The sequence below is a fragment of the Mesorhizobium sp. P170090 genome, assembly GCF_057786115.1.
This window is the reverse complement of the sequence record NZ_JBYNWH010000001.1, coordinates 338,211-563,870: the sequence shown is the minus strand read 5'-3', so window position 1 is coordinate 563,870 and position 225,660 is coordinate 338,211. Positions and strand designations below refer to the sequence as shown.

At 63.5% G+C, this 225,660-nt stretch carries 213 protein-coding genes, 2 tRNA genes, 1 other RNA gene and 4 pseudogenes (2 of these 220 running past the window's edge); 142 read left to right on the top strand and 78 right to left on the bottom strand.

Annotation, left to right across the window (positions count from 1 at the left end):
- A protein-coding gene (locus tag AC3EML_RS02785; RefSeq protein ID WP_488505154.1) for a glucan 1,4-alpha-glucosidase crosses the window boundary here: on the bottom strand, positions 1-2,121 show its 5' portion. 300 nt of this gene lie to the left of the window's left edge; the window shows 2,121 of its 2,421 coding nt (coding positions 1-2,121); the start codon lies at positions 2,119-2,121; its stop codon lies beyond the left edge, outside the window.
- Between the two features lie 204 nt (positions 2,122-2,325).
- On the opposite strand from AC3EML_RS02785, the gene AC3EML_RS02780 reads away from it, so the two are divergent.
- The 8 genes from AC3EML_RS02780 (at position 2,326) to AC3EML_RS02745 (ending at position 11,945) form a co-directional block, all read left to right on the top strand.
- Positions 2,326-3,339: an ABC transporter substrate-binding protein gene (locus AC3EML_RS02780; RefSeq protein ID WP_023670464.1), complete on the top strand. Its 1,014-nt coding sequence runs from the start codon at positions 2,326-2,328 to the stop codon at positions 3,337-3,339.
- Positions 3,340-3,387: 48 nt separating this feature from the next.
- Positions 3,388-4,905, top strand: a complete 1,518-nt coding sequence (locus tag AC3EML_RS02775) for a sugar ABC transporter ATP-binding protein (protein ID WP_023732918.1) — start codon at positions 3,388-3,390, stop codon at positions 4,903-4,905.
- Between the two features lies 1 nt (position 4,906).
- Positions 4,907-5,878 (top strand): ABC transporter permease, encoded by a 972-nt coding sequence (locus tag AC3EML_RS02770; RefSeq protein ID WP_023694460.1) that lies wholly within the window; start codon positions 4,907-4,909, stop codon positions 5,876-5,878.
- Between the two features lie 2 nt (positions 5,879-5,880).
- On the top strand, positions 5,881-6,828 hold the full coding sequence (locus AC3EML_RS02765) for an ABC transporter permease (protein ID WP_023694459.1): 948 nt from the start codon (positions 5,881-5,883) through the stop codon (positions 6,826-6,828).
- Positions 6,829-6,956: 128 nt separating this feature from the next.
- Positions 6,957-7,982 carry a BMP family protein gene (locus AC3EML_RS02760; protein ID WP_023694458.1) on the top strand — a complete coding sequence of 342 codons (1,026 nt, stop codon included), beginning with the start codon at positions 6,957-6,959 and terminating at the stop codon, positions 7,980-7,982.
- Between the two features lie 173 nt (positions 7,983-8,155).
- Positions 8,156-9,667 (top strand): ABC transporter ATP-binding protein, encoded by a 1,512-nt coding sequence (locus AC3EML_RS02755; RefSeq protein ID WP_023747356.1) that lies wholly within the window; start codon positions 8,156-8,158, stop codon positions 9,665-9,667.
- A 281-nt stretch (positions 9,668-9,948) separates the two neighbouring features.
- A complete protein-coding gene (locus AC3EML_RS02750; protein ID WP_023683937.1) occupies positions 9,949-11,004 on the top strand; it encodes an ABC transporter permease in 1,056 nt (351 codons plus the stop codon).
- On the top strand, positions 11,001-11,945 hold the full coding sequence (locus tag AC3EML_RS02745) for an ABC transporter permease (protein ID WP_023747355.1): 945 nt from the start codon (positions 11,001-11,003) through the stop codon (positions 11,943-11,945). Before AC3EML_RS02750 ends, AC3EML_RS02745 begins: the two co-directional genes overlap by 4 nt.
- Positions 11,946-12,017: 72 nt before the next feature.
- Here the strand turns inward: AC3EML_RS02745 and AC3EML_RS02740 are convergent, their stop codons facing one another.
- Positions 12,018-12,785: an SDR family NAD(P)-dependent oxidoreductase gene (locus AC3EML_RS02740; protein WP_023686096.1), complete on the bottom strand. Its 768-nt coding sequence runs from the start codon at positions 12,783-12,785 to the stop codon at positions 12,018-12,020.
- A 233-nt stretch (positions 12,786-13,018) separates the two neighbouring features.
- On the opposite strand from AC3EML_RS02740, the gene AC3EML_RS02735 reads away from it, so the two are divergent.
- Together AC3EML_RS02735 and AC3EML_RS02730 are read left to right on the top strand one after the other, a co-directional pair.
- Entirely contained in the window at positions 13,019-13,174 is a 156-nt protein-coding gene (locus AC3EML_RS02735) for a hypothetical protein (protein WP_023670454.1), read from the top strand.
- A gap of 158 nt (positions 13,175-13,332) precedes the next feature.
- Positions 13,333-14,289 carry an LLM class flavin-dependent oxidoreductase gene (locus AC3EML_RS02730; protein ID WP_488505153.1) on the top strand — a complete coding sequence of 319 codons (957 nt, stop codon included), beginning with the start codon at positions 13,333-13,335 and terminating at the stop codon, positions 14,287-14,289.
- 88 nt (positions 14,290-14,377) lie between these two features.
- On the opposite strand, the gene AC3EML_RS02725 is transcribed toward AC3EML_RS02730, so the two are convergent.
- Positions 14,378-15,046: a cysteine hydrolase family protein gene (locus AC3EML_RS02725; protein ID WP_352520783.1), complete on the bottom strand. Its 669-nt coding sequence runs from the start codon at positions 15,044-15,046 to the stop codon at positions 14,378-14,380.
- Between the two features lie 326 nt (positions 15,047-15,372).
- Here AC3EML_RS02725 and exbB point away from each other — a divergent pair, with 326 nt between their 5' ends.
- The 12 genes from exbB to AC3EML_RS02665 all read left to right on the top strand — a co-directional run bounded on the left by exbB (position 15,373) and on the right by AC3EML_RS02665 (position 28,407).
- Positions 15,373-16,362 carry a tonB-system energizer ExbB gene (exbB, locus tag AC3EML_RS02720; protein ID WP_352520784.1) on the top strand — a complete coding sequence of 330 codons (990 nt, stop codon included), beginning with the start codon at positions 15,373-15,375 and terminating at the stop codon, positions 16,360-16,362.
- Positions 16,363-16,368: 6 nt separating this feature from the next.
- The gene (gene exbD / locus AC3EML_RS02715; RefSeq protein WP_023818278.1) at positions 16,369-16,827 is read left to right on the top strand and encodes a TonB system transport protein ExbD; all 459 of its coding nucleotides are present in this window, start codon (positions 16,369-16,371) and stop codon (positions 16,825-16,827) included.
- Entirely contained in the window at positions 16,824-17,795 is a 972-nt protein-coding gene (locus AC3EML_RS02710) for an energy transducer TonB family protein (RefSeq protein WP_488505152.1), read from the top strand. The genes exbD and AC3EML_RS02710 overlap by 4 nt, the downstream gene beginning before the upstream one ends.
- A gap of 171 nt (positions 17,796-17,966) precedes the next feature.
- Positions 17,967-19,061, top strand: coding sequence for a transporter substrate-binding protein (locus AC3EML_RS02705; protein WP_023742167.1), 1,095 nt, complete (start codon positions 17,967-17,969; stop codon positions 19,059-19,061).
- Complete coding sequence (locus AC3EML_RS02700; RefSeq protein ID WP_023681458.1) at positions 19,058-19,672, top strand: ANTAR domain-containing response regulator; 615 nt, start codon at positions 19,058-19,060, stop codon at positions 19,670-19,672. The genes AC3EML_RS02705 and AC3EML_RS02700 overlap by 4 nt, the downstream gene beginning before the upstream one ends.
- Entirely contained in the window at positions 19,650-20,552 is a 903-nt protein-coding gene (locus AC3EML_RS02695; protein ID WP_352520786.1) for an ABC transporter permease, read from the top strand. The genes AC3EML_RS02700 and AC3EML_RS02695 overlap by 23 nt, the downstream gene beginning before the upstream one ends.
- Positions 20,553-20,565: 13 nt before the next feature.
- The gene (locus AC3EML_RS02690; protein WP_352520787.1) at positions 20,566-21,486 is read left to right on the top strand and encodes an ABC transporter permease; all 921 of its coding nucleotides are present in this window, start codon (positions 20,566-20,568) and stop codon (positions 21,484-21,486) included.
- Positions 21,487-21,562: 76 nt separating this feature from the next.
- Positions 21,563-23,158: an ABC transporter substrate-binding protein gene (locus AC3EML_RS02685; protein WP_460221874.1), complete on the top strand. Its 1,596-nt coding sequence runs from the start codon at positions 21,563-21,565 to the stop codon at positions 23,156-23,158.
- A complete protein-coding gene (locus AC3EML_RS02680) occupies positions 23,148-24,092 on the top strand; it encodes an acetamidase/formamidase family protein (protein ID WP_023693232.1) in 945 nt (314 codons plus the stop codon). The genes AC3EML_RS02685 and AC3EML_RS02680 overlap by 11 nt, the downstream gene beginning before the upstream one ends.
- Positions 24,093-24,279: 187 nt before the next feature.
- The gene (locus AC3EML_RS02675; RefSeq protein ID WP_352520788.1) at positions 24,280-26,061 is read left to right on the top strand and encodes an ABC transporter ATP-binding protein; all 1,782 of its coding nucleotides are present in this window, start codon (positions 24,280-24,282) and stop codon (positions 26,059-26,061) included.
- Between the two features lie 128 nt (positions 26,062-26,189).
- Entirely contained in the window at positions 26,190-27,140 is a 951-nt protein-coding gene (locus tag AC3EML_RS02670; RefSeq protein WP_352520789.1) for a hypothetical protein, read from the top strand.
- Positions 27,141-27,192: 52 nt separating this feature from the next.
- Positions 27,193-28,407: a hypothetical protein gene (locus tag AC3EML_RS02665; protein ID WP_023668596.1), complete on the top strand. Its 1,215-nt coding sequence runs from the start codon at positions 27,193-27,195 to the stop codon at positions 28,405-28,407.
- A 47-nt stretch (positions 28,408-28,454) separates the two neighbouring features.
- On the opposite strand, the gene AC3EML_RS02660 is transcribed toward AC3EML_RS02665, so the two are convergent.
- From AC3EML_RS02660 to AC3EML_RS02650, 3 genes are all read right to left on the bottom strand, one after another.
- Positions 28,455-31,880 (bottom strand): acyl-[ACP]--phospholipid O-acyltransferase, encoded by a 3,426-nt coding sequence (locus tag AC3EML_RS02660; protein ID WP_352520790.1) that lies wholly within the window; start codon positions 31,878-31,880, stop codon positions 28,455-28,457.
- A gap of 91 nt (positions 31,881-31,971) precedes the next feature.
- Positions 31,972-32,259: a YiaA/YiaB family inner membrane protein gene (locus AC3EML_RS02655; RefSeq protein ID WP_023668598.1), complete on the bottom strand. Its 288-nt coding sequence runs from the start codon at positions 32,257-32,259 to the stop codon at positions 31,972-31,974.
- Positions 32,260-32,370: 111 nt separating this feature from the next.
- Positions 32,371-33,057, bottom strand: a complete 687-nt coding sequence (locus AC3EML_RS02650; protein WP_352520791.1) for a PspA/IM30 family protein — start codon at positions 33,055-33,057, stop codon at positions 32,371-32,373.
- 107 nt (positions 33,058-33,164) lie between these two features.
- Here AC3EML_RS02650 and AC3EML_RS02645 point away from each other — a divergent pair, with 107 nt between their 5' ends.
- Both AC3EML_RS02645 and AC3EML_RS02640 read left to right on the top strand, forming a co-directional pair.
- A complete protein-coding gene (locus tag AC3EML_RS02645) occupies positions 33,165-33,773 on the top strand; it encodes a TetR/AcrR family transcriptional regulator (RefSeq protein ID WP_352520792.1) in 609 nt (202 codons plus the stop codon).
- 103 nt (positions 33,774-33,876) lie between these two features.
- Entirely contained in the window at positions 33,877-35,838 is a 1,962-nt protein-coding gene (locus AC3EML_RS02640) for an acyltransferase family protein (protein ID WP_023834657.1), read from the top strand.
- 47 nt (positions 35,839-35,885) lie between these two features.
- Here the strand turns inward: AC3EML_RS02640 and AC3EML_RS02635 are convergent.
- Positions 35,886-35,961 (bottom strand) — tRNA-Ala (locus AC3EML_RS02635).
- Between the two features lie 148 nt (positions 35,962-36,109).
- Between AC3EML_RS02635 and AC3EML_RS02630 the strand changes: the two genes are divergently transcribed.
- Positions 36,110-36,400, top strand: a complete 291-nt coding sequence (locus AC3EML_RS02630) for a YggT family protein (protein ID WP_023668602.1) — start codon at positions 36,110-36,112, stop codon at positions 36,398-36,400.
- A gap of 13 nt (positions 36,401-36,413) precedes the next feature.
- On the top strand, positions 36,414-36,728 hold the full coding sequence (locus AC3EML_RS02625; RefSeq protein ID WP_352520793.1) for a DUF167 family protein: 315 nt from the start codon (positions 36,414-36,416) through the stop codon (positions 36,726-36,728).
- 3 nt (positions 36,729-36,731) lie between these two features.
- Here the strand turns inward: AC3EML_RS02625 and AC3EML_RS02620 are convergent, their stop codons facing one another.
- The 3 genes from AC3EML_RS02620 to AC3EML_RS02610 are packed head-to-tail and all read right to left on the bottom strand — an operon-like array spanning position 36,732 to position 39,484.
- Positions 36,732-37,613: a MurR/RpiR family transcriptional regulator gene (locus AC3EML_RS02620; RefSeq protein ID WP_023681445.1), complete on the bottom strand. Its 882-nt coding sequence runs from the start codon at positions 37,611-37,613 to the stop codon at positions 36,732-36,734.
- A 30-nt stretch (positions 37,614-37,643) separates the two neighbouring features.
- Positions 37,644-38,711 (bottom strand): ABC transporter ATP-binding protein, encoded by a 1,068-nt coding sequence (locus tag AC3EML_RS02615; protein WP_352520795.1) that lies wholly within the window; start codon positions 38,709-38,711, stop codon positions 37,644-37,646.
- A gap of 2 nt (positions 38,712-38,713) precedes the next feature.
- The gene (locus AC3EML_RS02610; RefSeq protein ID WP_352520796.1) at positions 38,714-39,484 is read right to left on the bottom strand and encodes an SDR family oxidoreductase; all 771 of its coding nucleotides are present in this window, start codon (positions 39,482-39,484) and stop codon (positions 38,714-38,716) included.
- A gap of 178 nt (positions 39,485-39,662) precedes the next feature.
- Between AC3EML_RS02610 and AC3EML_RS02605 the strand changes: the two genes are divergently transcribed.
- From AC3EML_RS02605 to AC3EML_RS02590, 4 genes are all read left to right on the top strand, one after another.
- Positions 39,663-40,895 (top strand): ABC transporter substrate-binding protein, encoded by a 1,233-nt coding sequence (locus AC3EML_RS02605; protein ID WP_352520797.1) that lies wholly within the window; start codon positions 39,663-39,665, stop codon positions 40,893-40,895.
- 439 nt (positions 40,896-41,334) lie between these two features.
- Positions 41,335-42,204: a carbohydrate ABC transporter permease gene (locus AC3EML_RS02600; protein ID WP_023745368.1), complete on the top strand. Its 870-nt coding sequence runs from the start codon at positions 41,335-41,337 to the stop codon at positions 42,202-42,204.
- Positions 42,201-43,025: a carbohydrate ABC transporter permease gene (locus tag AC3EML_RS02595; protein WP_023668609.1), complete on the top strand. Its 825-nt coding sequence runs from the start codon at positions 42,201-42,203 to the stop codon at positions 43,023-43,025. The genes AC3EML_RS02600 and AC3EML_RS02595 overlap by 4 nt, the downstream gene beginning before the upstream one ends.
- 71 nt (positions 43,026-43,096) lie before the next feature.
- A complete protein-coding gene (locus AC3EML_RS02590; RefSeq protein ID WP_023681440.1) occupies positions 43,097-44,572 on the top strand; it encodes a M81 family metallopeptidase in 1,476 nt (491 codons plus the stop codon).
- A 31-nt stretch (positions 44,573-44,603) separates the two neighbouring features.
- Here the strand turns inward: AC3EML_RS02590 and AC3EML_RS02585 are convergent, their stop codons facing one another.
- From AC3EML_RS02585 to AC3EML_RS02560, 6 genes and pseudogenes are all read right to left on the bottom strand, one after another.
- Positions 44,604-46,658, bottom strand: coding sequence for a M3 family metallopeptidase (locus AC3EML_RS02585; RefSeq protein WP_023688838.1), 2,055 nt, complete (start codon positions 46,656-46,658; stop codon positions 44,604-44,606).
- An 88-nt stretch (positions 46,659-46,746) separates the two neighbouring features.
- Positions 46,747-47,160: a hypothetical protein gene (locus tag AC3EML_RS02580; protein WP_023688839.1), complete on the bottom strand. Its 414-nt coding sequence runs from the start codon at positions 47,158-47,160 to the stop codon at positions 46,747-46,749.
- A gap of 67 nt (positions 47,161-47,227) precedes the next feature.
- A complete protein-coding gene (locus AC3EML_RS02575; protein WP_023681438.1) occupies positions 47,228-47,872 on the bottom strand; it encodes a carbonic anhydrase in 645 nt (214 codons plus the stop codon).
- Between the two features lie 149 nt (positions 47,873-48,021).
- Positions 48,022-48,776: pseudogene (locus AC3EML_RS02570) on the bottom strand (DUF429 domain-containing protein).
- Positions 48,773-49,657 (bottom strand): pyridoxal kinase PdxY, encoded by an 885-nt coding sequence (pdxY, locus tag AC3EML_RS02565; protein WP_023688841.1) that lies wholly within the window; start codon positions 49,655-49,657, stop codon positions 48,773-48,775. The pseudogene AC3EML_RS02570 and the gene pdxY overlap by 4 nt, the downstream one beginning before the upstream one ends.
- Before the next feature lie 133 nt (positions 49,658-49,790).
- On the bottom strand, positions 49,791-50,042 hold the full coding sequence (locus tag AC3EML_RS02560; RefSeq protein WP_023693217.1) for a hypothetical protein: 252 nt from the start codon (positions 50,040-50,042) through the stop codon (positions 49,791-49,793).
- A gap of 163 nt (positions 50,043-50,205) precedes the next feature.
- Here AC3EML_RS02560 and AC3EML_RS02555 point away from each other — a divergent pair, with 163 nt between their 5' ends.
- The 7 genes and pseudogenes from AC3EML_RS02555 (at position 50,206) to ppa (ending at position 55,256) form a co-directional block, all read left to right on the top strand.
- On the top strand, positions 50,206-50,838 hold the full coding sequence (locus AC3EML_RS02555; RefSeq protein WP_023681434.1) for a LemA family protein: 633 nt from the start codon (positions 50,206-50,208) through the stop codon (positions 50,836-50,838).
- A 239-nt stretch (positions 50,839-51,077) separates the two neighbouring features.
- Positions 51,078-51,848, top strand: a complete 771-nt coding sequence (locus AC3EML_RS02550; protein WP_352520879.1) for a TPM domain-containing protein — start codon at positions 51,078-51,080, stop codon at positions 51,846-51,848.
- 49 nt (positions 51,849-51,897) lie between these two features.
- Positions 51,898-52,353 (top strand): annotated as a pseudogene (locus AC3EML_RS02545) (TPM domain-containing protein); the annotation flags it as partial.
- Positions 52,354-52,388: 35 nt separating this feature from the next.
- A complete protein-coding gene (locus AC3EML_RS02540; RefSeq protein WP_352520798.1) occupies positions 52,389-53,279 on the top strand; it encodes a TPM domain-containing protein in 891 nt (296 codons plus the stop codon).
- Positions 53,280-53,285: 6 nt separating this feature from the next.
- Positions 53,286-53,924: a TPM domain-containing protein gene (locus tag AC3EML_RS02535; protein WP_023668621.1), complete on the top strand. Its 639-nt coding sequence runs from the start codon at positions 53,286-53,288 to the stop codon at positions 53,922-53,924.
- A 168-nt stretch (positions 53,925-54,092) separates the two neighbouring features.
- Positions 54,093-54,599: a GNAT family N-acetyltransferase gene (locus AC3EML_RS02530; protein WP_023688843.1), complete on the top strand. Its 507-nt coding sequence runs from the start codon at positions 54,093-54,095 to the stop codon at positions 54,597-54,599.
- Between the two features lie 123 nt (positions 54,600-54,722).
- On the top strand, positions 54,723-55,256 hold the full coding sequence (gene ppa, locus AC3EML_RS02525) for an inorganic diphosphatase (protein ID WP_023668623.1): 534 nt from the start codon (positions 54,723-54,725) through the stop codon (positions 55,254-55,256).
- 227 nt (positions 55,257-55,483) lie between these two features.
- Here ppa and AC3EML_RS02520 read toward each other — a convergent pair whose 3' ends face one another.
- Positions 55,484-56,080, bottom strand: coding sequence for a hypothetical protein (locus tag AC3EML_RS02520; RefSeq protein ID WP_023712049.1), 597 nt, complete (start codon positions 56,078-56,080; stop codon positions 55,484-55,486).
- Positions 56,081-56,335: 255 nt separating this feature from the next.
- Positions 56,336-56,953 (bottom strand): TetR/AcrR family transcriptional regulator, encoded by a 618-nt coding sequence (locus tag AC3EML_RS02515; RefSeq protein ID WP_352520799.1) that lies wholly within the window; start codon positions 56,951-56,953, stop codon positions 56,336-56,338.
- A gap of 73 nt (positions 56,954-57,026) precedes the next feature.
- Between AC3EML_RS02515 and AC3EML_RS02510 the strand changes: the two genes are divergently transcribed.
- Entirely contained in the window at positions 57,027-58,310 is a 1,284-nt protein-coding gene (locus AC3EML_RS02510) for an MFS transporter (protein WP_023835196.1), read from the top strand.
- 260 nt (positions 58,311-58,570) lie between these two features.
- The gene (locus AC3EML_RS02505) at positions 58,571-60,145 is read left to right on the top strand and encodes an alkaline phosphatase D family protein (RefSeq protein ID WP_352520800.1); all 1,575 of its coding nucleotides are present in this window, start codon (positions 58,571-58,573) and stop codon (positions 60,143-60,145) included.
- Positions 60,146-60,192: 47 nt separating this feature from the next.
- Here AC3EML_RS02505 and AC3EML_RS02500 read toward each other — a convergent pair whose 3' ends face one another.
- Positions 60,193-60,471, bottom strand: coding sequence for a hypothetical protein (locus AC3EML_RS02500; RefSeq protein WP_245262865.1), 279 nt, complete (start codon positions 60,469-60,471; stop codon positions 60,193-60,195).
- A gap of 197 nt (positions 60,472-60,668) precedes the next feature.
- Between AC3EML_RS02500 and typA the strand changes: the two genes are divergently transcribed.
- The 3 genes from typA to AC3EML_RS02485 all read left to right on the top strand — a co-directional run bounded on the left by typA (position 60,669) and on the right by AC3EML_RS02485 (position 63,747).
- Entirely contained in the window at positions 60,669-62,498 is a 1,830-nt protein-coding gene (typA, locus tag AC3EML_RS02495; protein ID WP_023681424.1) for a translational GTPase TypA, read from the top strand.
- Positions 62,499-62,741: 243 nt separating this feature from the next.
- The gene (locus AC3EML_RS02490; protein ID WP_023704967.1) at positions 62,742-63,488 is read left to right on the top strand and encodes a M48 family metalloprotease; all 747 of its coding nucleotides are present in this window, start codon (positions 62,742-62,744) and stop codon (positions 63,486-63,488) included.
- A 52-nt stretch (positions 63,489-63,540) separates the two neighbouring features.
- Entirely contained in the window at positions 63,541-63,747 is a 207-nt protein-coding gene (locus AC3EML_RS02485) for a hypothetical protein (protein ID WP_023688850.1), read from the top strand.
- Between the two features lie 17 nt (positions 63,748-63,764).
- Here the strand turns inward: AC3EML_RS02485 and AC3EML_RS02480 are convergent, their stop codons facing one another.
- Together AC3EML_RS02480 and AC3EML_RS02475 are read right to left on the bottom strand one after the other, a co-directional pair.
- Positions 63,765-64,391, bottom strand: coding sequence for a DUF1062 domain-containing protein (locus AC3EML_RS02480; RefSeq protein WP_023830138.1), 627 nt, complete (start codon positions 64,389-64,391; stop codon positions 63,765-63,767).
- A gap of 340 nt (positions 64,392-64,731) precedes the next feature.
- Entirely contained in the window at positions 64,732-65,766 is a 1,035-nt protein-coding gene (locus AC3EML_RS02475; RefSeq protein WP_352520801.1) for an L-idonate 5-dehydrogenase, read from the bottom strand.
- Between the two features lie 141 nt (positions 65,767-65,907).
- Between AC3EML_RS02475 and AC3EML_RS02470 the strand changes: the two genes are divergently transcribed.
- A complete protein-coding gene (locus AC3EML_RS02470) occupies positions 65,908-66,522 on the top strand; it encodes a LysE family translocator (RefSeq protein WP_023818262.1) in 615 nt (204 codons plus the stop codon).
- Positions 66,523-66,547: 25 nt separating this feature from the next.
- Here AC3EML_RS02470 and AC3EML_RS02465 read toward each other — a convergent pair whose 3' ends face one another.
- Entirely contained in the window at positions 66,548-66,988 is a 441-nt protein-coding gene (locus AC3EML_RS02465; protein ID WP_023736823.1) for a hypothetical protein, read from the bottom strand.
- 3 nt (positions 66,989-66,991) lie between these two features.
- Positions 66,992-67,555 carry a peroxidase-related enzyme gene (locus tag AC3EML_RS02460; protein WP_023736824.1) on the bottom strand — a complete coding sequence of 188 codons (564 nt, stop codon included), beginning with the start codon at positions 67,553-67,555 and terminating at the stop codon, positions 66,992-66,994.
- A gap of 131 nt (positions 67,556-67,686) precedes the next feature.
- Between AC3EML_RS02460 and AC3EML_RS02455 the strand changes: the two genes are divergently transcribed.
- Positions 67,687-72,477, top strand: coding sequence for an NAD-glutamate dehydrogenase (locus AC3EML_RS02455; protein ID WP_352520802.1), 4,791 nt, complete (start codon positions 67,687-67,689; stop codon positions 72,475-72,477).
- Between the two features lie 263 nt (positions 72,478-72,740).
- Positions 72,741-74,120, top strand: a complete 1,380-nt coding sequence (locus tag AC3EML_RS02450; RefSeq protein WP_352520803.1) for an MFS transporter — start codon at positions 72,741-72,743, stop codon at positions 74,118-74,120.
- A 44-nt stretch (positions 74,121-74,164) separates the two neighbouring features.
- Here AC3EML_RS02450 and purH read toward each other — a convergent pair whose 3' ends face one another.
- The 3 genes and pseudogenes from purH to AC3EML_RS02435 form a co-directional block, all read right to left on the bottom strand.
- The gene (purH, locus tag AC3EML_RS02445) at positions 74,165-75,781 is read right to left on the bottom strand and encodes a bifunctional phosphoribosylaminoimidazolecarboxamide formyltransferase/IMP cyclohydrolase (protein WP_352520804.1); all 1,617 of its coding nucleotides are present in this window, start codon (positions 75,779-75,781) and stop codon (positions 74,165-74,167) included.
- Positions 75,782-75,887: 106 nt separating this feature from the next.
- Positions 75,888-77,612 (bottom strand): heparinase II/III family protein, encoded by a 1,725-nt coding sequence (locus tag AC3EML_RS02440; RefSeq protein WP_352520805.1) that lies wholly within the window; start codon positions 77,610-77,612, stop codon positions 75,888-75,890.
- 217 nt (positions 77,613-77,829) lie between these two features.
- A pseudogene (locus tag AC3EML_RS02435) lies at positions 77,830-78,668 on the bottom strand (AraC family transcriptional regulator).
- A gap of 174 nt (positions 78,669-78,842) precedes the next feature.
- Between AC3EML_RS02435 and AC3EML_RS02430 the strand changes: the two are divergent.
- Positions 78,843-79,694 carry a phytanoyl-CoA dioxygenase family protein gene (locus tag AC3EML_RS02430; RefSeq protein ID WP_488505389.1) on the top strand — a complete coding sequence of 284 codons (852 nt, stop codon included), beginning with the start codon at positions 78,843-78,845 and terminating at the stop codon, positions 79,692-79,694.
- 19 nt (positions 79,695-79,713) lie between these two features.
- Here the strand turns inward: AC3EML_RS02430 and AC3EML_RS02425 are convergent, their stop codons facing one another.
- Together AC3EML_RS02425 and htpX are read right to left on the bottom strand one after the other, a co-directional pair.
- Complete coding sequence (locus AC3EML_RS02425) at positions 79,714-81,099, bottom strand: RsmB/NOP family class I SAM-dependent RNA methyltransferase (protein WP_023712036.1); 1,386 nt, start codon at positions 81,097-81,099, stop codon at positions 79,714-79,716.
- Complete coding sequence (htpX, locus tag AC3EML_RS02420) at positions 81,090-82,115, bottom strand: zinc metalloprotease HtpX (RefSeq protein ID WP_023824306.1); 1,026 nt, start codon at positions 82,113-82,115, stop codon at positions 81,090-81,092. The genes AC3EML_RS02425 and htpX overlap by 10 nt, the downstream gene beginning before the upstream one ends.
- A gap of 104 nt (positions 82,116-82,219) precedes the next feature.
- Here htpX and AC3EML_RS02415 point away from each other — a divergent pair, with 104 nt between their 5' ends.
- A complete protein-coding gene (locus tag AC3EML_RS02415; protein ID WP_023688862.1) occupies positions 82,220-82,426 on the top strand; it encodes a DUF1674 domain-containing protein in 207 nt (68 codons plus the stop codon).
- Positions 82,427-82,527: 101 nt separating this feature from the next.
- On the opposite strand, the gene AC3EML_RS02410 is transcribed toward AC3EML_RS02415, so the two are convergent.
- Positions 82,528-83,193, bottom strand: coding sequence for an HAD-IA family hydrolase (locus tag AC3EML_RS02410; RefSeq protein ID WP_023684076.1), 666 nt, complete (start codon positions 83,191-83,193; stop codon positions 82,528-82,530).
- A 180-nt stretch (positions 83,194-83,373) separates the two neighbouring features.
- Here AC3EML_RS02410 and AC3EML_RS02405 point away from each other — a divergent pair, with 180 nt between their 5' ends.
- A complete protein-coding gene (locus tag AC3EML_RS02405) occupies positions 83,374-84,243 on the top strand; it encodes a transglutaminase-like domain-containing protein (RefSeq protein ID WP_352462281.1) in 870 nt (289 codons plus the stop codon).
- A gap of 387 nt (positions 84,244-84,630) precedes the next feature.
- Positions 84,631-85,899, top strand: a complete 1,269-nt coding sequence (locus AC3EML_RS02400; RefSeq protein ID WP_352462279.1) for a class I SAM-dependent methyltransferase — start codon at positions 84,631-84,633, stop codon at positions 85,897-85,899.
- Between the two features lie 66 nt (positions 85,900-85,965).
- Here AC3EML_RS02400 and AC3EML_RS02395 read toward each other — a convergent pair whose 3' ends face one another.
- Both AC3EML_RS02395 and acs read right to left on the bottom strand, forming a co-directional pair.
- Positions 85,966-86,703 (bottom strand): MOSC domain-containing protein, encoded by a 738-nt coding sequence (locus tag AC3EML_RS02395; RefSeq protein WP_352462277.1) that lies wholly within the window; start codon positions 86,701-86,703, stop codon positions 85,966-85,968.
- A 9-nt stretch (positions 86,704-86,712) separates the two neighbouring features.
- On the bottom strand, positions 86,713-88,668 hold the full coding sequence (gene acs / locus AC3EML_RS02390) for an acetate--CoA ligase (protein WP_023835211.1): 1,956 nt from the start codon (positions 88,666-88,668) through the stop codon (positions 86,713-86,715).
- 305 nt (positions 88,669-88,973) lie between these two features.
- On the opposite strand from acs, the gene AC3EML_RS02385 reads away from it, so the two are divergent.
- A complete protein-coding gene (locus tag AC3EML_RS02385) occupies positions 88,974-89,246 on the top strand; it encodes an usg protein (RefSeq protein ID WP_023668649.1) in 273 nt (90 codons plus the stop codon).
- 59 nt (positions 89,247-89,305) lie between these two features.
- On the opposite strand, the gene AC3EML_RS02380 is transcribed toward AC3EML_RS02385, so the two are convergent.
- Positions 89,306-90,340 (bottom strand): aldo/keto reductase, encoded by a 1,035-nt coding sequence (locus AC3EML_RS02380; RefSeq protein WP_352462275.1) that lies wholly within the window; start codon positions 90,338-90,340, stop codon positions 89,306-89,308.
- Positions 90,341-90,383: 43 nt separating this feature from the next.
- Positions 90,384-91,565, bottom strand: coding sequence for an MFS transporter (locus AC3EML_RS02375; protein ID WP_352520807.1), 1,182 nt, complete (start codon positions 91,563-91,565; stop codon positions 90,384-90,386).
- A 127-nt stretch (positions 91,566-91,692) separates the two neighbouring features.
- Between AC3EML_RS02375 and AC3EML_RS02370 the strand changes: the two genes are divergently transcribed.
- Complete coding sequence (locus AC3EML_RS02370) at positions 91,693-92,601, top strand: LysR family transcriptional regulator (RefSeq protein WP_460221649.1); 909 nt, start codon at positions 91,693-91,695, stop codon at positions 92,599-92,601.
- A 51-nt stretch (positions 92,602-92,652) separates the two neighbouring features.
- Here the strand turns inward: AC3EML_RS02370 and AC3EML_RS02365 are convergent, their stop codons facing one another.
- The 3 genes from AC3EML_RS02365 to AC3EML_RS02355 all read right to left on the bottom strand — a co-directional run bounded on the left by AC3EML_RS02365 (position 92,653) and on the right by AC3EML_RS02355 (position 94,846).
- Positions 92,653-93,702, bottom strand: a complete 1,050-nt coding sequence (locus AC3EML_RS02365) for an aldo/keto reductase (protein ID WP_352520808.1) — start codon at positions 93,700-93,702, stop codon at positions 92,653-92,655.
- 138 nt (positions 93,703-93,840) lie between these two features.
- The gene (locus AC3EML_RS02360) at positions 93,841-94,095 is read right to left on the bottom strand and encodes a type II toxin-antitoxin system Phd/YefM family antitoxin (protein WP_023668654.1); all 255 of its coding nucleotides are present in this window, start codon (positions 94,093-94,095) and stop codon (positions 93,841-93,843) included.
- Between the two features lie 88 nt (positions 94,096-94,183).
- Complete coding sequence (locus tag AC3EML_RS02355) at positions 94,184-94,846, bottom strand: YggS family pyridoxal phosphate-dependent enzyme (protein ID WP_023815279.1); 663 nt, start codon at positions 94,844-94,846, stop codon at positions 94,184-94,186.
- 148 nt (positions 94,847-94,994) lie between these two features.
- Between AC3EML_RS02355 and leuS the strand changes: the two genes are divergently transcribed.
- Together leuS and AC3EML_RS02345 are read left to right on the top strand one after the other, a co-directional pair.
- Complete coding sequence (gene leuS, locus AC3EML_RS02350; RefSeq protein ID WP_352520809.1) at positions 94,995-97,622, top strand: leucine--tRNA ligase; 2,628 nt, start codon at positions 94,995-94,997, stop codon at positions 97,620-97,622.
- Entirely contained in the window at positions 97,609-98,205 is a 597-nt protein-coding gene (locus AC3EML_RS02345) for an LPS assembly lipoprotein LptE (RefSeq protein WP_488505151.1), read from the top strand. The genes leuS and AC3EML_RS02345 overlap by 14 nt, the downstream gene beginning before the upstream one ends.
- Before the next feature lie 89 nt (positions 98,206-98,294).
- On the opposite strand, the gene fsa is transcribed toward AC3EML_RS02345, so the two are convergent.
- Entirely contained in the window at positions 98,295-98,951 is a 657-nt protein-coding gene (gene fsa, locus AC3EML_RS02340; RefSeq protein ID WP_023693184.1) for a fructose-6-phosphate aldolase, read from the bottom strand.
- A gap of 90 nt (positions 98,952-99,041) precedes the next feature.
- Here fsa and AC3EML_RS02335 point away from each other — a divergent pair, with 90 nt between their 5' ends.
- From AC3EML_RS02335 to AC3EML_RS02320, 4 genes are all read left to right on the top strand, one after another.
- On the top strand, positions 99,042-101,225 hold the full coding sequence (locus AC3EML_RS02335; RefSeq protein ID WP_352520810.1) for a primosomal protein N': 2,184 nt from the start codon (positions 99,042-99,044) through the stop codon (positions 101,223-101,225).
- A gap of 280 nt (positions 101,226-101,505) precedes the next feature.
- A complete protein-coding gene (locus tag AC3EML_RS02330; RefSeq protein WP_352520811.1) occupies positions 101,506-103,710 on the top strand; it encodes a TonB-dependent receptor in 2,205 nt (734 codons plus the stop codon).
- 15 nt (positions 103,711-103,725) lie between these two features.
- Positions 103,726-104,100, top strand: coding sequence for a hypothetical protein (locus tag AC3EML_RS02325; RefSeq protein ID WP_155923829.1), 375 nt, complete (start codon positions 103,726-103,728; stop codon positions 104,098-104,100).
- The gene (locus AC3EML_RS02320; RefSeq protein WP_352520812.1) at positions 104,097-105,383 is read left to right on the top strand and encodes an MFS transporter; all 1,287 of its coding nucleotides are present in this window, start codon (positions 104,097-104,099) and stop codon (positions 105,381-105,383) included. The genes AC3EML_RS02325 and AC3EML_RS02320 overlap by 4 nt, the downstream gene beginning before the upstream one ends.
- Positions 105,384-105,394: 11 nt before the next feature.
- Here the strand turns inward: AC3EML_RS02320 and AC3EML_RS02315 are convergent, their stop codons facing one another.
- Positions 105,395-106,561, bottom strand: a complete 1,167-nt coding sequence (locus AC3EML_RS02315; RefSeq protein ID WP_352514888.1) for an MFS transporter — start codon at positions 106,559-106,561, stop codon at positions 105,395-105,397.
- 172 nt (positions 106,562-106,733) lie between these two features.
- On the opposite strand from AC3EML_RS02315, the gene AC3EML_RS02310 reads away from it, so the two are divergent.
- The 5 genes from AC3EML_RS02310 to AC3EML_RS02290 all read left to right on the top strand — a co-directional run bounded on the left by AC3EML_RS02310 (position 106,734) and on the right by AC3EML_RS02290 (position 113,482).
- Positions 106,734-108,467, top strand: coding sequence for an IucA/IucC family protein (locus AC3EML_RS02310; protein ID WP_352520813.1), 1,734 nt, complete (start codon positions 106,734-106,736; stop codon positions 108,465-108,467).
- Entirely contained in the window at positions 108,464-109,528 is a 1,065-nt protein-coding gene (locus AC3EML_RS02305) for a GNAT family N-acetyltransferase (RefSeq protein WP_352520814.1), read from the top strand. The genes AC3EML_RS02310 and AC3EML_RS02305 overlap by 4 nt, the downstream gene beginning before the upstream one ends.
- On the top strand, positions 109,525-111,345 hold the full coding sequence (locus tag AC3EML_RS02300; protein WP_050588639.1) for an IucA/IucC family protein: 1,821 nt from the start codon (positions 109,525-109,527) through the stop codon (positions 111,343-111,345). The genes AC3EML_RS02305 and AC3EML_RS02300 overlap by 4 nt, the downstream gene beginning before the upstream one ends.
- Entirely contained in the window at positions 111,342-112,676 is a 1,335-nt protein-coding gene (locus AC3EML_RS02295) for a lysine N(6)-hydroxylase/L-ornithine N(5)-oxygenase family protein (protein WP_050485873.1), read from the top strand. The genes AC3EML_RS02300 and AC3EML_RS02295 overlap by 4 nt, the downstream gene beginning before the upstream one ends.
- Positions 112,677-112,786: 110 nt before the next feature.
- Positions 112,787-113,482: an aspartate/glutamate racemase family protein gene (locus AC3EML_RS02290; protein WP_023726135.1), complete on the top strand. Its 696-nt coding sequence runs from the start codon at positions 112,787-112,789 to the stop codon at positions 113,480-113,482.
- A 16-nt stretch (positions 113,483-113,498) separates the two neighbouring features.
- On the opposite strand, the gene AC3EML_RS02285 is transcribed toward AC3EML_RS02290, so the two are convergent.
- A complete protein-coding gene (locus tag AC3EML_RS02285; RefSeq protein WP_023726136.1) occupies positions 113,499-113,687 on the bottom strand; it encodes a hypothetical protein in 189 nt (62 codons plus the stop codon).
- Positions 113,688-113,825: 138 nt separating this feature from the next.
- Between AC3EML_RS02285 and AC3EML_RS02280 the strand changes: the two genes are divergently transcribed.
- The 7 genes from AC3EML_RS02280 to lepB all read left to right on the top strand — a co-directional run bounded on the left by AC3EML_RS02280 (position 113,826) and on the right by lepB (position 120,907).
- Complete coding sequence (locus tag AC3EML_RS02280; protein ID WP_023684099.1) at positions 113,826-114,221, top strand: AGROH133_08824 family phage infection protein; 396 nt, start codon at positions 113,826-113,828, stop codon at positions 114,219-114,221.
- 246 nt (positions 114,222-114,467) lie between these two features.
- On the top strand, positions 114,468-115,028 hold the full coding sequence (locus AC3EML_RS02275; RefSeq protein ID WP_023688887.1) for a F0F1 ATP synthase subunit delta: 561 nt from the start codon (positions 114,468-114,470) through the stop codon (positions 115,026-115,028).
- Complete coding sequence (gene atpA, locus AC3EML_RS02270; RefSeq protein WP_023684101.1) at positions 115,028-116,557, top strand: F0F1 ATP synthase subunit alpha; 1,530 nt, start codon at positions 115,028-115,030, stop codon at positions 116,555-116,557. The genes AC3EML_RS02275 and atpA overlap by 1 nt, the downstream gene beginning before the upstream one ends.
- A gap of 34 nt (positions 116,558-116,591) precedes the next feature.
- Positions 116,592-117,476 carry a F0F1 ATP synthase subunit gamma gene (locus AC3EML_RS02265; RefSeq protein WP_023668672.1) on the top strand — a complete coding sequence of 295 codons (885 nt, stop codon included), beginning with the start codon at positions 116,592-116,594 and terminating at the stop codon, positions 117,474-117,476.
- Between the two features lie 70 nt (positions 117,477-117,546).
- On the top strand, positions 117,547-119,118 hold the full coding sequence (atpD, locus tag AC3EML_RS02260) for a F0F1 ATP synthase subunit beta (RefSeq protein WP_023668673.1): 1,572 nt from the start codon (positions 117,547-117,549) through the stop codon (positions 119,116-119,118).
- 109 nt (positions 119,119-119,227) lie between these two features.
- Positions 119,228-119,635, top strand: a complete 408-nt coding sequence (locus tag AC3EML_RS02255) for a F0F1 ATP synthase subunit epsilon (protein ID WP_023668674.1) — start codon at positions 119,228-119,230, stop codon at positions 119,633-119,635.
- Between the two features lie 525 nt (positions 119,636-120,160).
- On the top strand, positions 120,161-120,907 hold the full coding sequence (gene lepB, locus AC3EML_RS02250; protein ID WP_032892998.1) for a signal peptidase I: 747 nt from the start codon (positions 120,161-120,163) through the stop codon (positions 120,905-120,907).
- 28 nt (positions 120,908-120,935) lie between these two features.
- Here lepB and AC3EML_RS02245 read toward each other — a convergent pair whose 3' ends face one another.
- Positions 120,936-122,444: a mannitol dehydrogenase family protein gene (locus AC3EML_RS02245; RefSeq protein ID WP_023688888.1), complete on the bottom strand. Its 1,509-nt coding sequence runs from the start codon at positions 122,442-122,444 to the stop codon at positions 120,936-120,938.
- A 189-nt stretch (positions 122,445-122,633) separates the two neighbouring features.
- Between AC3EML_RS02245 and uxaC the strand changes: the two genes are divergently transcribed.
- The 10 genes from uxaC to AC3EML_RS02195 all read left to right on the top strand — a co-directional run bounded on the left by uxaC (position 122,634) and on the right by AC3EML_RS02195 (position 132,421).
- Positions 122,634-124,043: a glucuronate isomerase gene (uxaC, locus tag AC3EML_RS02240; RefSeq protein ID WP_023698223.1), complete on the top strand. Its 1,410-nt coding sequence runs from the start codon at positions 122,634-122,636 to the stop codon at positions 124,041-124,043.
- Between the two features lie 38 nt (positions 124,044-124,081).
- Positions 124,082-125,059, top strand: a complete 978-nt coding sequence (locus AC3EML_RS02235; protein WP_023684104.1) for a TRAP transporter substrate-binding protein — start codon at positions 124,082-124,084, stop codon at positions 125,057-125,059.
- A 70-nt stretch (positions 125,060-125,129) separates the two neighbouring features.
- Positions 125,130-125,693 (top strand): TRAP transporter small permease, encoded by a 564-nt coding sequence (locus AC3EML_RS02230; RefSeq protein ID WP_023668678.1) that lies wholly within the window; start codon positions 125,130-125,132, stop codon positions 125,691-125,693.
- Entirely contained in the window at positions 125,694-126,974 is a 1,281-nt protein-coding gene (locus AC3EML_RS02225) for a TRAP transporter large permease (protein WP_023684106.1), read from the top strand. It begins immediately after the preceding gene.
- 23 nt (positions 126,975-126,997) lie between these two features.
- Positions 126,998-127,774 carry a FadR/GntR family transcriptional regulator gene (locus AC3EML_RS02220; RefSeq protein WP_023700229.1) on the top strand — a complete coding sequence of 259 codons (777 nt, stop codon included), beginning with the start codon at positions 126,998-127,000 and terminating at the stop codon, positions 127,772-127,774.
- A gap of 23 nt (positions 127,775-127,797) precedes the next feature.
- Complete coding sequence (kduI, locus tag AC3EML_RS02215) at positions 127,798-128,655, top strand: 5-dehydro-4-deoxy-D-glucuronate isomerase (RefSeq protein ID WP_352520816.1); 858 nt, start codon at positions 127,798-127,800, stop codon at positions 128,653-128,655.
- Positions 128,652-129,419 (top strand): 2-dehydro-3-deoxy-D-gluconate 5-dehydrogenase KduD, encoded by a 768-nt coding sequence (gene kduD, locus AC3EML_RS02210; RefSeq protein WP_352520817.1) that lies wholly within the window; start codon positions 128,652-128,654, stop codon positions 129,417-129,419. The genes kduI and kduD overlap by 4 nt, the downstream gene beginning before the upstream one ends.
- Before the next feature lie 10 nt (positions 129,420-129,429).
- On the top strand, positions 129,430-129,768 hold the full coding sequence (locus AC3EML_RS02205) for a cupin domain-containing protein (protein ID WP_023684110.1): 339 nt from the start codon (positions 129,430-129,432) through the stop codon (positions 129,766-129,768).
- Between the two features lie 264 nt (positions 129,769-130,032).
- Positions 130,033-131,871 carry a DNA helicase RecQ gene (gene recQ, locus AC3EML_RS02200; protein ID WP_352520880.1) on the top strand — a complete coding sequence of 613 codons (1,839 nt, stop codon included), beginning with the start codon at positions 130,033-130,035 and terminating at the stop codon, positions 131,869-131,871.
- Between the two features lie 397 nt (positions 131,872-132,268).
- Positions 132,269-132,421 carry a hypothetical protein gene (locus AC3EML_RS02195; protein ID WP_023684112.1) on the top strand — a complete coding sequence of 51 codons (153 nt, stop codon included), beginning with the start codon at positions 132,269-132,271 and terminating at the stop codon, positions 132,419-132,421.
- A 769-nt stretch (positions 132,422-133,190) separates the two neighbouring features.
- Here the strand turns inward: AC3EML_RS02195 and AC3EML_RS02190 are convergent.
- Positions 133,191-134,129: an AraC family transcriptional regulator gene (locus AC3EML_RS02190; protein WP_023693170.1), complete on the bottom strand. Its 939-nt coding sequence runs from the start codon at positions 134,127-134,129 to the stop codon at positions 133,191-133,193.
- A 126-nt stretch (positions 134,130-134,255) separates the two neighbouring features.
- Between AC3EML_RS02190 and AC3EML_RS02185 the strand changes: the two genes are divergently transcribed.
- Complete coding sequence (locus tag AC3EML_RS02185; protein ID WP_352499939.1) at positions 134,256-135,149, top strand: SDR family oxidoreductase; 894 nt, start codon at positions 134,256-134,258, stop codon at positions 135,147-135,149.
- Between the two features lie 276 nt (positions 135,150-135,425).
- Here the strand turns inward: AC3EML_RS02185 and AC3EML_RS02180 are convergent, their stop codons facing one another.
- Entirely contained in the window at positions 135,426-136,472 is a 1,047-nt protein-coding gene (locus AC3EML_RS02180) for a class I SAM-dependent methyltransferase (protein WP_023684116.1), read from the bottom strand.
- A 267-nt stretch (positions 136,473-136,739) separates the two neighbouring features.
- On the opposite strand from AC3EML_RS02180, the gene AC3EML_RS02175 reads away from it, so the two are divergent.
- Both AC3EML_RS02175 and AC3EML_RS02170 read left to right on the top strand, forming a co-directional pair.
- A complete protein-coding gene (locus AC3EML_RS02175) occupies positions 136,740-138,197 on the top strand; it encodes a GGDEF domain-containing protein (RefSeq protein WP_488505149.1) in 1,458 nt (485 codons plus the stop codon).
- On the top strand, positions 138,079-138,720 hold the full coding sequence (locus tag AC3EML_RS02170) for an EAL domain-containing protein (RefSeq protein WP_488505148.1): 642 nt from the start codon (positions 138,079-138,081) through the stop codon (positions 138,718-138,720). Before AC3EML_RS02175 ends, AC3EML_RS02170 begins: the two co-directional genes overlap by 119 nt.
- Positions 138,721-138,861: 141 nt before the next feature.
- Here AC3EML_RS02170 and AC3EML_RS02165 read toward each other — a convergent pair.
- Positions 138,862-138,951: transfer RNA gene (locus AC3EML_RS02165), tRNA-Ser, on the bottom strand.
- Positions 138,952-139,320: 369 nt separating this feature from the next.
- Between AC3EML_RS02165 and AC3EML_RS02160 the strand changes: the two genes are divergently transcribed.
- The 3 genes from AC3EML_RS02160 (at position 139,321) to AC3EML_RS02150 (ending at position 141,108) form a co-directional block, all read left to right on the top strand.
- Complete coding sequence (locus AC3EML_RS02160; protein WP_023668688.1) at positions 139,321-140,019, top strand: 50S ribosomal protein L21; 699 nt, start codon at positions 139,321-139,323, stop codon at positions 140,017-140,019.
- Between the two features lie 99 nt (positions 140,020-140,118).
- A complete protein-coding gene (gene rpmA, locus AC3EML_RS02155; protein ID WP_015315190.1) occupies positions 140,119-140,388 on the top strand; it encodes a 50S ribosomal protein L27 in 270 nt (89 codons plus the stop codon).
- Between the two features lie 132 nt (positions 140,389-140,520).
- Positions 140,521-141,108 (top strand): GNAT family N-acetyltransferase, encoded by a 588-nt coding sequence (locus AC3EML_RS02150; RefSeq protein WP_023684119.1) that lies wholly within the window; start codon positions 140,521-140,523, stop codon positions 141,106-141,108.
- A 191-nt stretch (positions 141,109-141,299) separates the two neighbouring features.
- Here AC3EML_RS02150 and AC3EML_RS02145 read toward each other — a convergent pair whose 3' ends face one another.
- Complete coding sequence (locus AC3EML_RS02145; RefSeq protein WP_352520818.1) at positions 141,300-142,163, bottom strand: endonuclease/exonuclease/phosphatase family protein; 864 nt, start codon at positions 142,161-142,163, stop codon at positions 141,300-141,302.
- 167 nt (positions 142,164-142,330) lie between these two features.
- On the opposite strand from AC3EML_RS02145, the gene obgE reads away from it, so the two are divergent.
- Together obgE and proB are read left to right on the top strand one after the other, a co-directional pair.
- Positions 142,331-143,362: a GTPase ObgE gene (obgE, locus tag AC3EML_RS02140; protein ID WP_023668691.1), complete on the top strand. Its 1,032-nt coding sequence runs from the start codon at positions 142,331-142,333 to the stop codon at positions 143,360-143,362.
- 2 nt (positions 143,363-143,364) lie between these two features.
- Positions 143,365-144,492 carry a glutamate 5-kinase gene (proB, locus tag AC3EML_RS02135; RefSeq protein ID WP_352520819.1) on the top strand — a complete coding sequence of 376 codons (1,128 nt, stop codon included), beginning with the start codon at positions 143,365-143,367 and terminating at the stop codon, positions 144,490-144,492.
- A 26-nt stretch (positions 144,493-144,518) separates the two neighbouring features.
- Here proB and AC3EML_RS02130 read toward each other — a convergent pair whose 3' ends face one another.
- Positions 144,519-145,004, bottom strand: a complete 486-nt coding sequence (locus AC3EML_RS02130) for a hypothetical protein (RefSeq protein WP_023668693.1) — start codon at positions 145,002-145,004, stop codon at positions 144,519-144,521.
- Positions 145,005-145,082: 78 nt separating this feature from the next.
- Here AC3EML_RS02130 and AC3EML_RS02125 point away from each other — a divergent pair, with 78 nt between their 5' ends.
- The 3 genes from AC3EML_RS02125 to AC3EML_RS02115 all read left to right on the top strand — a co-directional run bounded on the left by AC3EML_RS02125 (position 145,083) and on the right by AC3EML_RS02115 (position 148,554).
- Positions 145,083-146,363, top strand: coding sequence for a glutamate-5-semialdehyde dehydrogenase (locus AC3EML_RS02125; RefSeq protein ID WP_352520820.1), 1,281 nt, complete (start codon positions 145,083-145,085; stop codon positions 146,361-146,363).
- A 203-nt stretch (positions 146,364-146,566) separates the two neighbouring features.
- Entirely contained in the window at positions 146,567-147,199 is a 633-nt protein-coding gene (locus AC3EML_RS02120; RefSeq protein WP_023688904.1) for a nicotinate-nucleotide adenylyltransferase, read from the top strand.
- An 86-nt stretch (positions 147,200-147,285) separates the two neighbouring features.
- Entirely contained in the window at positions 147,286-148,554 is a 1,269-nt protein-coding gene (locus tag AC3EML_RS02115; RefSeq protein ID WP_488505147.1) for an MFS transporter, read from the top strand.
- A gap of 15 nt (positions 148,555-148,569) precedes the next feature.
- On the opposite strand, the gene AC3EML_RS02110 is transcribed toward AC3EML_RS02115, so the two are convergent.
- Positions 148,570-149,424, bottom strand: a complete 855-nt coding sequence (locus AC3EML_RS02110; protein WP_352520823.1) for a mechanosensitive ion channel family protein — start codon at positions 149,422-149,424, stop codon at positions 148,570-148,572.
- A 240-nt stretch (positions 149,425-149,664) separates the two neighbouring features.
- On the opposite strand from AC3EML_RS02110, the gene rsfS reads away from it, so the two are divergent.
- From rsfS to AC3EML_RS02070, 8 genes are all read left to right on the top strand, one after another.
- Entirely contained in the window at positions 149,665-150,042 is a 378-nt protein-coding gene (rsfS, locus tag AC3EML_RS02105; protein WP_460221782.1) for a ribosome silencing factor, read from the top strand.
- Positions 150,043-150,104: 62 nt separating this feature from the next.
- Positions 150,105-150,587 carry a 23S rRNA (pseudouridine(1915)-N(3))-methyltransferase RlmH gene (rlmH, locus tag AC3EML_RS02100; protein ID WP_023684125.1) on the top strand — a complete coding sequence of 161 codons (483 nt, stop codon included), beginning with the start codon at positions 150,105-150,107 and terminating at the stop codon, positions 150,585-150,587.
- A 122-nt stretch (positions 150,588-150,709) separates the two neighbouring features.
- Positions 150,710-152,068: a murein hydrolase activator EnvC family protein gene (locus AC3EML_RS02095; RefSeq protein WP_023668700.1), complete on the top strand. Its 1,359-nt coding sequence runs from the start codon at positions 150,710-150,712 to the stop codon at positions 152,066-152,068.
- A gap of 1 nt (position 152,069) precedes the next feature.
- Positions 152,070-153,395 carry a S41 family peptidase gene (locus AC3EML_RS02090; RefSeq protein WP_023668701.1) on the top strand — a complete coding sequence of 442 codons (1,326 nt, stop codon included), beginning with the start codon at positions 152,070-152,072 and terminating at the stop codon, positions 153,393-153,395.
- A 184-nt stretch (positions 153,396-153,579) separates the two neighbouring features.
- Positions 153,580-154,761, top strand: coding sequence for a divergent polysaccharide deacetylase family protein (locus tag AC3EML_RS02085; RefSeq protein ID WP_352520824.1), 1,182 nt, complete (start codon positions 153,580-153,582; stop codon positions 154,759-154,761).
- 2 nt (positions 154,762-154,763) lie between these two features.
- Positions 154,764-155,279 carry an RNA pyrophosphohydrolase gene (locus AC3EML_RS02080; RefSeq protein WP_352520825.1) on the top strand — a complete coding sequence of 172 codons (516 nt, stop codon included), beginning with the start codon at positions 154,764-154,766 and terminating at the stop codon, positions 155,277-155,279.
- A gap of 74 nt (positions 155,280-155,353) precedes the next feature.
- A complete protein-coding gene (alr, locus tag AC3EML_RS02075; RefSeq protein WP_352520826.1) occupies positions 155,354-156,499 on the top strand; it encodes an alanine racemase in 1,146 nt (381 codons plus the stop codon).
- A 93-nt stretch (positions 156,500-156,592) separates the two neighbouring features.
- Positions 156,593-157,849 carry a D-amino acid dehydrogenase gene (locus AC3EML_RS02070; RefSeq protein ID WP_023688912.1) on the top strand — a complete coding sequence of 419 codons (1,257 nt, stop codon included), beginning with the start codon at positions 156,593-156,595 and terminating at the stop codon, positions 157,847-157,849.
- 102 nt (positions 157,850-157,951) lie between these two features.
- Here AC3EML_RS02070 and AC3EML_RS02065 read toward each other — a convergent pair whose 3' ends face one another.
- The 4 genes from AC3EML_RS02065 to AC3EML_RS02050 all read right to left on the bottom strand — a co-directional run bounded on the left by AC3EML_RS02065 (position 157,952) and on the right by AC3EML_RS02050 (position 161,542).
- Complete coding sequence (locus AC3EML_RS02065) at positions 157,952-159,505, bottom strand: phospholipase D-like domain-containing protein (protein WP_352520827.1); 1,554 nt, start codon at positions 159,503-159,505, stop codon at positions 157,952-157,954.
- A 58-nt stretch (positions 159,506-159,563) separates the two neighbouring features.
- Positions 159,564-160,100: a hypothetical protein gene (locus AC3EML_RS02060; protein ID WP_352520828.1), complete on the bottom strand. Its 537-nt coding sequence runs from the start codon at positions 160,098-160,100 to the stop codon at positions 159,564-159,566.
- Entirely contained in the window at positions 160,097-160,537 is a 441-nt protein-coding gene (locus AC3EML_RS02055) for a phospholipase A2 family protein (protein WP_023693154.1), read from the bottom strand. The genes AC3EML_RS02060 and AC3EML_RS02055 overlap by 4 nt, the downstream gene beginning before the upstream one ends.
- Before the next feature lie 123 nt (positions 160,538-160,660).
- A complete protein-coding gene (locus AC3EML_RS02050; protein WP_023693153.1) occupies positions 160,661-161,542 on the bottom strand; it encodes a LysR family transcriptional regulator in 882 nt (293 codons plus the stop codon).
- A gap of 365 nt (positions 161,543-161,907) precedes the next feature.
- Here AC3EML_RS02050 and AC3EML_RS02045 point away from each other — a divergent pair, with 365 nt between their 5' ends.
- Together AC3EML_RS02045 and AC3EML_RS02040 are read left to right on the top strand one after the other, a co-directional pair.
- Positions 161,908-163,404, top strand: coding sequence for a CoA-acylating methylmalonate-semialdehyde dehydrogenase (locus AC3EML_RS02045; protein WP_023698411.1), 1,497 nt, complete (start codon positions 161,908-161,910; stop codon positions 163,402-163,404).
- 203 nt (positions 163,405-163,607) lie between these two features.
- Entirely contained in the window at positions 163,608-163,907 is a 300-nt protein-coding gene (locus AC3EML_RS02040; protein ID WP_023688917.1) for a hypothetical protein, read from the top strand.
- Between the two features lie 36 nt (positions 163,908-163,943).
- Here the strand turns inward: AC3EML_RS02040 and AC3EML_RS02035 are convergent, their stop codons facing one another.
- Positions 163,944-164,633, bottom strand: coding sequence for a GntR family transcriptional regulator (locus AC3EML_RS02035; protein WP_488505144.1), 690 nt, complete (start codon positions 164,631-164,633; stop codon positions 163,944-163,946).
- A gap of 69 nt (positions 164,634-164,702) precedes the next feature.
- Between AC3EML_RS02035 and AC3EML_RS02030 the strand changes: the two genes are divergently transcribed.
- From AC3EML_RS02030 to AC3EML_RS01970, 13 genes and pseudogenes are all read left to right on the top strand, one after another.
- On the top strand, positions 164,703-165,596 hold the full coding sequence (locus tag AC3EML_RS02030; protein WP_352520829.1) for a dihydrodipicolinate synthase family protein: 894 nt from the start codon (positions 164,703-164,705) through the stop codon (positions 165,594-165,596).
- A gap of 45 nt (positions 165,597-165,641) precedes the next feature.
- Positions 165,642-166,979: an NAD(P)/FAD-dependent oxidoreductase gene (locus AC3EML_RS02025; RefSeq protein WP_352520830.1), complete on the top strand. Its 1,338-nt coding sequence runs from the start codon at positions 165,642-165,644 to the stop codon at positions 166,977-166,979.
- 13 nt (positions 166,980-166,992) lie between these two features.
- The gene (locus AC3EML_RS02020; protein WP_352520831.1) at positions 166,993-167,994 is read left to right on the top strand and encodes a 4-hydroxyproline epimerase; all 1,002 of its coding nucleotides are present in this window, start codon (positions 166,993-166,995) and stop codon (positions 167,992-167,994) included.
- A gap of 461 nt (positions 167,995-168,455) precedes the next feature.
- Positions 168,456-169,358 (top strand): branched-chain amino acid ABC transporter permease, encoded by a 903-nt coding sequence (locus tag AC3EML_RS02015; RefSeq protein WP_023668715.1) that lies wholly within the window; start codon positions 168,456-168,458, stop codon positions 169,356-169,358.
- Between the two features lie 4 nt (positions 169,359-169,362).
- Positions 169,363-170,958 (top strand): high-affinity branched-chain amino acid ABC transporter permease LivM, encoded by a 1,596-nt coding sequence (gene livM / locus AC3EML_RS02010; RefSeq protein WP_352520832.1) that lies wholly within the window; start codon positions 169,363-169,365, stop codon positions 170,956-170,958.
- Positions 170,958-172,064: pseudogene (locus AC3EML_RS02005) on the top strand (ABC transporter ATP-binding protein); the annotation flags it as partial. The gene livM and the pseudogene AC3EML_RS02005, both read left to right, overlap by 1 nt.
- Positions 172,065-172,084: 20 nt before the next feature.
- Positions 172,085-172,813, top strand: coding sequence for an ABC transporter ATP-binding protein (locus AC3EML_RS02000; RefSeq protein WP_023668718.1), 729 nt, complete (start codon positions 172,085-172,087; stop codon positions 172,811-172,813).
- 112 nt (positions 172,814-172,925) lie between these two features.
- A complete protein-coding gene (locus tag AC3EML_RS01995) occupies positions 172,926-173,273 on the top strand; it encodes a DUF6867 family protein (RefSeq protein WP_023668719.1) in 348 nt (115 codons plus the stop codon).
- Between the two features lie 137 nt (positions 173,274-173,410).
- Positions 173,411-174,532 carry a branched-chain amino acid ABC transporter substrate-binding protein gene (locus AC3EML_RS01990; protein WP_023668720.1) on the top strand — a complete coding sequence of 374 codons (1,122 nt, stop codon included), beginning with the start codon at positions 173,411-173,413 and terminating at the stop codon, positions 174,530-174,532.
- Positions 174,533-174,814: 282 nt separating this feature from the next.
- Positions 174,815-178,273, top strand: a complete 3,459-nt coding sequence (pyc, locus tag AC3EML_RS01985; protein WP_023704918.1) for a pyruvate carboxylase — start codon at positions 174,815-174,817, stop codon at positions 178,271-178,273.
- Positions 178,274-178,423: 150 nt separating this feature from the next.
- Positions 178,424-178,684, top strand: a complete 261-nt coding sequence (locus AC3EML_RS01980; RefSeq protein ID WP_023668722.1) for a DUF2312 domain-containing protein — start codon at positions 178,424-178,426, stop codon at positions 178,682-178,684.
- Positions 178,685-178,777: 93 nt separating this feature from the next.
- On the top strand, positions 178,778-179,218 hold the full coding sequence (locus AC3EML_RS01975) for a hypothetical protein (protein ID WP_023694568.1): 441 nt from the start codon (positions 178,778-178,780) through the stop codon (positions 179,216-179,218).
- Positions 179,219-179,225: 7 nt separating this feature from the next.
- A complete protein-coding gene (locus AC3EML_RS01970; RefSeq protein ID WP_031196451.1) occupies positions 179,226-179,537 on the top strand; it encodes a hypothetical protein in 312 nt (103 codons plus the stop codon).
- A 62-nt stretch (positions 179,538-179,599) separates the two neighbouring features.
- On the opposite strand, the gene msrB is transcribed toward AC3EML_RS01970, so the two are convergent.
- The 6 genes from msrB to AC3EML_RS01940 all read right to left on the bottom strand — a co-directional run bounded on the left by msrB (position 179,600) and on the right by AC3EML_RS01940 (position 183,783).
- Positions 179,600-180,004 (bottom strand): peptide-methionine (R)-S-oxide reductase MsrB, encoded by a 405-nt coding sequence (gene msrB, locus AC3EML_RS01965; protein WP_013529102.1) that lies wholly within the window; start codon positions 180,002-180,004, stop codon positions 179,600-179,602.
- Positions 180,005-180,104: 100 nt separating this feature from the next.
- Positions 180,105-180,902 (bottom strand): MBL fold metallo-hydrolase, encoded by a 798-nt coding sequence (locus tag AC3EML_RS01960; RefSeq protein WP_023684142.1) that lies wholly within the window; start codon positions 180,900-180,902, stop codon positions 180,105-180,107.
- 16 nt (positions 180,903-180,918) lie between these two features.
- Complete coding sequence (locus AC3EML_RS01955) at positions 180,919-182,109, bottom strand: vWA domain-containing protein (protein WP_352520833.1); 1,191 nt, start codon at positions 182,107-182,109, stop codon at positions 180,919-180,921.
- 9 nt (positions 182,110-182,118) lie between these two features.
- Positions 182,119-182,379, bottom strand: coding sequence for a type II toxin-antitoxin system HicB family antitoxin (locus tag AC3EML_RS01950; protein ID WP_352520834.1), 261 nt, complete (start codon positions 182,377-182,379; stop codon positions 182,119-182,121).
- A gap of 35 nt (positions 182,380-182,414) precedes the next feature.
- Positions 182,415-182,861, bottom strand: a complete 447-nt coding sequence (locus AC3EML_RS01945; RefSeq protein ID WP_023668728.1) for a GNAT family N-acetyltransferase — start codon at positions 182,859-182,861, stop codon at positions 182,415-182,417.
- 58 nt (positions 182,862-182,919) lie between these two features.
- Positions 182,920-183,783 (bottom strand): LysR family transcriptional regulator, encoded by an 864-nt coding sequence (locus AC3EML_RS01940; protein WP_352520835.1) that lies wholly within the window; start codon positions 183,781-183,783, stop codon positions 182,920-182,922.
- A 141-nt stretch (positions 183,784-183,924) separates the two neighbouring features.
- Here AC3EML_RS01940 and AC3EML_RS01935 point away from each other — a divergent pair, with 141 nt between their 5' ends.
- Complete coding sequence (locus AC3EML_RS01935; RefSeq protein WP_352520836.1) at positions 183,925-185,463, top strand: MFS transporter; 1,539 nt, start codon at positions 183,925-183,927, stop codon at positions 185,461-185,463.
- Positions 185,464-185,504: 41 nt separating this feature from the next.
- Here the strand turns inward: AC3EML_RS01935 and AC3EML_RS01930 are convergent, their stop codons facing one another.
- Positions 185,505-186,344, bottom strand: coding sequence for an AAA family ATPase (locus AC3EML_RS01930; protein WP_352520837.1), 840 nt, complete (start codon positions 186,342-186,344; stop codon positions 185,505-185,507).
- Between the two features lie 149 nt (positions 186,345-186,493).
- Here AC3EML_RS01930 and ssrS point away from each other — a divergent pair.
- From ssrS to AC3EML_RS01905, 5 genes are all read left to right on the top strand, one after another.
- Positions 186,494-186,649, top strand: a non-coding RNA gene (ssrS, locus tag AC3EML_RS01925) — 6S RNA.
- Positions 186,650-186,741: 92 nt separating this feature from the next.
- Positions 186,742-187,326 (top strand): 5-formyltetrahydrofolate cyclo-ligase, encoded by a 585-nt coding sequence (locus AC3EML_RS01920; RefSeq protein WP_023832606.1) that lies wholly within the window; start codon positions 186,742-186,744, stop codon positions 187,324-187,326.
- 82 nt (positions 187,327-187,408) lie between these two features.
- Positions 187,409-187,936, top strand: a complete 528-nt coding sequence (locus tag AC3EML_RS01915) for a DUF3592 domain-containing protein (RefSeq protein ID WP_196813862.1) — start codon at positions 187,409-187,411, stop codon at positions 187,934-187,936.
- A 56-nt stretch (positions 187,937-187,992) separates the two neighbouring features.
- Positions 187,993-188,817 carry a TIGR00282 family metallophosphoesterase gene (locus tag AC3EML_RS01910; RefSeq protein WP_023716055.1) on the top strand — a complete coding sequence of 275 codons (825 nt, stop codon included), beginning with the start codon at positions 187,993-187,995 and terminating at the stop codon, positions 188,815-188,817.
- 73 nt (positions 188,818-188,890) lie between these two features.
- On the top strand, positions 188,891-189,652 hold the full coding sequence (locus AC3EML_RS01905; RefSeq protein ID WP_031205303.1) for a TerC family protein: 762 nt from the start codon (positions 188,891-188,893) through the stop codon (positions 189,650-189,652).
- A 22-nt stretch (positions 189,653-189,674) separates the two neighbouring features.
- Here AC3EML_RS01905 and AC3EML_RS01900 read toward each other — a convergent pair whose 3' ends face one another.
- The 3 genes from AC3EML_RS01900 to AC3EML_RS01890 are packed head-to-tail and all read right to left on the bottom strand — an operon-like array spanning position 189,675 to position 191,051.
- Positions 189,675-190,157, bottom strand: a complete 483-nt coding sequence (locus AC3EML_RS01900) for an SRPBCC family protein (RefSeq protein ID WP_023728643.1) — start codon at positions 190,155-190,157, stop codon at positions 189,675-189,677.
- A gap of 28 nt (positions 190,158-190,185) precedes the next feature.
- Positions 190,186-190,548 carry a VOC family protein gene (locus tag AC3EML_RS01895; protein WP_023716056.1) on the bottom strand — a complete coding sequence of 121 codons (363 nt, stop codon included), beginning with the start codon at positions 190,546-190,548 and terminating at the stop codon, positions 190,186-190,188.
- Positions 190,549-190,568: 20 nt separating this feature from the next.
- On the bottom strand, positions 190,569-191,051 hold the full coding sequence (locus AC3EML_RS01890; RefSeq protein ID WP_023716057.1) for an SRPBCC domain-containing protein: 483 nt from the start codon (positions 191,049-191,051) through the stop codon (positions 190,569-190,571).
- 51 nt (positions 191,052-191,102) lie between these two features.
- Here AC3EML_RS01890 and AC3EML_RS01885 point away from each other — a divergent pair, with 51 nt between their 5' ends.
- From AC3EML_RS01885 to AC3EML_RS01870, 4 genes are all read left to right on the top strand, one after another.
- Positions 191,103-191,426, top strand: coding sequence for an ArsR/SmtB family transcription factor (locus AC3EML_RS01885; RefSeq protein WP_023668739.1), 324 nt, complete (start codon positions 191,103-191,105; stop codon positions 191,424-191,426).
- Positions 191,427-191,606: 180 nt separating this feature from the next.
- Positions 191,607-192,356: a YebC/PmpR family DNA-binding transcriptional regulator gene (locus AC3EML_RS01880; protein WP_023668740.1), complete on the top strand. Its 750-nt coding sequence runs from the start codon at positions 191,607-191,609 to the stop codon at positions 192,354-192,356.
- Between the two features lie 93 nt (positions 192,357-192,449).
- Positions 192,450-193,235, top strand: a complete 786-nt coding sequence (locus AC3EML_RS01875) for an RDD family protein (RefSeq protein WP_352520838.1) — start codon at positions 192,450-192,452, stop codon at positions 193,233-193,235.
- Positions 193,232-193,543, top strand: coding sequence for an Rdx family protein (locus tag AC3EML_RS01870; protein ID WP_023818218.1), 312 nt, complete (start codon positions 193,232-193,234; stop codon positions 193,541-193,543). The genes AC3EML_RS01875 and AC3EML_RS01870 overlap by 4 nt, the downstream gene beginning before the upstream one ends.
- A gap of 33 nt (positions 193,544-193,576) precedes the next feature.
- Here AC3EML_RS01870 and AC3EML_RS01865 read toward each other — a convergent pair whose 3' ends face one another.
- Complete coding sequence (locus tag AC3EML_RS01865; RefSeq protein ID WP_352520839.1) at positions 193,577-194,053, bottom strand: anthrone oxygenase family protein; 477 nt, start codon at positions 194,051-194,053, stop codon at positions 193,577-193,579.
- A gap of 1 nt (position 194,054) precedes the next feature.
- Positions 194,055-194,882 carry an NAD(P)H-binding protein gene (locus AC3EML_RS01860; RefSeq protein WP_352520840.1) on the bottom strand — a complete coding sequence of 276 codons (828 nt, stop codon included), beginning with the start codon at positions 194,880-194,882 and terminating at the stop codon, positions 194,055-194,057.
- 118 nt (positions 194,883-195,000) lie between these two features.
- Between AC3EML_RS01860 and AC3EML_RS01855 the strand changes: the two genes are divergently transcribed.
- Complete coding sequence (locus AC3EML_RS01855; protein ID WP_352520841.1) at positions 195,001-195,639, top strand: TetR/AcrR family transcriptional regulator; 639 nt, start codon at positions 195,001-195,003, stop codon at positions 195,637-195,639.
- A 186-nt stretch (positions 195,640-195,825) separates the two neighbouring features.
- On the opposite strand, the gene rpmE is transcribed toward AC3EML_RS01855, so the two are convergent.
- Positions 195,826-196,047, bottom strand: a complete 222-nt coding sequence (gene rpmE / locus AC3EML_RS01850; RefSeq protein WP_023668748.1) for a 50S ribosomal protein L31 — start codon at positions 196,045-196,047, stop codon at positions 195,826-195,828.
- A 204-nt stretch (positions 196,048-196,251) separates the two neighbouring features.
- On the opposite strand from rpmE, the gene AC3EML_RS01845 reads away from it, so the two are divergent.
- Positions 196,252-198,054: an ABC transporter transmembrane domain-containing protein gene (locus tag AC3EML_RS01845; RefSeq protein WP_352520842.1), complete on the top strand. Its 1,803-nt coding sequence runs from the start codon at positions 196,252-196,254 to the stop codon at positions 198,052-198,054.
- Between the two features lie 10 nt (positions 198,055-198,064).
- Here AC3EML_RS01845 and AC3EML_RS01840 read toward each other — a convergent pair whose 3' ends face one another.
- Positions 198,065-199,552 carry a carboxypeptidase M32 gene (locus AC3EML_RS01840; RefSeq protein WP_352520843.1) on the bottom strand — a complete coding sequence of 496 codons (1,488 nt, stop codon included), beginning with the start codon at positions 199,550-199,552 and terminating at the stop codon, positions 198,065-198,067.
- Positions 199,553-199,698: 146 nt separating this feature from the next.
- Between AC3EML_RS01840 and AC3EML_RS01835 the strand changes: the two genes are divergently transcribed.
- Entirely contained in the window at positions 199,699-200,052 is a 354-nt protein-coding gene (locus AC3EML_RS01835; protein ID WP_352520844.1) for a DUF1304 domain-containing protein, read from the top strand.
- Between the two features lie 78 nt (positions 200,053-200,130).
- On the opposite strand, the gene AC3EML_RS01830 is transcribed toward AC3EML_RS01835, so the two are convergent.
- From AC3EML_RS01830 to AC3EML_RS01800, 7 genes are all read right to left on the bottom strand, one after another.
- Positions 200,131-200,556 (bottom strand): hypothetical protein, encoded by a 426-nt coding sequence (locus AC3EML_RS01830; protein WP_023742237.1) that lies wholly within the window; start codon positions 200,554-200,556, stop codon positions 200,131-200,133.
- Between the two features lie 239 nt (positions 200,557-200,795).
- A complete protein-coding gene (locus AC3EML_RS01825; protein ID WP_023684164.1) occupies positions 200,796-201,827 on the bottom strand; it encodes a peptidoglycan -binding protein in 1,032 nt (343 codons plus the stop codon).
- 1 nt (position 201,828) lies between these two features.
- A complete protein-coding gene (locus AC3EML_RS01820) occupies positions 201,829-202,854 on the bottom strand; it encodes a MotA/TolQ/ExbB proton channel family protein (protein WP_023668754.1) in 1,026 nt (341 codons plus the stop codon).
- Positions 202,855-203,033: 179 nt separating this feature from the next.
- A complete protein-coding gene (gene trhA, locus AC3EML_RS01815; RefSeq protein ID WP_023700276.1) occupies positions 203,034-203,750 on the bottom strand; it encodes a PAQR family membrane homeostasis protein TrhA in 717 nt (238 codons plus the stop codon).
- 110 nt (positions 203,751-203,860) lie between these two features.
- Positions 203,861-204,661 carry an inositol monophosphatase family protein gene (locus tag AC3EML_RS01810; protein ID WP_023742238.1) on the bottom strand — a complete coding sequence of 267 codons (801 nt, stop codon included), beginning with the start codon at positions 204,659-204,661 and terminating at the stop codon, positions 203,861-203,863.
- A gap of 22 nt (positions 204,662-204,683) precedes the next feature.
- Positions 204,684-205,250: an elongation factor P gene (gene efp, locus AC3EML_RS01805; RefSeq protein ID WP_023668757.1), complete on the bottom strand. Its 567-nt coding sequence runs from the start codon at positions 205,248-205,250 to the stop codon at positions 204,684-204,686.
- 141 nt (positions 205,251-205,391) lie between these two features.
- Positions 205,392-206,255, bottom strand: a complete 864-nt coding sequence (locus tag AC3EML_RS01800) for a LysR family transcriptional regulator (protein WP_352520845.1) — start codon at positions 206,253-206,255, stop codon at positions 205,392-205,394.
- A gap of 101 nt (positions 206,256-206,356) precedes the next feature.
- Between AC3EML_RS01800 and AC3EML_RS01795 the strand changes: the two genes are divergently transcribed.
- Complete coding sequence (locus AC3EML_RS01795) at positions 206,357-207,373, top strand: zinc-dependent alcohol dehydrogenase family protein (protein WP_352520846.1); 1,017 nt, start codon at positions 206,357-206,359, stop codon at positions 207,371-207,373.
- Between the two features lie 9 nt (positions 207,374-207,382).
- Here AC3EML_RS01795 and AC3EML_RS01790 read toward each other — a convergent pair whose 3' ends face one another.
- The 3 genes from AC3EML_RS01790 to AC3EML_RS01780 all read right to left on the bottom strand — a co-directional run bounded on the left by AC3EML_RS01790 (position 207,383) and on the right by AC3EML_RS01780 (position 210,201).
- Positions 207,383-208,447, bottom strand: coding sequence for a tetratricopeptide repeat protein (locus tag AC3EML_RS01790; protein WP_023694591.1), 1,065 nt, complete (start codon positions 208,445-208,447; stop codon positions 207,383-207,385).
- A gap of 46 nt (positions 208,448-208,493) precedes the next feature.
- Positions 208,494-209,141 (bottom strand): thiamine phosphate synthase, encoded by a 648-nt coding sequence (locus tag AC3EML_RS01785; RefSeq protein ID WP_023694592.1) that lies wholly within the window; start codon positions 209,139-209,141, stop codon positions 208,494-208,496.
- 142 nt (positions 209,142-209,283) lie between these two features.
- Complete coding sequence (locus AC3EML_RS01780; protein WP_023684172.1) at positions 209,284-210,201, bottom strand: DMT family transporter; 918 nt, start codon at positions 210,199-210,201, stop codon at positions 209,284-209,286.
- Between the two features lie 129 nt (positions 210,202-210,330).
- Between AC3EML_RS01780 and AC3EML_RS01775 the strand changes: the two genes are divergently transcribed.
- Entirely contained in the window at positions 210,331-210,768 is a 438-nt protein-coding gene (locus tag AC3EML_RS01775) for an Lrp/AsnC family transcriptional regulator (RefSeq protein ID WP_023704892.1), read from the top strand.
- On the opposite strand, the gene AC3EML_RS01770 is transcribed toward AC3EML_RS01775, so the two are convergent.
- On the bottom strand, positions 210,725-211,222 hold the full coding sequence (locus AC3EML_RS01770) for a GNAT family N-acetyltransferase (RefSeq protein ID WP_023728625.1): 498 nt from the start codon (positions 211,220-211,222) through the stop codon (positions 210,725-210,727). The two genes, AC3EML_RS01775 and AC3EML_RS01770, sit on opposite strands and share 44 nt — an antisense overlap.
- Positions 211,223-211,453: 231 nt before the next feature.
- Between AC3EML_RS01770 and AC3EML_RS01765 the strand changes: the two genes are divergently transcribed.
- On the top strand, positions 211,454-212,224 hold the full coding sequence (locus tag AC3EML_RS01765; RefSeq protein WP_023668765.1) for a sulfite exporter TauE/SafE family protein: 771 nt from the start codon (positions 211,454-211,456) through the stop codon (positions 212,222-212,224).
- Between the two features lie 7 nt (positions 212,225-212,231).
- Here AC3EML_RS01765 and AC3EML_RS01760 read toward each other — a convergent pair whose 3' ends face one another.
- The gene (locus AC3EML_RS01760; RefSeq protein ID WP_023694595.1) at positions 212,232-212,783 is read right to left on the bottom strand and encodes a DUF2269 family protein; all 552 of its coding nucleotides are present in this window, start codon (positions 212,781-212,783) and stop codon (positions 212,232-212,234) included.
- Between the two features lie 311 nt (positions 212,784-213,094).
- Between AC3EML_RS01760 and AC3EML_RS01755 the strand changes: the two genes are divergently transcribed.
- The 6 genes from AC3EML_RS01755 (at position 213,095) to AC3EML_RS01730 (ending at position 217,718) form a co-directional block, all read left to right on the top strand.
- A complete protein-coding gene (locus AC3EML_RS01755) occupies positions 213,095-213,475 on the top strand; it encodes a hypothetical protein (protein ID WP_023668767.1) in 381 nt (126 codons plus the stop codon).
- 385 nt (positions 213,476-213,860) lie between these two features.
- On the top strand, positions 213,861-214,391 hold the full coding sequence (gene rcdA / locus AC3EML_RS01750) for a protease adaptor protein RcdA (RefSeq protein ID WP_023668768.1): 531 nt from the start codon (positions 213,861-213,863) through the stop codon (positions 214,389-214,391).
- 66 nt (positions 214,392-214,457) lie between these two features.
- Positions 214,458-214,964 (top strand): crossover junction endodeoxyribonuclease RuvC, encoded by a 507-nt coding sequence (ruvC, locus tag AC3EML_RS01745; protein ID WP_023668769.1) that lies wholly within the window; start codon positions 214,458-214,460, stop codon positions 214,962-214,964.
- Positions 214,965-214,974: 10 nt separating this feature from the next.
- The gene (ruvA, locus tag AC3EML_RS01740; protein WP_352520847.1) at positions 214,975-215,595 is read left to right on the top strand and encodes a Holliday junction branch migration protein RuvA; all 621 of its coding nucleotides are present in this window, start codon (positions 214,975-214,977) and stop codon (positions 215,593-215,595) included.
- A 43-nt stretch (positions 215,596-215,638) separates the two neighbouring features.
- Positions 215,639-216,676: a Holliday junction branch migration DNA helicase RuvB gene (ruvB, locus tag AC3EML_RS01735; RefSeq protein WP_023688958.1), complete on the top strand. Its 1,038-nt coding sequence runs from the start codon at positions 215,639-215,641 to the stop codon at positions 216,674-216,676.
- Between the two features lie 136 nt (positions 216,677-216,812).
- Entirely contained in the window at positions 216,813-217,718 is a 906-nt protein-coding gene (locus AC3EML_RS01730) for a metallophosphoesterase (protein WP_352520848.1), read from the top strand.
- A gap of 146 nt (positions 217,719-217,864) precedes the next feature.
- On the opposite strand, the gene AC3EML_RS01725 is transcribed toward AC3EML_RS01730, so the two are convergent.
- Positions 217,865-219,115: a glycoside hydrolase family 5 protein gene (locus AC3EML_RS01725; protein WP_352520849.1), complete on the bottom strand. Its 1,251-nt coding sequence runs from the start codon at positions 219,113-219,115 to the stop codon at positions 217,865-217,867.
- A 65-nt stretch (positions 219,116-219,180) separates the two neighbouring features.
- On the opposite strand from AC3EML_RS01725, the gene ybgC reads away from it, so the two are divergent.
- From ybgC to ybgF, 7 genes are all read left to right on the top strand, one after another.
- A complete protein-coding gene (gene ybgC, locus AC3EML_RS01720; RefSeq protein ID WP_460221903.1) occupies positions 219,181-219,651 on the top strand; it encodes a tol-pal system-associated acyl-CoA thioesterase in 471 nt (156 codons plus the stop codon).
- Between the two features lie 311 nt (positions 219,652-219,962).
- Positions 219,963-220,673: a protein TolQ gene (tolQ, locus tag AC3EML_RS01715; protein ID WP_023673844.1), complete on the top strand. Its 711-nt coding sequence runs from the start codon at positions 219,963-219,965 to the stop codon at positions 220,671-220,673.
- A 9-nt stretch (positions 220,674-220,682) separates the two neighbouring features.
- Positions 220,683-221,135, top strand: coding sequence for a protein TolR (gene tolR, locus AC3EML_RS01710; protein ID WP_023673843.1), 453 nt, complete (start codon positions 220,683-220,685; stop codon positions 221,133-221,135).
- Positions 221,136-221,142: 7 nt separating this feature from the next.
- A complete protein-coding gene (locus AC3EML_RS01705) occupies positions 221,143-222,300 on the top strand; it encodes an energy transducer TonB family protein (RefSeq protein WP_352520850.1) in 1,158 nt (385 codons plus the stop codon).
- 38 nt (positions 222,301-222,338) lie between these two features.
- Complete coding sequence (gene tolB / locus AC3EML_RS01700) at positions 222,339-223,643, top strand: Tol-Pal system beta propeller repeat protein TolB (RefSeq protein WP_023673841.1); 1,305 nt, start codon at positions 222,339-222,341, stop codon at positions 223,641-223,643.
- Between the two features lie 258 nt (positions 223,644-223,901).
- Positions 223,902-224,408, top strand: coding sequence for a peptidoglycan-associated lipoprotein Pal (pal, locus tag AC3EML_RS01695; protein WP_488505141.1), 507 nt, complete (start codon positions 223,902-223,904; stop codon positions 224,406-224,408).
- A 211-nt stretch (positions 224,409-224,619) separates the two neighbouring features.
- Positions 224,620-225,660, top strand: partial view of a tol-pal system protein YbgF gene (gene ybgF, locus AC3EML_RS01690; RefSeq protein WP_488505140.1) — the 5' portion only. 42 nt of this gene lie beyond the right edge of the window; only the first 1,041 of its 1,083 coding nucleotides appear in the window; the start codon lies at positions 224,620-224,622; the stop codon falls past the right edge of the window.

Here is a 225,660-nt window from a genome sequence, read left to right as displayed (position 1 = left end):
GCGCTTGACGCCTTGCGGCGGCATGTCGAAGACGGCGCCGTCGCGGAGCGAGCGCAACAGCTTGATGTGTTCCGAATGCGCCCAGACCAGCGGCATGGCGCTGCCCGACGGCCTGCCCAGCCACAATTCGCGCTCCGGTATGTCGGCGCGGTCCCAGACCTGTTCCGGCAGCAGACCGCCCACGCCAGCCGAAGCCTCGAATGTCCTGAGCAGGCTTGCCGCCTTGTCCTTGTTACCGGCGGCCAGCTCGTAGTGGGCGCGTTCGCCGGCCAGCAACGGCCAGGGCCGGCCCTGGCCGTTGCCGTCGAAGGGCGCGCCGTCGGCGTGTTCGCCATAACCGTCGCTGGTGTAGCGATACCAGAGAGGCCCTTGCGGCAGGTCGCAGCGCAGTTGCGCGTCTATGATCTTGACCGTGCCGACGATGCGCGGATCGTCCGCGGCCCTGAGGCCGAAGCGGACCAGCGCCAGCGCGTCCGGGCTGACAATCGCTTCGGCCGGCTTGTCGGTATCGCCCGGCGGACGGTTCTTGATCGGTACGAAGCCGTCCTTCGGCGATGCGGCGCCTGAACCGTCGGCCGGCGCGATGCGGATGTAGTAGCCGTCGACGCCAGCCTCGTGGCACTGCGGTGTGCCGTTGACATAGGTCCAGCGCTCGATCTGGTCGTTCCAGCAATCCGCGACCTCGCGCAAATAGTTAGCCGGTTCCGGTTTGCCGTCAACGTCGAACAGATCGGCGGCGCCAAGCAGTGCCGATATTTCGACGGCGAGCGTGAATGGGCTGTAGCCGGCATCCTCTTCCCAGCGGTCCTGCCCGGTGACGGGACCATTGCGCACGACATAGGACGCGGCCTTCTCGATCATCGGCATGAAGGCGGCGAGCTTGGCGCGCGGCAGGTGGCCGGCGCGGTGCAGCGCATCGGCAAGCAGCAGCGGGAAGGCGCATTCGTCCATCTGGATGCCCGGCCAATAGAGCGAGCCGTCGAGCCACACATTTTGTGGCCAGTGGCCGTCCGGCTGCTGGATGGAACGGAGATAGGCAAGGATCTCAAGCGCCTGCGCCGGATCGCCGGCGGCGAGGAAGCCGCCCGCGGTTTCCACAAGGTCGCGCGGCCAGACCAGATGATAGCCGCCAAGGTCGTCGTCGCCCTTGCTGAACCCCCAGGGGATCGACAGGCTGGCGACGGCCGCACCGGGCCTCGCCAGCGACAGGTGTGTCGCCAGCACCGCTGTGCTGACGCGGTAGGTGTTGAGGCCGGATGCATCATGGTGGTCGAGCGCCGTCAGGCCTGCCTGCCATTTCCGCCATTTCGCGACATAGGCCTTTGCCGCCGGCTCAAAACCGCGTTTCAGGCTGGCGGCGGCGTTTTCGGCCGCTTCATCCGGCGTTGCCCCAAACCCAAGCGCAAGCAAGGCTTTGCTGTTGCGTAAGGAAAAGCCGATCTCGCCGGTCAGCGCGACATTGCCGTCGTCCGCCCTTTGGCAGGTCGGATCGAGCCGGCCGGCGCGGCTGAGTTGCTGCCAGCCGTCGGAAAAGCCTGCATAGCCGGCCGAGCAGTCGCCCCAGGGCAGCGAGGAGGCAAGCGCCAAGCAGGCGCCGCGCCCGGACGCAAACAGCATCGGCTTGCCCTTGTGCACGCCGATCCAGGCGGTGTTGCCCATGCCGGCATTGACCAGATGCGGCGCCAGCAGGGCGTAGACGCGGTAGTCCGTGGCCACGCCCTCGAGTGCCGTGAAGCTGATTTCCTGCAGCAGGGCCGGGCGCGCCGGATCCGCCAGGATGCGCTTTTCGATCCGGTAACGCGCCGTCGCGTTGACCAGCCGGTAGGCGGGCACGCCGTCCTCGAACGGCTCGATGGCATGCGTGGCGTCACGCTTCTCCTCGGAAAACCAGCCGCCGGGACCGGTGACCAGCAGTCCCATGTCGCGCGTGCAGGCGCTGTCGAGGCCGGGATAGTAGACTTCATTGACGATGCCATGGCTGAGCGTGAACCAGACGCGGCTCGCCGGCGAAAGCGCGGCACCTACGCCGCTCTTGGCGCTTGACGTCCAGCGCGCCGGAATTCCGGGGGCGCCCATTCTTTTGGGTGCACTGGGGGGAAGGGTCGGCGGCATCGCTGCCATGCATGGTCTCCTGGACCCTTCCCTAGACCAGCACGCGAAGGCTTTTCAACCGCCGCACCTGAAGTTGATCGTCCAAGCGTGATCGATCGCAGTTGACAAGCGGGCGTATCTGAATTTGTCTGACAATAGATAAAAAACAGGCAGACAACGCCAAAACCATCTGCAACAGTCGGCGGGGCCGACAATCTATGGGAGGATTATGACATGAAGACACTGCTCGTCCTGAGCGCTCTGGCGGCGATGCTCGCCTCGGGCACGGCGCTTGCCGACACCAGCGGCAAGAAGATCGCCTTCTCCAACAATTACGCCGGCAATTCGTGGCGCCAGGCGATGCTCGACAGCTACGGCATCGTCACCAAGAAGGCGGTGGAGGATAAGATCGTCGGCGCCGCCGACATCTTCACCACCGCCGACAAGGAAGTGCCGACCCAGGCTGCCCAGGTGCAGAACCTGATCCTGCAGGGTTATGACGCCATCGTCATCAATGCCGCATCGCCGGATGCGCTGAACGGCGCCATCAAGCAGGCCTGCGATGCCGGCATCGTCGTCGTCTCCTTCGACGGGACCGTCACCGAACCTTGCGCCTACCGCGTCGTCGTCGACTTCAAGGACATGGGCAAGCAGGAAGTCGAGCAGATGGCCAAGTTCCAGCCCAAGGGCGGCAATTTGCTGGAAATCCGCGGCCTTGCCGGCACCTCGATCGACGATGCCATCCATGCCGGTATCTTGGAAGGCGTCGCCGCCCATCCCGAGTTCAAGATCGTCGGTTCGGTGACCGGCGACTGGGACCAGACGACGGCGCAGAAGGCGGTCGCGACGATCCTGCCTTCGTTGCCCGACATCGTCGGCATCGTCGACCAGGGCGGTGACGGTTATGGCGCGGCACAAGCCTTTGCCGCCGCAGGCAAGCCGCGTCCGACCATCATCATGGGCAACCGCCAGGACGAGCTGAAATGGTGGAAGGAGCAGAAGGACAAGGATGGCTACCAGACCTGGTCGGCCTCGATCGCGCCCGGCGTGTCGTCGCTGGCCTTCTGGGTGGCGCAGCAGGTGCTCGACGGCCGCACCGACATTCCGCATGACCTTTTGGTGCCGTATCTCGCCTTTACCCAGGACAATTTCGAGACCGAGCTGCCGAAAATCAAGGAGGGCGGCGTCGCCACCCACGAATACAGCCAGGAAGACGCAATCGCGGCGATCAAAGCCAATATCAAGTGATGCATTGCATTCATTGCCAGCGGCATGACCGACCGGATATCGTTGAGCATGCCTGAGGCCAATACGGACATCATCAGACTGGGCGGCGCCGAAAAACATTTCGGCGCCGCCCATTTGGACATCATCAGGCTGAACGGCGCCGAAAAACATTTCGGCGCCGTTCGGGCGCTTAACGGCGTCGACTTCCATGTTGTATCAGGCGAATGCGTCGGGCTGGTCGGCCACAACGGAGCCGGCAAATCGACGCTGATGCATATGGTGGCCGGTACGCTGCAGCCCGATGGCGGTGAGATCGCGGTGCGTGGCAATGCCGAAACCGACTACTCGGTGGCGCGCGCGCTGAAACTCGGCATACGCTGCGTGTTCCAGGAACTGTCGCTCTGCCCTAACCTCAGTATCGCGGAGAATACGCGCATCAACCATCCGGCGCTCACCGGCTTCGGCTGGCGACGCAAGGCGGCTGCTCTCATTGCCGCCAAGCTGGACGAAATCTTTCCGGATCACGGCATCTCGGCAGACGACATTGCCGGCGATCTCTCCATCGGCCGGCGGCAGATGGTCGAGGTGGCGCGCGCCTTCACGGTGACGCGCGATCCGCTCGACTTGGTCATTCTCGACGAGCCGACCTCTTCGCTGGACGCGCATACTGCGGGCCAGCTGCTTGCCTTCGTGCGCCGTTTCGTAGCCACCGGGGGCAGCTGCATCCTGATCTCGCATGTGCTGGGCGAGGTGCTGCAGAATGCCGACCGCATCGTGGTCATGCGCGACGGCAAGGTGGTCGCCACGGACGTTGCAAAAGCGTTCGACCGCGACCGGCTGGTGGCCACCATGGGCGGCGCGGAAGCGCGCGAGAAGATCGCGGCGGAGATCGCCGCCAGGCCGGCGGCGGGCCCGCTCAGGGTGCGGGCGCGGCCCGAGCGGCAGCAGGACGGCAAGGAGCTTGTCGCTCGCGCCGGCGAGATCATCGGGCTTGCCGGGCTTGCCGGCCATGGCCAGACCGACCTGTTGCTGGCGATCTTTGCCGCCGCGACGCGTAGAAGGCTTGATATCGAGGTGACCGCCCCGGTGGCGCTGGTGGCCGGAGACCGCCAATCGGACGGCATTTTCCCGCAATGGTCTATTGCCGAAAACATCGGCATCCGCTCGCTGGCGCGGCTGCGCAAAGGGTTGCTGATCTCGCCGCAGCGCGAGGCCGAGCTTGCTGAGTTTTGGAAGCAGAAGATCGGCATCCGCACGCCTGACATGACCAACAACATCTTCTCGCTGTCCGGCGGCAACCAGCAGAAGGCGCTGTTTGCCCGCGCACTGGGTTCCGATGCGCAGATCGTGCTGATGGACGATCCGATGCGCGGCGTGGACATCGGCACCAAGCTTGAGGTCTACGATCTCGTGCGCGAGGAGGCGGCCAAGGGCCGGACCTTCCTCTGGTACACCACCGAGACCGAAGAGCTCGACAATTGCGACCACATCCATGTCTTCAAGAACGGCCGCATCGTCGCCAATCTCACGCGCGACGAGCTGACCGAGGAAAAGATCATCCAGTCCTCATTCGGCGACGCGGCCTGAGATGACGGCAGTCGCTCCCGGCCCTACGTCCTCGCCGCGCAGCAGCGCGGCCCGCGCGCGCCTGCTGCGCAGCCTGTTGCCGGCGCTGTCGCTGGCGCTGGTGGTTATCGCCATCGCCTGGCTCAACCCACGCGCCATCAGCTATTTCGGCTTCAGCCTGATGTTGAACCTCGCTATTCCGATCGCGCTGGCGACGATCGCCCAGATGTTCGTCATCGCCGGCAATGAGCTCGATCTGTCGATCGGCACCTTTGTCGGCTTTGTCGGCTGCGTCACCGCGACCTGGCTGAAGGACGCGCCGCTGCTCGGCGTGATCATCCTGCTCGGCTCCATAGGCGTTTATGCGCTGCTCGGCGCACTGATCCATCTGCGCAATCTGCCGTCGATCGTGGTGACGCTGGGCATGAGCTTCGTCTGGCAGGGGCTTGCCATTCTGGTGCTGCCCAAGCCCGGTGGCAAGGCGCCGGACTGGCTCTTGTCGCTGATGGCCTTCAAGCCGCCCTTCATTCCGTTCCCTATCATCGCCGCGCTGGCGATCGCAGCGGTGGTGCATTTTGGGCTGATGCGCACCTCCTATGGCGTCATCCTGCGGGGATCCGGCGGCAATCCGGCGGCGCTCAGGCGCGCTGGCTGGTCGCTGCTTCGAACCAAGATCGTGCTGTTTGCGCTGACCGGCCTATTCGGCGTTCTGTCCGGCATGGCGCTGATCGGCATCACCACCTCGGCCGACGCCAATATCGGCAATGGCTACACGCTGCTGGCGATCGCCGGCGTCATTCTCGGCGGCGGCGAGTTCGTCGGCGGCCGGGTGTCGCCGATCGGCGCCGTGCTCGGCGCGCTGACACTGGCGCTGGCGGCATCGCCTCTGCTCACCTTCATGCACATTCCGCCGGATTGGCAGGTCGCCGCCAACGGCGCCATCCTGATCATCGTGCTGGCAGCCCGCGTCCTGATCAGCCGCAGGGAGAGGTAGCGATGACGCTGGTTAAATCGCTGGCCGCCAAACCCTGGATATGGTCGTTCATCGGCGCGATGTTCGTCTGGCTGGCGACCATCGCTTTCACCGGCGGCTATGGCGGCGGTGGCATGGTCACGGCGGCACTGTCGCTGGCGGTGTTCACCGTCATCGTCGGAGTCGGCCAAATGTTCGTCATCACGCTCGGGCCAGGCAATGTCGACCTGTCGCTGCCGGCCAATATCGGGCTCGCCAGTGCCGTCGCCATGAAGGTCATGGGCGGCAGCGATTCCATGATCGTGGTCGGGCTGCTCGCCGCGCTCGCCTGCGGCGCCGCCATCGGTGCCGTCAACTATCTCCTGATCTGGGCGCTGAGGATCCCGCCGATCATCGCCACTCTGTCGGCCAGCTTCATCATCCAGTCGATCGACATCAGCTATGGGCGTGGCCTGCAGATCAAGCCGCCGCCCGGCTTTGCCGATTTTGCGAACTGGCAAATCCTGGGCATTCCAGTGCTGGCGATCCTTACCGTATTGTTCAGCATCGGTGCGGCCATCGCCTTGCAGCGCATGATCTATGGCCGCTCGGTGCTGGCGATCGGCCAGAACATCCGCGCCGCGTGGCTTGCCGGCGTCAATGTCGGCCGCACCCGCTTCCTGACTTACACGCTGTCGGGCGCGCTCGGCGGCATGGACGGGGCGCTGCTCGCCGGCTATTTCCGCGGCGCCAATGTCGATATCGGCAACGAGTACCTGCTGGCCTCGATCGCCGTCGTCGTCATCGGCGGCACCTCGGTCGCCGGTGGCAAGGCCAATGTTCCCGGTGTCTGGGGCGCGGCGCTGTTCCTGGTGCTGCTTCTGACCATGCTCAACACGTTCGGCGTCAGCGCCGGCGTTCGGCTGTTGCTGACCGGGCTGATCATCGTCGGCGTCATCACCGTAGCCGGCGGCGAGAAAGCGCTGCGCTAAAAGGCGTGAGCCCGGCAGCAGTCCCGCCAAATTTGACCATGTGGACAAAAGTCCGCACCCGTTCCATAGTTCCGCGTCTGATTTCGGAACAGTCGGCTCGACACGGCTGTCAAACAGAGGGGCACTAGATGGAAAACCGGAAAAACAAATCGCAATCGACCGGCCTGTCGCGGCGCGACGTGCTGGAACTCGGCGCACTTGGCCTGGCCGCAGCCATGCTGCCGGGTGCAGCCCTCGCCAAGGACAAGAAGCTGAAGGTGGCGGCGATCTTCGCCACGCCGATCGAGGAGCCGTGGGACAACCAGATCCACGTCGCCCTGCAGAAGGCCGAGAAGGAACTCGGCATCGAATACAAATGGTCGGAAAAGGTGCAGACCGCCGATTTCAGCCGCGTCATGCGCGAATATGCGCAAGGCGGGTACCAGCTGGTGCTGGGCGACGCCTTCGCCGCCGAGCGTGAATCGCGCCGCACGGCAAAGCAGTTCCCGAAGACGGCATGGCTGTTCGGCTCGGGCGCCGGCCCGGCCGAGCCCAATTTCGGCGTCTTCGACAACTGGATCCACGAGCCGGCCTATCTGTCCGGCATGATCGCCGGCAAGATGTCGAAGTCGGGCACGATCGGCGCGGTGGCGGCCATGGGCATTCCGGAAGTGAACCGGCTGGTCAACGCCTTCTTTGCCGGCGCCAAGGAGGTCAATCCCAACATCAAGAAGAAGGTCGCCTTCATTGGCTCGTTCTTCGATCCGCCCAAGGCCAAGGAAGCGGCGGTCGCCCAGATCGATGCCGGCGTCGATGTCATCTATGCCGAGCGCTTCGGCGTCATCGAGGCGGCGGTGGACAAGAAGATCCTCGCCATCTCCAACATGTCCGACCAGTCGAGCCTCGGCCCCGACACGGTCATAACCGGGCCGGTCTGGGACATGTATCCGACGGTCGAGCAGGCGATCAAGCTGGTCAAGGCCGGTGTCTTCACCGCGCAGGATTATGGCGATTTCTCGCGCATGGCCAAGGGCGGGTCGTTCCTGGCGCCCTACCATAAATTCGACAAGACGCTGCCGGCGGATGTGAAGGATCTGGTCGAGAAGAAGAAGGCCGAGATCCTGGAAGGCAATTTCCGGGTGGATGTGGATGAGAACACGCCGGTTTCGGATTAGCTCGGCGTACCCTCCCCCTTGAGGGGAGGGTGGCCCGCAGGGCCGGGTGGGGTCCTCCGCGAAGTGCTCCATCCTGCTAAGTCATGGGTTGAGGCAGTTGAGGTGACCCCACCCGCCTCGCTTCGCTCGGCACCCTCCCCTCGAGGGGGAGGGGTATCTCCGCAGGAGCACCTTTGTCCGCCCCTCTCATCGAAATGCGCGGCATCACCAAGAGCTTCGGCGCCGTCAAGGCGAATGAGGCTGTCGATCTAAGCGTCGCCCCAGGTGAGATCCTCGGCCTGCTGGGCGAAAACGGCGCCGGCAAGACGACGCTGATGAATGTGCTGTTCGGCGCCTATGCGCCGGATGCCGGCGAAATTCTTATCCAGGGCAAGACCGTGCGGATCACCAGTTCGGCCGATGCGCTGGCCGCCGGCATCGGCATGGTGCACCAGCATTTTCATTTGGCGCCAAGGCTGACGGTCCTGGAAAACCTTCTGATTGGCATTCCCGGCAAATCCGGCCGCATCGACCGCGCCGGCGGACTTGCCCGGTTGTCCGACATCAGCCGTCAGTATGGGCTGACGCTGGACCCCAACCTGCCTGTCTCCGCGCTGTCGGTCGGCGAGCAGCAGCGGCTCGAAATCGTCAAGGCGCTGTTTCGCGGCGCCAGGCTGTTGATCCTCGACGAGCCGACGGCGGTGTTGGCGCCGAGCGAGGTCGACGGGCTGTTTTCGGCGCTGCGCTCGATGGCGGCGCAGGGGCTCGGCATCATCTTCATCTCGCATAAATTGAACGAGGTGCGGGCGCTCACCCATCGCTGCACCGTGTTGCGGCACGGCCGCGTCGCCGGCCGTGTCGACGATCCGGCGAACACGACATCGGCAGAAATGGCGCAGCTGATGTGCGGCCATGAGATCGTGCCGCCGGCAAGAGGACCTTCGACCCCAGGCGCGGCGGTGCTGACGCTCGACGGTATTTCCACCTCACGGCATTCGGGGACGCCGCTGCGCGATGTATCGCTTGCCGTTCGCGCGGGCGAAATCCTCGGCATTGCCGGGGTCTCCGGCAATGGCCAGCGGGCACTGGCCGAGGTGATTTCCGGCACGCGCGCGCCCGACGCCGGCGTGATGACGATAGCCGGCAAACCTGTGACGCGGTTCTCCCCGCGCGAGGTGCAGGCGCTCGGCCTTGGCCGCATCCCGGAAGACCGTATGACGACCGGGCTGGTCACCAATCTGCCGCTCGCCGATTCCATGGTGTTGCCGCGCATTGGTACTGCGGCTTTCAGCAGCCGGGGCCTGCTCAAGCCAGATGCGATCCGCGCCTTCGCCGAAGAACAGATCAAGGCCTATGACATCAGGTGCCCCGGGCCGATGACCCGCGCCGGCGCGCTGTCGGGCGGCAATCTGCAGAAGGCGCTGCTGGCGCGCGAACTGGCTTTCGACCCGAAGGTGCTGATCGTCTCGCAGCCGACGCGCGGCCTCGACATCGGTGCCGCCCGCTTCATCCACGAAAAATTCCTCGACATGCGTGCCAAGGGCTGCGGGATCATCGTCATCGGCGAGGATCTCGAAGAGCTGCTGGTGCTCTGCGACCGCATCGCGGTGATGTATGAGGGCCGCATCGCCGGCACGCTGGACAGCGCCGATGCGACCATCGCGCGGCTTGGGCTGCTGATGACCGGGGCGGAGGGCAGAGCCTAGATGGACTTTCTCACTCGGTTCCTCGCAGAAACCTCAAATAATACTGCCCGCTTTTGGCTGACTTTAAGCGTCAGCGCTGCCCCTCACCTGCCTGCCGGCATCCTCTCCCCGTATAGAGACGGGGAGAGGGGCTCTCACCCATGGTTTCGCCAATCACCACAGCTGCAAGAGGGGAGTTGCATAGGGCCCGGATCCCTTCTCCCCGTGTCTATTCGGGGAGAAGGTGCCGGCAGGCGGATGAAGGGCGGCGCGACCGTCTGGGCGGCGGAGGGGCATAGCTGATGTTCCGCCTCGAAGCCCGCAGTTCCACCCCCGCCTGGTTCAATCTCGCTTTGCCGCTGCTGGCCATCGGCGCAGCGCTGGTCCTGTGCAGCGGCCTCATCGCGCTGGCAGGCGCCGGCGTGCTTGAGGCCTATGGCGTGATGCTGTCGGCCTCGTTCGGCGACAGCTATGCCATCACCGAAACGCTGGTGCGCGCCGCCCCGATGATCTTCACCGGGCTGGCTGTGGCCGTCGCCTTCCGGGCCAAATTCTGGAACATCGGCGCCGAGGGCCAATTGCTGGCCGGCGCCGTGGCCAGCTGCTTCGTCGGCGCCATCCCAATGCCGGGCGCGCTGGCGATCCTGTCGATGGCGCTGGCGGGCGCTGCTGCCGGTGCCGCGGTAGCGCTGGTGCCCGCGACGCTCAGGGTCAAATTCAAGGTGGATGACGTCGTCAGCTCGCTGCTGCTCAACTCGGTCATCTACTATGCGCTGATGGCGCTGATCGAGGGGCCGTGGAAGGACTCGTTCAGCGGCTATCCGATCTCGCCGCCGATCGAGGATTCGGCGAATTTCCCGGTGCTGCTCGAAGGCACAAGGCTGCATCTGGGTGTCATCGCCGCGTTGATCGCGGCCCCGTTGATCTGGTTCCTGATCGTGCGCACCACGCTCGGCTTCCGGATCAGGGTCACCGGCGAAAGCCCGGAAGCCGCCCGCTATGGCGGCATACATGTCGAGCGGGTGCTGATCTCGACGGCGCTGCTGTCGGGCGCGCTGGCCGGGCTTGCCGGCGTCGGCGAGGTCGGCGGCGTGCATTTCCAGGTGATGAGCGACATTTCGCCGGGCTATGGCTATTCCGGCATCGTCGTTGCCATGCTGGCCAGGCTCAATCCGCTCGGCGTCGTACCGGCGGCGATCTTCCTGGCCGCCGTGATGACCGGCGCCGAAGCGATGTCGCGCGCCACCGGCGTGCCGGCGTTCCTCAGCGATGTCATCCAGGGCACGGCGCTGCTCGCCATGCTGGTGGCGCTGCTGTTCACGGCCTATCGCATCCGCCGCGTCGGTGCCGCCTTATGAGCGCGGTGTTCGAACAGATTTTTCAGGTCGGCTTCCTCGCCGCCATTATCCGCATCGCCACGCCGCTGGCATTTGCCACGCTGGGCGAGATGTTCTCCGAGCGGGCCGGCGTGCTCAATCTCGGTATCGAAGGCATCATGCTGCTCTGCGCGATGACCGGCTTTACCGCCGCCAGCCTCAGCGGCAGCCTGTGGCTCGGGGTGCTGGCCGCGGTGTTGACCGGCATGGCGATGAGCGCGCTGCATGCGCTGTTCACGGTGGCGCTCGGCCTCAGCCAGCATGTCTGCGGCATCGGCGTCACCCTGTTCTCGTCGGGCCTTGCCTATTTCCTCTACCGTCTGACCTTCGGCCAGCAATCGGTGCCGCCCAGCATCAAGGGTTTTCAGACGCTGCCGATCCCGCTGCTGTCGGATATTCCGGTTCTGGGGTCAGCGGTTTTCAACCAGTTTGCGCTGGTCTACTTGGCAATCATTGCCATCCCGGTCGCTGCTTTCGTGCTCTACCGCACGCCTTGGGGGCTGTCGGTGCGGATGGTCGGCGAGAACCCGCGCGCCGCTGATTCCGCTGGGGTCAGCGTCATCGCCACGCGCTTCCAGGCGGTCATCCTCGGCGGTGCGCTGATGGGGCTTGCGGGCGCCTTCCTCACCATGGCACAGTTCAACGCCTTCACCTTTGGTGTCGTGTCGGGCCGTGGCTGGGTGGCGATCGCGCTGGTCGTGTTCGGCCGCTGGGACCCGTGGCGCTCTGCGGGCGCGGCGCTGCTGTTCGCCTTCGTCGATGCGCTACAATTGCGCATGCAGGCGAGCGGCCTCGGGCATATTCCCTATGAGGCGTTCTTGATGCTGCCCTTCATTTTCACCATCGTCGCGATGGCCGTGATGTCACGCAACGCGGTTGCGCCGTCGGCGCTGCTGAAGCCGTTTCGACGAGAAGAGCGGTAAGGCGAGTAGGACTTGGCGCCCTTCCTCTCCCCCGATCGACGGGGGAGAGGAAGGGCGCCAAGCCTGGGATACTCACATCGCCGTAAAACCATTATCGACAAACAGATGCGTCCCGTTAACGAAGCTGGACTCATCGCTGGCGAGGTACAGCGCTGCCTTGGCCACTTCCTCCGGCTCACCGATGCGGCCCTGCTGTGCGGCCAATGCGGCGTCCGACACGTCGACGCCGAGCTTGCCGAGATCGGCGACCTCGCGCAGGCCGTGCGGCGTGCGGATGAAGCCGGGACAGACGGCGTTGCAGCGTATGTTGCGGTCGCGGAATTCGACTGCGATGGCGCGCGCGAACATGTGGCAGGCGCCCTTGGTGGTGTCGTAGAGCACCTCCATGGGTGTGGCCGCCACAGCCGAGATCGACGAGGTGCAGACGATCGAACCGCCACCGGCAGCGATCATGCCCGGCAACACGGCGCGCGTCATCAGGAACATCGAGCGGACATTGACCGCATGCAGCCAGTCCCATTCCTGCACTGTCGTCTCCAGGAACGGCTTTATCACGATGGTGCCGGCATGGTTGAACAACACCGTGGCCGGGCCGAGCCTGGCAGTCGCCGCCTTCACTGCGGCCTCGACCTGCGCCTCGTCCGAGACGTCGGCCACCCAGTGTTCGGCGATATGTCCCCGCGCGCGTATCGCCGCCGCAGTGGCTGCCGCCGCCTCGCCATTGCGGTCGATGATCGCCACCTTGGCGCCTTCGGCGGCGAACAATTCCGAGGCCGCTCCGCCCATTCCGGTCGCGCCGCCCGAGATGATTGCAATCTTGCCGGCTAGTCTTGTACCCATGTTCTGTTCCCCGTTCCCGATCGAAATGATCCGCATTTACGCCGGAATGGCGATGCTATCGCCTATGCAGATGTCGGCCAAGCTTGTCGCTCGCTTGTCGCCAACAGGGGTCTCCCAGCAATCCCAAACCAAATAATAAGGAATACTGAGAAAATCGTTCTACATATCGCCAAAAAATAGCACTCGACAAAGTCTACTGATTTTATAGATTAATCCGCAAGACGGAGGTCGATATGTCCTATATCCAGAACGCCGAGACGGACCGCACCAGCCAGAGGCTGGCCAATAGCCAGGCTTTCCGCCCGGCCTATGCCGGCGCTTTCGCCTATCTCGTCTTTGCCCTTGCGTTCGTGTTCACCGGGGCAGTCGTGCTCGGCTTGATTCCCTGACCGATCAGGCCGAAAGGGTGGCGACCTAGCGCTTTCAGTGAGTGACCGGAGTTGATGAACCGAACGCGGACGCGCTTTGGCGCTGATGCTTGTTTTTACGCATGTCGTCGTCTCAAAACCGGGGGCGACATACATCCAACGTGATGGAGGAGATGGCAATGCCGATCGAGTTCACGCATGTTCCCGGTAAAACGCACGCCGCCGATGCCGGTTCGGCCGTACCGTTCTTCTATGATTTCGTCGAGACGGCGACCAAGCTGTCGCTGATCGAGGATTTCGGCTTCCAGAACATCGTCGTCGACGACCCGGCCGGGCTGTTGACCAATATGGACATCGCCGCCCAGGCGCTGGACCGCACCTCGTCGCTGGAAGTGGTGCTGACGCACTGGGCCGGCGTGATCGCGCCAGCCGTTGCGGCGCGGCAACTGGCGGCGCTCGACGCCAGGAGCGGCGGCCGGCTGGCGCTGAGGATGCTGAGCGAGCCGCTGGATGACGACGATGCCGAGACGCGTCCGGTCGGCCACACCGTGGTCTGGCAGCGCATCGACGAATATCTGGTGCTGCTGAAGCGGCTGTGGTCGAACGACCGGCCCTTCGACCATGAAGGTGCGTTCTACAGCATCAAGGGTGGCTATGTGCCGCGCAAGGGGCCGCATGGCGTCGACGTGATCATCCGCATGGGTGGCCAGTCCGGCACCGCGCTCAAGGTCGCCGGCCGCCATGCCGACGTGTTTGAACTCACGGCTGGTTCGCTCGACGAGATCCGCCAGCTGATGGAACGGGCGCGCAGCGCCGCCGCCGAGCATGGCCGCGCCGGCAAGCTGCGTTTTGCGCTTCCGGTCCGGGTCCGCTCGGAGGGTGGCGCCTCTACCGTCGGACACAAGGCGGTCGAACTTTCCGGACCACCGGCGCAGATCGCCCTGTCGCTGCTGCCCTATGCGGCGCTGGGCATCAGCGAGTTCATGATCGTCGGTGTCGACCGGCCGCGCGAGATCGCCAGCGTCGGCCGCGAGACGATCGCGCTCTTGCGCAACTCGCTGGCACGCCGGGAGGCGGAGGTGCCGCAGCCCGGCGCGTTTGCCTCGCGGGGCGGGTCGGATATTCACGCAGGGTGAATTTGCGGGTGGAATGAAAGCTATTTCGTAGCGTTCCGTCACACCCCCCTCTGCCCGGCAGGGCAGAGGGGTGCTGTCCCGCCAGCGTCTAATCACCACTCAGCACTGCCAGCGCCTCCAGCACCGCGCCAGATTCCGTCAGCGCACCAAACACCCCGTCCTCCACCGTCACCATATGCAGCGCCGCGTCATGCGCGTATTTGTCGCCGCTGGCGCAGGCGTCGGCGATGGTCAGGCACTGGAAATTGAGGTCGCAGGCCTCGCGCAGCGTCGTGTGCACGCAGACATCGGTCGTGCAGCCGGAAAAGATCAGATGGGTGATGCCGCGTGCGCGCAGCACAAGCTCCAGATCCGTATAGGTGAAGGCGCTGTTGCAGGTCTTGTCGACGATGATGTCGTGCGGCGCGACGTCGATCTCGGCGACGATCTGAAAGCCGGGGCCGGAGCGCAGCAGCACGTCGGTGCCTTCGTGACCCGCCCGCTTGCGGCGCCATCTCTCGTACGGCGTCATGTCGGCCATGTCGCCGCGATATCCCTGCCTGGTGTAAATGATGGTGAGGCCGGCCGCACGTGCCGCTGATATCAGTCGGTTAACTGTCGGCAGGATGGCGCGCAGCGGCGCGGGGTCATAACCCTTCCTGGCGAAATAGCCGGTCGGCGAGAGGAAATCCTCCTGCAGGTCGATGACCAGCAGCGCGGTGTTTGCCGGCACCAGCCGGCCGTCATAGGGGAAATCGAACGGTATCGCCTTGATCATCGCAGCCTGCCTCAATTGCTGCCCGGTATCGTGGCCCAGCAACCCTGCGGCCGTCCATCCCTCAGTGCGACGACACCAGGTAGACCGACGCCAGGACGATGTGCCGCTGAGACATCGCGCCGATAATCGTTGGCCAAAAAAGCCATCTTGTTTGTTGACTAGTAAAATCATGTTTTATAGTCAAGCAGGGCACTCGGCCGCCTGAATTGTTTCCAGCGGCTGTGCCGCGTTTGAGAGAAGCCAGAACCAGTGGCTGGATTTTCGGGGTCGACATTCCGTCACCGACCAGCCGATCGGTACGTGCAATGACGAAGCGAGGACGAAGCGTGTCCAGAAATGGTTTGTTGGCGGCGCTGGCCGCGGTCATGCTGTCGGCCGGCAGCGCTGCTGCGCAAGAGCAGCCAAACACGCAGCCCAGGGTGACGACGGAACCCGCTGCAGCTGCCCGGTCGGCGGCCCAGCTTGCCCCGGTCGCAGTCGAACGGCCCGCACCGGCTGCGCCTGTCGCGCCGGCTTCGCCAACTGCCGGGCAGGCGGCGCCGACCGCGCCACAGCCGGCAACCCAGCCCGGTGCATCCGCGCAGACCGAGCCTTCGGCAATATCGCTGACGCTGCCGCACGATCTGTCGCCCTGGGGCATGTTCATGGCCGCCGACATCATCGTCAAGGCGGTGATGATCGGGTTGGCCTTCGCCTCGCTGGTCACCTGGACGGTGTGGCTGGCCAAATCGCTGGAGATTCTCTTCGGCAAGCTCGGCGCCCGTCGCGCTGCGCGCGCCATCGGCAATGCCGCCACGCTGCGCCAGGCCGGGCGCGCGCTTGGCAACAGTGGCGGCCCCGGTGCGCTTTTGGTGCGGGCGGCCGAGGAAGAGACTGCCCTTTCGGCCGGTGCGCTCGGCCATGTCACCGGCGACGGGCTGAAGGAACGCGTGACGTCGCGCCTGTCGCGCATCGAAGCGGCGGCGGCGCGGCGCATGTCGCGCGGCACCGGCGTGCTGGCGACGATCGGCTCGACGGCGCCCTTCGTGGGCTTGTTCGGCACCGTCTGGGGCATCATGAACGCCTTCATCGGCATCTCGCAGGCGCAGACCACCAACCTCGCGGTCGTCGCGCCCGGCATCGCCGAGGCGCTGCTCGCCACGGCGATGGGCCTGGTCGCGGCCATTCCCGCGGTGGTCATCTACAACGTCTTTGCGCGGTCGATAGCCGGCTACCGGCAGCTCCTTGCCGATGCCTCGGCCGGGGTCGAACGGCTGGTCAGCCGCGATCTCGATTTCCGCACGGTGCCGCAGGCGCCCGCGCTGGCGGCGGAGTGATGGGCCATGGCGGCTAGAATTCGCGAGACTGTCGACGGCGATCTCGAGGAAAGCCACGAGATCAACGTGACGCCGTTCATCGACGTCATCCTGGTGCTGCTGATCATCTTCATGGTCGCTGCCCCGTTGGCGACAGTCGACGTCAATGTCGATCTGCCGGGTTCGACCGCGACACCGGCGCCGCGGCCGGAAACGCCGCTGTTCCTGACGCTGAAGGACGATCTGACGCTCGCGATCGGCAATGACAGCGTGCCGCGCCAGGCTTTTGCCTCCGTGCTCGACGGCAGAACCAAGGGCGATAAGCAGACCCGCATCTTCCTGCGTGCCGACAAGGCGGTCGGCTATGGCGAGTTGATGGAGGTGATGAACCTGCTGCGCGGCGCCGGTTATCTGAAGATCGCGCTGGTCGGGCTGGAGACGGTGCCAGCGGACGCATCCCCGCCGCAACCAGGCGCCGCCCCATGACGCAACTGGCCGCGGCCGTTCCCACCGCCGACCCGCCGGGCGCCGGCGCGCGCGAGATCGGTTTGTGGGCGGCTGCGGCCATTGTCATTGTCGGCGCGCATGTCGCGATCGCCTATGCAGTCCAGAGCTTCAGCCTGGCCAACATGGCCGATGGCGGCCCGCCGCTGGCTGTGGCTATCGAGCTGTCGCCGATGATGGTGGCGCCGGCGGTGCAGGAGGACTTAGCGGCCGACGTGGTGACGCCTGAGCCGCCGAACCAGATCGAGGAGGCGGTTGCCGAACTGAAGCCCGTCGTGGAGCCCGAGCCCGGTCAGCCGGAGCCGGTCGCCGAGAAGACGGAAGCGGTTCAACCCGCCGCTCCGATCGAGACGGCAGCGGCCGAGCAGCCCGATCAATCGCCGCCGCTGGATGAGGTGGTGCCCGACATCGTCCCGACCATAGCGCCGGATGTGGTCATTCCGCTGCAGACCAGGCCGGTAGAGACCAAGCCGGCGGAGGACAAGCCGGTGGAGGACAAGCCGATCGAGAAGGCGAAGAAGGCTGCCGAAAAACCCAAGCCGAAACCGAAGAAAGAGAAGAAGGAAAAGGCCGCGCCGGCGAAAGCGGTCGTGACAGCCAGTGTCGATCAAAAGGCAGCGGCGAAGGCGTCGGCGCCGAAGGCTTCGCAATCGAGAGGATCATCAGTCAGTGCAAGCAAATGGAACTCCCAGCTGATCGGATGGATCAATCGGCACAAGCGCTACCCGAGCGCGGCAAGGTCGCGGCGCGCCGTGGGTACCGCAAATGTGACCTTCGTCGTCAGCGCTTCGGGCAAGGTGACCTCCGTCCGGCTGACACGATCTTCGGGGGACGCCGATCTCGATCGCGCCGCGCTCAGCATTCTGCAGGGTGCGACGGTGCCCGCGCCACCGCCTGAGAAGGCCGGTACGGCTGTCGTGGCGCCTTTGATGTTCACGCTGCGGAACTAGAAGCAGCCGGACAAGGCCGATCCCATGACCACGTACTTTCCCGCTTGACTGACCCGCCGGACCGAATACGCTAGCGCAAAATACCGGCCTTGGTCGCCGGGCGGCAAATATGCCTCGCATGCCTCGCCCTCCGGCGCTGGCTGCGGGGCATTGTCATTTCTGAGGATCGGTTTGAAACGGCGTATCGAGATCGGCATCCTGTATTCCCGTTCGGGCAGCTACCAGCTGGTCTCCGATGCGTGCCGGATGGGCGCCATGCGCGCCATCGCCGACATCAATGCCGATCGGAGCTATGGCATCGAACTGGTTCCGGTCGAGCGCGATCCGCAAAGTAATGCCGATCGCTACGCGACTTTGTGCGAGGACATTTTCAGGACCAGCAGCGCGCGCCATGTCGTCGGTTGCGTCACCTCGTGGAGCCGCAAGGAAACCATCCCGGTGCTGGAGAAGGCCGGCGGCATGCTCTGGTATGCCTGCCCCTATGAAGGGTTCGAGGCCAACGAGCATGTCGTTTACATGCACGCCTGCCCCAACCAGCATCTGGTTCCGCTGATGGCGCATGTCGTGCCGCGTTTCGGCGCCAACGGCTTCCTGCTCGGCTCGAACTACATTTGGGGCTGGGAGATGAACCGCGTGGCGCGCGACCTGATCGCGGATGCCGGCGGCAAAGTGCTGGGCGAGCGCTATCTGCGCATCGGCGAGACTGACGTGTCGCGGCTCATCGCGGAAATCCGGGCGACGAGGCCGAGCTTCATCCTCAACAATCTGATCGGCACCTCGTCGTATGCCTTCCTGGCGGCTTACCGCGAGTTGGGCGATAAGGATGCGGCATTCAGGCCGGAAAACTGCCCCGTCATCTCCTGCAACCTCACCGAAGGCGAGTTGCCGGCGATCGGCGAGACAGGGAAAGGGCATCTGTCGGTCGGGCCCTATTTCGCGCCCCGGCCGGCTGCCTTCGCTTCGTCCTTCGAGGCCTCCGCCTATGCCTCGGTGCAGGTGATGGCCGACGTGCTATCGCGCGATGCCGATGCCGGCCCGGCGGAATTTTCCAAAGCCTTCGCCGAGCGGCGCTTCTCCACCCGGCTCGGGCCGATCGCCATCGACGCCCACTCCCAGCACGCGACGCTGCCGGTGATCATCGGCCGGATCGCCGATGGCTTCTTCGAGGTCGTCAGCCAGGAGGATGAGGTCGCGCCGGATCCATATCTGTCGCGCTACGACCCCGCCAAGACGTTCGGCCGTCCGCGTCTGAGAGTGGTGTCATGACCCGGACGCGCATCCCCAATCTCGGCGGCGCGCGGGCTTTCATCCTGCATCGCCCGCATCCGACGGTGCAGGCCATCACCAGGCAATTGTCGGCCATCGGCCTGGCTACGATCGACTGCTGGCCGGAATTGCCGCCGGAAGCTCTCGCCGCCGATTTCGTTTTCTTCGATGCCGATCTCGGCTTTGACGAGCAATTCCCGTGGAAAGCAGGTGAGGCGCCGATGCCGCTGGTGGCGCTGATCGGTTCCGAGGCGCCGGGGCGTATCGAATGGGCGCTGTCGCACAAGGCCGATGCGCAGCTGCTGAAGCCGGTCGGCAATGCCGGCGTCTACAGCGCTCTGTTGATCGCGAGACAGAGTTTCGAGGCCCGAAAACATTTAGCCGGCGAGATAGCGTCGCTGCGCCAGCGCGTCGCCGAGCGCCAGACCATCGTGCGCGCGGTGACGGCCTTGTCGAAAGGCAGCGACGACGAGCGCGCCTATGCGCAGCTGCGTTCGCTGGCGATGAGCTGGCAGATCAGCGTCGAGGATGCCGCGCGTCGGATCGTGGCAATGACAAGCGAGGAAGCGACGGGGGAAGAAGGCGGCGATGACCAGTCCCATCGCGCCTGATCTGCCGGTGCGCATGCCGGTCAAGCCGCGCGCCGGTGTCTGGCGCCGGCTGGTGAAACGCCGCCTCGCGCTGCTCGGCCTGGTCATCGTCGCCATTGTCCTTGCCGGCGCTGTGCTGGCGCCCCGGCTGACCGGCTATGACCCCAACGAGCAGATGTTCGACGGCCTGACCATCGAGGGCTCGCCGCTGCCGCCCAGCGCCCAGTACTGGCTCGGCACCGACCTGCTCGGACGTGACCTCTTGACCCGCATCCTCTACGGCGCCCGCACCTCGCTGATCATCGGCATCGTCGCCAATGGCGTGGCGCTTTTGATCGGCACTTTGGTGGGCGTCACCGCAGGCTATTTCCGCGGCTGGATCGGCAGCGCGCTGATGCGCTTCACCGATCTGATGATGGCGTTCCCGGCGCTGCTGCTCGCCATCTGCCTGGCGGCAGTGTTTCAGCCCAGCCTGTGGATCGTCGCCATGGTCATCGCGCTGGTCAACTGGGTGCAGACGGCGCGTGTCATCTACACCGAGACATCGTCGCTGGCCGAACGCGAGTTCATCGATGCCGAGCGCAGCATCGGGGCGAGTGCGCCGCGCATCCTGTTTCGCCACATCCTGCCGCATCTGCTGCCGACCATCATCGTCTGGGGCACGCTCGGCATCTCGACCACGGTTCTGCTCGAGGCGACGCTTTCCTTCCTCGGCATCGGTGTGCAGCCGCCGACGGCGTCGTGGGGCAACATCATTTTCGAGAACCAGACCTATTTCCAGGCCGCCCCCTGGCTGGTGTTCTTCCCCGGCGCCGCAATCCTGGCGTTGGCGCTGGCCTTCAACCTGATCGGCGACGCGCTGCGCGACATCCTCGATCCGACGCAAAGGGGCCAGGAATAATGGGGGGCCGGTCATGATCGCCTATCTCGGCCGCCGGCTGATCCAGTCGCTGCTCATCCTGCTTGGCGTCTCGCTGATCACTTTTGCGCTGCTCTATCTGCTGCCGGCCGATCCGGTGCGCCAGATCGCCGGCCGCAGTGCTACGCCGCAGACAGTGGAAAACATCCGCCAGCAGCTCGGCCTCGACCAGCCTTTCGTCGTCCAGTACTGGCACTATCTGATGAAGCTCGTCAGCGGCGATCTCGGCCGCTCCTACATACAGCGCTCCGAGGTCACCGAGCTCATCGTCTCGCGGCTGCCGGCCAGCCTGCTTTTGATGGTAGGCGCCATCCTGTGCGAACTGCTGATCGGGCTCTCCATGGGCCTGATCGCCGCCGTCAAGCGCGGCACCGCCACCGACCAGACCCTGATGGTGGCCTCCTTCGTCGGCGTCTCGGCGCCGCAATTCGTCGTCGGCCTGTTGCTGCTCTACGTCTTTGCCGTGCGTCTCAGCTGGTTCCCGATCGGCGGCTATGGCACCTGGCGCCATCTGGTGCTGCCGTCGCTGACGATGGGCATACTCGGCGCCGGCTGGTACGCGCGCATGATGCGCTCGTCGATGATTGACGTCCTGCGCCAGGATTATGTCCGCACGGCGCGGGCCAAAGGCCTGGCGCGCAGCGCCATCATATTCCGCCACGCACTGCCGAATGCCATCCTGCCGGTCATCGCCATGATAGGCATCGACATCGGCATCTTCATGGGCGGCATCGTCGTCGTCGAAAGCGTGTTCGGCTGGCCCGGCATCGGTCAGCTGGCGTGGCAGGCGATCCAGCGCGTCGACATTCCGATCATCATGGGCGTCACGCTGGTGTCGGCCTTCGCCATCGTGCTCGGCAATCTGCTCGCCGACATCATCGCGCCGTTCATCGATCCCCGCATCAAGCTCAGATGAAAATGAAACAGAGAAAGGGAACACAACAATGAAAAAGTTTCTCGCATCCACAGTCGCGGCATCGGCCTTGGCCCTCATGCTCGGCATGACAAGCGTCCGCGCCGAAGACACGGTCGATCCCAACGCCAAGCAAGGCGGCGCCATCACCATCACCTACAAGGACGATGTTGCGACCCTCGATCCGGCGATCGGCTATGACTGGCAGAACTGGTCGATGATCAAGAGCCTGTTCGATGGGCTGATGGATTACGAGCCAGGCACCACCAATTTGAAGCCCGATCTGGCAGAAAGCTACGAGATTTCGCCCGACGGCCAGACCTTCACCTTCAAGCTGCGCCATGGCGTGAAATTCCACAATGGCCGCGAGATGACGGCCGACGACGTGAAATATTCGCTCGACCGCGTCACCAATCCGAAGACGCAGAGCCCCGGCGCCGGCTTCTTCGGCTCGATCAAGGGCTATGACGATGTCGCCGCCGGCAAGGCCGAAGGCCTGTCCGGTGTCACCGTCATCGACCCCTACACGGTCAAGTTCGAACTGACCCGGCCCGACGCCACCTTCCTGCATGTCATGGCCATCAATTTCGCCCATGTCGTGCCGAAGGAAGAGGTCGAGAAATATGGCGCCGATTTCGGCAAGCATCCGGTCGGCACCGGCGCCTTCAAGCTCGCCGAGTGGACGCTGGGACAGCGCATCGTCTTCGAGCGCAATGCGGACTATTGGCACAAGGGCCTGCCGCATCTCGACAAGATCACCTTCGAGATCGGCCAGGAGCCGATCGTGGCGCTGCTGCGCTTGCAGAAGGGCGAGATCGATGTTCCCGGCGACGGCATTCCGCCGGCCAAGTTCCAGGAGGTGATGGCCGATCCCGAGCAGAAGGCGCGTGTCGTCGAAGGCGGTCAGCTGCACACCGGCTACGTCACCATGAACACTACCATGGCGCCGTTCGACAATGTGAAGGTGCGTCAGGCCGTCAACATGGCGCTCAACAAGGCGCGCATCATCCAGATCATCAACGGCCGCGCCGTGCCGGCCAATCAGCCGCTGCCGCCGTCGATGCCGGGCTACGACAAGGACTATAAGGGTTATCCCTATGACGTAGCCAAAGCCAAGGCGCTGCTGGCCGAGGCCGGTCATGCCGATGGTTTCGACACGCAGCTGTTCGCCATGAACACCGATCCCAACCCGCGCATTGCCCAAGCGATCCAGCAGGACCTGGCGGCGATCGGCATCAAGGCCAGCATCCAGTCGCTGGCGCAGGCCAATGTCATCGCCGCCGGCGGTGACAAGGCCGGCGCGCCGATGATCTGGTCGGGCGGCATGGCCTGGATCGCCGACTTCCCCGATCCGTCGAATTTCTACGGCCCGATCCTCGGCTGCGCCGGCGCGGTGCCCGGCGGCTGGAACTGGTCGTGGTATTGCAACAAGGATCTCGACGCCAAGGCGGCCGAGGCGGATTCGGTGGTCGACCCGGCAAAGGCCGGCGAACGCGACAAGATGTGGAGCGCCATCTACGACAAGGTGATGGAAGACGCGCCCTGGGCGCCGGTCTTCAACGAACAGCGCTTCACCATGAAATCCGCGCGCATGGGCGGCGCCGACAACCTCTATGTCGACCCGGTCCATATCCCGATCAACTACGACAATGTGTACGTAAAAGATGTGCAATAACTGCGACTACACCATCCATGGGCGCCACCACCATTTCGGCTGGGACAATTCCTTTGTCCCGGCCGAGCGGGTGGCGCCCGGCGCGACCATCGAGTTCCAGTGCCTCGATGCCGCCGGCGGCCAGCTGAACGCCGACAGCACGGTTGCCGAAATCGCCAAGCTCGACTTCGCCGGGGTCAACCCGGTGACCGGGCCGATCTTCGTCGAGGGCGCCGAGCCGGGTGACGCGCTCAAGGTGACGATCGAGATGTTCAAACCGTCCGGCTTCGGCTGGACGGCGAACATTCCGGGTTTCGGCCTGCTCGCCGACGACTTCACGGAACCGGCGCTGAACATCTGGAAATACGATGCAGCCGCGCTCGAACCGGCGCTGTTCGGGAAAAACGCGCGCGTACCACTGAAGCCGTTCGCCGGCACCATCGGCAATGCGCCGGCTGAGATGGGGCTTCACTCGGTGGTGCCGCCACGGCGGGTCGGCGGCAATCTCGACATCCGCGATCTCGCTGCCGGCACGACGCTCTATCTGCCGGTTGAGGTGGCCGGCGCGCTGTTCTCGGTCGGCGATACGCACGCCGCACAAGGCGATGGCGAGGTCTGCGGCACGGCGATCGAGAGCCCGATGGACGTCGTGCTCAAGCTCGACCTTGTCAAGGACGCCAGGCTGAAGACGCCGCGCTTCACCACCGCCGGTCCGGTGACGCGCCATCTCGACGCCAAGGGCTATGAGGTGACGACGGGTATCGGGCCGGACCTGATGACCGGCGCCAAGGAGGCGGTGGCGCAGATGGTCGATCTGCTTGCTGGGCGGTATCAGATCGATCCGGTCGAGGCCTATATGCTGGCCTCGGTGTGCGGGGACCTGCGCATCAGCGAGATCGTCGACATGCCGAACTGGGTGGTGTCGTTCTATTTTCCGCGTTGCGTGTTTGAATGACGGTACGTCGGCGCCGCACCCCCACCCCGCTGCTTCGCAGCGACCCTCCCCACAAGGGGGAGGGTAAAGCGCTGCCACCCTACCTCCCCCTTGTGAGGAGGTCGGACCGGAGGTCCGGGTGGGGGTCAGCGCCAAGGTTTGTGCGAATGGTGCGACGGAACCAATCCGTCGCAGGGCTCCACCCACCATGACCCTCGCCGACAACCCCATCCTCTCCATCGCCAACCTCTCCGTCAGCGTGCGCGGCGAGGACGGCGAGCGCGATGTCGTCTCCAACCTGTCGCTGACGCTGGCGCGCGGCGAGACGCTCTGCATTGCCGGCGAATCCGGCTCCGGCAAGTCGATGACCGCGCTGGCGATCATGCAGCTTTTGCCGCAGCCGGCGGCGCGCATATCGTCAGGCATGATCCGTCTTCGGGATGGGAATCGGGGCGACACCGACCTAGCAACCCTCGACGAACGCCAGATGCGGCGCATTCGCGGCGACCGCATCGCCATGATCTTCCAGGAGCCGATGACCTCGCTCAACCCGGTTCTGTCGATCGGCCGGCAACTCACCGAATCAATCGAGGCGCATACCAGCCTGTCGTCGGCGCAAGCCCGCCGGCGCGCCATCGAGGCGTTGAAGGCGGTGCGCATTTCGGAGGCGGAAAGCCGGTTAAAGCAGTTTCCGCACGAACTCTCCGGCGGCATGCGCCAGCGGGTGATGATCGCCATGGCGCTGGCGCTCGAGCCCGACGTGCTGATCGCCGACGAACCGACGACGGCGCTCGACGTCACCGTGCAAGGCGAAGTGCTGGAGCTGTTGCGCGACCTGCAGCGCCAGCATGGCACCAGCGTCATCCTGATCACCCACGATATGGGCGTGGTTGCCGAAATGGCCGACCGGGTCATCGTCATGCGCGACGGCCGCATGGTCGAAGAAGGCACGACATCGGATATTTTTGTCCAGCCGCAGGCCGACTATACGCGCGAACTGCTGGCTGCCGTGCCGCGCATCGGCAGTGGCGTCGGTCGACAGAAATCCAGGGATGCGATTGACGTCTTGAAACCGGCCAATGTCGCCGAGATCAACGACCTGCATGTCCGCTTCGATCTGCGTGGCGGCATCTTTGGCCAGGTCACCCGCCGCGTCCACGCCGTCGAGGGCGTCAGCTTCTCGATCGCGCCCAACGAAACGCTTGCTCTGGTCGGCGAATCCGGCTGCGGCAAGTCGACGACCGCCAAGGCGCTGGCCGGACTGGCGCCGTATAGCGGCGACATCGTCATTGGCGGGCGCAATCTCTCCGGTCTTGGCCGCGACGAGCGCAAGGCGGTGCGCCGTGACGTCCAGATGATTTTCCAGGATCCCTTCGCTTCGCTCGATCCGCGCATGCGCGTCGGCGAGCTCGTCGCCGAGCCGCTGGTGATTCATGGCATCGCCTCCAAGGACGAGCGCCGCGAACGAGTGGGGGCGCTGTTCGAGCGTGTCGGCCTGTCGGCCGACCAGATGGAGCTTTACCCGCACGAATTCTCCGGTGGCCAGCGCCAGCGCGTCTGCATCGCCCGAGCGCTGGCGCTACGACCAAAACTGATCATCGCTGACGAAAGCGTCTCCGCGCTCGACGTCTCGGTGCAGGCGCGTGTGCTCGATTTGCTGAAGGAATTGCAGCGCGAATTCGGCGTCGCCTATCTCTTCATCTCGCACGACATGGCGGTGGTCGAGAACATTTCCGACCGCGTTGCCGTCATGTATCTCGGCCAGATCGTCGAGATGGGCACGCGCGACCAGGTGTTTTCCAACCCGCGCCATCCCTATACGAGGCGGCTGATCGAAGCGGTGCCGGTGCCCGATCCGGCCCAGCGCAGAAGCCGCTTCGCCCGCCTCGACCAGGAGATACCGAGCGCCACCCGCAGGATCGGCGAGGCGCCGCTGAAGCTGGCTCTGAACGATGTCGGCAACGGCCATCTGGTTGCTGCGGAAAGCTGAGCCCGCACTGGCTGGCAGCTGTTCTTTTACTTTGTTGAGTACAACCAAGAACTGCCGTCTCGGGTTTACCGCGTCTTAGGTGGACGGCGGCCACTATACGGTCGGCGTTCTTGCCACGGGGAAAAATAGTGCTCAAGGCGGTTCTGCAGCTGCTGCCGGGTCGGTTCATGGATGTGCGCATGCGCGTATCCGCCGACTACGAGACGCGCGTCGTGGAGCGGCCCGGGCGCTGGATGAAGGCTGCCGAACTGGAGCAGCTGAGCAGCGATCTGCGGCTGGTAGCGTCCAAGACACTGAAGTTCGGCAGCCTGACCTATGGCGTGTTTTCCGGCGACCGCAGCCGGCTGGAACATTCCATCATCACCATTATCTACCGGCGCAGCGACCGGCAGCCGATCGCCTTCAACTCGCTGGCGCTGATGGAGATATCGCTCGCCGGCAAGCCCTATGAAGTCTTGCACCTCGGTTTGGTCATGATCGATCCCGACGAGCGCAGCCGCGGGCTGAGCTGGATCCTCTACGGCCTGACCTGCTTCCTGATGTTTTTGCGCAATCAACTGCGGCCGATCTGGATTTCCAATGTCACCCAGGTACCCGCTGTCGTCGGCATGGTCGCGGAGGCGTTCAGCAATGTGTTCCCAGGACCGCATGCCGGCGCGCGGCGCTCGCTGACCCATGTGCTTCTGGCGCGGCAGATCATGGCGCGGCACCGCCATGTCTTCGGCGTCGGCCCCGAAGCGGGTTTCGACGAAGAGCGTTTCGTCATCACCAATGCCTATACGGGCGGCTCGGACGATCTGAAGAAAACCTTCGACGAGACGGCCAAGCACCGCGAGGAGACCTTTAACGAGTTCTGCCGCAAGGAACTCGACTACGGGCGCGGCGACGATGTGCTGCAGATCGGCCAGATGAGCTTCCAGTCGGCGCGCACCTTTCTCGCCGACACGGTTCCGCGCCGCTCGCTTGCAGCACTTGCCGTGGCCGGCGCGGCCGCCACGCTGCAGCGGCTGGTGCTGCCGGTGGTTCACTGGGCCGATAGCACCCGCCAATGGAATGTGCTGAGACCATGGACACGCTGATGGCTTCATTCGTGGCGTCTCGGTTTATCCGCAAGCTGATGGCAGCCGGCCGATGATGAACCTCGACGGCACGCTCGTCGCCGACACCATCACCTCGCTAGCGGCGCTGGTTGGCCTGCTTGTCGTGATATCGATCATAGGCGGGCGCGACACGGGCGATCCGCTGTCGCGGCGCTTTCTATTCGGCCTCAAGGTGCTGGCAGTGCTGCTTGCCTGCCGCATCCTCGACTGGACCACGGGTCTTGCCTTTTTCCGGTTCGTCACCATCACGGCGGCGGGTCTGCTGCCGCTGGCCGCACTGCTGCTGACCGAAGGCCTGCTGCGCCGGCACGCGCCGTTCGCTCTCAAATTGTTCGCCGCCGGCGGTGCCCTGCTGTTCTTCCTTCTGGCGCCGATCCCGGCACGTTTCGCTGAACCATGGCGAATGGCGGTACTACTTGCCTTCCAGTTCGGAGGTTTTCTCGCCATCGGCTGGCTGGTGATGACGCGCGATCGCGACAGCCTGTCGGCGGCCGAAAACCGCACGGTCGAGCGCATGGCGCTGTCGCTGCTGTTGATCATTCCGTTCATGGTCACCGACTACCGGCCCGGCCTGTTCGAAGTGCCGGTTCGGCTTGGCGGCATCGCCATCCTGTTCCTGTGCTGGCTGACGATCGGCCTTGGACGCGCCAGCCTCGGCCATCGCGACACGATCGGCGCCTTTACCGTGATTACGCTGAGCTCGGTTTTCGCCGGGCTGGCGCTGGGCGGCATCGACGATCTCGGCTGGCGCGGCAGTGTGCAGGGCGTGGTGATCGTGCTGTCGGCGACGCTGCTGGCAGTCATCTACAATGACAGCGTCAGCCTCACCGCGGAGAAGCGCCGCGACTCGTTGCTGAAGCACATGGCCGAGGGTGATCTCACCGACTCGGCGCGCTTCCTGCGCGGCCTGCAGAGCCATATCCTTGTCGACGGCGCGCTGATCCTGCCGGCAGGGGACCTCGGCGACTTCGACCTGAAGGTGCTGGCCCGTGCACTGGAGCAGGAGCCCGTGCGCTCGCTCGCCGATACGCAGCCGGGGGCGCCAGTCGACCAGGATATACGCGAGCAGCTGGCATGGCTGTTCGAGAAATTTGAGGCGACCCATGTGCTGCTGGCGACGCTCGAGCCGTTGACCGTGGTGGCGCTCAACATGCCGGCGCTGGCATCGTCGCCGGGCGTGGAAATGGAGCTGCGGGCAGTCCAGCGCATGGCGATGCTGATCTCGCAGCGGCATGCGAAGGGTTGATCATCTGAACGGGCCGGCTCTTGCGTCGGCCCGTTGCCGTAGCCGGGTCAGGCGGCCTTGGTCTTCAAGGCCTCTTCGTCGCGCACCATTTTTGTCACGGCGGCGAAGTCGAGCTTGCCGGAGCCAAGGACCGGTACCTTTGAGACCACCCGCACTTCGGCCGGGACCATCAGGTCCATGGCGCCGTTGGCCTTGGCGTAGGCGAGGAATTCCGCTCGTGTGGCGCCGGATGCCTCAGTGATGAGGATCAGCTTTTCGCCCTTGCGCGCGTCGGGCACCGTGGCGACCGCCGACAGCGAGCCCTTCCACAATTCGCCGGCCAGCGCTTCGACAGCGGCGAGCGAGATCATCTCGCCGCCGATCTTGGCGAAGCGCTTGGCGCGGCCGCGAATGGTGATGAAGCCGCCTTCGTCGATAGCGACGACGTCGCCCGTATCATGCCAGCCGTCCTCCAGCGGTTCGAGCACGCCGGGCTTCTCGGCCCGGAGATAACCGGCCATGACATTGGGGCCGCGCACGAACAGCCGGCCGCCTTCGTCGACGCCGGGGACCGGATCGAGGCGGTATTCCATGCCGGGCATGATCTTGCCGACGGTTCCGGAGCGATTGTACATCGGCGTGTTGATGGAGATCACCGGCGCCGTCTCGGTGACGCCGTAGCCCTCGAGGATGCGTAGGCCGAACTTCTCCATATAGGTCATGCGCGTCGCTGTCTTGACCGGTTCCGCGCCGGCAAAGCAATAGCGTATCGAGCGGAAGTCGTAGGGGTGAGCGGTGCGCGCATAGCCGGAGAGGAAGGTGTCGGTGCCGAAGATGATCGTCGCGTTCGAGCCGTAGATCAGTTCCGGCACGAGGCGGTAGTGCAGCGGCGAGGGGTAGAAATAGACCGGCACGCCGGAGATCAACGGCAGCACCGTGCCCGCGGTCATGCCGAAGGAGTGGAAGATCGGCAGCACGTTGAACACCTTGTCGCCCGAATGGAAGTCGATACGCGACGCCGCCTGGGCGGCGTTGGCCAGGATGTTGCGGTGGCTCAGAACGACGCCCTTCGGCGTGCCTTCCGAACCCGAGGTGAACAAGATCACCGCCGCATCGCCGGGCTTGCGTTTCGCGCGCGGCGTCGACTTGCGCAGCAAGCCGAGCAGCTTATCCTTGAGACTGATGGTCTTTCTGAGATCGTCGAGCCACACGATGTCGACCGAGCGACCGAGTTCCTCGACCACGGCGCCGAGCTTTGCCTGTTCGACGAACGCGCGGGACGTCAGCACGGTGCGGACTTCGGCGGCCTTGCAGGCGGACAGAATATTGGCAGCACCTGCGGTGAAGTTCATCATCGCCGGAACCTTGCCGGCGGACATGACGCCGAGCAGCGTCGCGCAAGAGCCGTTGGCGTTGGGCAGCATGATGCCCAGCGTCTGCTGGTCGGCATAAAGGTTCTGGAACTTCTCACCAAGCACGGCGGCAGCCGTGAGCAGCTTGCTGTAGCTGAGAGAACCGGTGACCGGATCCTGAACTGCGAGCTGTTTCATGCCGCGTTCGTTCGCCGTCTCGATGATCTTTTCCAGTACGGTCTTGTCGATGTCCTGGGTGCGGAAAACGAGATCCGACATCACCTGGTAGAGCGCGGAACCCGCCGCGGCGCGGCGCTTGCGGCCCTTCAGCTCTTGCGGCACCTCGAGCTTGACCGGTTCCAGAATGGTCACCTTGACCTTCGGGAACAGTCGGCGGCGCACATGCTGCGAGCTCAACCGCGAGAAGTAGGTCTTCTCCAGCCCGTCGATGCGCACCGGCACAACCATCGAGCCGGTCTTGTCGGCAACCATGGCGGCGCCGTCATAGACCTTCATCAGGCCGCCGGTCACGGTGATGCGTCCCTCCGGGAAGATCACCAGCGGGTCGCCGCCCTGCACGATCTTGATCAGCGTGCGGGTCGACATCGGCTTGGCCGGGTTGAGCGGCAAAGCGCGGGCAAGTTTCATGAACGGCTTCATCCACCAAGCCTGGGCAATGGTGTAGTCGATGGCGAAGACCGGCTCCTCATCGGTCAGCGTCAAGGCGAGCGGACCGTCGAGAAAGCTGACATGGTTAAGCGCCAGGATCGGTGCCTTGCCGGCCGCCTTGAGGTTTTCCATGCCCTCGACTTCGAGGCGCAGGAAAGCGCGGAACAGGATGGAGACGAAGTCACGGAAGGGGTTCGTCGGCAAATATTTCAGCATCAGCCAGGCGGCAATCGCATTGGCCGCGGCGAGGCCGAACAGGATGCCGCCGGTCGAGACCTTTGTCTGGATCAGGGCCATGATGATGCCGCCGCCAGTCATGAAGCCGGCATTGACGATACTGACGGCGGCGACAACCCGGGCGCGCCGCGCTTCGGGCGACCAGGCCTGCACGGCGGCGAAGGTCGGCACCACCAGGAAAGCGGCTGCAATGGCCATGCCGGCGAGGTCGATGGCGACGCGGACCGTGTTTGGGCCGGCGAAGAATGCGCCAAGGGTTTCCGCCTGGGGCGACGGCGTCATGCCGGAGATGGTCCAGGCGAGATGCAGGCCGAACAGGGCGAGCAGCGCCGTGCCGACCGGTGCCGGCAACAGCACGATGCGGCCCTGCGACATCCAGGCGGCGATGGCCGAACCGATGGCGATCGAGACGGCGAACACGGCGAGGTAGACGGTGACGGCCATTTCGTTGCCGCCGAGCGAATCCTTGATCAGCACCGGCAGGAGCGAGAGCACGATGGCGCCGATCAGCCAAAACCACGACGTCATCAGGCCGGCGCGCCAGATGCGCGTGTCGGTGCGCAATTCGGCGACCTGGCGCCAGGTCGAGCGGAAGATGTTCTTGTCGATGACAAGGTCGGGCGCCGCCGAACCGGTCGACGGGATGTAGCGGCTGACGAGCCAGCAACCGACGGCGAGCGCCATCATGATCGGTCCGAACACCGCGACGCCGATGCCATCGGCGGAAACGACGCCGCCGGCTATGGTGCCGCCGAGAATCGCGGCAAACGTAGCTGACTCGATCCAGGCGTTGGCCTTGGGCAGTTCCTTGCGTTCGAGGTGATCGGGCAGGATGCCGTATTTGATCGGTCCGAACAGCGCCGAGATAACGCCGAACATCAACAGCGCCGTCATCAGCACGGGAATGGACGACAGGGCGATGCCGACGACGGAGACACCCGCCGCGGCGATCTCGGCGAATTTCAGACGCTTGGCTATGAGAGCCTTGTCGAAGCGGTCGGCGAACTCGCCGCCGAGCGCCGACAGGAGCAGGAAGGGGGCCATGAAGACGGCGCCCGCCAAGGTGACAAGTGATGCCGCCTGGTCCGCCGCCAGCGTGAACAGAATAAGGAACACCAGCGTGTTCTTGAGGAAATTATCGTTGAAGGCGGACAGGAACTGCGTCCAGAACAAGGGCGCAAAGCGCCTGGATGTCATCAGATGAGCTGTCGGACGATTGATCGGGGCGATTTCCATAGCGGCGACTTCCATTGGGCAAGACCGATTAAAATCCTGGCTGGATTGATCAGCGGTCTTGCGCGTTGAGCCTTGTTTAGCGGGAACCCGGTTACACTTCGTTACTGCGGCTGACTTCCATCAGCAACTTCTCGGTCTTGGCGTCTTCCAGCCGGTTGATGAAGCGGCTTGCCTCTTCCGAGTCGCGCAGCGTCTTGGTGATGGTGATCGAGGTGTGCACGAGCATGATGGCGGCCATCGCATAAAACCCCTTGGCGGCGAAGCTCGCCTCCATGAAGTAGATGCCGCCGGCCATCATCGTGGCGGCAACGGCGAAACTGGCCATGGTGAAGGTCTTCCAGGCGCTTGAGTCCTTGGGGGAATAGGTGTTCGGGGTCATCGATATGGTCCTTTCGTTTCAAGGTTAGGTTGGTTGGGCGTGGGTCTGTTTCAGGCTGGATACAATCAGGCCGGATACAATCAGACTGGATAACAATCAGGCCGGGTACGATCAGGCCGGCTTGGTCATGGTCTTCGTGAGCCGTTCGAGCACGGCGTCGGCGCTGCTTCTCAGCGGCGCGCCGCAGCCGGCGGCCGCAAGCTTCTCTGAGACCGCGGCAGGATCGCCCGACTGTTCCATCTCGGCCATGGCGGCCGCGGTGGCGTCGATCTGCTTTTGCCTGGTGCGCAGGCGCAGCAGCGTCTCCTCGGCGTCCCTGAGCGCCGACAGGCTGGAGCCGGGCGCGCTTTCTCGCAGGCGCTGGGTCGAGTCGACCGCGGCAACGATGCGCTGGCCGCGCTGCAATTCGCGCAGGCGCATTTCGGAGACGCGGATAATCCGCTTGAGACGCTCGATCTCGGCGCCGAAGCTTTTCTGCGCCTCGGCGGAGGCGTCGCGTTCGGCTTCCAGCATGGCGATGGTTTCGGCGGCTTCGCGGGCCAGTTCATTCTGTCCCTGCTCGATCGCGGCGATCGTGCGCTTCTCCAAATCGTCGATGCGGAGGACAAGCTTCTTGTACTGCGCGACTTCCTGTTCATTCTGGGCGATGGCAATTGCAACCGCCCGGCGGGCGGCCGCGATAGCGTCGGCGCAATCGCGGATCTGCTGGCGCAGGATTATCAGCGCGTTGCGGTCGACGACCGCCTCGGCGGCTTCGTAGCTTCGGCCGCGAACGAGAGCAAAAAACTGTTTCAACATTTCCGTTTCTCCTCTATGAACGTTGTTCATGAGGCAAAGTAGCACATTGTGAACGGCGTTCAAGGAGAAAATGAACGGTGTTCATGCTTGCGCATAAGAGAAGGTTAATGACCGCAAAACGGGACGCCAAACGCGAGGACCTCAAAGGCAGGCTGATCGAGGCCGCGCAAGCGCGCATCCAGTCCTCGGGGCTCGCCGGTCTGCGTGCGCGCGACATCACGGCCGATGCCGGCTGCGCGCTGGGCGCGCTCTACACCGCCTTCGCCGACCTGGACGAGCTCATCCTGCATGTCAATTCGATCACGCTGGCAAGACTTGGGGCGGCGTTGGAACAAGAGGCGACCGCCGCCGCCGAGCCAAGGGCCAAGCTGAAGGCACTGGCCAAGGCCTATCTCGGCTTCGCCCGCGGCAATCGCATGGCGTGGAAGGCGCTGTTCGAGCATCGCATGGCGCCAGGCGTGGCGGTGCCCGGATGGCATCTGGCCGAACATGCCGTGCTGATCCAGCATCTGGTCGAGCCGCTGGCCCAGCTGCTCCCGGCGGCGGCAACGCCGGAGCTTTTGGCCCGCGCGCGCACGCTGTTCTCCGCCGTGCATGGGATCGTCACCATCTCGCTCGAAGACCGTTTCATTGGCCTGGCGTCCACCGATCTCGAAAGTGAGCTGCTGGGTTTCGTCGACACGCTGGTAAGCGGGCTGAAGGCGGAAAGAGAATGAGCTGCTGCGATCGGCTCTTGCTTCACGGCACTCTGCCCTTATGAAGATCGTGGCGGGGACTGGCCGGTTGATCCAGGCCGGCTGAGACTGTTGGGGATATCCGGTGACAATCGATCAGAACCGTCGGTTTCGACCCGAAATACAGGGGCTGCGCGGCTTGGCGGTCGCGCTTGTCGTGGTCTATCACATATGGCCGGATGTGCTGCCTGGCGGATATGTCGGCGTCGACGTCTTTTTCGTCATCTCGGGCTATCTGATCACGGGCCTGCTGGCGCAGATGGCGCTGCGCGGCGGCCGGATTTCACTGATCGAATTCTACTCGCGACGGGTGCGACGGTTGTTGCCGGCAGCAACCCTGGTGCTGCTGGTGGCATTGCTGGGCACGCTGCTTTTCATCTCAAAGGCGCGCTGGGAGGAAATAGGCAACCAGATCGTGGCGAGCGCTCTTTATGTCGAGAACTGGCGGCTGGCCTCGATTGCGGTCAGCTATCTCGAGGCCGACACCTTGCCGAGCCCGGTGCAACACTACTGGTCGCTTTCCATCGAAGAGCAGTTCTACATCGCCTGGCCGTTGGTGATGATCGGCGTGATCTGGCTGGCGCGCCGCCGTGACCTTCCGCTGAGGGCCTGCTTGATCGGGGCGTTGTCGCTCATTTTCGCGGCATCACTTGTTGCCTCTGTCGTTTTGACGGCGACGGATCCGGCCCAGGCCTATTTCGTCAGCCATACCCGCCTGTGGGAATTGGCGCTGGGTGGTCTGCTGGTGCTGACCGAACACCAGTTTCGACTGGCGGCACTCACTAGACAGTGGCTGGCGATCGCCGGCATCCTGGGCATCGTTGCGTCCGCCTTGCTGTTTTCCGCTGCAACTCCATTTCCCGGCGTCAGTGCGTTGTTGCCGACCTTGGCCACAGTGCTGGTCATCCTGGCTGGCGAGGTTGAAGTCGGCCGGTTTCGTGGGCTCGATTCGTTGCCACTTCGTTTCATCGGCGATCGCTCCTACTCGGTCTATCTATGGCATTGGCCGCTGATCACCATCTCCCAGGCGCAGGGTCATTCGCTGACCCTTGCCGGCGGTTTCGGCCTGATTGCGGCGACCCTGCTTCTATCGGATCTGTCCTATCGATATGTTGAGCAGCGCTACCGGCAAGCTCGGGGCGGCGCCTGGTGGAAGCCGCTGGGATACGGCACCGCGGCGGTTCTCACATGCGTGGCCGCATCCGGCAGCCTGCTGCTCTTTCTGAAGACCGAACGCATCGACACCGCGCTGATCGGCACGCCTTCCTACCCTGGGCCCGCCGCTCTCGTCTCCGGCGCCGTGGTCCCGGACGGTGTGAACCTTCTGCCGCCGCTGGCCCGGCTGAGGCGGGACGTGCCGGTCGTGTATGCAAGGAAGTGCCACCAGGAGGAAAGCTCGGAGCCCAAACGATGCTCTCTAGGCGATCCCACGGGTGCGAAAACAATGGTTCTGGTGGGAGATTCTCATGCAGCCCAGTGGGTGCCGGCACTGGACAAGATCGCAAAGGACCGCAACTTCAAACTGGTTACCTTTACAAAATCCGCCTGCCCATTCACCCGCGTGGCCATCACGGCGGATGGCAAACCCAACGTCTTATGCGCGCAGTGGCACGAAAAGGTGCTGGCCGAGATCCTAAAGCTGAAACCGGATCTGATCTTCACCAGCCAGTCCAATTACGGAGCGGTTCAGCAAGACGTGATGATCGAGGGGCTGCGAAGTCTCTGGGGCGGGCTGACGGACGCCGGCTCGCAAATCGTTGCCATCCGCAACACGCCCTATATGAAATTCGACCCGGGCGAATGCCTGAGTTCGACCCCAACGAAATGCGTCACCAAACTGAGCGATATTGAGCGGAGCAACGTGTTGGCGCTGGCCGCGGAAGGACAGAAAAATGTGCGCGCCATCGATATGCTCGATGCCATTTGCGGGCCGCAACTATGCCCGGCAGTTGTCGGCAACATCATCGTCTGGCGGGACAGTCATCATCTGACCGCCAGCTACTCGCTTGCCCTGGCGCCCTATCTCGCAGCGAAGGCGGGGCTTTGACGAGACGTCTCGGAACTTAGATGTGTCGACAGGCAGGAAAATTCCGCTGGTGGAGCTGAGGAGGATCGAACTCCTGACCTCGTCATTGCGAACGACGCGCTCTCCCAGCTGAGCTACAGCCCCGTCCAGCGGATGGCGCATTTATCGAAGGCTGCGGTTTCCTGTCAAGGCGGGGTTTTGCCGAAATCCCTTGTGCCCGATGCTTGTAGGCGACCGGCCCTTGCCGGTTTCGCGCTCAATGGCTACATGTCGGCAACAATCGGAGACCGGCATGCTAGCCCTCATTCAAACAATCGTCATGGCGCTGGACCTGTACTGGTGGGTCATCATCGCCTCGGCGATCTTTTCCTGGCTCTATGCGTTCAACGTCGTCAACTCGCGCAATCAGTTCGTCGGCAGCATCGGCAACATGCTCTACCGGCTGACCGAGCCGGCGCTGCGTCCAATCCGTCGGTTCATGCCCGACCTTGGCGGCGTCGACATCTCGCCGATCATCCTGCTTCTGCTCCTGTTCTTCCTCAGGCAGCTCATTCTCACCACGATAGCGCCGCTGGTCCTGTGAACCCGACGATGGCATGAACGCGCCATTCCGCTTGCGCGCTGACGGCATCGACCTGTTTATCCGGCTGACGCCGAAGTCTTCGGTGGACAGGCTCGAAGGCGCCGAGGTATCGGCCGACGGGCGCAGCCATTTGAAGGCGCGCGTGCGCGCCGTGCCGGAGAATGGCGCGGCCAATGCGGCGCTGGAACGGCTGGTGGCCACGGCGCTGGGCGTTCCGGCATCGGTCGTGTCGGTCATTGCAGGCGGCACGGCGCGGCTGAAGACGGTGCGTGTGGTTGGCGAACCATCGACGCTGGTGAAGAGCATCGAGGCACTGGCCGCCGAATAATCCTCAGTCCCCCAGCGGCAGCTTCGGATCGTCGACCTTCAGCGTGTTCACGCTCTGCTTGATGCGGCGCAGGTTTTCGAGAACCCTGGGTCCGCGCGTCTCGGCCACGGAGGTGACGATCATGTCGACGATCGACAGCAGAGCATAGCGCGACGAGGTCGGCTTGTAGATGTTGCCGTCCTCCAGCGACTGGAACTGGATGACGGTATCGGCGGCCTTGGCGAGCGCTGATTCCGGCGGGGTTACGGCGATGGTGGTGGCGCCATATTGCTGGGCGACCTGCACGGCGTCGATGACCGATCGCGCATAGCCGGACACCGAGAACGCGATCAACGTCGTCTCCGATGTGGCGACCGCGGCATACATGCGCTGCAACTGCCCGTCGATCTGCGCCAGCACCGGCACGCCCAGCCTAAACAGCCGGTTCTGCATCTCGGTCGCCATCATCGAGGAAATGCCACCGGAGCCGATGCACAGCACATTGCCCGAACTGACGATGCGCGCGGCCACGCCCACCAGCGTCTTCATGTCGAGGTTTTCGCTGGCGCGCTGGATGGCGGCGATTGCCGCTTCGGTGATGGCCGACGCAATGCGCTGCTCGCGCGCGTCCCGGTTCAGCGGTTCGGGCGATAAATACTGGCCGCCAATAGCGATCGCCTGCGCCAGGTAGAATTTGAAATCGCGCAGACCCTCGCAGCCGAGATTGCGGCAGAAACGGGTGACCGTCGGCTCGCTGACGCCGACGCGCGCGGCAATCTCGGAGATTGCCGCCTTGGAGGCGAAGTCGAGATCGGTCAGCACGAGGCCGGCCAGGCGGCGGTCCGATTTGGTGCCGTCCTGCGACATCAGCTGCAGGCGCGTGATGATGTCGGCCGGCGTTTTCATTTCTGGGTTGTCGTCTTCATAGCGCTGCCTTCATAGCGGCAGGCCTGTTGCCGTGTCGAACAGATGAATGTTGCCCGGCGCGACGGAGACCGGCAGCATTTCGCCGGGCTTGACCTGAACCCGGTCGCGGAATACGGCGCGCACCGTGTCAGCGCCGATGGCGCCATAGACATGGGTTTCCGAGCCGGTCGGCTCGACGACATCGACCTTGATCGCCATCGCGTCGACAGCCTCGCCGATGACGAAGTGTTCGGGCCGTATGCCGGCCTCGACCGTGCTGCCAGCCGGCACCGTCTTGCTGCCGAGCGCCAGTCGCCCTCCGCCGGCCGATTCGAACCAGCTTTTCTCGGGCGTCGTCTTCAGGGCGCCGGAGACAAAACTCATCGACGGCGAGCCGATGAAGGAGGCGACGAATTTGTTGGCGGGACGGTCGTAGAGTTCCAGCGGTGCGCCGACCTGCTGGATCTTGCCGTGGTCCATCACCACGATGCGGTCGGCCATGGTCATGGCCTCGATCTGGTCGTGGGTGACGTAGACGATGGTCGATTTCAGCCGCTGGTGCAGCGCCTTGATCTCGGTGCGCATCTGCACGCGCAATTGCGCGTCGAGATTGCTGAGCGGTTCGTCGAACAGGAACACCGAGGGTTCGCGCACGATGGCGCGGCCCATGGCGACGCGCTGGCGCTGGCCGCCCGACAGTTCCCGGGGATAGCGGTCGAGATAGGAGAACAGGTTGAGGACGCCGGACGCCTTTTTCACCTTGTCGTCGATTGCCGTGCGGCTTTCGCCGCGAATCTTGGGACCAAAGCCGATATTGTCGGCCGCTTTCAGGTGCGGAAACAGAGCATAGGACTGGAAGACCATCGCGATGTTACGCTGTTGCGGCGGCAAATCGTTGGCGCGCACGCCGCCGATCAAGAGGTCGCCTGAGGTGATCGGCTCCAGCCCGGCCAGCATGCGCAGCAAGGTCGACTTGCCGCAGCCGGAAGGGCCGACCAGCACGACGAACTCGCCGCTCTTGATGTCGAGGCTGATGTTTTCGAGGATCTTATGGCGTCCGAAAGATTTCGACAGGTCGCGGAACTCGACATCGGTCATCGTCAGGCTCCCAATATGTCGTCGATGAAGGGCAGGAAGCCGGCGGTCAGTCCGGCGTCGACCGGCACCACCGCGCCGGTTATCCCCGATGCGCGATCCGAAACAAGGAAGGCCACCGCTTCGGCCACTTCCGTGGCGTCGACGATGCGGCCGAGCGGATAGAGCCGCTTGAGCTTGCCGAGAACATCCGGGTTCTTGGCCAGCCGATGGTCCCATGCGGCGGTGCGGATCGAGCCGGGGCAGACGACATTGGCGCGCAGCCCGTTGCGGCCGAGTTCCACAGCGATCGCTTTGGCATAGGCATTGATGCCGGCCTTGGCCGCGGCATAGGCCGGGTTGCCGAAGTGGGCGATGGCGTTGACGGAAGAGATGAAGACGACGCTGCCCGAACCACGCGCGGCCATCGCCTTGATCAGTGGATCGGCGAACAGCATCACCCCGGTCAGATTGAGGTCGAGCTCGTGCTCAATCTTATCGGGTGTCAATGCGGCAAGCGTCTCTGCGCGCGTCCAGCCGGCATTGTTGATCAGGATGTCGGGCACGCCGTCTTTCCCGAGGATCGCCGTGATCGCGGCATCGGTGGAGATCCGGTCGAGAAGGTCGAAGACGTGGCCCGACGCCAGATGCGGACTGCCGAGCTGGTCTTGCGACTGGTCGCAGCCGACGACGCGCGCGCCTCGTTCGGCCAGCAGCGCCACAATAGCCGAGCCGAGCCCGCCGCCGGCGCCGGTCACCAGCACGGTCTTGCCCGCGAATTCGGCCGTTGAAACCACCCTGCGCGCCTCCCTGGGATCCACGATAGTCGGAAAACGCTATTTTAGGAAATGTAATTAAGCAACAGGATAATCCGCTTGCACGGCGTAAAATGAAGGATAATGTAGGAAAGTCACATAAAGTCTTGGCCGCCTGAAAGCCGCAAGAGCGCAGGCGCCATCAAATGGGAGAGATCGAATGAAGCTTGCAAAATGGACTGTCGGCCTGATGGCCGGAATGAGCCTGCTCGCCCTGGCCGCGCAGGCAGATGCCGGCGAGGTGCGCGTAACCGTCGCCGAATACAGCGCCAAGACCGGCCCGTATTTCGAAGCGGTGAAAAAGGAATTCGAGGCAGCCAACCCGGGTATCACCGTCAAGTTCGAAGTTGTGCCGTGGGACGTGCTGCTGCAGAAGCTGACCACCGACATCACGGCCGGCACCAATGCCGACCTGTCGATCATCGGCACCCGCTGGCTGATCGATTTCGTCCAGCAGGATGTCGCCGAGCCGCTCGACGGCTATATCAAGCCGGAGTTCAAGGACCGCTTCATCGACACCTTCCTGTCGCCCTCGATCATGGAGGGCAAGACCTACGGCCTGCCGATCGCGGCCTCGGCGCGCGCCATGTACTACAACAAGGAATTGTTCGAGAAGGCCGGAATCGCCAACCCGCCGGCAACCTGGACCGAGCTGCAGGAGGATGCGCGCAAGATCAAGGCACTGGGCACCGGATCCTTCGGCTTCGGCCTGCAGGGCAAGGAGATCGAGACCGACGTCTATTACTATTATGCGATGTGGTCGCAAGGCACCGAGATCCTCAACAAGGATGGCACGTCGGGCCTCGGCACGCCCGGCGCGCTCGAAGCCGCCAAGCTCTACAAGTCGATGATCGACGAAGGCCTGACGGAACCCGGCGTCACCTCCAACAACCGCGAGGACGTCCAGAACCTGTTCAAGCAGGGCAAGGTCGGCATGATGATCACCGCGCCCTTCCTGTCCAACCAGATCAAGGACGAGGCGCCGAACCTGAAATATGGCGTGGCCGCTATCCCCGCCGGACCGACCGGCGCGCGCGGCACGTACGGCGTCACCGATTCCATCATCATGTTCAAGAATTCCAAGAACAAGGATGAGGCCTGGAAGCTGCTCGACTTCCTGTTCACCACTGAACAGCGCGCCAAGTTCACGCAAGGGGAAGGCTTCCTGCCGGTGAACAAGGAAGAGGCCAAGATGGACTACTACGTCAACAATGCCGATCTGGCAGCGTTCACCGCGCTGCTGCCTGACGCCCGCTTTGCGCCGATCATCCCGGGCTGGGAAGAAGTCGCCCAGATCACGTCGGATGCGATGCAGAAGATCTATCTTGGCGGCGACCCCGAGGCAGGCTTGAAGGAAGCGGCTGCCAAGGCCAACGCCGTGATCAAGAAATAGGGCGTATCTCCCTGCGCCCGGCGCGCCCCTGAGATCGGGCGCGCCACACTTTCCTCTCCCTCCGGAGGGGGAGAGGTGGCTCGGCGAAGCCGAGACGGAGTGGGGGAACCACCTGGCAACCGCCGCGACGGACATAGGAAGGGCAATAGGGGCAAACATCACCTCGCCTTGCGCCCCAAGGGTCGACATCCACTCCGTCGACCCCCACTCCGTCGACCCCCACTCCGTCGAGCTTCGCTCGACACCTCTCCCCCGATCAACGGGGGAGAGGAAGGGCTCCCTTCCGCAACCGCTGCGGAGGATGGGCAGGCAGGTGAGGGGCAGCGCAAACGTCCGCAGGAGATTCAAACCCTGAAGCGCTGCCTTAGACCGATATGCGAGATTGATCCGAGCTGGCGCGCCAGCGCCACTTATGTCCAACACGGTACGAATCCGGCCGATGCAAAATCGTTACCTGCCCTATTTATTGACCTTGCCCAGCCTGTTTCTGGCCGCGGTCGTCATCTTCTGGCCGGTCTGGGACCTGATCCAGATATCGACGCATGATGTCAGCCGTTTTGGGCAGCTGCGCGACTTCAACGATTTCGCCAATTATTCCGCCTTCCTCGCCGATCCCGATTTCCTGGCGGCACTCTGGCGCACCGGCCTGTGGACCGTGCTGGTGGTCGGCGGCGCGCTGCTGTTGTCCGTCCCCGTGGCGATGATCCTCAACACCGATTTCTACGGCCGCGGCATTGCCCGCGTCATCATCATGCTGCCCTGGGCGGTGTCGCTGACGATGACGGCGGTGGTCTGGCGCTGGGCGCTCAACGGCGAAAGCGGGATGCTGAACTCGGCGCTGATCGGGCTTGGCCTGATACATGAAAACATCCAGTGGCTGGCGCGCGCCGAGACCGCCTTTCCGATGCAGGTGCTGATCGGCATATTGGTGACGGTGCCGTTCACCACCACGATCTTCCTCGGCGGCCTGTCGTCGATCCCCGACGACCTCTACGAGGCGGCCGCCCTGGAAGGGGCGACGCCGCTGCAGCAGTTCCGCGAGATCACCTTTCCGCTGCTGAAGCCGTTCATCAACATCGCCATCGTCCTCAACACCATCTACGTCTTCAATTCCTTCCCGATCATCTGGGTGATGACGCAGGGCGGGCCGGCCAACTCGACCGACATATTGGTCACCCATCTCTACAAGCTGGCCTTCCGCATCGGCAAGCTGGGCGAAGCATCGGCGGTGTCGCTGCTGATGTTCGCCATCCTTTTGATCTTCACCATGATCTATGTGCGGCTTGCCATGCGGGAGCAGCGCACATGACGCCCAAGCTGAAGCGTACGATCATCGCATGGCTGCTGCTTTCGCCGCTGCTCGTGGTGACCATCTTCCCCTTCGCGGTAATGTTTTTGACCGCGGTCAAACCGCGGCAGGAGGTGCTGTCGCCGACCTGGTGGCCAAGCGAATTCCACTGGTCGAATTTTGCCGACATGTGGGTGGCGACGGGATTCGGCCAGGCGTTAGCCAATTCGCTCTATGTCTCGGTTATCGCCACCGTCGGCGCCATCCTGATCTCGGTGCCGGCCGCCTATGCCATGTCGCGGTTTCGCTTTGCCGGCTATGGCGCCTTCCGCCAGTTCCTGCTGATCTCGCAGATGATCTCGCCGATCGTGCTGGTGCTCGGCCTGTTCCGGCTGATGGCGGCCTGGGGTCTGATCGAATCCACGACCGCGCTCGGCGTCATCTACATGGCTTTCAACGTCGCCTTCACCGTGTGGATGCTGCAAAGCTATTTCGACACCATCCCGCGCGATCTCGAGGAAGCAGCGTGGATGGAAGGCGCCGGCCGCTGGCTGACCTTGCGAAAAGTGTTTCTGCCGCTTTGCCTGCCGGCAATCGCGGTGACCGCCATCTTCACCTTCATCAACGCATGGAATGAGTTCGTCGTTGCGCTCACAATGCTGCGCAGCCAGGAAAGTTACACGCTGCCGATCCAGGTGTTCTCGCTGGTCGCCGGCCGCTACACGATCGAATGGCACCATGTAATGGCGGCGACGCTGCTGGCGACGCTGCCGGTGGCAATCCTGTTCATCTGGCTGCAGCGCTATCTCGTCCGCGGGCTGGCGCTCGGGGCCGTAAAATAGCAATTCCAGGAAAAGTGTGGAGCGGTTTTCCGTCCGGAATTGCGAAAAACAAATAGCCGTACGGAGTTTTCATGCGCATCTTCACCGCCTCGCTGGCGACCGAAACCAACACCTTCTCGCCGGTGCCGACCGACCGGGCGTCGTTCGAGATGGCGTTCTATGCCGGGCCGGGCAAGCATCCTGATACACCGACCTTGTGCTCCTCGCCGATGGTCGCGCTGCGCCGGCGTGCGGCTGCCGAAGGGCTGACCGTCATCGAAGGCACCGCCACCTGGGCGGAGCCGGGCGGGCTGGTGCAGCGGCAGACCTATGAGGCGTTGCGTGACGAGATTCTCGGCCAGTTGAAGGCAGCCTTGCCGGTCGACGCCGTCATCCTCGGCCTGCACGGCGCCATGGTGGCGCAAGGCTATGACGATTGCGAAGGCGATCTGCTGGAACGGGTTCGCGCAATCGTCGGGCCCGACGTGGTGATCGCGGTCGAGCTCGACCCGCACAGTCATCTGACCCCAAAGCGCGTCGCGGCATGCAATGTCATGGCCTATTTCCTCGAATTCCCGCACACCGACTTCTATGAGCGCGGCGAACATGTCGTCGAGCTTGGATTGGCGGCGGCGCGCGACGAGATCAGGCCGGTGATCTCGACCTTCGACTGCCGCATGATCCAGGTGCTGCCGACCAGCCGCGAGCCGATGCGCTCCTTCGTCGACCGCATCAAGGCGCTGCACGGCAAGGACGGCGTGCTGTCGGTCTCGGTCATCCATGGCTTCATGGCGGCGGACGTGCCCGAAATGGGCACGCGCATCCTGGTCGTCACTGACAATGACAAGGCCAAGGGCGATGCGCTGGCGGAGAGGCTAGGGCACGAGCTTTACGCCATCCGCGAAAGGACGGCGATGACGATGCTGAACACCGAGGACGGCATCGCGCGGGCACTGGCCGTGCGCAAGGAAAATCCCGGCAAGCCGGTTGTGATTGCCGACATCTGGGACAATCCCGGCGGTGGCGTCGCCGGCGACGGTACGGTCGTGCTGCGCGCCATGCTGGAACAGGGCGTGGACAATTTTGGCGTGGCGACGATCTGGGACCCGATCGCTGTCACCTTTTGCCAGGCGGCAGGCGAAGGCGCCGTCATCGACCTGCGCTTCGGCGGCAAGGCCGGGCCGCTGGCCGGCGAACCGATCGATGCGCGCGTCAAGGTGTTGAAAGCCGTCCCCGAGGGCTGGCAGAGCTTCGGGCCGAGCCGGGTGACGCTCGGACCGACGGCGCTGGTGCGGCTCGAAGGCACCGAAATCGACATCATCCTCAACACCAACCGCACGCAGACCTTCGAGCCGGATGTCTTCTCCAACATCGGTGTCGATCCGTTGTCGAAGGACATATTGCTGATCAAGTCAACCAACCATTTCTACGCCGGCTTTGAACCGATCGCGGCGGAGATCATCTATGTCTCGGCGCCGAGCTCGTATCCGAGCAATCCGGCGGTGACGGATTACAGGAAGCTGACGCGGCCGGTGTGGCCACGGGTGGCGGATCCTTGGCGCTGGTGATCTCCCCCTCGAGGGGGGAGATAAGGCGGCGCTATAGCAATCCCCGCTTCACCATCATCGCTTCCGGCGAAGGCATCTTGCCGCGGAACGCCGTGTACAGCTCCTCCGGATCCTTCGACCCGCCAGCGGCATAGATATTCTTCCGAAGCCGTTCCGCCAGCGCCGGGTTGAAGGGATCGCCGGTCTCCTCGAAGGCGGCGAAGGCGTCGGCGTCGAGCACTTCCGACCACATGTAGGAATAGTAGCCGGCTGAATAACCGTCGCCGGAGAAGATATGGCCGAAATGCGGGGTGCGATGACGCATGGCGATGGTGTCGGGCATATCAAGCTTTTCCAGCGTTTCGGCTTCGAAACGCAGCGGTTCCGCCGGCGCATCCGGCCGCGCGTGATACGCCATGTCGATCAGCGCCGACGCTGTGAACTCGACCGTGGCGAAACCGGCGCCGAACGTGCGGGCGGCCAGCATCTTGTCGAGCAGCGACTTCGGCATCGGCTTGCCGGTCTTAACATGCAGCGCATGCTTTTCCAGCACTGCGGGCACCGTCAGCCAGTGCTCGTAGAGCTGCGAAGGCAGTTCGACGAAATCGCGGGAAACCGAGGTGCCCGCCACCGACGGCCAGGTGACGTCGGTCAGCATGCCGTGCAAAGCATGGCCGAACTCGTGGAACAGGGTCTTGGCCTCATCGACCGACAACAGCGCTGCTTCCCCGGCCGGCGGCTTGGCGAAGTTCATGATATTGTAGATCACCGGCTTGGAGCCATCGCCAAGCTTGTAGCCCGACTTCAGCGCGCTCATCCACGCGCCGGAGCGCTTCGAGGACCGGGCGAAATAGTCGGCGAGGAACAGGCCGCGCTCGCTGCCATCGGCGTTCTTCACCACGAAGACGCGCGCGTCGGGATGCCAGGCGGCGATGCCCTTCTTCTCCTCGAAAGTGATGCCGAACAGTTTTGTGGCGACGTCGAAGCAGGCGTCGATGATGCGGTCGAGTTGCAGATAGGGTTTCAGTTCCGCCTCGTCGAAGGCGAATTTTTCGGCGCGCAATTTCTCCTGGTAGAAGCGCCAGTCCCAGGCGGCGAATTTTTCGTTGCTGCCTGCCTTGGTCGCCAGCCGCTCCAGCTCCTTCTGGTCGGCGGCGGCCTTCTCCAGCGCTTTCTCCCAGACCGGGTCGAGGAGGTCGTGCACCGCCTTCGGCGTCTTGGCCATGGTGTCGTCGAGTTTCAGCGCGGCGAACGAGGCATAGCCTAGCAGCCTGGCCTTTTCGGCGCGCAGTTTCAGCATGTCGCGCACCACTGCGGTGTTGTCGCTGGCGCCGCCATTCTGGCCGCGCATGGTGAAAGCGCGGAAGGCGCTCTCGCGCAGGTCGCGGCGTTCGGAGAAGGTCGTGAACGGCTCATAGATAGAGCGCGACAAGGTGACTGCGTAGCGGCCTTTCTGGCCGCGCGTCTCGGCGGCTTCGGCCATCGAACTCTTCACGAAGTCCGGCAGGCCCGCAAGATCAGCCTCGTCGAGGAAAAGCGCCCAGTCGCGCTCGTCGGCCAGCACGTTCTGGCCGAAGGTCGTGCCGAGCGAGGACAGCTCCTCGCTGATGTTGGCCAGCCGCTTCTTGCCGTCGGCGTCGAGTTTTGCGCCCGATCGCACAAAGCCTTTCCAGGTCTTCTCCAGCACCCGCAGCGTCTCGGCGTCGAGTTTGAGCGTCTCACGGCGCTGGTAGAGATCGTCGACGCGGGCAAACAATTTCTCGTTCATCGAGATCGCCGAGAAATGCCTCGACATTTTTGGCGAGATATCGCGCTCCAGCGCCTGGATCGCATCGTTGGTGTGGGCGCCGGCCCGGCACCAGAAGATCGACGAGACATGGTCGAGCGGCTCACCGGCGAGCTCGAGGGCTGCCAGCGTATTCTCGATGGTCGGCGCATCCTTGTTGCCGGCGATCGCATCGATTTCGGCCTCATGTGCCTTCAGCGCCGCGTCGAACACCGAGGAGAAATCGTCGTCGCCGATGCTGGCAAAATCCGGCAGGCCGAGCGGCCCTTGCCATTTGGTCAGCGGATGGGCGGCGAGATCGACGGTTTTCGTGGACGGCATGGGGGATCTTTCGATGATTGGCGGAGCTTGCTGACCGATGTAGGGCGATGACTGGCGCGGCGCAACAGCGCGGCCGTTCAAGCCCGCGTCAGAAGCCGTCGCAATTTTCCGCGATCGCCGCTTGCGAACTGGCGGTGATGCGGTTGCCGGTGACGGCGAACGTCTCCTGCATCAGCATGTCATTGTTGGGGAAATCATAGCAGGCGATGACAGTTGTGACGCCGGCCTCGCTCTTTTCGACGCGATGCCGGATTGCGGCTCCGGCGACCGCGCCCTTCCATTCGTCGATCGACGCGATGAACTCCTGCTTCGACTGTACGACGCCGAGATCGTCGAGCTTGATGCGGACATCGTCGGCGAGCAGGTCCGACAATTCGGTGCGATCGGCGACCAGCAGCGCCGAATACCAGCGGTCGATAATGGCGCCGTCATCGGAGCGGGCAGGGACGAGCGAAATCAGCAGCGCCGCTACGGCGAAAGCGATCGCAGGCCAAACCCGCATTCTTGCCTCCTCTTATTTGACCATGCCCTTATCCGAAAACCGGTTCCCACTTTTCGGGATCATGGGTCTACGTCAAATCCGGCCGCTCGAAGTCGCCGGTGTCCTTGTTCATCACCCAGAGCTCGCCGGTCGAGATGTCGAACCAGGCGCCATGCAGCGACAGCCGCCCCTTGCCTTCGAGGATGGAGACGCAAGGGAAGGTCCTGAGATTGGCGATCGAATAGCGGATGGAAATCCGCTCCAGCGCCGTCTGCCGTTCGGTTGCCGTCATGAACGTGCTGGACGAAACGGTTTCGGCCGCCGGCGCGATCAGGCTCATCCATTTGCCGATGAAGTCGCCGGGCGACAGCGGCGCCGAATTGGTGTCGAGCGCGGCGCGGATGCCGCCGCAGCGGCCATGGCCCATCACCACGATGTTTTTCACCTTCAGGCTCTGCACGGCGAATTCGAGCGCGGCCGAGGTCGAGTGGAACTCGCCGTCCGGTGCATAGGGCGGCACCAGATTGCCGACATTGCGCAGGACGAACAGTTCGCCCGGACCGGCGTCGAAGATCGCCTCGGGGGCAGAGCGGGAATCGCAGCAGGCAACGATCATGGTTTCGGGCGCCTGCCCCTCGCGGGCGAGCTCGCGATAGCGTCCGCTCTCGGTGAGATAGCGGCCATTCATGAAGTTGCGGTAGCCGGTCCAAAGATGTTCGGGGAGATGGGGCATGGGCTAGGGATGAAGCCTTTCGGGGTTAGCGACGGCAGCTCATTTCAAGTTAGAAAGGCTCTAACGGCAAATGCCCGTCGCGGGCAATGCCGAATTGCGGATGGCTTCGTCGCAAATCGCCATGCCGCACGCATGGCTCGCCGCTCGCCTCACGCCCAGATCGCCAGGGGAATGCCCAAACGGTCGGCAAGCGGCGGGTCGGGAAACGGCTTTGCCTCGCCGCCGGCAATGCGTCAGCATCATCGCTGCGGCGTCGAGGAAATCGTCGGCGGCAGCACCGCGTGGCGGCGGCTGGTCAAGGAAAGCTCTGGTATAGCCGTGCCGGCAGAGCAGTGCCTTGCGCTCTTCCATCCCGGCAGGATTGACTGCGCCCTTGATCTTCTTCGGCAGCGTCATCGGGTTCGCCGTTCAGCCGGCAGAAGGCCACTTCGGGGTGCGATTCGCAGACGCGGCGGCGCAGTTCCGGACGCACAATCAGCAGCGCGTCGATCTCGCGGATCTTGGCAAATATGCCGAAGGCCTGGATCGAGACGCCGCGTGGCGGATCGGAGGTCGCCTTGGCCACCTCGCTGGCGCGCCGATGCGCCTCATACCAGGCCTCGACCGTGGTGAAGTCGCTGATGTCGGCGTAGAGGGCCGCGCGGGACGGGATAGAGAAGACGCTGGATTGCCGTGCTCCGAGCATTGGCCGTACCAAGGTCTCCGGCCCGCGCCCGCCTCTTTGCGAGACGTCCGGCAGGCCGATCGGCATGTCGACGACCACTGTCGCATCGGCGGGCAAGGCGTCGAGCAGGGTCGCAAAGCTGGGAAAGACGCGGACTGACGGCGCGGCATCCAGATCGCGGCGGACGGCGATCCAGCCGGCCTTGCAGCCGTCGACGCCGACGACCAGGGTCGAGGTCACGCCCGGCGGTCCCGCCCCGGATGGGTGAGGTGGCGCAGCTGCACCATCGCCATCGGGTGCGACAGGCTCTGGGCATCGGTTTCAAGCTGCAGCTCGTCGCCGCCACGCTTGGCGGTTCGCGCCAGGATTTCGTAGACGGCGGCGGTGGTCGATTGCAGCGCCTTGATCGGCGGCTGCCCCGACAGGATGCGGGCGAGGTAGACGGCCGCAGTCAGGTCGCCGAGGCCATTCGGCGGCTTGTCAATGAGGCGGTGTTCGGCCAGCAGCGCCTGGGTGCCGTCAAGCAGCAGATTGCCGGTGCCGCCGGTCATCATCGACTGTGCCGACGTCACCAGCATTGTTGACGGTCCGGCATGGAGGGCGGCCGAGATCACCGATTTCAGATCGGGCAAAGGCGCACCGGCCATCCACTCCAGCTCATAGCGGTTGGGGGTGGCGATGTCGGCGATCGGCATCAGCCGGTCGCGCATCGCGGCGGCCGTCGGCTCGGGCACATAGAGCCCGCCGGAATCGCCCATCACCGGATCGCATATATAAATCGCGTCCGGCGTCTTGGCCTTGACCGCCGCAACCAGCGAGGCGACGGCCTCGGCCTGGCCGGCCTCGCCAAGATAGCCCGACAGCACCGCGCCGACCTCACCCAGCCAGGGCGCGCGCTCGAGATCGGCCATCAGCGCCTTGAACTGGTCGAGCGGCGGCACGATGCGCGTGGCGCGGCCATGGCCCGGATGCCAGGGCAAGATGACCGTCGGTACCGCCCACACGGGAAAGCCCAGCGTCTCCAGCGCAAACACGGCGGCGCGGTTGCCGACCGAGCCGCGGGCGACATGGCTGGAAATGACGATGACCGCGCGCGGCGCGTCGGCTTTTTCGCGGTTCATGGAAAATCCTAGATACGGATAATTTTTCGTTGAATCGTCATCCTGATCTATCTCTTTGGTTGGAGGATGATCTCCGGACAAAACGGTTCCCGTTTGTCCGAGAAAACCGGTTCCCACTTTTCAGGATCATGCTCTAGCTGCCCCGGGAGACGTAGTACACGAGCCAGATCAAAAGGCCGAGGGCGACGATGAGCCCAAGTGCGCGACCGATGCGGGTGCCCCAGACCTCGATCGGATCGGATCGGTCGGCCTCCGCTGCGGTAACATGATCGCGCGCGCCTTTCGCTGCCCGTGACACCAGCGATGCGCCGCCAAGGCCGCCCTCGTTCGCCACGCGCTCGATAATGCGGCGCGATTCGCTGTCATCGTCGTGGCGTTCCGCCATGATCCTGTCCTGTTTGCCGGGAACCATACCGTGTTCGCGCGATCAATCACAGGGCCTCGCCGGCGCATGAATGCGCGCCAGGAATGCGCGCCAGCGGCAGACATTTTCTTGAGCGCGGATTGTGCTAATGCTTCGCATGCAACTTCTGTCGAGGGACCTCACCATGTTTGCCCAGCGCCTTGCCTTCCCTTTCCGCAGTCTGCCGGCCGTGCTGATGATGGCCGTCGTGCTGCCTCTGCTCGCCGGCTGCGGCTTCAACACCATCCCGACGGCGGAGGAAAACGCCAAGGCGGCATGGAGCGAGGTGCTGAACCAGTATCAGCGTCGGTCCGACCTCATTCCCAATTTGGTCGAGACGGTGAAGGGCTATGCCTCGCATGAAAAGGACACGCTCGATGCGGTGGTCGAAGCGCGCGCCAAGGCGACGCAGATCACGGTGACGCCGGAAACGCTGAAGGACCCCGAAGCGCTCAAGAAGTTCCAGGATGCGCAATCAGGGCTGACCAGCGCGCTGTCGCGGCTGATCGCGGTGTCGGAGGCCTATCCCGACCTCAAGGCCAACCAGAATTTCCTGGCGCTGCAGGCGCAACTCGAAGGCACCGAGAACCGTATCGCCGTGGCGCGGCGCGACTACATCCTGGCGGTCAAGGATTACAATCTGACGCTGAGGACCTTTCCGTCGGTGCTATGGGCAACCTTCTGGTTCCGCAGCAACGAGCCCTTCGCCAACTTCACCGTCGAAGAAGACAAGATGCAGCCGCCGAAGGTCGATTTCGGCACGAAGCAGGGCGGGTGATGACGTCTGGGTGAGCTTGGCCTTTGCCAGCCTTGCGTTCCTTCACACCCCCCTCTGTCCTGCCGGACATCTCCCCCTCAAGGGGGGAGATCAGCTGTCTTCTGTCCTTGCGCCAAATATCAGCGTTGCCGGCTGAGCGTCGGCAGCGAGATTGCCAATCTCCCCCCTCGAGGGGGAGATGTCCGGCAGGACAGAGGGGGACGCGAAGGAACGCCAACCTTGGTGTTCTTCTCGCCTTTCTGGCCGTCTTCCTGCCCCTCACCGCCTTCGCCGCCGACCTCCCCGCGCTGACCGGCCGCGTCGTCGATAACGCCAGCATTATCGACGCGGGAACCAAAGCCGCGCTCACCCAGAAACTCGCCGACTTCGAGACAAAAGGCTCCGACCAGATCGTCGTCGCCACCATCCCCAGCCTCGACGGCGAGGAGATCGAGCCTTACGCCAACCGGCTGTTTCGCTTCTGGAAGCTCGGCCAGGCCAAGGAAAATAACGGCGTGCTGCTGCTGGTGGCGCCGAACGACCGCAAGATGCGCATCGAGGTCGGCTATGGGCTGGAAGGCACGCTGACCGATTTGCACACCAAGCTGATCATCGAAAACGACATGGTGCCGGCGTTCCGCGCCAGCGATTTCTCCGGGGGCATTTCCAAGGCCGTCGACGACATGGTGATGGTGCTGGAAGGCAATCCGGAGGAATTGGAGGCGCGCGGCGAGCGCAACCAGAAGCCGCCCATCAATACCGACAATCTGTTCTTCGGCGTCTTCATCAGCATCTGGGCAATCATCTTCTTCGGCAGCATGGCCGCCTCCATCCTGCCGCCGATCTTCGGCCAAAAACTCGGTCCCGGCCGCTATCGCTGGCTCGGCATGACATTCGAGCCGGGCCGGCGGTCGTCCAGCGGCGGCTGGTCTTCGGGCGGGGGCGGCTGGTCGTCGGGTTCAAGCGGTGGTGGCGGCTTTTCCGGCGGCGGCGGTTCGTCCGGCGGCGGCGGCTCCTCGGGAAGCTGGTGACGAGATGACAACACGCATCGCCAATCCCTGGCATGGCCGCTTCGCCACGATGACCGGCGCTGCCTTGCTGGTCTTGCTCGTCAGCTTCGCGGCGCTGGCGGCGGAACTGCCCGCCCTCACCGGTCGTGTCGTCGACAATGCAGGCATCATCGATGCCGCGACCGAGGCGGCGCTCACCCAAAGACTGGCCGATTTCGAGACCAAAGGCTCCGACCAGATCGTCGTCGCGACGGTTCCCAGCCTCGACGGCGAGGAGATCGAGCCTTACGCCACCCGGCTGTTCAACGCTTGGAAGCTCGGCCAGAAGGCCAAGAACAATGGCGTGCTTCTGCTGGTGGCCGTGAACGACCGCAAGATGCGCATCGAGGTCGGCTACGGGCTGGAAGCCACGCTCACCAACCAGCACGCCACACGGATCATTGAAGGCATGGTGCCGGCCTTCCGCGCCGGGGATTTCTCCGGCGGTATTTCCAAAGCGGTCGACGACATGATCATGGTGATTGAGGACAGTCATGGTGGTTGAGGGGAACTGGTGACGGCATGACAGTACGCGTCTTCAATCCGCCAAGACCTGGCCGCGCAGCCGCGACGATCGGCATCGCGCTGTTGACGATGCTCACCATGCTGTTTGTAGCTTTGGCGGCAGACCTGCCGGCACTCACCGGGCGGGTGGTCGACAATGCCGGTATTATCGACGCCGCGACCAAGGCGGCACTGACGCAGAAGCTCGCGGATTTCGAGACCAAAGGCTCCGACCAGATCGTCGTCGCCACGATCAACAGCCTCGACGGCGAGGAGATCGAACCCTACGCCAACCGGCTGTTCCGCTTTTGGAAACTCGGGCAGGCCGGCGAAAACAACGGCGTGCTTCTGCTGGTGGCCAAGAACGACCACAAGATGCGCATCGAGGTCGGCTACGGGCTGGAAGGCACGCTGACCGACCTGCACACCAAACTGATCATCGAAAACGACATGGTGCCGGCGTTCCGTGCCGGTGATTTCTCCGGCGGCATTTCCAAGGCCGTCGACGACATGGTCATGGTGCTGGAAGGCAACCCGGAAGAGCTGGAGGCGCGCGGCAAGCGCAACCCGGCCGACCGCAGCACGCCCATCGATCCCGTCGTCGCGGTCTTCCTGATCCTGTGGGCGGCGATGTTCTTCGGCGGCCTGGCGATGACCTTCCTGCCGCCGATCTTCGGCACCAAGCTGTCGCCGGGCGTGTATAAATGGCTGGGCATGACCTTTCGCTACGGCCAGGGGCCGAGCGGATCGTCCTCGGGCTCCAGCAGCTGGACAACAAGTTCGTCGTCGGGCAGCGGATGGTCATCGGGAAGTTCGGGCAGCAGCTGGTCTTCGGGCTCAAGCAGCGGCGGCGGGTTTTCAGGCGGCGGCGGTTCGTCTGGCGGTGGCGGGTCTTCAGGGAGCTGGTGAGAGAAGATGGCAACACGACCGATCAGCCCACAGGACCATGAGCGCATCGCCACCGCGATCCGCGCGGCCGAGGCCAAAACCGACGGCGAGATCTACTGCGTCGTTGCGCATGCCAGCGACGGCTATTTCTTTCCCGCCGCCTTCATGGCGACATCAGGCATGCTGATTGCCAGCCTCGCCGTCGCTTATGGGCTGGAAGCCTGGTGGCTGTCGATCCGGCTGCCGCATTTCGTCATTGTCCAACTGCTGGCACTGGCCTCGGTGTTGGTGCTTTTGTGGGCGCTGCCGGGCTTGCGCATCCATCTGGTGCCGCGCCGGCAGCGTTATCAGGCGGCACATCACAATGCGCTCAGGCAGTTCCTCGCCCGCAATGTCCACCGCACCACGGCGCGCACCGGCGTGTTGGTCTTCGTGTCGATCGCCGAGCGTTATGCCGAAGTGGTCGCCGATTCGGGCATCGACAGCAAGGTCGGCCAGCATGTCTGGGACGGCGTGGTGCGCGATCTCCTGCAGCATGCCGGTGACGACCGGCTCGCCGACGGCTTCGTCAAGGCGATCGGGCAGGTCGGCGCGGTGCTGGCCGAGCATTTCCCGGTGACGTCGGGCGACGCCAATGAGCTGGACGATCATCTCGTCGAGATCTGAAGAGCCTGCACGCGCTACCCGGACGGACGCCTGACCGCGCCGGCTGGGCGCGTTTTCCAGGCAGGCTTTGCCCATTGTCAGCAGTGTCGCGATCGGCTGTGAGAAAGCGGTCGGCGGGCTGACCTCGAGTCTTGCAAATGGCCGATGCGGGTTTATGGTTAACAAATCATGAATACGCTGAGCATCGACATCAGGAAAGCCGAACCGCGCGACGCCGGCGCCATTGCCGACGTGCACCAGCTGGCCTGGGAGGGCGCCTATTCCGGCATCATCCCGCATCGCTCGCTGACCTCGATGATCAACCGCCGCGGCGCCGACTGGTGGGCCAACGCCATCCGCCGCGCCGCCACCGTTCTGGTGGTCGAGATCGGCGGCACCATCGCCGGCTATGCCACGATCGGCAAGAACCGCGCCCGCGAGCTGAAGCAACAGGGCGAAATCTACGAACTTTACCTGCGTCCGGAATATCAGGGCATCGGGCTCGGCAGCCGGCTGTTCAAGGCGGCGCGGGCGCGGCTTGCCGACCACGGGCTGAAGGGAATGGTGGTGTGGGCGCTGGAAGACAACCAGAACGCACTTTCCTTCTATGCCGGCGCGGGTGGCCGTGACGTCGCCGAAGGCGTCGAGATTTTCGAGCAGAGGGCGCTCAAGAAGGTCGCCTTCGTCTGGGAATGACCGGCCTCGGTTACAAATCATCATAAACCGTGCGCTTCCGTTAGCGCTTCGCACCAATCGCCGCATTGCACCATGCCGCGCCGCCCGCTATCGATCTTGGACATCGAGAGAGGGATTTAAGCCATGCGAATCGAAGCCATTGCCATCGGAAAGAACCCGCCCGAGGACATCAACGTCATCATCGAGGTGCCGATCGGCGGCGAGCCGATCAAGTACGAGATGGACAAGGAGGCCGGCACGCTGTTCGTCGACCGTTTCCTGCATACGTCGATGCGCTACCCCGGCAATTACGGTTTCGTGCCGCACACGCTGTCGGGCGACGGCGACCCGATCGACGTGCTGGTCTGCAACACGCGCGCGCTGGTGCCGGGCTGCGTCATCAATGTGCGGCCGATCGGCGTGCTGGTGATGGAAGACAATGCCGGCCAGGACGAGAAGGTCATTGCCGTGCCCTCGCCGAAGCTGACGCTGCGCTACGAAAACGTCACCGAATACACGCAGCTGCCCGAGATCACCCGCGACCAGGTCCAGCACTTCTTCGAGCACTACAAGGATCTCGAGCCCGGCAAATGGGTCAAGATCGAAGGCTGGCACGATTCGAAATACGCCAAGAAGATGATCGTCGACGCGATCGCACGGGCGAAGGCGGCGAAGTAGCGCCGAGAGAGGCCTGCGTCTCGTTCAAGTAAGCGGCAAACGCCAGCGCGAGGCACCCCCCTCTGGCCTGCCGGCCATCTCCCCCTCAAGGGGGGAGATCGGATGTCGCAACGGCTTTCGTCAATTTTCAGCGCCGAAAGAAAAGCGCCGCCAGCGAAGCTGCCAATCTCCCCCCTTGAGGGGGAGATGCCCGGCAGGGCAGAGGGGGGTGCCTTGCACCCACGTGGCTAGTTATCCACCCGACCAAACGCCGGCACGTTGCCGATGACGGTGTGCTTGTCCTTGCCACAGGCGAAACTCTTCGCCTTTTCGTCCGCCAGCTTGCGCGCCTGGTCGTTGGCCTGAGGGTTGCCGGTGGCGAGCACGAGGCCGATGGTGCAGCCGTCGCGGGCTTCCATCTGGGCGACCTTGGCGACGAGCAGCACTTCGGTCGGCTTGTTCTCATCCTCGGGATTGCTGATCGAGCGGCGGTGGATCACCGCGAAGGGAACGGCAACGTCGCCCTTGGTCTCGATGCGCCATTCGACCTTGGCGCCGGACGAGTTGAAGCCGGAAAAGCTCTCCCAGACCGAGGTCATCTCGCCGCCGGGCGGAAACCCGTAGAATAGCGATTCACGCGCATCGTCGTAGGCGATCAGCACGGGATAGCCGCGATAGCCGGAGCAGGCGAGTTCGGCCCAGTCGCCATCGCCTTCCTCGGCCTGCGCATAGGTCACGCAATCCTTTTGCGAGTCGAGGTCGGTGTAGACGCTGGATATGCCATCGGCATGGGCTGCCTGGCAGAGGGCGGCGAGGGCGAATGGAACAAGCAGCAGGGTTCGCATGCGGACTTTTCCCTTGAGGTTGGCCCCAGCCTATCGCCAAATTTGCGGCCGGCCTAGCGTGCCAATCTCAACGTTGGCGCCGCCCAAATCGCCCTGCCGGGCAATTCTCCCCCTGAACGGGAGAAAGTGGCCGGCTGCGCCGCTGGCGACAACCTTGCAACGCTGGCAATTGGCGAAATCGTGATGAGAGCGTTCCTCGCCCCATTTCCGGGAAAGGATGCCGGCAGGTGAGGGGCGGCGCCAACGTTCGAAATGTTATTTCTTCAAGCTCGCCTCGATCAGCAGGTCGGCGTTGTGGGCGACCGCCGCCGCCGGGCCTCCGAGGCCGAAGAGCTGGCCACTGATATAGGCGCCTTCGATCAACAGCAGCAGGCCGTCGCCGAGCGTGTCAGGGTCTTTAGCGCCCATCGCTGCGGCCATGGCGCGCAGGCGGTGGCGCAACTCCTGCTTGTTGGCCTCGCTGACGACACGCGCCGGATGGCCATGTTCGGGATATTCCACCGCCGCGTTGGTCATGCCGCAGCCGCGATAGTCCGGCCTTTGCGTGCGCTTGCCGACGCGAGTCAGGAAAGCCCTGAGCTGTGCGCGCGGGTCGCCGGGGTGGGCAGCCACGGCTTCGTCGAAACGCTCCCAATACTCACGGTCATATTGCCTGAGATAGGAAGCGGCGAGCTCGTCCTTGGAGGGAAAGCTGCGGTAGAGGCTGGGCTTGGTGACGCCGGCGCGCTTGACGATCTCGTCGACGCCGATCGCCCGGATGCCGCGGCGGTAGAACAGGTCGTACGCCACGTCGAGGATTTTCTTGGCAGCCTTGGGCGGTGCCACTGCATGACCGTCCTTGATGGTCAGTTCAAAATTTTTGTCCGTTGGCATGGTATGACTCGATTGACGTGTTACCGATCGGTACGTATACAGGTCCTCACCCTGCAACGTACCGGTCAGTAACATGATAGCTCAATCCCGTCCGTTTGGCCAGCGCTACGCTTTCGTCGTGGTTGGCGTCATCTTCCTCTGCCTGTTGATCGCGGCCGGGCTTCGTTCCGCACCCTCGGTGATGATGCTGCCGTTGGATAAAAGCTTCGGCTGGGGGCGCGATACGGTTTCGATTGCCGCCGCGATCGGCATCTTCCTTTACGGCCTGACCGGGCCGTTTGCCGCCGCATTGATGGAGCGTATCGGCTTGCGCCGCACGCTGCTTGCCTCGCTTGTGATCATGTCGGGCTCGACCGCGCTCAGCCTGCTGATGACCGAGCCATGGCACCTGTTCCTCACCTGGGGCGTGTTTTCCGGCATCGGCTCCGGCGCGGTCGCCACCGTGCTCGGCGCCACCATCGTCAACCGCTGGTTCAAGACCAATCGCGGCTTGGTGATGGGGCTGATGTCGGCCTCCAGCGCCACCGGCCTCTTGGTGTTCCTGCCGCTGCTGGCATCGCTCGCCCAGTCGGGCGGCTGGCAGCCCGTCGCTACCGCCGTCTCGATCGCCACCGCCTGTCTTCTGCCGCTGGTCTGGCTGTTGGTTCCGGAGCGTCCCGCTTCGATCGGCATGGTGCGCTATGGCGCCGGGGCCGATGACGTGCCGCCGGTATCGCCGGCATCGCAAGGCAATTTCCTGGCGCATACGCTCAACACGCTGCGCCGCGCTGCCGGCACCCGCGTCTTCTGGTATCTGTTCGCCACCTTCTTCATCTGCGGCTTCACCACCAACGGGCTGGTCGGCACGCATCTGATCTCCTTCTGCGGCGATATGGGCATCCCCGAGGTACAGGCCGCGGGCCTGCTGTCGCTTATGGGCATTTTCGACCTGATCGGGACGACGCTCTCGGGCTGGCTCACCGACCGTTTCGACCCGCGCAAGCTGCTCGGCGTCTACTACGGCATTCGCGGTCTGGCGCTGATCTATCTGCCCTATTCCGGCTTCTCGGCGACCAGCCTGATCATCTTCGCGGTGCTCTACGGTCTCGACTGGATCGCCACCGTGCCGCCGACGCTCAGGCTCGCCAACGAGGCCTTCGGTGACCGCAGCGGCCCGATCGTGTTCGGCTGGATCGTAGCCGGCCACCAAGTCGGCGCCGCCACCGCCGCCGCCTTCGGCGGCACCATGCGCGAATTGCAGGGCAATTACGAACTGGCTTTCCTGATCGCCGGCATGACGGCGATCGTGGCTGCGTGTCTGTCGCTGCTGATCAATACGAGCAGGCCGGCTTTCGATCCGGAGCCGCAAGCGGCGTAAGGCGCGGTACTAATCTCCCCCCTCAGGGGGGAGATGGCCGCGAAGCGGCCAGAGGGGGTCCGTGCGACCGGACTCAGCCTCTTGCGCAGAGGTCGGCGCTCCAAGCGAGGCGACCCCCTTCTGTCGCCTTCGGCGACATCTCCCCCCTCAAGGGCGGAGATCACCTGTCGATTGTTATCAAAGTTTCATCTTCCCGGGATGTGGCTGAAACATTGAAGCTGGAGCTTGCTGGCACCGTTCGAAGCCATCAGGAGACAGCCATGAACAAGATCTCGTTGACCCGCCGCGCTTTCGTCACCTCTGCCAGCGCCGCCGGTCTGCTCGGCGCATCGGGGCTCGCTTTGCCCTATTATTCGCGCGCCAGCCAGCGCCCGGCCTTCACCCATGGCGTCCAGTCCGGCGATGTCGATTCCTCGAGCGGCATGGTGTGGACGCGCACCGACCGGCCTTCGCGCGTCATGTTCGAAGTGTCGTCGACGGAAAACTTCGCCAATGCGACGCGGCTGGCGCCGCTCGATACCTCGCCGGCCAGCGACTTCACGGTCAAGCGCCTGCTTACCGACCTCGCCTCCGACCAGGATATCTTCTACCGGATGACTGCCGCCGACCTGTCGGATATCAACGCCGTTTCCGAACCGATCGTCGGCCGTTTCCGCACAGCACCCGCCTCGAAGCGCGACATAAAATTCGCCTGGTCGGGCGACACGGCCGGCCAGGGCTGGGGAATCGATGAGACCGGCATGAAAACCTACGCCACCATCGCCAGGCACACGCCGGATTTCTTCCTGCATTCCGGCGACACCATCTATGCCGATGGCGCCATGAAGGACGAGGTAGACCTGCCTGGCGGCGGCAAGTGGAAAAACGTCGTCCTGATCGACGGCAAGCGCAAGGTGGCCGAGACGCTGGATGAGTACCGCGACCAGTGGAAATACAACATGATGGACAAAAACGTTCTGGCCTTGAGCGCCATCTGCCCGACCTTCTACCAGTGGGACGATCACGAGGTGCTGAACAACTGGTCGGATTCGAAGAATCTCGGCGCCGACAGCCGCTACACCGAAAAATCCATCCATGTGCTCGCGGCGCGTGCGGCGCGCGCCTTCCATGAGATGACGACGATCCGCTACGAGCCGTCCGAGCCCGGCCGCGTCTACCGCAAGATCGCGCATGGGCCGCTGCTCGACGTGTTCTTCCTCGACATGCGCTCCTATCGCGGCCCGAACGGCCCCGACATGCAGGAGGACATGACGCCGCAGTCACGCATGCTGGGCGAACAGCAGACGAAATGGCTGAAGCGCGAGCTGACGAATTCCAGGGCGACCTGGAAGATCATTGCCGCCGACATGCCGCTCGGCCTCGTCGTCTGGGACGACGGCGCCAAGAAGGTCGGCGCGGAAGCCATCAGCAATGGCGACAATGGCCTGCCCAAAGGCCGCGAGCTCGAGATCGCCGACCTGTTGCGCTACATCAAGACTGCCGGCATCACCAACACGGTCTGGTTGACCGCCGATGTCCACTACACGGCGGCGCACTATTACAACCCCGACAAGGCGCGGTTCCAGGATTTCAATCCTTTCTGGGAATTCGTCTCGGGCCCGATCCACGCCGGTACCTTCGGTCCCAATGATTTCGACATGACCTTCGGCCCGGAGCTGAAATTCATCAAGGCGCCGACCACCGAACAGGGCCAGAACCTGCCACCCTCGGCCGGCCTGCAGTTCTTTGGCCTGGTGGACATTTCAGGGGCGACAGAGCAGCTGACCGTGCGGCTGATGGATCGCGACGACATCGAGCTTTACAAGGTGACGCTCGATCCGGTGCGGTCGGCGTAAGCCTTTGGGCCGGTGCGAAGGATCGCTATGCCTGGAATGGGCAGCCGTCAGTCCGGGTAGCAAACCGTCGGAATCTTCGGCCACACCGCGCTGTCGCAGCCTGCAACCCGCTGCCTCTGCTTGAAAGAGGCGCTGACCGGGCCGGTGACCACGGGGTCGACGCCATCAGGGGCGTCGGCAAACATCTGCTCGGCCGTCCGGTCGGGCGACGACGCCGGATTGGCTTCCTTCACCGTGGCGGCCGATTGAGCGGCATTGGCCGCCAGCACGGCAGCGAATGCGACCGAAGCGATGAGGGGCCAAAATCGGTTGAGTTTGTCGGTCATGAATTTCGAACTACCCGGGCCCAGAAAGGTTCCCGCCTTGGTTAACAAAACCATCTCACACCGAGATGCTTAAGATTTGATGAGTATTTGGTGGTGCGCCTCCTCTTTCGCAATTGCGAAAAACCCTGTATGAGCCGCGCAACCGAAAGAGGCGGCGCCTTCTGGCCTGCTGCCTGCAACGCTCCCGAGACCACAAAATGAAAATTCGTAATATCGCGATCATCGCGCACGTCGACCATGGAAAAACCACCCTCGTCGACCAATTGCTGCGGCAATCCGGTTCCTTCCGCGACAATCAGCGCGTCGCCGAGCGCGCCATGGATTCCAACGACCTCGAAAAGGAACGCGGCATCACCATCCTGGCCAAGGCGACCTCGGTCGACTGGAAGGACACCCGCATCAACATCGTCGACACGCCCGGCCACGCCGATTTCGGCGGTGAGGTCGAGCGCATCCTGTCGATGGTGGATTCGGCGATCGTGCTGGTCGACGCCGCCGAAGGCCCCATGCCGCAGACCAAGTTCGTCGTCGGCAAGGCGCTCAAGGTCGGCCTGAAGCCGATCGTCGTCATCAACAAGATCGACCGTCCGGACGCCCGCCACGTCGAAGTGGTCAACGAGGTGTTCGACCTGTTTGCAGCGCTTGACGCCACCGACGAGCAGCTCGACTTCCCGATCCTCTACGGTTCTGGCCGCGATGGCTGGGTCTCGGAAAATCCGGAAGGCCCGAAGGACCAGGGCCTGGCGCCGCTGTTCGACCTCGTCATCAAGCATGTGCCGGAGCCGACCGTTCATCCCGGCCCGTTCCGCATGATCGGCACCATCCTGGAAGCCAATCCATTCCTCGGCCGCATCATTACCGGCCGTATCGAGAGCGGCACGCTGAAGTCCAACCAGGCGGTCAAGGTGCTGCACCATGACGGCACCCAGATCGAAACCGGCCGCATCTCCAAGATCCTCGCTTTCCGTGGCCTCGAGCGCCAGCCGATCGAAGAGGCGCAGGCGGGTGACATCGTCGCCATTGCCGGCCTGTCCAAAGGCACCGTCGCCGACACGTTCTGCGACCTGGCGGTGACCGAGGCGTTGCATGCGCAACCGATCGATCCGCCGACCGTGACCATGTCTTTCCTGGTCAATGATTCGCCGCTCGCCGGCACTGAAGGCGACAAGGTGACCAGCCGCGTCATCCGCGACCGCCTGCTGCGAGAAGCCGAAGGCAATGTCGCGCTCAAGATCGAGGAATCGCCCGACAAGGATTCGTTCTTCGTTTCCGGCCGCGGCGAATTGCAGCTGGCCGTGCTGATCGAGACGATGCGCCGCGAAGGCTTTGAAATCGCCGTGTCGCGTCCGCGCGTCGTCATGCAGAAGGGCGAGAACGGTGAATTGCTGGAGCCGGTCGAGGAAGTCGTCATCGACGTCGACGAGGAGCACGCCGGCATCGTCGTGCAGAAGATGTCGGAGCGCAAGGCCGAGATGGTCGAGCTGCGGCCTTCGGGCGGCAACCGTCAGCGCATCGTCTTCCACGCGCCGACGCGCGGACTGATCGGCTACCAGTCGGAACTGTTGACCGACACGCGCGGCACCGCCGTGATGAACCGGCTGTTCCACGCCTACCAGCCCTACAAGGGCGAACTGCCGGGCCGCACCAACGGCGTGCTGATCTCCAACGAACAGGGCGAGGCAGTGGCCTATGCCATGTGGAACCTCGAAGACCGCGGCCCGATGGTCATCGACCCGGGCGTCAAGGTCTATCAGGGCATGATCATCGGCATCCATAGCCGTGACAACGACCTCGAAGTGAACGTGCTGAAGGGCAAGAAGCTGACCAACATCCGCGCCGCCGGCAAGGACGAGGCGGTGAAGCTGACGCCGCCGATCCGCATGACGCTGGAGCGCGCGCTGGCCTGGATCCAGGACGACGAGCTGGTCGAGGTGACGCCGAAGACCATCCGCCTGCGCAAGCTCTATCTCGACCCGAACGAGCGCAAGCGCTTCGAGAAGTCGGCCAAAGTGGTCGGCGCGGCGTAACGGTTTTTGTTTTGGCGAGATGGGGACGACCCAACCCATCGTCTCGCCGAATGGGACAGGCTTCCCACTGGGAGCAGCCTGGCGCCCAGCCAGCCCAGCGGTGTCTCTTCAAAGGACCACAGCGGAAGCTCATAGTGTCATGATATTCTCGTTCCTCTCACTCCTCCGCACGGTATGCTAGCTGTGGGTGGAGGCGAGGAAACGGGTGTGCGAAATGCCGTTCGGGATTTCGTGCGGAGTCTTATGCAAGACGACACGCGGCGAAGGCTCGCAGCCCACAAAAAGCTTGTTGGATTTGGCAACGCGGCACTGCCGGCGATCGAGTATGAGCTGGCAAAGATCGATCTGGGTAAGGTTTCCCATCGCGAAGTTTCAACGGTTGTGGCGGGCCTCGCTACTGCCCTGCACGATATTAACGAAGATGCATCTCGACGATATATTTCGGATTCGCTTGCAGGACCGATAACTCCCCTTATGCGCGCTGCGCTCCGCAGCATCGTTCGCTTTGCGATGGACGACTGGCTGCGGTCTTCAGTTGGCGACATCACTGTTCTGGAGCATGGCAAGCTCGACAGTGGTTTGGAGGCGGCGCGGCACATTGGCCACTGGCTTGCAAATGTACCTGCAGCCGATCTGATTGGCATTTCGCGAATCTATATAATCCCGGAAATCCCCGAACCCGAGTTCGCCGGCACTTACCTCCAGACAGTATCGGTCATCGAGATTGTCTGGCGACGCCCATCCAAACATTGGATTGGCAACGCATTTCGCAGATTCATGATCGAGAAAACGCTCTATCACGAAATAGGCCACCATGCGCTGCAGCATGTCGAAATGGGACAAGACCCCGATCAGGAAAAGCAGGCAGACCGCTACGCATGGAAAATGATGCGCAGGGCACATCCCAATCTATGGATGCTTACTTTTCCTCTGCGGTTCCTTGGCGCGTCTGAACGACGGAAAAATGCCAAGGAGTTGGAAGCCGTATAGGATGCGTTTCGAAAGGTCGGCCAAGGTGGTCGGTGCAGCTTAAGGGCGCGCAATGAGCGACAAACTGGTCACGGCTGCGGTATTCGACAATCGGCCCGAGGCCGCGGTCTGCATATCGATGCTTCAAGCCTACGGGATTTATGCATTTTCGGCGCATCTCGATACGAGCGGGCAAAGCCTGACCCATGTGCAGGTCGCCGACAGCGATCTCGAAGCGGCCAAGGGTTTGATCGCTTCGACCTCTGAAGAGAGCGATTAACCCCTGGCCGCAGCGGCTCATCCTCCGGCCGCCGAGATGATGACTTCGCGATCCGCTTCGCCGGCTAGGTCGATGCGGATGGTCGTCCCCTCGCGAGCCGGCTTGCGCAAAGCCTTGGCTCCCTCCGGAAAGACGGTCAACACCAGCTTCTCCTCCAGTGCCTGAAGCCGCGACCGCGAGATGCCGAGTTCGCCGGCGAGCAGACGGTCGAGCCGCAGCGATGTCGGCATTTCCAGCCCAAGCCTGATTTCAAGCGCGGCTGCGGGTCGGCCTTCGCCGCCGAGCCGGTGTTTGTGAACGGCGACATCGGGAAACTCTTCGACGCGGCCGACCCGGTTTCGCAAAGCCACGACATCGAAGGCATGGCGGCGGGCGAGGGCCGGATCGTTGCTTTCGAGCGCTGCCAGCAGCGCGGGTTCGATGTCGCGGCGGTTGCAGCGTTCGAAAATGCCGAAATTCCACGAATTGTCGCAGTCGATGCAGCGATAGATCAGCCAGACATCAATGCGTTTGCCATTGGCGTTGACGCGGAATTTGTCGCTGCAGCGATAGGCTTTCACGGCGCCGCAGCGGTTGCAGTGGATCAGGGGTCGAGGTGCGATTTCGGGCGCGATTGCCCAGTGGATAGCGAGATGTTGGGACAAGCCGGAAGACCTTCCAGTGTGGAAGTTCTTCAGGCCGGCAATGGCGAGATGCCCATGCGGGCACGGCGTGGCGAGAGCTAGCTATGTCGGAAATCAGCTGTCACGGGCGGCAAAGCGCGCGACAACGGTTCAGCAGTGCCAAACCGGTCTCGAACCGCCGCCTGAGGAACACGTGAAATGGAGCAGGCACCGCTTAATGCGGCGCCCTGCCAAGTGTGATCAGGGGAGTTGGCGAGACCGGCGGTTACTGAGGCAAAATGAAGCTCGAAATGAATGTCGGGACGGTTCTTCTAGCGGCAAGATGCCGAGCGGGCAAGGTTCATAGGGTGTCTCGCCCTGCTCAGGCGAAGGCGATCTGTACCTTCATCGATTTGTTGCGGTCGCCGGCGATCTCGAATGCCGCAACCGCCTCGTCCATTGGATAGATGCCGGTCAGCAGCGGCTTAACGTCGACGCGACGGTTGTTGATCAGATCGACGGCCAGCGCGAACTCGTCGTGGAAACGGAAGGAGCCGTGCATTTCGATCTCCTTGGCGACGATGAGATTCTGAGGCAGCGACATGTCGCCGCCTAGGCCGAGCTGCACGAGCACCCCGCGCGGCTTCAGCACATCGAGCCCGGCTCGCACCGCGCGCTCATTGCCGGAGCATTCGAACATGACGTCGAAACTGCCCTTCTCGACATTGTAGCCAGCGAGCTTGTCGGCATCTGTGGCGACATTGATGGTGCGGTCGGCGCCGATCTCGTTGGCCTTGGCCAGAACCGCGTCCATGACATCGGTGACGACGATCTCACGCGCGCCGTGGACACGTGCGGCAAGGATGCTGAGCGCACCGATCGGCCCGCAGCCGGTGACCAAGACCCGCTTGCCGAGCAGCGAGCCGGCGCGGTTGACGGCATGCAGCGTTACCGCGAACGGCTCGGCAAAGGCGGCTTCGTTGATGGAGACATGGTCGGCGATCTTGTGGCACTGCCAGGCCTCGGCGACGAGGCGCTGGCGGAAGGCCCCCTGTATGTGCGGCATCGGCATGGCGCTGCCGTAGAATCGCATGTCGAGGCATTGGTTCTGCACGCCCTGCAGGCAGTATCGGCACGCATTGCAGGGCCGGCTGGGCGAAATAGCGACGCGGTCGCCGACGGCGAGGCTGGAGACGCCGGCGCCAAGCGCCTTCACCGTGCCGGCGACCTCATGTCCGAGGATCATAGGCTCGCGCAGGCGCACCACGCCGAAGCCGCCATGATTGTAGTAGTGCAGGTCCGAGCCGCAGATGCCGCCGGCCTCGACCGATATTTCGACCTGTCCGGCGCCAGGCGCGCCCGAATCGGTCTCTTCGATGCGCAGGTCTTTTGCGGCGTGGATGACGATTGATTTCACGGCCGCGATCCTTTCTCAAACCGCTGGCACGGGCAAGTCCGATCTCCGAAATGTGTCGCGTTCGTTGGCTCATCAGGCAGAGGGGTGCCAAATTGACGCCGATCGGATATTCTTCGCCATCCAACGCTCGAAGGCTCCGTCATGCACCTCACCTCGCTCCTGATCTTCGCCGCCGCCTTGTTCGTCGCCGCCGGTTCGCCCGGACCGTCGATCGCCGCACTGGTTGCCCGCGTCATCTCGAAGGGCTTTCGTGACGTGTTTCCGTTCCTGCTCGCCATGTGGATCGGCGAGGCCATCTGGCTGTCGCTGGCGGTGTTCGGGCTGGCGGTCGTGGCGCAGACCTTCCATTTCGCCTTCGTCGTCGTGAAATGGATCGGCGTCGCTTACCTCACCTACCTCGCCTTCAAGATGTGGACCGCACCTGTCGACGCAAAAGAAGGCGAGATGCCGCGCGAGGATTCGGCGACAAAGCTGTTCTTTGCCGGCATGGCGGTGACGCTCGGCAATCCCAAGATCATGATGTTCTATCTGGCGCTGCTGCCGACGATCATCGACCTCGCTTCGGTGAGTGTCATCGGCTGGGTCGAACTGACGGCGACGATGGCGGTGGTTCTGATCGCCATCGATCTCGCCTGGGTCGTCGCGGCCTCACAGGCGCGCAAACTGTTGAAGAGCAAGCGTGCGATGAAGATCGCCAACCGCATCAGCGCCACGACGATGGCCGGCGCTGCCGGGGCCATCGCGGCGCGATCCTGACCGCCTTTCTATGGGAACCTCAAAGCTAGACTTTGTCCAATAGATCCATGCTATCAGACGTGCCAACTTTCCAGCCGGCGAAGCATCCCAAAACGCCACAGGCCGCGCATCGTACGCCAACATACAGCCAGCGAACGCCGTCACGTTCCGGGTAGATGGAAAACCCGACGCCGATGTTTGCAGCTTCGGAGCCGCACTCGGTGCACGCCCATCGTTCCGGCTGGGCTTCGTCCCAAAATTCCGCACTGTCGCAGATAAGATGCTCGGATCCGCAGACCGTGCACGTTCGTCGCGCCACACCCTCGTCATCGTCGGCATCGAGGAGAAACGAGATGGAACCGCACTTGCAGCGGGCGAGCCTGAAGTCATGAACCTCGGCGTTGTCGGCGCCATAGGCTTCCAAGTATTCTCCGATGTCAGTGGGCTCGCTGCCAACCCACCACTTGCCTGACGTATCTATCGTCATTGGTCACCTCGCCATGGCGTGGTATTCGTCGTTCGGGCGCATGTCGATGGCCGCCGCCACGCGGTTCGACATGTTGAAGAAGGCGGCGGTCGAGGCGATGTCCCAGATGTCGCGGTTGGTGAAGCCGGCGTTGCGCAGTGCTTCCCTGTCCGCCTCGACGATCTTTGCCGGCTCTTCCGTCAGCTTGACGGCGAATTCGAGCATCGCCGTCTGTTTCGGTGAAAGATTGGCAGCGCGGAAGTTCATCACCATCATCTCGCCGAGAGCCGGATCGCCGGAGATCTGGCGCACCGCCGCGCCATGCGCGGTCAGGCAATAATAGCAATGGTTGATCGAGGAGACGACGACCGCGATCATCTCCCGTTCCAGCTTCGACAGGCCGGATTCACCCAGCATCAGATCATTGTAGGTTTCGGTAAAGGCGCGCAGCTTCTTCTCGTCGAAGGCATAGGCAAGAAGCACGTTGGGAACCAGGCCGAGCTTTTCCTCGCATTTGGCGAAATAGGCTTTTGTCGCCTCGCTCAGTTCGGCGATACCCAAGTCAAGTGCGCTGATTTTGCCGGACATGGGGTCTTCCTCCTCGTTCACCGCCGCCTGACCGTCGAATTCCTGTAATTCTTATCGAGCCGTCAAACCTTTGTCGCCAAACAGCGGTCATCTGCTACCATAGTCGTAAAAGCATGTGACGGGAGGACAACATGGCGAGCGTGAAATCCGCAGCTAAGCCGAAGAAAACAGCCACTGCCGGGGTGAAACCCGACGGGAAGCCGGCCAGGCTCGCCGACTATCTGCTGGCCCGCGCGCCGGCCGAAGACATTGCCGCCTATGACGCCGCCGACCTGGAGCGAGCCGCCGACCTGGCAGGACGTGCGGTCGCCGCCCACAAGAAGGGCCAAAGTGTCGTCGCCGTCGATGCCGGGTCGGGCGTCTCCCGCGAGGGCCGCCCGATGACGATCATCACCGTCGTCAACGACAACATGCCGTTCCTGTTCGATTCGATCCTCGGCGAGATCACAGAAACTGCCGGCGAACCGACTTTGGTCACCCATCCGGTCATCGTCGTGCGTCACGGCAAGGCCGGCGTCGACGAGATCCTCGGCGACGGCAGCGCCCTCAAGGACGATGGCAATCACGACCGCCTGAGCGTCGTCCATGTCCATATTCCGCGCCTGACGGCGGAGCAGGCCGACGCGCTGGCCGACCGCCTGCGCAAGATGCTCAACCAGGTGCGCGCCGCCGTCAGCGACTGGAAGCCGATGCTCGCCCGTCTCGACCAGGCGATTTCCGAATTCCGCTATTCCGCCGTGCCGCTCGACAAGAAGAGCGTTGCCGAGGCCATCGCCTTCCTTGAATGGCTGCGCGACGACAATTTCACTTTCCTTGGCATGCGCGAGTTCAAATATTCCGGCGGCGCGGAGAGCGGCAATCTGGAGCGCGCTGACAAACCCGGTCTCGGCATCCTCGCCGACCCGGATGTGCTGGTGCTCCGGCGCGGCACCGAGGCGGTGACGACGACGCCCGAAATCCGCGCCTTCCTGCATGGGCCGGAGCCGCTGATCGTCACCAAGGCCAACGCCAAGTCGCTGGTGCACCGCCGCATTTATCTCGATTATATCGGCGTCAAAACCTACACCGCCAAGGGCACGCTTGCCGGCGAGTTGCGCATGGTCGGCCTGTTCACCTCGACTGCCTACACGCGCTCGGTGATGAAAATCCCGTATCTGAGGTCAAAGGCCGAGACCATCATCGCCAAGTCCGGCTTCGACCGGCACGACCATTCCGGCAAGGCGCTGATCAACGTTCTGGAGAGCTATCCGCGCGACGAACTGTTCCAGGTGCCGGTGCCGATCCTGAAGAAGCACGCCTCGGCCATTCTCGGCCTGGTCGAGCGGCCGCGGGTGCGGGCGCTGGTGCGCGCCGACCAGTTCGACCGCTTCGTCTCGATCCTCGTCTTCGTGCCGCGCGACCGCTATGACAGCGTCGTGCGCGAGAAGATCGGCACCTATCTCAAGACCGTCTTCGAGGGCCGTTTGTCGGCTTACTATCCGGCTTTCCCCGAGGGCGGGCTGGCGCGTGTGCATTTCATCATCGGCCGCTCCGGCGGCAAGACGCCGAAGGTCGAGCAGGCTGTGATCGAAGCGGCGATCCGCGACATCGTGCGAACCTGGGACGACGCGCTGGCCGAAGCCGCGGAAGCCGTCGGCGGCGATCCATCGCTGAAGGCGATCGCCGCGCGTCTGCCTGAGAGCTATCGCGATTCCTTCAGCGCGGCCGTCGCGCTGAAGGATGCGGGGCGCATCGCCGGCATCAGCACCGCCAACCCGATCGCCATCGACTATTACCGCCATGCCGAGCAGAAACCGCATCAGGCAGCGCTGAAGATCTACCACCACGGCAGCCCGGTAGCGCTGTCGCGTCGCGTGCCGGTGCTGGAAAACATCGGCTTCCGCGTCATCAGCGAGCGCACCTTCGAAGTTGGCGAGGACGGCGGCGACACCGTCTTCGTCCACGACATGGAACTGGAGAACAGCTACGGCAAGCCGATCGACCTCAGCGATGGCGGCGCGCTGTTCGAGGACGCGTTCCTGTCGGTCTGGCGCGGCGACATCGACAATGACAGCTATAACGGGCTTGCCCAGACCGCCGGCCTGTGGTCGGGCGAAGTCAGCATTCTGCGCGCCTATGGCCGCTACCTGCAGCAAGCCGGTATCCCGCAGAGCCAGGATTTCATCGCGGCCGCGCTCAATCGCTATCCCGACATTGCGCGCGGCCTGCATGCACTGTTCGTCGCTCGTCTCGGCCCGACCGCCGAGACGGAAGGCGTGATCGCCGCCAAGCACCTCAAGGCCAAGATCAAGGACGCGCTGGAGGAAGTCCCTAACATTGATGACGACACGATCATCCGCCGCTATCTCAACCTGATCGAAGCCTCGTTGCGCACCAACCATTTCGTTGCGGGAACGAAGGCGCGGGGCCAGTCGCTGGCGATCAAGCTCGATTCGCAAGCGGTCGAAGGATTGCCAGCGCCGCGGCCGTGGCGCGAGATCTTCGTCTATGGTTCCGAGGTCGAAGGCGTGCATCTGCGCTTCGGCCCGGTTGCGCGCGGCGGCCTGCGCTGGTCGGACCGCGCCCAGGATTACCGCACCGAGGTGCTCGGCCTGGTCAAGGCGCAGCAGGTCAAGAACGCCGTCATCGTGCCGGTCGGCGCCAAGGGCGGCTTCTATCCGAAGAAGCTGCCGATGAGCGCCGGCCGCGACGCCATCTTCGAGGCCGGCACCTCGGCCTACAAGAATTTCGTTTCCAGCCTGCTGTCGATCACCGACAATATCGGCCTCGATGGCGTCATACCCCCAGCCGGCGTCGTCAGGCGCGATCCTGACGATCCCTACTTTGTCGTCGCCGCCGACAAGGGCACGGCAACCTTCTCCGACACCGCCAATGCCATTTCGGAGAAACACGGTTTCTGGCTCGACGATGCCTTCGCCAGCGGCGGCTCGGCCGGTTACGACCACAAGAAGATGGGCATCACCGCCAAAGGCGCCTGGGAAGCGGTCAAGCGGCATTTCCGCGAGATCAACCGCGACATCCAGGCCACCCCCTTCACCGTCGTCGGCGTCGGCGACATGTCGGGCGACGTGTTCGGCAACGGCATGCTGCTGTCGCCGCAGACCAGGCTGATCGCCGCCTTCGACCATCGCGACATCTTCATTGATCCCGATCCAGACAGGGTAGCGTCGATGGCCGAGCGCGAGCGCATGTTCGCGCTGCCGCGTTCGTCCTGGCAGGACTATGACAAGACCAAACTGTCGGAAGGCGGCGTCATCGTCTCGCGCAGCCAGAAGTCGATCACGCTGCCTGCGGCAGCGGCGGCGGCGATTGGCCTCGCCAAGACCACCGCGACACCGGCCGAGATCATGACCGCCATCCTCAAGGCGAACGTCGACCTTCTGTGGTTCGGCGGCATCGGCACGTACTTACGGGCCTCGGGCGAAACCAATGCCGAAGTCGGCGACCGCGCCAATGACGCCATCCGCATCACCGCGCTCGATGTGCGGGCCAAAGTGATCGGCGAGGGCGCCAATCTCGGCGTCACGCAGCGTGCCCGCATCGAATTCGGCATGAATGGCGGTCGCTGCAACTCCGATGCCATCGACAATTCCGGCGGCGTCAACTGCTCCGACGTCGAGGTCAACATCAAGATCGCGCTGGCGTCCGCCATGCGCAAGGGATCGCTGACCCGGCCGGCGCGCAACAAGCTGCTAGCCGAGATGACCGACGAGGTCGCCGGCCTCGTGCTGTCCAACAATTACGAACAGACGCTGGCGCTTTCCATCGCCCGCAAGCGCGGCCTTGCCGACATCGCGCACCAGAGCCGCTTCATGGCGGCGCTGGAGGCTCGGGGCCTGCTCGACCGCGCTGTCGAGACGCTGCCGTCGCCGGCCGCCCTTGCCGAGCGCGAGGCGCGTGGCGAGCCGCTGACCCGGGCGGAGCTTGGCGTGCTGCTCGCCTATGCCAAGATCGTGCTGTTTTCCGACATCGTCGCCAGCGACGTGCCTGACGACGCGCATTTCGACCGCGACCTGATGGGCTATTTCCCTGACCGGATGACGAAGAAATATGCGGCCGAGATCCATGGCCACCGGCTGCGCCGCGAAATCATCGCCCGCGTCGTCGCCAACGATCTCGTCAATCGCGGCGGACCGTCATTCGTCAACCGGCTGCAGGAAGCCACGGGGCGCAGCGCGGCCGACGTGGTGCGCACCTTCGCCGTGGTGCGCGACGGCTTCGCGTTGCCGGCGTTCTATCGGGAGATCGATGCGCTGGACAGCCACATCGACGGCCAGGCGCAGCTCGATCTCTACCAGTCCGTCAGCCGGCTTATCTTCGTGACCAGCGGCTGGTACCTGAAGAACGATGCCGGCACCGCAGCGCTCGGCCAGCGCATTGCCGAACTGCAAGAGGCGCGCATGGCGCTGGAGCCGAAGCTGCTCTCGCTGCTGCCGGCCTTCTCCCGCGAGCGGGTCGAGGAGAGGCGGGATGGCCTGTTCAAGGCCGGCGCCCCGGAAAAGCTCGCCGGGCAGCTGGCAATGGCCGATGTGGCGGGACTGATCCCCGACATCGCACTGACGGCGCGCACGGCCAATGCCGACGTCGTCGCCTCGGCCAAGGCGTTCTTCGCCGTCAGCGATGCCTTCCGCATTCCGCGCGTCGAAGAGGCGGCGCGTTCAATCACGCCGTCGGACTATTACGACCAGCTGGCGCTGTCGCGCGCCACCGACACGATCGGCGCGGCGCGGCGCGGCATTGCGGTGGCGGCTCTCGCCGGCCATGCCGGGACGGCGGATCCTGTGGCGGCCTGGCTGGAAGCCGGAGGCGAGCGCGTGGCGCGCATCCGCGAGCGGCTGCAGGCGCTGACCGAAGGCGGGGATATCACCGTGTCCAGGCTGTCGGTGGCTTCGGGGCTGATGAGCGATCTGACGGGGATGTGAGGCTCGGGACTTTACCCTCCCCCTTGTGGGGAGGGTCGCTGCGAAGCAGCGGGGTGGGGGTGCGGCACCGACCCCCACCCGGACCTTCGGTCCGACCTCCCCACAAGGGGGAGGTAGGGGCGCGGCGCCTTTCTTCGCGTCTCTATGCAGGTAGACAGCGGCGACATCCAGGTGAGGGGCAGCGCGAATCTTTGGCGGTTTGCATGAGCATTCGAAACATGCAGACATGGCATCCGACAAGCGCGGTGTCCCGGGGAATCATCATGGCGGCGGTAGAAACAGTGCAGCGGGCATCCGGGCGCGGCATCTGGGGATGGATGTTCTTCGACTGGGCGGCGCAGCCGTTTTTCACCGTCGTCACCACCTTCATCTTCGGGCCTTATTTCGTCTCGCGCATGGCGAGCGATCCGGTCTCAGGCCAGGCGGCCTGGGGCTACGGCATCGCTGTTGCGGGCCTGGTCATTGCCGTGCTGTCTCCCATCCTCGGCTCGATTGCCGACCAGACCGGGCCGCGCAAGCCGTGGATTGCGTTCTTCGCCTCGATCAAGATCATCAGCCTTTGCCTGCTATGGTTCGCCGCTCCCGGCTCGAACCTTTTCCTGGTGGTGCTGTTCTTTTCTCTCGCTTCGGTCGCGGCGGAATTCTCGACCGTGTTCAACGATTCGATGATGCCGCGCCTGGTGCCGAAGAGCGAGATCGGCCACGTCTCCAACATTGCCTGGGGACTTGGTTATCTCGGCGGCATGATCGCGCTGATCTTTGTCGTCGCCTGTCTGGCGGGTTCGCCGGAGACCGGCAAGACGATCATCGGCATCGACCCGCTCTTTGGGCTCGACCCGAAACTCGGCGAGGACGCGCGCGCCACCGGGCCGCTGTCGGCCGGCTGGTATTTCCTGTTCATCCTGCCGATGTTCTTCTTCACGCCGGACGCCATCAAAGGCGTTCCGATCGGGCCGGCGGTGCGCGAGGGGCTGTCGGAACTGAAGTCGACGCTGACTGAAGTGCGCCGGCGCAAAGGCATCTTCCGCTTCCTTGTCGCCCGCATGATTTATCAGGACGGCGTCAATGCGCTGCTCGCTTTGGGCGGCACATTTGCGGCAGCGATGTTCCACTGGTCGATCACCGAGATCGGCATGTTCGGCATTATCCTCAACGTCGTCGCCATCGTCGGCTGCCTGGTTGCCGCATGGCTGGACACCGCGCTTGGCTCCAAGACCATCGTGATGATTTCGCTCGTCCTGCTCAGCATCGCCACCATCGGCATCGTTTCGACCGGGCCAGGCTACACGTTGTTCGGCGCCTGGATGATGCCGGGAGCCGATAGTGGCGGCCTGTTCGGCACGGCGGCGGAAAAGGCCTACATTTTCTATGGCCTGTTAATCGGGCTGGCGTTCGGACCGGTGCAGGCGTCGTCACGCTCCTACATGGCGCGCAGCGTGACCGCAGCCGAATCCGGCCGCTATTTCGGCATCTATGCGCTGGCCGGAAGGGCCACGAGTTTCCTGGCGCCGTTCATGGTGGCGTCGATCACGCTCGCCAGCGGCTCGGCGCGGCTCGGCATGGCGGCCATCGTGCTGTTCCTGGGCGTTGGGATCGCGATATTGATCTGGACGCCGTACCCGGCGGATCAGCCGGTGGAATAGCGACGCACTTTTCCTTCTCCCCTTGTGGGAAAAGGCAGAGGCGCTCAATGCCTGAAATGCCTCACGCCGGTAAACACCATGGCGATGCCATGCGCGTCGGCAGCGGCGATAACGTCGTCGTCGCGCATCGAGCCGCCGGGCTGGATCACCGCCGTGGCGCCGGCTTCGATCGCGGATATGAGCCCGTCGGCGAAAGGGAAGAAAGCGTCGGAGGCGACCACCGAGCCCTTGGTCAACGGCTCCGCGAGGCCAGCTGCTTCCGCCGCGTCGAGGGCCTTGCGGGCGGCGATGCGCGAGGAATCGACGCGGCTCATCTGGCCGGCGCCGATGCCGATGGTGGCGCCGTCCTTGGCGTAGACGATGGCGTTCGACTTGACGTGCTTGGCGATGCGGAAAGCGAATTTGAGGTCGGCCATCTCGGCCGCAGTCGGTGCGCGCTTGGTGACCACCTTGAGCTCGAGATCGTCGACCACCGCGTTGTCGCGGCCCTGGACGAGCATGCCGCCAACGACGGATTTCACAGTGATGCCGCCGGCGTGCGGATCGGGCAGACCGCCGGTGACCAGCAGTCGCAAATTCTTTTTGGCGGCGACGATGCGGACAGCGTCCTCCGACGCGTCCGGCGCAATGATCACCTCGGTGAAGGTTTTTACGATCTCCTGAGCCGCTTCGGCATCGAGGATGCGGTTCATGGCAACGATACCGCCAAAGGCCGAAACCGGGTCGCAGGCCAGCGCTCTCGCATAGGCAGCAGCCAGCGAAGCGTCCTCGGCGACGCCGCACGGGTTGGCGTGCTTGATGATGGCAACGGCGGCGCAGCGGTTTGGGTCGAACTCGCCGACCAGCTCGAAGGCGGCATCGGTGTCGTTGATGTTGTTGTAGGACAGCTGCTTGCCCTGCAACTGGCGAGCCGTGGCGACCCCGGGCCGCTTGTCGCCATTGACGTAGAAGCCGGCGCTCTGATGCGGGTTCTCGCCATAGCGCATGACGCTTTCCAGCCTGCCGCCGAAGGCGCGCCAGGTCGGGTGCTCGATCTCAAGCGTTTCGGCGAACCAGCCGGAGATCGCCGCATCGTAGCTGGCGGTGCGGGCAAAGGCCTTGGCCGCCAGCTTCTGGCGGAAATCCAGCGACAGCGAGCCGATGTTCATCTCCAGCGCGTTCAGCACCGAGGCGTAGTCGCCGGGATCGGTGACGATGGCGACATAGGCGTGATTCTTGGCCGAAGCGCGGATCATCGCCGGGCCGCCAATGTCGATGTTCTCGACAACAGCGGCATAGTCGGCGCCGGAACGGCGGACCTCCTCGAACGGGTAGAGATTGGAGACGAGCAGATCGATCGGCTCGATACCGTGATCGTGCATCGCCTTGGCGTGTTCGGGATCGTCGCGCACGCCGAGCAGCGCGCCGTGCACCGACGGGTGCAGCGTCTTGACGCGGCCGTCCATGATCTCGGGAAAGCCGGTCAGTTCCGAGACGTCACGCACCGCCAGCCCCGCCTCGGCGATCGCCTTTGCCGTGCCTCCGGTCGAGACCAGCTCGACGCCGGCCGCGACCAGCCCTTTGGCGAAGTCGATCAGGCCGGTCTTGTCGAAGACGGAAAGCAGGGCGCGGCGGACCGGAAGGAGGTCGGGTGCCGGAATGTTCTTGGCGGCGACGGCCATGGGCTGGCGGCCTTTCAGGGCTGATTGGAGAGCGTTGCCGGGCCGTAGCACATGACATCAGGAAATCAAGCCGGAAGCTCGACCAAGCCGGCGCCGGCAACGACGCTCAGCTGTGCTCGGGATAGCCGGCGATGCCGGTGCGCGTGAGCTGCCAATGCACTTCGGCGATCTCCGAGGCCTTGAAGGCGAGCACGATCTGGCGGCTGCGGCGCGGGCCGCCAAGGCCGGCGAAATAGATCGATTCCTCGACCTCCGGCACCACTTCGGTGCAGGTGAACACCCAGGTGTCGGCCTGGTCGGCGGTCAGCACCAGGCGGTCATGCTCGTCCTGCAAAAGGTTGATGTCAGGGTGGGTGTGGAAGCGCACCACGACGAAGTCGCGGCCATTGTTGCGGATCGCCGCACCGCCCGGGCGGAGGAAGCGATCCCTGCCGGCGAGCACATTGCCCTCGCTCGACAGTTTCAGCTCGCGCTCATGCAGGAAGCCAAAGCGCTGCATATAGCCGTCATGGCGGGCGATGAAGCCTTGCGTGCCCTTCTGGTCGATGCGCTTGCAAGGCACATGCTGCGGGCCGCCGAGCAAGGGCGAGCCGAGCAGGTCGTTGACGCGCAACGAATGGGAAAACCGCGCCGACGAGGTGTCGTTGATGGTGGCGGTCGAATGCGCCGCGGTGGCACGGGCCAGCGGTCGGAACTCGGCGGCGCCATAGGTGTCGATGCCGGCATTGACGATATAATGCTGGCGACCGGACGAGAGTTCGAAGGCCAGGCACCCGGCATGCGCGGCGTTGGACACATCGACGGCCGGCGACGGGCCGGTATCGGCAATCACCGTCACGCCGCCCATCGACAGGCGCTCATAGCCGGAATGCGGCGCGTGCAGCAGCGGCGCGCCGGCGGTGTCGTCGTGGCGCAAGATGGTGGCAATGCGGTCGTGGATGGTCGCGCCCATGCCGTTGAAGCGGGCCAGGCTGCCATCCTGATGGCGGAAGAAACGGAGCGCCGGCAGCATGCGGTCGATGGCGCCCATCAGGGCGGCCGGTGGCGTTTCGGCCTGGTTGGCATAGGTTTGACGCAGCGGCAGGAGATCGGCGAGCAATTCGAGCACCGCCATCGGGTTGCGCGAAATGTGGCCGCCATCGGGAAGGATCTGGCGGTCGAGTTCTTCCGCCAGGTTGCGGGTGGCGCCGCGCAGTGCCGAGGCCGGCGCCGGCAGCGACAGCGCGGCGAAGGCAAGCGCGATACGAGCGCGCAGCCTGTCCTTGCCGTCCGGCATCTCGCGCGCCATCGAGCGGAGATAGCGGATCTGCACGGCGAGCGATTTCAGGAAGGCGCGATAGAACGGAAATTCGGCCCCTTGTAGGACAACCGAGGAGTGTTGCAACCAGGCAATGACTCGCTTGGCGGTGGTGCCGGGCTCCCAGGCTATGCCGGAAATCTGGTTGCCATGCATGGCGATCCAGTCGGAGACAAGCGCGCGTGCATTGGCGGCGGCCAGCTCGGTGCCGGCGGCGCGCATATGGCGCAGCCAGCGAAAGCCGTGCAGCGTCTTCACCCAGCCGCGATTGGCGACATCGATCTGGAATGGAGATTTGCCGCCGGTCTCGACCAGATGTCCCGACAGCGGATAGCGGCCATAATAAATCTCGAGCGCGATCTGCGGATCGGCGAGCCTGAGGTCGGGCGGTGCAATCAGGACGCGTTCGGGCGTGCGCCCGGAATAGCGCCAGCGATAGACTGGCCCTGCGCGAAGGCGCCGGCGCGTCTTGCGCCAAAACTCCTTAGCGACAAGCGTCCACAGACGTGTCGTGCTGCCGGCAGCCAGTGCCAAAACCCCTCCTCGTCGCCTGGAGATAGAGCATGCTGTCGCCCGAAAACCGCGTCACACTTTTCGGCATCATGTTCCGGTACCCCAGCACAAGCTTATATGATTCAAGAACTTATGCGAAGTCGAATTCCGCCGACGTGAAGCGCCTCACGCTGCCGGCCACCGACCCACCCCGAAAAAAGTCAAGCGCTTCGCGGGCTTAAGCCCGGCAATCCGGCACTCACTTGCGGTTGTGGCGAGACCGAAATTCGCTGGGCGAACAGTTTTCGCGGTCGCGAAACAGACGGGAGAAATAGAAGGCGTCGTGGATGCCGACGGCGGCCGCAATGGACTCGATGGGCGAATCGGAGGCGGCCAGCATCTGTTTGGCGCGGTCGAGCCTCGTGCGCAGTTGGAAGGCCTTGGGCGACATGCCGGCTGCCCGCGCAAATCTGCGCCGCAAGGTTGCCGGCGACATCGAGAATTTCGCGGCGAAGGCATCGAGATCCACCGGGTCGCACGCGCAGCGGCGCAATTCGTCGATGATGGGCTGCATGTCGGCATGCTGGAAGCCGGGATTTCGTTGACGGTTGTTCCAATCCATTGCCTGGCGGGCAGCACGCACGACGATGCGATGCATCGTGGCGGCGGCTTCTGCCTGGCTCAGCATCGTATCGAGCGACAGCTCACCGTGCAGCCTGTCGAACAGCCGCTGCATTTGCCGAGGTCGCGCAAGGGGACGACAGGGGCGTCCTCGGCGATCAGCCGCAGCCGGGTGAAATCGCGTATCAAGGCCCCGTCGAAGTGCGCCCAGCGTTCGAGCCAGCCCGATGCGTCCGGCCCGTAGGAATGCATTCTCCCGGGAAGCAGCCAGAACAGGGCCGGCGCTTGGATCGTCTGCATGCCGGCAGTCCTGGTTTCAAGCCAGCCTTGACCGTTCTCAATCAGCACCACGGCGAATTCCGGCAATTTGCGCGCTTGGATCGCCTGAGTGACGCGATGCCGACCAATCCCTGTAACCGACAGGCCGCCGGCCGCGGCCGGTGCGGATCTGTAGAGTGCGTAAGAGAGATCGTTCATGAGCGAAAAGTCCATGGCTTCGTTCTGTCCATGGGCGAGTCTGCGAACAGTATGACATTTCCAGCTAAGGATGAAAAATCGCAGGTGGCTGAAATGTCAAGCTCAACAGGTGGCACGCAACGACAGATTCCTGTTGCGTCAATCGATCTGAACGCCAACGGCAAGACATTATCGATGGCGCCGAACCGGTTGGGTCATCTCGTGCCAACCGACGCCGGGGTCGGCATCGATGCCATTCGCGGCCTCCTTGCCGAGCAAGGCTATGTCTGGCTGAAAAGTATGCTGCCGCGCCGCGACGTCATCGATTTTCGCGGCTGGGTGTTTTCGTATCTGGCCGACACCGGCTTGCTGCAGCCCGGGTCCGATCCCGCGCTTGGCCTGGCGGCCGGCACGTTCGACCGTCAGCTCGCCGATCGCCGGTTGATGGCGCTGGTTCGCTCCACCGCCTATGAAGGGTTTTGCGCACAGCCCCGGATGGCGCGGCTGATGGATGGGTTTGTCGGCGGGCTGTCCTATTTGCACAAGCGCAAGATCATGCGCTTCACCCAACCGGGCACCGCCGTGGCGACGCCGGCGCATTACGATCTCGTCTATCTTCGCGGCGGCACCAGCCGCATCGTCACGGCCTGGATCCCGATCGGCGACGTTCCCGTCGACATGGGCGGCCTGGTCTATCTCGAGGGATCGCACGCCATCGGCCTCGACATGGAAGCCCGGTTCGCCAGGGACAATGCCGGGCTGAGCCCGCAGGAGCGCATCAGCGCCTACAACAGGAACATGAGCGAGGGCGGCTGGGTGTCGAAGGACCTGCCCGACATGGCGGAGCGGTTCGATACACGCTGGCTGATCGCGGATTTCGAGGCCGGCGATGTCGTCCTCCACTCGCCCTATATGATCCACGCCTCGACGACCAACCAGAGTGCGGAGGGGCGTATCCGGCTCTCCACCGATATCCGCTACCAGAATGTGGATGATGAGATCGATGCAAGGTGGGGGAAGCACTGGAGTTTGAACGACATGCTTTAGGCATGTCGTCGCGTCGGAGTCAGGCCAGACGTCGCATGCGGGCTGCGAAGAAGCCGTCCAGGCCGGAAACCCCTGGCGAACCACTGTCAAGATCGGCGGGTGTGGTGCGCAGCGTGCCTTGCGGGGTCAGGAAAGCGTCGATGCCGGCGATTTCGCCGGGCTGCAGTGGATCGTCGGCGACGGTTTTGTTGCCGGCCAGAAAGACGCGATACAGATCCTCGCCTTCGATTGGGTCCAGCGAACAGTTGGAAAAAACAATCCGACCGCCCGGTTTGACCAAAGTGACGGCGCGGGCGAGCAGCTTTGCTTGCAGATCGGCTAGCTTTTCGACGTCGGCTGCCGTCTTGGTCCATGGCACGTCGGGGTGGCGCCGAACCGTGCCGGTGGAAGAGCAGGGCGCGTCGAGCAGGACGGCGTCGAAAAGCTCCGCCGGCTGGTATTTCAGCAGATCGGCCTGCACGATCTCGGCGGACAGCCCGAGCCGTTCGAGGTTCTGCGTCAGCCGCGCCAGCCGGTTCTTCGAGGTGTCCACGGCGGTGACTTTGGCGCCGGCAAGGATCAGCTGAGCGGTCTTGCCGCCGGGGGCGGCGCAGAGGTCGGCGACGCGTAATCCTTTGACATCGCCGAACAGCCGCGCCGGAAAACTGGCGGCGGCGTCCTGGACCCACCATGCGCCTTCGCTGAAGCCCGGCAGTTCGGTGACGGAGGCGTTGAGCTTTTCCACTCGCACCGTGCCGGTCGGCAGCACGATGCCGCCGAGCTTTTCGGCCCACAGTTCGGGATCGGCCTTGACCGTGAAATCGACCGGCGCCTCAACGCGATGCGCCGCCAGGATCTGTCTGGTCATCTCGGCGCCATAGGCGGCCTTCAGCCGGTCGGAGAACCATTTTGGCGCCTCGTCGGTGGCGGCAAGAGCTGCCGGCAGTTCGGTCTCCTTGGCCCGCACCAAAGTGCGCAGCACGCCGTTAACGAGGCCGGAAAAGCGCTGCGTGCGTGGGTCCGACTTGGCGTGGGTCACAGCCAAATCGACGGCGGCGCTGTCGGGGATGTCGAGGAACAGGATCTGCGCCGCCGCAACATGCAGGATGTGCGACAGCGCTGTGGCGTTGGGCGGCAGCGGCTTTTCAAGGCGGCGGGCGAGGAGCCCGGCAATGGTCATGCGGTAGCGCAGCGCGGTTACCAGTATGGCGCGCACCAGGCCGCGGTCGCGCAAGTCGAGCACCTTGTATTGCGGATGGCCGTTCTCGTGGTCCGTCAGCCCGTCGAGCGGCGTTTTGGCGTCGATAACGGCGGCCAGCAGCCGCGCCGCGGCCTTGCGCGCGGCGAGGCCGGCGACGAATTCGTCCGAGCTGTTTTCGCGATCGCCTGAATGTGCGGGCCGGGATCTGGCGCCGCTCACGACCACGGACCTTTGGGTCCGGTCGGATTGCGGCCCCACGGATTGGCTTTCGGCTTGGCCGGTTTGGTCGGCTGCGTGGGGCGTGCTGCCTTACCCCACGGACCTTGCTCGGCATCGGCCGGCAATTCTTCGATCGGCTCTGGCGTCGGCGCCTGGCGCGGCGCCGGCTGGCGGCCTGCCATGTCGCGCGCCATCGCCTGCAGCGCGGCGATGCGGTTGTCGGTGTTCGGGTGGGTCGAAAACAGGCTGTCCATTCGCTCGCCGTGAAGAGGATTAATGATGAAGAGATGCGCGGTCGCGGGATTGCGTTCGGCATCCGGGTTGCGGATGCGTTCGGCGCCGCGGGCGATCTTGTCAAGCGCTGATGCCAGCCAAAGCGGATTTCCAACGATTTCGGCGCCGCGCCGGTCGGCTTCGTATTCGCGGGTGCGGCTGACCGCCATCTGCACGATCATGGCGGCGAAGGGCGCGACCAGCATCGCCACCAGCACGCCGACAAAGCCGAACGGGTTGTTGTTGTCGCGGCTGCCGCCGAAGAAGAAGGCGAAATTGCCGAGCATCGAGATGGCGCCGGCGAGTGTCGCGACAATGGTCATGGTCAGCGTGTCTCGATGCTGGATGTGGGCCAGCTCATGCGCCATGACTGCCGCCACCTCCTCATGCGACAGGCGCTCCAGCAGCCCGGTCGAGGCCGCGACCGCGGCGTTCTCGGGATTGCGGCCGGTGGCGAAGGCGTTCGGCTGCGGATTGTCGATCAGATAAGTCTTGGGCATCGGCAGGCCGGCCTGCTTGGCCAACGCCTCGACGATGGCGTGGAATTCGGGCGCGTTCTTCGCGTTGACCTCGACGGCGTGATTCATCGACAGCACCATCTTGTCGGCATTCCAGTAGCTGAACAGATTGGTGCCCGCGGCGACCAGGAAGGCGATCATCATGCCGCCGGTGCCGCCGATCAGAAAGCCGACGCCCATGAACAGCGCCGTCATCGCGGCCAGAAGCATGGTGGTGCGTAGCGTGCTCATCATCTGCTCCCTGTGCGGCCGTGGCAAAAAAAGGTCGATCGGGTGAACTCATGGCTATATGATGGGAAACGCCGCCCTTCGTTTCAATCCGCCCGGACTATCGCATGACCGACCAACCCAGCAAAGCCGATGCCGACCGGGAGAAGGACCTGACGCCGGCGGCCAGCCGGGCGCTGGCTGAAGCCGAGGCGCGCCGTGAAGCGTATCGCCAGAAGGAAGCTGCGCTGCCGAAGGAAATCGGCGGCCGCGGCGGCAAGGAACCCGGCCGCTACGGCGACTGGGAAGTGAAGGGACTGGCTAGCGATTTCTAGGGGTTCAGGAACGGAAGAACTGGGGAACTGGTGAACTGAAGAGTTGAAGAAAAAGGCGCATAGCAGTCCTCCAGTCCTCCAGTCCTCCAGTCCTCCAGTCCTCAGGCCGCGCTGCGCTGTGCCCCCAGCGTCATCCAGCCGCTGTCATCGATGGCGATGGAGACGGTTTCGTAGCCGCCAATCGAGTTGTGCTGAGTCGTCATTGGATGCTGGTGAGTGGCGCTGATCACCATCACCGACGCGCCCGCTGCTTCCGCCGCCGCGATACCGGCCGGTGCGTCCTCGAAGACCAGACAGTCGCCGATATCGACGCCGAGCCGTTTTGCCGCCAGCAGGAAACAGTCGGGCGCCGGCTTGCCGTGCGACACATCCTCGGCCGCGACCACCAAGGCGGGAACCGGGATGCCGGCGGCCCGCATGCGCAGCAGCGCCAACGGGCGCGGCGCCGAGGTGACGATCGCCCAGCGCTCTGGCGGCAAAGCGTTGAGGAACGGCACGGCGCCGGCGATCGGCAGCACGCCTTCGACATCGTCCGACTCGGCCTGCAACAGCACAAACGCCTCATGAACAGGGTCGACGCCGGGAAGCGCCAGCCTGGTGATGGTCTCGACCGCCCGCACGCCATGGATCGTCGGCAAGAAGGCTTCGACGTCGAGACCGTGCTTAAGCGCCCACGCCGCCCAGACGCGCTCGGCCGAGGCGATCGAATTGAGCACCGTGCCATCCATATCGAACAGGAACGCGGCGAATTTTCTGCCTGCAAACATCAGATTTTCCACGGGGTTAGGGATCGTTTCGGGAGGGTCGAAACATGTCGTGCGACCGTAACGTCGCCACGCCTGCCTGGGAAGCCGCGGGAGAGCCTTTTCGATAGTTCCAGGGAACCATGGTCCCGCCTCTGGCGTTTTGAGCATACTGTTTTCCACGGGATCGAAGGGGCAATCATTGTGCTGATCCGGCTCGGCTACGAAATCGCCATTGAATGCGTCGGCGCCACGCCGGTCATCTCGCTGCTTGATATCCACAGGGATCGTCAGGCCGACATCAAACGGCAGACGCGCGTGCTGACGTCGCCTTCAGTGCCGAGCAAGGTCTATCACGATCTGTTCGGCAATACCTGCCGCCGCTTCACCGTACCCGCCGGCAATTTCCGCATTCTCTATGACGCAGCCGTCGAAGACAGCGGCGAGCCTGACGCGGTCAACACGCTGGCCAGGGAAGTGCCGGTGGCGGAACTGCCGGACGATGTGCTCGGCTACCTCCTCGGCAGCCGCTATTGCGAGACCGATCATCTGAGCAGTCTGGCCTGGCAGCTTTTCGGCCATGTTCCCTCCGGCTGGGCGCGGGTGCAGGCGATCGTCGACTATGTCCACAACCGGCTGTCCTTCGGCTATGGCTATGCGCGGTCGACGCGCACCGCAGCCCAAGCGCATGAGGAGCAGGTTGGTGTATGCCGCGACTTCGCCCATCTGGCGATCACGCTCTGCCGCTGCATGAACATCCCGGCCCGCTATGTGAACGGTTATCTCGGCGACATCGGCGTACCGGCCGACCCGGCGCCGATGGACTTTTCGGCCTGGATGGAAGTGTTCCTCGACGGCAAATGGTACACGTTCGACCCGCGTCATAATCGTCCGAGGATAGGCCGCGTCGTCATCGCGCGCGGTCGTGATGCCACGGATGTGCCGCTGCTGCACAGCTTCGGCCCGCACCAACTTTCGCTGTTCAAGGTCTGGACCTATGAGCAGGAAGGCAATCTGTTCAACCCGCCCTATCACGGCGTCGACAAGACCGTCAGTGCGCGGATGCTGGCGTGACCGGATTTTGATTCGCTTCGACACACAATCCGGAAATGGAAAAGGCCGCCGCTTCTTGACGAAGCCGGCGGCCTTCCGTGTTTCCGTCCGTGGCGCGGCCAATGGCGGCGACCGAGGTCACCCGCCGCGCTTATCGCGCCTTAACGGGAAGACTGCTTCCCGAAAGTGCAATCCGCTGAGGCCACGTTCTGGAAAACGAAATCACTCGACATCGGATCACCTCCTTTCGATTTGTTGAACACGTACAGATGATGGGGTGCGTTGCAGCAAAAAACAAGATGCCGATTTGAAATAGCTGGCGAGCCGCCTTTTGCGCCGGGTTGCGAAGAGCCGCGAGGGCGGGCAAAATCCATGCAAGGTGGATTGTCAGGACTCGGGAGGATTGCCATGGAGGCAGCCGAGAAGGCCGCGCGCATCGTGCGAACGGTGATCGAAACGCTGAAGCCGGGTTTTGCGGTCAAGCTGTGGACCGGCGAGCGGATCGGTCCCGCCACCGGGCCCGTGCTCACCATCAACGACCAGGACATCGTCTGGCAGGTGGTAAAGCGGCCATCACTGTCGACGCTGATCGAGATGTGGATTTCCAAGACGATAGACATCGAAGACGGGACGATTTTCGATTTTTATGCACTGCCGTCGCAAGGCAAGCTCAGGACCAAGCTCAAGTCGCTGCCGAAGCTGGCGATCCTGCGCGACCTGCCGGCGGTGCTCCTGTCACGCAAGCAGATGAGTGCACGCACCGATCTGTCGGGTCGCAACCCCTATGTCAGCGGGTCGAGCCAAGAGGCGATCCAGCATCACTACGACATTTCGAACGCCTTTTACCGGCTCTTCCTCGACGAGCGCATGGTCTACAGCTGCGGCTACTTTAAGGATTTCGCCGATGGCATCGACCAGGCGCAGGCCGACAAGCTCGACCATATCTGCCGCAAGCTGCGGCTGAAGCCGGGCGAAAAGCTGCTCGACATCGGCTGCGGCTGGGGCGCCATGCTGATCCATGCGGCCAAAAATTATGGCGTCGTCGGCCATGGCGTGTCGCTGTCGCAGGCGCAGACCGATCTCGCCCGCGAGCGCATCCGCGCCGAAGGGCTGCAGGACCGCATCACCATCGAGATCAAATCCTATGCGGAACTCAAAGGCTCCTTCGACAAGATATCGTCGATCGGCATGTTCGAGCATCTCGGCCTCGCCAACCACGCCACCTATTTCAAGACCATCCATCGCTTGCTGAAGCCCGGCGGCATCTATCTGCACCACGCCATCACCAGGCGCAGCAAGGGCGACTTGAAGAAAACCTTGCGCAAGGGGCCGGAGTTCAAGGCGCTGCTCAAATACATTTTCCCCGGCGGGGAACTCGACACGATCGGCATGACGCTGGGCAATCTGGAGGCGCATGGCTTCCTGGTCTACGACGTTGAGAATCTGCGCGAGCACTATGCGCGCACCTGCCGGCTGTGGGCCGAGCGGCTGCAGGCTCGCTTCGACGAGGCGGTCGCCGAAGTCGGCGAGGCCAAGGCACGGCTGTGGCTGCTTTATCTCACCGGCTGCTCGATCACCTTCGAGCGCGCCTCGGCGCAGATTTTTCAGACCGTCGTCACCAAACGCGCACGCGGCCCGAGCGGGCTGCCGCCGACACGGGCGGATCTGTATCGGTAGAGATAGGATTCGGGGCCGAACCCCACGCTTTCCAAGGTCTGCGATTTGCTGCCTCGCGGTAGAGGCCTACACGAACCGCATCGGCGCGCCGATCTCGACACGGGCAGGCCTGTCCACAGTGCAATAGACGCCAAGATTGTGCGCGTTGTGGCGGACCAGATTGCGCAGGATGCCGGGATCGTGGTCGAAGCCGTCCTGGCTGATGATGGTGAAGCCGCAGCGGCGGCAGGCCTCCGAGACGGTCACCAGCAGGTCGCCGATTGCGAGCTTGCGGCCAATCCATTCGGTTTCGGGGAACGAGCCTTCGACCGCTTCCATGTCGATAACGATGTTGGGGCGGAAGCGGCGCGGATCGGGAATGCCTTCAGGGTGCAGCGCCTTGAGCCGCGCCAGCGATGCGGTGGTCAAGAGATGGATCGGCGCTTTGCGGTAGCGCGCCGCGGTGAGCGGGCCGGTGTAGCCGGGGGCGTTGTCCTGGCTGAACGGCCGGATCGAGGCGGCGAAGCCGAGATAGGCCGAGATGGCTTGGTCGCATTCCGCACCCGGCACTGCCAGCCAGTCGCCGTCGGGAACGGCGATCTCCAGTTCGCGACCGTTGGTGAGCCGGGTGCGGATGCGCGGCACCTTGTGCCACTTGGCGTCGCGGTCGGGCCGCGCGATCTCATTGTCCGAGACATCGACAAGGCCGAACAGCCGGTCGCCGTCGATGGTTTCAAGGCCGACCGAAATGGCGTCCTGGCGTTCGCCGGCAAACGAACTTGCGGGGTAACGCCAGAGCTCCGTGACTGCGCCCAGTGCAGCCATGAAATCCCCTCAGCCCTTCTTGTTCTGGCGGTTGGCGATCAGATCATCGACCACGGCCGGATCGGCCAGTGTCGAGGTATCGCCGAGTGCGGAAAAATCGTCCTCGGCGATCTTGCGCAGGATACGGCGCATGATCTTGCCGGAGCGGGTTTTCGGCAGTCCGGGCGCGAACTGCAGCTTGTCGGGCGAGGCGATGGCGCCGATCTCCTTGCGGACATGGGCCACGAGCTCCTTGCGCAGTTCCTCGCTCGGCTCCACGCCTTTCATCAAGGTAACGTAGCTGTAGATGCCCTGGCCCTTGATGTCGTGGGGATAGCCGACGACAGCTGCTTCCGACACCTTCTCATGGCTGACGAGCGCCGATTCGACCTCGGCCGTTCCCATGCGGTGGCCGGAAACGTTGATGACGTCGTCAACGCGGCCGGTGATCCAGTAATAGCCATCGGCGTCGCGGCGACAGCCGTCTCCGGTGAAGTATTTGCCCTTGTAGGTGGAGAAATAGGTCTGCACGAAGCGGTCGTGATCGCCATAGACGGTGCGCATCTGGCCGGGCCAGGAATCGGCAATGCAGAGATTGCCGTCGGCCGCCCCTTCCAGCACCTTGCCTTCGCCGTCGACCAGCTGCGGCTTGATGCCGAAGAAGGGCCGCGTCGCCGAACCGGCCTTGAGGTCGGTGGCGCCGGGCAGCGGCGTGATCAGAATGCCGCCGGTCTCGGTCTGCCACCATGTGTCGACGATCGGCACCTTGCCGTTGCCGACGATGTTGAAATACCACTCCCAAGCTTCCGGATTGATCGGTTCGCCGACCGAGCCCAGCACGCGCAGCGACTTGCGCGAGGTCTTCTTCACCGGTTCGTCGCCGGCGCCCATCAGCGCGCGCAGTGCCGTCGGCGCGGTGTAGAAGATGTTGACCTTGTGCTTGTCGATGACTTCCCAGAAGCGCGACTGCGAGGGGTAGTTCGGCACGCCCTCGAACATCAGCGTGGTGGCGCCGTTGGCGAGCGGGCCATAGACGATATAGCTGTGGCCGGTGACCCAACCGACATCGGCGGTGCACCAGTAGATATCGCCGTCATGGTAGTCGAAGACATATTGGTGGGTCATCGAGACATAGACGAGATAGCCGGCGGTGGTGTGCAGCACGCCCTTCGGCTTGCCGGTCGAACCTGAGGTATAGAGGATGAACAGCGGATCCTCGGCCTTCATCTTCTCCGGCTTGCAGTCGCCCTTCACCGTGGCGATCTCGTCATGGTACCAGATGTCGCGTCCCTGGACCCAGCCGGTCTTGCCGCCGGTGCGGCGAACGACGACCACCTTATCGACCTTGGTGCCGGCCTTGGCGGCGATTTCGATCGCTCTGTCGGTGTTTTCCTTCAGCGGGATCGGCTTGCCGCCGCGCAGGCCTTCGTCGGCGGTGATGACGAAGGTCGACTTGCAGTCATCGATGCGGCCGGCCAGCGCGTCCGGTGAAAAGCCGCCGAAGACGATCGAGTGGATGGCGCCGATGCGGGTGCAAGCCAGCATCGCGTAGGCCGCTTCCGGGATCATCGGCATGTAGATGGTGACGCGGTCGCCCTTCCTGACGCCGTGCTTCTTCATCACATTGGCGAGCCGGCAGACATGCTCGTAGAGCTCGTTATAGGTGATCTTCTTGTCGTCGTAGGGATTGTCGCCTTCCCAGATGATGGCTGTCTGGTTGCCGCGCTTCTTCAAATGGCGGTCGATGCAGTTGTAGGAGACGTTGGTTTCGCCGTCCTCGAACCATTTGATCGAGACCTTGCCCTCGAAGGAGGTGTTCTTGACCTTGCTGAACGGCTTGAACCAGTCGATGCGCTTGCCGTGCTTGCCCCAGAACTTGTCCGGATTCTTCACGCTGTCGGCATACCATTTGAGGTAGGTGTCGTTGTCGATCAGCGCATTCTTCTTCCACGCCGGCTGGACGCGGTGGATCTTCACCTCGGACATGTCTTCACTTTCCTCCCAAACCACCCCGCCGGCTTGACCACAGCCAGGATCACGGCGACGCAGCCGCGAATTCGGCGGCATTATTAACAGTTCCGCGCTGACGGCAACATTAGACGTTGGATTCGCGTGGCGGGATGCCGCAGCTCCCGTTTCGGTTGTATCAGCACTCGGCAGCGGTCGCTGCTAACTGCATGTTTTCGTGCATAAAACCCGACTGGGATCAGGAAAATCATAGACAGTTAAGGAACGGCGCGCACAATTCGGTGTTGGGAGGAATGGAGAATCAACTAGGCCAAGGGGCTGTCATGCGCGATCATTCCGAAATGGACCTGATGCTCAAGGGGTATGGCCTGACCACGGCCAAGATTCTGTACCATTTTCCCGACCACCCGCATCTGCTGCAGAGCTTCATCTGGCAGGATTACGATCTGGCGCCGAAGTTTCCGGTGCTGATCAAGTTCATCGAGTTCTGGAAGGCCAGGCTCGACGGGCCGCTGCATTCGATCAGCTACACGCACCAGAAGCTGATCGCGCCGAACGAATGGCGGAAGGTGGATGGGGAGTTCGTGCTGCACTGAGCGGCAGTATAGCTGATCTCCCCCGCAAGGGGGGAGATTGGCAGCTTCAACGTCGGCGATCACACCGCAGGCGGGTTCAGCCGGGCGAAACCTTCCTGGCGGTGATAGGGGAAGTACGGGTAGGGCGCGGCCACTTCGCTTGCCTTGTCGAGCTTTTTGACCTGCTCCGGCGTCAACGCCCAGCCGACGGCGCCGAGGTTCTGGCGCAGCTGTTCCTCGTTGCGGGCGCCGATGATGACCGAGGACACGGTCGGGCGCCGCAACAGCCAGTTGATGGCGATCTGCGGCACGGTCTTGCCGGTCTCTTCAGCCATCGCATCAAGCGCATCCATGACCCGGTAGAGATGTTCGTCCGCGACCGGCGGGCCGAAATCGGCGGTGTCGTGCAGCCGGCTCTTTTCCGGCAGGGGCTGGCCGCGGCGGATCTTGCCGGTCAGGCGGCCCCAGCCGAGCGGGCTCCACACCAGCGCGCCGATGCCCTGGTCGATACCGAGCGGCATCAGCTCCCATTCATAGTCGCGACCGACCAGCGAGTAGTAGACCTGATGCGCGGCGTAGCGCGGATAAGCATGCTTGTCAGCTTCCGCCAGCGATTTCATCACCTGCCAGCCGGAGAAGTTGGAGACGCCGACATAGCGCAGCTTGCCGGCGCGCACGAGGTCGTCCAGCGTCGACAACACCTCCTCGATCGGCGTGCCGGCATCGAAGGCGTGCAGCTGCAACAGGTCGATGTAATCGGTGCCCATGCGCTTCAGGGCGGCGTCGACGGCTTTGATCAGCCGCGAGCGCGACGAGCCGTAGTCGGCCGGTCTGTCGCCCATCGGCAGCGAAGTCTTGGTCGAGATCAGCACCGCGTCGCGGCGGCCTTTGATGGCTTCGCCAAGCACTTCCTCGGAGGCGCCGTTCGAATAGACATCGGCGGTGTCGAACAGATTGACGCCGGCCTCGAGGCAGATGTCGATCAGCCGCCGCGCTTCCTTGGCATCGCTGTTGCCCCAGGCCCCGAACAGCGGCCCGGAGCCGCCGAAAGTGCCGGCGCCGAAAGAGAGTGCGGGCACTTTCAGGCCCGATGCGCCGAGACGTCGATAATCCATTTTATGCTCCTTGATGATGTCGAAGAAGGATTGCGCGTGATGCTCATGACTGGGCGCAGACCGGCACCCCGATTGTGGGGGCGCGATCGAGGCGCAGCGCCAGGGCAGCGACGCCAAGAGCCGCGACCGGCAGCAAAGCGGCGATCCAGGTTAGTGAGCCGAGGCCGAGGTCATGGGCAATCACCGCGCCGCCAAGCCAAGCGCCGGCGGCATTGCCGAGGTTGAAGGCGGCGATGTTGAAGGACGAGGCGAGGCTCTGGCCCGCGCCTTGCGCCTTTTCCAGCACCCACATCTGCAGCGGCGCCACGGTGGCGAAGGCGGCGGCACCAAGCAGGCCGACATAGGTGACGGCCAGGATTTGGCTGTGGACGGCGAAGGTCATTGTGGCCAGCACCAACGCCAGCACCACGAGGCTGCCGAGCACCGCCGGCACCAACCAGCGGTCGGCGACCTTGCCGCCAAGCAGATTGCCGGCGATAAGACCGCCGCCGAAGACGAGCAGGATCGGCGACACGGCGGCTTCCCCAAAACCGGTGATCTCGGTGAGCAGCGGGGCGATGTAGGTGAAGACGGCGAAGACGCCGGCATAGCCGAGCACGGTGGTGGCGAGGCCGAGCAGCACCGGCGTGCGGCGCAGCACGGCGAGGTCGGCGCGCAGATTGGTCTTCTCGGGCGCTTCCTTGCTGCGCGGCACCAGAAGCAGGATGACGGCAAAGGCTGCCAAGCCGACCAGGGTTACCGCCCAGAAGGTGGCGCGCCAGCCGAAGGCCTGGCCTAGCCAGGTGCCGAAGGGCACGCCGAGGATGTTGGCGATAGTCAGTCCGGTGAACATCAGCGCGATCGCCGAGGCTTTCTTGTTGGGCGCGACCAGGCCGGTGGCGACCACCGAGCCGACGCCAAAGAAAGTGCCATGGGCAAAGGCGGTGATGATGCGGGCGCCCATCAGCGTCCAGTAGTCGGGGGCGATCGCACAGGCGAGGTTGCCGAGCGTGAAGATCGCCATAAGGGCCAGAAGGACGGTCTTGCGGGGCCAGTTGCCGGTGGCGATGGTCAAAAGCGGCGCGCCGATGACGACGCCCAACGCGTAGCCCGAAATCAACTGGCCGGCGGCCGAGATCGAGACTCCGAGATCTTTGCTGACATCGATCAGCAGCCCCATGATGACGAATTCGGTGACGCCGATGCCGAAGGCGCCGGCAGCGAGGGCGTAGAGAGCAAGAGGCATGGCGGTTTCCAGTTCGAACTCGAATGAACGCGCTGTCCAGATCCGCGCCCCGACCGCAGAGATCGTGTTGCCATGCCTTGTGAACCAGACTTGCCTTGGGCATATTTCCTGTGAAATAGATTCACAGATGGCCAGACCCGACATCAACCGTTCCGGCGAGATCGAAGTGTTCGTCCGCGTCGTCGAGGCGAGCAGCTTCTCGGCTGCGGCTCGTTCGCTGCGTATGACACCGTCGGCGGTGAGCAAGCTGATCGCGCGACTGGAGGCAAGGCTCGGCGCGCGGCTGGTCACCCGCTCGACGCGCAAGCTGCAGCTGACGCCGGAAGGGACGGCGTTCTATGACAGCGGGGTGCGCATCTTGGCCGATATGGCGGCGGCCGAGCGCGAGGCGGCCGTGGGTGCCGCGCCGCGCGGACGGCTGCGCGTCAACTCCTATGTGCCCTTCGGGGTGCATCGGCTGATCCCGCTGCTGCCTGATTTCCTCGAACGCTATCCCGAGATTTCGGTCGATCTGGTGCTGACCGACAGCGTCATCGATTTGATGGCTGAGCGTGCCGACGTCGCCATCCGCGCCGGGCCGCTCGGCGAATTGCGGCTGGTGGCGCGCAAGCTCGGGCAAACCCGGATGACGGTCGTTGCCGCACCGTCCTATCTCAAGACACATGGCACACCGCTGATTCCAGCCGATCTCAGCCGGCACAATCGCATGGCTTTCGGCTTTGTCCGGCATGTCGATGGCTGGCAGTTTGTCGACGCAGCTGACAATGCCATCACGGTTCCCATCGTGGGAAACACGCTGGTCGGCGATGGCGAGTCGATGCGGTTGATGGCGGTCGGCGGCGCCGGCATCGCCCGGCTGGCACACTGGCATGTGGCCGATGACATCGCGGCGGGGCGGCTGACGGCGCTGCTGGAGGATTTCAATCCGGGCGACGAGGAGCCTACCCACGCCGTCTATGTCGGCCAGGGCCGGCATTTGCCCGCACGGGTGCGGGCGTTTCTCGACTTTCTGGTCGAGAGCGTGCGGATGAGCTGAAAAGACGTTGGGGAGCCAGATGACCCCCCAAGCATCAGGCGACAGCGATGACTATTTCTTCGGGGTGAACGGCGCCGGGCGGCGACCGGCGCCCTGACGCTCCAGCATCCAGCCGGGATATTCGGCCGGCAGCGCACTGACCTCATCCAGTCTGGCGAGATCGTCGGCGTCGAGCTTCACCTCGGCCGCGGCAAGGTTCTGCTTGAGCTGCTCCATGCGGCTGGCGCCGATGATGACGCTCATGACGAAAGGTTTGGCCAGGACATAGCCGAGCGCCACCGTGGCGACGCTGACGCCGTGCTTCTGGGCGATCTCGCGCATCACGGCGACAGCCTCCCAGGCTCGGTCCTCATCGACCGGCGGGAAGTTGAAGGCGGCGCGGCGGCCTTCGCCATTGCCGGGCGCGCCGGGGCCGTATTTGCCCGACAGCAGGCCGCCGGCCATTGGCGACCAGACCATCAGGCCGAGCTTTTCCTCGTGGATGAGCGGCACGATCTCGCGCTCGAGGTCGCGGCCGGCGATCGAGTAATAGGACTGGATGGTCTCGAAGCGGGAAAATCCCTTGCGCTCGGCAACGCCCAGCGCCTTGGCGATGCGCCAGGCCGCCCAGTTGGAGACGCCGACATAGCGGACCTTACCGCTGGCAACGAGATCGTCGAGCGCCCGCAGCGTCTCGTCGATGGGGGTCACCGTATCGGTGCCGTGCAGCTGGTAGAGATCGATATGGTCGAGCTGCAGCCGTTCCAGGCTGCCCTCGACCGAATCCATGATGTGGCCGCGCGAAGAGCCGCGCTCGTTCGGGCCCTGGCCCATGGCGCCATGCACCTTGGTGGCAATGACGACGTCCGAGCGCTTGACGCCAAGATCCTTGAGCGACTGGCCAAGCAGGCGTTCGGACTGGCCGAATGAATAGACGTCGGCCGTGTCGAAGAAATTGACGCCGGCGGCGATGGAACGGGCAACGATGTCGTTGACGCCCTTCTGGTCGAGGCTGGCGATCAGGCCCCATTGGGCATTCTCGCCGGCGGCGCCGAAGGTCATGGTGCCGAGGCACAGTTCGGAGACGAACATCCCCGTATTTCCGAGTTGATTGTAGCGCATGGTGGCTCCAGCAGATTGGTGATGACGCCAAGCAAATAGGAACGGCGCGTTTCGTTTCCAGTCGTGGCGCAATCGACCTAGCGCAGTTGGCTCATAGAGCCCGTCAACCGTCGCGAGATCTTCATGCCGAAAAACCTATCAGAATTCCACGGGTCGGATCATCGTCTTTGAGCGGCGGTTGACCTCCTCGTCGAAATCGTCGTCCCACGCGGGACCGGAGAGAAGATATTCGGCAAGCGAAGGCTTTGCGCCGATCAGTTGGTCATAGTCATCAGGAGATAATACGACGGCAGCCGGCTTTCCGCGCAAGGTGATGGTTTGCGCCCCTTCTTCGTGCGCCTGTCGTACAAGCTTCGAAAGATTGTTTCTCGCGTCCCTGAGGTGCCAGTCCAAGAAGAATAGTCCTCGCTAACTCGCCGGATGTGCTCGAAACATTAGCTCGAATAGCCGAGGAACGACAGGTGTCTCACGAAGCCGAAGGCTACCGGCTTCCAAAAATCGCTGACCCGACCCGAACGCTGGTGGCGCCGAAGGCTATGGCGGTCTCGAAGTCGCCGGACATGCCCATCGACAGTTTTGCCACGCCGGCCTCCATGCCGAGCTTTTCCAGCAGGGCGAAATGCGGGCCGGGGTTTTCGTCGGCCGGCGGGATGCACATCAGGCCTTCGATGGCGAGGCCATGGACATCGCGGCAGCGGGCGACGAAGGCGACGGCGTCGCGCGGCTCGATGCCGGCCTTCTGCGGCTCCGAGCCGGTATTGACCTGGACGTAGAGTTTCGGCGTGCGGCCCTGGCGCACGATTTCCTTGGCGAGTTCGGCGGCGATCTTTTCGCGGTCGACGGTCTCGATGACGTCGGCGAGAGCGACGGCTTCCCTCGCCTTGTTCGACTGCAGCGGGCCGATCAGATGCAGTTCGATATCAGGGAATTCCGCTTTCAAGGCCGGCCATTTGCCTTGCGCTTCCTGCACGCGGTTTTCGCCGAAGACGCGCTGGCCAGCCTCGATGACCGGGCGGATGACGTCGGCCTCAAAAGTCTTCGACACCGCAACCAGCGTCACCGAACCGGCGTCGCGGCCGGCCTCGCGCTCGGCGGCAGCGATCCTCGTCTTGACGGCGAAAAACTGTTCGACGGCGCTGGCCATGTCCATATCCTGCCTGTCTTTAATCGTCTTGGCCGGCTCGCCGCAGTTGACGGGTCCGGCAATCCATGGTGAACACCGCGACGACATTTACCTTGGCCACCGGGCCTTGTCCGGCGGTCTGCGCCTGCTTTTAAGTGAAAATCATCCGATGGCAACCGAACGATACAATCCGCGCGCGTCAGAGCCCAAATGGCAGAAGGCCTGGGCCGAAAAGAAGCTGTTCGAAGCGCATAACAACGATCCAAAGCCGAAATACTACGTGCTGGAGATGTTCCCCTATCCCTCGGGGAAGATCCATATCGGCCACACCCGCAACTACACGATGGGCGATGTGGTGGCGCGCTACAAGCGGGCCAAGGGCTTCAACGTGCTGCACCCGATGGGCTGGGACGCTTTCGGCATGCCGGCCGAAAACGCGGCGATGCAGAACAAGGTCCATCCCAAGGAATGGACCTACGCCAACATCGCCGCCATGCGCGAGCAGCTCAAGATGATGGGCCTGTCGCTGGACTGGGCGCGTGAGTTCGCCACCTGCGACGTCGACTATTACCACCGCCAGCAGATGCTGTTCCTCGATTTCGTCGAAAAGGGGCTGGTGACGCGCAAATCCTCCAAGGTCAACTGGGACCCGGAGGACATGACGGTGCTCGCCAACGAGCAGGTCATCGACGGCCGTGGCTGGCGCTCGGGCGCGCTGGTCGAACAGCGCGAGCTGACGCAGTGGTTCTTCAAGATCACCGACTACGCGCAGGACCTGCTGGACTCGCTGAATGGTCTCGGCGAGTGGCCGGAAAAGGTCAAGCTGATGCAGCAGAACTGGATCGGCCGCTCGGAAGGGCTGCTGATCCGCTGGCCGCTGGCCGCTCCGGTTGGCGATGCGAAGGAACTGGAGGTCTACACGACCAGGCCCGACACCATTTTCGGCGCGTCGTTCATGGCGGTTGCCGCCGACCATCCGCTGGCCAGGAAGGCCGCCGAGACCAATCTCGATCTGGCCAAGTTCATCGACGAAATCAGGCATATGGGCACGTCGGTGGCCGCACTGGAGACGGCCGAGAAGAAAGGTTTCGACACCGGCATCCGCGTCGTGCATCCGTTCGACGACTCGTGGACGTTGCCGGTCTATGTCGCGAATTTCGTTTTGATGGAATACGGCACCGGCGCCATATTCGGCTGCCCGTCGGGCGACCAGCGCGACCTCGATTTCGCCAACAGATACGGCCTGCCGGTGATCCCGGTGGTGATGCCGGAGGATGCCGACGCCAAGACCTTCCAGGTCACGGAAGAGGCCTATGTCGATGACGGCGTGATGATCAATTCGCGTTTCCTCGACGGCATGAAGCCGGAGCAGGCGTTCGACGAGGTGGCAAAGCTCCTGGAGCAGAAGACCATAGGCGGGCGGCCAATGGCGGAGCGCAAGGTGAACTTCCGCTTGCGCGACTGGGGCATTTCGCGTCAGCGCTACTGGGGCTGCCCGATCCCGATGATCCATTGCGAGGATTGCGGCGTCGTGCCGGTGCCGAAGGCCGACCTGCCCGTCAAGCTGCCCGACGACATCGAGTTCGACCGTCCCGGCAATCCGCTCGACCGCCACCCGACCTGGCGGCATGTGAAGTGCCCGAAATGCGGCAAGGATGCGCGCCGCGAGACCGACACGATGGACACGTTCGTCGATTCGTCCTGGTATTTCGCGCGCTTTACAGCGCCCTGGGCCAACGAGCCGACGGAGCCGAAGGCTGCCGATGACTGGCTGGCCGTCGACCAGTATATTGGCGGCATCGAGCACGCGATCCTCCATCTGCTCTATTCGCGCTTCTTCACCCGCGCCATGCGCGCGACCGGGCATCTCGACCTGGCCGAGCCGTTCAAGGGCCTGTTCACGCAAGGCATGGTGGTGCATGAGACCTACCGCGTCGGCGGTGCGTCGAACAATGGCCGCTGGCTGTCGCCGGCTGAGGTCAGGATCGAGGATGTCGGCGGCAAGCGCCGCGCCATCGAGATCGCCACCGGCGAAGAGGCGGCGATCGGCTCACTCGAAAAGATGTCGAAGTCGAAGAAGAATACGGTAAGCCCGGAAGACATCACCGACGGCTACGGCGCCGACACCGCACGCTGGTTCATGCTGTCGGATTCGCCGCCCGAGCGCGACGTCGAGTGGACGGACGATGGCGCCGCCGGCGCGCACCGTTTCATCCAGCGTGTCTGGCGCCTGGTGTCCATTGCCGCCGAGACGCTCGATGGCGTCAAGCCACAGGCGGCGCAGGATGGCGAGGCCGGTGCCGTTTCCAAGGCCGCGCACAAGATCCTGAAAGCGATCGGCGAGGATATCGAGAAGCTCGGCTTCAACCGGGCCATCGCCCGCATCTACGAACTTGCCAATGCCTTGAACACGCCGCTCAACGACGTTGCCGAGGGCAAGGCCGATGCGGCGCTGAAAGGCGCCTGCAGCGAGGCGGTGGAGATCCTTGTGCATGTGGTCGCGCCGGTCATGCCGCATCTGGCCGAAGAGTGCTGGCACACGCTCGGCGGCACCGATCTGGTCGCCGAACGGCCATGGCCGGTCTACGACCCGGCGCTGGTGGTCGACAACGAGATCGTGCTGCCGGTTCAGGTCAACGGCAAGAAGCGCGGCGATTTGACAATTGCCCGCGACGCGGACCAAGGTGCGGTCGAAAAAGCGGTTCTGGCTCTCGACTTCGTGCAGAAAGCGCTGGAAGGTAAGGCGCCCCGCAAGGTGATCATCGTGCCGCAGAGGATCGTCAATGTCGTTGCCTGATTTCAAAAAGACGGGGCTTGACTTCGGAAAGACGACGCATGTGCTGCGCCGCACCGCGCTCTGCGGGCTGGTGGCCTCGATGACGCTGGTTTCGGCCTGCACGGTCAGGCCGCTCTATTCGAGCGCGCCGCTGACGGCAGGCTCGACTGTCAGCGCGTCGGCGGAGCTCGCCTCGATCGCGGTCAAGCCGGTCAAGACCCGCTATGCCCAGCAGGTCCGCAACAATCTGATCTTCGCCTTCGGCCAGGGTGCCGGCGAGACGACGGCACCGGTCTACATGCTCGATCTCGGCGTCACCGAACTGGTCGAATTGGCCGCGGTGGTGCAGATCCAGACCGACGAAGACGAGCCGACGGCAGGCACGGTGACGCTGACCGCAAACTATGTGCTGACCGATGCCAGGACCGGCGTGGTGATCGCAACCGGCAAACGGTCGATCCCATCATCCTTCGACAAGCCGACGCAGGAGTTCGCCTCCTACCGGGCACAGCTCGACGCCGAGAACCGCGCCGCGCGTGAACTGGCTGAAATGGTGAGCCTGTCGGTCGCCCAGGACTTGGTCAGGCACGGCAAGAAGGCCTGAGCATTCCCTGGCGCTGCCAACTAGACTTTTAGCAGTCCGCAACAAAAAGGCCGGTTTCCCGGCCTTTTTTCGTTTGTATCGAACCGATCTCAGCCGATCTTCTGGCCGGTCTTGGCCCAGTCGGCAGCGAACTGATCCAGGCCCTTGTCGGTCAACGGGTGCTTGACCAGCGCCTTCAGCGTCGCGGCCGGCGCGGTAACGACATCGGCGCCGATCAGGGCTGCCTGCTTGACGTGGTTCACGGTGCGAACCGATGCGACGAGGATCTCGGTGTCGAAATCGTAATTGTCGTAGATCTGCCGGATCTCCTGGATCAGCTCCATGCCGTCCGCGCCGGTATCGTCGACGCGGCCGACGAAGGGCGAGATGAACGAGGCGCCGGCCTTGGCCGCCAGCAGCGCCTGGTTGGCCGAGAAGCACAGCGTCACATTGACCATGCGGTTCATTTCGGTGCGGATCGTCCTGCAGGCACGCAAACCGTCCAGCGTCAGCGGCACCTTGATGCAGATATTGTCGGCGATCTTGGCCAGAACCTTGGCCTCGGCCATCATGTCCTTGTATTCGGACGCCACGACCTCGGCCGAGACAGGACCCTTGACGATGTCGCAGATCTGCTTGGTGACCTCGGCGATCTTGCCGCCGGATTTCAGGATCAGCGAGGGATTGGTGGTGACGCCGTCGAGCAGCCCCAAATCGTTCAGTTCCTTGATGTCCTTGATGTCAGCGGTGTCGACAAAAAATTTCATGGGGGTCTCCTGAAAGATTTCCATGTGCATGCCATGCACATTCGGGGTTGCCCTTTGATCTAGACCAAAGTCGGGGCAAGGTCACGCCCGATGATCGAAGATTCGCCCTTTGTCGCGGCCGCGCCGGTGCTGGTGCCGATGCCGGCCGAACGGCCCTACACCTACGCTGTGCCCGCCGGCATGCGCGTGGTGCCGGGCTCGATCGTGCGCGTGCCGCTGGGACCGCGCCAGGTTGCCGGCATCGTCTGGGATGGCGTGACCGAACAGGTCGACGCCAGGAAATTGCGGCCGATCGAGCAGGTTTTCGACTGTCCGCCGATCGACCGCGGCATGCGCCGCTTCGTCGACTGGCTGGCGCAATACACGCTGTCGCCGCCCGGCATGGTGGCGCGCATGCTGTTGCGCGCGCCGGAGGCGTTCGATCCCGAACCATGGATCGAGGGCCTGCAGCGGACCCTCGTCATGCCCGACCGGATGACGGATGCCAGGACGCGCGTGCTGGAGACGGCGGAAGGGGGGCTTGCCTGGACGCGATCCGGCCTCGCGCACGCGGCGGGCGTGTCGTCGACGGTGGTCGAGGGACTCAAGGCGCAAGGCGTGTTCGAGACGGTGATGATCCCGCCTCGACCGGTGGTCGCCGCGCCCGATCCCTCCTACGCCATGCCGGAGCTGATGCCGGACCAGGCAGACGCGGCCGCCATGCTGCGCGCCAATGTCGCGGCCGCTGCTTTCAACGTCACGCTGCTCGACGGCGTCACCGGCTCGGGCAAGACGGAAGTTTATTTCGAGGCGGTGGCGGCAGCCCTCGACCAGGGCAAGCAGGTGTTGATCCTTTTGCCGGAGATCGCGCTGACGCATGCCTTCCTCGAACGCTTCCAGCAGCGCTTCGGCGCCAAGCCGGCGGAATGGCATTCCGACCTGCCGCCCCGAATGCGCGAAAAGGTCTGGCGACAGGTGGCGGAAGGCGGCGTGCGCGTCGTCGCCGGCGCACGCTCGGCGCTGTTCCTGCCGTTCCGCGAGCTCGGGCTGATCGTCGTCGACGAGGAGCACGACCCTGCCTACAAGCAGGAGGACCGCGTCTTCTACAATGCCCGCGACATGGCGGTGGTGCGCGGCCATATCAGCGGCTTCCCGGTGGTGCTGGCGTCGGCGACGCCATCGGTCGAAAGCCGGGTCAATGCGCAGCAGGGCCGCTACAGCAGGGCGGTGCTGTCGGCGCGCTTTGCCGAAGCCGCGCTTCCCGATCTCAAGACGATCGACATGCGGCGCGCGCCGCCGGCCCGCGGCGGCTTTCTGTCGCCGCTGCTGATCGACCAGATGCAACGTACGCTGGAGAAGAAGGAGCAGTCGCTGCTGTTCCTCAACCGGCGCGGCTATGCGCCGCTGACGCTGTGCCGCGTCTGCGGCCACCGCTTCGGCTGCCCGGTTTGTTCGGCCTGGCTGGTCGAGCACCGCTTTCGCGGCCAACTCGTCTGCCATCATTGCGGGCACAATGAGAAGCGGCCGGAGGCTTGTCCGGAATGCGGCACGCTCGACCATCTGGTCGCCTGCGGGCCTGGCGTCGAGCGGATAGCTGAAGAAGTCGTGGCGCATTTCCCCGACGCGCGCACGATCGTCCTGTCGTCCGATTTGATGGGTGGAGTGCGCCGGCTGCGTCTGGAGCTCGAGGCCATTGCCAATGGCGAGGCCGACATCGTCATCGGCACGCAGCTGGTCGCCAAGGGCCATAACTTTCCCAACATGACGTTGGTCGGCGTCGTCGATGCCGATCTCGGCCTCGCCAATGGCGATCCGCGCGCCGCCGAACGGACCTTCCAATTGCTCAGCCAGGTGACTGGACGCGCCGGCCGCACCGGCAAGAAGAGCCTCGGCCTGCTGCAGACTTTCCAGCCGGACCATCCGGTGATGCGGGCGATCGTCTCGGGCGATGCCGAGGCCTTTTACGAACGCGAGATCACTGAGCGCGAACGGGCCGCCCTGCCGCCCTTCGGCAGGCTTGCCGGCGTCATCGTCAGTGCGGTGACGCGGGCCGAGGCCGAAGGCCACGCGCGCGGCCTGCGCCGTGCAGCACCCCAGGCCAGCGACCTGTTCGTGCTCGGCCCGGCCGAGGCGCCGCTGTCGCTGCTTGGTGGGCGCCATCGTTTCCGCTTGCTGATCCAGGGTGAAAAGCGCGCCGACATCCAAGGCTTCATCCGCACCATGCTGGCCGAAGGGCCGAAGCAGCGCGGCTCGGTTCGCGTGCAGGTCGACATCGATCCGCAGAGCTTCTTGTAAGCACAAAGGCTGACGACGCCGCCGGCTGCCCTATGCCGTTTTGTCAAGAAAGCTCAACATCTTAGCGCCGGCTAAAATGCGCGCCGTTCATGTACCCGGCTCCCATCCGTTCGCTGACTAATCCTGATTTGAAAAGCCACAAAATAAATGTTGACTCGTTTTATCATGAATTATAACTGGGCCTTTCCGCTCTGGCGCTGGGGACCAGGGCATAGATGGGGACAGCATGCGCAGATTTTTCAGTACGCTTCTTTGGTCATCGGCTTTGGGTTCGTCGATTATGGCAGGCGCGGCGTTTGCCCAGGAAGCCGCTCCGACGGACCAGCAGGGAGCCACCGTGCTCGATCAGATACTGGTCACCGGCCGCAATGAAAGGTCGATTTCCAGCGTCGCTCAGTCTGTCCAGGTCGTGGAACAGGAACAGGTCGAGGAAGCCGCGCAGGAAAATATCGACGCCGCGACCCTGATCAGCCGCATCGTCCCCGGCTACGCGCCACGCAACCAGACCATTTCCGGCGCTTCGGAAACCTTCCGCGGGCGCAGTCTTCTCATCATGGTCGACGGTGTGCCGCGCAACACACCGCTGCGGGACGTCTCACGCATCCTGTCGATGATCGACCTGAATTCGGTCGAGCGCATCGAAGTCATCAATGGCGCGTCCAGCCTTTATGGCGCCGGCGCCACCGGCGGCACGATCAACTTCATCACCAAGCGCGGCGACAGCGACAAGCCGAAGGTGACGGTGCGCACCGGCGTCACCGCCTTCACCGAAAACCCCGGCAAGTCGGCCGGGCCAAGCACCAGTGTCTCGGTCGAGGGCAAGAAAGGCGATTTCGACTATTTCTTCTCGGCGTCCGGTGATCTGTCGCGCCGCACCTATGACGGCCACGGCAACGAGATGGCTTCGGACGCCATGCTTGGGCAAGGCGGCGGCGACCGCACCGGCACGGGCAATCTCTTCGGCGTGGCCGGCTACCAGTTCGATTCCAGGCGCTTCGAGGCCAGCGTCGACTGGACCTATGCCAACCAGAAGCCGGACTGGTTCACCGATTACACGACCAATCCCGTCTCCCCGGATTTCGGCGATCCCTATGAAGGCAAGCCGCTGAAGGAAGATTCGAAATATCTGACCGCCAAATACACCGACAGCGACTTCGCGCTCGGAAACCTCGAGGTCAAGGCGTTCTACAACGACATCTTCAAGCAGTCGCCCTTTACCAAATTCTCGGCCGTCAACAGCCAGGTGTATTTACCGACGAACCCGACGCGGCCGGTGATCCTGCCGCCGGGTACGGACCCGACCGCCGACTTCAACCAGACGGCGCTGCAATCGCGGCGCAGCGGCGTCAACCTGACCGTCAACACGCCGATGGACTTTATCACTCAGGGCAGCACGCTGACCTGGGGCGCCGACTACGTCTTCGATGCCACCGATCAGCAGCTGACCAACGGTCAGGACGCCATCTCGCCCACGACCCAGAACTCGGTCGCCTTGTTTGCGCAGGGCGAAATTCCGGTGACGGATCGCTTTCGCATCAGCGGCGGCGCGCGCTACGACCAGTTTTATCTCAACGTTGAAGACTTCACCCGGCCTGCCGCTGCCGTTCTGCTAGGCCGGAACATTATCGGCCTGCCGGCGATCCAGGTGACCGGCGGCTCGTTCGACTACGACGCCGTCACCTTCAACGCCGGCGCCGTCTACGATCTGACCGAAAGGATGCAGCTTTTCGGCAATTTCTCGCAAGGCTACAGCCTGACCGACATTGGCGGCTTCACCCGCCGGGCCGGGTTGAACTCCAACGCCGAAACCTGCGACGCCTATGGCACCGCCATCCGGCCGCTGCTGCCGTGCACCAACGCGCCGGATTACGCGATCAGCTATGCCGATATCGCGCCTGAACCCCAGCTGGTGAACACCTGGGAAGCCGGTCTGCGCGGCGATTGGGGCGACTATCGCGGCGGCGTCAGCACCTATCTGTCGACCTCGGACAACGGCGTCAGCTACGACATCGTCAACAACCGGGTATCGCAGCAGAAGGAACGTATCTGGGGCGTCGAAGCCAATCTCGAGGCAGACCTCAGCGGCATGTTCACGCTGGGCGGATCGGTCGGCTATGTCGAAGGCAAATACGACGCGGATCGCGACGGCCACATCGAAGCGAACGAGTATCTGCCGAACAACCGTGTCCCCTCGACCTACAAGGGCCTGGTCTATCTCACCACCCGTTTCGAGAACGAGCTGACCCTGCGCAGCGAGTTGGAGCTGTTTTCCGGACGCGACCGCATCGCCACCCAGGAACTGGACGGTGCAGCACTGGTCAATCTCGCCGTCTCGAAGACGTTCGGCAATGAAAGCGTGCTGAACCTTGCCGTGCGCAATGTGTTCGACACCTACTACATCAACCCTTCCGCATCGGCGACCCGCGGCGCCGACGTTCCGGGTCTGGGACGTTCGGTTGCGTGGTCCTACCAGATCACATTCTGAGGGGCGGCGGTGGCGGTGTCTCTCCAACGAAACGGTGCATTGGTCTCGCTGCTGGCAGAAGCGCCAGCCGATCCGGCGGATGGCGCGCGCTATATCGAGGCGCTCGGCCGCCTTTCGCAGGAACGGGAGCCGTTCGTGCTCCTGGTCGATATCCGCATCGAGATCGCGCTGAGCGACGCCCAGCGCAAGGCGCAAAACCTCTGGTACAAGGCGGAACGCGAGCAGCTCGAAAAAGCCTGCCGCGCCTGTGCGCTGGTGCGCCCCGCCGCCGACGAGAACATGCAGCGCGTCTGGCAAAGCCTGTTCGGCTTTCCAGTGCTCGTCACCCGCAGCCGGGCGGAGGCCGGCGCCTTCCTGAACGGTTACGCACCGAAGGACTATGTCAAATGAGCGCCGACGCAGACCGGCCGGCGCCCGCCGGGCTTTCGCGCCTGCGGCTTTTCGTCGTTCTCGCCTGCCTTTATCTGGCGCAGGCCATCCCGAGCTATCTGTTTGCCGCGGCGATCCCGCCGATCCTGCGCGAGCAAGGCGTGTCGCGCACCGCCATCGGCATGATGGCGCTGCTGATGCTGCCGCTGGTGCTGAAATTCCTATGGGCGCCGCTGGTCGACCGCTTTCGGCCAATGGCCCGCGCCCATCGCGCCGGCTGGGTCATCATCACCCAGATCGGCGTCATCGCCGGCATCGCCGCCATGCTTTGGATCGAGCCGACCGATGTCGCCGGTATCTTTGCCGTCGGCCTTGTCGTGAGCCTGTTGATGTCGACCCAGGACATCGCCACCGACGGCTACGCGGCCAAATATCTCGACCCGAAGGACAGGCCGATCGGCAATGCGATCCAGGGCGGCGCCGTCGCGCTCGGCGTCGTTCTCGGCGGCACGCTCGGCCTGTTGGCTTATCATCATGCCGGCTGGCAAACCATGGTGGCCATGGTGGCCGCGCTGTCCATCATCCCGCTGGTCGCCGCCTTCGCCATGCGCGAGACCGATCCCGTCGCCAGCGCGCTGCAGGCGGCCATCGACCGCCCCTCGATCATGCGTTTCCTGCGCCGGCCCGAGGCACGCCAGATCCTGTGGATCGCGCTCATCTACCGCGCCAGCGAGGGGCTGGTGAAGTCGATGGAAGGCTCCTATCTCGTCGATGCCGGCGTGCCGCTCGACATCATCGGTTATCTCTCGGGGGGTGCTGCGCTCACCGTCGGGCTTGGCGGCTCGGCGTTGGCGGCGTGGCTGCTGCACAAGCGCGGCGCCGCCTCGGTGCTGGGCCTGCTCGGCGCGCTGCGCACCATCTGCTTCCTGATCTTCGCGCTGCATGCTTTCGGCACTATTGCCGGCTTTTGGCCGATCTTCGGCGCCTCGTTCCTGCAGACGCTGGTGCGCTACATGGAGATCGTGGCGCTCTATAGCCTGTTCATGGCCGTGACGTCGTCGGACCAGCCGGGCACCGACTTCACCATCCTGTCCTGCGCCCAGCTTATCGTCTACCTCGTCGGCTCCATGCTTGCCGGGCGCCTCGCCGACATGCTCGGCTACTCCGCGCTGTTCACCCTGGCGACCGTGCTGTCGGGCATCGCCGTGGTGGCGACCTATCGCATGTTGAATGCCCATTTCGCCGATACCGCAAAAGCCCAACCGGGTACTCCGATGCCGCCATTGCCGGAGCTCGCCGAATGAGCGCGGTTTGGCTAGTGCTTGCGAACCATGGCAGCGAGACAGGCAGCGGCCAGCGCCAGCGCCGCGCAGTCGGCCAGCGGCGCAAAGGGCCAGAGCGTGAAGGCAAAGCCGCCGGCCAATGCGCCGATGCTCTGGCCGAGCACATGGGTGCTGGTGAGCCAGCCGGCCGCCGCGCCCTGCTCGCCGGGCTCCAGGCGCTTCATCAGCCAGGCGGTGTAGCCGGGTGTCGCCAGGGCAATGCCGGCCGCCGCCACCACCAGAGACGCTGCCGAGGCAACATGGCTGGCCGTGACGGCCAGCGCCGTCATGCCGACGCAAACCATGAGACAGCCGACGACGACGCTGTTGCGCTCCGCCAGCCGCAGGCGCGCCATGAGCAGTCCCTGGACCAGAACCATGACGATGGCGACCAGCATCAGGGCCAGGCCGGTCACCGTCGTGGCCTGCGTCGCACCAAGGCCAAAACGCTGCTGGGCCATCGGGCCGAGCATCATCTGCACCTGTCCGAAGCCGAGCGTCAGGCACAAGCCCATCGCCAGGCAAGGCAGAGCGCGGCGATCGAAGGGCGATATTCCACGGCCAACGTCGGCCGCCCTGCCGTCGGTCCGTCCGCCGGCTTCCCCTTTGCCCCGCGCGAGCCACAGCAACAGCGGGCTGAACAGGAACAGGATGGGCGGCAGCAGCGGCGACAGGACGGCAGCCGTTGCCGCCAGCGCGCCGGCCAGCCGCCCCATGCTGACGCCGGCGCCAAGCAGTCCCAGCGCGGCCTGTCGCCTGTCATCGGCAACCGAGCGGCTGGCCCAGACCTGCGCCGTCGGCATGACGCCGGACGCGGCAAAACCGTACACGGTTCGCGAAAGCATCAGCAAAGCGATGCCCAGCGCGGCTCCCGTGCCGGCTATCAGCAGAATGGCGAACACCGCCTGGCCGGCCAGCATGGCGAGGCCGAGCAAGCGCAGCAGCCTGGCATGGCCAAGCCGCTCGCCCATGCGACCCCACAGCGGCGAGCCGACCAGAAAGGCCGCCGCGCCGACAGCAGTTGCCGCGCCGATGGCAAACGTGTCGAGCCTCAGCCGCTCCATCACCAGGGGAACGAGCGATACGAAGGCCGACTGGCCGAAGCCGATTGCCGAGACCGCGATCGCCAGGCGGCGCAGAAGCGAAGATCGATTTTTCATACCGGTCGTCATAAGACCAAGCTTATTTCTTGTTTATAATAGTTAATCAACATAAATGTTTAAAGACGACGACTTATAGATGTAATCTGCAGTATTATTAGGATTTATCGAGATGCACATGGAACAAGTAGGACCAGAATCTTCCTCTGCATTAAGCCCGTTACTCAACGCGTTGCTGCGGGAATGGAATGGCTGGGAATTCGTCGACGCCAGGCAAACCGCGCTGTTTCGGCCGCAGGCAGCCGTGCTGCGTCTGAATTTCCCTGCCTCGCGCGCGGCGGTGCTCGTCGAAGCGCGGCATCGCTCGAAGGTCGGTTACCACGATTTAGCGATGCCGCTCTGGCGCCTCGATATTAGTAACGAGGGGGCCGATGGCGAAGCGACCGAGATCGACCTTTTCAGCCTTTTGGCGCTGATCCTGGCGGATCCCGACATTGCCGGCCGGGCGACAGCGAAAAGCCGACTGACCTTCCTGCGCCGCAGCCTGGCCAGCATCGCCGCAATCGCTGACGCGACTGCGGCGCGTGGATCGTCGCGGCCCTTCTCCGAAGGCGATCCTGATTTCATCGATGCCGAAAGCGCCCTGCGCTTCGGCCATGCCGTGCATCCGGCGCCGATGAGTCGCGAAGAGTTCACGCACACGGATTCCGCGCGCTTCGGGCATGAATACTGCAATGCGTTCAAACTGCGCTGGTGGGCCGTCGACCCGACCATCCTCACTGGGGGCAGCGTCGAGCCGCTAGATGTCACCGAGATGGTCCGCGGGCTTGCCGCCAGCGATCCGCAGCTGCTTGCTCGGGCTGGCAAGCAACAGGGCAAGGTTCTCGTTCCGATGCATCCGTGGCAGGCCGTACGGCTCGTGCTGGAAGACCCCGTCGAGCGCCTGTTTCGCGCCGGCCGTATCGTTGATGTTGGGCTCGGCGGACCAGCGTGGCGGGCCACGACCTCGCTGCGCACGGTTCATTCAGCTGAAGCCGAGTGGATGCTGAAATTCTCGCTCAGCCTGCGCCTGACCAATTCCAGGCGCATCGTCGAGGAGCATGAGTGCCGGCGCGGCCTTTCGGTGCACCGGCTGGTCAAGGGCAAGCTCGGCTATGCCTTGCAGCGGCGCTGCCCGACCATGACGGTGCTGGGTGAGCCCGCCTGGTTCGGCCTGCGTGACGAAGACGGCCGGCTGATGACGGATACCATCGTCTCGTTTCGCGAAAATCCGTTTCGCGGCACGGGCAATCCGTCGGCTGCCGTTCTCGGCGCGCTTTGCGAGCGCCATCCCGGCCGTACCGAAAGCCATCTGTCCGACCTGGTCCACCGTATCGCCCGCGACGAGAAGCGACCTGTCGAGGAAACGGCGCGTTTGTGGTTCGAGCGTTTCCTTCATGCTGCCATCGAGCCGTTTATCGTTGCCTTCTCGGAATTCGGCCTGCTGTTCGGCGCCCATCAGCAGAACCTCGTCGTCGGCCTCGCCGGCGGCTGGCCGAATGCGCTCTATTTTCGCGACTGCCAGGGCACCGGTTATGTCGAGGAATTCCTGCCCAGGCTGCGCGAATTCCTGCCCGAGGCCGGTCAGGCGGGCGATCATGTCTTCCCAGCGGAAGCGGCCGCGAAGCTGTTCGGCTACTATCTGGTCGTCAATGGCGCTTTCGCCGCCGTCGCAGCCCTTGCCGCCGCTGGCCTCACCAACGAAGACGATCTGCTGGCGATATTCCGCCGCTCGCTCGAGCGGCTGGCCGCCACGCCGATGGCTGACCGGTCCTGCGTCGACTATTTGCTCAACGCGCCGACGCTGGCTGCCAAGGGCAATTTCCTGATCGCGCTGCGCGACATCAATGAGAACACCGAGGTGACCGATCCGCTGGCCGGTTACGTCGAGCTTCCCAACCCCCTGTATGTGAGAGAATACGCATGAACATCGAGGCTGCGAAAAACTGGTCACCCGCCACCGTCGCCGGCAACGAAGGATGGCAGCATCTGGCCTCGGCCGCGGAGCCGCTCGCCATCCGTGCCGGCGATGGCCATGTCAGCCTGGTCAACGCTGAGGGAACAGCGGTGGGACAGGCCCGCATCTCCATCGCGGATGGCCGCCTGCTCATCGATGACGTCGCGTTCACGGGAGGCCGTCTCGATCAGCCGCAGGTCCTGGCGGGCCTCGTTGACGCGGCACTGCGCCTGCATCCTACCTTCGACCGCGCCTTCCTGCCGGCGGCCAAGACGCTGTGGCCGGTTTCGGCGCTGGCTACCGAGACGGTTCCGGGTGAACCGGAACGCGCCGTCATCCATCGCTCGGTCCTGCGCCAGCTGCCGCTGCTGTGGCGCAGCCAGGCCTCGCATGTCACCTATCCGGCATTGATGACCGCTATCGGCCCGCAAGACCGGCTGCCGCCATTGCGCCAACCGCGCCCCTGCGGCCCGATGTACGAACGCTGGATTGCCGAGCTCGGTCTCACCGTGTCGTTGGGTCCGATCGATCGCCGGACCGATCTCGACCTCTTCCATCGCTGGATGAACGATGGCCGTGTCGCCTTCTTCTGGGAACTTGCCCAGAGCCATGAGGATCTCGACAAATATCTCGCCGAGCAGGAAAGCGATCCGCATATTTTCGGCGTCATCGCCAGCTTCGACGGCGAGCCGACCGGCTATTTCGAGTTCTACTGGGCCAAGGAGGACCGGCTCGGGCCCTATTATGAGCCGCTCGACTGGGACCGCGGCTGGCATGGGCTGATCGGCAATATGCGCCATCTCGGCCGGCCGAAGACGCTGTCACTGTTCCGCTCCGTCACCCACTATCTGTTCCTCGACGAGCCGCGCACGCAGCGCGTCGTCGGCGAGCCACGCGCCGCGCACCAGAAGATGCTGAGCTATTGCGCCGGCGCCGCCTACGACAAGGTCAAGGAGTTCGACTTCCCGCACAAGCGCGCGGCGCTGGTCTGCTGCGAACGCGAGCGCTTCTTCCGCGAGGTGCCGCTGTGACGGTGCAGCAACCGATTGCCAAAGCGGGGGAGGCGACACGCTGGGCCGCGATCAACCGCGACGCCGTCGCCAAGGCCATTTCCGAACTGACCTTCGAGGAGTGCCTGTCGCCGCGCGAGCTTTCGCCCGGCCGATGGGAGCTGACGCCCGGCCCCGGCGTGACCTATCGCTTTGCCGCGACGCGGCGCCTGTGGGGCCAGATCGCCGTCCGTCCGGAGACGCTGACTCGCGACGCCGGCATCGAGCTGCCGGTCGACGATGCGGTCGCCTTCTTCGCCGACGCGCGCGAGACGCTCGGCATGTCGCCGGCAACATTCTGCACCTATGCGAAGGAGCTTTACAACACGCTGATGGCCGACATGCGGATCGCCAAGGCACGCGGCAATCGACCGGCCGCCGATCTAGCCGCGCTGCCGGATACCGAGTTGCAGGCATTGCTCGACGGCCATCCGAAGGCCCCTGCCAACAAGGGACGGCTTGGCTGGGGACGGGACGACTTCGAGCGCTACGCGCCAGAATCGGCCACCGCATTCCAGCTCTTCTGGCTTGCCGCCGCCAGCGATCGCTGCCTGCTGGCGCTTGACTGCGGGCTCGACGAAGAGGCGCTGCTGCAGGCCGCACTCGGCGACTACGAGCGCGCAAGGCTCGAAGCGGCTTTCAGCGCCGCCGGGATCTCGCGATCGACGCATAGGCTGCTGCCGGTCCACCCCTGGCAGTGGCAGGCGATGATCGCCTCGCAATATGGTAGCGAGATCGCCGCCGGCCGGCTGGTGCCGCTTGGCCAGTTCGGCGATCCGTTCCTGCCCTTGCAGTCGCTGCGCACGCTTGCCAATGTGGCACGGCCCGAGGCGCTGCACGTCAAGCTGCCGCTGACCGTCCTCAACACCTCAGCGTGGCGCGGCGTGCCGGGCAAATACATGGCGATCGGCGCCGATCTGTCGCGCTGGCTGGCCACGGTGGCGGCCGCGGACCCGGTGCTCAAGGACGTCAAGGTGCTGAAGGAAGTCGCCGGCGCCTTCTATCCGCATCCGCACTATACCGGCGTTGAAGGCGCGCCCTATCAGTTTTGCGAGATGCTGGGCGCCATATGGCGCGAAAGCCCCGAAAAGGATCTGACAGCGGGCCAGCGGCCGATGATGATGGGCGCCCTGCCGCAGCGCGACGCCCACGGCAGGCCGATCGCCAGCGCCCTGATGGAGCAGTCCGGCCTTGGTCCGGAGGCATGGCTCGATCGCCTGTTCTCCACGGCCTTCGTGCCGCTCTACCACTTCATGTGCCGTTACGGCGTCGGCTTCATCGCCCATGGCCAGAACGTCACCATCATCCTCGACGGAGCGACGCCTCTCGGCGTGGCGGTCAAGGATTTCCAGGGCGACCTCGATCTCGTCGACCAGCCGTTTCCCGAACTGGCCGGCCTCGACCCCAAAATCCTGTCGACGCTGAAGCGCCGGCCCCCGGCACATCTTCTCCAGCATCTGCAAACGGGACACATCGTCAGCGTTCTGCGTTTCCTGTCCGAGGCGCTGGCCGCCTATGACCGCTTCGACGAGAGGACTTTCTACGCCATCCTCGCCGGCGCCATCCGGCGCTACCAGGCGCAGAACACCGAGCTGGCGGAACGGTTCGTGCTGTTCGATCTGTTTGCGCCGAAGATTCCGCGCATCGCCATCAACAAGGTGCGCTTCGCGATCGGGTACGGTGACAGCGGCGAACGCCCTCTGCCGGACCTCGGCACACCGCTCGACAATCCGCTTAACCCCGAGTCAGCCCGGCGATCTCCCATCAGCCCAGCCAGCTCCATAAGGAGTTCGCCATGACCCATACGCTTGACCTCGCAGGCATCGGCATCGGGCCGTTCAATCTCAGCCTCGCCGCCCATCTCGATGCGGTGGACGGCGTCGAAGCGCGCTTCTTCGATCGGGCGACGCGGCTCGAATGGCACCCGGGTATGATGCTGCCGGGCGTCGAACTGCAGACATCCTTCCTCAAGGATCTCGTCACCGCGACGCATCCGACCAGCCCATGGTCGTTCATGTCCTATCTGGTCGCGCAGAAGCGGTTCTATGAATTCCTCAACGCGGATTTCTCAGCCATCCCGCGGCCGGAATTCGCCCGCTATCTCGGATGGGTCGGCGAGAACTTGTCTTCGCTGCGCTTCGCCAGCGCCGTCGACCGGATCGACTTCGACGGAACGAATTTCAGGCTGCGTATCGGCCGCGAGCAGGTGAACGCGCGCAATCTCGCCATTGCCGTCGGGCTGGTGCCCAACATCCCCGCCTGGGCGCGGGCGGCGGCCTCCGATCAATGCTTCCACAACGCCCAGGCCGCCAACCGCCTCGATCGCCTGAGCGGACAGCGTGTCGCCGTGATCGGCGGTGGCCAGAGCGGCGCCGAAGTGCTTCTGCATCTGATCTCCTCCGACCGCTTCGCCGGCCGCGAAATCGAGTGGATCTCGATGCGGCCGAATTTCCTGCCACTGGACGACTCGCCTTTCACCGACGAACTCTTCACGCCGGGCTATGTCGAAAGCTTCCATCGGCTGCCGCAAGGGCGGCGTGAGACGATCCTGGAACAGCAACTGCTTGCCGGTGACGGCGCATCGACGAGCACACTGAAGGCGATCTATCGCCAGCTTTACACGCTGCGGCACCTCTCGGAGGAAACGACGGCGGTCAACATGACGCCGCACCGCGAAGTGCTGAACGTGACGCGGGAAGGCAGCGAATACCGGCTGATCATGCGCAACGGCTTCGACGGCGCCATCGAGACGCGCACCGTCGATGCGGTGGTTCTGGCCACCGGCTATGCCTTTGCCATTCCTGATTGCATGGCGCCGCTCATGAACAGGATCGCGCTGGACGAGCGCGGTCATTACAGGCTCAACGCCAGCTTCGAGGTCGAATGGGACGGGCCCGACGACCGCCGGATCTACGCGCTCAATGCCGGCCGGCTCAGCCATGGCATAGCCGAGCCGCAGCTCAGCCTGATGGCTTGGCGCAGCGCCAAGATCGTCAATTCGCTGCTCGGGCGGGCACAGTTCGATCTCGATCTGCCCGATCCGCCGGTTGCCTGGAGTTCAAGGCACACGACACAAAGCCTGCATCATCTCGGCGCCAATGCGAGGATGACCGAATCGGGCGCGCGGTGATGTTTGTGGAGGCGGGCCGAAGAGCGTGGTACGGCGCGCGTTAAGGTTGACATCGACCCGTAAAGCTTTTCTGTGAGAGAGATCGTTCGGTCCTGCTCGAGGCTCAGCGCATGAAAACCCTTGGCCTCATCGGCGGCATGAGCTGGGAATCGACGGCGATCTATTATCGCCTGCTCAACGAGATCGTGCGCGAGCGGCTGAGCGGGCTGCATTCGGCAAAGCTGTTGCTCTATTCCTTCGACTTCGCCGAAATCGCCGACCGGCAGCATCATGGCGACTGGGACAGTGCGGGCGTGCTGCTGGCGGATGCGGCGCGCAAGCTGGAGGCGGGCGGCGCAGAGGGGCTTTTGATCTGCACCAACACCATGCACAAGCTCGCCGACCGGGTGCAGGCGGCGGTGTCGATCCCGCTTATCCACATTGCCGACGCCACGGCCGTCGCGGTCAAGGGCGCCGGCGTCAAGCGGCCGGCGCTGCTGGCGACCCGCTTCACCATGGAGCAGGATTTCTACAAGGGCCGACTGACGGAGAAATACGGGCTGCAGCCCGTGGTGCCGGACCAGGCCGGGCGCGACATGGTGCACCAGGTAATCTACGACGAGCTCTGCCGGGGCATCGTCAGCGCGGCATCGAAGGCGGCCTATATCGACGAGGTCGCCCGTCTGCGGCGCGATGAGAAGATCGATGGCGTCATCATGGGCTGCACCGAGATCACCATGTTGATTGGCGAGCGCGATTTCGACATTCCGGTGTTCGACACCACGCGCATCCATGCCGAGGCGGCGGTCGCATTCATGCTGCCCTGAAGGGCCAAAACAGAGATCAGGGCTGGGCGGCCACGGCGACATTGCCGCTGCCGACCACTTTCAGCTTCCATCGATCTGCTTCCGTGCCGGCCAGATTGAGGTGCCCGGTCAGGAAATAAAGGCGATCGGTGTCGGGGCCTTTGGCTGTGCAAAACCGGTCCTGCAGATAGGAGTGAGGCGTCGCCTGACAATACAGGTTGGCCACGATGCTGGCCGGACGCGCGCGCGGCCTAAACAGCCTTCCGCTCCTTCACGAATTGCGTGCCAAAACTGCCGCGCGCTTGACTTCTTTTTGCAGCGACATTCAATACATCCGGCATTGCTGTGAGGGGATGAAAGCAAGATGGAATTTGCGTTTCCGTGGCCGACCAGCCAGGGCGAATGGCTGGCTTGGTCCAGCGCCGTCGTCACCTTGGCGCTCGGTCTGCTGTTTTTCCTCGCGCCAGGGCTGGCATTTCGGATTCTGCGGCTGCAGGTCCGGCCCGAAAGGGCAGCGGCAATCGCGGAAGGGCGCGGCCGGATGTCGGGCTTCTATCTCGGCGTCAGCCTGTGCTGCATTCTGTTGGCGCAGCCGTGGCTCTATATGGCACTCGGCTTTTCCTGGCTGTTCACCGCTTTTGGCCGTTTGCTGTCGATGATGTCGGACGGCGCCAACACGCCTTTCAACTGGGCGTCGATCGTCGTCGAACTCGTCCTGGCCGCGTTGCCGCTTGCCTTCGTCTTCGGCTTTCTGCCCTGAATCGGCAGCCAATCCAAAGGCTTCGGTTGAACTCTGCGGCCGGATGCGACAATAGTGCCCGAAAAGCATGCGGGACGACGCATTGCGGTCTTAAAATGCCTGTGCTAGACGGCAATCGACTTTCGGCCGGGGATAGCGGAAGCCGCGCCTCCGTGCTTGGAAAAACTTAGTAAGGTCAAAGATTTAGCCAGAGTTTTTGCTCGCGCCAACAATCTGCGGCCCCTCAGACAAGAGAAAAGACGGTCCGTGGCTCAATCGTCATCGCCAATCTCGGGTGTCGCAGAACGCTACGCGGGTTCGCTGTTCGAACTTGCGCGGCAGTCGAATTCGGTGGCCAAGGTCGAGGCCGACCTCGACAGTTTCGCCAGGATGCTGGATGACAGCGCCGACCTGACGCGCCTCATCAACAGCCCGGTGTTCTCCAGCGAGGACCAGGCCAAGGCAATCGCGTCGATCGCCGACAAGGCCGGCATCACCGGCCTGACCGGCAATTTCCTGCGCGTCGTCGCCCGCAACCGCCGGCTCTTCGCGGTGCCCGGCATGATCAAGGCTTTTCGCAAGATCGCCGCCGAACAGCGCGGTGAGACATCAGCCGAGGTCACTTCGGCGCATGAACTGACGGCTGCCCAGCAGACCGAACTCAAGGCCGCGCTGAAAGGCGTCGCCGGCAAGGACGTGGCCATCACTGTTACCGTCGATCCGTCGCTGCTCGGCGGGCTGGTGGTCAAGATGGGCTCGCGCCAGATCGATACGTCGCTCAAAACCAAACTCAATTCGCTCAAGCTTGCACTGAAAGAGGTCGGCTGATGGACATCCGCGCCGCGGAAATTTCCGCAATTCTCAAAGACCAGATCAAGAATTTCGGCAAGGAGGCCGAGGTCTCCGAAGTCGGCCAGGTGCTGTCCGTCGGTGACGGTATCGCTCGCGTCTACGGCCTCGACAATGTCCAGGCCGGCGAAATGGTCGAATTCCCCGGCGGCATCCGCGGCATGGCGCTCAACCTCGAAGCCGACAATGTCGGCGTCGTCATCTTCGGCGCCGACCGCGACATCAAGGAAGGCGACATCGTCAAACGCACCGGCGCCATCGTCGATACGCCTGTCGGCATGGGCCTGCTCGGCCGCGTCGTCGACGCGCTCGGGAATCCGATCGACGGCAAGGGCCCGATCAAGGCGACCGAACGCAAGCGCGTCGACGTCAAGGCGCCAGGCATCATCCCGCGCAAGTCGGTCAACGAGCCGATGTCGACCGGCCTCAAGGCCATCGATGCGCTGATCCCCGTTGGCCGCGGCCAGCGCGAGCTGGTCATCGGCGATCGCCAGACCGGCAAGACCGCGATCATCCTCGACACGATGCTCAACCAGAAGGCCGTGCACGACAACGGGCCAGAAAAGGAAAAGCTCTACTGCGTCTACGTCGCCATCGGGCAGAAGCGCTCGACGGTCGCGCAGTTCGTGAAGGTTCTCGAAGAGCGCGGCGCCCTTGAATATTCGATCATCGTCGCCGCCACAGCTTCCGATCCGGCGCCGATGCAGTTCCTGGCGCCGTTCACCGGCGCCACCATGGGCGAATATTTCCGCGACAACGGCATGCATGCGCTGATCAGCTATGACGATCTGTCGAAGCAGGCCGTCGCCTATCGCCAGATGTCGCTCTTGCTGCGCCGCCCGCCGGGTCGCGAAGCCTATCCGGGCGACGTGTTCTACCTGCATTCGCGCCTGCTCGAGCGCGCCGCCAAGCTCAACGACGATCTGGGCGGCGGTTCGCTGACCGCGCTGCCGATCATCGAGACGCAGGCCAACGACGTGTCGGCCTACATCCCGACCAACGTGATCTCGATCACCGACGGCCAGATCTTCCTCGAAACCAACCTGTTCTTCCAGGGCATCCGTCCGGCGGTCAACGTCGGCCTGTCGGTGTCGCGCGTCGGTTCGTCGGCGCAAATCAAGGCGATGAAGCAGGTCGCCGGCTCGATCAAGGGCGAGCTCGCGCAGTACCGCGAAATGGCTGCGTTCGCGCAGTTCGGCTCCGATCTCGACGCCGCCACGCAGCGCCTGCTCAACCGCGGCTCGCGCCTGACCGAACTGTTGAAGCAGCCGCAGTTCTCGCCGCTCAAGGTCGAGGAGCAGGTCACGGTGATCTTCGCCGGCGTCAACGGCTATCTCGACAAGCTGGCGCTGAACCAGGTCGGCAAGTTCGAGCACGGCCTGCTCAGCCATATGCGCTCGGCCGGCAAGGACGTGCTGGACGGCATCCGCAAGGAAAAGGCGCTGTCGGACGATCTGCGCGCCAAGCTGAAGGCCGAGATCGACGCCTTCGCCAAGACCTTCGCTTGAGAAGAAGCCGGACGCTCGGGATCAGGTTTGAAGCATGCCTTCATTAAAAGACCTTCGTAACCGTATCGCCTCGGTCAAGGCGACGCAGAAGATCACCAAGGCGATGCAGATGGTCGCCGCGGCGAAGCTGCGTCGCGCGCAGGAAGCAGCGGAGGCGGCGCGTCCCTATTCCGAGCGGATGGGTGCGGTGCTGGCCAATATCACGCAGGCGATCGGCGGCGGCGGCGATGCCCCGGCGCTGATGACCGGCACCGGCAAGGACGATGTGCATCTGCTCGTCGTCTGCACGGCCGAGCGCGGCCTGTGCGGCGGCTTCAACTCGCAGATCGCACGTCTGGCCCGCGACCATATCCGCCGGCTTCTGGCCGACGGCAAGCAGGTCAAGATCATCTGCGTCGGCAAGAAGGGTTTCGACATTCTGCGCCGAGACTATGCCTCGCTGATTATCGACCGCGTCGACCTACGCGATGTCAAGAAGCTCGGCTTCGTCAATGCCGATGCGATCGCCCGTAAGATCATCCATCTGTTCGGCGAAGGCGGCTTCGATATCTGCACGCTGTTTTATTCGCAGTTCAAGTCGGTGATCAGCCAGATTCCGACCGCGCAGCAGATCATTCCTGCCGGCGTGGCTTCGGCTCCCGCCGAAGCGACCGCCGGTGGCAATGCCGTCTACGAATACGAGCCGGAGCCGGGCGAGATCCTCACCGACCTCATTCCGCGCAACATCTCGGTCCAGGTCTTCCGCGCGCTGCTCGAAAACGCAGCCGGCGAGATGGGCGCCAAAATGAGCGCCATGGACAATGCAACGCGCAATGCCGGCGACATGATCAACAAACTGTCGATCACCTATAACCGCCAGCGGCAGGCGCAGATCACCAAGGAACTGATCGAAATCATTTCGGGCGCCGAAGCGCTCTAGGCGCGACCGCCAGGAGGTCATCGACCTTCTGATGGAGCGTGAGAAACAAAGGACGAGAAGGGTAAAGACGATGGCGAAAGCAGCGACCCCCGCGAAGACGGCCCCCAAAGCGGCCGCAAAGGCTCCGGCAGCAGCGGCGAAGGCCGCTCCGGCCAAGAAGGCGGCCGCGCCCGCCAAGGCCGCGGCCCCGGCAGCGAAGACGACGAGCGTTGCCGTCAAGAAGACCGGCGCCATCGGCAAGGTTCGCCAGGTCATCGGCGCCGTCGTCGACGTGCAGTTCGGCGATCATCTGCCGGCCATTTTGAACGCCATCGAAACCTCCAATGTCGGCAACCGCCTGGTGCTCGAAGTTGCCCAGCATCTGGGCGAAAACACCGTGCGCTGCATCGCCATGGATTCCACCGAAGGCCTGGTTCGCGGCCAGGACGTCTATGACACCGGCGCGCCGATCACCGTTCCGGTCGGCCCGGGCATGCTCGGCCGCATCATCAACGTCATCGGCGAACCGGTCGACGAAGAAGGCCCGGTCGACGGCATCGAGATGCGCGCCATCCACCAGCCGGCGCCTACCTATGTCGAACAGTCGACGGAAGCGCAGATCCTGATCACCGGCATCAAGGTGCTCGACCTTCTGGCGCCCTACGCCCGCGGAGGCAAGATCGGCCTGTTCGGCGGCGCCGGCGTCGGCAAGACGGTTCTGATCCAGGAGCTGATCAACAACGTCGCCAAGGCGCATGGCGGCTTCTCGGTCTTCGCCGGCGTCGGCGAGCGCACCCGCGAGGGCAACGATCTTTATCACGAGTTCATCGAGTCCGGCGTCAACAAGAAGGGCGGCGGCGAAGGCTCCAAGGCGGCACTGGTCTATGGCCAGATGAACGAGCCGCCGGGCGCGCGTGCCCGCGTCGGCCTGACCGGCCTGACGGTCGCCGAATATTTCCGCGACCAGGGCCAGGACGTGCTGTTCTTCGTCGACAACATCTTCCGCTTCACGCAGGCCGGTTCTGAAGTGTCGGCGCTGCTCGGCCGTATTCCTTCGGCCGTGGGTTACCAGCCAACGCTGGCCACCGACATGGGTGCGCTGCAGGAACGCATCACCACAACGACCAAGGGTTCGATCACTTCGGTGCAGGCGATCTACGTGCCGGCCGACGATTTGACCGACCCGGCGCCTGCGACCTCGTTCGCCCACCTGGACGCGACGACCGTGCTCAACCGCGCGATCTCGGAAAAGGGCATCTACCCCGCCGTCGATCCGCTCGACTCGACCTCGCGCATGCTCGATCCGCTGGTCGTCGGCGAGGAGCACTATGCCGTCGCCCGCCAGGTGCAGTCGATCCTCCAGCGCTACAAGTCGCTGCAGGACATTATCGCCATCCTTGGCATGGATGAGCTGTCGGAAGAGGACAAGCAGACGGTGGCCCGCGCCCGCAAGATCGAGCGCTTCCTGTCGCAGCCGTTCTTCGTCGCCGAAGTGTTTACGGGTGCGCCGGGCAAGCTGGTCGACCTCGCCGACACAATCAAGGGCTTCAAGGGCCTCTGCAACGGCGACTACGATCACCTGCCGGAAGCCGCCTTCTACATGGTCGGCGGCATCGACGAAGCGGTCGAGAAGGCTCAGCGCCTGGCGGCTGAAGCAGCGTAATCAAGGCAATAGGGAGTAGTCAGTAGTCAGTAGTGAATAGCGGCCGGGTGATCAGGACAGCTGTCCTCTCCCTACTCCCTACTCACTATTCCCTACTCACTAAATTGACATGGCTGAAGCTTTCAAGTTCGAACTGGTCTCGCCGGAGCGCCTCCTGGTTTCCGAGCAGGTCGAGTCCGTCGTCATTCCAGGCGCCGAAGGTGAAATGACAGTCATGGCGCACCATGCGCCAGTCATGACCACGATCAAGCCGGGCGTCGTCACGCTGAAGACCGCCGGCGGCAAGGAAGAGCGCTATGTGGTGTTCGGCGGCTTTGCCGACATCGTCCCTGCCGGCTGCACGCTGCTCGCCGAATCGGCGGTCGCCGTCGGCGATATCGACCGCGCCGATCTCGCCCGCCGCATCCAGGAAGCCAAGGAAGACGCCGCCGACGCCAAGGACGACCAGAGCCGCAGCAAGGCGGAGCAGTTCCTTAGCCAGCTTACCACGCTCGAAGGCGCGCTGCTGCCGGCGTAAGCCGCAGAATGACTTGAAGAAAAGGCCGGGCTCAGCCCGGCTTTTTTGTTGCGGCCGCCATCCTGGATCGTCTCGCATAGGCGCAGGGCCTTGGCGGGATTTCAGGGCGGGCAGCCAGCATGATCAGATCGGGTGGCGGCATGCCGGCTGCCAGTCAGGGCGAGATGAGCTTGTATTAGGCGATGGCGCCGGCGGAACCGCGATTTGGCTGCGGCGGTACAGTCGGATCGGGGCTTGCCCCTGCTTTCTGGTTGTTCGACAGTCCGGCTGTCTATCGATTTGGGGTGGCCGATGACGGAACAGACAACGCAACCGGAAGCGGCCTCGCGATCCCGGTGGACGACGGCGCTGATCGCGGCCTTTGGCGGTCCGTTCGGCGGGTTCCTTTGGATCGGCGCCGGCCGGCCGGCGGTTGCCAGCCTGGTGGTGATCAGCGCCATAAGCATTGCGCTGACATATGTGGGATTCCCGGTTCTGCCGGGGGTCGATCTCGCCTGGCTGGTGGATCTCTCCAGTTTAGGTCTCATGGTCCTGTGGGTAGCGCTCGTCGTGCCTTTCGCGTCACGATACAGACCGAACCGGTGGTATTCACACGGCCTTTCGGTGCTGCTGTTGGCCGTGCTGACCTCCTACGGAGCCGCGTTAGCGATCCGCACATTCCTCTTCCAGCCGTTTTCGACCCCGGCAGGCAGCATGACACCAACGCTGGAACTCGGCGACTATTTCTTCGTCTCGAAGTTTGCCTATGGTTACAGCCGCTACAGTGTTCCTCTTGGGCTGCTGCCCTTCGAAGGCCGGATCTTTGCCGCCGAGCCGAAGCGCGGAGATATTGTGGTGTTCAAATTTCCAGCGGATCCGAGCATCGACTACGTCAAGCGGGTCGTTGGACTGCCGGGCGACAAAATCCAGATGGTCGACGGAATCCTTCGCATCAATGGTGTGGCGGTCAAACTCGAGGATGTTGGTCCGTACAGCTCCGAGGACTCTCCCCAAAGCGCCAGACTGCAACGTGAAACCCTCCCCAACGGCGTTTCCTATTCCGTCATCAGTCTTACGGACAATTCAATAACCGACAACACGCGGGTGTTCGACGTGCCCGAAGGCCACTATTTCGTGCTTGGCGACAACAGGGATAATTCCTCCGATAGCCGGCTCAGTGTCGGCTTCGTTCCTGCCGAAAACCTGGTCGGCAAGGCAGTGCGACTGTTCTGGAATTCGCAAGGCACGGAGTATTCGTCGCGGCAGAGGCTGGACGCTCCGGCGGGACAATAGGCTTGAAATGGGCGGTTCCGGACCAGCTTCAGCCTACGTTTGTCGGCTCCGGTATGCCGAGCGCTGAGAGCGCAAGCACGATCCCGCCTTGCAGGATATGCTCGCGATGAGCGGCGACCAGTTCGATCAGCGTCTGCCGCTCGGGCTTGCCGCTGGCGAAGCCGGCCCAGTCGAACACCGCCGCTACTCGTTCCAGCATCCGTCGTTCGTCGAGCGCCGCCAGCGCCGCGTCGAGCGGATCGGTAAAGTGGGCTTCCGGCAGGTCCTTGCCGCGCGCCTCGCAGGCGGCGATCCAGGCGGCGATCACCAGCGTCAGATGCTCCGGGACCAGGCCGGCCTGGATGCACTCGATGGCGGTAGCGACAATGCGCTGCGGCAATTTCTGGCTGCCGTCATTGGCGATCTGCGCGGTGCGGTGGGCCAGCGCGGTGTTGGAGAAACGTTCGGCAAGTTCGGCCGTATAGGCTGACGTGTCGAGCCCGGCATCCCCAGGCAATGTCGGGATGGCCTCGGCCCAGAGCCGGTCGACGAACGCGCGGATCGCGGGATCCGCGAAGGCGCGGTCGACGGTGACGTGGCCGCTGAGCAGGCCGATATAGGCGATGCCCGAATGGGCGCCGTTGAGCAGCCGAAGCTTCATGTCCTCGAACGGCCGGACATCCTCGACCATGGTGACGCCGAATTTCTCCCAGGCCGGGCGGCCGGCTGGAAACCTGTTTTCGATCACCCATTGCCGGAACGGTTCGGTCATCACCGGCCAGGCGTCCTCGAGGCCGAGTTCGACCGCGATGCGCGCCCGGTCGGCATCGGTGGTTGCCGGCACGATGCGGTCGACCATGCTCGATGGGAATGCAACGTCATCGGCTATATGACCGGCGAGGGCAGCGTCGCCTGAAGCAGCAGCGCCGGCATCGCGCAGTTTTGCAAACCCGACCAGCAGCCGGTGCAGCGTGGCGCCATTGGCCGGCAGGTTGTCGCAGCAAAGCACGGTGAAGGGCGGCGTGCCGGCGGCCCGGCGTCGCACCAGCGCTTCCGCCAGGAATCCATGCGCTGTCCTGGGAGATCCGGGATTGCCCAGATCGTGGACGATATCGGGATGGTTTTCGTCGAGGCTGCCGTCGGCGGCCCTGAGATAGGCCTTTTCGGTGATGGTCAGGGTGACGATGCGGGTGCGCGGGTCGGTCAGCGCGGCCAGCACCGCGCCGGGGTCTTCCGGCGCGACCAGCATCGACTGGATCGAGCCGATAATGTGCAGCGCTTCGCCATCGCTGCCGCGCACCGCCAGCGTGTAGAGCCCGTCCTGTGGCGTCAGCGCATCGCGCGTGTCGGGGCTGCGCAGCGAGACGCCGACAATGCCCCAGCCGGTCTCGCCGGCCGCTAGGCAGTCATCGACATAGGCGGCCTGATGGGCACGGTGGAAGGCTCCAACGCCGAGATGGACGATGCCTGGGGCGACACTGGCGCGATCATAGGGGGGGACCGCGACCGAGGCCGGCAAGGATTGCACTGTTGCGTTGGAAAGGCGTCTGCTGGTCATGGCTTGGCTTGTTGGGCGCGGCTTGTCGCTGGATGGTGTGCGGGGCGGGATCTGCTAGCGGCGTAACATCCGCTCTTCCGCCGCACAATGACCTGACGCCGGTTAAAAGTCATCATACAACAATCCAGTTTTTGTATGTTGACATTATTTCTTTCCAATCCTACCGATATCGCCCCTGGGAGGAACGACGTGGCGGGACTGACCGATCCGGATCTGCTTTTTGCCGCCGAAGGGCGCGCGCTGTCGATCGCGCGCGATCTCCATGCCGGCATCAAGGACCTGCCGATCATCAGCCCGCACGGCCACACCGATCCGCGTTGGTATGCGCTCAACGAGCCATTCCCCGATCCCGCGCAATTGCTGGTGGTGCCCGACCACTACATTTTCCGTATGCTGTTCAGCCAGGGCGTGCGGCTGGAAGATCTCGGCGTCCCGACCCTCGACGGCTCGCCGGTCGAGACCGATCCCAGGGCGATCTGGCGGCGCTTCGCCGAGCACTATTACCTCTTCCGCGGCACGCCGACGCGGTTGTGGCTCGACCATGTGCTCGAGCATCTGTTCGGCATCGAAGAGCCGCTCAACGCCAGCACCGCTAGCCGCCATTACGACACCATCGCGGCGCTTTTGCAGCGCGACGATTATCGCCCACGCGCGCTGTTCGAGCGCTTCAACATCGAGGTCATCGCGACGACCGAGGGCGCACTCGACGATCTCCAATGGCACAAGACGATCCGCGACAGCGGCTGGCAGGGCCGCGTCATCACTGCCTACAGGCCGGATGCCGTCGTCGATCCCGACTTCGAAGGATTTTCGGCCAATCTCGATCGTCTGGGCGAGATCGCCGGCTGCGACACCGGCACATGGGCCGGCTATCTCGACGCGCATCGCCAGCGCCGCGCCTTCTTCAAAAGCTTCGGCGCAACCTCGTCGGACCACGGCCATCCGACGGCCGAGACCGCCAATCTTTCCGATGCGGCGGCGGAAGAGCTGTTCAACCGCATCCGCCGCGGCTCGGACGACGAGCGCGAGCGCAAGCTGTTTCGCGCCCAGATGCTGACCGAAATGGCCAAGATGAGCCGCGACGACGGGCTGGTCATGCAGATCCATCCCGGCTCCTGGCGCAACCACTCGCCTGGTGTTTTCCAAAAATTCGGCCGCGACAAAGGCTTCGATATTCCGACCCGCACCGACTATGCCGCGGCGCTCAAACCCTTGCTCGACTGCGTCGGGCTGGAGCGCGACCTCTCCATCATTCTGTTCACGCTCGACGAGACCAGCTACGCGCGCGAACTGGCGCCGCTGGCCGGCGTCTATCCGGCGTTGAAGCTCGGGCCGGCCTGGTGGTTCCACGACAGTCCGGAAGGCATGCGTCGGTTCCGCGAGATGACCACCGAGACCGCCGGCTTCTACAACACCGTCGGCTTCAACGATGACACCCGTGCCTTTCCGTCGATTCCCGCCCGTCACGATGTGGCGCGCCGGGTTGACTGCGCCTTTCTCGCCCGTCTCGTCGCCGAGCACCGGCTGCGTGAGGACGAGGCGCATGAGCTGGCGCGGGAGCTTGCCTACACGCTTGCCAAGAAGGCGTACCGGCTGTGAGCCGGGCGCGTGGAATTTTAAAAGGGAGGAAGACAGTCATGTTGCATTTTTCAAAACTGATGGCAGCCACATTCGCCTTCGGCTCGCTGATGATCGGCGTTGCCGGCGCCCAGACCGTACTGCGCTCGGCCGACACCCATCCGGACGGGTATCCGACCGTCGAGGCGGTCAAATATCTCGGCGAGCTCATCAAGGAGCGCACCGCCGGCCGCTATTCGGTCGAGGTCTATCATTCGGCGCAGCTCGGCGAGGAAAAAGACACGATCGAGCAGACGCAGACCGGTGTCATCGATCTGAACCGCGTCTCGATGGGTCCGTTCAACGGCATCGTGCCGGAAACCGCGGTGCCGTCGCTGCCCTACATGTTCCGTTCGGTCGAGCACATGCGCCATGTCATGGACGGGCCGATCGGCGACGAGATCCTCAAGGCCTTCGAGACGCATGATCTGGTCGGCCTTGCCTTCTACGATTCCGGCGCCCGTTCCTTCTACAACACCAAGAAGGACATCACCTCGATCGCCGATCTGAAAGGCATGAAGTTCCGCGTCATCCAGTCCGACGTGTTCGTCGACATGGTCAACGCGCTTGGCGCAAACGCCACGCCGATGGCCTATGGCGAGGTCTATTCGGCGCTCGAAACCGGCGTCATCGACGGCGCCGAGAACAACTGGCCCAGCTTCGAATCCGCCAAGCACTACGAAGTCGCCAAGCACTATACCGTCGACCAGCACCAGATCGTGCCGGAAGTGCTGGTGATGTCGAAATCGAGCTGGGACAGACTGACGCCGGAAGACCAGGCGATCGTCAAGCAGGCGGCCAAGGATAGCGTCGTCAAGATGCGCGAATTGTGGGACGCGCAGGAGAAGAAGTCGCGAGAGATCGTCGAGAAGGCCGGCGTCAAGGTCAGCGAGATCGACAAGCAGCCGCTGATCGATGCGATGAAGCCGGTCTACGACAAGTATCTGAAGACGCCGGAGCTCAAGGACCTCGCGACGCGCATCCAGGCGACCAAGTGATTTTCTGGCGGGGCGGCATGGCGCCGCCCCGCCAATCGCTTTTAGGGGACGGAAAGACCGGGAGGATCGGATGACTGCGGGAACGGCCAGGAGCGGAGCGCCACCGCGCTTCAGCGCGGTGCTTTCGAAGATTTGCGACGGTGCGCTCTATCTCGCGGGCATCGGGATGGTCGCCATGACCGCGCTTGTTGCCTACCAGGTGTTTTCCCGCTTCGTGCTCAACGCGTCACCGAGCTGGACCGAAGTCACCGCCATCATGCTGATGAACTGGTTCATCTTCCTGGGCGCTGCCGTCGGCGTGCGCGAGAATTACCATATGGGCTTCGACGTGCTGCTCTATATCCTGCCCAAGGGCAGCAAATGGGCGCTGCGCACCCTGTCCGACCTGATCGCGTTCGGCTTCGGCTTCGGCATGGTCTGGTACGGCTGCAAGCTGGTCGGGCTGACCTGGCACACTGTCATCCCGGCGCTCGAACTTCCCGGCGGTTTCGACTATCTGCCGCTGGTTGCCGGCGGCTTTCTGATCTGCCTGTTCTCGGCCGAACGCATCGCGCTGCGCTGGTCCGGCGCCGACATCGACAAGGATATCAATCTCGAAGAAGTGCCGGAAATGCCGGCCGTGCAGGAGGCCTAGATGGAACTCTGGATCCTGTTTGGCGTCTTCACGCTTTTGATGTTTGCCGGCACGCCGATCGCCTTTTGCCTGGGTGCGGCGTCCTTCGCCACCGTGCTTTATCTCGGCCTGCCGCCCCTGGTGGTGTTCCAGCAATTGAAGTCGGGCATGTCGGCGTTCTCGCTGATGGCGATCCCGTTCTTCATCTTTGCCGGCGACCTGATGGTGCGCGGCGGCATCGCGCAGCGCATCGTTTCCTTTGCCGGCTCGCTGGTCGGTCATGTCCGCGGTGGGCTCGGTCAGGTCAACATCATCGCCGCGACGTTGTTCGGCGGCATTTCCGGCTCGGCTGTGGCGGAAGCCGCTGCCGTCGGCGGGCTGATGATCCCGCAGATGAAAGCGCGCGGCTACGGAGCCGACTATGCCGTCAACGTCACCTCGATGGCGGCGCTGATCGCGCTGCTTCTGCCGCCGTCGCAGAACATGATCATCTATTCGATCGCCGGCGGCGGCAAGATTTCGATCGCCGACCTGTTCACCGCCGGTATCCTGCCTGGTCTGCTGTTCGCCGCTTCGCTGATGGTCACCGCCTATTTCGTCGCCCGCAGCCGCGGCTACCCGGTCGAGGCTTTTCCCGGCTTCTCGCGTGTCGGCCAGCTGGCGGTCATCGCCATCCCCGGACTTCTGCTCATCGGGATCATCTTCGGCGGCGTTCGCTCGGGCATTTTCACGGCGACGGAAAGCTCCTGCATCGCCATCATCTACGCTTTGCTGGTCACCGTCTTCGTCTACCGGTCGATGGCCTGGGGCGATTTCGTCCATGCCACAAAGGGCGCGGTGCGCACGACCTCAATGGTGCTGCTGATCATCGGCACGGCGGCCTCGTTCAGCTGGCTGATGGCCTATCTCAAAGTGCCGGTGTTGCTGATCGCAGGCATGAACGCCATCTCCACCGATCCGCTGGTGGTGCTGCTTCTGCTCAACGTCTTGATGCTGCTGCTCGGCACCTTCATGGACATGGGGCCGATGATCATCATCTGCACGCCGATCTTCCTGCCGCTGGTCACCCATTACGGCGTCGACCCCGTGCATTTCGGCGTCATCACCATCCTCAATCTCGGCATTGGCCTCAACACGCCACCGGTCGGCACGGTGCAGTTCGTCGCCTGTGCCGTCGGCAAGATTACGGTCTGGGAAGCGATGCGCTCGATCTGGCCGTTCTATGGCGCGGGCATCGTGGTTCTGGGGCTGGTGACCTATATTCCGGCGATTTCGCTCTGGTTGCCGAGCGTGTTCAAATAGGCGTCTTCAAACAGGGGTGCGATATGGCATCGGATAGCGCTGTTGATCTCAGGGTCGAGAGAAAACCCAAACTGTCGGAGACCGTCGTTGCGGCGATCCGCAAGCAGTTGCAGGCGGGCGAGATCCTGCCCGGCCACAAATTGCCGACCGAGGGCCAGCTGACCGAGACCTTCGGCGTCAGCCGCACCGTCATCCGCGAAGCGCTGGCCAAGCTCGCCGCCGACGGGCTGGTCGAGGCGCGCCAGGGCGCAGGCGTGTTCGTCACCGAGCACATCTCAACGATGTTCGGCGCGCTCGCCGCCGACATGGGCAGCAAGGATTCCATCGCGCTCAATGTGCTCGAAGTGCGCCTGGCCGTCGAAATCGAATCGGCCGGGCTCGCCGCCATTCGCCGCAACGCCGCGCAGGAAGCAGCGATCCAGGAAGCGTTCTTCGAATTCGAACGGCTGCTTCTCAACAGCGAGCCGACCGGTCCGGCCGATCTCGCCTTCCACCGGGCAATCGCCAGCGCCACCAACAACCCGTTCTATGTCGAGATGCTCGATGTGCTCGGCCGCCGCGCCATTCCCTGCGACGTGACCTCGCCCTGGTCGACGGAACTTGTGCAATCCGACAGCTATCAGCGCGGGCTGCAGCGCGAGCATCTGGTGATCCTGAATGCGATCACCTCAGGCGACGCCGAAGCCGCGCGCGAGGCGATGCGCGCTCATCTCACCGCCAGCCAAGAGCGCTACCGCGAGCGGCTGCACGCCCGCCAGGTCTACTACGCCGACTCGGTCAAGGCGTCGGCAACCAAATAGCCATTCATTCAGCTGGAGCAGCAATGACTCAAAGTCACCCGCATACCGATTTCACCTCGCGTTTCGCCATCGACCCGGTCGCCGCTGCTTCCATGGGCACCGACGAACTGCGTCACAATTTCCATATTGACGACCTGTTCCAGCAGGGACGCATCAGCCTGACCTACACCCATTATGACCGCATGATCGTCGGCGGCGCCGTGCCGGCGGCAGCGCCGCTGCCGCTGGAAGCGATCAAGCCGACGGGCACCAAGAATTTTCTCGACCGCCGCGAACTGATCATCGTCAATATCGGCGGCGCCGGCTCGGTGACGGCAAATGGCGAGACCCACCAGTTGCAGGCGCGCGACATGCTCTATCTCGGCATGGGCAGCACCGACGTTTCGTTCGCATCGGCCGATGAGGGCGCACTGGCCAAATTTTATCTGCTCAGCGCGCCTGCGCATCACACCCATCCCAACCGGCTGATCCGCATTGGCGATGCCAAGCGCCTCGATCTCGGCAGCAAGGAAACCTGCAACGAACGCTCCATCTTCCAGTTCATCCATGCCGATGGCGTCAAGACCTGCCAACTGGTGGTCGGTATGACCCAACTGGCGCCGGGCTCGGTGTGGAACACCATGCCTTGCCATGTGCATGACCGGCGCATGGAGGCCTATCTCTATTTCGACCTGCCGGAGACGGCGCGCGTCTTCCATTTCATGGGCGAGCCGGACGAAACCCGCCACATCGTCATGGCCAATGAGGAGGCAGTGCTGTCGCCGGGCTGGTCGATCCATTCAGGGGCAGGCACCTCGAATTATTCCTTCATCTGGGCGATGGCCGGCGACAATGTCGACTACACCGATGTCGACCCGGTGCCGCTGGGCGAACTGCGTTGAGCGGCCATTCCTCCTTCAGCCTGGCCGGCAAGCGCGTCCTGGTCACCGGCGCAAACACCGGCATCGGCCAGGGCATCGCGGTCTCGATCGCGCGCGCCGGCGGCACCGTCATAGGTGTCGGTCGCTCGGCGATGGACGACACGGAAAGACAAGTCGCGGAAGCCGGCGGCCAGTTCGAGACTGTGCGGTGCGATCTCGCCGATCATGTTGCCGCCAAGGCCATGCTCGACCAGGTGTGGGAGAAGACCGGCCCGATCGACGGGCTGGTCAACAATGCCGGCATCATCCGCCGCGCCGATGCGGTCGATTTCTCCGAGGCCGACTGGGACGACGTCATCGACGTCAATCTGAAGACGCTGTTCTTTCTCAGCCAGGGTTTTGCCAGGCGCGTGCTGACCGACCCGAGGCGGCGCGGCAAGATCGTCAACATCGCCTCGGTGCTGAGTTTCCAGGGCGGCATCCGCGTCGCGTCCTATACCGCGTCGAAACATGGCGCGCTCGGCATAACCCGGCTGCTGGCCTGCGAATGGGCGGCAAAAGGCATCAACGTCAACGCGATTGCGCCCGGCTATATCGAAACCAACAACACCGAGGGGTTGCGCGCCGATCCCGACCGCAGTGCTGCCATCCTGGCGCGCATTCCGGCGGGACGTTGGGGCGGGCCGGAAGACATAGGCGATGCCGCCGTGTTCCTGCTGGCGCCAGCGTCCGACTATATGCATGGCGCGGTGGTTCCCGTGGACGGCGGCTGGCTGGCGCGATGAGGAGATGGTCATGATTGAAGCCAAGATTTTCGCACAGCCCGGCGAGAGCGCCTGGACGCCGACGCCGGACGGCAACAGACGCCGCGTTCTCGTCTCCACCGATGAGCTGATGATGGTCGAGTTCGGCTTCGACAAGGGCGGCGTCGGCGCACTGCATTCGCACCCGCATGTCCAGGCCAGCTATGTCGCCGAAGGTCGCTTCGAGGTGACCATCGACGGCCGCACCGCGACCATCGAGACCGGCGGCAGCTTCATCGTGCCGTCCAATCTGGTGCACGGCGTCAAGGCGCTGGAGGCCGGGCGCCTGGTCGACAGCTTTACCCCGCACCGCGCCGATTTCCTGGCCTGAACCTTTTTCGGCAATTCCAGAAACAGGAAACCCGCGCCTCCTGGGGAGGCGCGGGCTGTTGCCTGTGCGCTCGTGGCGCAGCGGTACTCGAAACATCGCCGCAGGGTTGGACGGTGCCGCAACATGGTGAAGATAGGTTTAACGATGCCAATCAGGTCGATCGCCGGTGGGGTGTTGCTGCTGCTTGTTGTGGTCACGCAGTGGCTGCGCTAGTCGTTCTGTCCACGCCGCTGCTTCGGGCGGCCGATCGCAAAAACATCAGTGATGCAGATATCGACGACAAGCGTGCCAACGCACGATCCCAAACGGCGCGTCCTCAAGGACGTGTTCGGCTTCGACGATTTCCGTCCCGGACAGGCCGCGGTGATGGAGGCGCTGCTTGGCGGCCGCCATGTGCTGGCCGTCATGCCAACGGGTGCCGGCAAATCGCTGTGCTACCAGGTTCCGGCGCTGGTCAAGGGTGGGCTGACCATTGTCGTTTCGCCGCTAGTGGCGCTGATGCAGGATCAGGTCGCGGCACTGCGCCTCGCCGGCGTCGCCGCCGATACGATCAATTCCTCGATCGACCGTGATGCCAATGTCGCGGCATGGCGCCGCGTCGCGTCGGGCCAGACGCGGCTGCTCTACCTCGCGCCGGAACGGCTGATGACCGAGCGGATGCTGGATGCGCTTGCCAGGCTCGATGTCAGCCTGATCGCCATCGACGAGGCGCATTGCATTTCGCAGTGGGGGCCGGCGTTCCGGCGCGAATATGAAGACCTGTCGCAGCTGCGTGGCATCTTTCCCGACGTACCGATCATTGCGGTGACGGCGACGGCGGACGAGACGACGCGGGCAGACATCGAGAGACGGCTGTTTGGCGGGCGTGTCGAAACGCAGGTGCTTGGCTTCGACCGGCCCAACATCAAGCTTGCCATCGAGCCCAAGCAGGACAGCAAGCGGCAGTTGCTCAATTTCATCGAGCGCCATCAGGGGCGCAGCGGCATCGTCTACTGCCTGTCGCGCAAGAAGACCGAAGAGATGGCGGCATTCCTCGAAAAGAACGGCGTGACCGCGCTCGCCTATCACGCCGGGATGAGCAAGGAGGCGCGTGATGCCAACCAGAACGCCTTCATGACGCTGTCGGGCGTCGTCATGGTGGCGACCATCGCCTTCGGCATGGGGATCGACAAGCCTGATGTCGCCTATGTCTTCCACACCGACCTGCCGGGCAGCCTCGAAGCCTATTACCAGGAAATCGGCCGCGCCGGTCGCGACGGCCGGGCGGCGGAGGCGCATATGCTTTACGGCCTTGGCGACATCCGCATGCGCCGCATGTTCATCGACGACGAGGACGCCGCTGTCGAACACAAGCGCCGCTCGCATGGCCGGCTCGATACGCTGATCGGCTATTGCGAGACGGCCGAGTGCCGCCGCCAGGTGCTGCTCGGTTATTTCGGTGAAGAGGCGGTCCCTTGCGGCAATTGCGACAATTGCCTGGAACAGGCGCCGCGCGCCGACGGCACCGCCGAGGCGCGCCTCATCCTGGCGGCGGTGGCGCAGAGCGGCGAGCGCTTCGGCGCCGGCCATGTCATCGACATCCTCATCGGCCACGAGACTGAAAAGATCGCGGCAAGGGGGCATCACAGGCTGGCAGCCTTCGGCAATGGCACCGCGCACAAGAAGGATTTTTGGCAATCTATGATTCGCCAGCTGGTCGCGAACGGTTTCCTGATGCCGGACCCGGCCGGCCATGGCGGGTTGGCCATCGCGGACAAGGGCCACGCACTCGGCCGGGGCGAGGTGCCGTTCCAGTATCGGGTCGAGATGCGCACGCGCGCCGCGCGCCGCGCGGCTCGCGCCGGGCAGAGCCCCCAGAGCGAAAATGTAGATGCGTCGCTGCTCGCGGCGCTCAAGACGCTGCGGCTGCGTCTGGCCAAGGAACGCCAGGTGCCGGCCTATGTGGTGTTTTCGGATCGTACACTGATCGACATGGCCGAGCGTCGTCCGCAAGACCTCGACGATTTCGCCGGGGTGAATGGCGTCGGCGCCGCCAAGCTCAAGGAGTTCGGCGCGATTTTTGTCAGCGCCATTGCCGCGCACCTTTCCGAGACGCCAGGCTGAAAGGGTGTTGCTGGACCAAAGCCCGATCCGGCATCAGTACGCCTTCAACTTGCCCGCCCGCTTATCCTTTCATTTTGGCGCTACCCTGCCGTAGGGGAATGGCCTTCCAAATTGTATGGAACCGTGACGACAAACCACACATTCCTGAATCTAAGCGGTCGATTCTCGGATGTAGCCGTGATTATGGAAACCCGCTGTTGCGCGCGGGTGGCGGTTTTCTCGGCCTTGGAGACGCTACGTCGGCAGCCGCGATCCGCTGAGCCGAATGGTATGATTCAGACCATCTTTGTTGTTGAAAACCCGCTTTCGACGGGAGTATAAAACTCGAGGTTACCATTGCTTTTCGTATAGAGGCTGTGGTGGAAACGTGGGTCCAATCCGCAAAGCATTGCCTTGCGTGGAAGTGGTCGAAGCCGGCGGCGAATGGTCCGTTCCTGTGGCCAAGGAAGACCAGGAAATTACCCGATCATTCGTGATTGAACCGTTTGCGCTGTCCTATGCTGAGGGCCAGCGGATACGCCTGCTTCTCGACAAGTTCGTTCGTCTGTAGAGAGGCTAAGCCCGATGAAAGACCGGTGGGAACCTGACCACCAGTTCACTGAAAGCGCCCGCCGTAGCCAGCTCCGAGCGGAGAGCCAACTGGACTCCCTGCAATCGACCATCGCCGAAACGCGACGCGTCCTAGAGGCTTCACGGAAGCTCTTGGAAAAGATTGCCGAGCGGGAACACCATACCCAGCCATAGGGAATGGCCGGTGCAGGTTGGGCATGCTTGTGGGGCTTCACCGCACCGGCCACTGCGGGAAGATATGAGGCCCCCCGCGCCGCCTAAGATATAGGCATATTAGCAATCGCGCAATTAACCCTATTGCGCTACCCAGCCGTAGAGGCAAGGAAATCGGAGAAGTTGGTGCCGGTTAACCGCCAGCACGCGAGCAAGTCATTCTGAAAGCATGAAAAACGCGATTTTGCTCGTGCCAATTGAGCGTCTGAAATCTAGTTCCTGCTGCCGATTATCCCTAAGTTAACTGAAATACTTATATTCCCGAAGGGTTGCGAATCAGTCGATTGTCAAGCGCATGCCATGGAGCAAGCAAGGGATCGATCTGAGCAGAAGGGCCGCAGCGGTCGAAGCGCGCTGGAAAATCCGAGCGGCTTCGGCAATTGTCCGCTCTGGCTCGCCCGCTACAACTCGACTCGCGCAGTGTGGACGGAATCACCGGCCATGTGGACGAGAACCATCTGGCGATGTCGTTCACCGAGTTTCGTTCGCGCTTCAGCCTTTAAGGGCAAGGTGATCAAGGCGATCGGATCGCCGCCTCAGGCGGCTTCGCGTTCGGCCTGCGCAGTCAGGTCCGGCTCCCGGCGGCTGTACTGCCGCGGCGAACAGCCCATGACGCGCTTGAATGCCGTGCTGAAGGCGCTTTCGGATTCGTAGCCGAGCGCCAGCGCGATGACGGAAACCGGATCGCCGGAATGCATCAGCCTGTCGCCGGCCAGCATCATGCGCCAGCGCGTCAGATAATCCAGGGGTGAGGCCCCGACCGTCTGCTTGAATCTGAGCGCAAAAGTCGATCGCGACATGCCCGCGCGCTCCGCCAGTTGCTGCAATGTCCAGCCATGCGCCGGGTCCTCGTGCATGGCGCCGATCGCCGCGCCGATCTGCCTGTCGGTAAGTGCGAACAGCCAGCCGACATTGCCTTGCGCGGTCATATGCAGGCGCAAGGCCTCGATCAGGATCATGTGGGCGAGGTGCTCGACGATGAGAAAGCCGCCGGGACGCCGCTGGCGCAATTCCTGCATCATCCGCTCCACCGGCCAGCGAAGCGCCGAATGGTCGCTCTCGCCGCGGATGTGGACGATGGGCGGCAGCATCCGCAAGAGGATGCCGGCATGGTCGCCGGACAGCGTGAAGCGACTGCTGACCAGGAGGAAATCGCCGCCGCCATTATGGACGGTGATGCCGCCGGTCCGCGCCGGTGAAAAGATCGTTCGCGCATCGACCGTCGGCAGGCCGAGATCGCTGGCAAGGCGGAAAGGCCGGCCGCGCGGCAACAGGAAGCAGTCGCCCACGTCCAGCCGCACCGCGTCAGGGACGCCCTCGACCGACAGCCAGCATCGGCCGGACACCACGGCGCCGCATTTGATGGCGGCCTGCTGGTCAGGAAACTGGATCGCCCAGTCGCCACCGGTTTCCAGCCCAGCCGACAGGTAATTGCGCGGCTTCAGTAGCGACAGCACGTCTGACAGCGGATCCATGAGCGTTCTCGGACGATTGCGAAGATATCTCGGATTTTACAGTATAGATCGTATGATCTCAAACTTCTATCTCCTTCGCAACGGGCTGCCTTTACGGCGTTCGACAAAAACCAAGGAGAAATGATCATGCGTGTGTTCGTTACGGGCGCCACCGGTTTTGTCGGTTCGGCGGTTGTGCGGGAATTGCTCGGGGCGGGCCATCAGGTGCTTGGCCTCGCACGGTCGGGAGCAGGTGCGAAGTCGATCGTGGCAGCGGGTGCCGAGGTGCATCGCGGCGATATCGAGGATTTCGACAGCCTGCGCAGCGGCGCTGCCCAATCGGATGGCGTCATCCACACGGCCTTCAACCACGACTTTTCGAGATTCGCCGCCAGTTGCGCAGTTGACCAGCGCGCCATCGAAACGCTCGGCGCGGCGCTCGAGGGTTCCGAGCGGCCGCTGCTTGTCACCTCCGGCCTCGCCGGTTTTGCGCAGGGAAGGCCGGCAACCGAAGACGACAAACCCGCGCCGCCGTCGGCCTCCATGCCGCGCGCTTCGGAGGCAACGGCCGTGGCGTTCGCAGCGCGCGGGGTGCGCGCATCGACGGTGCGGCTGGCGCCGACGGTCCATGGCGAGGGCGATCACGGTTTCGTGCCGATGCTGATTGCCATTGCGCGTGAAAAGGGCGTCTCGGCCTATGTTGGCGACGGCGCAAATCGCTGGGCGGCGGTGCACCGGTTCGACGCCGCCACCCTGTACAGGCTGGCGGTGGAGAAGGGGGCGGGCGGCGTCAGCTATCATGCGGTTGCCGAACAGGGCGTGGCGAGCAAAGAGATCGCCGAGATCATCGGCCGCCGGCTCGGCCTGCCGGTCGTTTCCATAGGCCCCGAGGACGCGGCTGCGCATTTCGGCTTTCTCGGGCATTTCATCGGCGGGGACTTGTCGGCGTCAAGTGAGCAGACCCGCACTGCGCTGGGATGGCAGCCGACCGGGCCGGGGCTCATCGCCGATCTCGATCGTGCCCGCTATTTCGAGGCCTGATCAGGCCGGCCAGTCGCGTTGCATTGCACGACCGACAGCCTGGCGATCAGCGGCAGTGCCAGCAACACGGCCAGACGCAGCCCGCCGAGCGGGCAGCACCGTCGTGCTGCTGGAACCGCCGCCACATCTGTATGGCGGCAAGCAGAACGAACACGGCGTAGGCCGCCCGCAGCCCGGACGACCTGCTCGCCCGTCGCCGGAAAGCCGGCGAAGGCATGGCCTCGTCATGGCAGACCTACCTTGTTACGGGGATGCGCGCGCGATTCCCGCGCCTAGTTAGAGATCGCCCTTCCTCACCTTGCCGTAAACGATATTCCGGTTCGAGCCATAGTAGACTTTCGCGTCGAAAGGACTCCCGCCGAGGGCGGCATTGATGATGTCCCACATATCGTCGGCCGAACGTAGGATGAGCGGCCAATCCATGAAAGTCTCCATGTAACCATCCGTCGTTATCTCGTCGCTGAAATTGGCAAACAGGAATTCGCCACCGGGCTTGACGAGTTCCATGGCTCTTTGAAGCAGGCGGACGCCGATGGCACGCGGCAGGTAATCGTAAAGCCCCGATGCGTAGACTAGATCGAATGTGCCAAGGGCGTAGGCGCGGCGCAGGATGCCGCGTACGGAACCCTGGACTGCCTCGACTGCCGTGCCGGCAAAGTCGTGGTTCACCGTGGCTACGCTGACGGGGTCCTGATCCAGGCCGATCCAACGCTGCAGTTTATGCCTGGCCAACGCGTCGGAGCGTTCGGCTTCCCTGAGGTGGCCGCAGGCAATCGCCAGCACCTCAGCCTTTTCCACACTGCTGGCCGTCTCGTCCACGGTCCTGGCCAGAATATCCCGCCGCTCGCGCCCCGCCACCGAACTGGCAGCTTCACTGGTGTACGCATAGATTTGCCGACCAAGTAAGGTCGACGAGGCCACGATCTCGTCGGCGATCGGATGCTTGTAGTAAATATCCAGCAGGCCTGCATCGCCCGAATACCCGCGCGGTTTTTCGACCGACCACCGCGTGAACGGGTCCTGGAGCAAATATTCCGCGACCCGATGCTGCTGAGCCAAAGGAACGAGTTTCTGCCAAACCGCGGTAGCAACCTGCCGGCGGAGCTTGTGGAGTCGCCCCGCCAAACGATGGACGACGGGGGCGGCCGGTTTGTTTCGCGCAAAGGCTTGATGAGCAAGGTCCAGTATCAGGGCGAGCTGGGCCGTGCTGTCCCTCAACTCGTCGGAGTCAGCCGCCTCTTCGGAGGTCGCAACATGTTTCTTCATCAGCCTGGTGGTGACCAGGCTGTATTGGTCGAGCTGCAGTTTTGGCTTGATAGGCATGCCGTTTACTCTCCGGTTTACCGCCCCGGTCCCCGGCCAGCAGCATAGGTGCGCCGCCAACCAATGCTAACAATTTTAATAAAATTTTAGTAAAATTTGAATCAACGGAATGGCCATCAATCCTGCAAACTGGCTAAATCCGAACCGCCCGTTTACCCTCGGTTAGCGACATCTGACTTTTCTTGCGGACAGGGACGTCTTCATTCCCCGACCGCAGGCGACGTCGGCTGTTGCATTCGCTACTGCAGATCCCGGAGGAGCGTTGCGATGCAACTGAGCGAGGACGTTGCCCAGAAGGTGGCGGCAGCGATTGGACGTCCGCGGTGGCATTCCGCCGATCCGGAACTCCTGACACTGTTCCTGCAGAAGGATGCCGATGAGAATCGCAGTCTTGTGCGATGGGGTATTGCGGCTGCTGTATTCAGCTATGTGGCCTATGGCCTTTTCGATTGGTTTCTCTTTCCGGATGTCGCCGGCCGGCTTGTTTTGACGCGCGTTACGCTAGGGGTCACTTCCCTGGCGCTTGTCGAATTTGTCGCCCGACGGGGCTTTGCCCTTGCCACCTTGCACCTTGTAGCAGCGCTGGCGATTGTCTCCGGTGCCCTTGGGTGGCTCGTCTCCGCTGTTGGAACAGAGCATCAGGATGCCCTCTCCCATTTCATGGTTTTTGGCACAGTGTTCATCCTGGGTGCGAATCTGTTCTTCAACTTCCGTTTTTGGCTTTCAGCCCTTGCCTCCGCGACGGTCGCCGCAAGCTTTGTGTACGCCGCGATGTTCTCCCTTCAGGCCGACATCGCCGGCCGCATCGTGCTGTCGGCCTATTTCGTGAACTGCCTCGTCTTGTCGCTTTATCTTTCGTGGCGGCTGAGCCTGGAGCGGTACCAGACCTTCCTGCACGCGCTTCGGGCGCAGTTCCAGGAGCAGGCTGCTATCAAGAAGGGGCAGAAGCTAACCGAAATCGCCGACACCGATCCGCTCACGGGAATGAAGAACCGCAGGGCGATCATTCGAGAATTCTCGGAGCTGCGCGAAGACTGGGCCGCGGACGACGACGAGATAGGGCTCATTCTGATCGACGTCGACTACTTCAAAAGGTTCAATGACGGACTTGGTCATCAGGCCGGCGACGATTGCCTGATCAAACTCGCCCATGTCCTCTCCGAGATGGCGGCTGCCAACAACGCCATCGCGGCCCGCTATGGCGGAGAAGAATTCGTCATTCTCTGCAAGGTCACCGGGCGGGCTCACCTTCATGAGATAACGAAGAAATTCTGTCGCGCTGTAGAGGATTTGGATATCTACCACCCTGATCGGGGCGACAAGCTCAACATCGTAACGATCAGTGCCGGGGCGTCGTTGACGCGCGCCGATCAGAGCATAGAGCTTAGAATCCTGCTGCAGGAAGCTGACCGCGCGCTCTACGCGTCCAAGTTTGCCGGTCGGGCTACGTTCACGATTTACGACCCGCATGCCACCAGCCAGGATCGCTCCGGCGAAAATCTTTCAGAACTGCTGAAGGTGGCAGTTTCCAACCAGCTCGTTTCTGTCGCTTACCAGCCAATTCGCGAGCTGGCGTCGGGACGCGTGCTGGGCCACGAGAGTTCTGATGCGGGTATGCGACTTCGACGGCACCATGATCAGTCCGTCCGTATTCATACCCGTTGCCGAGCAGACCGGAGCGATCGTGGAACTGGGTACGTGGCTGATCGATCGAGCCTGCGGTGACATGGCGGAATACGGATTGGGCTCGGTCGTGACGGTGAACGTCTCCGTTCTTCAGCTCAAGGCTCCCAACTTTTCACTCCGGATCACCGAGATCCTTGGCAGGCACGGCCTTGCGCCCCAGAAACTGGCCATCGAAATCACCGAAGGCAGTGACATCTTTCTGGAGGCGCAAGCGGTAAGAAACGTGGAGCGGTTGCGAAAACTCGGCGTTCAGATCTGGCTGGACGACTTCGGAACGGGATTTGCCGGCCTGACATGGCTCCGCCGCTTCAAATTCGACGTGGTCAAGATCGATCGCAGCTTCCTCCACGATTGCCAGACCTCTCGCGGCTTGAGCCTGTTGCGGGACATGGTCGGGCTGCTTCGCAATCTCGGCCATGTCGTGCTCGCCGAGGGCGTCGAAACGGAGGAGCAGTACATATTGCTGCAGCGCCTGGGGGTAAATTTGATGCAGGGCTTCCTCACCGGGCATCCAGTCCCGATCGAAGAGGTTAACCAAATAAGGCAAGGCCTTGTTGCCTAGCGGCAGCCTCTACGCTGAAGCTTCGGAGGGCATCCTGCTTCGTTCCGGTCCCCCCTACGCTACTTCGTAGCTTCGGGCGACACTCCTACGCCCAGATGCGGTGCCGGGTGGCCTGCCACCCGAAGCCCGCAGGGCGTAGGGTGGCGGAGAGGGAGGGATTCGAACCCCCGATGGGCTTGCACCCATGCCGCATTTCGAGTGCGGTGCATTCGACCACTCTGCCACCTCTCCGCGGTCATGGTCGGCCGTTGCCGGCGCGGCGCACTAGATAACGGCTGGGCGGGCAGGTTACAAGGCCAAATCCGCGGGGGAATTCAGCTTCCTGTGCGGGCTCTGTCTGGAGGGCTGCGTTGCGGCCACGTCGGCAGATGGGGCCAACCGGTCCTCGACTGGAGAGATCGGGGGCGGCAAGGAGGCGGCGTGGCCAAGGATTCCGCCCGTTTGCCTTGACTCGTACCGAACCTTCGGTTAGGGGAAGCGCGCAATCGGCGTGGAGGGTTCTTCCACGCCGCTTGTTTTTCGAACCCGCAGACTGACAAAAAGACGGCCGAACCGCGTGACGCGGCTCATCGAGGCCGACCGAACAGCGAAAGGCAAAAAATGTTCGCAGTCATTAAAACGGGCGGTAAGCAGTATCGCGTTGCCGCCAACGATCTCCTGAAGATCGAGAAGCTCGAAGCCAATGTCGGCGATATCGTCGAAATCGGCAGCGTCCTCGCCCATGGCGAAGGCGAAAATGTCACCTTCGGCGCCCCGTTCGTCGATGGCGCTCTGGTCACGGCGGAAGTCGTCGAGCAGGGCAAGAACCGCACCGTCATCGCTTTCAAGAAGCGCCGCCGGCAGAATTCGCGCCGCAAGATCGGCCACCGCCAGCTTCTGACCACCGTGCGGATCGCCGAGATCCTGCTGGGTGGCGCCAAGCCTTCCAAGAAGGCCTCAGCCAAGGTGGAAGTCAAGGCTGACGTAGCGCCCGAGGCGAAGGCCGAGGCCGCGCCGAAGGAAGCCAAGGCGAAGAAGGAAGCCAAAGCCGAGGCTGCTCCGAAGGATGAAGCCAAGACGGAGACCGCCGTCGCCGCGCCGCTGTTCAAGGCGCCGAAGGGCGAGCCGGACGATTTGGCCGTGATCAAGGGCATCGGCCCGGTTGCCGCCGGCCAGCTGCACGAGCAGGGCATCACCACCTTCGCCCAGCTTGCCAAGCTGTCGGACAAGGACGTGGCCAAGATCGACGCGCACATGCCCTTCAGCACCGACCAGATCAACGACTGGCGCGAGCAGGCCAAGGAACTGGCGAAGAAGTAAAACGAACCGGCGACAAGGTCGCCGGATCGGACTTGAAACGGAACGCGAACGCGTTCATAAGACCATTCAAGCGCCCCAGGGCGCATCGGAGTTAGTTAGATGGCACACAAGAAAGCTGGCGGCTCGTCGCGCAACGGTCGCGACTCGCATTCCAAGCGTCTGGGCGTGAAGAAGTTCGGCGGCGAAGCCGTCATCCCGGGCAACATCATCATCCGTCAACGCGGCACCACCTGGCATCCCGGCGTCAATGTCGGCATGGGCACGGACCACACCCTTTTTGCGCTCGAGACCGGCGCAGTCACCTTCAACAAAAAAGCCAACGGCCGAACCTACGTATCGGTCAACCCGATTACCAAAGCCGCGGAGTAGCCGGTTCCGCACTATAAAACCGGCGCCCATCTCGGGAACCGGTGTCTGGCCAAACCAGTGAATGGAGCCAGGAAAAGGATCAGGGGAGATGGGTTTTCCATCTCCCCTTTTTTCTTGCCTGGAGGACGTCGAATGGTTGCCGAAGCGGAAGACACCGAAGACGAAAGTTACGCGATAGATTGCCCGGTGCTGGCCACGGAGCGGCTGGTGATGCGCGCCCCGTGTGAAGCCGACATCGCGCAACTGGTCGAGCTTGCCGACAACCGTCACGTCGCCGAGATGCTGGCCCGCATGCCGCACCCCTATGGCGAGGCCGAGGCACGCGCCTTCCTGGCTATGACCCGGTCGCGCCGGGCCGGCATCGCCTACGCCCTGACGCTCGCCGGCACCGACATTTTCGTCGGCTGCGCCGGCCTCAACATGACCGATCGCGGGCTGGAACTCGGCTACTGGATCGGCGAGCCCTATTGGAAGCGCGGCTATGCGACGGAGGCCGCGCACGCGTTGGTCGACCTTGCCTTCCAACGGACGTCGATCCACGTGCTGCAGGCTTCGACGCGGGTGATCAATCCGGCCTCGCGCCGGGTCATCCACAAATGCGGCTTCCAGTATGCCGGCCAGGGCATGCTGAACTCGATCGTCGCCGGCCAGGTGCCGGTCGAGCGGTACCGGCTGGACAGAAAGACCTGGATCAGTCTTCGAAACTGGGTGCATTTCTAGGTGTTTTGATATTCAGGTGAGGCCGGCCTGCAAACGCGGGTTTTATGCGCTTCCGGTGCACGTACTTAAGTACACTCCGCTCCGGTTCTCGAAAACCAGTGTTTTCGGCTCGGCCTGACCTGAATCTCAACACCTAGGCGCGTGCCTCCAAACGACAGGTTTGGAAACGTTGGTTGTGGATCGGGCTCAACTCAGCCCATCTCGACCCAAATCGGGAGATGGTCCGAACCGACCGCTTGCGGGTCGACCCACACGCGCTTCAGCGATCCGGCGAGCGAGGCCGAGGTAAAGATGTAGTCGATGCGCTTGTGGCGGCTTGTGTCTTCGGGTCGCGTGGGATCGACCCAGGTGACGACGTCTGGTGTGTTCAGGCGCTGGGCGACGTCGACGGCGAGATCGGCGGTCAAGGGCATGCCGAATTCATGGTCCGGGCGGCCGACGAGTTCGACATATTCGGGCGAGCCGGGCAGCATGTTGAAGTCGCCCATGACGATGAAGGCTTCGGGATAGGGCAGGTCCGGCAGGCCGATCTCGGGAATGCCGGAGAGACCGCCGCCCTCGAAGGCATAGTTCAACAGGCGCTGGCGCAGGAAACGGATCTGGCTGGCGCGCTCAACCGGACTGCGATGGTCGAGATGCGTGGAATAGAAGCGGATGAAGCCGAGCGGGGTCTCGACCAGCGCCTCGAGTGCGCCGCGCTGGAAGTTCATCGCCTCAAGGCTGCGGCTGCGCGGCAAAAGCAGATTGCGCGACAGATGGATCGGTGTCTTCGACAGCACCATGTTGCCGAGCTGGAAAGTGGTGGTGATGGCGCGGCCGGCCTCCAGGCGCGAGCCGACATTGACCTCGAAATTGCTGCCGTAGGCGGCAAAATATTCGGGCAGCGCCTCACCGATCTCGGCGACCATGTCGCGGTTGCCGTTCCTCGGATTGTTGCGGGTCACTTCCTGCAGCGCGATCACGTCGGCGCCGCGAACCGCCTCGGTGATGCGGCCGAGATCGTAGCGGCCATCCAGACCGATACCGTACTGGATGTTGTAGCTCACAACCTTCATTCCCGCGCCCCTCAAGCTCCGTCCGCGAACACTGCTACCGCGTCCCCGACAAAAGGGCATCCGGCGCTTTAGTCGCAAAACGGCCTCGCCCTTGGCCGCGCCTTGGTTTAGAGCAAGGCGCAAGATCTAGAGCAAAGCCGCAAGGCCAACAGAAACTGCGTAGTCCAATGAAATTTCTCGATCAAGCCAAGGTTTATATCCGCTCCGGCGACGGTGGCGCCGGCTCTGTGTCGTTCCGGCGCGAAAAATTCATCGAGTTCGGCGGCCCGGATGGCGGCGACGGCGGCCGCGGCGGCGATGTCTGGCTGGAAGCGGTCAACGGTCTCAACACGCTGATCGACTATCGCTATCAGCAGCATTTCAAGGCCAAGACTGGTGTCCACGGCATGGGCCGCAACATGACCGGCGCCAAGGGCGCCGATGTGACGCTCAAGGTGCCGGCCGGAACCCAGGTGTTTGCCGAGGACAATGAGACGCTGATCTGCGACCTGACCGTGGTCGGCCAGCGCTTCCTGCTGGCCAAGGGCGGCAATGGCGGTTTCGGCAACCAGCATTTCAAGACCTCGACCAACCAGGCGCCTCGCCGCGCCAATCCCGGCCAGCCCGGCGAAGAGATGAATGTCTGGCTGCGGCTGAAGCTGATTGCCGACGCCGGCCTGGTCGGGCTGCCCAATGCAGGCAAGTCGACTTTTTTGGCAACCGTCACCGCGGCCAAGCCGAAGATCGCAGACTACCCCTTCACCACGCTGCATCCCGGCCTCGGCGTTGCCCGCATCGATGCGCGCGAATTCGTCATCGCCGACATTCCGGGCCTCATCGAGGGCGCGCATGAGGGTGTCGGCATCGGCGACCGCTTCCTCGGCCATGTCGAGCGCACGCGTGTACTTCTGCACCTGGTCTCGGCGCAGGAGGAAAACCCGGGCAAGGCCTACAAGACCGTGCGCGCCGAGCTCGACGCCTATGGCAATGGGCTGATCGAGAAGGTCGAGATCGTCGCGCTCAGCCAGGTGGATATCCTTGACGCCGATGAGCGCAAGAAGAAGGTTGCGTCCCTCAAACGCGCTGCCGGCCGCGCGCCGATGCTGCTGTCGGCGGCCACCGGCGAGGGCGTCGAAGCGGTGCTGCGCGCGCTGATGGCAGTTGTCGGCGAAGCGCGCGACAGGGCTGCCGCTCCCGTCGAGACCCGCTGGGACCGATAACGATGACGGCGCGGTCGCTGACAAAATACCGGCGCATCACGGTCAAGATCGGTTCGGCCTTGCTGGTCGACCGCACCAGCGGCCTGAAGCGCGACTGGCTGGCTTCGCTTGCCGAGGATATTGCGGTGCTGGCCAATGGCGGCGCCGAGATCCTGGTCGTGTCGTCCGGCGCCATTGCGCTCGGCCGCACCATTCTCGGTCTCGGAAAACGGGCGCTGAAGCTCGAGGAGAGCCAGGCGGCGGCCGCCGTCGGGCAAATTGCGCTCGCCGGCGCATGGTCGGATGCGCTGGGCAAGGGTGCGCTGAAATCGGGCCAGATCCTGCTGACGCTCGGCGACACCGAGGAGCGCCGACGCTATCTGAATGCCCGCGCGACGATCTCGACGCTGCTCAAGATGAAGGCGGTGCCGGTCATCAATGAGAACGACACGGTAGCGACCTCCGAAATCCGCTATGGCGACAATGACCGGCTGGCGGCCCGGGTGGCGACGATGATGGGCGCCGACCTGCTTGTGCTGCTCTCCGACATTGACGGGCTCTATACGGCGCCGCCGGCGCGCGATCCCGATGCAAAATTCATTTCGGTGGTCGACCGCATCACGCCCGATATCGAGGCTATGGCCGGGGCGGCCGCATCCGAACTGTCGCGCGGCGGCATGCGCACCAAGCTCGATGCCGGCAAGATCGCCACCGCCGCCGGCACCGCCATGATCATCACCTCGGGCACCAGGCTGTCGCCACTGATGGCGATCGAGCGTGGCGAGCGCGCCACCTTCTTCAGGCCGAGCGCCAATCCGGTGAAAGGCTACAAGACCTGGATCGCCGGCCAGCTCGAACCGGCCGGGCGGCTCACCGTCGACGCCGGCGCCATCGGTGCGCTGCTGTCCGGCAAATCGCTGCTGCCGGCGGGCGTCAGGCTGGTCAGCGGCAATTTCTCGCGCGGCGACACGGTGGCGATCCTGTCGCCCGAAGGGCGCGAGATCGCGCGCGGGCTGGTTGCCTATGATGCCGCCGATGCCGTAAGGATCGCAGGCCTGAAGACCGCCGAGATCGAAACCGTGCTCGGCTACGAGGCGCGCTCGGCGATGATTCACCGCGACGATCTGGTAGTGAGCGGCGCGGCCGAGTGAGGCGCGGCCCTGCGATTGACGGCGCGCTACTTGTCAGGTTCACGCGGCCATTTGGGCGGGTTGCGGTACCTCTCCTGAACGTCCCGTTGAATTTTCAGAAGCTTGCTGCAACCTCCCAACTGTCCTTCAATGATAGCCTTGGCACGTTTATCCATTTCGGCTTGGGGGAGGTCCGTCCCGTCTGCGATGAGGTCGTGCATGACTGAGTCGGCCATCATTGCGTCTGTCGCTTTTTCCTCCTCCATCTTTTTCTTGAATTCTGCTTCAAGCCTCACACGCGGCCCACATCCATGTCCCTCCTCAACTACGACGTAGATTTGGGAAAACGGCGTCGGTAGCGCGCCGCAATAGCGCTCAGCGAGTACGAGGGACATCATCGAACCTACCATGGTCATGGCCAGGCCATCGGGGCTCTCGCCGAGTTCGATCTTGTCATCGCAGTAATCGGCTGCGCGAAGGCCGGTGGGCGCCAGCATCGTGGCCAAAGCAAACAAGACTGCGGCGCTCTTCATTCTGCTCTCCCGAATTTGCGGCCATTGCCGCGAAGGCCGGCCGCGTGTAAATCCACCAGGCTTCACCGGAGCGGTCAGATGTTGAACAAACACCAAGGCGAAGATGTAGCCAGTTTGATGGCACGGATAGGCCGCAATGCGCGCGCCGCCGCCCGACCGCTGGCTATCGCCACGACCAACGCCAAGAATGCCGCACTCGTCGCCATGGCCGACGCGATCATTTCGCGTGAGCAGGACATTCTCGACGCCAACGCCATCGATGTCTCGAATGGCCACGAATCGGGATTGTCCGGCTCGTTCATGGACCGGCTGAAGCTCGATCCGGCGCGCACCCGTGCCATGGCGGATGGCATCCGTGAAATCGCCGAGCTCAGGGACCCGGTCGGCGATGTGATCGCGGCCTGGGATCGCCCCAACGGCCTGCAGATCGAGCGCGTGCGCACGCCGCTCGGCGTTGTCGGCGTCATTTATGAAAGCCGGCCGAATGTGACGGCGGATGCCGGCGCACTCTGCCTCAAGGCCGGCAATCCGGTGATCCTGCGCGGCGGCTCGGACTCGCTCAATTCATCCGCCGCCATCCATGCCTGCCTGGTCGAGGGCCTGAAGGCCGCTGGTTTGCCTGAGGATGCCATCCAGTTGGTGCCGACCACTGACCGCGCCGCCGTCGGTGAGATGCTGAAAGGGCTTTCCGGCAATCTCGACGTCATCATTCCGCGGGGCGGCAAGAGCCTGGTCGGGCGCGTCCAGAGCGAGGCGCGGGTGCCGGTCTTTGCCCATCTTGAAGGCATCTGCCATCTCTACATCGACCGCTCGGCCGATCTCGACATGGCGGTCAGGATCGCCGTCAACGCCAAGATGCGGCGCACCGGTGTCTGTGGCGCTGCAGAGACTTTGCTGGTCGACCGCGCGGTGGCCTCCACGCATCTGGTGCCGATCCTCGACGCGCTACGCGCCGCCGGCTGCGAGATCCATGCCGATCAGGAAGTGATGAAGCTGTTCTTCGACGCCAAGCCGGCGACCGATGCCGACTGGGTGACCGAATATCTCGAGGCCATCATCGCGGTAAAGCTGGTAGACGGAATTGCCGGTGCCATCGACCATATCGAGACGTTCTCCTCACACCACACAGAGGCGATCATCGCCGAGGATACCAAAGCGGTCGAGCGGTTCTTCAACGAGATCGACTCGGCGATCCTTTTGCACAATGCCTCGACGCAGTTCGCAGATGGCGGCGAATTCGGCATGGGAGCCGAGATCGGCATCGCCACCGGCAAGATGCATGCGCGCGGTCCGGTCGGCGTCGAACAGCTGACCTCGTTCAAATACCGCGTGCGCGGGTCGGGACAGGTGAGGCCTTGAATCATTCGCGTCAGGGCTTGAGGCATTGAGCCCAGACACCCCCCTCTGTCCTGCCGGACATCTCCCCCGCAAGGGGGGAGATCAGCTTTTTCTTCCGCTTTCGCCAATCACTAACGTTGCAAGAAAAGTGCCTTTGCCGAAGCTGCTGATCTCCCCCCTTGCGGGGGAGATGCCCTGTAGGGCAGAGGGGGGTGCCTAGCACCATGCTGTCGTCCCTTCAGCCCGCCATCCCCTCGCACTACCTCCGTATGCCGCATGCCGAGAAAGGCCTCGCCGTCGGCCTGTTCGGCGGATCGTTCAACCCGCCGCATGCCGGCCATGCGCTGGTGGCGGAAATTGCCTTGCGGCGCCTCGCGCTCGACCAATTGTGGTGGATAGTGACGCCTGGCAATCCGCTGAAGAGCACCAGGGAATTGGCGCCGCTGAGCGACCGGCTGCTCCAGTCGGAGCAGGTCGCCAAGAACCCGAAGATCAAGGTCACCGCCTTCGAGGCGGCGCATCATATTCGCTTCACCGCCGACACGCTGGCGCTGGTCAAGGCACGCAATCCCGGCGTCGACTTCGTCTGGATCATGGGCGCCGACTCACTCCGCGATTTCCACCGTTGGCAGCGCTGGCGCCAGATCGTCATGACCTTCCCCATCGCCGTCATCGACCGCCCGGGCGCGACGCTGTCCTTCCTGTCCTCGGTCGTGGCCAAGACGTTCGACTATGCCCGCGTCGACGAGGGTGACGCGCCCCGGCTCGCCCGCATGAAGGCGCCGGCCTGGACCTTCATCCACGGCCCACGCTCGTCGCTGTCATCGAGTGCTATTCGCCAGCAAGCCAAGGGGTAACTCCGTAAGACCAGATCGCCGATGTCGCTTTTACGGCGGCCTTTCGCGATTGGCTGGGCGATGCTGCGCTGGATATGGCCAATTCAGTGAACCAGACCGACATCGACCACAATCATGGCGCCCCGCCGGCGCCCGTGATCGCCATTGCCAGCGTAATCGTGTCGATGGCGCTGATCGCGGTCGGCAACGGGTTGATGTTCGCCTATATCCCGGTCCGGCTTGGGGTCGAGCGCTTCGATCCGACCTGGGCCGGGCTGATCATCACCGGCCTTTCCGCCGGCGGACTTGCCGGCTGTATCCTGACCGGGCCGCTGGTGCGCCGCGTCGGGCACGCCCGCGCCTTCATGGTGCTGTCGGCGCTGATAGCGCTGTCGAATGCTGCCATTGGCGCCGGCACCTACCCGCTGCTGTGGATCGCGGCGCGCGCGCTTTACGGTTTTGCAATATGCGGCCTGTTCATCGTCGCCCAGAGCTGGCTCAACGATGCCGTCGCAAACGCCATTCGCGGCCGGGTGATGGCGGTGTTTTACGTCGCCTATGTCGCCGGACTTGGCGTCGGCTATGCCCTGCTGGCGGCGGTCGACATCGCGACGGCGCAGGCGCCGCTGATCGGCATTGCCTTCACCGCGGTGTCGATCCTGCCGGTCGGCATGACGCGGTTGGCTCAACCGCCGCCACCTCGCGCAGCCTCCGTGGCGCTCGGTCGCGCCTGGCGGATTTCGCCGGTCGGAGTGGCCGGCATGCTGGCCGTCGGCGGCCTGTCGATGGCGATCGCCGGGTTCGCACCGATCCATGCCACGGCCAAGGGCTACAGCCAGGCCGATGTGGCGCTGCTTTTGTCGGCCATGCCCGTCGGCACGCTGATCCTGCAGATACCGCTCGGCTGGATTTCCGACCGTACCGATCGCCGTTACGTGCTGGCCGGCGCTGCGGCACTGGCCATCGTTGCCGGTATTCTGGCTGTCGGCTTTGACGGTGGCGCTCTGGCGGTGCTGGTGGTGATCTATGTGATCTGGGACGGCGCTTCGGAATCGATCTATTCGCTGGCCAGCGCACACGCCGCCGATCGCGCCGGCAAGGACGACATGGTGGCGCTGTCGAGTTCGCTGCTGTTTGCGTGGTCGCTGTCGGGCTTCATCGTGCCGGGCATCGTGACGGCCCTGTCGGCCGTCTATGGAACGCAGGCCTTCATCTATGTGGCGATCATCATCGCCACCGTGTTCTGCCTGTTCGTGCTGTGGCGAGTGGCGACGACGCAGGCCGTTCCCGCCACGGCGACCGGCAGTTTCGCGCCGATGTCGGCGCAGGCGCCGTTGCCGGTGGAGCTCGCCTACGCCCCGGAAGATCAGCGCTGAACGGTTTCACAGCTCCTACTGCCTGGTGGCGGCAGTTTCCTGTCGGGCCTCCGGCGGAGGTGCGGGAACCGAAATGGCTTCCGCGTCGAAGGCCTGCTTGACGCGTTTGGTGAGATCGATCTGGGTGGCGAAGAAATCCGCCGCCGTGGTCCAGTAGCGCAAGGTGATGGCGACGCTGGCATCGCCTACCGTGGCTACGAAGGCGATCGGCGCCGGCTCTCGCTTGACGCGGCGCTCGCTGCCGGCAACGCCCAGCATGGTTTTCTGCGCCAGGTCGATGTCGTTCCAGGAGCCGATGGTCAGCGTGACATCGCCGCGGCGCACACCATTGCGGGTATAATTGCGCACCGGCTGGTTCCACAGCGTCGAATTGGGCGCCAGCACATAGACGCCGTCTGTCGTGCGGAGCTTGGTGGCGAACAGGCCGATTTCCTCGACGGTGCCGGAAATGGCGCCGACCTCGACATATTCGCCGATGCGGAATGGCCTGAGCGCCAGAAGCATGATGCCTGCGGCGATGTTCTGCAGCGTGCCTTGCAGCGCCAGGCCGATTGCCAGCCCGATGGCGCCGATGGCGGCGATGATCGAGGCCGTCTGAACGCCGAACTGGCCGAGCACCATGATGATGACCAGGATCAGGATGGCGTAGCGCACGATCTTCGAGAAGAAATGGCGCAGCGTCGCGTCGAAACCATGGATATGGCCGAGGCCGGCTGAGATCGATCGTTCTGCGAGCCCGGCGACGAGATAGCCGACGACCAGCAGGATGATGGCGCCGATGGCGGAGAAGGAATAGGAAACGATCAGCGTGCTGAGTTGCGCAAGGCCAGCCTGCACGGTGAGCAGCGTGTTCTGGGGGTCGATTGGCATCAGGAAAATCCGTTTGGGGGTGTGTCGATAACCTCTGCCGCGGCCATGGGTTCCGATTTTTCTCAAGGCTCCGGAACCGGAAGTCGTGCACTGCGTTCGCGCTGGCAGGGCCTCCCGTCTTGAAACTGCAAGGGAACTCTGCCTATCTATAGGGTGTCACCTGATTTCGTGGGTGATTTGGTTGTTCTTGCTGCGAAAGGAAATACACTGAGAACAGCATTGCGGAAGAAGGCTGACATCATGCCTTCGCCGGCCAGGATCAGCGTAGATGACGCCGTGTCCCGTGCCATCAAGACAGTCCTTGCCAGTCTGGAAGACTCCAAGGCCGAAAATATTGTCTCAATCGACATTCAGCGGAAATCGAGCCTCGGCGACTATATGGTCATCGCGTCGGGCCGGTCGCACCGTCATGTCTCGGCTGTCGCCGACCACCTCCTCAAGGCGCTCAAGGATGCCGGTCTCGGCACGGCGCGCGTCGAGGGGCTGTCCGGCGCCGACTGGGTCCTGATCGATTTAGGCGACATCATCGTCCATGTCTTCCGCCCAGAAGTCCGCGAATTCTACAATCTTGAAAAGATGTGGCAGGCGCCGGACCTCGAGGAAGAGACCTTGCACTGAGCTCCGTCTCATGTCGTAACCATCCTGGGTGCGACATGGATTGAAAGCTCGCCGAGGCAGGGATGAAGATAGCAGTTCATGCCGTGGGCCGGATGAAGGCCGGCCCCGAGAGAGAACTCGCCGACCGCTATTTCGAGCGTTTCGCCAAGAGCGGCCCGGCGATCGGGTTCGAATTCTCTGGTGTCGCCGAGATCGCCGAGGGACGAGCCCAGAACGCCAATGAGCGCCGCCGCGAGGAAGGCCAGAAGCTGCAGGCACAGCTGCAGCCGGGCACGGCGCTGTTCCTGCTCGACGAACGCGGCAAAAACCTGTCCTCAGACGATTTCGCCAGCCGTATCGGCCAGCTGCGCGATGGCGGACGCAAGGCGTTGGTCATCGCCATTGGCGGCGCCGACGGGCACGACCAGTCGATTCGCGATCAGGCTGAGCTGATAGTCTCGTTCGGCGCGGCGACCTGGCCGCACCAACTGGTGCGCGTCATGCTGGGCGAGCAGCTCTATCGGGCGGCAACGATTCTTTCGGGACATCCCTACCACCGTTCGTAAATCAGTGGGTCGAGGATCAATCGTCCGGATTTCCGCCCCAATGCGCGGCTGTTTTGTGCTAGGCTTCGGTTCGATCATGGTTGATGGTTCGTTAACGAAGCCACGCATAGAGTCGGGCTTCAATGGCTGACAACGGGAAATCACGAACGGGCTTCCGGCACGCGCGCTGCGGCATCGCTGCAGCAGTGGTTTTGCTGTCGCTCGGGCTTGCGCGGGCCGAAAATACGCTGGACGTGGCGCCCGACCCCGATCTGAGCCGTGCCGAATATGAGAAGGTGTCGGCCGAGATCACGCTGTCGTCCGAACGGCTGGCCAAGCTCGCCGCCGACATTGCTTCGGTCAAGAAGGACCATGCCTCGATCACCGCGGCGCTTATCCAGTCGGCGATGACCGAGCAGAAGCTCGGCCAGGACATCGAGGATATCGGCGCCAGGCTCGAAGGACTGAAGGGCGAGGAACAGAAGATCCGTGTCTCGCTGGCGGCGCGGCGCGACGTGCTGGCCGAGGTGCTGGGGGCGCTGCAGCGCATGGGGCTCAATCCGCCGCCGGCGATCCTGGTCAAGCCGGAAGACGCACTGTCGTCGGTGCGCAGCGCCATCCTGCTCGGCGCAGTGGTGCCGGAACTGCGCCAGCAGACCGACAAATTGCTGGCCGACCTCAGGGAACAGACCCGGGTGACGGCCTCGATCGAGGCCGAGCGGACGCGGCTGACAGCGGCGGTCGGCGAGCAGACGGCGGAAAAGAAACGCCTCTCCATGCTGCTCGAAGCCAAGCAGAAGCTCGAGGCGGACACCTGGACGGCGATGGCCGCTGAAAAGCAGCGGTCCCAGGCGCTTGCGGCCAAGGCCGGCAGCCTGAAAGAGCTGATCGCTTCGCTTGAAGCCGACAAGAGCCGCAAGGCGGCGGATGCCGTCAAGGCAGGCGAACAGAAAGCGGCCGACAGCGATAAGCCGGACGCCGATAACGCCGATGCAGGCACAACCGCGTCGACGGAGCTGGCTTCGCTGCCCGTGCCGGAAGGCAACCGCCTCACCGCCGCCGCGCCGTTTTCGGCACTTCAGGGACAAGTCTCGCTGCCGGTCACCGGCAAGATCAAGCTGCGTTTCGGGGCCGATGACGGTAACGGCGCGGTGATGCTTGGCGACATGGTTGCGACACAATCGGGAGCCATCGTCACGGCACCGGCGGACGGAAATGTGCTTTATGCGGGGCCTTTTCGCTCCTATGGTCAACTCTTGATCCTCAATGCGGGAGACGGCTATCATGTCGTCCTGGCGGGGATGAGCAGAATCAGCGTCGCGTCTGGCCAGTCGGTGCTCGCAGGAGAGCCGGTCGGCGCGATGGGAGAGGCCCGGGTGGCAAGCACCTCGGCCTCGAAGAATGGAAATGCCACGCCGGAACTCTATGTCGAGTTCCGCAAGGATGGAAAACCCGTCGATCCGACCCCATGGTGGGCGGACCGCTTCTCTGGAAGGACGTGAAATGATGCGGAAACTGTCGCTTCTTATTGCCGGTGCGCTGATGGGCGCGTCAGCGATGAGCCTGGTCTATGGCGCCCCCGGCTCGACGGCGAACGCTGCAGGCTCCGAGACCTACAAGCAACTGGCGATCTTCGGCGACATCTTCGAGCGCGTGCGGGCGCAGTATGTGACGCCGCCGGACGACAAGTCGCTGGTCGAAAACGCCATCAACGGCATGCTCACCTCGCTCGACCCGCACTCCTCCTACATGAATGCCGAGCAGGCGCAGGACATGCGCGTGCAGACCAAGGGTGAGTTCGGCGGCCTCGGCATCGAGGTCACCATGGAGAACGACCTGGTCAAGGTGATCACGCCGATCGACGACACCCCGGCTGCCAAGGCAGGCGTGCTGGCCGGCGACTATATCGCCAAGATCGACGGCCAAGAGGTTCGCGGCCTGACGCTCAACGATGCAGTCGAAAAGATGCGCGGCCTGGTCAACACGCCGATCAAGCTGACCATCCTGCGCCAAGGCGCCGACAAGCCGATCGAGCTGACGGTGGTGCGCGATATCATCAAGGTCAAGGCGGTCAAGTTCCGGGTCGAGAACGACATCGGCTACATGAAGATCACCTCCTTCACCGAAAAGACCTATGACGACCTCGAGAATGCCATCGACACCATCAAGAAGCAGGTGCCGAACGACAAGCTCAAGGGCTATGTGCTCGATCTGCGCCTCAACCCGGGCGGCCTGCTCGACCAGGCGGTGAGCGTGTCCGACGCCTTCCTCGACCGTGGCGAGATCGTCTCGACCCGCGGCCGCGACCCGAAGGACGTCACACGCTTCGACGCCAAGGCAGGCGACGACATCGGCGCCAAGCCGCTGATCGTGCTCGTCAATGGCGGTTCGGCCAGCGCCTCCGAGATCGTCGCCGGCGCGCTTCAGGACCTGCGCCGCGCCACAGTGGTCGGCACGCAGTCGTTCGGCAAGGGCTCGGTGCAGACCATCATCCCGCTTGGCGAGAACGGCGCGCTGCGCCTGACGACGGCGCTCTATTACACGCCGTCCGGCAAGTCGATCCAGGGCAAGGGCATCACGCCCGACATCAAGGTCGACCAGCCGCTGCCGCCCGAACTGCAGGGCAGGGACCTGACGCGCGGCGAATCGGACCTCAAGGGCCACATCAAGGGCGCCGACGAGAGCGATACCGGCTCGGGCTCGGCTGCCTATGTGCCGCCGGATCCGAAGGACGATCTGCAGCTGATCTATGCCGAACAGCTGCTGCGCGGCCAGAAGACCGATCCGGCATTCCCGCCGAATCCGGAGAAGGCAGTGCTCAACCAGTAAAATCGACTGGTAGCTCTGGCTGCCCAATCGAAGCGATGCAATGCTGCCGGGACCGTGAGGTTCCGGCAGTTTGATTCGGGGACCGCTGGGCGCTGCGCCTCAAAAGGCGCAGGGGACGCGCCGTCAGTTTTGGATCTGCGCATGGCGAAAAGATTTCGCTGATCACGCGCCCGGGGGATGCGGCTTGGCTGACGTCGGCAAGGACATCGAACGCCCGCTCGGACAGACCGTCCGACCGCGTGCCGCGTCGCGCGGGATCAGCGCTGGCGCTGTCGCGGCGACGCTGGTCGTGCTGGCCGCGGCCGGCATCTCCGGTGCGATCGCGCTGCGCGAGAAGCCGTTCCGCAAACCGGAAGCCATCGCGCTCTCGACGCCGAAGGTGACGGCGGCGGCCGAGCCCGCGGCCGCAGCGCCCACTGCTCAAGCGACGGCGGCAGCGCCGAAGGCGGAAACGCCCAAGGCCAGCGGTCCGCAGATCATCCATGTGCAGTCCCAGGAGGGTGATGGCCCGCCCAATGCAGCCATCGTCATCCACGACCCGTCGACGATCGGCCAGAACCTGAAGATCGCGCATATCCCCGACAGGGCGCTGATCGAGGCCAGCGACACCGGCCCGTTGCCGGTTCGCGCCGCTGACGGCCGGCGGCCGTTCGATGTCTATGCGCGGCCGTGGTCGGGTTCGCGTGGCGCTCGAGTGGCAATCGTCATCGGCGGGCTTGCCGTGTCGCAGACCGGCACGCAGGCCGCGATCGCCAAGCTGCCGGCCGAAGTGACGCTGGCTTTTGCGCCGCAAGGCAACAGCATCGGCCGCTGGATGCAGGCGGCACGGCAGAGCGGGCATGAGGTGGTCATGCAGGTGCCGCTCGAACCGTTCGACTATCCCAACGTCAATCCCGGCCGCAACACGCTGACGGTGGCGGCAAGCCAGGACGACAATCTGAAGAATCTGCGCTGGGCGCTGTCGCGGACCACCAACTATACCGGCGTCATAAACTATATGGGGGCGCGCTTTTCGGCCGACGCGACAGCGATGGGGCCGTTCATGGCCGAGCTTGGCAAGCGCGGCCTTGCCTATATCGATGACGGCTCGTCCGCGCGGAGCCTGGCGTCCGATCTCGCCTTGAAGGACGGTGTGCCGTTCGTCGCCGGCGATACGGCAATCGACGCCGTGCAGGACCGCGGCGCCATCCTGAAAAAGCTCGACGCGCTGGAAGCGACCGCGCGTGCCAAAGGCTCCGCCGTCGGCATCGGCTCGGCCTTCGACCTCACCGTCGACGCCGTGGCGTCCTGGGCGGTCGAAGCAAAAAAGCGCGGCATCGAGATCGTGCCGATCTCGGCGGTGGCCATCGACCCGGAAAAAGGCTGATCATGACGAAGAAACCTGTCGACCCCGAGACGCTGCCATACCGCCCCTGTGTCGGGCTGATGATCCTCAATGGCGACGGGCTGGTCTGGGTTGGGCACCGCATCGCCGAGCCGGACAGCGAATTCGCCGGGACCACGCAGCTCTGGCAGATGCCGCAAGGCGGCATCGACGAGGGCGAGGAGCCGCTGCAGGCGGCCGGGCGCGAGCTCTATGAAGAGACCGGCATGCGCTCGGTCACGCTGCTCGCCGAGGCGCCGCACTGGATCAATTACGACCTGCCGCCCGATCTGGTCGGCATAGCCCTCAAGGGGCGTTATCGCGGCCAGACGCAGAAATGGTTCGCCTACCGCTTTCACGGCGAGGCCAGCGAGATCCAGATCAATCCGCCGCCGGGCGGCCACACCGCCGAATTCGATGAATGGGCATGGCGGCCAATGCAGGACCTGCCCGATCTGATAGTGCCGTTCAAACGCAAGGTCTATGAGGACGTGGTGACGGCGTTCCGGCATTTGGCTTAGGCGGCTCGCTGTTGCGACGTCCATGATCTGTCCTTACTGATAGGGTTTGTTTCGTGCTCTGGTCAGGAGCGGGGATGAGCAGCGCCTCAGGGAAGTCATTGCATTCTGCACCGGAAGCCGGCTTGCAGCCGATCAGCGAAGCGGCGGCCGGCGCCATTCTCACCATCGATCTCGGCGCTATCCGAGAGAATTACCGACGGCTGAACGCGAAGCTCGGCGGCGTGCGCTGCGCCGGCGTCGTCAAGGCCGACGGTTACGGGCTCGGCGCGCGGCAAGTGGCGGCGGCACTGGTTGCCGAAGGCTGCGACAGCTTCTTTGTCGCTCATCTCACCGAGGGTGTCGCGCTGCGCGACGCACTCGGACCGAAGCTGGAAATCCATGTGCTGAACGGGCTGCCGCCGGGCTCGGAACCCGAAGCGGTGGCTGCCGACCTTGTTCCCGTCATCAACAGTGGCGGACAATTGAAGGCGTGGAGCGAGGCAGGCCAAAAGGCCGGCCGCAAGCTCAAGGCCGCCATCCAGGTCGACAGCGGCATGTCGCGGCTGGGCATGGCGCCGGCAGAGGTCGAGGCGCTTACGGCCGATGCTTTCGCCGGCGTCGATGTCGTTCTCGTCATGAGCCATCTGGCCCGTGCGGACGAACCGACCAATGCGGCCAATGACGCGCAACTCAGGGAGTTCGAACGGCTGCGCAAAATGCTGCCCAAGGCGCCGGCGTCGCTGGACAATTCCTCCGGCATCTTTCTTGGGCCGCGCTATCAGTACGACCTCGCGCGTCCGGGCGCTGCGCTCTACGGCATCAATCCGACGCCTGATGAGGCGAACCCGATGCTGCCGGTGGTGCGGCTCGAGGCAAAGATCATCCAGACACGCGGCATCGATAAGGGCGCGGGCGTCGGCTACGGACATGCGTTTCTGGCCAGCGGTCCCTTGCGCGCGGCCACGATCTCGCTCGGCTATGCCGATGGCTGGCACCGGCGCGCGGCTTCGGCTGCCTGGCTCGACGGCGTGCGACTGCCCTTTGTCGGGCGGGTGTCGATGGATTCGATCATACTCGACATCTCGGCCCTGCCGGCCGGCCGGCTGCGCGAGGGCGACCTTGTCGAACTCCTGGGCCCCTCGCAGAGCGTCGATGACGCCGCCGGTCATGCCGGCACGATCGGTTATGAAATCCTGACCAGTCTCGGCCCCCGCTTCCACCGCCGCTATATCAACGAATAGAGCCGCGACACGCCGCCCCTTGGCGGACGCCGCAGAATCCGGCAGACAGGAGGCGGCGGCCCTCTGACGGAAGTCGTCGTGGAGAGTGATGCGATGAAGATCTTCGTGTTGGGCGGCGGCGTTATCGGGGTCACCACTGCCTATTATCTCGCTGAGGCCGGCCACGAGGTGACGGTGTTCGACCGCCAGAAAGGGCCGGCGCTGGAAACCAGCTTCGCCAATGCCGGCGAGATCTCGCCGGGCTATGCTTCGCCCTGGGCCGGCCCCGGCATTCCGCTGAAGGCAATCAAGTGGCTGTTGATGAAGCACGGCCCGCTGGTGGTGCGGCCGGCCTTCGATCCGTATATGTGGACATGGCTCATCAAGATGCTGCGCAATTGCACCGCGGATCGCTATGCCATCAACAAGGCGCGCATGGTGCCGCTCGCCGAATACAGCCGCGACACGCTGAAGGCGCTGCGCGAGGCGACCGGCATCGCTTATGATGAGCGGACCAAGGGCACGCTGCAGCTGTTTCGCACGCAAAAGCAGCTCGACGGCACCGGCGGCGATGTAGAGGTGCTGAAGAAATATGGCGTTCCCTACGAGTTGCTCGATCCCGAAGGCTGCATTGGCGCCGAACCTGCGCTGGCCGGCGTGCGGGAAAAGTTTGTCGGCGGGCTGAGATTGCCCGGCGACGAAACTGGCGACTGCAAGATGTTCACCGATCGGCTGGCCGAGCTCTGCGTGGCGCGCGGCGTCACGTTCGAGTACGGTACGCAGATCCGGCGCTTCTCCAAGAACCGCAATCGCATCGTCAGCGTCGGCACCGACCAGCGCTCGCGCGCGGCCGACGCTTATGTGCTGGCGCTGGGCAGCTATTCGGCGCGCTTCATGCGCCTGCTCAGGCGCCCGATCCCGGTCTATCCGGTCAAGGGCTATTCGATCACCGTTCCGATCAAGGACGCGGCCGCCGCCCCGGTGTCGACGGTAATGGACGAAACCTACAAGGTGGCGATCACCAGGCTCGGCGACCGCATCCGCGTCGGCGGCACGGCGGAGATTTCCGGCTTCGATCTCAGGCTGCACGAATCGCGCCGGCGCACCCTCGAACATTCGGTCGGCGATCTGTTCCCGGATGGCGGCGACCTCAAGGCGGCGTCCTTCTGGTGCGGGCTGCGGCCGATGACGCCGGACGGGCCGCCGCTGGTCGGCCGCACCGAGTTCTCCAACCTCTATCTCAACACCGGGCACGGCACGCTTGGCTGGACCATGGCCTGCGGCTCGGCCAAGGTGCTGTCCGACATCATCTCCAGCAAGGTGCCTGATATCGATGTGCGGGAGCTGGGGCCGGAGCGGTATTTGAGGTAGGGGTGCTTTTTAAAGCTGGCGGCCAGCACCCCCTCTGTCCTACCGGACAGAGGGGTGTAAAGGATCGCTACAGAACGGCATTCCTTCAGCCTCGCCAGCCCCTCAAAACGCCTCCTTCACCCAACCCTTCGAGAACAGCCATCGGTAGGCCCACGGTATCGTCACCTTGGTCGATACCGGGTTCGAATGGGCGACATAGTCGTCATAGACCGGCTGCATCCTGGCGTAGAAGGCAGGGTCGAGCACCGTCATGCCGTTCTCCAGATCGTGGAAGAAACTGCGGTTGTTGAGATTGACCGACGAGATCGTCACCAGCCTTTCGTCGATCATCATTATCTTGGAGTGCAGCACGACATCGGGCGCCTTGAATTCGCGGATGTTGATGCGGTCGCCATATTTCTCGACGAACAGCTTGTTGAGCGCGGTCAGCAGCTTGCCGCCAATATCGCCCTTGAGGTCGATGCGGCCGACAATGTCGATCCTGACGCCGCGCGCCAGCGCCCGCTCGATGGCCAGGCTGAGCTTCGGCGTCAGATTAAGGTAGGGATTGACGATCTCGATATGGTGCCGGGCAGTGTCGATCAGCTCGACGAAATAGGTCTCGAGCGCATGGTTGTCCTCGTAGGGCACGGAAATGAAATGGCGCACCGTGCCCGGCGGGCGCCGGCTGTCGGAGCGCACCGGAATGGAGAAGGGTCTTGCGATGTTGGTGTCGGCGTCGCGCAGCCACAATGTCGAGAGATGCGCGGCCAGCGTCTCGACCGTGGCCGGGTCGGCAAACTCGATGTCGAAATCGCTCCAGTTCGAATAGTAGTTGAGCGAGAGGCCGTCGGTCTTGCCGTATTGCTCGAGGTTCGGATAGCGCGACAGGTCGATCGGCTTGTGGAACAGGAAGCCGTCATGAATGTTGCGGCCGCCGATGATGACGCGCGAGCGGGCGGGATCCTCGGCAAGTGTCGCCAGCATCTTGACGTGATGGGTCTTGTGCAGCTGTGACAGTTGCTCGTCGACCGGCGCGCCGTGGTCGGCCCGCCAGCGATATTCCTGCAACTCGACATTGGGATAATCGGCCGCCAGCCGGTGCAGCAGCGCGTCGTCCTTGTCGCGCTCCAGCACGTCTGTGACCATGATGCGCACTTTGGTGCCGAGGCCTGCGTGATGGCGGATCAGCCGCTCGATGACGCGGCCGGAAAAATCGGCCTTGAACTCCAGCGACGACAGATAGACCAGCTTGAGTTTCGGCGCGCGCGAGAAATCGAGCGGCAGTTCGGGGTCGGCCTTGTCGAAGGCGCTGTCGGGTAAAGGCGCGCCGAGCAGCGCTTCGACCTTGGCGTTAAAGCCGTCGCGCGACTTGCGTAACAGGCGCGGTGACCCGAGCGGCAGCGAACAGCTCTGCGACAGCCAGCGGCCGGCGTAAAAGACGCTGGCATGCTTATCCAGGCGGGATGGATCGGGCACTGGACAACGCTCGTAGCGGCTGTCGAGCGCGGCTATCGCCGGATAGGCAACCTCTTCGCGCAGGATGGTGAGCGGGGCGCCTGCCGGCGCCAGACTGGAGCTGAGCTTGAGGCTGCAACGGTTCAAACCATCGCTGGGGAACAGGCTGGCGGTTTGCCCGGCCGACAGGCGGAGGCGGAAGGCGGCACCGCTCGCCACGCTGCGCGAGCCACCGCCGGCGCGAATCGCCAGCGCCCCGTCGCAGGCGCCAGATATCTCAACCGGCTGCTTTCCCGCCTGGCATCACGATCTCGATCGAGCGCGCCTGCAGGCCGGAAAAGCTGAACGTCTTTGGCGCGGAGGGCCGCGCGGCGGCGTTGACATCGAGCGTCTGCCGCGACACGAGCCAACGGCCGTTGAAATGGCCTTCGCCGGTGCCCCTACCTGCCGGCATCTGTTCGGCGCTAACCGGCTTCGCCAGCTGTTCCAGCGTCCGGTAGGTGGCCTGGAAATCGCGGTTGGCGATGGCGTGGCGGTCATGGCCGAACGGACCGGTGCCGTTCGCCCTGTCGATGGCGCCGATCTGGTTGTGGGCGAGCAGCGCCAGGAACTGCCTTTCATAGTCGCTGGCACCGGCATCGCCGAAAAACGCTGCTGCTGCAGTCTGCGGTCCGGGCGTGCCGGCCGATACCGACGGCCGGCCGCAATCCTTCGCATCGGGGAAGAAATCGCAGCTGTGCCGGATCGGGGCGGCGCAACCGACAAGGGCCGCCAGCCCCAGCCCGGCCAGAGCCAGGCAGATGGCGCGGTTCATCCCGTGGCCCCGTTCATCGTCTTCAGCTCAGCCGGGTCGCGCGGCGGCATAAAGCCTTGCGGAAAGACCTTGCAGACGGGAAGTGCGAAAGTGGCGATCAAAAGCTCGGCCTCGCCGCGCACCTTTTTCGGCGCTGTCTTGTCATCACGGATCGCCTTTGCCGAGGCGACGAGCGCGCCGTCGCAGTCGCAATGATTATGGCGCGCGATGTAGCAGGCGTCATGGATTTGGCAGGCGCTGTCGAGGCGATTGACAGGGCGAGCCGAGAGGTCGCCGGTGCGGGTGCCGGGACCGCAGTAATTGCCGAAGACGAAAGGCGACGGGCGGGCCATTGCGATGCGGACCGGCTTGGGCAGTTCGGCTTCCGGAACTGCGGTCCATGGATTGGCGCAGGCGGAAAGCGCGACAAGCGGCAAGATGGCGAGCACCGCTCGCATTTTGATCCGCACCAGCTTTGCAAAAAAGTGTCCCACCCGGCGCAGCCAATCCCTAATGATAGGCGACATCGCGCTTGTTGCCACACTGGCCGATTTTGTGGCGAAGGCAAGGCGGCGCGGCCATCAGACAAACAGCCCGCGCTCTCTCTCGACCGCCTTGGTGATGAAGTTGGCGACGATCTGCACGCGGCGCAGCGGCCGGACCGATTCATGATAGACCAGCCAGTAGGCGCGGCGGATCGGCGTCACGATGTCGACGGGGATCAGCTCCGGCATCGAGCGGGCGACAAAGGTGTGCAAGATGCCGATGCCGGCGCCCGACCGCACCGCTTCGGCCTGGCCCAGCGCTGAGGAGATGGCGAAGCTGGTGCGCCAGTCCGGGCTGAACTCCGCCGCATAGTCGAGCGACGGGCTGACGATCAGGTCTGGGACATAGCCGATCAGCGTATGCTGGCCGAGTTCGGCAGCGGTCTCGGGTAAGCCGTGCGCCTGCGCATAGGCGCGCGAGGCAAACAGGCCGAGGGTGTAGTCGACCAGCTTTCCCGCCACCAGCCTGCCTTCGCTCGGCCGCTCGACGGTGATGGCGATGTCGGCCTCGCGCCGCGACAGCGAGAAGGAACGCGGCACCGGCACCAGCTGGATGGTGAGTTCGCGGTGCAGCGCGGTCAGCGCGCCAAGACGCGTGGCGAGGAATGCGACGCCAAACCCGTCGGGGGCGCCGATGCGCACAGTGCCTGAGATATCGTCGCCTTCGCCCGACACGGCGGAGCGCGCGGCGATCATGTCGGCTTCCATGCGCTCGGCAATGTCGAGAAAGCGCTGGCCGGCCGGCGTCAGCTCGCTGCCGGTGGTAAGCCGGCGAAACAGTTTTGTCCGTAACGCATCCTCAAGCGCTGCGATGCGGCGCGAGACGGTGGCGTGATTGAGTTCCAGCCGCTTGGCGGCGCCAAGGATCTGCCCGGCGCGGGCCACGGCGAGGAAGATGCGGACATCATCCCAGTTCATGGGGGTGGTCCGGGCTAGCGGCGAAGGCGGCGTTCCCGCCCACCCCCCTCTGGCCTGCCGGCCATCTCCCCCGCAAGGAGGGAGATTGGCAGCTCCGCCGCCTGCGTCTCTTTTGCTGCGTTGAAGATTTGCGAAGGCGGCAGCCACATCTGATCTCCCCCCTTGCGGGGGAGATGTCCGGCAGGACAGAGGGGGGTGTGACGGAGCGCAACCTTCGGGCCTTTCAGCAATCTGTAATTTGCGGCAATTAATGCACACTCGTCCTTCGTTGTCTATTTACCGCACAACGGTTGCGTTTCCCCTCGCGTTGCCTTCGCGCCTGCAAAGGCGTTGAATGCTTCATCACAAACTCAGGGAGAGAAACCATGATCGAATACGGTCATTTCATTGGCGGCAAGCATGTCGCCGGGACCAGCGGGCGCAAGCAGGACGTCATGCAGCCGATGGACGGCTCGGTGCGCGGCACGGTGGCGCTGGCGTCGCCGGCGGAACTGCGTGCGGCTGTGCTGAACGCCAAGGAAGCACAGATCAAATGGGCTGCGACCAACCCGCAGCGGCGTGTGCGCGTGCTGATGAAGTTTCTTGAACTGGTTGCTCGCGACTATGACGAACTGGCCGATCTCCTGGCGCGCGAGCACGGCAAGACCATCGCCGACGCCAAGGGCGACATCCAGCGCGGCCTCGAAGTGGTCGAAGTCTGCATCGGTGCGCCTCACATGATGAAGGGCGAGTTCACCGACGGCGCCGGCCCCGGCATCGATGTCTATTCGATGCGCCAGCCGCTTGGCGTCGTTGCCGGCATCACCCCGTTCAATTTCCCGGCGATGATCCCGTTGTGGAAGATTGCCCCGGCGCTGGCCTGCGGCAACGCCTTTATCCTGAAGCCTTCCGAGCGTGACCCTGGCGTGCCGATGCGCATCGCCGAACTGTTCCTCGAGGCTGGCCTGCCGGCTGGCGTTCTCAACGTCGTCAATGGCGACAAGGATGTCGTCGACGCCATCCTCGACGATCCTGATATCAAGGCTATCGGCTTTGTCGGCTCGACGCCGATCGCGCATTACATCTACTCGCGCGGCACGGCCGCGGGAAAACGCGTGCAGTGCTTCGGCGGCGCCAAGAACCACATGATCATCATGCCCGATGCCGACATGGACCAGACCGTCGACGCGCTGATCGGCGCGGGCTACGGCTCGGCCGGCGAGCGCTGCATGGCGATCTCGGTTGCCGTTCCCGTCGGCAACGACACCGCCAACCGGCTGATGGAAAAGCTGATCCCGCGTGTCGAAAGCCTCAAGGTCGGCCCGTCGACGGATTCGTCCGCCGATTTCGGCCCGCTGGTGACGGCGCAGGCATTGGAACGCGTCAAGGGTTATGTCGACACCGGCGTCAAGGAAGGCGCCAAGCTGGTCGTCGATGGCCGCGGCTTCTCCATGCAGGGCTACGAGGATGGCTACTATATGGGCGGCTGCCTGTTCGACAATGTGACCGCTGACATGCGCATCTACAAGGAAGAGATTTTTGGCCCGGTGCTGTCGGTGGTGCGTGCGCCGACCTATGAGAGCGCCATCAAGCTCGCCAACGATCATGAGATGGGCAATGGCGTGGCCATCTTCACCCGTGACGGGGATGCTGCTCGTGATTTTGCTTCGCGCGTCCAGGTCGGCATGGTCGGCATCAACGTGCCGATCCCGGTTCCGATCGCTTACTACACGTTCGGCGGCTGGAAGGCGTCGTCCTTCGGCGACCTCAACCAGCACGGCCCGGACGCGTTCCGCTTCTACACCAAGACCAAGACGGTGACCTCGCGCTGGCCCTCAGGCATCAAGGACGGTGCCGAGTTCGTCATCCCGACGATGAACTGACCGGACGATTTCGAAGATCGGCAAGAAGGCCTGGGTTGAACGTCCCGGGCCTTTCTTTGTACGAAACCGACATTGGCCATCACGTTTAAGCGATGGAACCAAGAGCCTGTCATCTGCCTTAAATTGCATTCCTGCCGTGGTGCAGGCCATCAAAATAGCGCCGGTAGCAGCCGGGGTTCTCGTCTGGCGCAAGGAGGTGTCAGATGACACGACGTCTTGTGGCGGCTATGTTCTTTGCGGTGTTCGCGATGTCCGGCATCGCCCAGGCTAAAGCCGATCAATGCGCGGCGCGGACCGACTTGGTCAAGGCGCTCGGCGAGAAGTTCCACGAAAACCAAGCCGCTCGTGGCCTGGTGAACCCGAATGTGGTGCTTGAGATATTCGTCTCCGACCAGGGCACCTGGACCATCCTGGCCACCGACACACACGGCCAAAGCTGCATCATCACGGCTGGCGAAGGCTGGGACGGGGCGACCATGGCCGCAGTCTTGCCGGGCACCTGATAAAGACCGGTCGGAAGTCTGGAGCAGAGACGGAGTTCAGCGTGTGGCGGCCACTTCGGCATGGCCGCGCAGCAGTGCCATAAGGCGTTTGGCGTCCTTGGCGGCAGCCTCTTCGTCACCGGCCAGGATCGAGCGGATTAGCGCGACGTGGTGTTCGGCCAATTCGGCCAGCCCTGTGTCGGCCTTGTAGCGGAACCAGAAGCGGCGGCTGTGGGTCTGCAGGGGCGCGGCCAGACGGGCCGCAAACGGGTTGTCGGCGGCCATCGCCAAGGCCTCGTCGAGCGCCTTGTCGGCCTGGATGAAGGCCAGCACATTGCCCGAGATGACGGCCTTCTGCATGGCAAGGGCTGCCTCATGAAACAGGTCGGCGGCCTCACGGGTGACGAAGCGGGCGGCCGAGCGCGCCAGCACCACCTCGACGCCGCGCCTGGCATCCAGCACGCGCAGCCAGTCGCCGGGATGAAGCGGGGCAATGGCGATGCCGGCGCGTGGCCTGACATCCAGCAGTCCTTCCCAGGCGAGGCGCTGGATCGCTTCGCGCACCGGCGTGCGTCCTAGCGCCAGCTTCTCGATGAGGGCGCCTTCGGTGACAAAGCTCGCCGGCGCCAGTTCCAACGTCACGATCATATGCTCGAGTACATGGTAGGCCTTGGCGGCGGCCGGCTCGGGGTATGCTGTCTCACTGGATATCAAAGGTGGGCTCCTGATATATCTCACATATATCATAACGAATTCCGCGTTGACAACCGGTTTTCAAATAGATATACGGCTGATATATCAGATGGAGAGACGATCATGTGGACCGGAGTTTTCCCCGCCGTCACGACCAAGTTTACTGATGACGACCGCCTCGATCATGCCGAGATGGAGCGCTGCTTTGCTTTGCAGATGGAGGCAGGCTGCGACGGTATCATCGTCTGCGGTTCGCTTGGCGAAGGGCCGATGCTGTCGCATGACGAGAAGATCGAGGTGCTGAAGACTGCCCAGAAAGTTGCAGGCAACAAGCCGGTGCTGCTGACGGTCAACGAGGCGGGCACCCGCGAGGCGGCGAGCATCGCAAAGCGCGCGAGCCGGGAAGGCGCCAACGGGCTGATGGTGGTACCGAGCCCGATCTATCACACCAACCCGGAAGAGACGGTCGCCGCCTTGCGCGCCGTCGCTCAGGCCGGCGACCTGCCGGTGATGATCTACTCCAACCGCCTCGCCTACCGCGTCGACGTCACCGTCGACCAGATGGAGGAACTGGCCGCCGACAAGCGCTTCGTCGCCATCAAGGAGTCCTCCGACGACATCCGCCGCTCGACAGAGATCATCAACCGCTTCGGCGACCGCTACGATCTGTTCACCGGCGTCGACAATCTCGCCTTCGAGGCGCTGTCGGTGGGCGCCATCGGCTGGGTGGCGGGTCTGGTCGTCGCCTTCCCGCGCGAGACAGTCGCCATCTACCAGTTGATGAAGCAGGGCCGCCGCGAGGAGGCGCTTTCGATCTATCGCTGGTTCCGGCCGCTGCTCGATCTCGATGTCTCGACCTATCTGGTCCAAAACATCAAGCTTGCCGAAGTGCTTGCGATCGACACAAATGACCGCGTGCGCATGCCGCGCCAGCCGCTGTCGGGCGAGCGCCGCAAAGCGGTCGAGAAGATCATCAATGACGCGCTGGCGGTACGGCCGAAGCTGCCGCAGTTCTGAAGGCTTTCTTCTCCCCATTCACGGGGAGAAGATGGCGGCAGCCGGATGAGGGGCAGCGCCGACGTGCAAGGAAATTCCAGGGACACAGAGGAGGGCCGCCGCCCCTCATCCGCCCTTCGGGCCCCTTCTCCCCGTGAACGGGGAGAAAGGGTAGATATCGCCATTGTCGGTGGCGGCATTGTCGGCATCTGCGCGGCGGCCATGCTGGCCGAGGCCGGGCGCAGCGTCACGGTCTTCGACCGCACCGGCATCTGCGAGGAGACGAGCTCCGGCAATGCCGCCGCCTTCGCCTTCTCCGACGTGCTGCCGCTGGCGCATAAGGGCATGATGCGGCACTTGCCGAAATGGCTTGCCGATCCGCTCGGACCACTCAGCATCCCGCCAGCCTATCTGCCGAAGCTGTTGCCTTGGCTGTTCAGCTTCTGGCGCGCTGGCGCACCAGAAAAATATGAGGCGAGCCTTGCTGCTCAGGCAGGCATGATGAAGCTCGCCGAGGCTGAATGGATGGGCCTGCTCGACCGTTCCGGCACGCGGCTGATGCTGCGCGAGGACGGCTCGCTGGAGCTTTATGAAAGCGAGGCCGAATTTCAGGCCGGGCTGCCGGGCTGGGCGGCGCGCGAGCGCTTCGGCATCGGCTTTCGCCATGTCGAAGGCGACGAACTGGCGCGGCTGCAGCCGGGACTGTCGCCGCGCTTCATCAAGGGCACCTTCGTGCCGGGCTGGAAGACGGTCGCCGATCCGAAACTGCTCGGCAAGGGGGTGTGGGCCTATGCCGAAAGGCTGGGCGCGCGTTTCGAAAAGGCGCGCATAGAGCGCGTCGCCGCCAATCCTGATGGCGCGACGCTGACGCTGACGGACGGCACGACCAGGCAGGCAAGACATCTTGTCGTGGCCGCCGGGGCATGGTCGCATCTGCTGACGAAGGCGCTTGGCGACACCATCCCGCTCGAAACCGAGCGCGGCTACAACACGACACTGCCGAAGACCGCTTTCGACGTGCAGCGGATGCTGATCTTTTCCGGCCATGGCTTCGTCATCACGCCACTCGAGACGGGCTTGCGCGTCGGCGGCGCCGTCGAGTTGGGCGGTCTCGACCGGCCGCCGAATTTTGCGCGTTCGAAGGCCATGCTGGAAAAAGCCAGACAATTCCTTCCGGGGCTGGACGCGTCAGGTGGCCGCGAGTGGATGGGGTGTCGCCCGTCGCTGCCGGATTCGCTGCCCGTCATCGGCACGGCGGGCACCGCGTCCAACGTCGTCTACGCCTTTGGCCATGGCCATCTCGGCCTGACCCAGGCGGCGGCCAGCGGCCGCTTGATTCGCGATCTTGTTCTCGGGCAAACTTCGCCGATCGATCTTGCTCCCTTCAGCCCGCAACGGTTTTGAGTTCGAGGAAATCATGGCCAAAAAATCCTTCTTTTGCATCGACGGCCATACCTGCGGTAATCCGGTGCGGCTGGTCGCCGGCGGCGGCCCTTTGCTTCAGGGGTCGACGATGATGGAGCGGCGGGCGCATTTCCTGGCGGAGTATGACTGGATCCGCACCGGGCTGATGTTCGAGCCGCGCGGCCACGATGTCATGTCGGGCTCGATCCTCTATCCGCCGACGCGCGAGGATTGCGACATAGCCATCCTGTTCATCGAGACGTCGGGCTGCCTGCCGATGTGCGGCCACGGCACGATCGGCACGGTGACGATGGCCATCGAACATGGGCTGATCAAGCCGAAGACACCCGGCGTGCTCCGGCTCGACACACCGGCCGGGCTGGTCATCGCCGAATACAAGCAAGTCGGCGACTATGTCGAGGAGGTGCGCATCACGAATGTACCGTCCTTCCTTTATGCCGAGGGACTGACGGTCGACTGCCCGCAGCTTGGCGAGATCACCGTCGATGTCGCCTATGGCGGCAATTTCTACGCAATAGTCGAGCCGCAGGCGAATTTTCGCGACATGGCTGATTATTCCGCCGGCGATTTCGTCGCCTGGAGCCCTGTGGTGCGGCAGCGGCTCAACGAGAAGTACTCGTTCGTGCATCCGGAAAACCCCGGCATCAACCGGCTGTCCCACATGCTGTGGACGGGCAAGCCGACGGTAGCGGGCGCGGATGCGCGCAACGCCGTCTTCTATGGCGACAAGGCCATCGACCGTTCACCTTGCGGCACCGGCACCTCGGCGCGCATGGCGCAGCTTCATGCCAAGGGAAAGCTCAAGGCAGGCGACAGCTTCGTCCATGAATCGATCATCGGTTCGCTGTTCGAGGGCAAGGTCGAAAAGGACGTCACCGTCGCCGGCAAGCCGGCCATCATTCCCTCGATCGGCGGCTGGGCGCGGATGACCGGCCTGAACACCATCTTCATCGACGACCGCGATCCGTTCGCGCACGGTTTTGTGGTTAAGTGATACGGTAGGCTGCCGATCATCCACCGAGACCCAAGACTTGGACCCAGAGCGGGACCTCTTGGCGAAACCAGTCAGCGAAAGGTTAGCGCGTTGGGCGAGGCATCCACCGCCATAGTCGGGAAGTAACCCATGTTGCAGCTGGTCAGTACGGAATGTGGCTAAAAAACGAAACCCGCCAACAACGCAAGGATTCGTCTCATCATCGAATTTTGACCGGGATTTCTTCGAAATGAGGTCGCTGGCCCGGCTGAATCGTCAAAGACATTGCGTTATGCCAATGGTAGGGTCCGCGATAGTCCAGGGGTCGGGAGCAAAAAAACGGGCAATCGGAAGGCGTGCCGGCAAAACACGCTCGACGTTTGAAAAATCACGTTGCAATCCGGGCTCGAAACTTTACGACTAGGGGAAATACGAAAAGGAATGCGTCTGCATGGGCGACATTCCAGGGGAGCCATGTACACATGCAGTACTTTGTCCAGCAGCTTATCAATGGGCTGACGCTGGGATCGATCTATGGGCTGATCGCAATCGGCTACACGATGGTCTACGGCATCATCGGCATGATCAACTTCGCCCACGGCGACATTTTCATGGTCGGGGCATTCGCCGCCCTCGTTGTCTTCCTCATCCTCGGCTCCTTGTTCTATTCAGTGCCGGTCGTCCTGGCGCTGCTGATCATGATGATCGTGGCGATGCTGCTCACCAGCCTCTACAACTGGACGATCGAGAAGGTGGCCTACCGGCCGCTGCGCGGTTCGTTCCGGCTGGCGCCGCTGATCACCGCCATCGGCATGTCGATCGCGCTGTCGAACTTCATCCAGGTGACGCAAGGTCCGCGCAACAAGCCGATCCCGCCGATGGTCAGCCAAGTCTACAACATCAACGGCATCAGCGTGTCGCTGAAGCAGATCATCATCGTCGTCGTCACCGCCCTGCTGCTGGCGCTGTTCTGGTACCTGGTCAACAGGACTTCCCTCGGCCGGGCGCAAAGGGCGTGCGAGCAGGACCGCAAGATGGCGGCGCTGCTCGGTGTCGATGTCGACCGTACGATCTCGATCACCTTTATCATGGGTGCAGCGCTTGCGGCCGTCGCGGGCACGTTGTTCCTGATGTATTACGGCGTCATCGCCTTTTCCGACGGCTTTGTGCCGGGGGTCAAGGCCTTCACCGCGGCCGTTCTCGGCGGCATCGGGTCTCTGCCGGGCGCGGTGCTTGGCGGGCTTTTGATCGGCTTCATCGAGAGCATGTGGTCGGCGTATTTCTCGATCGACTACAAGGACGTCGCGGCGTTCTCGATCCTGGCGATCGTGCTGATCTTCCTGCCTTCCGGCATTTTGGGCCGGCCAGAAGTCGAAAAGGTCTGAGACAATGGCGGTTTCCGTATCCTCGGAGCGCGACACCGTCGCCTCCCCCGTGCAGCGTGCATCGCGCGAAGCGTTCTATGCCGGCGCCATCTCGCTGGGGTTGTTCATTCTCTTCATCGGCCTGAAGACCGACCAGAACATAAGCAACCAGCTGATCCTGGTGCAGCGCTGGTTGCTGCTCATCACCGTGGTCGTGCTGACCATGCTTGGCCGCTTCTTCTACATTGCATATGGCCAGCCGTTCATGGCCAATCAGAAGATCACCAATGTCGCCACCGGCCTGTTGCCGGCGAGCGTCGCGTCGCGCTTCTTCCTGCTTCCGGCCTTCATCGTCGCCGTCGTGCTGGCGGTTGTCCTGGTTGCGTTCGGCAGCGCCCTGCCGGCGTTGGTGGGACCCGATCTGGCCGGCTACCTTCAGTTCCTGCGCGCATTGGCCGTCATTTACGCGCTCGCTTGCGTGATCTTCTATTTCCGCTCCTTCATCCACGCCAATTTCACCAAGCTCGGCATTGCGGCGCTGGTGCTATACCCGATCCTCGTCGTCGTTGTGCTGTCGATCTACGCGTGGTCGATAACCGGCGGCCTGCAGGGCTCGTTGAAGTGGGTCGACAATTTCGGCATCCAGATCCTGATCTATGTGATGCTGGCCTGGGGGCTGAACATCGTCGTCGGCCTCGCCGGCCTGCTCGATCTCGGCTACGTCGCCTTTTACGCGGTCGGCGCCTATGCCTATGCGTTGCTCGGTTCGCAATACGGCCTGTCGTTCTGGATCCTGCTGCCCGCCGCCGGCGCCATGGCCGCCTTCTGGGGCGTTATGCTCGGCTTTCCGGTGCTCAGGCTTCGTGGCGATTACCTGGCGATCGTGACGCTGGCCTTCGGCGAGATCATCCGCCTGGTGCTGATCAACTGGCGTGAAGTCACCAACGGCTCGGCCGGCATCTCCGGCATCCCGAAGGTCACCTTCTTCGGCCTGATGACGTTCAATTCGACGGACCCGAACTACATCGGCAAGGTGCTGCACATCGCCCAGTCAAGCGCCTACTACAAGATCTTCCTCTACTATCTCATTCTCGGCCTGGCGCTGCTGACCGCCTTCGTCACCATCAGGCTCAGGCGCATGCCTGTCGGCCGCGCCTGGGAGGCGCTGCGCGAGGACGAGATTGCCTGCCGCTCGCTTGGCATCAACACCACCACCACCAAGCTCACCGCCTTTGCCACCGGCGCCATGTTCGGCGGTTTTGCCGGCGCCTTCTTCGCCGCACGGCAAGGCTTCGTCAGCCCTGAATCCTTCGTCTTCCTCGAATCGGCGATCATCCTGGCCATCGTGGTGCTCGGCGGCATGGGCTCGCTGGTCGGCATCGCGGTCGCCGCGCTGGTGATGATCGGCGGCACCGAGGCGCTGCGCGAACTCGATTTCCTGAAAAGTGTCTTCGGAAAAGATTTCACCCCGGAGCTTTACCGCATGCTTTTGTTCGGCATGGCGATGGTCATCGTCATGCTGTGGAAGCCGCGCGGCTTTGTCGGCAGCCGTGAACCGACGGCATTCCTCAGTGAACGAAAAGCGGTCTCCTCCTCCTTCACCAAGGAAGGGCACGGCTGATGAGCGCGACCTCCATTCAGAAGACCAATCCGGGTATGAAAGACGCCATCCTCCAGGTCGAGCATCTTTCGATGAAGTTCGGCGGCCTGATCGCCATCGGCGACCTGTCGTTCCAGGCCAAGCGCGGCGAGATCACCGCTCTGATCGGACCCAATGGCGCCGGCAAGACCACCGTCTTCAATTGCATCACCGGCTTCTACAAGCCGTCGGAAGGCATGATTACGCTCAACCGGGCCGACGGCTCGAGCTTCCTGCTCGAACGGCTGCCCAATCATGAGATCCCGGCGCGCGCCAAGGTGGCGCGCACCTTCCAGAACATCCGCCTGTTCTCGGGCATGACGCTGCTGGAGAATCTGCTGGTTGCCCAGCACAACAAGCTGATGAAGGCATCCGGCTACACGATCCTGGGCCTGTTCGGGATCGGCGGCTACCGCAGAGCCTCGGCTGAATCGGTGGAGCTTGCCAAGCACTGGCTGGAGAAGGCCGACCTTGTCGATCGCGCCGACGATCCGGCCGGCGACCTGCCCTATGGCGCGCAGCGGCGCCTCGAGATTGCGCGCGCCATGTGCACTGGGCCCGAACTTCTGTGCCTCGACGAGCCTGCGGCCGGTCTCAATCCGAAGGAGTCGGCTGCGCTGAATTCGCTGCTGATGGACATCAAGAGCAGTACCTCGATCCTGCTGATCGAACATGACATGTCGGTGGTCATGCAGATTTCCGACCATGTCGTGGTGCTTGAATATGGCCGCAAGATTTCCGACGGCAGCCCGCAATCGGTGCGTACCGACCCGCGCGTCATCGCCGCCTATCTCGGCGTCGACGACGAGGAGGTCGAGACGGTGCTGACCGAGGTCGGCGATGAAGACGTCATCGAGCAGCTGGACATCGGGCCGGATTCGGCTCACGGACCAGGCACATCGTCTTCCTATCTCGCCGGCCCGGTAAGCGACACGATCGGCCACAGCCAGGGCGAGCGGGTCACAGTGTCGAAGGGAGCTTCAAAGGCCACCCAATACGATACAAGAGCCAACTCCGCGCCAAGAGCACCGTCCGAGCGTCTAACGGCCAAGTCCAAACCGGCGGCCACCAAATCCCCGACAGGCAAGCCGCGCGGAGGGCGTAAGTGATGGCCGAGACAACGCTGCTCGACATCAAGGGCGTCGAGACCTACTACGGCAACATCAAGGCGCTGAACGGCGTCGATGTCCACGTCAACCAGGGCGAGATCGTCGCGCTGATCGGCGCCAACGGCGCCGGCAAGTCGACGCTGATGATGACCATCTTCGGTGCGCCGCGCGCTCGTGCCGGCTCAATCACTTTCGCCGGCACCGACATCACCCAGATGCCGACGCACGAGATCGCCCGCATGCGCATTGCGCAGTCGCCGGAAGGCAGGCGCATTTTCCCGCGCATGACGGTGATGGAAAACCTGCAGATGGGCGCCGGTCTCGACAATCTCAAGCACTATGACGAAGATGCTGAGAAGGTGTTCGCGCTGTTCCCGCGCCTCAAGGAGCGCATTGCCCAGCGCGGCGGCACGCTGTCGGGCGGTGAGCAGCAGATGCTGTCGATCGGACGTGCGCTGATGGCGCGGCCTAAGCTGCTGTTGCTCGACGAGCCGTCGCTGGGTCTGGCGCCGCTGATCGTCAAGCAGATCTTCGATGCCATCCGCGAGCTGAACCGCACGCAAGGGCTGACCGTGTTCCTGGTCGAGCAGAACGCCTTCGGCGCGCTCAAACTCGCCACGCGCGGCTATGTCATGGTCAACGGCAACGTGACCATGAGCGGCACAGGCAAGGAATTGCTCGCCAATCCGGAAGTGCGGGCGGCCTATCTCGAAGGCGGCCATCACTGATTTTGGAGCGGAATGTATGCATACGGTATTCCGCTCCAACTTGTTTGTTTGTCGCATGACCTTTGTCCGAAAAGTCTGCAACTTTTCGGGATCATGCTAGGGAGTCTTCATCATGCAAGGCATTCTTCACGAGGAACCTTCCATCTGGCAGTTCTTCTTCGTCACCTGTCTGCTCGGCGGCTGGGCGGCATGGATGACCGGCAAGGCCAGCGCCCAGACATGGCGCAGCCTGCCGGCGCTGTTCGCCTATCTGCTGGGTCTCGGCATAGGCATCAGGTTCATCCATCATGCCTTGTTCGGCGGCACGATGTTTTCGCTGCAATACTATGTCGTGGACACAATCGTGCTCATGATATTGGGATTTGTCGGCTATCAATACACGCGTACGAACCAGATGGTGACGCAGTATAATTGGCTTTACGAACGGGCTTCGATCTTAAGCTGGAAACCGAAAGGTTGACGTTCATCATTAACGCCGTCCCGGGGATGAATCGGCGTGACAAGGGCCTGAAAATCGGCAAAGTACGCTTTCTGCGATAAGGGTGGGCATCGCATGAAAGTTTCATCCACGCCCACCTCGTAAATGGGAGCGTTTAAATGAAGAAATCACTTTTGTCCGCCGTTGCCCTGACCGCGCTTGTCGCGTTCGGTGGCAATGCATGGGCTGACGTTATCGTCGGCGTCGCAGGTCCGATCACCGGTCCGAATGCGGCCTTCGGTGCGCAGCTGCAGAAGGGTGCGGAAGCGGCCGTTGCCGACATCAACGCCGCAGGCGGCATGAACGGCGAGCAGATCAAGCTCGAAGTCGGCGACGACGTCTCCGATCCGAAGCAGGGCATTTCGGTCGGCAACAAGTTCGTCGGCGACGGCGTGAAATTCGTGATCGGCCACTTCAACTCGGGCGTCTCGATCCCGGTTTCGCAGGAAGTCTACGTCGACAACAACATCGTCGAAGTGACGCCTGCGGCGACCAACCCGAAATTCACCGAGCGCGGCCTGTGGAACGTGTTCCGCACCTGCGGACGCGATGACCAGCAGGGCGGCATCGCCGGCGGCTATATCGCGACCAACTTCAAGGACGCCAAGGTTGCCGTCATCCACGACAAGACCCCCTATGGTCAGGGCCTTGCCGACGAGACCAAGAAGGCGATGAACGCAGCCGGCCTGACCGAAGTCATGTACGAAGGCGTCAATGTCGGCGACAAGGACTTCTCGGCGCTGATTGCCAAGATGAAGGACGCCGGCGTTACCCTGATCTATTGGGGCGGCCTGCATACCGAAGCCGGCCTGATCATCCGCCAGTCGGCGGACCAGGGCCTCAAGGCTACCCTGATGTCGGGCGACGGCATCGTCACCGACGAGCTGGCTGCGATCGCCGGCGATGCGGTTATCGGCACGCTCAACACCTTCGGTCCCGATCCGCGCCTGATCCCCGAGAACAAGGCACTTGTCGAGAAGTTCCGCGCCCAGGGCTTCGAGCCGGAAGCCTACACTCTCTACTCCTACGCCGCCATGCAGGTGATCGCCGAGGCCGCTGCCGTGGCCAAGTCGAACGACCCCGTGGAAGTGGCCAAGGCGCTGCACGAGAAGGGCCCGTTCAAGACCGTTCTGGGCGATCTCGCCTATGACGCGAAGGGCGATCCGAAGCTCCCGGGCTACATCATGTACGAATGGAAGAAGGGTCCGGACGGCAAGATCTCCTGGTTCCCGAAGTCGTAATTCGGAACACAGCTCTATGGAATGCCCGGCGCTCGCGCCGGGCATTTTTCTTTGGTGACAGGGCAAAGCGAGGGTGGCTGGATAAGCCGCTAGCCGGGGTCGAATTTGTGCGGGCACGACAATTAGCGTCACCTCGCGACGCCAATCGCACGCAGCTTTTCGAGCAGAGGTGCTAGAATCCCTTTTAAATCGGTTTAATCTCTCCCCGATTTTGGTTGCACTGCAGCATTTTCGCGTTAATCATGCCTCTGCCCCATCCCTCCCTGTCCGGAGCCTCCTTCCTTGGCCATCACGAAGATCCTCGTCGCCAACAGGTCCGAAATTGCCATCCGCGTCTTTCGCGCGGCAAACGAGCTCGGCCTCAAAACCGTGGCGATCTGGGCCGAGGAGGACAAATATTCGCTTCATCGGTTCAAGGCCGATGAAAGCTACCAGGTCGGGCGCGGGCCGCATCTGGCCAGGGACATGGGGCCGATCGAAAGCTATCTGTCGATCGAGGAAGTGATCCGCGTCGCCAGGCTGTCCGGCGCCGACGCCATCCATCCAGGCTATGGCCTTCTGTCGGAAAGCCCTGAATTCGCAGATGCCTGCGCCGAGGCCGGCATCATCTTCATCGGACCGAAACCCGACACGATGCGCCGGCTCGGCAACAAGGTCGCCGCGCGCAATCTGGCCATCGAGGTTGGCGTGCCAGTGGTGCCGGCAACCGAACCGCTGCCGGACGACATGGAAGCAGTCAAGCAGCTCGCCAAGACAGTCGGCTATCCGGTGATGCTCAAGGCATCGTGGGGCGGGGGCGGGCGCGGCATGCGCGCCATCCGCACGGAAGCCGACCTCGCCCGCGAGGTGATGGAAGGCAAGCGCGAGGCCAAGGCCGCCTTCGGCAAGGACGAGGTCTATCTCGAAAAGCTGATCGAGCGCGCCCGCCATGTCGAAGTCCAGGTGCTCGGCGACACGCATGGCAACGCTGTACATCTGTTCGAGCGCGACTGCTCGATCCAGCGCCGCAACCAGAAGGTCGTCGAACGGGCGCCGGCGCCCTATCTCAGCGAGGTATTGCGCCAGGAGCTTTGCGGCTATGCGCTCAAGATCGCGCGGGAGACCAGCTATATCGGCGCCGGTACGGTGGAATTCCTGCAGGACGCCGACACCGGCAAATTCTACTTCATCGAGGTCAATCCGCGCATCCAGGTCGAGCACACCGTCACCGAGCAGGTGACCGGCATCGACATCGTCAAGGCGCAGATCCACATACTGGACGGCTTTGCCATCGGCACGAAAGAGTCGGGCGTGCCGGCGCAGGCCGACATCAGGCTGAACGGTCACGCGCTGCAGTGCCGCATTACGACCGAGGATCCGGAGCATAGTTTCATTCCGGACTACGGCCGCATCACCGCTTATCGCGAAGCCGCCGGTTTCGGCATCCGCCTCGACGGCGGCACCGCCTATTCGGGCGCGGTCATCACCCGCTTCTACGATCCGCTGCTGGAGAAGGTGACTGCCTGGGCCCCGACACCGGCCGAGGCGATCGCCCGCATGAACCGGGCCCTGCGCGAGTTCCGCATCCGCGGCGTGGCCACCAACCTCACCTTCCTCGAGGCAATCATCAACCACCCGCGCTTCGCCGACAATTCCTACACGACCAGGTTCATCGACACGACGCCGGAGCTGTTCGCGCAGGTGAAGCGGCAGGACCGCGCCACCAAGCTGCTCAACTATCTGGCCGACGTCAGCGTCAACGGCCATCCCGAAACCCGCGGCCGACCGATGCCCAAGACCGATGCGGCAGCGCCTGTCGTGCCCTATCTCAACGGCAATGTGCCTGATGGCAGCAAGCAGAAGCTAGACGCGTTGGGGCCGGAGAAATTCGCTGCCTGGATGCGTGAGCAAAAAGAGGTGCTTGTCACCGACACGACGATGCGCGACGGTCACCAGTCGCTGCTCGCCACCCGCATGCGCACGCATGACATTGCCGGCATTGCCGGTACCTATGCGCGCGCGCTGCCGCGGCTGCTGTCGCTGGAATGCTGGGGCGGCGCCACTTTCGACGTCGCCATGCGCTTCCTCACCGAGGATCCGTGGGAGCGGTTGAGCAAAGTGCGCGAAGCGGCCCCCAACCTTTTGCTGCAGATGCTTCTGCGCGGCGCCAATGGCGTCGGCTACACCAACTATCCCGACAATGTCGTGCAACATTTCGTCAGCCAGGCAGCGGCCGGCGGGGTCGACCTGTTCCGCGTCTTCGACTGCCTGAACTGGGTCGAGAATATGCGCGTCGCCATGGACGCGGTGGGCGCGGAGGGCAAGCTGGTCGAAGCGGCGATCTGCTACACCGGCGACATCCTCGATCCGGCGCGCGCCAAATACGACCTTAAATACTATGTCGGGTTGGCGAAAGAATTGCAGGCAGCCGGCGCCCATATCATCGCCGTCAAGGACATGGCCGGGCTTTTGAAGCCTGCCGCCGCCCGCGTGCTGTTCAAGGCGCTGCGCGAAGCCACCGACCTGCCGATCCATTTCCACACCCACGACACGTCAGGCCTGTCGGCGGCGACGGTGCTGGCGGGCGTGGAAAGTGGCGTCGACGCCATCGACGCGGCGATGGATTCCTTCTCCGGCAACACCTCGCAGCCTTGCCTGGGCTCGATCGTCGAGGCGCTGAAGGGAACCGAGCGCGATCCCGGCCTCGATCCGCAATGGATCCGCAACATCTCCTTCTACTGGGAAGCGGTGCGCAACCAGTATGCGGCCTTCGAAAGCGATCTCAAGGGGCCAGCCTCGGAAGTCTATCTGCACGAAATGCCGGGCGGCCAGTTCACCAATCTCAAGGAGCAGGCGCGTTCGCTCGGGCTGGAAACGCGTTGGCACGAGGTGGCACAAGCCTATCACGACGTCAATTTGATGTTCGGTGACATCGTCAAGGTGACGCCGTCGTCCAAGGTGGTCGGCGACATGGCGCTGATGATGGTGAGCCAGGATCTAACGGTTGCCGACGTCGAAAACCCGGCCAAGGACATCGCCTTCCCGGACTCGGTCGTCTCGATGCTGCGCGGCGATCTCGGCCAGTCGCCCGGCGGCTGGCCTGCGAAGCTGCAGAAGAAGGCACTGAAGGAAAGCAAGCCGATCACCGAGCGCCCGGGCTCGCTGCTCAAGCCAGCCGACCTCAAGGCCAGCCGCAAGGAGATCGAGCAGAAGCTGGAGCGCAAGCTCTCGGAGTACGAATTCGCCTCCTGGCTGATGTATCCGAAGGTGTTCACCGACTTCGCCGCCGCGCAGGAAACCTACGGGCCGGTCAGTGTGCTGCCGACGCCTACCTATTTCTACGGCATGAAGTCGGAAGACGAGATCTTCCTGGACATCGAGAAAGGCAAGACGCTTGTGGTGCGCTGCCTTGCGATCGGCGACGTCGATGAGAAGGGCATGGTCACCGTGTTCTTCGAGCTCAACGGCCAGCCGCGCCGTGTCCGGGTGCCGGACAGGGCGCATGGCGCCTCGGCGGCCAAGGCTCGGCGCAAGGCCGAGCCCGGCAACGAGGCGCATGTCGGCGCGCCGATGCCGGGCGTGGTCTCCGCCCTTTCGGTTGCCGCCGGCCAAGCGGTCAAGGCCGGCGACGTGCTGTTGTCGATCGAAGCCATGAAGATGGAGACGGCCCTGCATGCCGAGCGCGACGGCACAGTGGCCGAAGTGCTGGTCAAGGCCGGCGATCAGATCGATGCGAAGGATCTGTTGATCGCGTTTGGCTGACGCGCGGATCCATCACACTGGGGACGGCTGGCAGCAGCCGTTGATGGAGCATCGATAATGGCTTGACCCGCCGCGCCTGCTCGGGCATCGAACCCGCTCCCAATTTACCGCGCCAGAATCGCGGTGCTTAAAAAGTAGCGGAGAAAAAACATGGCCGACGACATCACAGATACCAGCCAGACTGTTGCCGCCGGCCAGTTGCGCGCCTTCATCGAGCGCATCGAGCGGCTCGAGGAAGAAAAGAAGACCATCGCCGACGACATCAAGGAAGTGTTCGCCGAGGCCAAGGGCACCGGCTTCGACACCAAGGCGATGCGGTCGATCATCCGGCTGCGCAAGAAGGACCAGGCCGAGCGCCAGGAAGAGGAAACCATCCTCGATCTCTACAAGGCCGCGCTCGGCATGGTGTAAGGCTGTCTGGAAATTCTACTCCGGCTGATATCGCCAGAGCGAATTTCGAAACAGTCTCGGGCCAAGGAATGATGCTGGAACGGGCATCGAACCATGAGCGAATTCGACTTCGGCGCCCGCCGCGCCTCTGAATTCCGCCAACGCAGCTTCTGGGCGCTGTTCGCCGAACGGCATCCGGAGGAACGCGCTTCCATGGCGCGGCGCGGACCCTGGTTCTGGCAGCGCGGGCTGCCCGACTTCGCTCTGGTCCTGTCCATGTATGTCGCGCCGGCGCAAAGCCAAGTTGGCGTCTTTTTCGGCCGTAACGAGAAGTTCGGCGCGACCGGGGTCTGGTCGCGGCTGAAGCCGTTCCAACCGGCAATCGAAGACAGGCTGAAGCTCAGGCCGGAGCAGAGCTGCGAGGCCCTCGGCATCAATTCGATGTGGCGGGTGAACTGCTATGCCGAGGACAACTGGCCGGCCATGGCCGACTGGCTGGTGACGGAATGCTCGCGCTTCGAGCGCGCCGTCACCGACGTGCTGAGAGAGGGATAGCTATTAGGTGTTGGTGCAAAGCATCGGATCCTTCTTCGGCTCGCGCTGGCAAGGCGCGGTTCCGGTCGAGCGGTTGTTCTGGCGCGATCTAGTCCTTGTCGGCACGGCGATCAACATCACCTCGTCGGTGGCCGCGCTCATTCTGCTCGGCTTGAAGCTGCCGCTCGCCGTCGTCCTGGCGGTGCATTTCGCGCCCGTGCCCTACAACATCTTTCTGACCTTTGCCGTCTGGCGAACCACGGAAAAATCCAGTGGCGCCAAGGCTTCGTTGATGACGCTCGGGGCTACGCTTTGGCTGATCCTGGTGGTGGTTGTCTGAGAAGATTCACACGAAAAAGGGCGGCCGAAGCCGCCCTTTGAAGATGGTGGTCAAGCCGCGGCTTAAGCCGCCGGCTCGAATTTCAGCGCCACGCCGTTGATGCAATAGCGCAGGCCGGTCGGCGGCGGGCCGTCCTCGAAGACATGGCCGAGATGGCTGCCGCAGCGGGCGCAGTGGCATTCGGTGCGGACCATGCCGTAGCTGCGGTCGACGGTGTTTTCGACCGAACCGGGCACCGGATCATTGAAGCTCGGCCAGCCGGTGCCGCTCTCGAACTTGAGCTTGGATTCGAACAGCGGCTGGTCGCAGCCGACACAGGAAAAGGTGCCGGCGCGCTTTTCGTAGAGCAGCGCGCAGCTTCCGGGCCGTTCGGTGCCATGGCCGCGCATGACCGCATATTGCTCGGGCGTCAGGCGGGCGCGCCATTCGGCGTCGGTGCGGGTGACAGGGTAGGTGTGGGTGTCCATTTGATCTCCTCAGCCTTGGCGGCTTGTTGTTGGTTGCAAGCTATATTCGCTTAGAGATAGGCGTTTGTTACGTGTTTTGCTCGCATTTTCAGCCGAGCTCCTACCCAATCGCCTGAAGATAGCGGGCGATCGACGCATGAAATGCCGTTCTTGCGCCGCCGATGATGTTCTGCTGCCACCACGCGCCGTAGATGTCGTCGAATTCGAAAGGCTCAAGTGCCGCCGCGATGCGTCGCACGGCCGGCGCATTGAGCGGAATGTAGTTCGGATAGCTGTACATGAAGCTGACATGGCGACGCGTCGGCGTCACCTGCAATATGTCGCCGGACAGCAGGGCGTTACCGTCATCGCGTTTCCAATGCAGCACCTGGCCGCCGGCAAAATGGCCACCGCAACGCACGAGTGTCAGCGACGGGTTTATGGCCAGCGTCTCGCCCGCCCAGCTGACGATGGCGTTGTGCGGCCGCATAATCCACTGGCGGTCGTCGGCATGGAGATAGATCGGCACGCCGCCAAACGCCTCGCTCCACTCGACCATCACCGAATAATAGTGGCAGTGCGAAATGGCGATCGCGGCCAGGCCGCCGCGACGGTTGATTTCGGCTACCGCCTCGTCGCTCACCATCGAGATGCAATCCCACAGCACATTGCCGTGCGGCGTCTGCGCCAGCAGCGCCCGCTGGCCGATAGCAAAGCGCGGCTCGATGCCGAAAGCGAGAACGCCGGCATCGTCCTTCATCACAAGCCTATGCCCGGCAGAGAGTTCTTCCCCAGTGATCCAGGCCTGGCCTTCCCAGCGCACATATTGCCGCTCGTCCTCGCAGATCGGGCAATTTTCTGGAGGGGTCTGCGTTGCCGCGAACTGGACGCCGCATTGCGGGCAAAGAAAGCAGGTCATCGGTTTTCCTCTCATATCAATGCTTGCGTGAGAGCTGCTTCGTCGCGGCTTCCAACCCGGCCAGCGTCAGTGGGAACATGCGGCCGCCGAAGAGATCGCGGATCATCGCGATCGAATGGGTGAAGCCCCAGTTTTTCTGGTTTTCGGGGTTCAGCCAGACCGCATTCGGCCATTGCTGGATGAGGCGGCCAAGCCAGACACTGCCGGCTTCCGGATTCCAATGCTCGACCGAACCGCCGGGATGCGCGATCTCGTAAGGGCTCATCGAGGCATCGCCGACGACGATCACCTTGTAGTCGGGGCCGTATTTGTGAAGCAGATCGAAGGTCGGGATGGCCTCGGCATGCCTGCGCCGGTTGTCCTTCCAGACGCCCTCGTAAAGGCAGTTGTGGAAGTAAAAATATTCGAGCCGGCGGAATTCGGCGCGGGCGGCCGAAAACAGCTCCTCGACGCTTTTGATGTGGTCGTCCATCGAGCCGCCAACATCGAAGAACATCAAGAGCTTCACGGCGTTGCGCCGTTCGGGTCGCGTCTGCACATCGAGATAGCCGTGCTCGGCGGTGGCATGGATGGTGCCGGGCAGGTCGAACTCTTCCTCCGCACCCTCGCGCACCCAGCGGCGCAGGCGCTTCAGCGCCACCTTGATGTTGCGGGTGCCGAGCTCGACGGCGTCGTCGAAATTTTTGAACTCGCGCTTGTCCCAGACTTTCACCGCACGGCGATTGCGGCTTTCATGCTGGCCGATGCGCACGCCTTCGGGATTGTAGCCATAGGCGCCGAAAGGCGAGGTGCCGCCGGTACCAATCCATTTCGAGCCGCCCTGGTGGCGGCCTTTCTGCTCCTCCAGCCGCTGCTTCAGTGTCTCCATCAGCTTGTCGAAACCGCCGAGCGCCTCGATCAGTTTCTTCTCTTCCTCGGTCAGGTGCTTTTCGGCGAGCCGGCGCAGCCATTCCTCAGGGATGTTGGCGACACCGACGGCATCGGGGCCGGTGAGCGCCTCGATCCCCTTGAAGACATGCGCAAACACCTGGTCGAAGCGGTCGATATGGCGTTCGTCCTTCACCAAAGCGGCGCGCGCGAGGTAGTAAAACCCCTCGACGTCATAGTCGACAAGCCCGGCCTCCAGCCCTTCCAGCAGCGACAGATATTCCCTGACCGAAACGGGAACCCGCGCGGCCTTCAGTTCGAGGAAGAAGGGGATGAACATGGTTGGCCGTTATCTATGCCGAACGGACACGGCGGAGTCGCCACGGGCACTGTCGATTTCGCCGGATTGCAGAAGATTTGCCACAGTACGTGGGTTGGGCATGGGCAAGTGCTTTGCGATGCGGGCTTCCGCCCATTCGCGCATAGCCGAGGCGGCATCGGCTATCGCTTCCGCCGGCTTTGCGCCGGCCCCGTGGCAGCCGGCGAGATCGGGCATCCGCACTCCCCAAACGCCGTCACTGCCATCCAGGATTCCGACATAGCGGATCATTCGGCTCCTTCCGCGTTATTTCGATCGCGCTCGCATCATAGCAGATCATACTCGATAAAACCTGTCCGCCGCGCGACATGGTCGTAGAGCTTGCGCGCTGTGGCGTTGGTTTCGTGGGTCATCCAATAGACGTTCTTGACGCCGATCTTGCCGGCTTCCTGCTTGACCGCTTCAATGAGGGCCGCACCGATGCCCTTGCCGCGCACATCAGGGTCGGCGAACAGGTCCTGCAGGTAGCAGTTGTTTTTCTCCGACCAGCCGGAGCGGTGATAGAGATAATGGGTCAGGCCGACCGCCTTGCCGTCGAGCGTGGCGATAAACCCCTTCGGTTCGAATTCACCTTCCGTGAACAGTCGTTTCCAGGTGATGTCGTAGACCTCGTCCGGCAGCTTGGTCTCGTAGAAGGTGAGGTAGGCAGTCCACAGCCGCCGCCAGTCGGCATGGTCGGCCAGCGCCAGCGGGCGGACGGTGATCTCGGTCATTTCGGTTCCTCCAAAGCCTTATCGGATTCCGGCGGAATCAGATCGGAAACACCATCGCCTAACCCACCGGCGAATTGTACTCGCGAAATGCGGTCGCCAGCATTTGCAGCGCGTCACGCGCCCGCGGCGCCAGATTGTGCGAATGCAGCACCACTTCGGAGGGGTCAAGCGACGGCAGGCCGAGCTTGCGGCCAACCTCGATCAGGCCGGGCGGAGCGACGCAGTGAGCCAGCGCCGAAACGGCAAAGCCCGCCGATATCGCAATGTTGACGGCCGCGCCGCCGCCGCCGACGAAGGCCTCCTCCCAGGCGATGCCTGCTTTGTCCAGCGCCTCGACCGCCCGCACACGATCCGGACAGTTGCACACGGTGCTTAAGAGCGCGAGGCGCAACGGCGTTCCGCGCTGCCACTCGAAGGAAGGTGCGGCGAACCAGCCATAGTGGTTGCGCGACAAGGTCCGGCCAGGACGGCTGTCGCCTTCGCGGTGCACGATAACCGCGTCGAGCTCGCCGTGATCGAAAGCTTCCTTGAGCACCGTGCTGGTATCGATCCTCAAACTGAGCGTCAGCGATGGATCGTGCGCATGGAGCTGGGCAATCAGAATGGACAGCGCCGGACCGGCGGCATGATCGACAAAGCCGAGCGCAAGCCGGCACGGTGCTGATGCAAACTCCGCCATGGCGCGCTCGTGCGCGGCAAGGAAGTCGCGCGCGGCGGGGAGGAAGACGGCGCCTCGTGTCGACAGGCTGACGCGGCGCGGCGTTCTTTCGATCAATCGCGCGCCGAGCTTTTCCTCAAGACGGCGCAGCTTGACGCTGATTGTCGCCTGGGTGCTGCCCAGCGCCGTGGCCGCCTGGGTGAAGCTCTGCAGATCGGCCACCATCACAAAGGTTCGTACGGCGTCCACATCAAGACTGGTCATCGCAGCACTCCATTGGCCAACCATTCGATTTTGTCATTTCTGATATAGCCGAGCATAGTCTTTTTTCATGGTCAAGTCTCCTCTATGTCAAACTGGTCGCGGTTTGAAGAGCGCCGCATGTTCCGATGGAAAGAGATCGATATGCCAATTCAACGAAACACCATCGCGCTCACCGGCGTGTGCTTGGCGTCGCTCTTGTTCGGGCTCGAAATCTCCAGCGTGCCGGTGATCCTGCCGAAACTGGAAAGCGTGCTCGCCGCCGATTTCAAAGACCTGCAATGGATCATGAACGCCTACACCATTGCCTGCACCACGGTGCTGATGGCGACAGGGACATTGGCCGACCGTTTCGGCCGCAAGAGCGTGATGGTGATCACCACCGTCGCCTTCGGCCTCGCCTCGCTGCTGTGCGGCCTGGCGCCGAGTGCGGCGCTGCTGATCGCCGCCCGCTTCCTGCAAGGTCTCGCCGGCGGCGCGATGCTGACCTGCAGCGTCGCCGTGCTGTCGCATCAGTTCCAGGATGGCCGCGAACGCGGCAAGGCTTTTGTTGCCTGGAGCGTCGTCTCAGGCATCGGGCTTGGTTTCGGTCCCGCCATTGGCGGCCTGATCGTGGCGCTGTCGAACTGGCAGTGGGTGTTCCTCATCCACGTGCCGCTGGCGCTCCTGGCGCTCGCCTTTATCGGCGCCGGTGTCACGCAATCGCGCGATCACAATGCCCAGAAGCTCGACTGGGCCGGCATGCTGACGCTGTCGGTTTCTGTGTTCGGCTTCTCCTATCTGATCACGCAGGGTGCGGATCTCGGGACCAGCGCCCGCATCGGCGTGATATTAGCCTCCGTGGCTGCGTTCATCGCTTTCCTTGTGGCCGAGAGGGTCAATCCCTATCCGATGTTCGATTTCTCCGCGTTCCGCATCCGCCAGTTTTCCGGCGCGATCATGGGCGCCATCGGCATGAATTTCAGTTACTGGCCGTTCATCATCTATCTGCCGATCTATTATTCGGGCGTTCTCGGCTACGACAGCACGACGACCGGCCTGCTGTTGCTCGTCTACACGCTGCCCTTCATGGTGATGCCGCCGATCGCCGAGCGCATTCGCGCGCGCTATCAGGCGCGAATTGCCATCCCGCTCGGTCTGCTGACGCTAGGGATCGGTTTCATCGCCATGTGGATCGGCTCCGGGCTCGAGGGCGCCACCTGGCTGACCATGATGCCCGGCACGCTGATTGCCGGCATCGGCATCGGTCTCACCAATTCGCCGACCACCAATACCACGACCGGCGCGGTATCGCCGGATCGTGCCGGCATGGCGTCCGGCATCGACATCAGCGCACGCCTGATCACGCTTGCCATCAACATCGCGGTGCTCGGCCTGCTGCTGACGCAAGGTATCGTTTCCCACCTGCGGGCCACACTCGGCGCGGCTTTGGAGCCGGATAAGTTGCGGGCACTGGCGGAAAGGGTTGCCACCGGCAATCTGGAGGGCCTTGCGCAGGGGACGCCGAAGCTCGCAGCCCTCGACCCATCCGGCGCCATCGTGCATGCCGCCCTGGTCAACGGTTTCGGCTGGGTCATGCTCTATTGCGGGATCGGCGTTCTCGCCCTGTCGGTCATCGGCTTCGTCATCTTCGGGCCGAAGCGCGTCGCGCCGCAGGAGAGAGGGTTTGCTCCCGCGGAGTAAGCGGCCAAAGCCGCCCGTAGCTGTCAGCCAACCCTCGATTCTCACCCCTGCCGTCTGGCCATGAAGGCCAGGCGTTCAAACAGATGCACGTCCTGTTCGTTCTTGAGCAGTGCGCCGTGCAGCTTCGGCAGCGCATTCTTGGGGTCGGCGCGCAGATCCTCGGGTGCGATGTCGTCGGCGACCAGCAGGCGGATCCAGTCGAGCGCCTCGGAGGTCGACGGCTTCTTCTTCAACCCCTGCACATCGCGGATCTCGTAGAACTGGGTCAGGGCAGCACGCACCAAATTCTGCTTTATGCCGGGATAGTGCACGTCGACGATTTTGTGCAGCGTGTCGACATCGGGAAAGCGGATGTAGTGGAAGAAGCACCGGCGCAGGAAGGCGTCGGGCAGTTCCTTCTCATTGTTGGAAGTGATGATGACGATGGGGCGCACAGCGGCGCGGATCATTTCGCCGGTTTCGTAGACGAAGAACTCCATCCGATCGAGTTCCTGCAGCAGGTCGTTGGGGAATTCGATATCGGCCTTGTCGATCTCGTCGATCAACAGCACGACCTTCTTACCGGCCGCGAAGGCGTGCCAGAGCTTGCCGCGCTTGATGTAGTTTTTGATGTCGTTGAACCTGGCATCGCCGAGCTGGCTGTCGCGCAGCCGCGAGACAGCATCATATTCATACAGTCCCTGCTGCGCACGGGTGGTCGACTTGACGTGCCATTCGATCAGGTCGAGGCCGAGCGCCGATGCCACCTGGCGGGCAAGCTCGGTCTTGCCGGTGCCCGGCTCGCCCTTGACCAGCAATGGCCGCTCCAGCGCGATCGCGGCGTTCACCGCCACCATCAGATCCTTGTCGGCGACATAGGCCGCCGTGCCTTCGAAACGCATACTTGCTCCTCGGTTGGTGAGCGCGACCGTAAGGACGCTGCTTGACCTGTGCAAGGGCGAGCCGGCTGCGACGAAAGCGTGTGAGATCGAAATGGAAACATCGGCTCATGTCACTAGCGCTTGACCGACCAGCCGCCTATATTGGGCTTGGCGGTCTGCGCTTCCCGGCAGGAGAACATTTTCCCCGGGGCCTTAACGATCCTTAGGGAGCTGTCCCTGGGAAGACCCGTGGGTTTTCTCATACGGCGCCCACCTACTTTGTAGGTTCCCGGGATCGCTCTCTCCACCGGTTGTGTGGATCGTCACTTACCTGTATCCGCCCAGTTTGGCGGATGATGTGGTAGAAAACGTCGCTCATGAAACGTCACCCAGATCCGACCTTTTCTATCGTCCGCGGATGACATCTCCCAAAGCCCTGAAAAAGCAGCTGCGCCTCGAGGCACTCGGCCGCCGCGATGCGCTCGATCCGCTGTGGCGGGTGGAGATCGCGCTTGAGATGGCCGAGACGGCGCGCGACCACCTCGCCATCGAGCCGGGTCAGATCGTTTCAGCTTTCTGGCCGATGCGATCGGAAGTCGACATCAGGCCGCTGATGTTCGCCTTGCGCGAGAAGGGGGCCAGGCTTTGCCTGCCGGCCATCCTCGACAAGACCACCATCGTCTTTCGCGAACTGGTGCGCGGCGCGCCGATGGTCGAGATGGGTTTTGGCACGGTCGGTCCGCATGCGGAGGCCGAGGTTCTCGATCCCGCGGTGATGCTGGTGCCGCTCGCGGCCTTCGACAGCCGCGGTCATCGCATCGGGTATGGCGCCGGCTATTACGACCGCGCCATCGCCAGGCTGATCGACAAGGGCCAGCCGCCACGACTGATCGGCATCGCTTTCGATTGCCAGGAGGTGGGTCTCGTGCCGGATGAGGCGCACGACGTCATCATCCCGGAAATACTCACCGAGAGCGGTTTGCGCCGCTTCGACATCGCTTAAAAGACCGCGATCCCGCTTAACGCGTTTCCAAGACGTGCCGGATAGTATTCCGGCAACACAGTCCGAGCCGATGGCGGCCATCATGTTTGTCTTCGCACGCTTCCTGCTGATGCCGTTCGTCCTCATCGCGGTAACGCTGTTCGCGATGGCATTGCACATTTCCGGAACGGCCCTGCACCACCAGTTCGCCTGGCATCAGACGGTTGCCACAGTGACGGATGTCAGTTCCTACAGCGAAGCCCAGGGTAATGGCCTCACCGCGAAAGGCATCAACGTCGCTGTCACCTATGTCGCGAACGATGCACCGATGACGTGGTCCGGCAAGGGAAAGGACATCGGCCTCTACACGGCGTCCAAAGGCGACGCGGTGAAGTTGTATTACAACCCTGCCAATCCATCGATCCTCGATACCGCGGCGATGAAGGGCTGGCGCGGCGGGCTGTTGCTCCTGGCCGCTACTGGTGGGTTCACTGTTTTTTACGTGTGGTTCTTCTGGCTGCGCGGACGCACCGCGCCGCCGGCGTCACCGATGATGCCTTCGGCAGTTCGCGTTGCGGGCGCGAGCGCCAAGCCGCCTCAACAGCAGCGTGGTACTTTCGGCCGGCGTTAGCGCCAATCGCCCGGGTAGCGCTTGCCTAGCGTCCGTGCCTCTGGATAGAAGTGGGCATGAGACTTCTCTTCCTCGGCGACATGGTGGGCAAATCGGGACGTACGGCGGTGTGGGAACAACTGCCCGGCCTGATCTCGGATTTCAAACTCGACTTCGTCATCGTCAATGGCGAGAACGCCGCCGGCGGCTTCGGCATCACCGAAGACATTTTTCGCGACACCATCGCCGCCGGTGCCGATGTCGTCACCACCGGCAACCATGTCTGGGACCAGCGCGACGCACTGATCTTCGCGCCGCGCGAGGAGCGCTTTTTGCGCCCGTCCAACTTCCCCAAGGGAACGCCGGGGCGCGGTTCCGGCGTCTATATCGCCAAAAACGGCGCGCGCGTGCTGGTCGCCAACATTATGGGCCGGGTGTTCATGCATCCCGAGCTCGACGATCCGTTCCAGGCCGGCGAGCGCGAGCTGGCCGCCTGTCCGCTGGGCGAGCAGGCCGATGCCGTGGTCATCGACTTCCATGCCGAAGCGACCTCGGAGAAAATGTGCTTCGCGCATTTCGTCGACGGCCGCGCCAGCCTCGTCATCGGGACCCATACGCACCAGCCGACGGCCGACCACCAGATCCTCAATGGCGGCACGGGCTACATGTCCGATGCCGGCATGTGCGGCGACTATGATTCCTCGCTCGGCATGGACAAGGAAGAACCGCTCAACCGCTTCCTGTCGAAAGTGCCGAAGGGCCGCTTCGAAGCAGCGACCGGACCGGCGACATTGTGCGGCGTCGGCGTCACTATTTCCGACCGCACCGGCCTGACCGAGAAGATCGCGCCTTTTCGTCGCGGGCCGCGGCTCGAAGAAACCGCGCCATCCTTCTGGTCATGACATTGATATAGTCGAGTAAAGTACCTAACTGGCGACGAAACTGCTCTAGATCGTTAAAGAGGGGACGACCTCCATGCAGCTGATCGAGTTCTTTGCGCCGCATTTTCAGTTTGTTTCCGATCCAACCGCGTGGGTCGCGTTGCTGACGCTGATCGTGCTCGAGGTCGTGCTCGGCATCGATAATCTGATCTTCATCTCGATCCTGACCAACAAATTGCCGGAAGCGCAGCGCGCCCGCGCCCGGCGTCTCGGCATCTCGGCGGCGCTGATCATGCGGCTGGTGCTGCTCGCAACCATCTCCATCATCGTGCAGCTGACCACACCGGTGTTCACAGCGTTCGGCCATGGCTTTTCCTGGCGCGACCTGATCCTGATTGCCGGCGGCCTGTTCCTGGTCTGGAAGGCGACCAAGGAAATCCACCACACCGTCGATCCCGACGACCACAAGGATACGATGATGGGCGAGACGCTGCAGATCTCGCTTGCCGGCGCCATCTTCCAGATCCTGCTGCTCGATCTCGTCTTTTCGATCGATTCGATCATCACCGCCGTCGGCATGACCGACGAGATTGCCATCATGTACATCGCCGTGATCGTGGCGGTGAGCGTGATGATGCTGGCGGCCGGGCCGCTGGCCAACTTCATCGCCAAGAACCCGAGCATCGTCATGCTGGCGCTGGGCTTCCTGCTGATGATCGGAATGACGCTGATCGCCGACGGCATGGGCTATCATGTGCCGAAGGGCTACATCTACGCGGCGATGGGCTTTTCCGCCCTGGTCGAGGGCCTGAACATGCTGGCGCGGCGGCGCAAGAAATCCGGCGGCGGGCATTGAGGCTGGCGTCGCAGGGGCGGCCCTAGCGCCCCGGCACGCCGTTTGGGTAGCGGTCGCCGATCAGGCCAAGCGACAGGCCCTGTTCCAGCCATGCCTTTGCGCCGGCAAGAACCAGTGCGAAGCCGTCGGTCGAGCCGACCGCCTGCTTGACCTGCTCGTCGGCGGTGCCGGCGAAGCCGAAATTGCTGACCTCAAGAAAGGTCGCACCGTCAGGCGTTTCGGCGCCGGGCATCTCCGTGAATGTCCAGACCACAGTGGTCGGCGGATCGCTCCATTGCATGACGATCTTCTTGTTCTCGACGATCTCGCTGACATTGACCATCGCCGAGGCGCCGTACATGCGCCACTCCCAGCGAACCTCTTTGCCGCCATCCAGCCGGCCGCTGCTGTGGGTAAACCAGAATTTCGTGGTGATGGCCGGGTTGACGATCGCCTCGAAGACCTCGGCGACCGGCCGCCTGATCAGCATGCCGGCTTCGGCAGTCGGCGTTTTGTGAATTTCCATCGATGCTGCTTCTTTGTCCGGTTTGCGCTCACCAAGCGTCAGGCTCGCGCACCATGTGAACGATGCTGGCCGGGTTAGCGATCCAGAAGCCGCGAAAGCCTTCGTCCAGGGGCTCGACCGCGTCGCAACGGACGACGCCGGCCTTGGCGAGATGATCCGCAATGGCTGCAGAATCGTCGGTGAAAAGCTCAAGCCAGACTTCGGCCTGGCTCAGCATCGGCGCCTCGTCGATCCACAGACGGTTGGGGCCGAGCTCGAAGCCGATGGCCGGCGCCTTGGCGGTGAATGGCTTCAAGCCGACGACATCTCGATAGAAGGCGATCGTCGCCTCGTATTGATGCGGGGGCACTTTCATGGCGATGTTGATGCCGCCGGTCATTTTCGCGGTCATTGCGGGCTCCGTTGCGCTGTTCATCTGTTTGTCTCGTTGGCCGGCTCGCCCCTCATCTCGCCGCGGTAGTAGCCGTCGCGCAGATTGATGCCGTATTCGACATAGGCCTTCATGCAGGCCAGCATCTGCGACCAGCCCTCGCAATTGAGGTAGGATTTCTGCAGGCCGACCACGCCTTCCGGCCAGCCGGATTCAGCAATGGTCACAAGGGTGCCGCCATCGTCCAGCGGCTCGAAGTTCATCTCGATGCGTGTCTTGTAGGCGGGCTTGCATTCGGCATCGGTGGCATCCCAGCGCAGCACGATATGGCGGTCCTTGATCACCTCATCGACTTCGACGGGCACCTTGCCCCACCAGACCACCCCGGTGCCGGCCTTCAGCGGCGCGCTGGCGCCGCCGATGGTGGTGAAATAGCCACTCAGCTTTTTGGGATTGACGACGGCGTCGAAGACTTCGGCGACCGGTTTGCCGATGCGCCCGGAAACTCTGAATCCAAGAGACATATCCACAGCTCCTTCCTTGATTGGCTCGACGATATGTTATAGAAACATAACATGTCAAGCCAAACCGCAGACGATCACGTTTTCAAGGCGTTGGCGCATCCGCGCCGTCGCGAATTGCTGGATCGGCTGAAGGATGCACCGCAGACGACCGGCATGTTGTGCGAGGCGTTTCCCGACATCGATCGCTGCACCGTCATGCTGCATCTCAAGGTGCTGGAAGAAGCCGAACTGGTGGTGGCAAAGCGCCAAGGGCGAGAGCGCTGGAACCATCTCAACGCGCTGCCGATCAAGCACATCCACGACCGCTGGATCAGCCAGTATGCCGGCCATGCGCTCAGCATTATCGACCGGCTGAAGTCCGATCTGGAGGGCTGAACCGGCGCGGCTGGACGAATTGAGCCGATTTATCTATAAGCCGGCCATTCCGACAGAGAACGCCGTGCATCCATCGCGTTGCACCTTGGACGGCTCTGAAAATTTGAATTCGAGTACCCGGGAGGACGAGGTGAGACCACCTCGCTTCGGGATGCTCTAGCCGAAGACGACAGGGGTGCCATGGCCGGCCATTCACAGTTCAAGAACATCATGCACCGCAAGGGCCGGCAGGACGCGGTGCGGTCGAAAATGTTTTCCAAGCTGGCGCGCGAAATCACCGTCGCCGCCAAGAGCGGAACACCGGATCCGTCGATGAACCCGCGTTTGCGCCTGGCCATTCAGAACGCCAAGGCGGTGTCGATGCCGAAGGACAACATCCAGCGCGCCATCAACAAGGCATCGATGGGCGATGCCGAGAATTACGAAGCGGTGCGCTATGAAGGCTATGGGCCAGGCGGCGTGGCGCTGATCGTCGAGGCGCTGACCGACAACCGCAACCGCTCGGCCTCGAACGTGCGCGCCGCCTTCACCAAAGCCGGGGGTGCGCTTGGTGAAACCGGCTCGGTGTCGTTCATGTGGAACCGCGCCGGCGAGATTTACTATCCGGCCTCCGCCGGCAGCGCCGACAAGGTGATGGACGCGGCGATCGAGGCCGGCGCCGATGACGTCGAGTCCGACGAGGAAGGCCACACCATCTACTGTGCGTTCGAGAGTATGGGCGAAGTGTCTAAGGCGCTGGAAGCCTCGCTTGGCGAGGCCGAATCGGTGAAGCCGATCTGGCAGCCGCAGAACAATGTCCCGGTCGACGAAGAGCGGGCGCAATCGCTGATGAAACTGGTGGCAACGCTCGAGGACGATGACGACGTGCAGAGCGTCTACGCCAATTTCGAGGTCGACGACGAGACCATGGCCAAGCTCAGCGCGGCATGAGTTTCTGACCGTCACACGGAAGTGTAGGCGAACGCCGTAGCCAGGGACTCCCCACCCAACGTATAGATCAGTCAGTGATCGACGGGAGGGGAGATGACCGACGAAGGGATTCCACTTGCCGCTGCGATGGCTTGGCCTCGCCGCGGTGGCTTCTGGCGTCGGTTCCTTGCTTCGTTTATCGACTACCTTGTCGTGCTGATACCTCTCTATTTTGTGGTGGCTGGCTTGTTCGCGCTGACCGACGGTGGGGTGAAAGGTCACTTCTGGCTCTTCCTAAGAATATGCAGCTCGGCCAAGGTGCACGGCGGTCCGTCGCTTGGACGGTACGATTGGCAGGTGTGCAAGTCTTCTCTCTTCGGCTTTCCAGTAGCCGATTGGGCAGTTGGTACCGCGAAGGAAACCCAGTCTGCGAAGCCCGAGACAGTTTCAATCGATCTTAATTCGAAGGGGAATTTTCGACCTACGGCGTTGGATCTAGGTTTCCTCCAAGTACCCGCTCTGGCGATCTATCTTCTTCTTATGGAGATGGCCTCGGGCCGATCAGTCGGTAAGCGGGCTTTGGTGCTCGTCGTTTATGACGAGAATGACTGGCAGAGAAGAGGCTTGCCCTTGCGAAAGGCGTTTCGTCGACAGGTGATCAAGTTTCTCGGCACTTTCCCCGTCGTACTGACGGGGGCCTGGTTTGCCTTTCAGACCTGGGGGAGCTTTCCGCGACCTGCGCCGAGCAATGCTTGGTTGGAATTCGTGCCCGCCTTGGTCGCGATCGGCTTGTCTTTGGTCTGGCCGGTCTGGATCGGAATAACGATAGCGTTGGGCAATGAGCCGATCCATGATCGGGTTGCCGGCACAACCGTTCGCACCCGCGAGACACATGAATGAGCCTCCCTGATAAACCTCGGATCGTCATCACCTATTGCACGCAGTGCCAGTGGCTGCTGCGGGCCGGCTGGATGGCGCAGGAACTGCTCTCCACCTTCGGCACGGATCTCGGTGAAGTGACGCTGGTGCCGGGCACAGGCGGCATCTTCACCGTTTCCTGCAACGATGTGCTGATCTGGGACCGCAAGCGCGACGGCGGCTTTCCCGATGCCGCCAAGCTCAAGCAGCTGGTGCGCGACGTCATCGATCCGGACCGGGATCTAGGCCATTCCGACCGCAAGGGTCACACGCAAAACGACCCCTCTTGAGGCGAGGTCCTTGCGTTTGCGAAGTGCCATTTTTCATAGCAATGCGAAGATGAAACAGGCCATCGACACGATGGCGGTGATGGTGCGGACCTGGTTCCACATCACCCATTGATTCAGATGGTTCGCCCACACGGCTGCGCCATTGGCGCTGGCCGGGTCGACGGCGGCGAGCGCATCGTTGAGCGGCACATTGAAGACCATGGTCACGATCGGGTTGCCGATCAAATAGATCACGGCGCCGGCAAGCAGCCAGTATGAGCCGGACTGGCTCCACCCCATGAGAACGGCGGCGATAAGCACCAGACAGAGCAGGCCGGTGCCGAACAGCGCCGTCATGAAGGTGGGCGTGATCACCGTGATGTTGATCGAATTCATCGCTGCGATGCCTTGGGGGACCGGCAGCCGGGCAAGCGCCGACATGATAAAGTTGGAAAAGGCGAAGAACACGCCGCCGACGACGCCCGAGCCGATGGCGGCGATGATGGTGAGGGTGGGAAGAAGCTTGCTCATCTCAGTTGCTCCAGATGCCGGTTGCAGCGGTTTCGTTTGCGTAGGCGGAAAAGTCTTTCGGCGCGCGGCCGAGCACACGCTGGACGCCGTCGGTCAGCGTCTCGTTGCGGCCGTCAAGCACTTCGGTGAACAGCTCGTTGAGCAGCCAGGCGATTTCGGGCGGCAGTTCGTATGCCGCCGTCGCGGCGGTGAATTCGTCATGCGAGATCTTGATATAGCGGATGTCGCGGCCGGTCGCCTTGGCGATCTCGGCAACCGCGTCGGCGAAGCTTAGCAGCCGCGGCCCGGTCAACTCATAGAGCTGGCCGACATGACCCGGTTCGGTCAGCGCAACCAAGGCAGCATCGGCGATGTCGTCGACATCGACGAAGGGCTCGCCAACAGGGCCGACAGGCAAAGCCACTTCGCCTTGCCGCAAGGACTCGACGAGAAAACCTTCACTGAAATTCTGCGAAAACCAAGCGCAACGCAGGATCGTCCAGTCAGCGCCCGAGGCTTTGACCATCTCTTCGGCGCGCTGGGCTTCGGTCTCGCCGCGGCCGGAGAGCAGCACCATGCGGGTGACGCCATTTGCCACCGCAAGCCTGGCGAAGGCGCCGACGGTCTCGGCGGCGCCCGGCACGGCGATGTCGGGATAGTAACTGATGTAGACGGCGCCCACGCCCTGCATGGCAGGCTCCCAGGTCGCCGGAACCTCCCAGTCGAAGCGGGGGCTGCCGGAACGCGAGCCGATGCGCACGGGAATGCCCTGTGAGGTCAGCCGCTCGGCGAGGCGACGGCCGGTCTTGCCAGTGCCACCGAGGATCAGGACTGGTTTGGTGTTAGTCATTGTGGCTTTCCTTTGTTTAGAAATGTGAGTAATACTCACATTTGCAAAACGTGATAAACCCTCGTATTTTGCGCGTCAAGTCGTTTGTTGGCAGATTTTGTCGAGGCCGGGGGCCGTCATGGAAGACACAGCAACGCCCGCATCTGAGGAGCAGGTCGCATCGCCGCGACGGGCGCCCACCCAGCAGCGCAGCCGCGAGCGGGTCGAGCGCATGCTGGCCGCAGCCTCGGCGCTGATTGCCGAGCAAGGCAGCGACGCCATGCGCATGGGCGAGGTAGCGGAACGGGCCGCGGTGTCGATCGGCTCGCTCTACCAGTTCTTTCCCGACAAGCGGGCGATCGTCTGGGCGCTGGCCGAGCGCTATACCGCCGAAAGCCAGGCCTGCATCTCCTCGGCGCTCAAGGATGTCGTCGACGCCGAGGGCCTGCGGCAGGCGTTTTCGGAGCTGGTCGATATCTACTACCAGCTGTTCCTGGCCGAGCCGGTGATGCGCGACATCTGGTCGGGCACCCAGGCTGACAAGGCGCTGCGCCAGCTCGAACTTGCCGACAGCCGGGCGAATGCCGAATTCCTGACCACGGTGCTGAAGCGGCTGCATCCCGGTGCCGATCCGGTGGCGCTGGAGACGACGGCCTTCCTCGTCTGGCAGATGGGCGAGGCTGCCGTGCGGCTGGCGATCTCGGTCGACCGGCAGGAGGGCGACAGGCTGGTCGCCGCCTACAAGCGCATGGCGCTGCGGGAATTGGTGGACGGGTAGGCTCGCACCACTCTGGGAAGGGTCGCTTCGAAGCAGCAGGGTGGAGGCGTCGGACCGCACCCGACCCTTGGGCCGACCTCCCCACAAGCGGGAGGTATCGGCGCGTTAGCTTGAAGCGACTGACTTTGGCGGCAACAAAAAACCCGCCACAAAGGCGGGTTCTTTATTCAGCGATACAGGTAAACTTTAGAGGCCGAAGCCTTCGAAGCGCTTCTTGAACTTCGACAGGCGACCGCCGCGGTCGAGCAGGGTCTGCTGGCCGCCGGTCCAGGCCGGGTGCGTGGTCGGGTCGATATCGAGGTTCATCGTATCGCCTTCCTTGCCCCAGGTCGAACGGGTCGAGTATTCGGTGCCATCGGTCATGACGACCTTGATGGTGTGGTAGTCGGGATGGATATCGGCCTTCATTGTCGTGCTTCCTGGCTTGTGGCGCTGCCGACGGCTCGTGGCCTGCGTCGATGCGCCCCTTTTTTAAAACTCGAAGCCGCAGCTATTGAAAAGCCACGGCTTCTAAAACGGTCGGCGAGCCTATACATCAGCCGGAATTGAATCACAAGGCCACGGCAGGCGCATATTGAACGCGCCCACCTGGAGCGGCCAGAGGAAACGGTCATGGCGGACATCAGCGGCGAGCAAGACGGGCGCAGGCGCTCGCTCGGGCCGCTCAGGCGCCTATATCCCTATATATTCCGCTACCGCAAACTGGTCATAGGCGCCCTCATTTCGCTCGCCATCGCCGCGGCGACGACGCTGGCGCTGCCGCTGGCCGTGCGGCGCATGATCGACCACGGTTTCAGCGCTTCCGGCACCGTCTTCATCGCCGAATATTTCGCCGCTTTGGTGGCGATGGCAGCCATTCTGGCGGCGGCATCGGCCGGACGCTACTACTTCGTCATCACGCTCGGCGAGCGGGTCGTTGCCGACATCCGCAGCGACGTGTTTTCGCATGTCACGACGCTTTCGCCGTCCTTCTTCGACACCGCCCAGTCGGGCGAGATCGTCTCGCGGCTTGCCGCCGACACCACGCAGGTGAAATCCGCCGTCGGCGCCACTGCCTCCGTGGCGCTGCGCAACGTCATCCTCGGCCTTGGCGCGGTGGCGATGATGATCGTCACCAGCCCGAAACTGTCGGGCCTGGTGATCGCGGCCATTCCGCTCATCGTGCTGCCGCTGGTCGCGTTCGGCCGTTCGGTGAGGCGCCGGTCACGGCAGGCGCAGGACACGCTGGCGCAAGCGACCGCCTATGCCAGCGAGCAAATCGGCGCGGTGCGTACGTTGCAGGCGTTCACCAACGAGACGCTGGTCACCGGGCGGTTCTCGGCCGCGGTGGAAGCCGCCTTCCAGGCGGCGCGCTCGTCGATCTTCTCCCGCTCGCTGCTCACCTTCTTTGCCATCTTCATGATCTTTTCCTCGGTCGTGGCGGTGTTGTGGTTCGGCTCGCGTGACGTGCTTGCCGGCACGATGTCGCCCGGCACGCTCGGCCAGTTCCTGCTTTACTCCGTGTTTGCCGCAGGCGCGCTGGGCGCACTGTCGGAAGTCTGGGGCGAGCTTGCCCAGGCGGCGGGTGCGGCCGAAAGGCTGACCGAGATACTCGACGAGACGCCGGCGATTCAACCTCCGGCCAATCCGCTGCCGCTGCCCGCCAAGGCGACAGGCGCGATCAGTTTCGACGACGTCTCCTTCTCCTACCCGGCAAGGCCGGACCGTGCCGCCGTCCACGGCTTGAGTTTTCAGGTCGAGCCCGGCGAGACGGTGGCGATCGTCGGCCCGTCGGGCGCCGGAAAGAGCACCGTCTTTTCGCTGATCCTGCGCTTCTACGATCCCGAAACCGGCCGCGTCGCCATTGACGGCGTCGACGTGCGCGAAGCCGATCCGGCTCAAGTGCGGGAGCGCATTGCCATCGTGCCGCAGGATGTCACCATCTTTGCGGCAAGCGCGCGCGACAATATCGGCTTTGGCCGGCCGGGCGCGACGAATGCCGAGATCGAGGCCGCCGCCAGGGACGCGCTGGCCGACGAATTCATCCTCAGGCTCGACAAGGGCTACGACAGCCAGGTCGGCGAGCGCGGCGTCACCTTGTCCGGCGGCCAACGTCAGCGCGTGGCGATCGCCCGCGCCATCCTGCGCGACGCGCCGATCCTGCTCCTCGACGAAGCCACGTCGGCGCTCGACGCCGAAAGCGAAACGCTGGTGCAGACGGCGCTGGAACGGCTGATGCAGGGCCGCACCACCATCGTCATCGCCCACCGGCTGGCGACCGTGCTGAAGGCCGACCGCATCCTGGTCATGGAGGGCGGCCGCATCGTCGAGGAAGGCACGCACCAGAGTCTGGTCGCCAAGGGCGGAATCTATGCAAGGCTGGCCAAGCTGCAGTTCGAAACCGGAGCAAGCGCCTTCAGGGGTGCCGCGGAGTAGCAACCCGCAATCAGGTGGGACCATACCGCTTGCGGAGATGCTCGGTGAAATACGCGGCGTTGAGCTTTTCCCCGGTGGCGCGCTCAAGCAGTTCGGGCGTCGACCAGCGCGATCCCTGCGACCAGATATTGTCGCGGCGCCAGTCATTGATGGCGGCGAAATTGCCCTTGGCGAGGTCGCTGTCGGCTGAAGGATGGTCGCGCGTCAGCGCAGCCCATTGCTGCGCCGCCATCATGGCGCCCAGCGTATAGGACGGGAAATAGCCGAAGGCGGCGCCTGGCCAATGCACGTCCTGCATCGGTCCGTCGGCTGGGTTGTCGATGGTCGAAAGGCCAAGATACTCCCGCATCTTGGCGTCCCAGGCTTCGGGCAGGTCGGCCGCCTGCAGCCGCCCCGAGACCAGCTCCTGCTCCAACTCGTAGCGCAGGATGACATGCAGCGGGTAGGTGACCTCGTCGGCGTCGACGCGGATCAGGCCGCGCTCGACCCGGTGCACATGCGGCAGGATGTCGTCGAGCGACCAGGCTTCGCCGAGATGCTTTTCGACCACGGGCAGCGCCCAGCGCCAGAATTCGGGGTTGCGGCCGACCTGTTTCTCGACGAACAGACTCTGGCTTTCATGCACCGCCATGCCGCGCGCCTTGCCGAGCGGCCAGTGCGCCCAGGCCTTCGGCAGGTTCTGCTCGTAGAGCGCGTGGCCGGTCTCGTGCAGCACGCCCATCAAAGCCGACAGGAAATCGGACGTTTTGTAGCGGGTGGTGATGCGAACGTCGCTCGGCACCCCGCCGCAGAAAGGATGGTGCGATACCGACAGAGAACCATGGGTGAGGTCGAAGCCGACCGAAGCCATCATGGCGAGACCAAGCTCGCGCTGTTTGTCGATCGCATAGCTGCCGGAGAGCGGCTTCAGCGGGCGCTTGGCCAGTCGCGCTTCCTGTACGGCCAGCGCTTCCGGCACGAAGCCCTTCAGGAATGTCTTCAGCTCGGTGAAGACCGGCGTGATGTCGGCGGCCCGGTTGCCAGGATCGTATTGCTCCATCAGTGCGTCGTAGGGATCGAGGCCGAGCGCGTCGGCGCGCAAAGCGGCTTCCTCGCGCACCAGCGCGATGACACCTTCGAGCGCCGGCAGGAATCCGGCCCAGTCGTTCTTGGCGCGCAGGTCGCGCCAGAGTTGCTCCGAGCGCATGCGCGCTACCGTCTGGCGCTCGACGAATTCGACCGGCAGGCAGGTCAGGTTGGTGTATTGGCGACGCAGTTCGCGGACCGCCGCCTGCTGCTCCTCGTTGAGCGCTTCAGCTTCTGCAGCGGCGAGCCAGTCGGCGATCTCCGGCGCGGTAGCCCTGATATGCAGCATGCCGGCAAGGGAAGACATCGCTTCGGCGCGCTTCTCGCCGCCGCCGACGGCCATGTGGGTCGCCTCGTCGGCGCCGAGGATGGCGAGCGCATGTTCCAGCGCTTCGAGCTTGTGGCCGAGATCATCGAGCTTCTGAAAAGACATGACAGGTTCCGCGTTTTGGACCGCGGGAAAAGATACCAACGCGCCAGGATTGGCAACCCTCAAAGGTGGCTATGCAGCTTGCGCCGGTGAGCTGGTGCGTGGAATGCTGGCTGACGGTGGAACACCGCCATGGAGGGGAGACTAAGATGATCGGCAATATCCTGGTCGGGCTGGTGGCCCTGATCCACCTCTTTATCGTCTATCTGGAGATGGTGGCGTGGGACACACCGCGCGGGCACAGGGCGTTCAACCTCAAGCCGGACTTCGCCAGCGCATCGAAGGTGCTCGCCGCCAATCAGGGGCTCTACAACGGCTTCCTTGCCGCCGGGCTGATCTGGGGCATCTATCTCGGCGCGGCGGGATTCCAGATCAAGGTGTTCTTCCTGCTTTGCATCGCCGTCGCCGGCCTCTATGGCGCGGCGACTGCCAGCCGGAAGATCCTCTATATTCAGACCGTGCCGGCGGTGCTGGCCCTCGCTGCGCTGTGGCTGGGCTGGTGACAAAAAAGACGCCCTCGGAGCCAGATCCGGGGGCGTCAGACAGTCCCTTCCTCATTCCTGGAGATATCAGAGCGGATCTCAGCCGTTCGGATAATTTCCGCCGTCGGAGCCATCACCGATCATGAAGCCGCTGCCGGTGTCGGACATCAGCCTCTGATCGACATTGTCGAGGCGGCGCAGCAGATCGTGATATTGCGCGGCCGGGATCCGGCCATGGTCCGAAGCGGCGACCCGTTCGGCGGGCTGGCCGATATGCGCAGCACGCAGATGCAGCCACTGCGCTTCCGAGGTCGAGATGCCCTTCGTCTCGCGCGCATCCGTGATGCCCTGTTCGACGCCCCGCACCTGCTCGATCAGGCCGGTCACGCGCGGACCGGTCATGTCGGTCGGGTCGCTGGCGTCGAGGGCGCCCTTGTGATGTCCGGCGGCATAGGCGCCGGCGAGTGGAACAGTGATCAGAAGTGTCGTGAGGGTTGCGGTCCTGAGAGTCTTCAAAGAGCGCATGATGTGCGTCTCCTCCTGCTATGGAAGGGGCAAGCGCTTTCGCTCCGCCTTCCGGAAGCGGGCCGTCCGGTTCCGTCGCGTCGCGATGGGAGGCATCGCCGGCGGTTCTCGGCCCTGCGCGTCAAAGTAGGAGCCCGGAAACGCGAAGTGTAATTAAAGAAAGATAATGTTTTCAGGCCTTGCCGACCTGGCGTTGCGCTCTAGAGTTGAGCCGGCAAACAATTTCGCGTGACTGAAAATCACCGTTCGGTGAGCTTCAGTTCAATGCGTCGGTTCTTGTTGCGGGCGTCTTCGGTGTCGGCGGGGTCGAGCGGCTGGAATTCGCCGAAGCCGGCCGCAACCAGCCGGTTGGCGGGCACGCCGTTCTCGATCAGGAACTTGACCACCGAGGTCGAACGCGCCGTCGACAATTCCCAATTGTCGCGATAGCGGCCGGCGCCGGACAGCGGCTTGTTGTCGGTGTGGCCGTCGACGCGCAGCACCCAGTTGATCTCGGGCGGGATTTCCTTTTGCAACTCGATGATGGCATCGGCGAGCTTCTTCATCTCGACTTTGCCGGCATCGTTGATCACTTCCGACCCGGTCGGGAACAGAACTTCCGACTGGAAGACGAAGCGGTCGCCGACGATGCGGATGTTCTCGCGGTCGGCGAGGATTTCGCGCAGGCGGCCGAAGAAGTCGGAGCGATAGCGGTTCAGCTCCTGCACGCGCTGCGCCAGCGCGACGTTGAGCCGACGGCCGAGATCGGCGATCTTGGTGTTGGAATCGCGGTCGCGCGTTTCGGACACATTGAGGGCGTCCTCGAGCGCGCCGATCTGCTTGCGCAGTGCTGCGATCTGCTGGTTCAGGATCTCGACCTGGCTCAGCGCCTGCTGGCTGATCTGGCGCTGGCTGTCGAGTTCGCCGCCGAGTTCCGCGGCGCGCTGGGTGGCGGCGTCGCCGGCGCCGGCACCTTGTGCCAGCAGCTGCTCGAGCCGGCTCTTCTCAGCTTCCGCGGCCGACAGCGACGCCTGCAGATTGGCCAGCGAATCGTCCTTGTCCTGCGCGCTCGAGCGCTCCAGCGCCAGCAACTGCGTCAGTTCGTTGATCTGCGAGTTGAGGCGCGTGAGCGCCGTATCTTTGCCGGAGAGTTCGCGTCCGAGCAGGAACTGCGCCAGCACGAAAACGGTGAGCAGGAACATGATGGCCAGCAGCAGCGTCGACAGCGCGTCGACGAAGCCCGGCCAATAGTCGATGCGGCGATCGGTGCGCCGGCCCCTGGCGAGAGCCATGCTAGTGGACCCCGGGTTTCTTCAGCGCGTCGGCGATCTTTTCCAGCGTGTTGCGCATCGCCTTCTGCTCGTCCGACTGGGCCTCGACCCAGTCGCGCATGATCTGCTGCTCGGAGCGCATGTTCTTGACCAGGCCGGAAATGCCGTCGGCGAGATTGGCCATGGCGGTGGCGACGCGCGGATTGGAGCCGCCGCCGCTTTCCTGCATGCTGCGCAGCCGTTCCGACAGGACCCGGATCTCGTCGGAGGATTCAGTCTTGGCCGGGTCGGCGACGGCGATGTCGGAGGAGAGATCGGTGACCGAGGACAGCCAGTTTTCAAGCTCGGTATAGAAGCGGGTCTGCGCGCGGCCGGCCTGCAGGTCGAGGAAGCCTAGCACCAGCGACCCGGAAAGGCCGAACAGCGAGGACGAAAAGGCCGTACCCATGCCGGCCAGCGGCGCCGACAGCCCCTGCTTCAGCGAATCGAGCACGGCGGCGGCGTCGCCGGTGCCGGGATCGAGCGATTCGATGGTTTCGCGGATCGAGCCGATGGTGTTGAGCAGGCCCCAGAAGGTGCCGAGCAGACCGAGGAACACCAGCAACCCGACGAGATAGCGCGAGGTGTCGCGGCTTTCGTCGAGGCGGGTGGCGATCGAATCCAGCATGGTGCGCATCGAAGACGTCGAGAAGGCGACCGTCGAGGAGCGGCCGATCATCGCCTTCATCGGCGCCAGCAGCACCGGCTCGGTGGTTTCGGAACCGGCGCGGAAGGAATTGACCCAGCGCACTTCGCGAAACAGTCGTCCGACCTGGGCGAAGGCAAGCAGGATGCCGACCACAAGGACGCCGACGATCAGGCCGTTGAGGCCGGGATTGCTCCCGAAAGCGGTCGAGATCTGGCGGGTGAGGATGGCGGCGATGAAGGCGACGATGACCAGGAAGATGACCATGGTCAGGAGGAAGACCTGCGGGCTCGACAGTTTGTGCGGATCGTACATCAGGACATCAGAACGCCTGCCCACGCCGAAGGATCTGAGAAAAGCCATCCGTGCCCCGTTTCCGATGCTCTATTTGCCTTGACGCAATTCCGAACGGGAAGCCGCTCATACTTCCCTGGAACCGCTCCAGTGCCGCCGATCACGTAATTCGCGACTCTAAACGGAATTGTGACCAAATTGAATGGCGCTTGGCAATATTGCCCGACTGTCGGGCCGCACCACGCCGTTCAGAGGCGGTTGACGACCAGGCAGTCGACCATGGCGGCAAGATGCAGCCCGGCGCCGGTGACGACAAAGCCGTGCCAGAGGGCATTGTGAAAGCGCAGGCGTTTCCAGGCGAAGAAGATGACGCCGCAGGAGTACACGATGCCGCCGGCGACAATCAGCGCGATCGAGGTCGTCGGCAACGTCGCCACCAGCGGCTTGACCAGGACGACGCCGCTCCAGCCGATGGCGAGATAGAAGACAATGGCCAGACGATCGAAGCGGCCGGGCAGGAACACTTTCATGGCAATGCCGGTCAAAGCAGCGGTCCAGACAAGGACAATCATCGGCAGCGCCAGCGGCGAGCCGTCGAGCTGGGCCAGAAAGGGCGTGTAGGTCGCGGCGATCAGGAGATAGATCGCCGCATGATCGAAGCGCCGCAAGATCCACTTCGCCGGCGACGTCACCGGCCACAGATTGTAGGTCAGCGAAATCGACAGCACAGTCAGCAGCGACACCACGAAGAAGGCGGCGGCGATGTATTCGCCGGGACCGGCATGGAAGGCGGCCAGCGCCAGCAACGCCGAGCCGGCGGCTATCGCCAGCACGATGCCGACCGCGTGGACGATGCCATCGGCGATCATCTCCGCACGCGAATAGTGCCAACGCCCGACAAAAGGGATTTCAATTGGCTGGTCTGGCTGCGCTTCTCGCGAGGATAGTGAAGGTATGCTCGTCATAAAAGATCCTGCGTCACCCTTATCTGGGCGGCCGCCGGGCAGTATTTCAAGCTTTGATTGCGGTTTTGCGACTGCGGCGCTTCAGCGCGCCGCGCCGGCATGCCAAGTGATCAGCGCGCCGAAAGCGGCTTCTTCACGGCCTTGAGCAGCGCGCGCTGGATGACCTCGTTGCCAGCGACGAGCGAACCCCCCTCGAGCATATCCTGGCCGCCATCCATGTCGGAGACGAAGCCACCGGCCTCGCGGATCAGCAGCAGGCCGGCGGCAATGTCCCAGGCCGACAGGCCGGTTTCCCAAAAGCCGTCCATGCGGCCTGCGGCGACATAAGCGAGATCGAGCGCGGCGGAACCCAGGCGGCGCACGCCCGAGACCTCGGCCATCACATTGCGCAACTCGACGAGGAAATTGCCGTGCTGGCCGCGGCCGAGATGCGGCACGCCGCAGCCGATGACGCAGTCGGTGAGCTTGCTGCGGCCGGCAACGCGCAGCCGGCGATCGTTCATGAAGGCGCCGCCGCCGCGCTCGGCGGTGTAGAGCTCATCCATTGCCGGATTGTAGATGACGGCGGCGACCAACTGGCCCTGTCGCTCCAGCGCGATCGAGATGGAAAAGATCGGAATGCCGTGCAGGAAATTGGTGGTGCCGTCGAGCGGGTCGACGATCCAACGGTGCTGGTCGTCGTCCCCTGCGATCATGCCGCGCTCTTCCATCAGGAAGGCATAGCCCGGCCGTGCCTTCGACAGTTCGGCAAACAGGATGTCCTCGGCCTTGCGGTCGGCTTGGCTGACATAGTCGCCCGGTCCCTTCATCGACACCTGCAGGTTCTGCACCTCGCCGAAGTCGCGCGACAGCGAGCGGCCGGCCTTCATGGCGGCCTGGACCATGACATTGAGAAGTGCGGAGCGTGCCATCGTATCTGTTCCTGCCTACGTGTCAGTCTGCGCGGCGCATGTAGGTGAGTTCGTTGGTGTCGACGACGATGCGTTCGCCGGCGCCGATGAATGGCGGCACCAGCACGCGGATGCCGTTTTCCAGGACCGCCGGCTTGTACGAGGACGCGGCCGTCTGGCCCTTCACCACCGGGTCGGCCTCGGTGATGGTCAGCGTCACCTGGTCGGGCAGCGAAATGCCGATCGGCCTATCCTCATAGAGCTGGACCGTCACCATCATGCCGTCCTGCAGGAAGGCGGCGCGGTCGCCGACGAAATCCTTCGCCAGCTCGAGCTGCTCGTAGCTCTGCGTGTCCATGAACACCAGCGCGTCGTCCTGGGCGTAGAGGAAGGAAAAATCCTTCAGATCGAGCCGGATCTGCTCGACGGTCTCGGCCGAGCGGAAGCGCTCGTTGAGCTTGGTGCCGTTGATCAGGTTCTTCAGTTCGACCTGGTTGTAGGCGCCGCCTTTGCCGGGCTTGACGGTGTTGGTCCTGACCGCCACCCAAAGGCCGCCATCGTGCTCGATGACATAGCCGGGACGGATTTCGTTGCCATTGATCTTGGCCATGATGAGATTGATCCGGGATGCTACCAACGGCTTGGCCGTTGGTATGGGGATGGTCGCTGGACAAGCGATTTCGGGCTCCCAAGACCACAAATCGGCAGGAGAGGCAAGGGATGCCAGATCGCCCGACAAGGGCCGGTAGCCTCAAACCTGGGCCGCAATGACTTTGCCGACGGCCTCGACGATGGCGTCCGCAGCCTCAGTCAGCCGGTTGAGATGAGGCGAACGAAGTGCGGCGACCTGCAAGGAAAGGTCAACATCTTCCGTATTGACGAGCATGAGGCCGTCGGGAAGTCCGCGCCTTGCAAGACGCAACGGCATCAGCCCAAGGCCGTGCCCCCGACGGACCCATTCCATCTGTAAGGCCGGGTCCTGTATCTCCGCCGCGATCTCGAAATAACGCCTTCCGCCGACCAGAACGGACGTGAGCTTCTGGCGCGCGTCGCAAGGTGCCGGACTAAGCACCCACGGCATGGGTGTCCGGCCACCGTCTTCCGGATCGGGGACGGTGGACGCAGCTATGACGCCAAGACGTTCAGTGCCAAGGGCTTCCGGACCTGGCTTATCCGGCGATCGCAGAACAATCGTCACATCGAGCTCGCCGCGTTCGAATTGATCGATCAGTTCGGCGCTCCAGCCGGTCTTGAGCCGTAGCGACACTTTCGGGAACGCCGCCGCGGCGTTGGCGATGGCCCCCGCTATGTCGCGGTCCGAGAGGCCATGGGCGAGACCCAGGCGGAACAGTCCTTCCGGCTCGGTCTTTCCGGCGAAGGATTTCAGCGCTTCTACGGAAGCGATGATATCGCGGCCGCGCGCCAGCACTTCCAGCCCCGTCGGCGTCAGTCGCGGCGGCTTTTGCCGGCGGTCGAGCAGCGTCGTGCCAAGCATGTCCTCCAGCCGCTGGATTTGCCGGGTCACAGCCGGCTGCGTCAGCGGCAGGCGCCGGGCGACCTTCTGGATCGAGCCCTCCTCGGCAAACAGGGCGAGCGTGCGCAATTCCTCAAGCATAGCTAGAACTATGTCTCGTAAGCATAATCATTGTAAACATTATGAATTTGAAATCCATCGCCTGGCAAGCAATTTTCCTTTCAAACGAAAGGACGACGACAATGAAGGCAATCGAACTGCAGAGCCCAGGCGGCATCGACAATCTCAAGATGGTCGAACGACCAATGCCGGAGCCCGGCCGTCAGGAGATGATCGTCCGCGTCAAGGCGACGGCGCTCAACTATCGCGATGTCGAGATCGCGCGCGGCAGCTATCACACGACATTCCCCTTGCCGCTGGTGCCGCTTTCCGACGGCGTCGGCGAGGTCGTCGCGCTTGGCCCCGAGGTCAGCCGCTTCAAGGTTGGCGACCGGGTCTGCGGCACGTTCTGGCAGCGATGGGTCGGCGGCAGCTTCGCCATGGCCGAACCTTCCTACCAGCGCGGCGGCCCGATCGACGGTTTGCTGAGCGAATTCGCCCGGCTGGACGAACAGGCGGCTGTCATCGCGCCGGCGCATCTCAGCGACGTAGAGGCGGCGACATTGCCTTGCGCCGCCGTCACTGCCTGGCATGCGTTGTTCACCGAGGGCAAGCTCAAGCCAGGCGAAACCGTGCTCAGCCTCGGCACCGGCGGCGTGTCGCTGTTTGCCGTGCAGTTCGCAAGGGCGGCCGGAGCGCGCGTCATTGTTACGTCGAGCAGCGATGAGAAGCTTGCCTGGGCGAAGGGGCTTGGCGCGCATGATGGCGTCAACTACCGCGACGATCCGGATTGGTCGTCGGCCGTGCTGGCGCTGACCGATGGCCGCGGCGCCGATCACATCATCGAAGTCGGTGGTCCCCAAAGTTTCGCGCAGTCGCTCAAGGCGTCGGCGCGCGGCGCCCAGATCAACGTCATCGGTTATCTCGGCGGCAGCGAAGGGGTGATCAATCCGCTCGACATCTTCCGCCGCCAGGTGAAAGCACGCGGCATACCGGTCGGCTCGCGCGAGTCCTTCGAAGCGATGAACCGGGCGCTCGCCGTCCATCGGCTGCGGCCGGTGATCGACCGGGTCTTCCCCTGGGCAGAGGCAGCACAGGCCCTTCGCCATCTCGAACACGGCTCTCCCTTCGGCAAGGTCGTGCTGGATCATACACAGTGACGTTGCGTGTCAGGGCAGGCGGTTGGCCTTCTGCAAGGCTTGCTTTGTCTGGTCGTCGGTCAGCCCTTGCAGGAAATCGTCCATCTCCGGATCGATAAGGCCGGCGCGCCGGGCGACCACATACCAGGCCCCGGCCAGGATCAGGTCGGGGTCGGTGCCGATGCCGCCCATATAGAGCTTTGCCAACCGGTTCTGGGCAGCGACATTGCCGCCTTCAGCTGCCTGCTTCATCCAGTTGAAGCCGGATTTCAGGTCGCGAACACCGCCCCGGCCCTCGATCATCCAGGCGGCAAGATCGATCTGCGCGGTGTCGTAGTTCTGCCTGGCAGCCTGTGCCAGCAAGCTGCGCGCCTTTGCATCGTCCCGCGTCTTGCCGCCGACGCCATTGGCATAGACCTGCGCCATCGCATACTGGGCGTCGGCAAGCCCTGTCGCCGCGGCACGCTCATAATAAGGCACAGCCCTGGCGATGCCGGCATCGCCAGGATCCTGCTGCACGAGCAATTGCGCGAAGTTGAACTGCGCCAGCCGGTTGCCGGCCTCGGCGGCGGCCTGCATCAGCGCATAGGCTCCCTTCTCGTCCTTCTTGACGTAGCGGCCGTCGAGCAGCATCAGCGCATACTGGAACTGCGATTCAGGAATCCCCTGCTCGGCGGCCTGCGCATACCATTTGGCGGCCTCAGCCGGGTTGAGCGGCACGCCCAGCCCGCGCGACAGAATCTCGGCCACGAGCGTTTGCGCCGCCGGGTCGCCATTCTTGGCCCGCACCAACGCCAGATTGTAGGCGGTCTTGTAAAGACCGCGCTGGAAAGCGCCATAGGCGGGGTCCGCCGGCTTGGCGCCGAAACGTTCGGGGTTGATCGCGTCGGCCGACGGCAGCGGCGCGGTTGTCGCCGGCTGCGGCAGCGGGGTGTCGATCGGCTTGTCGATATGGACGCCGGAATCCGTGGCACCGGCTTTTGGGGCACCCGCATCGGGGGCGACCGCATCCGGCACGCTGAGGGCGGGCGCGCTGGTGTCCGGCCTCGGCTGCGGCAGCGGAACGGTCTCCGCCGCGATCGCTGCCCCGCTCATCAAGGCCGCAACGAGAACCGCGAGAGGAAGTCCAGGTCGGCCCACGTCAGCCCTCGAAGCGCGGCGCGGTTTGGTCGAGCAGCGCATTGGCGGCAGCAATCGCCGCCTTCGGATCGGCGCCTTCGGCAAAGACGGCGCTGGACAGCGCCACGAACTCGGCGCCAGTGGCGGCCACCGCTTCTACCGAAGCGATGGCGGAACCGGCCATGACGATGCAAGGGATCTCAATCACGTCCGCCCACCATTGCCCGAGCGACAGGTTGCGCGGATGCGGTTCCGGCTTGTTGTCGTAGTCGAAGCGGCCGAAGAAGATGTAGTCGGGCCTGGTTTCGCCGAGTTCCAGCGCGTCGTCGCGCGTCTTGGCGCCACCGGCGCCGACCATCATCTTGCCCTGGAAGTGTTCGATGGTCTCGGCGAGCGCGTCCTTGGAAACCTCGACATGAATGCCGTCGGCCTGGACACGGCCGGCAATGCGGGTATCGCCGGCGATGATGACGGCGATGCCGGCCGCTTGCGCGGCCGGTACGATCTGTTCTGCGAAGGCCTGGAAGGCAGCCTCGTCCATGCCGTTCTCAGGCAGGATCAGGGAAGCGATATCACCGCCGTCGAAGGCAGCCGCAATGCGCTGCGCCGGAGCGTCCTTGGGTGCGATCAGCACGATGCGGCAGCGGTTGGGGGGTGTTGCGTCGTTCATGGCTTTCGATCCCGGGTTTCGCCTATGCCGGGCGAAGATGGTTGCATTGCGGCATAGAACAAAGCGCCCGCCTTGAACAGGCGGGCGGGGATCGATGAGATGGCTTTGGTTTACGATAGCCCGCAAGAAGACGCTCTGCCGCTCATTTGACGGCTTGCGGGCTTTCGACCGTTGGTTTGGCTTTCCACAAAGTCCAGCCGAGGTTCATGCCGGCGGCGGCGACCAGGATCGCGGCGGCGCCGACGAGCTGGGCCGGATGCAGCCGGTGGCCGAAAGCCATGACATCGACCAGGATCGCCACGACAGGATAGATGAAGGACAGCGACCCCTGCAGATGCGTCGGCAGTTTCTGGATGGCGGCGTACATCAATATGTACACCAGGCCCGTGTGAACGACGCCAAGCGTGGCCAGCATGGCCCAGCTCCAGGCATCTGCGGGCAAATGCGAGAGGTTGGCGAAGGGCGCCAGCATGACGACGCCGACGCAGACCTGGATCAGCGCGATCAGATGCGGCGGGGTGCCCTTGAGCTTCTTGGCGACGATTGCCGCGACAGCCCAGAAGAAGGCCGCTCCGAGCGCCATGACGATGCCGATGACATAATCTGTGCCGGTTATGCCGGAACCGACACCCGCATCGGGCCCTGTCTGCACGATCAGCAGCATGCCGGCGAAGGCGATGCCGAGCCAGGTCAGCTTGGCCAGGGTCAGCCGCTCGCCGAAGAACAGCGCGCCGAAGCCGACCAGCATGAAGGGCTGCGTGTTGTAGACCGCCGTGGCAATCGAGATCGAGGCGCGGGAGAAGGCGCTGAACAGCAACAGCCAGTTGATGACAATGGCCGCGCCGCCAAGAGCGGCGATGGCAACAATGCGCAGCGTCAGCCTGCCGCGCAGCAACCCGAGTGCCGCGCAGGTGATCAGCAGCGCCACCGCGCCGAAGGCGCAGCGCCAGAACACCACGTCCATAACGGGCTGGCCCGACATGACGACAAACCAGCCGATCGTGCCGACGATCGTCATCGCCGCCGTCATCTCGATCGTGCCGCGTACCGTGTTGTCCATGACAATACCTCTATCTGTTGAGGCCATAATCTCATGCCGCCTTGAGGGTTTATATGCCCTATGAAAGGTGATAAGGGCACAACACCTTATTTAATAAGGCGCGCGCTGCCCTTTTGCGAGGAGATGAAAATGCTGGACGAGTTGGACAGAAAGCTTCTCGACATCCTGATCCTGGATTCGCGGACTTCGTTGAAGGATCTGGCGCAGCAGGTCGGGCTGTCGTCGCCGAGCGTCTCGGAACGGCTGCGGCGGCTCGAGGAACGCGGCGTCATCCGCGCCTTCACCATCGAGATCGACCCGGAGGCGCTGGGGTTTCCGCTGCAGGCGATCGTGCGGGTGCGGCCACTGCCGGGCAAGCTGCACATCGTGCAGAAGCTGATTGAGGAGATCCCGGAATTCGGCGAATGCGACAAGGTCACCGGCGACGACTGTTTCGTGGCCCGGCTCTACGTGCGCTCCATCGGCGAGCTCGACAAGCTTCTCGACCGCATCGCCGACAAGGCGGAGACCAGCACCGCCATCATCAAGGCGCAGCCGATCCGGCGCCGTCCGCCGCCACTGAATTAAGCTCCAGCTTGTAGCCGATGTGGCTGGCCTTGAAGCCGAGCCGGTCATAGAAGCGATGCGCGTCCTGGCGGCTCTTGTTGGTGGTCAGCTGGACAATCTTGCAGCCGCGTTCACGGCACTGTTCGACCGCCCATTCCAGCAGACGCTGTCCCAGCCGTTCGCCGCGGCGGTCCGCGGCGACGCGCACAGCCTCGATCTGGCCGCGCAAGGCGCCCTGCAGCGACAGCCCGGCGAGATAGCTGATCTGCAACGTGCCGATGACGCGGCCGCTATCCGTCATCACGGCAAGAAACTGGTTGGGGTCGGCGTCGATGGCGGCAAAGGCGTCGCGATAGGCCTTGGCGAGTGGCTCGGTCGCATCCTCGCGGCTGCGGCCAAGCGGATCGTCGGCGAGCATGGCTACGATGGCAGGCAGGTCGGCCGCTTCGGCGCGGCGGATGTGGGGTTCGCTCATTGTCAAAAACCTGGGGTCAAAAACCTGGGGTCAAAACCTGGGGCCAAAACCTGGGGTCAAAACCTGATGTGCATCGGACGGCGCCCTTATGCATCGGCGGCGATCTTGCCGTAAATCCGGAACCGTCGCTTTACGCACAGTTGATCGACACGGCCGGCATTTTCCCGGTCGCGGCGCAAGGGTTTCTGGGCTATTGCAGGGCAACCGTCTTCCCTCCAGCATTTCCAGTTCATGTCAGGTCTGCTCGCCGATCCGTGGTTTTATGCCGCCGCCATTCCGGCGGTGATACTTGTCGGGCTGTCGAAAGGCGGCTTCGGCGGCGCTGTCGGCTTCGTTGGCGTGCCTTTGATGGCGCTGGCCATGCCGCCGGTGCAGGCGGCGGCCATCCTGCTGCCGATCCTGTGCCTGATGGACATCGTTTCGGTGTGGACGTGGTGGGGCGTCTACGACAGAAAGATGCTGGTCGACATGATGCCGGGCGCGGTGATCGGCATTGGGCTCGGCTGGCTGACGGCAGCGCTCGTAACCGAAGAGATGGTGCGGCTGATCGTCGGCGCTGTCGCGCTGATCTTCGTGCTGCGCTGGCTCTATCTCCAGTTCCGCCACGGTTCCGACCATGCGGCGGCGCCCAACCGCATCGCCGCCGCCTTCTGGGGCACCGTCGCCGGCTTCACCAGCTTCGTCGCCCATGTCGGCGGGCCCCCCTTCCAGGTCTATGCGCTGCCGATCCGGCTCGATCCGAAGGTGCTGTCGGGGACATCGGCGATCTTCTTTGCCGCCACCAACGCGCTGAAGCTGATCCCCTACTTCGCGCTTGGCCAGTTCGACACCGCCAACCTGACGGCGTCGGCCGTGCTGATGCCGCTGGCGCCGCTGGCCACCATCGCCGGCGCCTGGCTGGTGCGGCGCATGCGGCCGGAGATTTTTTATCCCTTCACCTACGCGACCGTGGCCGTGGTCGCGGTCAAGCTGCTTTGGGACGGGATCGCCGGCCTGCTCTAAATCCCGCTCAGGCGGCTGCCGGTTTGGTTCGCGGGGCGCTCGCAAAGGTCAGCGATGCACCACCAACGACCACGACCGCCATGGCGCCGAGAGTGGCGATGTCGTGCGCGGTCGGCTTCAGCACCATGTCGGCGACGACGACGATCATGATGACGAAATCGAACTTGACGATCCGTATCATGCGGCGCCCAAACGCTATGGCAGCCGGGGTCATGCCGTCCGCGGCAAGCATTGTGGCAAGCTTTTCGAACGAAGGCTTCAGCACGAGGATACCGGTCAGAAACGCGGCGGCGTAGCCGCAAAGGCCGATGACGACCCAAAGGTCGGAGAAGCCGGTCCATAGCGAAGTCAGCACCAGACCAGAAGCCAGGGTCGCGATAGACGCCGGCACGAACAGACGCAAGCCGAGTTTGTCCGTCGTTCTCAGCATGACCATCAGCGTCTCGTCGTCGCCGTCGCGATCGGCGAGTATCGAAACCAGCAGCATGGCGAAACCGCCGCCGAGCCAGAGGATCGCTGCCATGACATGCAGGAATTTGAAGAGAGAATACCAGTCCATTGCCGCTCCTTGTGCATCGTTCCGGGGGTAAACGCTGCTATCGCGCGTCTGCTTCCGAAGGAGGGCGGATTATCTCCGTACATGTATCCAGAAGATGCCGCGTGGGTGCCGGCTTGTTGCGGTGGCGCCGTCGCCGGATTTTACCGCCAGCCCGCACAATACCCGGCATTTGCCGGATAGACGCCGTGTCGGCATTGGCTGGTTTCGCGGCATGATCCTGAAACCTGCGGGGACTAAGCCGCTCGCGACCGACGCTCCATTTTGGCCGCGCGCGGTCGGACCAAGTCTGCAACAACCAACGAGGGTATCCCATGCAAGGCGTAGCACGAAATTTCTTCACCCTGGCCGTCATCTATTCCCTGTGCGGCATGGCGCTCGGCCTGCATATGGCGATCTCCAATGACCATGGGCAGATGCCGACCCACGCGCACACCATGGTGGCGGGCTGGCTGATGTCGGCGGTGTTTGCCTTCTTCTACCACCTGTTTCCAGCGGTCGGGCAAAAGACGATTGCCGTCGTGCATTTCTGGCTGACGGCAATCTGCGGCATCGCACTGATGATTGGGCTTTACTTTGAACTTGCCGGCCATCCGGAGATCGAGCCGGTGCTGGCTTCCTCCTCGATGGGGTTTTATGCGGCAATGCTGCTGTTCGCCTTCATTTCCTTGCCGGCTGTGTGGAAGAAGGCATGAACAAGCCGACGATCAGGCTTAGGGCACCGTTGTGCTGATACGGCACAGAAGGGCAGCGGTCGATCAAGAAATATCGGCGCCGTTAAGGGTTCATTAAGCTTTACAGGTGTTTACTATGTCCATCCAGTGATCTGGATTCTTACCGAGTGGTTGGAGCCACTTCGTTTGACGCCTCCCTGTTAAACTCCTGAGAGCCGCCTTATCCGCGGCTCTTTTTTTGTCTGCTTTTGGTCCGCTTGGCGCCCCTGCGCAGGCGTTAACCGTTTGTTAAACATGTGCTTGCCTTCGCCGGCGGCGAAGCGCATTTTCAAGCTTCAGTCATCTAGGGTGCCGGCGTGACGGCGAGAAGCCGAATCAGCCGACGGGGCAGTGCAGGGGCGTATCGATGAACGAGCCTTCGAAGGGCATCGCGAAAACCATCAAGCTGGCGGAACGCCGGGTTTTCTCCCAATCCTTCAAACCGCTCTACCAGGAAGGCATGGGCCTGGTCGAACAGGCAGCCGAGTATCTTGACGGCAAGGGCCGGGCCGAGGCCAAGAAGCTGTCCAGGCTGGCGGCGACGCTCTATGCGGCCGAATCGATGCGGCTGACCACAAGGTTGATGCAAGTCGCCTCCTGGCTGCTTTTGCAGCGGGCGGCAAATTCCGGCGAGATGACCCGCGACCAGGTCGCTTCGGAAAAATCCAAGGTGCGTCTCGACACCGCCTCGGCGCATGACGAAGCGGTCGGCTGGGGCGAACTGCCGAAGGATTTCCTCGACCTCGTCACCCGCTCGCTGCGCCTGCAGGCGCTGGTGCGCCGCATGGACGAAGAGATCTATGGCGGCGCGTTTGCCGAGACGCCTGCCGCCGCCCGCCGCGCCAATCCGGTTTCCGACCAGATCACGCTGCTGAACACGGCTTTCGCTCGAGGTTAAACGCCTCCGTTTCCGGTTTGTTCACATTTCGCTGACATCGCTGTGCGCCGGAGGTAGACTTCGCGCATGAGGGAAGCGATTCGCATTATCGGTATCGATCCGGGGCTGAGGCGCACCGGCTGGGGCATCGTCGAGAGCCTCGGCAACTCGCTGCGCTTTATCAGCTCCGGCACTGTACGCTCCGACGACAAGGCGGCGCTGGCGACACGGCTCTGCCAATTGCATGACGGGCTGGCCGAGATCCTGCATGCGGCCATGCCCCAGGAAGCGGCCGTCGAGCAAACCTTCGTCAACAAGGATGCGGTGGCGACACTGAAGCTCGGCCAGGCGCGCGGCATAGCCATGCTGGTGCCGGCGCGCGCCGGCCTTGTTGTGGCCGAATATGCCCCCAATGCCGTCAAAAAGGCGGTGATCGGCGTTGGCCATGGCGACAAGAAGCAGATCCACATGATGGTAAAGGTGCTGTTGCCGAAAGCCGTTTTCGACACCGAACATGCCGCAGACGCGTTGGCTATCGCCATCTGCCACGCGCATCACCGGCAAAGCGTCGCCTACAGGATGGCGCTGGCATGAGGGATCACGCATGATCGGCAAATTGAAAGGCACGCTGGACGAGATCGAGGAGGATTTCTGCCTCGTCGATGTGCACGGCGTCGGCTATGTCGCCTATTGCTCGGCGCGCACGCTGGCCGCGCTGCCTTCGCCCGGCGAGGCGGTGGTGCTGTTCATCGAGACCTATGTGCGCGAGGACATGATCCGGCTCTACGGTTTCCAGTCGGTGCTTGAGCGCGAATGGTTCCGGCTCTTGATGAGCAATGTGCAAGGCGTCGGCGCCAAGGTGGCGCTGGCCATCCTGTCGACGCTGGCGCCGGCAGACCTCGCCAATGCGATCGCGCTGCGCGACATCGCCATGGTCAGCCGCGCGCCCGGCGTCGGCAAGAAGGTGGCCGAGCGCATCGTCACCGAATTGAAGAACAAGGCGCCGGCCTATGCCGGAACCGCCTCCGGCACCATCGGCCTGAAGCAGGAGCTCGGCGAAGGGGTGGCGCCGGCGCCGATTACCGACGCCGTCTCGGCGCTGGTCAATCTCGGCTATTCGCGCGACACAGCAGCCAATGCGGTCGCGGCGGCGCTGAAGACGGCCGGCGAGGACGCCGATGCCCCGAAGCTCATTCGTTTCGGGCTGAAGGAACTGGCGCGGTGAGTGATTGCTTGTCCGGTCCTTTGCCCTGTGCGAGGAAGGCCGCATGAGCCTTTCACCCCGCCTCATTGCCCCGGAAAAGCGCGGCGAGGATGCTGAGCAGACCTTGAGGCCGCAGACGCTCGCCGATTTCGTCGGCCAGGCCGCGGTGCGGGCCAATCTCAAGGTCTTCATTGAGGCCGCCAAGGGCCGCAGCGAGGCGCTTGACCACGTGCTGTTCGTCGGGCCGCCGGGACTGGGCAAGACAACGCTGGCGCAGATCATGGCGCGCGAACTCGGCGTCAATTTCCGCTCGACCTCCGGTCCGGTGATCGCCAAGGCCGGCGATCTCGCCGCACTTCTCACCAATCTCGAAGACCGCGATGTACTGTTCATCGACGAGATCCACCGGCTCAATCCGGCAGTCGAGGAAATCCTCTATCCGGCGATGGAGGATTTCCAGCTCGACCTGATCATCGGCGAAGGTCCGGCGGCACGCTCGGTCAAGATCGATCTTGCCCGCTTCACGCTCGTCGCCGCCACCACCAGGCTCGGCCTTTTGACCAACCCGCTGCGCGACCGTTTCGGCATTCCGGTGCGGCTCAATTTCTATTCTGTCGAGGAACTGGAGCAGATCGTGCGGCGCGGCGCCCGCATCCTGCAAATGCCGCTTGGCGACGACGGCGCGCTGGAGATCGCACGTCGCGCCCGCGGCACGCCGCGCATCGCCGGCCGGCTGCTGCGCCGGGTGCGCGACTTCGCCTCCGTTGCCGGCGACGGTCACGTCGACAAGCAGGTTGCCGACGAAGCCCTGACGCGGCTGGAGGTCGACGCGCTCGGCCTCGACGCGCTCGACCGCCGCTATCTCTCGATGATCGCGCGCAATTTCGGTGGTGGGCCGGTCGGCATCGAAACCATCGCCGCCGGCCTGTCCGAGCCGCGCGACGCCATCGAGGACATTATCGAACCCTATTTGATCCAGCAGGGTTTCATCCAGCGCACGCCACGCGGCCGCGTGCTGACCGCCAATGCCTGGCGCCATCTCGGCCTCGACGCGCCGAAGGATCTGGCGCAGCAGCAGATCAACCTGTTCCAGGAAGAGTAACGGAGATTTGTTCTTCGGAACGGGCCGCCTGCGCAGAATCTCCTCAGGCCTGCCAGCGTGAAGGCGCATTCCTGGATTGTATCGGGCGTCGCAATGTCGGCGCGAACTGCTCCGATCAAACGTCGGAGCCAGAAAAGTGATCACCAGACGCGGGTTCCTGAAATTCGCCGGAGGTTCGTTCCTCTCGCTGGCTTCGCTCAGTGCCTATGCGGTCGGCATCGAACCGATGCTGCTGACCCATGTGAAGCGCTACCGGCTGACGCCGCCGCACTGGCCGGCAGGTCTGAAGCTGCGCGTCGTAGCACTTGCCGACATTCACGCCTGCCGTCCCTGGATGACGCCTGAGCGGATCGCTTCGCTCGTCGAGGATGCGAACGTGCTGAAGCCCGATCTGATCGTACTGCTCGGCGACTATATCTCAGGCATGTCCCTGCTGATGCACCGGGTGGAGGCCCATGAATGGGCGCCGGCCTTGTCAGGACTAAAGGCGCCGCTTGGCGTGCTGTCGATCCTCGGCAATCACGACTGGTGGCACGATCCTTTCGCGCAGAAGGCCGGAGCGGGGCCGACTGTGGCACGCAAGGCATTGGAGGAAGCCGGCATCTCGGTTCTGGAGAACGACGCCGTGCGTCTGGAAAAGAATGGATACGGCTTCTGGATCGCCGGACTCGCCGACCAGCTGGCCCTGTTACCGAACAAGGCCGCAGGCCGCGACAAATTTGAAGGCCTCGACGATCTCGACGGCACGCTGGCCAAGATCACCGACCAGGCACCCGTCATCCTGCTCGCGCATGAGCCTGACATCTTTCCGAAAGTGCCGTGGCGGGTTTCGCTGACGCTGTCGGGACACACCCATGGCGGGCAGGTCAGACTGTTCGGCTATTCGCCGGTGGTGCCGTCCAGCTTCGGCAACCGTTTCGCCTATGGCCATGTCGTCGAGAATGAAGACCGTAACCTGATTGTATCAGGCGGGCTCGGCTTCAGCATCGCGCCGGTGCGCTTTGGCATGCGGCCGGAGATCCTGCAGATCGACCTCGGTTAGGGCATGCCGGTATTCAGGTGATGCCGGCCTGCAAATGAGGTGTTCCTGCGCTTCCGGTAGTCACGGACCAAAGTCCGCTCCCTTCCGGTTCTCGGAACCCCTCGTTTCCGACTCGGCCTGACCTGAAATCTCGACATGCCCTAGGGCTAATGGAGCGAGCGGATTGCATCCATCACGGCGGGTTCGGCCTTTTCGCCGTTGAAGGCATCGACGATGCCGAAGGCGCCGCCAAAACTCCACACCGACCATGAGAAGCCATGCGCCTCGGCGCGCGCGATCATGTCCTTGACATAGGCGGCGCGGTATTTGGGCGGCATCACATAGGGGTTGCCATACTCCTGGCGGATCATGCCGAACTCGCCCAGCGTGATGTTTTCCGGCTTGATGGCGTTGGCCTTCGCCCAGGCCTCGACCTTTTCGAACGGCGCATCCATGACGCCGAGCAGCTTTTCGTCCGTGTCCATGCTGGCGGCTTGTTCATCGAGATAGGCGAGCAGGCCGTTCCGTCTGGTCCATGGCGCCTCGGCTTTTATCTTGGCGCGGATCGCATCCAGCGTCGCATCGAGCTCGGCGCGCGGCACCGCGGTCAGCGGATAGGGCAGCCCGGTAACATAAAGAATGAAATCGCCGGCCCAGGTCGCGCCCTGATGCGTCAGCAGGAACGGGTCGTAGGAGTGGAAGGTCCAGATGAGGTTGTCGTCGGGGATGGTCTTCGGATCGATCTTGACCAGCGAAGCCGCATTGGAATAACAGGCGCCGGTCAGGATCAGCGTCAGCCTGGTGGCCGAGGCGCGCGCGGCCGCGAACAGCTTTTGCTGACGCTCCGGCCACAGGCTGGTGCCATCGCTGTCGCAGTCGACGATAGGCTCGTTCATCGGCTCGAAAGCGACCTGCGCCGGGTCCTCAGTGGCAAGCGTGCGCGCCATTTTGCGGACGACCTCGACATAGGCGTCGAAGGTTGCGGGATCGTCCATCACCTGGCCCATGCCGATCTCGCGGCCGCCGCCGGCCGGGATCAGGTGCATGTCGACGATCACTTTCAGACCGGCCCGGTTGATCATGCGCGCCGAGTCCCGCACGCTGGCATAAAGGTCGTCACGCAGCGCCAGTGTCTGATCCGACATAAACGGCGAGGGATCGACCGGCATGCGCAGAAAGTCGAAACCGGCGGCCTTCAGCGCCTTGAGGTCATCCTCGTTGAGGAACTTGCGCCATTCCGGATAGGGCAGGATGGCTTGTCGGTCGTTCCATTTGTCTTCCCCGACCCAGGTCGTCCACTGGTCGAGGTTGAGGCCGCGCTTCATCGAAAAGCTCGCGGCCTGACCGGGAAGCGCAGACGCCGCCAGCACCAGCAGCGCTGCCATCACGGTCTTGATCATCGCCGTCAACAGTGCCATCCGGTTTGCTGCGCTGGTGATTTTGGCAAGACAGGTGCCCCGCCGGGGGCAAAAAGGAAAGCGCGATGGACGATCATGGTGAATTGGCGGCGCTTGCCGGCGGGCTTTCCGGAGCCTTGACGGAATTCGGCCATCGGCTGATGGCGCGAGTTTATTATGCCGACACCGATTTTTCCGGCGTCGTCTACCACGCGCGCTATCTCGAATTCTTCGAGCGCGGCCGCTCGGACTATCTCAGGCTGGCGGGCGTCCACCACACAGAACTTCACGAAGGCAAGCACGGCGAACGGATCGTCTGGGTGGTGCGGCGGATGGAGATAGATTTCCGCTCGCCTGCCCGCATGGACGATATCCTGACCATCGACACATCAACGCAGGATATTTCCGGCGCCCGCATCGTCATGGCGCAGCAATTGAAACGCGGGACAGAGGTTCTGGTCGAAGCAAAGGTCGAGGCGGCGATCATCGGCGAGAACGGCCGGCCGAAGCGCTTTCCGAAAGAATGGATCGCGGCCTTTCTACCAGGAGCAAGCTGATATCCAGGCCTGCCGGCCGGCAACGAGCGGCCAATCGGCAGCGCATTCGATTGTGGATGGATGGCCCGCGTCGTGCCTTGGCGCGGCAATGCGCCGCGCCATATTTCCTAACCCATCCTTAACCATAACGGTTCATGAAGAGATCGGTGAAGATTGGAAGAATCCGCGCGCCTTCCTTTCACCAATATTTGCCCTGAAAAGGCCGCCAACGGTGCATTTTGGGGTTAATCCGGAAGCCAAGCGCGAACGGACCACAAGGATGCCCATGGGCCAGCCGCCAGCGATGCCCGGAAAATCTTAAGGACTGAAGCATGGAAACTACCGCACTCGCCGATCCGGCAGCGCAATTGTCGATTTGGGCGCTGTTCACACAGGCCAGCTGGGTGGTCAAGCTGGTCATGATCGGTCTGCTCTGCGCCTCGGTCTGGACCTGGGCGATCATCGTCGACAAGCTGGTCAGCTATGCCCGCATGCGTCTGTCGCTCAATCGCTTCGAACAGGTGTTCTGGTCGGGGCAGTCGCTGGAAGAGCTCTATCGCACGCTTGCCGACCGCAAGACCACGGGCATGGGTGCGATCTTCGTTGCGGCCATGCGCGAATGGAAGAAGAGCTTCGAGAAGGGGGCCAAATCGCCGCTCGGCCTGCAGACCCGCATCGACAAGGCGATGGACCTGGCGTTGACGCGCGAGATGGAGAAGCTGGAGGGCCGTCTCGGCTTTCTCGCCACCACTGGTTCGGCCGCACCCTTCATCGGCCTGTTCGGCACCGTCATCGGCATCATGACCTCGTTCCAGGCGATTGCCGGTTCGAAGAACACCAGTCTCGCGGTTGTTGCACCCGGCATTGCCGAAGCGCTGCTGGCGACGGCCATCGGTCTTCTCGCCGCCATACCGGCGGTTATCGCCTACAACAAGCTGTCATCCGACGCGAACAAGATCGCGGTGCGGATGGAAGGGTTCTCGGACGAGTTCTCCGCCATACTCTCGCGCCAAATCGATGAAAAAGTAGCGCCTAAGGGCTGAGGTAAGAAGATGGGTATGTCGGTTGGCATGGCAGGACGCGGCGGGCGCGGACACAGGCGGCGCGGCCGCCACCATGCATTGATGTCGGAAATCAACGTCACGCCGATGGTCGACGTGATGCTGGTGCTCTTGATTATCTTCATGGTCGCCGCACCTATGTTGACGGTCGGAGTGCCGGTCGACCTGCCGGAGACGAAGGCCAAGGCTATGAACGCCGACACCCAGCCGATCACCGTTTCGATCGACGCGGCCGGCAAGATTTTCCTGCAGGAGACCGAAATCCCAAGGGAAGAGCTGGTCGCCAAACTGCAGGCGATTTCCAAGACCGGCTACGAAGAGCGCATCTTCATCCGCGGCGACAAGGCGACCAACTATGGCGCCGCGATGGAGGTCATGGCCCTCATCCAGGCCGCCGGCTACAAGAATATCGGCCTGATTTCACTGCAGCAACAGGATCAGTAGACGCACGATGAAGACCGGCCTCACCACATCGGTGATACTGCATACGGTGGCACTGGCTTTCGGCCTGTTCACCCTGTCGGCGCCGGCCGCGCTGCCGTCTACGGATGTCGAGTCGATAGCGGTCGACATCGTTCCCATGGAAGCCATTGCGCAGACGCTGCAGGGCGACAAGAAGGCGGTGATGCATGAAAAGCCGGCGCCGATGCCGACCAAGCGTCCCGACATCGTGCCAGATGCACAGAAAATCGGCGAGAACAGCGTTGATACCGACAAGCCGGTGACGGACGATCCCAAGCCGAAGCCGGTGGAGAAAACAGCGACGGCTGCTCCGGCGCCGACGCCGACCGAAAAGCCGAAGACCGAGGACACGCCGAAGCCAAAGGAAGCGCCGAAGCCGACACCTGCGACGGAGGTGGCGCCGGAGCCGCAGCCGAAGGAAGAGGTCAAGCCCGAGCCGGTGAAGCAGGTTGAACCGAAGCCGACCCCGGTGAAGGAGCCTGCACCAACACCGCAGCCGGACACGACCGCCGCCATAGAGCCGAAGCCACGCGTGAAGCCCGACGCGGTCGCCGAAGCCATATCGGATCAGCAGCCTCTGGAAGAAGCGCAGCTTCCGACTTCCGCTCCTGCTCCCGAAGCACGGCCGAAGCCGCAGCCGGCGCAGGCCGAAAGCGCCAAGGCACCGGACCGCAAGGACGCTGACAAGCCAGTCAAGGAAGCCTCGTCGAAGCCGAAGTTGGATGACAAGCAGTTCAATGAGGCTGACATCAAGGCTTTGCTCGACAAGCAGAAGCCATCCGGCGGCGGCGCCAAGCGCTCGACCCAGCAGGCATCGCTAGGCGGCGACAAGGATCAAGGCCAGAAGCTGTCGAAGTCCGAGCAAGGGGCATTGGAAGAACAACTCGGTGGCTGCTGGACCCTCCCGGTTGGGCTTGAGGGTTCTGAGGATTTCACCGTGGTGATCCGTTTCAGCCTGGATGCCTCCGGCAAGCTGGAGGGCCGTCCGACCGTCGAGAAGTCCAGCGGCAACCCCCAGTTCGACAGCAGCGCGGTTCGCGCTGTGCAGAAATGCGATGTCGCCGGCCTGCAGGTGCCCGCCGGAAAGCATGACATTTGGTCCGACGTTCGCGTCAACTTCGATCCCAGAGCGATGCTTGGCCTGTAGCCTGAGCACCCAGAAATCAGCAAGAGAAGCGAGAAGACATGAAATCCATCCTCAAGCCGCTCCTGATGGTCGCCGCGATGGCGATGGGCATGAACGCCGTCGTCACCTTGCCTGCTCGAGCAACCCTCGAGCTCAACGTCAACAAAGGCAATGTCGAACCGATGCCGATCGCCATCCCAGATTTCCAGGGAGGGCTCGGCGCGCAGATTTCCGAGATCGTCACCGCCGACCTGAAGCGCTCCGGTCTCTTCGCACCGATAGACAAGAACGCCTTCATCGAGAAGATCGCCAATCCGGATGCGCAGCCCCGTTTCGACGACTGGAAGGTGATCAATGCGCAGGCGCTGGTCACCGGCAGCGTGAGCAAGGAGGCGGACGGCCGAATCCGCGCCCAGTACCGACTATGGGATATTTTTGGCAACCAGCAGATAGCCGGGGAGCAGTTTTTCGCCAACGACGCAAATCAACGCCGTGTCGCCCACATCATCGCCGATGCGATCTATGAGAAGCTCACCGGCGAGAAGGGCTATTTCGACACACGCGTCGTCTTCATCGACGAATCCGGCGCCAAGAATGCGCGTAAGAAGCGGCTCGCCATCATGGACCAGGACGGCGCCAATGTGCGCTATCTCTCCGATGGCCGCTCGATCGTGCTGACGCCGCGTTTCTCGCCGAATCGGCAGGAAATCACTTACATGTCGTATGAAAGCGGCCAGCCGCGGGTCTATCTGCTGCAGATCGAGACCGGACAGCGCGAACTGGTCGGCAACTTTCCCGGCATGACCTTTGCGCCGCGCTTCTCGCCCGACGGCCAGAAGGTGATCATGAGCCTGCTGCGCGATGACGGCAATTCCAACATCTTCGCCATGGACCTGCGAAGCCGCTCGACCACCCGGCTGACCAACTCGACCGCCATCGACACCTCGCCCTCTTATTCGCCCGACGGCAGCAAGGTGGTATTCACTTCCGATCGTGGCGGCCGTGCGCAGATTTATGTGATGGGCGCCGACGGCTCGGGCCAGACCCGCATTTCGTTCGGCGACGGCGTCTATTCGACGCCGGTGTGGTCGCCGCGCGGCGACCTCGTCGCCTTCACCAAGCAGACCGGCGGCGAATTCCAGATCGGGGTCATGAAGACCGACGGTTCGGGCGAGCGCATCCTCTCCTCGGGCTTCCAGCAGGAGGGACCGACCTGGGCGCCCAACGGCCGCGTGCTGATGTTCTTCCGCGACTCCGCCGGCGGCCCAAAACTGGTTTCCGTCGATCTCACCGGCCGCAACGAACAGTCGATCCCGACCGCGAATTTTGCTTCCGACCCGGCGTGGTCGCCGCTGCTGGAGTAACTAAGTTTCGGCCTGGCCCGCTCGCTTCGTTGCAACTCGGCAACACTACCTTAAAAGCCCCGTTTTGGGGCTTTTTTCACGCCAAAGTCGCGTTTTGGCCGCATTTCCGCCTACGGTCCGCGACCATTGTGGCATCAGGTCATTTTGGCTGGGACGGCGGCTGAAACCAAATTTTAACCGTGTTTCTTGAATGCCGGTTAACCCAAACGTGGTTACTGGGTGATCAACGAAGTCACTCGAATACGAAGGAGAGGCGGCATGGGCCGTATCGCAGCACTTACCAGAAACCCGGCGATGATCGCCCTGATCGCGATGCTCGCCGTCACCGGTTGCGCCTCGAAGAAAACCCCGAACAACGCTGCCGATCTCGGTCTCAATGGCGCGGGTGCGGCAACGCCGGGCTCGGCGCAGGACTTCACCGTCAACATTGGCGACCGCATCTTCTTCGACACGGACTCGACCGCGATCCGCGCCGATGCGCAGACGACGCTGTCGCGCCAGGCGCAGTGGCTCAACCAGTACAAGCAGTACGCCATCGTCGTCGAAGGCCATGCCGACGAACGCGGCACGCGTGAATACAATCTGGCTCTCGGCGCCCGCCGCGCCGCCGCCACCCGCGACTTCCTGGTCGCCAGGGGCGTTTCGGCGAGCCGCCTGAAGACCATTTCCTACGGCAAGGAACGTCCGGTCGCGGTCTGCGACGACATCTCCTGCTGGTCGCAGAATTGCCGCGCCGTCACCACGCTCTCCGGCGCCGGCTCCTGATGAGTAAGACGGCGGCCTTAGTCGCATAATTGCAACACTTCCATGCGAAAGGCGGCCTTGTGGCCGCCTTTTTCAGTTTCGGTCCCGGAAACAAACCCGGAAACAAAATTTGGCCGAAGTCTCGCCTCCTGCTAAGAGCCGAGGGCGTCGTGCCGGTCCCACTGTGATCGGAAGGCGCGAACAGGCTCACGATATTCACGGCGAGAGGCACATGCATTTCAGATCGGTCTTGAGCGGCACGCTTGCGCTGCTGCTCGTATCAGGCTTCGCGGCTTCTGCGAGCGGCACCGGACAACCCGCGGATAGCGGCTTTTCCTTCCATCTGCCGACGCTCGGCATTTTCGGCAAGAAGGAGAAGCCGGAGCAGCAACAGATCGCGCAGCAGCAGGACGGCACCGCCGCCGCGGGGCTGGAAGATCAGCTCCGGCAGATGAACGGCAAGCTCGAGGAACTCAACTTCCAGATCCTGCAGATGCAGGAGCAGATGCGCAAGCAGCAGGAAGACAACGAGTTCCGCTTCCAGCAGTTGGAAGGCGGCTCCAGCGGGCAGCCGCCGGCCCAGAAGAAATCGGAGGCCGCGCCGCAGGACGGTGGCGCGGGCACCGGCGTCGCCGAGGCCCCGGCAGACCAGGCGCCGGCCGATGCCGGCGCGCAGCCGGATGGCGGCCAGAGCGTCGGCGAGGTCATCGTCGAATTGCAGACCGGCGATCCCGGCAAGGTGATCAACGGCACGCCGCCCAAGACCTTCGGCACCATCACCGTCGACAAGAACGGCAATGTAATCGACGCCGGCGGCAACACGCAGGCAACCGCGCCGGCGGAAGGTGCGGCTCCCGCCGCCGAGGCGCCGGCTACCGGGGCTAAGACCGGCAAGTCCGACGGCACGGTGGTGGCGGCGCTGCCTGCCACCAACAACCCGGAAGAGATCTACCGCAACTCCTACCAGTTCATCCTGTCGGGCGACTACAGCACCGCCGAGCAGGGTTTTCGCGACCATATCGCCCGGTTCCCGAAGGACGCCAAGGCGGCGGACGCGCATTACTGGCTTGGCGAATCGCTGCTTGGCCAGCAGAAGTATCATGACGCTGCCGAGGTTTTCCTCTCCGCCAGCAAGGACTATCCGAAGGCCAAGAAGGCGCCTGACATGCTCCTGAAGCTTGGCGTGTCGCTGGTCGGCCTCAAGCAGAAGGATGTCGCCTGCGCCACCTTCGGCGAGATCGGCAAGCGCTATCCCGATATTTCGGCCGCGCTC

Coding starts and splice junctions, on each gene's coding strand:
- AC3EML_RS02780 (WP_023670464.1), top strand. CDS start 2,326: ATGAAGACACTGCTCGTCCTGAGCGCTCTGGCGGCGATGCTCGCCTCG.
- AC3EML_RS02775 (WP_023732918.1), top strand. CDS start 3,388: ATGCCTGAGGCCAATACGGACATCATCAGACTGGGCGGCGCCGAAAAA.
- AC3EML_RS02770 (WP_023694460.1), top strand. CDS start 4,907: ATGACGGCAGTCGCTCCCGGCCCTACGTCCTCGCCGCGCAGCAGCGCG.
- AC3EML_RS02765 (WP_023694459.1), top strand. CDS start 5,881: ATGACGCTGGTTAAATCGCTGGCCGCCAAACCCTGGATATGGTCGTTC.
- AC3EML_RS02760 (WP_023694458.1), top strand. CDS start 6,957: ATGGAAAACCGGAAAAACAAATCGCAATCGACCGGCCTGTCGCGGCGC.
- AC3EML_RS02750 (WP_023683937.1), top strand. CDS start 9,949: ATGTTCCGCCTCGAAGCCCGCAGTTCCACCCCCGCCTGGTTCAATCTC.
- AC3EML_RS02745 (WP_023747355.1), top strand. CDS start 11,001: ATGAGCGCGGTGTTCGAACAGATTTTTCAGGTCGGCTTCCTCGCCGCC.
- AC3EML_RS02740 (WP_023686096.1), bottom strand. CDS start 12,785: ATGGGTACAAGACTAGCCGGCAAGATTGCAATCATCTCGGGCGGCGCG.
- AC3EML_RS02735 (WP_023670454.1), top strand. CDS start 13,019: ATGTCCTATATCCAGAACGCCGAGACGGACCGCACCAGCCAGAGGCTG.
- AC3EML_RS02730 (WP_488505153.1), top strand. CDS start 13,333: ATGCCGATCGAGTTCACGCATGTTCCCGGTAAAACGCACGCCGCCGAT.
- AC3EML_RS02725 (WP_352520783.1), bottom strand. CDS start 15,046: ATGATCAAGGCGATACCGTTCGATTTCCCCTATGACGGCCGGCTGGTG.
- exbD (WP_023818278.1), top strand. CDS start 16,369: ATGGCGGCTAGAATTCGCGAGACTGTCGACGGCGATCTCGAGGAAAGC.
- AC3EML_RS02710 (WP_488505152.1), top strand. CDS start 16,824: ATGACGCAACTGGCCGCGGCCGTTCCCACCGCCGACCCGCCGGGCGCC.
- AC3EML_RS02700 (WP_023681458.1), top strand. CDS start 19,058: ATGACCCGGACGCGCATCCCCAATCTCGGCGGCGCGCGGGCTTTCATC.
- AC3EML_RS02695 (WP_352520786.1), top strand. CDS start 19,650: ATGACCAGTCCCATCGCGCCTGATCTGCCGGTGCGCATGCCGGTCAAG.
- AC3EML_RS02690 (WP_352520787.1), top strand. CDS start 20,566: ATGATCGCCTATCTCGGCCGCCGGCTGATCCAGTCGCTGCTCATCCTG.
- AC3EML_RS02685 (WP_460221874.1), top strand. CDS start 21,563: ATGCTCGGCATGACAAGCGTCCGCGCCGAAGACACGGTCGATCCCAAC.
- AC3EML_RS02680 (WP_023693232.1), top strand. CDS start 23,148: ATGTGCAATAACTGCGACTACACCATCCATGGGCGCCACCACCATTTC.
- AC3EML_RS02675 (WP_352520788.1), top strand. CDS start 24,280: ATGACCCTCGCCGACAACCCCATCCTCTCCATCGCCAACCTCTCCGTC.
- AC3EML_RS02665 (WP_023668596.1), top strand. CDS start 27,193: ATGATGAACCTCGACGGCACGCTCGTCGCCGACACCATCACCTCGCTA.
- AC3EML_RS02660 (WP_352520790.1), bottom strand. CDS start 31,880: ATGGAAATCGCCCCGATCAATCGTCCGACAGCTCATCTGATGACATCC.
- AC3EML_RS02655 (WP_023668598.1), bottom strand. CDS start 32,259: ATGACCCCGAACACCTATTCCCCCAAGGACTCAAGCGCCTGGAAGACC.
- AC3EML_RS02650 (WP_352520791.1), bottom strand. CDS start 33,057: ATGTTGAAACAGTTTTTTGCTCTCGTTCGCGGCCGAAGCTACGAAGCC.
- AC3EML_RS02645 (WP_352520792.1), top strand. CDS start 33,165: ATGACCGCAAAACGGGACGCCAAACGCGAGGACCTCAAAGGCAGGCTG.
- AC3EML_RS02630 (WP_023668602.1), top strand. CDS start 36,110: ATGCTAGCCCTCATTCAAACAATCGTCATGGCGCTGGACCTGTACTGG.
- AC3EML_RS02625 (WP_352520793.1), top strand. CDS start 36,414: ATGAACGCGCCATTCCGCTTGCGCGCTGACGGCATCGACCTGTTTATC.
- AC3EML_RS02620 (WP_023681445.1), bottom strand. CDS start 37,613: ATGAAAACGCCGGCCGACATCATCACGCGCCTGCAGCTGATGTCGCAG.
- AC3EML_RS02615 (WP_352520795.1), bottom strand. CDS start 38,711: ATGACCGATGTCGAGTTCCGCGACCTGTCGAAATCTTTCGGACGCCAT.
- AC3EML_RS02605 (WP_352520797.1), top strand. CDS start 39,663: ATGAAGCTTGCAAAATGGACTGTCGGCCTGATGGCCGGAATGAGCCTG.
- AC3EML_RS02600 (WP_023745368.1), top strand. CDS start 41,335: ATGCAAAATCGTTACCTGCCCTATTTATTGACCTTGCCCAGCCTGTTT.
- AC3EML_RS02595 (WP_023668609.1), top strand. CDS start 42,201: ATGACGCCCAAGCTGAAGCGTACGATCATCGCATGGCTGCTGCTTTCG.
- AC3EML_RS02590 (WP_023681440.1), top strand. CDS start 43,097: ATGCGCATCTTCACCGCCTCGCTGGCGACCGAAACCAACACCTTCTCG.
- AC3EML_RS02585 (WP_023688838.1), bottom strand. CDS start 46,658: ATGCCGTCCACGAAAACCGTCGATCTCGCCGCCCATCCGCTGACCAAA.
- AC3EML_RS02580 (WP_023688839.1), bottom strand. CDS start 47,160: ATGCGGGTTTGGCCTGCGATCGCTTTCGCCGTAGCGGCGCTGCTGATT.
- AC3EML_RS02575 (WP_023681438.1), bottom strand. CDS start 47,872: ATGCCCCATCTCCCCGAACATCTTTGGACCGGCTACCGCAACTTCATG.
- pdxY (WP_023688841.1), bottom strand. CDS start 49,657: ATGAACCGCGAAAAAGCCGACGCGCCGCGCGCGGTCATCGTCATTTCC.
- AC3EML_RS02560 (WP_023693217.1), bottom strand. CDS start 50,042: ATGGCGGAACGCCACGACGATGACAGCGAATCGCGCCGCATTATCGAG.
- AC3EML_RS02555 (WP_023681434.1), top strand. CDS start 50,206: ATGTTTGCCCAGCGCCTTGCCTTCCCTTTCCGCAGTCTGCCGGCCGTG.
- AC3EML_RS02540 (WP_352520798.1), top strand. CDS start 52,389: ATGACAGTACGCGTCTTCAATCCGCCAAGACCTGGCCGCGCAGCCGCG.
- AC3EML_RS02535 (WP_023668621.1), top strand. CDS start 53,286: ATGGCAACACGACCGATCAGCCCACAGGACCATGAGCGCATCGCCACC.
- AC3EML_RS02530 (WP_023688843.1), top strand. CDS start 54,093: ATGAATACGCTGAGCATCGACATCAGGAAAGCCGAACCGCGCGACGCC.
- ppa (WP_023668623.1), top strand. CDS start 54,723: ATGCGAATCGAAGCCATTGCCATCGGAAAGAACCCGCCCGAGGACATC.
- AC3EML_RS02520 (WP_023712049.1), bottom strand. CDS start 56,080: ATGCGAACCCTGCTGCTTGTTCCATTCGCCCTCGCCGCCCTCTGCCAG.
- AC3EML_RS02515 (WP_352520799.1), bottom strand. CDS start 56,953: ATGCCAACGGACAAAAATTTTGAACTGACCATCAAGGACGGTCATGCA.
- AC3EML_RS02510 (WP_023835196.1), top strand. CDS start 57,027: ATGATAGCTCAATCCCGTCCGTTTGGCCAGCGCTACGCTTTCGTCGTG.
- AC3EML_RS02505 (WP_352520800.1), top strand. CDS start 58,571: ATGAACAAGATCTCGTTGACCCGCCGCGCTTTCGTCACCTCTGCCAGC.
- AC3EML_RS02500 (WP_245262865.1), bottom strand. CDS start 60,471: ATGACCGACAAACTCAACCGATTTTGGCCCCTCATCGCTTCGGTCGCA.
- typA (WP_023681424.1), top strand. CDS start 60,669: ATGAAAATTCGTAATATCGCGATCATCGCGCACGTCGACCATGGAAAA.
- AC3EML_RS02490 (WP_023704967.1), top strand. CDS start 62,742: ATGCAAGACGACACGCGGCGAAGGCTCGCAGCCCACAAAAAGCTTGTT.
- AC3EML_RS02485 (WP_023688850.1), top strand. CDS start 63,541: ATGAGCGACAAACTGGTCACGGCTGCGGTATTCGACAATCGGCCCGAG.
- AC3EML_RS02470 (WP_023818262.1), top strand. CDS start 65,908: ATGCACCTCACCTCGCTCCTGATCTTCGCCGCCGCCTTGTTCGTCGCC.
- AC3EML_RS02465 (WP_023736823.1), bottom strand. CDS start 66,988: ATGACGATAGATACGTCAGGCAAGTGGTGGGTTGGCAGCGAGCCCACT.
- AC3EML_RS02460 (WP_023736824.1), bottom strand. CDS start 67,555: ATGTCCGGCAAAATCAGCGCACTTGACTTGGGTATCGCCGAACTGAGC.
- AC3EML_RS02455 (WP_352520802.1), top strand. CDS start 67,687: ATGGCGAGCGTGAAATCCGCAGCTAAGCCGAAGAAAACAGCCACTGCC.
- AC3EML_RS02450 (WP_352520803.1), top strand. CDS start 72,741: ATGGCGGCGGTAGAAACAGTGCAGCGGGCATCCGGGCGCGGCATCTGG.
- purH (WP_352520804.1), bottom strand. CDS start 75,781: ATGGCCGTCGCCGCCAAGAACATTCCGGCACCCGACCTCCTTCCGGTC.
- AC3EML_RS02430 (WP_488505389.1), top strand. CDS start 78,843: ATGGCGCCGAACCGGTTGGGTCATCTCGTGCCAACCGACGCCGGGGTC.
- htpX (WP_023824306.1), bottom strand. CDS start 82,115: ATGAGCACGCTACGCACCACCATGCTTCTGGCCGCGATGACGGCGCTG.
- AC3EML_RS02415 (WP_023688862.1), top strand. CDS start 82,220: ATGACCGACCAACCCAGCAAAGCCGATGCCGACCGGGAGAAGGACCTG.
- AC3EML_RS02410 (WP_023684076.1), bottom strand. CDS start 83,193: ATGTTTGCAGGCAGAAAATTCGCCGCGTTCCTGTTCGATATGGATGGC.
- AC3EML_RS02400 (WP_352462279.1), top strand. CDS start 84,631: ATGGAGGCAGCCGAGAAGGCCGCGCGCATCGTGCGAACGGTGATCGAA.
- AC3EML_RS02395 (WP_352462277.1), bottom strand. CDS start 86,703: ATGGCTGCACTGGGCGCAGTCACGGAGCTCTGGCGTTACCCCGCAAGT.
- acs (WP_023835211.1), bottom strand. CDS start 88,668: ATGTCCGAGGTGAAGATCCACCGCGTCCAGCCGGCGTGGAAGAAGAAT.
- AC3EML_RS02385 (WP_023668649.1), top strand. CDS start 88,974: ATGCGCGATCATTCCGAAATGGACCTGATGCTCAAGGGGTATGGCCTG.
- AC3EML_RS02380 (WP_352462275.1), bottom strand. CDS start 90,340: ATGGATTATCGACGTCTCGGCGCATCGGGCCTGAAAGTGCCCGCACTC.
- AC3EML_RS02375 (WP_352520807.1), bottom strand. CDS start 91,565: ATGCCTCTTGCTCTCTACGCCCTCGCTGCCGGCGCCTTCGGCATCGGC.
- AC3EML_RS02370 (WP_460221649.1), top strand. CDS start 91,693: ATGGCCAGACCCGACATCAACCGTTCCGGCGAGATCGAAGTGTTCGTC.
- AC3EML_RS02365 (WP_352520808.1), bottom strand. CDS start 93,702: ATGCGCTACAATCAACTCGGAAATACGGGGATGTTCGTCTCCGAACTG.
- AC3EML_RS02355 (WP_023815279.1), bottom strand. CDS start 94,846: ATGGCCAGCGCCGTCGAACAGTTTTTCGCCGTCAAGACGAGGATCGCT.
- leuS (WP_352520809.1), top strand. CDS start 94,995: ATGGCAACCGAACGATACAATCCGCGCGCGTCAGAGCCCAAATGGCAG.
- AC3EML_RS02345 (WP_488505151.1), top strand. CDS start 97,609: ATGTCGTTGCCTGATTTCAAAAAGACGGGGCTTGACTTCGGAAAGACG.
- fsa (WP_023693184.1), bottom strand. CDS start 98,951: ATGAAATTTTTTGTCGACACCGCTGACATCAAGGACATCAAGGAACTG.
- AC3EML_RS02335 (WP_352520810.1), top strand. CDS start 99,042: ATGATCGAAGATTCGCCCTTTGTCGCGGCCGCGCCGGTGCTGGTGCCG.
- AC3EML_RS02330 (WP_352520811.1), top strand. CDS start 101,506: ATGGCAGGCGCGGCGTTTGCCCAGGAAGCCGCTCCGACGGACCAGCAG.
- AC3EML_RS02320 (WP_352520812.1), top strand. CDS start 104,097: ATGAGCGCCGACGCAGACCGGCCGGCGCCCGCCGGGCTTTCGCGCCTG.
- AC3EML_RS02315 (WP_352514888.1), bottom strand. CDS start 106,561: ATGAAAAATCGATCTTCGCTTCTGCGCCGCCTGGCGATCGCGGTCTCG.
- AC3EML_RS02305 (WP_352520814.1), top strand. CDS start 108,464: ATGAACATCGAGGCTGCGAAAAACTGGTCACCCGCCACCGTCGCCGGC.
- AC3EML_RS02295 (WP_050485873.1), top strand. CDS start 111,342: ATGACCCATACGCTTGACCTCGCAGGCATCGGCATCGGGCCGTTCAAT.
- AC3EML_RS02290 (WP_023726135.1), top strand. CDS start 112,787: ATGAAAACCCTTGGCCTCATCGGCGGCATGAGCTGGGAATCGACGGCG.
- AC3EML_RS02280 (WP_023684099.1), top strand. CDS start 113,826: ATGGAATTTGCGTTTCCGTGGCCGACCAGCCAGGGCGAATGGCTGGCT.
- atpA (WP_023684101.1), top strand. CDS start 115,028: ATGGACATCCGCGCCGCGGAAATTTCCGCAATTCTCAAAGACCAGATC.
- AC3EML_RS02265 (WP_023668672.1), top strand. CDS start 116,592: ATGCCTTCATTAAAAGACCTTCGTAACCGTATCGCCTCGGTCAAGGCG.
- atpD (WP_023668673.1), top strand. CDS start 117,547: ATGGCGAAAGCAGCGACCCCCGCGAAGACGGCCCCCAAAGCGGCCGCA.
- AC3EML_RS02255 (WP_023668674.1), top strand. CDS start 119,228: ATGGCTGAAGCTTTCAAGTTCGAACTGGTCTCGCCGGAGCGCCTCCTG.
- lepB (WP_032892998.1), top strand. CDS start 120,161: ATGGTCCTGTGGGTAGCGCTCGTCGTGCCTTTCGCGTCACGATACAGA.
- AC3EML_RS02245 (WP_023688888.1), bottom strand. CDS start 122,444: ATGACCAGCAGACGCCTTTCCAACGCAACAGTGCAATCCTTGCCGGCC.
- AC3EML_RS02235 (WP_023684104.1), top strand. CDS start 124,082: ATGTTGCATTTTTCAAAACTGATGGCAGCCACATTCGCCTTCGGCTCG.
- AC3EML_RS02230 (WP_023668678.1), top strand. CDS start 125,130: ATGACTGCGGGAACGGCCAGGAGCGGAGCGCCACCGCGCTTCAGCGCG.
- AC3EML_RS02225 (WP_023684106.1), top strand. CDS start 125,694: ATGGAACTCTGGATCCTGTTTGGCGTCTTCACGCTTTTGATGTTTGCC.
- AC3EML_RS02220 (WP_023700229.1), top strand. CDS start 126,998: ATGGCATCGGATAGCGCTGTTGATCTCAGGGTCGAGAGAAAACCCAAA.
- kduI (WP_352520816.1), top strand. CDS start 127,798: ATGACTCAAAGTCACCCGCATACCGATTTCACCTCGCGTTTCGCCATC.
- AC3EML_RS02205 (WP_023684110.1), top strand. CDS start 129,430: ATGATTGAAGCCAAGATTTTCGCACAGCCCGGCGAGAGCGCCTGGACG.
- recQ (WP_352520880.1), top strand. CDS start 130,033: ATGCAGATATCGACGACAAGCGTGCCAACGCACGATCCCAAACGGCGC.
- AC3EML_RS02190 (WP_023693170.1), bottom strand. CDS start 134,129: ATGGATCCGCTGTCAGACGTGCTGTCGCTACTGAAGCCGCGCAATTAC.
- AC3EML_RS02185 (WP_352499939.1), top strand. CDS start 134,256: ATGCGTGTGTTCGTTACGGGCGCCACCGGTTTTGTCGGTTCGGCGGTT.
- AC3EML_RS02180 (WP_023684116.1), bottom strand. CDS start 136,472: ATGCCTATCAAGCCAAAACTGCAGCTCGACCAATACAGCCTGGTCACC.
- AC3EML_RS02175 (WP_488505149.1), top strand. CDS start 136,740: ATGCAACTGAGCGAGGACGTTGCCCAGAAGGTGGCGGCAGCGATTGGA.
- AC3EML_RS02170 (WP_488505148.1), top strand. CDS start 138,079: ATGCGGGTATGCGACTTCGACGGCACCATGATCAGTCCGTCCGTATTC.
- AC3EML_RS02160 (WP_023668688.1), top strand. CDS start 139,321: ATGTTCGCAGTCATTAAAACGGGCGGTAAGCAGTATCGCGTTGCCGCC.
- rpmA (WP_015315190.1), top strand. CDS start 140,119: ATGGCACACAAGAAAGCTGGCGGCTCGTCGCGCAACGGTCGCGACTCG.
- AC3EML_RS02150 (WP_023684119.1), top strand. CDS start 140,521: ATGGTTGCCGAAGCGGAAGACACCGAAGACGAAAGTTACGCGATAGAT.
- AC3EML_RS02145 (WP_352520818.1), bottom strand. CDS start 142,163: ATGAAGGTTGTGAGCTACAACATCCAGTACGGTATCGGTCTGGATGGC.
- obgE (WP_023668691.1), top strand. CDS start 142,331: ATGAAATTTCTCGATCAAGCCAAGGTTTATATCCGCTCCGGCGACGGT.
- proB (WP_352520819.1), top strand. CDS start 143,365: ATGACGGCGCGGTCGCTGACAAAATACCGGCGCATCACGGTCAAGATC.
- AC3EML_RS02130 (WP_023668693.1), bottom strand. CDS start 145,004: ATGAAGAGCGCCGCAGTCTTGTTTGCTTTGGCCACGATGCTGGCGCCC.
- AC3EML_RS02125 (WP_352520820.1), top strand. CDS start 145,083: ATGTTGAACAAACACCAAGGCGAAGATGTAGCCAGTTTGATGGCACGG.
- AC3EML_RS02120 (WP_023688904.1), top strand. CDS start 146,567: ATGCTGTCGTCCCTTCAGCCCGCCATCCCCTCGCACTACCTCCGTATG.
- AC3EML_RS02110 (WP_352520823.1), bottom strand. CDS start 149,424: ATGCCAATCGACCCCCAGAACACGCTGCTCACCGTGCAGGCTGGCCTT.
- rsfS (WP_460221782.1), top strand. CDS start 149,665: ATGCCTTCGCCGGCCAGGATCAGCGTAGATGACGCCGTGTCCCGTGCC.
- rlmH (WP_023684125.1), top strand. CDS start 150,105: ATGAAGATAGCAGTTCATGCCGTGGGCCGGATGAAGGCCGGCCCCGAG.
- AC3EML_RS02095 (WP_023668700.1), top strand. CDS start 150,710: ATGGCTGACAACGGGAAATCACGAACGGGCTTCCGGCACGCGCGCTGC.
- AC3EML_RS02090 (WP_023668701.1), top strand. CDS start 152,070: ATGATGCGGAAACTGTCGCTTCTTATTGCCGGTGCGCTGATGGGCGCG.
- AC3EML_RS02080 (WP_352520825.1), top strand. CDS start 154,764: ATGACGAAGAAACCTGTCGACCCCGAGACGCTGCCATACCGCCCCTGT.
- alr (WP_352520826.1), top strand. CDS start 155,354: ATGAGCAGCGCCTCAGGGAAGTCATTGCATTCTGCACCGGAAGCCGGC.
- AC3EML_RS02070 (WP_023688912.1), top strand. CDS start 156,593: ATGAAGATCTTCGTGTTGGGCGGCGGCGTTATCGGGGTCACCACTGCC.
- AC3EML_RS02060 (WP_352520828.1), bottom strand. CDS start 160,100: ATGAACCGCGCCATCTGCCTGGCTCTGGCCGGGCTGGGGCTGGCGGCC.
- AC3EML_RS02055 (WP_023693154.1), bottom strand. CDS start 160,537: ATGCGAGCGGTGCTCGCCATCTTGCCGCTTGTCGCGCTTTCCGCCTGC.
- AC3EML_RS02050 (WP_023693153.1), bottom strand. CDS start 161,542: ATGAACTGGGATGATGTCCGCATCTTCCTCGCCGTGGCCCGCGCCGGG.
- AC3EML_RS02045 (WP_023698411.1), top strand. CDS start 161,908: ATGATCGAATACGGTCATTTCATTGGCGGCAAGCATGTCGCCGGGACC.
- AC3EML_RS02040 (WP_023688917.1), top strand. CDS start 163,608: ATGACACGACGTCTTGTGGCGGCTATGTTCTTTGCGGTGTTCGCGATG.
- AC3EML_RS02035 (WP_488505144.1), bottom strand. CDS start 164,633: ATGATATATGTGAGATATATCAGGAGCCCACCTTTGATATCCAGTGAG.
- AC3EML_RS02030 (WP_352520829.1), top strand. CDS start 164,703: ATGTGGACCGGAGTTTTCCCCGCCGTCACGACCAAGTTTACTGATGAC.
- AC3EML_RS02025 (WP_352520830.1), top strand. CDS start 165,642: ATGAGGGGCAGCGCCGACGTGCAAGGAAATTCCAGGGACACAGAGGAG.
- AC3EML_RS02020 (WP_352520831.1), top strand. CDS start 166,993: ATGGCCAAAAAATCCTTCTTTTGCATCGACGGCCATACCTGCGGTAAT.
- AC3EML_RS02015 (WP_023668715.1), top strand. CDS start 168,456: ATGCAGTACTTTGTCCAGCAGCTTATCAATGGGCTGACGCTGGGATCG.
- livM (WP_352520832.1), top strand. CDS start 169,363: ATGGCGGTTTCCGTATCCTCGGAGCGCGACACCGTCGCCTCCCCCGTG.
- AC3EML_RS02000 (WP_023668718.1), top strand. CDS start 172,085: ATGGCCGAGACAACGCTGCTCGACATCAAGGGCGTCGAGACCTACTAC.
- AC3EML_RS01995 (WP_023668719.1), top strand. CDS start 172,926: ATGCAAGGCATTCTTCACGAGGAACCTTCCATCTGGCAGTTCTTCTTC.
- AC3EML_RS01990 (WP_023668720.1), top strand. CDS start 173,411: ATGAAGAAATCACTTTTGTCCGCCGTTGCCCTGACCGCGCTTGTCGCG.
- AC3EML_RS01980 (WP_023668722.1), top strand. CDS start 178,424: ATGGCCGACGACATCACAGATACCAGCCAGACTGTTGCCGCCGGCCAG.
- AC3EML_RS01975 (WP_023694568.1), top strand. CDS start 178,778: ATGAGCGAATTCGACTTCGGCGCCCGCCGCGCCTCTGAATTCCGCCAA.
- msrB (WP_013529102.1), bottom strand. CDS start 180,004: ATGGACACCCACACCTACCCTGTCACCCGCACCGACGCCGAATGGCGC.
- AC3EML_RS01960 (WP_023684142.1), bottom strand. CDS start 180,902: ATGACCTGCTTTCTTTGCCCGCAATGCGGCGTCCAGTTCGCGGCAACG.
- AC3EML_RS01955 (WP_352520833.1), bottom strand. CDS start 182,109: ATGTTCATCCCCTTCTTCCTCGAACTGAAGGCCGCGCGGGTTCCCGTT.
- AC3EML_RS01950 (WP_352520834.1), bottom strand. CDS start 182,379: ATGATCCGCTATGTCGGAATCCTGGATGGCAGTGACGGCGTTTGGGGA.
- AC3EML_RS01945 (WP_023668728.1), bottom strand. CDS start 182,861: ATGACCGAGATCACCGTCCGCCCGCTGGCGCTGGCCGACCATGCCGAC.
- AC3EML_RS01940 (WP_352520835.1), bottom strand. CDS start 183,783: ATGACCAGTCTTGATGTGGACGCCGTACGAACCTTTGTGATGGTGGCC.
- AC3EML_RS01935 (WP_352520836.1), top strand. CDS start 183,925: ATGCCAATTCAACGAAACACCATCGCGCTCACCGGCGTGTGCTTGGCG.
- AC3EML_RS01930 (WP_352520837.1), bottom strand. CDS start 186,344: ATGCGTTTCGAAGGCACGGCGGCCTATGTCGCCGACAAGGATCTGATG.
- AC3EML_RS01920 (WP_023832606.1), top strand. CDS start 186,742: ATGACATCTCCCAAAGCCCTGAAAAAGCAGCTGCGCCTCGAGGCACTC.
- AC3EML_RS01915 (WP_196813862.1), top strand. CDS start 187,409: ATGTTTGTCTTCGCACGCTTCCTGCTGATGCCGTTCGTCCTCATCGCG.
- AC3EML_RS01910 (WP_023716055.1), top strand. CDS start 187,993: ATGAGACTTCTCTTCCTCGGCGACATGGTGGGCAAATCGGGACGTACG.
- AC3EML_RS01905 (WP_031205303.1), top strand. CDS start 188,891: ATGCAGCTGATCGAGTTCTTTGCGCCGCATTTTCAGTTTGTTTCCGAT.
- AC3EML_RS01900 (WP_023728643.1), bottom strand. CDS start 190,157: ATGGAAATTCACAAAACGCCGACTGCCGAAGCCGGCATGCTGATCAGG.
- AC3EML_RS01895 (WP_023716056.1), bottom strand. CDS start 190,548: ATGACCGCGAAAATGACCGGCGGCATCAACATCGCCATGAAAGTGCCC.
- AC3EML_RS01890 (WP_023716057.1), bottom strand. CDS start 191,051: ATGTCTCTTGGATTCAGAGTTTCCGGGCGCATCGGCAAACCGGTCGCC.
- AC3EML_RS01885 (WP_023668739.1), top strand. CDS start 191,103: ATGTCAAGCCAAACCGCAGACGATCACGTTTTCAAGGCGTTGGCGCAT.
- AC3EML_RS01880 (WP_023668740.1), top strand. CDS start 191,607: ATGGCCGGCCATTCACAGTTCAAGAACATCATGCACCGCAAGGGCCGG.
- AC3EML_RS01875 (WP_352520838.1), top strand. CDS start 192,450: ATGACCGACGAAGGGATTCCACTTGCCGCTGCGATGGCTTGGCCTCGC.
- AC3EML_RS01870 (WP_023818218.1), top strand. CDS start 193,232: ATGAGCCTCCCTGATAAACCTCGGATCGTCATCACCTATTGCACGCAG.
- AC3EML_RS01865 (WP_352520839.1), bottom strand. CDS start 194,053: ATGAGCAAGCTTCTTCCCACCCTCACCATCATCGCCGCCATCGGCTCG.
- AC3EML_RS01860 (WP_352520840.1), bottom strand. CDS start 194,882: ATGACTAACACCAAACCAGTCCTGATCCTCGGTGGCACTGGCAAGACC.
- AC3EML_RS01855 (WP_352520841.1), top strand. CDS start 195,001: ATGGAAGACACAGCAACGCCCGCATCTGAGGAGCAGGTCGCATCGCCG.
- rpmE (WP_023668748.1), bottom strand. CDS start 196,047: ATGAAGGCCGATATCCATCCCGACTACCACACCATCAAGGTCGTCATG.
- AC3EML_RS01845 (WP_352520842.1), top strand. CDS start 196,252: ATGGCGGACATCAGCGGCGAGCAAGACGGGCGCAGGCGCTCGCTCGGG.
- AC3EML_RS01840 (WP_352520843.1), bottom strand. CDS start 199,552: ATGTCTTTTCAGAAGCTCGATGATCTCGGCCACAAGCTCGAAGCGCTG.
- AC3EML_RS01835 (WP_352520844.1), top strand. CDS start 199,699: ATGATCGGCAATATCCTGGTCGGGCTGGTGGCCCTGATCCACCTCTTT.
- AC3EML_RS01830 (WP_023742237.1), bottom strand. CDS start 200,556: ATGCGCTCTTTGAAGACTCTCAGGACCGCAACCCTCACGACACTTCTG.
- AC3EML_RS01825 (WP_023684164.1), bottom strand. CDS start 201,827: ATGGCTCTCGCCAGGGGCCGGCGCACCGATCGCCGCATCGACTATTGG.
- AC3EML_RS01820 (WP_023668754.1), bottom strand. CDS start 202,854: ATGGCTTTTCTCAGATCCTTCGGCGTGGGCAGGCGTTCTGATGTCCTG.
- trhA (WP_023700276.1), bottom strand. CDS start 203,750: ATGACGAGCATACCTTCACTATCCTCGCGAGAAGCGCAGCCAGACCAG.
- AC3EML_RS01810 (WP_023742238.1), bottom strand. CDS start 204,661: ATGGCACGCTCCGCACTTCTCAATGTCATGGTCCAGGCCGCCATGAAG.
- efp (WP_023668757.1), bottom strand. CDS start 205,250: ATGGCCAAGATCAATGGCAACGAAATCCGTCCCGGCTATGTCATCGAG.
- AC3EML_RS01800 (WP_352520845.1), bottom strand. CDS start 206,255: ATGCTTGAGGAATTGCGCACGCTCGCCCTGTTTGCCGAGGAGGGCTCG.
- AC3EML_RS01795 (WP_352520846.1), top strand. CDS start 206,357: ATGAAGGCAATCGAACTGCAGAGCCCAGGCGGCATCGACAATCTCAAG.
- AC3EML_RS01790 (WP_023694591.1), bottom strand. CDS start 208,447: ATGAGCGGGGCAGCGATCGCGGCGGAGACCGTTCCGCTGCCGCAGCCG.
- AC3EML_RS01785 (WP_023694592.1), bottom strand. CDS start 209,141: ATGAACGACGCAACACCCCCCAACCGCTGCCGCATCGTGCTGATCGCA.
- AC3EML_RS01780 (WP_023684172.1), bottom strand. CDS start 210,201: ATGGACAACACGGTACGCGGCACGATCGAGATGACGGCGGCGATGACG.
- AC3EML_RS01775 (WP_023704892.1), top strand. CDS start 210,331: ATGCTGGACGAGTTGGACAGAAAGCTTCTCGACATCCTGATCCTGGAT.
- AC3EML_RS01770 (WP_023728625.1), bottom strand. CDS start 211,222: ATGAGCGAACCCCACATCCGCCGCGCCGAAGCGGCCGACCTGCCTGCC.
- AC3EML_RS01765 (WP_023668765.1), top strand. CDS start 211,454: ATGTCAGGTCTGCTCGCCGATCCGTGGTTTTATGCCGCCGCCATTCCG.
- AC3EML_RS01760 (WP_023694595.1), bottom strand. CDS start 212,783: ATGGACTGGTATTCTCTCTTCAAATTCCTGCATGTCATGGCAGCGATC.
- AC3EML_RS01755 (WP_023668767.1), top strand. CDS start 213,095: ATGCAAGGCGTAGCACGAAATTTCTTCACCCTGGCCGTCATCTATTCC.
- rcdA (WP_023668768.1), top strand. CDS start 213,861: ATGAACGAGCCTTCGAAGGGCATCGCGAAAACCATCAAGCTGGCGGAA.
- ruvC (WP_023668769.1), top strand. CDS start 214,458: ATGAGGGAAGCGATTCGCATTATCGGTATCGATCCGGGGCTGAGGCGC.
- ruvA (WP_352520847.1), top strand. CDS start 214,975: ATGATCGGCAAATTGAAAGGCACGCTGGACGAGATCGAGGAGGATTTC.
- ruvB (WP_023688958.1), top strand. CDS start 215,639: ATGAGCCTTTCACCCCGCCTCATTGCCCCGGAAAAGCGCGGCGAGGAT.
- AC3EML_RS01725 (WP_352520849.1), bottom strand. CDS start 219,115: ATGGCACTGTTGACGGCGATGATCAAGACCGTGATGGCAGCGCTGCTG.
- ybgC (WP_460221903.1), top strand. CDS start 219,181: ATGGACGATCATGGTGAATTGGCGGCGCTTGCCGGCGGGCTTTCCGGA.
- tolQ (WP_023673844.1), top strand. CDS start 219,963: ATGGAAACTACCGCACTCGCCGATCCGGCAGCGCAATTGTCGATTTGG.
- tolR (WP_023673843.1), top strand. CDS start 220,683: ATGGGTATGTCGGTTGGCATGGCAGGACGCGGCGGGCGCGGACACAGG.
- AC3EML_RS01705 (WP_352520850.1), top strand. CDS start 221,143: ATGAAGACCGGCCTCACCACATCGGTGATACTGCATACGGTGGCACTG.
- tolB (WP_023673841.1), top strand. CDS start 222,339: ATGAAATCCATCCTCAAGCCGCTCCTGATGGTCGCCGCGATGGCGATG.
- pal (WP_488505141.1), top strand. CDS start 223,902: ATGGGCCGTATCGCAGCACTTACCAGAAACCCGGCGATGATCGCCCTG.